The sequence below is a fragment of the Mesorhizobium sp. B2-2-3 genome, from assembly GCF_006442405.1.
Classification (GTDB): Bacteria; Pseudomonadota; Alphaproteobacteria; order Rhizobiales; family Rhizobiaceae; genus Mesorhizobium.
In genome coordinates this window covers 171333-379207 of sequence record NZ_VFWC01000005.1, presented here as the reverse complement: position 1 = coordinate 379207, position 207875 = coordinate 171333, and the positions used below count along the sequence as shown (strand labels likewise).

Genomic DNA, 207875 nt, shown 5'->3' with positions numbered 1-207875 from the left:
CGCGGGCCGTCAAGGTCGACCTCCATGATCTCAAGCGGCTTTCCGGCAGCAACGGCAACAGCGGCGCGGGTTTTCATTTCTTTCTCCCAAACTTGCTTGCCGGGACGATCGATCGCCCGGCGTTGCGATAGAAATCATGCGGCCTTGGCCGGCCCCGCCGGGAACACGCCCGACATCACGGTAAAGCCTTTGATGCGTTTGACACGATCGCACCAACGCCGGATGGCGGGATAGTCCTGGCGCGTAATGCCGCCCTCCTCCGACAGCATGATGTAGGGAAAGCAGGCAATATCGGCGATGGTCGGATGATCGGCCGAGCAGATCCAGCCGCGGCCCTGCTGCTCGCCGAACCACAGATGCTCGTCGAGCATACGGAACAGCCGGTGCGCGCCGGCGCGTGCGGCATCGATGTCGAAATCGTAGAACAGCGCGTCGTGCAGGCGGGCGGCCGACGCCGTCGAAGTGATGCCGTCGGCGAAGGCCAGCCACTGGCTGATCTCGCCGAGCAGGGCCGGTCTGTTCCGGGGATACCATGTGCTCGACGGATCGTATTTCGACGCCAGGTAGACCAGGATCGCCTGGGCGTCGCGCAAGATCAGCCCTTCATCCTCGATGACCGGCAGCTGGCCAAGCGGATTGAGCTTCAGGAACCATTCCGACTTGTGTTCGCGGCCGGGGTAGAAGTCGACCGGCACTGTCTTGTAGTCGATGCCGAGAAAACTCATCAGCAGCCGCAGCTTGTAGCAATTGCCCGACAGTTCGTAATCGTAAAGCGTGATCATCGGGAGTTCCTAAATGTCGAGCACGAGGCGTGCCGATTTGGCGCGCGAGACGCAGGTCATGATCCTGGTTCCGGCTTTGCGTTCGGCATCGTTGAGGTAGACGTCCTGATGGTCCGGCTCGCCCTCGATCACGGTGGCGACGCAGGTGCCGCATGCGCCCTGCTCGCACGACGACGGAACATCGATGCCATTTTCGCGCATCACCTGCATGATCGTCTTGCCGGCCGGCACCTGCAGCGTGACGCAGGAGCGCGCCAGCGCTACTTCGAAGCTCGAACTGTCGTCGATCTTGTTGGTGTTCTTGAAATATTCGAAATGGATGGCGGTATCCGGCCAGCCCTGCTCGGCGGCGATCTTGCGCGCGGCTTCCAGCATCGGTCCGGGACCGCAGATGTAGAGATGCATGCCGTTCCGGTAACCGGCGAGAATCCCCCGAAGCTCGGCGCCGGTCGCGTCCGGCGACAGCCCGAGATGCGGCTTCAGCGCATCGCCGAGATGCTTCAGCCGATCGGCGAAAGCGAGGTGTTCCTCCCCTTGCGCAAAATAGTGCAGCTCGTGCGCCAGCTCCTGGTTCTTCAGCGCCTGCGCCATTGCGAGCAGCGGCGTGATGCCGATGCCGCCGGCGACGAACAGCGTCTTGATCGCGTCACGGCGCAGCGGGAAATTGTTGCGCGGCTCGGAGATCGCCAGCACGTCGCCCTCGCGGACTGTCTCATGCATGCATTTGGAGCCGCCCTTCGAATCCCGCTCCAGCTTGACGCCGATGATGAAGCTGTCGGTTTCACCAGGGCCGTTGGTGATCGAATACTGCCTGATCTCGCCATTGGGCATATGGACGTCGATATGGGCCCCAGGTTGGAACGTCGGCAGGATGCCCTTGATCGGGCGGAGCTCGAAACCGGCAACGCCGTCGGCCGCCTGCCATTTCCTGGCCACGCTGACGCGCAGCGCCGCCTTGCGGCCATGCGCGGTCACCTCGGGCATTTCGGCGAGTTCGGCCGACACCCTTTCGTAGATCGGCTCGATCGGCGCGGGCGCCGGTGCGTTCGCGACGTCGCGCTCGACCTCGTCGCGCAGCTTGGAAAGCCGCTCATTGTGGTGGCGCAGGATGGCGATGCGGGCGGCTGCTTCGACCTCCTGATCGAGCACGCCACGGATCACCGAACGGTTTGAATCAACCGGCTGCACGAAGAACACGCCGCGCGTCTCGGCACCACCATCGTGCGAGTGCAGCGCCACGGCAAAATCCCGCGCGGCCTCGATGATGGTTTCCGCGCCCTCGCCTTCGATCGCTGCGTTGGGCTGAAAGCGATAGGCCTTCAGCCCTTCGACGACCTTGTCGGCCGGTGCGTTGACCGCGATGCCGCGCAAGGCGAGCAGCTTGCCTTCGGTCAGCGCGGCAACATCCGGCACCTCGCCGCGAGGCTCCTCGGAGGACCAGACCAAGCCGTAGCGCTCGACCCCGGGGAAGGTGCGGTTGGTGATGGTGCGGGCCGGCGCGTCGGCAGGATGCGCGGGAATGTAGGTGCAGCCGGCGGTGCGGTTCGAATAACGCCAGCCGTGATATTGGCACTTCAGCTCGCGCCCGTCATTGATGCCTATCGACAGCCTGACGCCGCGATGCAGGCAACGGTTTTCCCAGATGTTGACGTAGCCGTCATCGGCACGCCAGACGGCGAATTCCCGGCCGAGCAATTGACCATGGAAAACGTGGCGGTACGGCAAATCATGGGAAGCGGCGATCGGATGCCACTGGCTTCTGGCTTCTTCCAACATCAATCGTCTCCAAGAATCTCGTCAGGCCGCAACCGGAATGACACCGTAGGTCACGCCCTTCTGGCTGAGCCAGCGCCGGTAGGCGATGGCCGACTTATCGGCCCGGATGGGCGTTTCGGCGCGCGGATCGAGCGGCAGGCGTTTGGGCACCTGGTTTTCCAGGATCGGCTTGTCCTGGCCGAAGATCGTCTGCTGGAAGCGCTTGATCACCTTGTCTTCATTGTCTTCGTCGAGCACGCAAAGCAGCATGTGGGCGCGCACATGCTCCTGGTCGACCGGCTGCAGGAAGATGGCGATGACGTCGCGCCGTGCCTCGTCGACCGGGCTCGATTTATAGAGCACGGAGCAATAGGGGTGCGGCACGCGATAGACATAGTCCACGTCGGCGCCGCCACCGGAAGCGGTCGAAGCCATCGGCTGGAAGAAGCGGCAGCGCGTGGCCAGGATCTCGTCACGGTCGACGGATATCTCGACGTCGTATTCCTTGACTTCGGTATGCGGCTCGACGCCGAGTATGTCGGTATGCACATAGGGAAAGTGGCCCATGTCGAGAAAGTTCTCGATGGCGCGCGGTGCCGAGACGTTGACGCCAAACGTGGCCGCGTTGAGCTTGCGGCGGTCCGGCTCTTCATATTCCGGGATCGGGAACAGCTCGGCCGGTGGCGAGCCGAGCGAAGTCCAGACATAGCCGTAGGCGCTTCTTGCCGGCAGTCTGTCGGCGCCTGGAACACGATCCACCCCTTCTACATCGGGACGTGAGCGCCAGACGACGGGCTCACCATCCATATCGACCGCAAAACTGAGGCGCTCCTCGAGCAGAACGGTGTCCTGGACAGCGCCGGGAATGGTCTCGGCGATCGCCCCTACGGGATGCCAGAGATTGAGGATCACAGGATCCGAGCATTTTGTCATCGTTTTATCCTCTGGAAGCCCTCAGACGTCATCAGGCTTGTGCCGGTATCGCGCCATAGGTGACGGCCCGATCACGCAACCAGCGCCGGTAGGAAACCGACACGGCATCGGCACGGATCGGGGTCTCGGCACGTGGATCGAGCGGCAGGCGCTTGGGTACCTGGTTCTCCAGGATCGGTTTGTCCTGGGCGAAGATCAATTGCATGAAGCTGCGCACCGTTGCCGCCTCCATGCCTTCCTTAAGATAGCAGAGGTAAGGATGCGCGATGCAGTTTTCCTCGTCCACCGGCTGCACGAACAGGGTAATGACGTCGAGCCGGTCCTTCTGGATCGGGTTGCTCTTGTAGAGAGCCACCGTGTAGGGCCGAATCACCTTGTAGATGTAGTCGACGACAAAGCCTTCCTTGGCGGTCGGCGAAGCCACCGGCTGATAGAATTTGCATTCGGTCGCCAGCACCTCGTCCTGCGCTGTGATCTCAACCTTGTACGGCGCGACCTCGGTGTGCGGCTCCTCGCCGAGCCAGCCGGCATGAATGAAGGGGAAATGCCCCATATCGAGAAAATTCTCGACCGCGCGGAGGCCCGACACCTTGACCGCGATCGAACCGCCGCTGACCAGATGCCGGTCTGCCTCATTGGCCTCAGGGATATAGATGATGTCGCGCCAGGGCTTGTCCAGGCAGGTCCAGATGAAGCCATAACGCTGGGCGCTTTTCAGCGTGGCGCCCGTATCGCTGCGAACGACTTCGATCTTGTTTGAACACTTGTAAACGGAGAGAGCGACCCCAAGCAGGCATGTGGCAAACCGCGTATCCTGGCTTAGCGATTCCTGATCCGCGACGATGTGCCAGTCGTTCAAAAGCTCGCGGTCAACGCAACGGGTTGCCATCGGCTTCCCTCCCAACTCGGCTAGCCCTTCACCATGAACCTAGCCCGACGTTTCGGGATGACGAAACCACAAGATTGGATACCAATCAACATTTTTTTGTCGTCCAAAATCCTTTTTTGTGTTGACAGATTATGATGATTGAATTCCGATATGAGAAAGCTGAACCTGGGATATGTCGTGTCCTGACAAGGCATGTCGCCATCACGAAAGCCCGCTGATCATGACGTCGAAATGGCGGAGAACCATGCCTTGAGCAGCCGTTCCCAGACCATCGCGGATACGCTGACCCGCGCCATCATCGACCATCGCCTCGTGCCCGGCTGCAAGCTCGGCGAACGCGAACTCTCCGAAATATTCAACGTGAGCCGCATCGTGGTGCGCCAGGCCCTGATCCGGCTCGCCGATGACGGGCTGGCCCAGATCGAACGCAACCGCGGTGCCTTCGTCGCCAAGCCGAGCATGCAGGAGGCGATGGAGATCTACGACGCGTTGACGCTCGTCGAACAGGGCGTCGCAGCACAGCTCAGCGATCGCCTCGGGCCGGCCGGCTGGGCTGAGCTGCGCCAGCATGTCGAGCGCCAGCGCCAAGCTGTTGCGGCGGGCAACGATGCGCTGGCCGACGTGCTTGGCCAAGAGTTCCATACCGTATTCGTACGCCTCAGCCGCAACAAGGTCATGCAGGAAATCCACGCGCAGCTGGTGCGCCGCACGACGCTGCTGCGCTCCCTCATTTCAGCCGATTTCGACTATTGCAATCTGCTGGACGACCACTCGCGGGTCGTCGACCTGCTGGAGAAGGGCCGGCTGAAACCGGCCATGGACCTGATCGACACCCACCACCGCGCGGTGGTGCGCGGCTACATCATGGATCGCGCAGTGTTTCCAGAGATGACGCCTGCCGAAGCGCTAGCGCCCTATCTCGACGGCAAGGCCGACGGCGCGACTGTGCCGCTGCGAAGATTGTCGAATGCATCCGGCGGCGGCGACGCGGCAACGCATCTCCACCTCCATATCCCCAGAACAGACCGGGCACCGACAAGCCGGGCATCAACAAAAAAGACCAACAGAGGGCTACCATCATGAAGAAACTGACGAGACGTGAATTCCTGAAACACAGCGGCGCGGCCGGCGCGGCTCTTGGCGCGGGAGCGCTGAGCACCATCGCACAGGCGCAGGAGGTGCTGAAGATCGGTGCCGTCTACGTCTCGCCGGTCGCCGAGATCGGCTGGACCAAGCAGCACAGCCTCGGCGTCGAGGCCATCAAGGCCGAATTCGGCGAAAAGGTCGAGCTCACCGTCATCGACAACATCTTCATGCCGCAGGACGCCGAGCGTGTCTTCCGCGAACTGGCCAGCGCCGGCAACAGGCTGATCTTCGGCACAAGCTTTTCGCATGGAACGCCGATGCAGAAGGTGGCGCCGCGCTTTCCCAAGGTGGCGTTCGAACACTGCTCAGGCATCGTCCACCTAGCCAATCTGGGAACCTTCGAAGCGAAATATTACGAAGGCACCTTCGTCGCCGGCGCGGCGGGCGGCTACATGTCCAAATCGGGCAAGATCGGTTTCATCGGCGGCTTTCCGATCCCCGACATCGTCGGTCCGGCAAATGCGCTGCTGCTTGGCGCGCAGAGCGTCAATCCAAACGCGACCTGCAACACCATCTTCCTGAATTCCTGGTTCGACCCGGGCAAGGAGAAGGAGGCGGCCAAGACGCTGATCTCTCAAGGCTGCGACGTGGTCTGCTCGATGACGGACACCGCGACCGGCGTACAGGTCGCCGGCGAAGGTGGCGCCTGGTCGATCGGCTATGCCAGCGACATGTCGAAATTCGCCTCGGGCAAGCAGCTGACCTCTTTCGTTCTCGATTGGACCAGCGACTATGTCGGCGCAGCCAAGGCCGTGGCCGCCGGTACCTGGAAGCCGGAAGTCCGCTGGGACGGATTGGCGGCCGGGGTGGTGAAAATGGCCCCCTACAATGAGGGTATCCCCGCCGATGCGCGCGCCAAGCTCAAGCAGCTCGAGGCCGACATCGGCAGCGGCAAGCTTCATCCCTACGCCGGGGAGCTGAAGGATCAGGACGGCAACGTCAAGGTTGCCGCCGGTTCGGTTCTGGCCGATGACGACATTCGCGGCATGAACTGGTTTGTGAAGGGGATGATCGGCAGGCTGAGCTGATCACCGTAAAAGTGCCGGGAGACGCCCAAGTCCATACCTTCGGCGTCTCCTTGCCTGGTTCCCGTCCAACCTCGCTTCACGCCACGGCAGGACCCGCCATGCATCCGCGACTAGAACTGCGCAACATCTGCAAGCGCTATCCCGGCGTCGTCGCCAATGACGATGTGTCGCTGTCGATTCAACCCGGCGAGATCCATGCCGTGCTGGGCGAAAACGGCGCCGGCAAATCCACCCTGATGAAAATCATCTATGGGGCGACGCAAGCCGATTCCGGCGAGATCTTTTGCGACGGCAATCCGATCGCCACGCACACCCCGGCGATGTCGCGCGCACTCGGCATCGAAATGGTCTATCAGCATTTCGCGCTGTTCGAATCCGTTTCGGTGGTCGAGAACATAGCGCTCTCGGCAAGCAGCGCATACGACCTGCCTTCGCTCGCCGACAAGATCCGCGATCTGTCGCGCCGCTACGGCATGCCCATCGACCCGCATCGCCAGGTGCACGACCTGTCGGTCGGCGAGCGCCAGCGCGTCGAGATCGTGCGCTGCCTGCTGCAGGGGCCGAAACTGCTGATCCTCGACGAGCCGACCTCGGTACTGACGCCGCAGGCGGTGGTGAAGCTGTTCGAGACGCTCCGCCAACTTGCCGCCGAGGGCTGCAGCATCGTCTATATCAGCCACAAGCTCGACGAGGTCCAGGAGCTCTGCGACACCGCCACCGTGCTGCGCAACGGCAAGGTCACCGGTACCGCGCGTCCGAAGGAGACGACGTCGCTGGAGCTTGCCCGCATGATGGTGGGTTCGAAGCTGCCTGAAATGCATGTCGGCCCGCCGACGCCAAGCGACAGACCGGTGCTCGAGGTCAACAGACTTACGGTGAAGTCCCGGGATCATTTCGGCGTCGACCTGAAGGACATTTCTTTCAAGGTGCATGGCGGCGAGATTGTCGGCCTGGCCGGGGTTTCCGGCAATGGCCAGGCCGAGCTGATCGCCTTGCTCAGCGGCGAGCGCACGCATGAGCGCAGCGACGCCATCCGGATTTGCGGAACCGGCGCAGCCCGCCTTCGCCCGCACGAGCGCCGCAAGCTCGGCGTCGCCTTCGTTCCCGAAGAGCGGCTCGGGCGCGGCGCCGTGCCCTCGCACACGCTGTGGGAGAATGCGGTGCTGACCGCGCACCGCTTCGGCACGGTGCGCAACGGGCTGGTCGACCGGCGCCGGGCCAAGGCGTTCGCCGCCGGCATAATCGATAGGTTCAAGGTCAAGGCCAACGGGCCGCAGGCGACCGCGCAAAGCCTGTCCGGCGGCAATCTGCAGAAATTCATCGTCGGGCGTGAGATCGCGCTCCAGCCGAAGCTCCTCCTGGTGTCTCAGCCGACCTGGGGGGTAGACGTCGGCGCGAGCGCCTTCATCCGGCAGACCATCGTCGATCTCAGCCGCGCCGGCGCGGCGGTGCTCGTCGTCTCCGAGGAACTCGACGAGTTGTTCGAGATCTGCGACCGGCTGCTGGTCATTTGCCAAGGGAAGGTTTCCCCGCCGCTGGAGCGCAAGACGACCGATCGCGAGGAGATCGGACTTCTGATGACGGGCCGCGGCATGAGCGACGGCGCATTGGCGAACGGAGGTGGCAACAATGCGCTTCAGGATTGAACAAAGGCCGGAGCCCTCCTCGCTGATGCGCGTCGCCGCGCCCGCACTGGCGACCCTGTTGACCGTCATCGTCGGATCGATTTTCTTCGCCTCCCTCGGACATGATCCGCTGGCGACCCTCCATGCCTTCTTCATCGAGCCGCTCTCTTCCATGAACGGCCTGTCCGAATGGCTGCTCAAGGCCTCGCCGCTGATCCTCATCGCTTGCGGGCTGGCGGTCGGCTTCCGCGCCAATGTCTGGAATATCGGCGCCGAGGGCCAGTTCACCATGGGGGCAATCGCGGCCAGCGGCGTGGGGCTTTTCTGGCCGAACCCCGAAAGCGTGCTGCTGTTGCCGCTGATGTTCATCGCCGGCATGGGCGCCGGCATGGCCTGGGCGGCAATCCCCGCCTTTCTGCGCGCCCGCATGAACACCAACGAGATCCTGGTCACGCTGATGATGACCTATATCGCGACGCTGTTCCTGTCCTATCTCGTGCACGGACCGTGGCGCGATCCGGCCGGCTTCAACTATCCGCAGACGGCACTTCTGCCGACGGCGGCCCTGTTCGAATCCTTTGACCCCGCCTATCGCCTCAACCCGTCGATCTTCATCACGGTCGTCGCCGTGCTCCTGATGTGGCTGTTCACCGACCGCAGCTTCCTCGGCTACAAGATGTCGGTGAGCGGGGCTGCACCGCTTGCCGCCCGTTATGCCGGCTTTCGCGAATCGGCTGCGGTCTGGATCGGACTGCTGGCGGGAGGTGCCGCGGCCGGCATCGCCGGCATGGCGGAAGCCGCCGGGCCGCTCGGGCAGCTCTCGCCTCAGATTTCGCCAGGCTACGGCTTCGCGGCCATCATCGTTGCCTTCGTCGGACGGCTGAACGCCTTCGGTATCGTGCTTGGCGGGCTGTTGATGTCGCTGCTTTTCCTCGGCGGCGAAGGTGTGCAGATGACGCTCGGCCTGCCTTCGGCCCTGACGCGGATCTTCCAGGGCATCCTGCTGTTCTTCCTGCTCGCCGCCGACTTCTTCATCTTCTATCGCGTTCGACTGGTGCGACCCGTCCGGGACACGCATGCGCTGGAGACGGCACGATGAGCGGATTTCGGATCGTGCGGGAGACAGCCTGATGGATCTGTTCATCGCCATCTTCACCGGCACCGTCATTGCCGCCACACCGCTGATATTCGCCGCGCTCGGCGAGCTCGTGGTGGAGAAGTCGGGTGTCCTCAATCTCGGAATCGAAGGCATGATGCTGATGGGCGCCGCATTGGCATTCTGGGCCGTCACCGCGGGCTATCCGATGCCTGTGGCGATCCTGGCCGGCGCGTTGGCGGGTGCGGCCGCCTCGCTGCTGTTCGGCGTGCTGGCGCTGACGTTCCTGACCAACCAATATGCAGCCGGCCTGGCGCTGGCGATCTTCGGTTCGGGCGTCTCCGCCTTCCTCGGGCGCGGCTTCGGCAGCGAGCCGATCGAGGCACTGCGCCGCCTCGACATCCCCGTTCTGTCCGATCTGCCGCTGATCGGTCCGCTACTGTTCCGCTTCGATCCGATGGTCTATCTGGCCCTGCTGATGTTCGTCGCCATCAGTTGGTTTCTCTACCGCACGAAAGCTGGCCTGGTGCTGCGCACGATCGGCGAGTCGCCGCAGACGTCGCATGCGATCGGCTATCCCGTGATCAGGATCCGCTACATGGCCGTGCTGTTCGGCGGGCTGATGGCAGGCCTGGCAGGCGCCTATTTGTCGGTCGCCTACACGCCGCTCTGGGTCGAGAACATGACTGCCGGCAAGGGTTGGATCGCGCTTGCGCTGGTGGTCTTCGCCACCTGGCGGCCGCTGCGCATCCTGCTTGGCGCGTGGCTGTTCGGCGGGATGACGATCCTTCAGTTGCAAGGTCAGGCGCTGGGGCTGGACGTGCCATCCGAACTGCTCTCGGCCCTGCCTTATCTCGCCACCATCATCGTTCTGGTGCTGATCTCACGAAACCGCCAGATGCTGGCCCTGCACTTCCCGGCCTCGCTGGCAAAACCCTTTCGCCCGACGAGTTGACCTTCTGCGAAATGCTACTTCCCTTGCTGGAGAAGGCTCAAGTCGATCTCGGTAATATGCCAGCGACCCAGATTGGCGGTATAGAGCTTGTCGCCCTTGAAGGCGATGTTGGTGGGGTGCGCCAGCGTGGTTGCGGCGGGATCCTCGATCAGCACTTCGAGACCTTTGTCCTTTTGCCAGCGATAAATACGGCTGGGCTCATAACATGAGATGAACAATGAGCCGTCAGGCGCAAAGGCCACTCCGTCCGGAACATTGTGCACGCCCTCGACGACGATCTCACGAGCCCCCGCCGATCCGTCAGCAAGGATCGGCACATAGCTGATGCAGGGTGCGTCGCTTTCCACGACATAGAGGCCGTTGCCGTCCGGCGCCATCGCCATGCCGTTGGCGAACGACATCGCCTCCCGGCACCACAGGCCGCCCTCGCCCGTCTTGAGATCGTAGCGGAAGATGCCCGAGCGATTGTCCTGGCCAACGCTGTCCGAAACGAAGAGCCAACCCCTCGCCTCGTCGACGATCGGGTAGTTCGGCACGCGAATGCCGGCCGACGCGAAGCGCTCCATGCGCGCTGTCGCGGCATCCCAGCGGAAAATCGCGGCATGCCTGAGGTCGCAGGCAAAGCAGTTTCCCGCGCTGTCGAAAGCGATGCCGAGCAGAAAACCGTCGGTGCCGCCCATGCGCCCGACCGAGCCGCCATCGGCGGCCAGCCGCAGCAGGTCGCCGGTTTCGGTGCCACACCAGATCGAGCCATCGCGGTGAACGGCCACGCCCTCCGGATGCGCGACGCGCGGGCTGGTGAAGATGCCGTCGAAGAAAACGCGCGCGGCTGACATGTCGAGCAACGGCTTGGCCATGGGATCTCAGCTTTCGACAAGCGCCGTCTGCGCGGTGATGCAGCGTCCGACCATCGCGCGGTCGGCTTCAAGAATCTCGGCGATCAGCGCGCCGCGCTCCTTGGCGCTGACGAATTCCAGACGGCGCAGACCGAGCGGGTCGATGCGGTTTCGCAAGATGGCGAGCGTGTTGTCGGAAGGCAGCGAGACCTCGCGGCAACAGGGGTCGAACGACACCGCAAATCCGGTGGCGTCACGGATCTGCTGCTGCGTGACGTCCGGCATGGTTTCGACGACGATCAATTCCCTCGAAGTCTCGTCGAGCCGGAAGACGCAGAGATCGGTGAAGACCAGCGCCCTGCCGGTGCGATAGCCCATCGGCTCGCGTTCGGCCGCCGTCAGCAACCCCCGGGCGGAACTGACGATCTCGACCTCGTCCACCAGCGACTGGATCGAGTGGCGGGGGATGTAGAGCAGGTAATCGCGGTGCATGTTGGCGACATCGGCCATGCCGCCTTGCCCCGGCAACCGGATGAGGCCGCCGCTTGGTTTGCGCAGTGCGATCGTGTTGACGCGGCCGCGCCGGTCGACCTGTGCCGCGCCGACGATCTCGTGCGTCACCGCGCCGGCCTGGTAATAGGTCGAGTAGGTGTCGTCGCCGCCGGCATGCGCGACAGCCGTTTCGCAATCGAAGCTTTCGATCAGCGAGAGGATCATCGGGCTCGGCGCGATGTCGAGATGGCCGCAGCTCATCGTCGCGATGATCATGTCCGGCGCGTGCGTGGCCTTGGCCAGCCGGTAGGCGACGTTGGCCAGCGGCGAGACCGCACCCGCGCTGGCGAAGCTCTCATTGGTGAGTTCGGCGGCGATGCGAGCGGCGATGATCTCGTCGACGGATGCTTTCTCTTCGGCGCGCGCAAGCGCCGGCATGGCAAGCGCTGTGTTAGCTCGAACCTTCGCAGCTCTTTGCAACGGCTTCGGCACGCCCTCGGAAGGCGGGCGCAGATTGTCCGCCAAAGGCGTTTGCCGGTCGGCGAACGCCTCCGACAATCGCTGATAATCCGTGACGTAAAACGGCAGGCACGAGGCCGGATAGGCGCCGGCCGGCGCCAGCGCAATCGCCGAAACCTGGTTGCGGGTCAGCACGCTCTGGCGGCCGTCCTGGCGCAGCGTCCCGCCCGGCACGATTTCCTCGACCGTGACCAGCACCTTGCGCGCCGCACCCGCCATGGCGAAGTCCAGCGCGCGGGGCCCGATGATCTGCACATTGCCGCTTTCATCGGCGCGCTGGGCATGGACGACGAATGTGTCGAGCCGCAGCGGCGGGACGAATCCGTTTTCGGTACCGGCAATCGGATCAGGTCTGGCGCTCGCACCCGGCACGCGCGCCAGCATGCCCGATCCCAGCGGAAGCTGGAACGGCATCGAGGGCAGGTTCTGCTGCGCCGCCCGCAGCGCCTGGATCATGGCCAGCGCCGTCCAATCGCGAACCGGTATCGCGCCGCTTTCGGCGGCTGCGCGGAATTTTGGCGGCAAGCCGAAAATGTCGAGGCTGGAGAAACAGAGGTCGATCTCAGCCACGGCATGCGCTTCGAGCAGCAGTTCGAGGGGCAAGCCGCCGGCCCAGCAGATGTAATGCAGATCCTTGACGCCCGACCGGGCTATCGCACGCAGCAATGCGATCGGCAGCCGGGCGAAATGGTGGCCGCCGACACCAAACGATTCGCCATGGCCGACCATCGCGGCCAGTCCTTCGACATCCGTGAAGCGCGGCCGGTTCGGCTTGACCAGGGACATTGCGGCACGGTTCGTCACAGCGCGGATGCCTCGATGCGATAGCGGGTCACGAACTGTTTTTCAGGCGAGAATTCCTGCGCCGTCGCAATGCCGGATTGCGCGATCGGATTGTCGGCCAACGCTGTCGCCGGGCCGAGCCCGAAGGGCGAGCAGATCGGCTCGATGCCGATGGCGACATGGCGCCCGTTCCAGGGTGCTGCTTTGCGGCCACGATTGGAGTACCAGAGCAAAAGGCTCGGGAAATGCTCCTTCTGCCAGGAAAGTTTCACGCGGTACCCGTCCGCATGATTGGCGAGCGCCACCGTGCCATCCAGGCCCTCGATCTGCAACAATTCCTCCGTGTCGGCCACCAGCGGCGGTCGCGAAGCATCAGCCATGCCGCCCGCGCGGGCCGGTACGCTCGACAAGTCAGTGAAGGACGCGTTCCGGGCGAACAGTTCAGCGCCAGTTTCGACATCGTGTGGATAGGTGCGACCGTGATCGAAGGAACCAAGTTCCAGCGCGGCGGCGCCGATCTCCGCTGGCAGCCGGAACACCGGATGCAAGCCGATCGGCAATCGGCAGGCATGGCGAACGACGATCTTGAATTCAACGTCGACGGCTGGCATCGACGGATCGGGCGTCACCGTCCGCTCGACACGCCCGACCGGGCTTCCGGCTGGATAGGCGAGTGTCAGTGACAACGATCCTTTGGCGCTCTCGCGCCATTGCCAGTCATGGTTGGAGCTATGGCCATGGGCTTCCTCGCCCTCCTCCGGCGAGCCCATCACCCGAGCCCAGTCCTCGGGCCATCCCTCGGCAGGCACCGAATAGCCGAACGGCACGCAGGGCCATTCGCCGCGCAGCTTGCGCAGGATGCCTGGCAGCGCTTGCGCCTGCGGCTCGTTCGACCACGGCGCAATGTTCATCGGCGAAACCTGCCGACCGTCCTCCAGAATGAACGTAACCGGCGCCAGCATCGCGCCAAGCCGCTGGACAGTCAGCGCGCCATGCGCCCAGCCCAATCCGCGATAATCGTCGCCCGCGTTCACGGCCCGCCCTTCTTTGCCTTTGTCGTGCTCCGCTCGGCGAACTCCTTGACGCGCTGCTGGCCGATCTCGCTGCGATAGAGCTCACCCAATATGTCGCGCTCCATGGTGAGCCCATCGTCCAGATCGCCGGACACGGCATGCGCCGTCAGCGCCTTCAGTCCCTCGATTGCGGCAGCAGGCTCGGCGGCGATCATTTCGGCCAGTTCCAGCGCGCGCGGCATCAGCCGGTCGACCTCGACGATCTCGTTGACCAGACCGGCAGCGACGAATTCCGAGGCCGGGACGATGGCGCCGGTCATCAGCAGGAAATTGGCGCGGTTGCGGCCGAGCTTGGCCACGCTGCGTTGCGTGCCGCCGCCGCCGGGGATCAGCCCGAGCTTGATTTCCGGCAGGCCGAGCTTGGCGAATTGGTTGGCGATGACGAGGTCGCAGCACAGCACCAGCTCCATGCCGCCGCCCAGCGCGAAGCCGTTGACCGCCGCGATCACCGGTTTGCGGTTGTTCTCGATGGCCGCGTACATGCGCATGCCGGCAGCCTGGAAAATGTCGAATTCCGGTCCGGTCTGGGCGGCGTATTCCTTGATGTCGGCGCCGGCCATGAAGCCGCGCCCTTCCCCTGTCACCACGATCGCCCCGATGCTTGCATCGCCGGATAGCGACTCGAAGGTTTCAGTGATCTCGCCTTGCATCAGCCGGTTCATGGCGTTGAGCTGATCGGCGCGGCGGAAGGTGACGATCGCGACCCGGCCCGCGGTTTCGACCGTGAGTGTCTGGTAGGCGCGCATCGTCAGGCGGCGTCCACGGTCATGTCACCGGACGCCTCCAATGCGGCGATCTCGTCCTTGGAGAGGCCGAACTCGGCCAGGATCTCGCGGCCGTGCTGGCCGACCAGCGGCGCCGGCCGTTCTATGGTCGCGGGCGTCTCGCTCATCTTGACCGCCGGGGCGACCACCTGCACCTTGCCGCCGCGCGGATGGTCGTAGCTGGTGATCATGCCCATGTGCTTGACCTGCGGGTCCTCAGCGGCGCGGCGGATATCCTTCACCTCGGCGCACCAGATATCGGCTGCCAGCAGCCGCGCCAACAAATCCTGCGTGGCGAATTTCCTGGTCTCGGCATTCACCTTCTCGAAGACTTCATCGCGCTTGTCGAACAAAGTCTTGAGATCGTCGTAGACGGCAAGCTGCGGCGCCTCCAGCACCTCGTAGAGCGTCTTGAACGGGCTCATGGCGATCGACACGTAGCCGCCGTCGCTGGTCTCGTAGATGCCAAACGGCGCCTGCATGCCGGGATGGCCGATCCCGGAATTCGGCCGCACGAAGTCCTCACCAAGATTGAGCACCGCGACATATTCCTGGTTGAGGTGCGCCAAGAGGCCGGCCAGCAGGTTGACCTCGATCTTCTGGCCCTTGCCGGTCTTCTCGCGATAATAGAGCGCCGACAGGATGCCGTAGACCATGTTCATGGCGCCGATCTGGTCGGCGAGGCCGGCGCCGGCGGGAACCGGGGCTTGATCGCCGCGGCCGGTGTTGGCGATCAGCCCTGCGAGCCCCTGGATCAGCATGTCCTGGCCGGGGCGCTCGACATAAGGCCCTTCCTCGCCATAGCCCGAGCCCGAGCAATAGATGATGCGCGGATTGACGGTCTTGAAATCCTCATAACCATAGCCGAGCTTGGCCAGCACGCCTGGGCGGAAGTTCTGCACCACCACGTCGGCGCTTTTCGCCATTTCCATGATGATGGCATGCACCTTGCGGCTCTTCAGGTTGAGCGCGATCGAACGCTTGTTGCGGTTCCAGGCGAGGAAGTTCGGGCTCTCCGAGCCGCCGACCCATTTGGCGAAGAAGGTCATGCCACGGAACATGTCGCCGGCGCCGGCGCGCTCGATCTTGATGACATCGGCGCCCATGTCGCCGAGCAGCTGGGTAGCGAACGGCCCCTGCAGCAGATGGCTGAAATCGAGGATGCGGACGCCTTCGAGGGCCTTGTTCATGTCATGTCTCGTTTCAAAATTTTCAAAGCAGTTCGGGAACGTAGCGCGGCGCCGCCGTCAGCCCGCCATCGACGCGCAGGTCGGTGCCGGTGGTGAAGCCGGCGGCATCGGAGGCAAGATAGACGGCGGCCTCGGCCACTTCCGAAGGCTCGCCGATACGGCCGAGCGGATGCATCTTGACCCAGGCCTTGGCAAGATTGCCGCCGATCTCCTTGATGAGTTTGTCGTTCATCGGCGTGTTGATGGTGCCCGGCGAGATCGAATTGACGCGGATGTTCAGCGGCCCGAATTCAACCGCCATCTGGCGTGTCATCGCCATGACCGCGCCCTTGGCGCCGGCATAGGCGGTCCAGCCATCAAGCCCGATGTGGCCTTGCGCGGAGGCCATGTTGATGATCGAGCCCGATTTCTGCGCGATCATGTGCGGCAGCGCGTATTTACAGGCGCGAAACACGCTGGTCAGGTTGACTGCTATCAGCCGGTGCCACTGCTCGTCGGTCATCTCGTGCACCGGCATGCCGCCAATGGCAATGGCCGCGTTGTTGACGAGGATGTCGAGGCGTCCCGTCTTTTTGACGGCACTGTCGATGAGGCCTGAAATGTCGGCCTCCTGCGAAACGTCGCAATGCAGATAGTCGGCGCGGTGGCCGGCGGCGCGAAGTGCGGCCGCGAAATCCTCACCAGCGCTGTCGGCGATGTCGCCCAGGAAGACATGCGCCCCTTCGCGCGCCATCGCTTGCGTGATCGCGTGGCCGATCCCGTCGGCCGCACCAGTGATGACGGCGATTTTTGCTTCAAGACGAGCCATCTTCAGCCTCCATTCGCACGCCGGCGTTTCGCTTCATCAAGGGCGACCGCGGCAATGATGATCATGCCGGTGATGACCAGCTGCCACTCGGTCGGCAGGCCAAGCCCGCGCAGGCCGTTGGACAGGAATTGCAGGATCAGCACGCCCAGCGCCATGCCGGTCAGGCTGCCGATGCCGCCGGCAAGACTGACCCCGCCGAGCACGGTGGCGGCAACCACCTGGAATTCGAAATTGAGCCCCGCCGTATGCTGTGCCGAGCCGACCCGCGCGGCCAGGATGATGCCGGCGACCGTCGCCAGCAGCGCGCTGATGATGAAGCAGATGAACTTGACCCGCCGCACGTCGTAGCCTGCAAGACGGGCCACTTCCTGATTGCCGCCGACGGCATAGATTTGCCGTCCGAACGGCCGGTGCTGCATCATGTAGGCGAAGGCGGCGAGCAGGACGATGGCGATGACGGCCGAATAGGGGATGACGTTGAACAGGCGGCCATCCGACAGCGCGATGAAGCTGTCGAGGCTGGCATCGTCAGGGATCGCCCGCTGACCAGTGTAGAGATAGACGCCGCCGCGCATGATGAACATCGTGCCCAGCGTCACGATCAGCGAGTTGATGCCGGCATAGGCGGTGAGATAGCCGTTGACGACACCGATGATCAGCCCGAACAACAGCGCGCCGCCGACGCCGAGCAGCAGCGAATTGGTGTCGTTCATGATGATGATCAGCGGCAGTGCAATGGTCGCCAGCAGCGATCCGATCGAAATATCGACCTCGCCGGAAATGAAGACGATGGCGCAGCCAATGCCGGCGGTGAGCGCGAGCGAGGCCTGGCCGAGCACATTGGTCATGTTGCGCACGGAGAAGAAATTCTCGACGGTAACGGAGAAGAAAGCCAGCACCAGCACGAGGCAGACCAGCAGCGCCAATTCCTGCCGGGCAAAGAGCCGCGCCAGCATGGACGGCCGGGCTTTCGCGGAGACTGTATTCACAACGCTCATGTCTTATCCGATCGCCGCATTGAGGATCTTCTCCTGCGTGGCTTCGTCGCGCGGCATGATCGCGGTCAGGCGGCCTTCGCACATCACCGCGACCCGGTCGGCAAGACCGAGCAGTTCCGGCATCTCCGACGTCATCATGACGACAGCCAAGCCTTCGCCGGCGAGCCGGTCGATCAGGGCGAATATCTCCGACTTGGCGCCGACATCGATGCCGCGGGTCGGCTCGTCGACGACGATGACCTTGAGGCCGCGCATCAGCCAGCGCGAGATCAGCACCTTCTGCTGGTTGCCGCCAGACAGGTTCTTCACCTCTTGGAACAGGCTGGGCGTCTTGATGCGGAAGCGGTCGACGTAATCCTGCACCGCTTTGTGTTCCCTGGCCTTATCGACGAAGCCCATGCGGGCGAAGGCGCCGAGCGAGGCGAGGCTGGCATTCTGGTAGACAGGCAGCTCGCCCATCAGCCCTTCGCTCTTGCGATCCTCGGTGAGCAGACCGATACCTAACCTGACGCCGGTGCGCGTATCGTGCGGCGAGAGGCGCTGGCCGTCGACGGTGATCGTGCCCGAAGTGATCGGATCGTAACCGACGATCGCCTTGGCGAGTTCGGTGCGACCGGCGCCCATCAGCCCGAAGAAGCCGAGCACCTCGCCGGCGCGCGCCTCGAAGGACACGCCGTTGAGCTTCTTCGCCGTGCTGAGCTTGTCCACTGACAGGGCTACCTTGCTAGCCGGTGCGCCACGCTTGCGGGGAAACAGATTTTCGATGCGCCGGCCGATCATGTCCTGGATCAGCGTGTCGTTGGTGTGCTCGCGGATCGGCTTGGTCGAGATGTGGCGCCCGTCGCGCAGCACCGTCACCGTGTCGGCGATCTCGAACACTTCGTCGAGCTTATGGCTGACATAGACCACCGCGATGCCGAGGTCGGCAAGCCGGCGGATGACGGTGAACAGCAGCGAAACCTCGTTCGGCGTCAGCGAGGATGTCGGCTCGTCCATCACCACCACGCGGGCTTCATGAGCGAGCGCGCGGGCGATCTCGACCATTTGCTGCTGGCTGACCGGCAACGAGCCGGTTCGCGCCGCCGGATCGACGTTGAAGCCGATGCGGTCGAAGAGCGCGGCTGAATCGGCGCGGATCTTCTTCCAGTCGATGGAGCCGCTTCTGCCGGTCGGATAGCCTTCCAGGAAGATGTTCTCGGCAACGGTGAATTCGGAGATCAGCGCGATCTCCTGGAACACGACCTTGATGCCTTGCTTCAAGCTGTCGCGCGGCGACTTGATGTCGACCTCGCGTCCGTGCATGCGGATGGAGCCGGCATCCTTGCCGTAGACGCCGGCCATGATCTTGATCAGCGTCGACTTGCCGGCGCCGTTCTCGCCCATCAGCGCATGGATCTTGCCGGGCTCCAGGGTGAAGTCGACATTGTCGAGCGCCACGACGCCGGGAAAGCGCTTGCCGATGCCGCGCAATTCCAGCGCCGGCACATCGGTATCGATGGCCGCGCCTTCGCCAGGATGCAGGAAATCAACGGACATTGGCTCTGTTCCGGATGATGTCGAGATAGGTTGCCAGGATGATGACGATGCCCGGCACCACCATCTGCAAATCCTGGTTCCAGCCGAGGATGATGATGCCGTTGTCGATCACCTTCAGCACCAGAACGCCAAGCAAGGTACCGAACAGCGAACCGCGGCCACCAAGCAGGCTGGTGCCGCCGAGGATGACGGCGGCAATCACCGTCAGCTCGAAGCCACGGCCGGCGGTCGGCTGGCCGGCATTCATCAGCGACGACAGGATCATGCCGGCAACACCGACGCACAGGCCGGTGACGACGAAGGCCAACAGCTTGAGCCGTTCCGAGCGAATGCCTGACAGGCGCACCGCCTTTTCATTGGCGCCGACCGCGTAGAGGTAGCGGCCGAGCGTGGTGAAGCGCAGCGTCACATAGGCAACCACGAAGATCAGCGCCGCCAGGATGACGGGAACCGGCACGGGGCCGACATAACCGGCGCCGAGATCGGTGAAGTTTGCCAATTGGTTGTGGTTCTGCACCGCCTCGCGCGTGAAGAGATAGACGCCGCCCTGCAGCATCATCATCGTGCCGATGGTGGCGATCAGCGAATTCACCCTGAGCCTGGTGACGACCAGCCCGTTGAACAGGCCGACCCCGCCGGCAAAGGCGAGCGCCGCCAGCATGCCGAGCGTAAGACTATGGGTGGAATTGAGCACCGCCATGCCGATGCAGCCGACGAAGGCGAGCGACGCGCCGACCGACAAGTCGACCTCGGCGGTGATGATGAGCATGGTCATGCCCGAGGCGACGATCAGCACCAGAGCGCATTGGCGCAGGATGGCGATGATGTTGGCCTCCGAATAGAATTGCGGCGCCGCGATCGAGATGGCGATGCACAGCACGGCCAGGATTGCGCCCAGCACGAGCTGGCTGCTGCCCAGAAGGTTGCCGCCGATGAAACGCTTCGACGCGGAGGCCTGTGTAAGCTCGCTCATTTCAGTCCATTCCCGGCCGTTTGCCTGGTCCCTCTGGAACCTGTCGTGTCGAACCCGGCATTTGTCTTGGCCACCGAAAGGTCCTGGCCGCCTGCCCTTCCCGCAACACGGGAAGGGCGATATCGGCCGGCCTTATTTCTTCAGGTCGGCGGAGGTCTTCATGCACTTTGCCGGCGGCTGCAGCGCGTTGACGGCATCCCATTTGATGGTGCGGGTGGTGCCGTCATAGTCATAGAACTTCTTCCAATCGTCGCCGTTCATCGGCGCGGTCGGGCTGACGATGTGCTCCGGCACTTCCTCATTGTTGAAAAGCTTCACCGCGGCATCGATGGCGGTAAAGCCTTCCTTCTCGGGGAACATCGCGGCTTCGATGCGGTAGGAAGGCTCGTTCTGCATCGCGTTGATGAAGGCAAGCCCTTCGCCGCCCGTGCCGACCGTCAACAGGCCATCTTGCGACTTGCCCGCCGCTTTCCAGGCCTGCAGGCCACCCAACGAAGACGAATCATTGATGCCGTAGATGATGTTGATATCGGCGTTCTTGGCCAGTGCCGCGGAGGACACTTCGAGAGCGCGGTCCGGATTGCCGCCGCCGTCGAGATCGTGGACCATGACCGCATCGGGGATGATGGTCTTCAGCCCGTCCATGAAGCCGTGCGAGCGCAGCACGGTGGCGGAAAGCAGCGGCAGGCCGACATTCATCACCTTGGCAACGCCGCCGAGCTTTTCCTTCGCGTATTTGCCGGCCTCGACGCCGGAGAAATAGCCGGTGTCGTAGTCGCAGATGGCGACCATGGTCGTCATGCCCTTGACCGGATTGCCTTCCAGCACGACCGGCACGTTGGCGGCCTTGGCCTGGCGCAGCAGCGGCACCACGCCTTCTTCGTTCACCGGGGTGATGATCAGCACGTCGACGCCCTTGGCGATGAAGTCTTCGGCCGCGGCGACCTGCTTGGCTATGTCGAGATTGGCATCCTGCACCTCGACCTCGATGCCGAGTTCCTTGCCGTGAGCCTTCATGCCCTTGATGACGTTCTGATACCACTCATGGGTGGCGTAGTTGGTGACGTAGCCGATGCGCTTGGGCATGTTCTCGGCATGCGCGGCGGCGGCGCCGAGCGCCAGCACGGCGGCGGACGCAAACAGGATTGACTTGGACCAGAGCATTTTCTTCTCCCAGATTTATCGCTTTTGTTAGTCGCTGAACGGATAGTCCCGCCGTTCCGGGTCGGCACGTAAGGAGTTGGTGGCTTCGCCCCAGCCGAGTGCCGCCGATATCTTCTCGGCGGCGGCGCGGGTGCGTTCGAAGACGGTTTCGCTGTCGAACCGCGCCGCCTTCTGCGGCAGCAGCGGCACGGTTAGCGCGGCGATGACGGCACCGGTGTGATCGTGCACAGGCATGGAGATGTTGGTGCAGGCCGCAACGGCCAAGGAAGCGCGCATCTCGTAGCCGAGCCTGGCGACCTCGTTCAGCCGCGCCTCGATTTCGGCCCGCGTGCCCTGGCCCTCACCGGCGGCCACGATGCGCTCGACGATGCGGTCGCGCTCGGCCCGGTTCGAATGGGCGAGCAGCACGGCACCCGAACTTGTTTCGAGGATCGGGAAATGCGACCCGAGTGCTACCGAGTAGCGCATCGGCAGCGGCGAATCGATCTGCAAAACCACCAGTGCGTTCTGGCCCTCGCGCACCACGAGATGGCAGCTCTGGTCGGCATTGGCGGTCAATTCGCGCATCACCGGCAGAGCGCATTCCACCAGCCGGTTTACCGGCGGATGCATGTGCGCCAGTTCGAACAGCTTCAGCGACAGCCGGAAACGGTCCGATTGCGTGCGAAAGATATAGCCCCGTTTCTCCAGCAGAAGCAGGATACGGTAGATCTCGTGAATGGAGCGGCCGAGGCCGGTCGCGATCTCGGTCTGGGTCAGCGTTTCGGCGCTGGAGGCCATGAATTCCAGAACGTCGAGCGCCTTCTCCACCGCCGGCACGCGATAGCCGTTGCGGCCGCTTTCGCCCTCGTCGAGCGTCTCGGCAACGCTGGCGGCCATCAGGCGACGCTCCGTTCCGGCTGGACTTGCCTGGTTTCGCGGTAGAGGCTGTTGACGTGGCCTGCGAGTTCGGTCGCCGACATGTCACCGGCTATGGCTGCGGCGGCATGCGGCGCGCATTCGCGGAAGAAGGCGATGAAGCCCGGATGGGTCGGACGCAGATAGGACGAGGCGATCGTCCGCAGCGTCGAGCCGAAGAAATCGCCGGAAAGACCATTGACCCCGGCATCCTTCCAGGCAGCCAGCGAACCCGGTTGTCCGCCAGACTTCACATAGTCGCCGCGCTGGTATTCGGGCGAGCACAGGAACAGTGCGTAGTCGATCGCGGCCTGCTTGTGCTTCGATTGGGCGCTGACGCCGATGCCGGCACCGCCGAGCAAGGCGCCGGCGGCTTGCGGGGTGGGCACGTCGGCGAAGCGCAGATGGGGCCTGTCGGGTTTCGAGGCGTAATTCACATAGCCGAAGGCGAACGGCACGTAGACAACGTCGTCATGCGCGATCATGTGGTCGTAGCAGCGGATCGGATTCCACTTCGACGAGTCCGGGTGCGAAAGCGCGACAAGCTCGCGCAATTGCGCAATCGCCTGCTCGACCATTTCCTTCGCGATGAATTGCTCGCCATCTTCCTGGGGACGGCCAAGCGTCAGAAGCAGACACATGGCGTCGGTCGGCACGAAGGGCAGGCCGAGCCACTTGCCGTCGCTGCGCGCGCGCCGGCCAAGCTCCAGCACGTCCTGCTGCGTGCCGGGCACCGGGCCGTAGCGCTCCAGCAAATCCGGCCGATAGGAGGCGACCTGGCAGGCGGCGTCGATCGGCAGCGCCCACTGGCGGCTGTTCTTCTGGTAGGAACGCCAGGACGCCCCGACTGAGTCACGTTCGAAGAAATGGATCTGTTCGGCCGACAGATAAGCGTCGAACGGGACCATCAGTTCATCCTGGGCGATATCGCCGATGAAGGGATGGTCGAACACGACCAGATCGTAAGTGCCGAGCACCGGACCGAGGGCGCCCTCACCGAATTCATAGAGGCTGCGGCGGTCCCATTGGATCTCCAGGCCGGGATGCGCGGCGCAATAGGACTCGATGCTGGCGTCCAGCGGACCCCAGCATCGTCTATGATCCCACGCCAGTCCGCGCAGCTTCGTCATGCCACTCAAATCCTCCCGGCACCGGCAATAGCCGGCTCGCCATCGACACTAGCACCATTTTTCATATGCGCAACTTGTTTTCATTTGCGCAAAAAGCGCACACATCCTCCCGACTGGCCGATGCATCGCTTCAAGCCAGATCGAAACGCTCCACGGCGCGCATGATGCCGCGCAGTTCAGCCAAACCCTTGAGCCGTCCGATAAGCGAATAGCCGGGGTTGATCTTTTTCTTGCCGATGTCGTCGGCAAGCAGATGCCCATGGTCCGGCCGCATCGGGATCTGCCAGTCGGCCCGGCCTTGCTCGCGGCGGCGCTTTTCTTCCTGCATCAGAGCCAGGATAACGTGCGCCATGTCGGTGCTGCCTTCGAGATGCTCGGCTTCATAGAACGAGCCGTCCTCCTCGATGGTGATGTTGCGCAGGTGGACGAAGTGGATGCGGTCAGCGAATTCCTTGACCATGGCGACGATGTCGTTGTCGGCGCGCGTGCCATAGGAGCCGGTACAGAAGGTCAGTCCATTGGCGGGACTGTCGACGGCGTTGAGGATAAAACGCGCGTCCTGCGCCGTCGAAACCACGCGCGGCAGGCCATAGAGCGAGAAGGGCGGGTCGTCGGGATGAATGCACATGCGCACCCCCTCCTCTTCGGCCGCCGGAACAATCTCGCGCAGGAACCAGGCAAGGTTGTCGCGCAGTTCGTTCGGCCCGATCGAATCGTATTCCGCCAGGGCTTCGCGAAAACTGTCCCTGTTGTAGCTGCGTTCGGTCGCCGGCAGGCCGGCGATGAGATTGCGCTCGATCCGGTCGATCTGCTCCGGCGTCAGCGTCTTCAGCCGCTTCTCGGCCTCGGCGATACGCGCCGGCGTATAGCTTGCCGCACCGTTCTTGCGCTGCAGCACGAAAAGATCGTAGGCCGCGAAATCGATCGCATCGAAGCGCAGCGCATAGCCGGTTGTCGGCAGGCGATACATTAGGTCGGTGCGGGTCCAGTCCACCACCGGCATGAAATTGTAGCAGATCGTCTCGATGCCGGCCTTGGCGAGCGCCCGGATGCTGTCGCGGTAGTAGCCGGCATAGCGCTCGCGCTCGGGCGCGCCGATCTTGAAGGAATTGTGCACCGGAATACTCTCGACGACCGACCATTTCAGGCCAGCCGCCTCGATGATCCGCTTGCGCTCGAGCACATCGGCCTCAGGCCAGGCGCGGCCGTCATAGATCTGGTGCAACGCGGAGACAACGCCGGTGGCGCCGGCCTGCCTGACATGTTCAAGCGTCACCGGATCATCGGGACCATACCAGCGCCAGCACTGTTCCATGAAGCCTCCTCAGGGTTGGCGGCGACCATATTGTCGGACCACAAGCCTGTCAACAGAACCTCTCCGTCGCCATACAGTTGATTTCCTGTGGATCGAGCCCTAGGGTGGTCCAACAAATAGCAAGGAGTTCTGCGGTGGAACAGGCGAGCCACGATTCGATGGAGGCGGCAGACGAAGCCGGGATCAGCAGTTCCGCCGTCGACCAGACCGTGCGGCAGATCCTCGACCTCATCCGCAATCGCGCCATGTCCATCGGCGATGTGCTGCCCACCGAACGGGAGCTTGGCGAACTGTTCGGCGCCAGCCGCAACACGATACGCGAGGCGCTGCGCACCATCCGAACCTATGGGCTGATCGATCCCAAGCCGCGCGTCGGCGCGGTGCTCGCCGATCGCCAGAATGTCGCGATCCAGAATTTTTTCGCCGCGCAAATGGACATATCGAAAACGTCCTTTCACGACATACAAGGATTTCGCCGCATCATCGAAGTGAGCGTCGGCGACCACATCATCCTCAATGCCAGCGCCGCCGAACTTGAAGCCCTGGACGAGGTCAATGGCCTGATCGAGACCAGCAAGGATGTCCAGGAAGCCGCGCAACGCGATTTCGATTTCCATCTGGCGCTGATGAAGCTCGCCGGCAACCGCATGCTGGTGCAGACTTATCAGTTCCTGTCGCCGGTCATCCTGCACATCATGACCGTCGGCAAATCCATCCGGCCGGTGCTGAGCGAAACACGCCACGCGCATGGCGAGATCATCGCGGCGCTGCGCGCGCGCGACCGCATTGCCTACTGCTACCTGATGAGCCGGCATCTCGATTTCGGCTTGCGCTTCGTTCCCGACGACCTCGAAAACGCCCGTATGTCGGCGGCAAACCCGGTGCATCCGGGTCCGGCATCTTCCAAGGATTTGCATCATGTCTGATTTTGAGAACAAGGTGGCGCTGATCACCGGCACGACCGGCATCGCGCTCGCCACTGCGAGTCGCCTGGCGCAAGGCGGCGCTGCGATCATCGCCTGCGGCATCGACCGGGCGGCCAATGCCGCCATGCAGGAGAACCTCGCCAAGGCCGGAGCGAATGCGCTGGTGCAAACGGTGGATGTCTCCGTTTCCGACCAGGTGCGCGACGCGGTCGCAGCGGGCGTCGCGAGGTTCGGCGGCATCGACATCATCGTCAATTCGGCGGCGGTCCACCCCTACGGCACGGCGACCACCACCGACTGGGAAACCTGGAACCGGGCGATGACGGTCAATGTCGGGTCGATCTACCTGACCGCGCATTTCGGCATTCCCGAAATGATCCGCCGAGGCGGCGGTGCCATCGTCAATGTCGCCTCGGTGCAGGGGTTCGCCTGCCAGCAGAACGTCGCAGCCTATGCCACAACCAAGGGCGCCATCCACACGTTGACGCGTTCGCTGGCGCTCGACTATGCCGCGGCCGGCATCCGGGTCAATTCGGTCAGCCCGGGCTCGATCCGCACGCCAATCCTCGAGAAGGCGGCGCGTGGCGACAATGGCAGCGACGCCGATGTCGAAGAAGCCTACAGGCGCTTCGGCGCCGCCCATCCGCTCGGCCGTATCGGCGAGCCGGAGGAAGTGGCGGAACTCATCGCTTTCCTGTGTTCATCGAAAGCCGGCTTCTGCACCGGCGCTGACTACAAGATCGATGGCGGCCTCACCGCCGGCATCGGCGTCAAGTAGGGTAACGCGGATGAAGATCGGACTTGGCCTCTATCGCGATTCGCTGACGCCGGAGAATTTCCGCTTTGCCCGGCAGGCCGGCGCAACGCATGTCGTTGCGCATCTGACCAACTATTTTCGCGGCCGCGATCCCTCGCTGTCGGCCGGCACCGAAACGGATGGCTGGGGCGATTGTTCAACGGATGGATTGTGGAGCTACGAGGATTTCACCGGACTGGTGAAAACCGTACGCGACAACGGCCTGGAGATCGCCGGCATCGAAAACCTGTCGCCGCGCTTCTGGTCCGACGTGCTGCTCGGCGGCCCCGATCGGTCGAGGCAGCTCGACGGCCTCAAGCGCCTGGTGCGTGACGCCGGCCGGGCCGGCATTCCCTGCATAGGCTACAACTTCTCGATCGCGGGCGTGTGGGGCTGGCAGCGCGGGCCATTCGCGCGCGGCGACGCCATGTCCGTGGGGCTCGATTTGTCCAATATCGATCCCGACCTGCCGCTGCCCGACGGAGTGGTCTGGAATATGCGCTACCGGCCGGGCCGAGCCGGCGCCGCGCCTGTCAGGGTCTCGCAAGAAGAACTGTGGGAACGGCTTGGCGTCTTTCTGCGCGAAATCGTACCGGTGGCCGAAGAGGCCGGCGTCGTGATGGCTGCGCATCCGGACGATCCACCCGCCGAGGCGCTGCGCGGCACGGCGCGCCTCGTCAACCGGCCGCAGAAATATGATCGGCTGATGGATATCGTCGACTCGCCCGCCAACGGGCTGGAGCTCTGCCTCGGCTCGCTGCAGGAGATGCCGCAGACCGAGGAGATCTACAGCCATGTGCGCCGTTTCGCGCGGCGTGGCCGCATCGGCTATATCCATTTCCGCAATGTGCGGGGCAAAGTGCCGAAATATCACGAAACCTTCGTCGACGACGGCGACATCGACATGGCCGAGATCGTGCGCATTCTGCGCGACGAGAATTATCAAGGCGTCATGATACCCGATCACACGCCTGAGATGGCCTGCGACGCGCCATGGCACGCCGGCAAGGCCTTCGCATTGGGCTACATGCGCGCACTGGTGCAGAACGCCGACGCGCTAGGCCCGGTACGAAGCCGGGCACCCGACATGGCAGCGGAGTGAATAGGGGACGCACGACTGACATTTTTCGAGCCCGAAGGCGCCGCAAAAGCCCGCTTTCGATGGAGAGCGGGCTTTTGTTAGTCGGCTCGGTTCCTAACTCAGGATAGCGACGATCTCATATGAGTTCGGATCGACAATAACAATCCTGCCATCGGCCAGGAGGAAATATTCATAGCTCTCATAGGCAGGAACGATTTCGACGATCCGGTGCGGAAGTCGATGCAGCCGCACCTTCTGCTTCGGCACTTTCACGCCGACCGAAATGTCCACGTCGAGGTTCGAGACCGGTTCCACCTTCGTCTCGCGGATGACGTTGGTGATTTCGGTCTTCTGCTCGACGGATATATTGTTGATTGAAGCGGTTGAACTCTGGTCGGTAGTCGTACCGGCCTTGCCCTGCGCTTGCTGATCGGTAGTCGTACCGGCCTTGCCCTGCGCCTGCTCGTCGGTCTTCATGCGGGGCTTGCCTTGCGCCTGCTGATCGGTCTTCACGCCCGCCTTGCCTTGCGCCTGCTCGTCGGTCTTCGCTCCGGCTTTGCCTTGCGCCTGCTCGTCGGTCTTCATGCCGGCCTTGCCTTGCGCCTGCTCGTCGGTCTTCATGCCGGCCTTGCCTTGCGCCTGCTCATCGGTCTTCATGCCGGCCTTACCTTGCGCCTGCTCGTCGGTCTTTACGCCCGCCTTGCCCTGCGCCTGCTCATCGGTCTTCGCTCCGGCCTTGCCTTGCGCCTGCTCGTCGGTCTTCATGCCGGCCTTGCCTTGCGTCTGCTGCTCGGTGCTGCCGCCCTTCTGGCAATTGGCCGAGCCGGCTGCGCAAGTGTCTGCCCCACCCGATTGGGCCGCTTCGCCCGACTGCTGCTGGGTCTGCGCGATTGCCGCCCCACATCCGAGGGTAAGCGCTAACATGCTGGTGATCAGAGTGGTTCTCATGGGAAATCTCCTAGGATGGCAGTCCCTTCGCGGCAAAACTTTGCCACCCCGTGATTGTTCCACCGAAGGCTAATATATTCCGGAGCGGATGGAACTGCCGGCATTTTGCGAAGTTCGGCGCATGGGGCGCACCTGCCGAAACGCCGGTGGCGTCGTCGGCTTGGCGCCCTGCCCAACATCTGATGGAGACAGAAGTGGAAAAATATCTACTGGGAACGGCAGTGGGCATCCTGTTTCTTGCGGGGGCCGGAGCGGCCGCGGCGCAAGATGTGGTCATCCAGCCGGAGCAAGAAACCGTTATCAAGGAGTATGTGAAGAAGCAGCCGCTGGCCTCGGTCCAACTGCCCGGCGTGGAACTCAATGTCGGATCCACCGTGCCTGATACGGTCGAACTTCATGAAGTTCCCGATGTGAAATACCGCTACGTCGTGGTCGACAATCGAACAGTTCTGGTCGACCCGGAAACCCGGAAAATCGTCCAGGTCCTTCAATGACCGCATGTTCCAAAGCGCCCGCCCCGGCATGCGTCGAGGCGGGCGACCTGTGTCAGGTTTCTGTTTTCATGCATGTCTTTGTTCCAAACCGAGGCGTTTTGGGCGACATGCATGAGCATGGCTACGACTGCAGGTCAAATGCGATGTTGCGATGCTTTTGAATTGCTGAGCTGGCAACAATGTCCGCCAGTTCTTTGTCGGAGAGAGTGCATTCTGGCAGTTCGTAACGGATGGCTGACACCGCCTGCGCCGTGGAAATTGGCCATTCGAGATTTCTGCGGGAATTGATGTAGTGATCGATGGCCCGGATCAGTTCCTTCGAGGTCATATCGATCACAGGCATCGGTTCCTCCTCCTTATTTCCCCGTTTTTCTCACTGTGTTGACGGACACCGAAACCTGCCATCACAATTGTTAAAACGGCAGACGAAAAAGATGTCGATTCAGGAAAATAGGGGCTGGCGGTGGCTTTGGAGTTCACCTCCGCTGCATCGGTGGAAATATAACTGGGAGTGCAGCGGGTTGCGGTGTAGTGTCCCAAGTGATGGCCGCTGCAAAGGGAGAGCTCTTGCACCATGGACGGGGAAGCGGCGAAATCAGCCTTTCTGGGCGGGATTCGCGTTTTGATCGTGGAAGACGAATATTTTCTCGCCGATGACCTGCGTAAGGCTTTCGTCACACAAGGGGCGATAGTGCTCGGCCCGGTCGCCACGGTCGAGCCCGCAATCGAATTGCTGAACAGCGGTCAATGCGATTTTGCGATTCTCGATATCAACTTGCGCGGCGAGCAGACATTCGAGATTGCCCGCGAGTCGTTGGCGAAAGGCGTTCCGATCGCCTTCGCCACCGGCTATGATCAGACGGCCATACCAGCAGAGCTCGGCGGGATCAGGCGATTTGAAAAGCCTCTGGAATTCGGCAGCATTGTCGAGTTCGTTGCCGCGACGGCACACGATACGCGATGAACGAGAGAAGCGAGCCGGCGGTTGGCCTGAGAGCGAAGACCGCGCGGCACCCGCTTATCCGCAAGCTGTCCAATTTCACGGTCCTGTCCGTGGAAGAATGCGACGCCATCGAGAGCGCGACAACAAAGGTCGCCGAATTCGCCGCCGGCGATGACGTCATCCAAAGGGGCGACAGGACAGGCGGGGTCAACCTGCTGCTCGAAGGATTTGCCTGCCGCTACAAGATTCTCGAAGACGGTCGGCGACAGATCCTTGCCTATTTGGTGCCGGGCGACCTTTGCGATCTTCACGTGTTCCTGCTGCGGCGCATGGACCACTCGATCGGTGCTCTCAGCCGCTCCAAGGTTGCGGCGATCCCGCAGAGCGCCATCCTCGGCTTCACCAACAGCTATCCCAATCTTACGCGTGCGCTCTGGTGGACCACGCTGCTCGACGAGGCGATCACCCGCGAATGGGTCGTCAACATCGGCCAGCGGACTGCTTATGAGCGGATGGCTCACCTTTTTTGCGAGCTGTTCCACAGGCTTCACGCAATTGGTGAAACGGCCGGCAAGAGCTATCCCCTACCGGTAACCCAGGCGACCCTGGGCGATACGCTCGGTCTTTCGAACGTGCACATCAACCGTACGCTTCAGGATCTCAGGCGCGACGGCCTCATTTCGTTCAACAACGGCACTGTAACGATCAAGAACCTGGCGAAACTGGAGGCGGCGGCCTTTTTCAATCCTGATTACCTTCATCTGTTGGACGTCAGGGAGCCTTTTGCATGATCAGGCACGGCCTCATCGAGTGGAGCGCAAAAATGAAACATCATAGGGAACCTGGCCTGCTTCTGCCGGTTCGGCGTGACCGGAGGCGGTAGCGAGCGATGGCCAAGCGCGATTTGATCGGCGGATCGGCAGGTACGATCGATCCGCTGGGCCGCTGCGATCGCCCTCCATATTTCCGCCGACAGCGGCGGCATTAATGCTCCTGCCGGCTCGACGGTATCATTTTCGCCGGCTGAAAATCCCGCGCGGCGGCACGAAAGCCAATCCTGGGCGCGTGAACGCGAGCCAAAGGCCGACGAGACGATGCGCTTGGCCCCGCGCATGATCGATGAACGGTTGAAAGACTGACAGGTGGCTGGAAAAAGACCTCCCAAGAAAGACGTCACGGGTACATTCTCCCGTCCGCAAGGTGTGTCCGCCGAAGAACGCGATGCTTCCGCGTCGATGCGGCTCAGCCATGTCGATGAACAGATGGACGAACGTGACGATCATATCGCCCGGCTCGAAGCCGAACTCCAGGTCACACGCGACCGCCTCCAGGCGACGAAGGCATTTGCCGCCGAATTGCAGCACCGCGTTCGCAACACGTTGAGCATTGTCCGTTCGATCGCTCGCCGGTCGGTTGAAAACAGCAACAATGTCGAGGACTATGCCTTTCACCTCGAGGGCCGCATCAATGCGCTTGCACGCACGCACAATGTGCTGATGCGATCGGCCTCGGCCACCGTGCAGCTTGACATGCTTGTCCTTGACGAGCTTGCGTCCCAAGGCGGCCGGACGGAAGATCAGTTCACCATAGATGGCCCGGATATTTCCTTGTCCGGAAAGACGGCGGAGACCTTGGGCCTGGCGTTCCACGAACTCGCCACCAACTCGATGAAATATGGCGCGCTGTCGGCAGCCGACAAATCAATCAGCGTAAGCTGGAAAGTGGGTGGCACGCCCGCCAGACAGGAGCTGAAGATCCGCTGGATCGAGGACCTGCATGGTCCGGCAGCAATACCTGCGCGACGCGGCTTCGGATCCGAGCTGATCGAAAAGGTGGTGCCCTATGAGATCGGCGGAGCTGGCTCGCTGCGCTTCACCGATGCCGAGGTGATCTGCACGATGGATATCCCCCTCTCGAACGAAATTCACCCCAGCAGGAGCCTGGAGGACCCGCCCGACGATCTCCAGCATTGAACACCGACACTCCTGCGCCGAAAGCCGGCCGGGGCCAGGAGCGTGGAGTTGGAAGGGGCTGACCCAGCACCGACCGAGGTGGCGCAACGGCCCTGGGGTTTGCCGAGTTGCCGCCGCACCAGCCTTCAAATTCTCAAAATGATGGAACTTCAGCGACAACAAAGAGTTCGGAGCGCGGCGACGGCGAGCGCGCTGTCGTGATCTCGCGACTCACCTTGAAGCGGGAGGAACCTGGATCAACAGGAGCTGACCATGAAGTCCCATACACTCGAACAACTACACGCAATCGCGGAAGTTGATACGGTGTGCCCGACAATGACGCGGAACCAACGCCTGGAGCGCTGGGCAAGTCTTCTTGAGCGTCATCCTGAACGGCGCCTCGGAGCGCTTCCGGGCACCGAATATATGAGCCCCGACATGCGCGAAAACGCCTACTGCGTGCAATCCCCCATCAGCGTCGCGTTCGAAGATCCGATACTGCGGGCGCAGGGTCTGGAAGGCGACACCTATGGCGAGGCAAAGCGCTTTTTCGAACTGTCCAACTGGCAGTTGCACAACATCGTCTGCGATTGCCACGTCGGTGCGACCATGAAAGCCGGGTGGGTCGCCGTTCGCGTGCGCGCCGCCATGGGCGAAGGTTTCAATATCTTCGCCAGGCTCAGGGCGCTGCTCGGACGTTGACCGAGACGCCATCTCGAATGCGTCGACGGAATGAACAGTCGGTCGACGCATTTTTCCTCCTTGGCGGCAAGTGACGTCGCTTCAGGAGCTTCGAGGCTCCGACCCGCTGCCGATGGTCGGATCGGGCACCACCGGACCGCGCTCGGCTTCCGATCCTTCCGCCTCTATTTCCCGCACGGCCTGGTCCCAATGCTCCTGCTCTCGGCCCGGCGGGCGGCCTTCGCGCTCCCAGATCTCGTAGGCTCGTCGCTTTATGAGTTCTTCCTTGTCCATTGGAAACTCCTCCTGCGTGCCCCAATCTCCGGCAGGCCGCTTTGTTCCCTCCGGAAACAAAGGCAACGCTTTTGGAGCGATCCGGACTAGCCGCACCGGAGCGACACGGAACCCTTGGGGGATTAGGCCGTTTCCGAGCATCGGCGCAGTGGGGGATGGCTTGGGAATGCCCGCCGCTCGAACTCTTGGCGACGAACACGCCAATGATGTGCCTGCGCCACGCCTTGCCGCCCCGTGTGGCCTCGGCCAATCAAAGCCTTGCAGCGGGACTCCAAAGGGTGGGCGCGACGCAAATATTGGGCTTGAGATCATGACTATTGTCTTTTCGGATCGTCGCGAGGCAGGACGCGTTCTCGCTGATAAGCTCGGCCACTTCGCAGCGCGCGATGATGTCACCGTGCTGGCGCTGCCGCGCGGCGGCGTGCCTGTCGCCTACGAAGTCGCACAGGCATTGAAGGCACCGCTCGACGTTTTCGTCGTACGCAAGCTCGGCGTTCCCGGTTACGAAGAGTTGGCCATGGGCGCAATCGCGACCTCCGGCGTACGCGTCCTGAACGACGAGATCGTGGAAGGCCTCGCTGTGCCGGCCCACGTCATCGATGCGGTCACTGCCAGCGAGGAGAGGGAGCTTTTACGCCGCGAGCACCTCTATCGCGGCGAGCGGGTACCGCTCCTTGTGGAGGATCGAATCGTCATTCTCGTGGACGATGGGCTCGCCACTGGGTCGACCATGCGCGCGGCGGTCAGGGCGCTGCGCGGAAAGCGGCCTGCCCGTATCGTTGCGGCCGTTCCGGTCGGCAGTCCCGACACCTGCGAGGCGATGGAGAGCGAGGCCGACGAGGTCGTCTGTGCGACGACGCCGCAGCCGCTCATCGGCGTCGGGCGCTGGTATGAAGATTTCTCCCAAACCAGCGACGACGAGGTCCGCGCCCTTCTCGCCAAGGCGGGGCGACCAACCGCACCGTCCGGCCGCGATGCGCCGCAGAATACGGCAAACCGATTGCACAAGCACGTCGTTCGGCTCTCCGGAGACGCGCGAGACTACGACGAGCTCTTGGCGGCGATCGGCGAGGCGCGCTTCGTGTTGCTCGGTGAAGCTTCGCACGGCACACACGAATTCTATCAGGAGCGCGCGCGGATCACGCGGCGGCTGATCGAGGAGCAGGGTTTTGCCGCCGTCGCTGTCGAAGCCGACTGGCCCGACACATACCGGGTCAACCGCTATGTTCAGGGAACAGGCGAGGATATCGACGCCGAAGAGGCGCTCGCCGATTTCCGGCGCTTCCCGATCTGGATGTGGCGGAACAGGGTCGTCGTCGATTTTGTCGAATGGCTGCGCCGGCACAATGAAGCGCCCGGCAAGGGCAATCCGAAAGCCGGGTTCTACGGCCTCGACCTCTATGCCCTGCATGGCGCGATGAAGGCTGTGCTGCGCTATCTCGAAAAGGCCGACCCGGCCGCGGCGGAGATCGCGCGTCGCCGCTATGCCTGTTTCGACCATTTCGGCCCTGACCCGCAGGCTTATGGCTTCATAGCCGGCAATGAGGTCGATAAACCTTGCCAGGAGGCTGTGGTCGCACAGCTGGTCGAGATGCTGAAGCGGCGCCCGGCGAAGGCCGAGCCGCGCGAAGGCGCCATCGCGGACGAACTCTTCGCGGCGCAGCAAAACGCCCGCCTGGTGAAGAATGCGGAGGCCTATTATCGCGCCATGTTCCTGGCGCCCGAATCGACCTGGAACCTGCGTGACCGGCACATGGCCGAGACGTTCGAAGCTCTCACCGCTCATCTCGGCCGGCTCGGGCGGCCGCCGAAGATCGTGGTTTGGGCGCATAACTCCCATCTCGGCGACGCCAGGGCGACGGACAGGAGCCTGCATGGCGAAATCAACCTCGGACAGCTTATCCGCGAAAAGCATCAGCGCGACGCCTTCCTCGTCGGCTTCACGACGTATCAAGGAACGGTGACGGCGGCATCGAACTGGGACGGCCCCGCGGAGCGCAAGGTTGTCCGGCCTGCCCTGGCGCGCAGCTATGAGGCGCTGCTGCATGCAGTCCCGGCTGATCGCTTCCAGCTGGATCTGCGCGGCGACGGCGAAGCCCTGCCGCGACGGCTCCTGGAGCGCGCGATCGGCGTCATCTACCGCCCTGAGACCGAACGGGCCAGCCACTACTTCCATGCCGACCTTGCCGCGCAATTCGACATGCTGCTGCATTTCGACGAGACGCGGGCGGTTGAGCCGCTGGAGCGCAGCTCGCAATGGGACGCCGGCGAGCTCGCGGAGACCTATCCGTTCGGGGTTTAGGGCCCGATCCAATTGAATTGGAGATCGCCATGGTCTCAGTCCTGAAGACAAACGAGAAGGCCGTGCAGGTTCCCGCCGGCGGCGCAATGCTCGCAGGCAACCTGTCGCTGCCGCAGGAAGCCCGTGGGCTCGTCCTCTTCGCTCACGGCAGCGGCAGCAGCCGGCACAGCCCACGCAACCGCTATGTGGCCGGACGGCTGAACGAGGCGGAACTCGCCACGTTGCTCATCGACCTGTTGACGACCGAAGAGGAGCGTATCGACCAGATTACCGCCGAGTTGCGGTTCGACATTCGCTTGCTCGCCGATCGCCTGGTTCAGGTCACCGATTGGCTGCACATGTCCGAGGAAACGTCGGCGCTGCGCGTCGGTTATTTCGGCGCGAGCACAGGGGCTGCCGCGGCGCTGATGGCTGCGGCAGAGCGCCCGGATCGGGCGGCCGCCGTCGTCTCGCGCGGCGGGCGTCCGGATCTTGCGGCACCTGCCCTGCCCCGCGTCCGGGCACCAACGCTGCTCGTGGTCGGCGGCGCAGACACGCAGGTGATTGCGCTCAACCGTTCGGCGTTCGCGGCGCTGCGGTGTGAAAAGGAGCTGGCCATCGTTCCGGCTGCGACGCACCTGTTCGAGGAGCCCGGCGCGATGGAAGAAGTGGCGGACCTCGCGATCCAATGGTTCCTGCGCCAACTGCCCGCGTGACGCCGGCGCCAACGCCTCATCAGAGAGCCAGATCGATTGGGTCGTCGGCGCGTTAAAAATCATTCCGCGGAGAAGCTTCCATGACAGTCAGGGTTCTGCAATTTCTCGCCATTGTCATTTCGGCCCTCGCGCTCATCCCGGCAGGGGCCCATCTCGCAGCTCTCCCCAACAAGATATCTCTGCCGCAGCCGGAATATTTCACCGTCCAAGGCATCTATTACGGATGGGCGATCCTTGGATTGCTCTGGCCTGCCGCGCTGATCGTGAACGCATTGTTGGCGATCTCCGTGCGCTCACAGGCTTGGCCCTTTTGGCTCGCCCTGCTTGCCGCGCTGTGTTTCGCGATCATGCTCGCGATCTTCGTTGTCTGGACGCTCCCTGCCAACCAGGCGACGCAGAACTGGACGACAATTCCCGCAAACTGGGAAGCGCTCAGGCAGCAATGGGAATATTCTCATGCGGTAAATACCGCGATTGTATTTGCCGCGCTCTGTCTCGCGACGCTGTCGGCGCTCTCGTGGCGTCCGGCCGATCTGTAGATTGTCGCCGGAGAAAGTCTCTTTTCCTCCGGATCATTCGCGCCATCGATGCGTTAGGTTTTCTGGAGGTCGCGACGTCGCACCGCCATCTGTCCCGCTGTATCCAACGAGGAGAAAGCGATGCCGGATAAGAAAACCATCGAGAAAGCGAAAAAAGACAAGCGCGAAGGTAAATCGCCCACCACGCAGGCCGGCGAATTCGTGCATGACGAGATCGAGAAGGTCCGTCGCGGCAAGCACGGCGCGCGCTCGACCAAGCAGGCGACCGCCATCGGTCTTTCGGAGGCGCGCCGCGCAGGCGTCGACCTGCCTCCGCCCAAGAAACGAAGCGTCAAGGAGAGCACCCGCAAGAGCGCCGAATACGCCTATGAAGTTGGCCAGGGCGAACGTAAGCCAAAACGCAGCCCCAAGGTCTCGAAGGCCGTTTCCGAGGTTCTCGAGCACGAGCCGAAGAACACGGCATCCCATGAGGCGCTTTCAAGACAGACCAAGCAGGCGGCGTCGCGCCGGACGGCCGAGGAGCGCTCGGCCGCAGCCAAGAAAGCCTCGGAGACGAAGGGCACTGCAGGCCGGTCCGCCGCCGCACGCAAGGCGGTCCGCACCAAGGGTGCTGCCGGAAGAAAGAAAGCAGCGCAGAAGGCCGCCAGCACGCGTGCGGGCCGAACCTAGACTAGAAGGTCGAAAACCCGCTACGCACTCTCTCCAGCCGGCTGGTGAGAGGTAGCTGGACCGCAGCCAGCGTCAAGCGATGCGCACTATGTCAGCTGGGACAGTGCGATCGTGTGAGATACGGCCGTCCTTGTCTTTGTCTCGATCCGGCGGGAACAACGGCCCGTGTTCAAGGTTATGGAAAGCTACACCGGTGGTGGAGCTTTCATGACAACCTTAGGGAGACGAAGACATGGCGACTGCGAAGAAGGCGGCGACGAAAGGGCTGGAAGCCCTGTTCCTCGACGGGCTGAAGGATATTTATTACGCCGAAAAGAAAATACTAAAGGCGCTGCCCAAGATGGCCAAGGGTGCCGAGTCCGAGGAGGTCGCGGCGGCGTTCGAGAAACATCGCGTGGAAACCGAAGGCCAGGTCGACCGCCTCGAACAGGTGTTCGACCTGATGGACAAGCCAGCCCGCGGCAAGACCTGTCCGGCAATCGACGGCATTCTCGAAGAGGGTTCGGAGATTCTCGACGACTATAAGGGCGACCCAGCATTGGATGCAGGACTGGTCGGAGCGGCACAGGCGGTCGAGCACTATGAAATCGCACGCTACGGCACGTTGATCGCGTGGGCTGAACAGCTTGGCAAGAGCGACGCGGTCAAGCTCCTCAACGAGACGCTCAAAGAGGAAGTGGCAACCGATGAAGCGCTTACAGGCTTAGGCGAAGGCGGGGTCAATGAGCGGGCTCTTGAGAAAGCCGCTTAGCCGCGGGGCAGCCCGGCGCTAAGCGCCCGGCAGCCTTCCTGTCCAGAGCGGGGTGCGTTCGAGTTGAACTGCGGGTCCTGCTCTGGATTTGGCTGCCGGGACCTCGACAAAACAGGTTGTTAAAATCACCGAACCTTACAGGAGGATCCGCGCAATGCCGGAAGACCTGTCTCGCGAGGAAGAGCAACGCGGTACCGGAAAGCTCATCACCTGGGGTGTCGTGATCGCCGCCGTGTTTTTTATTGGCCTCTTGGCCATATTCGTCCTCAAGCCGCTTATGACGGGATCTTAGAATCCTTTCGAGCCGCAGCGCGCTTGAGCCGCGCCGGAACGTGCTCGCAAGCAATTCGATGACCGCAACAATTCCGGCACGCTTTGCGACGCGGCGGTGATGCGATCGAATGTTCCCTCAAAGGAGTGCCAACCATGCCCCTGACGCTCAGCAGCCCCGCCTTTGCCGACGGCGGAGAGATCCCCGAAGCCTATACTCGTGACGGCAAGAACGTATCTCCGCCTCTGAAGTGGGCCGGGGTACCGGACGGCACAAAGAGCCTCGTCCTTGTCGTCCAGGATCCCGACGCGCCGAGCGGAATGTTCGGCCATTGGGGGGTGTTCAACATTTCGCCGGAGGTGCAGGAGTTGCCCGAAGCGGAAAGCGGCAGACCGGGTCCACAGGCCCTCAGGCAAGCGCGGAACGATTTCGGCAACGCCTATTACGACGGCCCTGAACCGCCTGCGGGCCACGGTGTCCATCACTACCACTTCCGGCTGGCGGCGCTCGACACGCCGAACCTTGCTATCCCCGCAAGCACGGGCGTGGAGCGTATCTGGCAGGAGGCGCAAAAACATTTGCTGGAGCAGGCAGAACTCGTCGGAACCTACGAACGTGGCCGGTAATTGAAGGCAGATTGATCCGGGCGCCGTCGTCCACGCGCGGAACGGTTCTTCTCCTTGCCGGTTGTGAGGGAAAGGAGACGTCCCATGTTTGAAAGCGTCATGTGGTTGATCGTCGTCGCCGGCGGGCCATTGTTGCTGCTCGTATTGCTGGCCTACGTCATTGTCACCCGACGTCGCCGCGGTCCCGCAGAACGCAGAGAAAGCGATCGAGCCACCGATCGGCTCTATCATCAGGACAAGGATTGATTGTAGCTACCGTGGCCCACAGCAAACTTAATCAGCGGTCCAAACATCCCTCGCACATGTCCCGAAGATCAATTTCGGGCGAGGCACCCACGCCGGCCTGGCTGCAAAGTGCCCCGCCGCCCTGGCAGGCTTGTTCTTCAGGGCCGGTTTATTGCCCTGCCGCCGTCGCGCTCAGGGACATAGTCGCCCGCGTTGACGTCAAAGCCGGTCCAGCCATCCGCCTCGTAAGCCCTGCGGCGTTCCATCACGTCAACCGAGCTGGACTGACCCAGAATGTCCTCGGCTTCCGGAACAAGCCCATCGTCCACCTTGGCCGTCACCAGCGTACCGCCACGACGTACGCCCTCTGCATAGACATTTGCATCGTTTTCGGAAACGCCCGAATCCGTCAGAGCGCCAATGATACCGCCCGCCGCACCACCAGCCACCGCGCCGGCAACCGCCCCGGTGGCGGTAGCGGCAAGCCATCCGGCCGCAACCACAGGTCCGACGCCCGGAACGGCCATGACGCCCAACCCTGTCAGCAAACCGCCGGCGCCACCGACCACGGCCCCTATCCCTGCACCGCTCGCGGCATCTTCAGCGGCTTCGGAACGATCTCTCTCGTACCAGCCATCCGAGTTGTTGGCGATGATGCTGATATCGGAATGTGGCACTCCGGACGCTTCCAGTTCGCCGACCGCGTCGGCTGCGTCGTCATAGTTGTCGAACAGTGCAGTTACGGTTTTCATTTTGATATCTCCTGATCGGGCTCATTTGCTGTCGGCGACGACGTTGCCCTGATAGTCGAGCCCGACGGCGACACTTTGGCCTGACTTGGTCGCCTGGCCGCGCCAGATGCCTTGATCGTCCTTGGCAAGCTTCGACACATTGGAATAGCCGGCATCCTCGATGCGGCTCTTTGCCTGGGTCTCGGTGAAACTGTTTGCGCCGGGCACCAGGGCCGCGGCATTGGGCGTGTTCGTGGTTTTCACAGCGGGCGTTGTCGCTCCCGTGATGGAGTCCTGGCCGGCGGCGATCTTTTCGATCATCTGCCGATGCATCTTCAACGTATCGACCGTCTGCTGGGCGAACGTCTTGAGGGCCGCGTTGTCGCCGTCGCGGCCGTAGCTTTCAAACAGATTGACGGCATCGGCGTGCGCCTTGCGCTGCATGTCCACATAGGCCGGATCGATTGGCGGCTGTGCGTTCTGGAGCTTATCCAGATCGGCCTGATGCTGCGCATCGAGCGCCGTCGGCATCTTCAACTTCTGTTCGCCGGCAATTGTTTCCAGCTTGGCGTTGGCCGCGCCGTGGTCCCGGATCATCGTCTGCGCGAAATTCTTGATGCTTTGATCCTGGGCCTTGTCCTGGGCAATCTTGCTTGAGTCGACTTCGAACTTGCCGCCGACGGCGGCCTTGTCGACGAAATCCTGGGCGCTGTCGGCAGCAGCCAAAGCAGGCATTGCGATAAGCATGGAAGCAGCGGCGAGCGAGGCAAGAAGGTGTCGCGTTTTCATTGGCTTTGTCCTTGTCGATGCGCGAACTTACGATGCGCCCTAACAAGCCAGGATGGGCTTTGTTCCGGCACCGTGCGATGCGCTGCAAGCGCCTTCGGACAGGCCCCACAGCCGGCCAGGAGACCTTCAACATCGGGACCGCGGCGCGGAACAAATCGGCGGCTGCGAGATTTGATTTTAAATGCGACCCATGAGCGTCAATCTGTCGACCGAGCGAACTTGCCGAATTGGGTTCCGAGGAGAGTTCATGGCCAAGATTTCAAATTCCACACCTGCCGCAGCCAGGGGAGAAGTTCAGGCCGGAGCCACACGGGACAAAACGCCCGGATTCGATCCTGCAGTTGCCCCGTTCGAGACCGACGCCGAGGCGGCGGACACGCAGAACCCGGTCACTGAAGCAGGTCCGCAGCGTTCTCTCCGGCCAAAATTCGAAAACGATGCCAGCTTCGCCAACGCGATGCGGCCGGTGGAGAACGAGCCCGAACTGCAGCCCCGCAGCAACTGGCCGCTAATGATGATTGCGGCCGTCGTGCTGATAGCGGCCGCGGTGTTCCTGGCAGCCAGCCTGCTGCGGTAAGGCGCATCATCCTGAGTGCAGACAGCAGCAGACAACTCTTGGCTGAGTTCGAGCACTTTCGCGCGGCCGTCCGCCTGGGTCGTCATCGATCCTGCCTCCCTCGTGGATGAAATTCGGGGGCGCCCTTCATGCCGGAAAGTTCCGTTGTCGAACACAGCAGCCGCGGCCGTGCAGGATCGGAGATGTCGAGCTTGTCCCAGGGAATACGGTACAGGCCGTCGCGACGGCGCAGCCGGAAGAAATCCAGCACCGCCGTACCGATGGTCGAGGCCGAGAGACGCTCGAAAGCGGCGTAGATACCGACATGGAATTCGGTAACGACGAAGTCGTCGCCGGCCGGTTCGGCTCGTATCTCCTCGATATAGCCGATGCTTTCGCCTTGCCGCGAGAGAACGCGTCGTCCGGCCAGATGTTCGAGGTTGACGGTGGACATCATCAAGCTCCCGGAATGCGTCCGATGACATGGTCGCGCAGCCAGTCCTGCCAGGCGAAGATCGAGGTTTCGCGCACATCGATATCGAACTGGATGTCGACGCCTATGTCCTGGACCTTCTTCCAGGCGATCCGGTGCGGCTTGCGATGGCGTTTGCCGCCCCACGCTGCCGCGAGCTGCGTCATCCAACGCCCTGGCCGTACGCCGAGGCGACGCGCCAAGGTGACGGAGCCGAGCTCGACCGCGATGATCCTCGGCGGCTTGCCCGGCCGCAACTCCGCCACCAGGCCGTCGATCTTGCCGATCTTGACCTGCTCGCGGTCGACGATCTGCTTGTCGAGGATGTCGCGCAGCAAATCCATCACGTGCCTCCGAATATCTGCAGGGGAATGGTCACCACGGCGAGCACGAAACCAAGCCCGATGATGAAGATCACCGCGGCATTCGAGACAATGCCGTTGCGGTGCTCGCCGACATAGCGCTTGTCGTTCAGCAGGAAAAGGAAAGGAATTACCGTCAGCGGCAGGCTGGCGGCGGTCAGCGCCATGGAAAAAATGGTGAGCTTCAGCGGATCGAGCCCAAGCATGATGGGGATGGCGGCCAGAAACAATGATACCGTGTAGACGGCACTGAAGCCAGGATCGTCGCGTGGCTTGAGGTTTTCGCCCCAGTTCCATCCAAACCCTTGCGCCACCAGATAAGCCTGTTGCAGCCCAACCTCGAGTGCGGCGCCGAAGCAAGCGATGGCGAGCGAGGCAACGAACAGGACGAACCCCCAGAAGCCGAATATCGGGATCAGCATCAACGGTAATTGATGATAGTCGTCGACCTGATCGATGCCGTGCGTTGCAAGCACGAGCGCGGCCACCATCAAGACGCCGATCGAAATGGTGCCGCCAAAGGCCATGCCCAGTCCGGCGATGGCCCGATTGGTTCCGAGATAGCTTCTGTCCCACTGGTCCTCGATCGCCCCCGAGGAATAGAACATGAACAGGTAAGGCGATATCGAAGCGCCAAGGATGCTGACCGCCATGAACCAGTAACTCGCCGCATCATGGGTCGGCAGTGTAGGCACCGCGCCGGACGCGACAGCTGTCCAATCGGGCTTCAGCATCACCGCTGCGACCACGAAGCACAGCGTCACGAGGCCGAGTATCGACACGCCTTTCTCGATCAGCCCGAACGTGCCTTTCCACAGCAACAGCCATGCCATCAAAGCCACGGGTAAAGCCCACCATTGGAAGCCAATGCCGGTGGCAAGTTCGAGCGCGATGGCAACACCACCGATCTCGGCGGACAGCACCATGAAATTGACCAGCAGGGCGGCAAGCAATGGCCATAGCGAAACGTTGAAGCCAAATCGTTCCCGGATCCCGTCGGAGATGGTGTGATGGCTCACGGCGGCAAACCGGCCGGCCATCTCGACCAGAAAAATGATGCAGATGGTGCCGAGAACCACCGCCCAGATCAGCTGAAACCCGAAGGTCGCACCTGCCTGGGCTGCCGTCGCCATCGATCCGACTTCCAGGAAGCCGCCAACACTGGTGACGATGCCCAGCGATATTTCCAGGAGCTTCTTCATGGCTTCGGCGCGAAATATCTGAAGTAAGCGGCGGCCAGGGAGCGCGTGGCCGTCCGAATATCTTCTTGAGCCTCCTGCACTTGCGGGGGGCGGTCCGCTTGCACTCCCGCCTGGGCGCGGTCCACCGCGATCGACAGGTCCTTGACCGCCGCCGCCAACGCAGCCTGCTCGGCAGGTTCAGCCGTAGTGGCCGATCGGATCTTCGCGTCGATATCGGCCAGCGTCGTGCCGGCCGATTGCAGCGTGCCCGAAGCATATTTGGAAGGGGCAGCTCCCGCCGCCCAGGCATCAAGCGTCATTGATACGGTCTGCGCCGTCGAGGCGGCAGTTCGGGATTGCTGTTCGATCTGGTCCGAGGACGAGCACGCGGTCGACATGGCCATGAGCAACAGCAGGCACGCGCTGTTGCGGCCAAGGCGATAGCTGCTAAGGGTTAGAGCCGGCGTTGGATCCGCCACACGAATGACCTCCCCCACCAACGAGAACCATGTTCGGCGCAAGTTTTGATCTAGCGCGCCCGCCCTCCCCGTCAACCGAGGCCACGATCGAGCCCAGCACGGAGTGCAATTCTGTCGGCCGCGGCAGGTGCCAAGCGGCAGCGACGGGGACCAGCTCGAGCGGAACAAAGGATCGGCAATCGGATTAACGAGGAGTCGGGCGGTTCGACTTCCATCCTGATCGCCGCGCCGCCCGAACGATCGACTGGCAGGGAAGGACCCCTCGATGCCCCGTCTCATTGCCTGGATAGCCATCGTGGTGATTGTGCTTGTCGCGGCTTGGATATGGTTCGGTCGCGATACATCGGGCAGCGGGGGCGGCAGCCAGCCGGCGCCTCACGCGATAGACCAGAACGGGTAGTTTAGTCTGGATGATCCTGCTCGGCGGCGCTCCGGGTGCGCTCGGCTTTGTACTCGTGGATCAGGCCCAGAATCTGAGCCTTGACCGTCTCGCGCGCCTCAGGTTGGACGAAAGGCATCAGCCGTTCGACAATTTCGCCGACCGTCTGCGGGAGATCCGCGGCGGAATCGGTGAGCTGGCTGCCATGTTCGTAGACATTGTCCGTCAGTTTCTTGTCGAGGTCGGATAGAAATCCCATCATCGCACTCCCCATCGCTGCCATGCCCGCTCGCTCAATGGCCAGCCCGGCAGAAATGTTCCGCACAAGGATGCTGGCATTGCGGACCGGCGGGATATCCGACGCCGGCGGCTGGAGGGGTGCTGCCGCGCGATCCGTGTCAACGCCATGTCGTCTGGCCCGGATCTCCTCGCCTGGCCTTCGACGGGATCAGTTTCCCGGCGTTGGCCCGCAATCCCCTGACGAGCTCTTCCAGATAGGGAAGCAGTTCGAAAAGCAGGATCACGGCCATCACGCAGGCAATGTAGATCACCGGCAGCTGCTGCGATTTCCAGACAAGTTCGAAGCGCGCGGTTTCCGTCCCTGCCCCGAACAAGGCGAGGAACTGTCCCCAGTGGAGGGAAATGACGCTGACCAGCCCCATCAGCGGGATCATCTCGAGGAAGCTGTGAACGTGCTGCTCGATCGGCGTGACGGTGCGGGCGGTGGTGGCGTAGCTGACGTCCCACATCGCTGTCGCCTCGTGGACGAAGAAGGTAACGATCATGACGAGAATGATGAGAGCATTCACGTCAAGAAACATGGCGGCCAGCAAAGGTATTCCGACCTCGGCGAACATCAGAAGGTGGATCAACGATTCCTTGGCGCCTGTCGTCGATTCGATGTGAGAGGCGCGATGGCAGAGCCAGTCGGCAAATCCGGCGGCCAACCAGACCGGCAGCAGAAAATACATCAAGATCAGCACGGTAGGATCTGACAGCATGACATCCTTTCGCGCGGGATCCCGTTCGAGGTCGCTACTGCTGCCCCGGCATTTCGGTGTTTTCCTGGGGACTTTTCCGGACGCCCGCGGCTGGCGAAGTATCCGTCGGCGCGTTACCGCCCCGGTTCTGTTCAGGCGCCCGCGTCAGTGGCGAGGTATGCCAGCCCATATCGGCATAGAGAAACCCTATGAGGAAGCCGATGATGATGATGGCGGCTATCACGAGCGAAAGCACTGCATTGCGTCGCACCATTGCCAGGCTCCCTTCCCAAGCCGAACAGCCGATCACGAAAATAGTTCCACGACCGGCCGCGATCGCTCCTCGGTCACGTCGGCTTCGACCCGCAAGATTCGACCCCAACACTGCACGGAGCCGCGGGAACAATCGGTGACGGGCGAGGTTCGGTATCGGTTCTTCAAGGACGATCTCGATGAAACCTGCCGTAACCGACCGTATCGAAACAAAAAAATACAACCATCCCACGGGCGGATGGGGATCCCTGAGGTCATTGGTCCGCAAGGCATACGGCGAAGGCCTGCTGATGTCGGGCATATGGAGCACGCTGCTCAAGCAGAACAAGGCCGATGGCTACATGTGCGTTTCCTGTTCATGGGCCAAGCCGGCCGATCCGCGGCCCTTCGAGTTCTGCGAAAATGGCGCGAAGGCGACCATGTGGGATCAGACAAAGCTGCGTTGCGGCCCGGATTTCTTCGCACGACATACGGTCACCGAACTGCTCGACTGGCCGGATCGTGACCTCGAAAAACAGGGTAGGCTTACGGATTCCCTACGCTACAATGCCGTCACCGACCGCTATGAACCGGTTTCCTGGGATGACGCATTCCTCGAGATCGGCATGGAGCTGCGGCGGCTCGATCCGAAATCGGTCGTCTTCTACACATCCGGCCGGGCCTCGCTGGAGGCTTCGTTCATGTATCAGCTCTTTGCGCGTATCTATGGCTCATCGAACCTGCCCGATTCTTCCAACATGTGCCACGAATCGACCTCGGTCGGGCTGCCCGAATCGATCGGCTCGCCGGTTGGAACCGTGCAGCTCGAGGACTTCTCCCAGTGCGACATGATGTTCTTTTTTGGCCACAACACCGGGGTGACGGCGCCGCGGCTGCTGCATCCGCTGCAAGAGGCTCGTCAACGCGGGGTGCCGGTGTTCACCTTCAATCCCTTGCCGGAAAGGGGGCTGAAGCGCTTCAAGAATCCGCAAGATCCCCTTGAGATGCTGTCGCCGGGGCCCGGCACGAAGATGTCCAGCGACTTCTTCCAGGTCCGCAGCGGCGGCGATATCGCCGCCATGACCGGCATCGCCAAGGCGGTGCTGGCGCTCGACGACGCGGCACGGGAACACGGGAATTCGCGCGTCCTCGACGTCGATTTCATTGCCGAGCACACGGATGGTTTTGCCGAATTCGAAGCTTACCTGCGGGCCGCCAGGTGGGACGAAGTCGTCAGGCGCTCGGGAATAACGCAGGCGGATCTCGAACATGTCGCCGAGGTCTACAGCCGCTCCAATGCGGTGATCGGCAATTACGGCATGGGTTTGACACAGCACCGGCACGGTACCGAGAACGTCCAGATGCTATGCAACCTGCTGCTCATGCGCGGCAACATGGGAAAGCCCGGCGCCGGCATTTCACCGCTGCGTGGCCATTCCAATGTCCAGGGCCAGCGCACTGTCGGCATATCCGAAAAGCCCGAGCTCGTCCCGCTCGACAAGTTCGCCCGGTTCTATGATTTCGAGCCGCCACGCGAGAAGGGTCTCGACACGGTCGAGGCCTGCGAGGGCGTCATCGCCGGCTCGGTGAAAGGCTTCATCGGACTCGGCGGCAATTTCGTTCGCGCCGTTCCCGAAACCGGCCTGATCGAGAAAGCATGGCGTCGGCTTGGGCTGCATGTCGAAGTCGCCACCAAGCTCAACCGCAGCCATCTGCTGCCAGGGGCGGTGACCTATCTGCTGCCCTGCCTGTCGCGGCTGGAAAGGGACCATCAGGCGAGCGGCGACCAGACCGTTTCGATGGAGGACTCCACCGCCTGTATCCACGGCTCCTTCGGTTCGCGTCCGCCGGCTTCACCGCATCTGCTTTCCGAACCGAAGATCGTGGCGGAACTGGCCAAGGCCACCGTATCGGGGGTGAGTTCGATCCCGTGGGATAAATGGGTCGCCGATTATTCCCTTATCCGCGATGAGATCGAGCGTTGTTACCCGCAGCATTTTCGTGAGTTCAACAAGCGGTTCCTGACGCCGGGAGGCTTTCACCGCGATATCAAGGCCTCGAAACGGGTCTGGGAGACGCCGAACAAGAAAGCCAATTTCAAGCTGCCGACGACGCTTGAAACAGACCCGGACATCGATGTTTCGGGTCACAATGTGCTGACGCTGATAACGGTGCGCTCCAATGACCAGTTCAATACCACCGTCTATGGGTACAATGACAGACTGCGCGGCATACACGGCACACGCATGGTCCTGTTGATGAACGAGGCCGACATTCAGCGGTTCGGATTGAGCGCCGGGCAGGAAATCGATCTGGAAACCCATGCCGATGATGGCGTGGAGCGGCGGGTTCGAGGTTTGCGCATCACCCCCTACTCCGTGCCCGAAGGCAACTGCGCCGGTTATTATCCGGAACTCAATCCCCTGGTTCCTCTGTGGCACCGGGCCAAGAAGGCTCACGTCCCCGCCGTCAAATCGGTACCCGTCAGAATTGTTGCCAGGGAACCCAGAACGAGAAGCTCGGCGCGCCACTAAAGCAATCCAGGAAAAGTGTGTACGGCTTTCCGGGGAAAAGCGCGGTGCGCTTTCCCTTAGGAATTGCGCAAAAACAACAACACAGAGTGGTTAGCCGTTTCCGCAGACGATGAACTGCTCTATGGCGGTCCCAGTCTGGTGGGCTAGGCCGGTAGCTAGCCGCCAGCCGGCTTAGGGGATGCCGGCTGGGCCGGTTGGGTGCCTTGCTGATCTCCGCCGGTGGTGGTTTGTGGGGTGGGGTTCGTGTCGGTTGTGGGGTTTTTGTCGACCGGCTGACTGTTCGTATCCGCTTTGGATTTGTCGGGATCGGGATTGTTGCACCCGGCCAGACAGACCAGTGCCAGCATCAGCAACACGGCTCTCATATCGATACTCCTTCGGTGGGAGATGGCGAAGCAGCCTGCCAAGCTTCCATCCGGTCGAATCGCACCGAAAGCCCCTGCCTGGCCGCGCTTCTGGCCAACATGCGATCCAGTTCGGCATCTTCGATCGGGCTGCGCATCACCTCACGAATGGCCCTGCAAGCCAACTCCGTCGACACGAAATCATATCGCCTGCTCCTGGTCAGCACATATTGCTCGACCAGCATTTTCACACGCCGGAGCGCGATCTTATCAGCATGTTGCATCATGTTCCTCCTGCACGCGCCGAACTGCGGGACCATCCGGTTGTTCCCGCCCGAATTCCGAAAATCCATCGCCCGGCCAAGAGCAGAAGTCAGACTTCCGACAGGCGCCGACCGGACGATACCGATCCACGGAACAATCATCTCCTCTGCTGGTTCGGCCGGCACGACGGAGGAAATCATGACGGATGCAAAACTCGCAGTGGTCACCGGCGCCTCGAGCGGCATAGGCAAGGAACTTGCGAAACTCTGCACGAAGGATGGCTACAATCTCGTCGTTGCGGCTGATGAACCGGCAATCCAGCAGGCCGCCGAGGCACTCGGCTCACATAATATCGCAGTCGAAGCCGTCGAGGCCGATCTCGCGACCGTCGAAGGCGTGGATCGGCTGATCTCCCGAATTGGCGAGCGTGACATCGACCTGCTGTTTCTCAACGCCGGACGCGGGCTCGGCAATGGCTTCGTCGACCAGGACTGGGGGAAGATCCGGCGCATCATCGACACCAATATCACCGGAACGGTGTATCTCGCGCATGAACTCGGCGCCAAGATGGCTCGCCGCGGGCGCGGGCGCATTCTTTTCACCGGGTCGATCGCCGGTTTCATGCCCGGGACTTTCCAAGCCGTCTACAACGGCACCAAGGCATTCATCGATTCCTTCGCGATCGCCTTGCGTCACGAATTGCAGGACACCGGCGTCACGGTGACCGTGTTGATGCCCGGCGCCACGCAGACACGCTTCTTCGAACGCGCCGAGATGATGGACACCAAGGTCGGCACCGACGAGAAGGACAATCCGGCCGACGTTGCCAAGGCCGGCTACGAAGCGATGATGACTGGCGAAGAACAGGTGGTCAGCGGCTGGAAGAACAAGCTGCAGGTCGCCGCTGCGCATGTCACGCCAGCGGGTACGCTGGCCGAACAGCACCGCGAGATGGCTGCGCCGGGCTCGGCGTCCCAGGACTGACCGGCGGCATCTTCGGCGCCACGCACGAGAAACGCGCGTCTCACCAATGAAACGCACCCTCGAAACTCAGGAGCAACATCGTGAAAGCCCTTACATGGCACGGCAAAGGCGACATACGCTGCGACCAAGTGGCCGATCCCGTCATCGAGGATGACCGCGACGTGATCATCAAGGTTACCTGCTGCGCCATATGCGGCTCCGACCTCCACCTGATGAACGGTTACATGCCGACGATGAAATCGGGCGACGTGCTTGGCCACGAGACGATGGGCGAAGTGGTGGAGGTTGGTCAGGGCCATTCGAAGTTCAAGAAGGGTGACCGGGTGGTGGTGCCGTTCAACATTTCCTGCGGCGAGTGCTGGTTTTGCCAGAACGGGCTGTTTTCGCTTTGCGACCGCTCGAATCCCAACGCAAAACAGGCCGCCGAAGCGATGGGTCAATCGCCGGCCGGCCTTTTCGGATATTCGCATCTTGTCGGCGGCTATTGGGGCGGACAAGCGGAATATCTGCGGGTTCCGTTCGCCGATGTCGGTCCGATCAAGGTGCCGGAGGGAATGGAAGATGAACAGGTGCTGTTTCTCTCCGACATCTTCCCGACCGGCTACATGGCGGCAGAGAACGCCGGCATCGAGCCGGGCGATACGGTCGCGATATGGGGTTGCGGCCCGGTTGGCCAATTCGCCATCCAGAGCGCGTGGATGCTCGGCGCCGGCCGCGTCATCGCCATCGACAAGGTGCCGGAGCGGCTGGCCATGGCGCGTGAACACGGCAAAGCAGAGACGCTCGACTTCAGCAATTCCAATATCTACGACGCACTGATGGCGATGACCGACGGCCGCGGCCCGGATCGCTGCATCGACTGCGTCGGCACTGAATCCGACCCCGGCGCCAGCGCCGACGCCATGCTCGACAAGGTGAAGGCCGCCGTCTATCTCGGCACCGATCGGCCGCATGTGCTGCGAGAGGCGATCTATTGCTGCCGCAAGGGCGGCACCATCTCGGTTCCCGGCGTCTATATCGGCCTGGTCGATCACATCCCGTTCGGCGCCGCGATGAACAAGGGGCTGACCTTCCGAATGGGCCAAACCCATACCCAGCGCTATCTCGAACCACTTCTGGCCAAGGTCCAGAATGGCGAGATCGACCCGTCTTTCGTCATCACCCACAGAGCCGAGCTCGAAGCCGGGCCGGACCTCTACAAGACCTTCCGAGACAAGCAGGATGGTTGCATCAAGGTGGTTATGCGGCCGCATGGCTGAGATGTCGCAATTCCAGAGGCAAGAGCTGTCTCATTCCCGGCATCCGTTGGACGCCCGCCCGATCGGCATTGGCAGTTCGGAACCTTCTGCTGTGTCGGCGATTGACCCGCTGAGTTCGGTTCAGAAGAAGGGTGCCGCCATGGCCAACGAGAATTCTCGCTCGAAACCCGTTATTCGGTCTCCGAACACCGATGGTTTGCCACACCCGAGGCGAGACGCCGGTGATACGGACGCAGGGGCGAAATCGCCGACGCCGAAGACTGCCGGAGGATCTCACCCTTCAGCCCCTCCCCTGGACAATCCCACAGCCAATCGAAATGCCGGTCGTCCCCGTCAGCCCAGCACGACTCCGCGACCGACGGACAAGCCCTTGGACTGATCCTGTGGCGCCCTTCGAGTGCCCGTCAACGCGAAACGTCGCGCAGCGACCCCAGGTCGGCCAGCGCAGCCAGGATAGCTGCTTCAGTCGCCGGCTTGGGCACGAATTTGCAGTCGCGAAAGGATGCCGGTAGGTCGCGCGCGCCAAATCCCGTCATGAGGGCGAAGGGAACACCCTGCGCCTGCAATGTCTCCGCGAGGGGCAGGCTCGTTTCACCGTTCAACTGAATGTCCAGCAACGCCATGTCGATCTTGTCCGAGCCGACGAGACGAAGCGCCGCGGCTACCGAAGGCGCGGGACCGACCACCTGGTAACCGGCGCTACGCAGGACTAACGCGGTGTCTTCCGCGATTAGCCATTCATCCTCGACAACCAGGACGCGCGGTCCGTCGTTCACGACCCCTCCTTCCGGTTAACGGGAAATGCGATCTGAACGTTGAGGCCTTCCTTGCGAAAAACGGTTTCGACATGGCCGCCAAGCCTGTAGCCGATCTCTCCCTGCAGCAGCGTGAGGCCGAAGCCGCTGCCGACGGGTTCATTGACAGGGGGACCGTCCTTCTCGCGCCAGGTAAGCGTAAACATGTCGTCAGCGATCGACCACATCACCACCACCTTGCCACGAGGTTTGGAAAGACCGCCATATTTGGCCGCGTTGGTGGCCAGTTCGTGGACGGCCATGCTAAGGGAAAGGCCCTGTTGCGGTCCAAGTTCTATCTCCTGGCCGTTCAGTTCGAACCGTTCAATGCCAAACGGCTCGAGCTCCTGGTGAAGCAGCTCGCTGACCGAAGCTTCCTTCCAGCTTTTCCGGCTCAATAACCCATAGGCCCGCGACATCGCATGCAAGCGCCCGATCAAGGCTTCCGCGAATTCATCCTTCGACACGGATTTCTCCCGCGTGCGGCTCGCAATGCTGACGATCACCGCCAACATGTTCTTGACCCGGTGGTTGAGCTCAGAGATGAGAACCTGCTGATGTTCTTCCGCCTGAGCCAGAGTGGTGACGTCGACCAGTGTCACGACCACACCCTGAACGCGGTTGCTCTTGTCCCGATAGGGATTGATATGGACCATGTGAAACCGCCCGGCGCTGTCGCGCGCAAGGTGGTGGTTCAGGGTCTCGCCTGTCTCGAACACCTCGGCGATATGCTGCTTCAACTCGGGATACTCCAACTGGCTCGACAGGTCCGTCAGCGGCCGGCCGACGTCGGAGGGTCGCAGACTGAAGAACGACGAAGCCGCGGGCGTGAAGGTCCGCACCACCAGATTGCGATCGAGGAAAATGGTCGCGATCTCCGTGCTTTCGAACAGGTTGCGCAGATCGCTGTTGGCGTGATCGAGTTCCTCGATCTTGTTCGTCAACTCGGCATTGATAGTGTTCAGTTCCTCATTGAGCGACTGCATTTCCTCCTTCGAGGCCTCAAGTTCCTCATTGGTCGACTGGGCCTCCTCGTTGACAGAGACGAGTTCCTCGTTGGACGATTTCACCTCTTCCAGTGCGGTCTCATATTCCTCGATCGTCGATTGCAGGCGCTCCCTCGCATCGCGCAGTTCTCGCTCCAGATCGGCGGTGCTGTCGGTGTCATGGCTGCCGCCTTGGTCTGTGCGGATCTGCGTAGGTCCCGACGGTTCGAACAGGACGAGATAGAGCGGCTCGCCATTGTCGCGTTCCGCCAGCGGCTCAATGGTGAGCTTGATCGGCTGGATCCGCTCATCATCCTCCTCGACCGTGAGATTTTCCCGTATGACGGTCCGGCGCGTCGACGTCGCTTCCCGCAGCGCGGCGCGCAAGTCGAGTCGCAGCCCACGGCGCGCCATTGTCAACAGTTGCCGGCTGGGAATGCCTTGCGGCGCTTCGAGATATTTGCCGGTGCGAGCTGAGTAGTAGACGACATCGCCCTCGGCGTTGACCAGCACATGCGGGGGGGCGAAGCGCTCCAGCACCTGCGCCTCGACCGCCTGGCGTAGGGGATAACCGGCGGCTCCCTTCCTCAAGCCAGTGCTCTCGGACGGGAATGCGCCTGAACGGCCATCGCCGATCAGGGCCGGCAGCCTGACATGCGGCGAGGCATGCTCCCGCGCCTGGAAGATGCGATGTTTCTTGTCGACGGTAGCGAACAGATCGTCGTTCTGTCCGACGCTCTCCGAGGTGCCGAGGAAAAGGTAACCGCCAGGCTTCAGGGCGTAATGAAAAATAGGAATGACCCGGCTCTGAATGGCTGGGCCGAAATAGATCAGCAGGTTGCGGCACGAGACCAGGTCCATGCGTGAGAAAGGCGGGTCGCGAACGACGCTGTGCGGCGAGAAGATGCACAGCTCCCGTATCTCGTTGCTGATGACATAGATGTCGCCGTCGCCATTGAAAAACCGTTGGCGGCGTTCGGGGGAAAGTCCCTGCAGCAAGGCTTCGGGATAGCGCCCTGCCCGCGCCACCGCCAGCGCCGGTTCGTCGATATCGGTCGCGAATATCTGGATTCGCGGAACGACCGGGAGCTTTTCCACATGTTCGCGTAGCAGGATGCCGATGGAGAACACCTCTTCGCCTGTGGCGCAGCCGGGAATCCACACCCTGATGATGTCGTTGGCGGTCTTGCCTTCGAAGAGTTGCGGTACGATCTTTCGCTCGAGCATTTCGAAGGCCTCGGGATCGCGAAAGAAGTTGGTGACGTTGATCAGCAGGTCGCGAAAAAGGTTCATCACCTCGCGAGGGTCCTTCTGCAGCCATTCCACGTATGCGCCAATGGATTGCATCTGCGCGATCTGCATGCGCCGCTTGATGCGTCGCAGGAACGTCTTGGTCTTGTAGCCCGAGAAATCATGGCCTGAGTGGCTGCGCAGGATGCCGTAGATCTGAGACAGGACCTTTTCCATACCCGCCGTGCGGACGCTATCCTCCTCCGCCAACCCATTCAACGCGTCGAAGCCGCGCGTGAAGGCTTCCAGTTTCGTGCCGATCTCCTCGGCGGGCGCGGCTATATCGATAAGTCCGCTGGTGATGGCGCTCTGCGGCATATCGGGGTTGCGCGGGCCGTAGCCGTCGGAGATCTGCGCAACGGTGAGCCCGCCATGCTCCTTGATCGCCTTGGCGCCCAAGGTTCCATCGGAATCTCCGCCCGACAGGATGACGCCGACGGCATGTTCGCCCTGGTCTTCGGCCAGTGCGCTGAAGAAGATGTCTATGGGTTTGCGCTCCTGGCTGAACCCATTGGGCCGGCGCAGGCGCAGCATTCCCTTGTCGATAGTCATGGTCACGTTCTGCGGCATGACATAGACGTGGTTCGGTTGAACGACCATGCCGTCCGCCGCGATTTCGACCGCCATTTCGGTGTAGCGGCCGACGACCTCGTGCAACAGGCTCTCTCGCTTAGGGCTGAGATGAGTAATGACGACGAACGCCATGCCGGGCTGACCGGTCATCCCCTTGAACAGCCCTTCCATCGCCGGAATCCCGCCGGCGGACGCGCCGACGCCCACGATGGGAAATCTTTTCGCCTGGGCTGTCACTGGAAGTTCCCCTTTCGGCACCTGTGTGCGAAATCACTTATGAAGCAGGCTGGACAGCAGGTAAGCATAGGCGCGGCGGAGATACGGAACAAGTCGCGACGGATGGCGTTGAATTTGGAGTTCACGTGTTCAATGACCAAACGTCCATCTGAAACAAAGCTCCCGACGCACATGGAGTCAGCGGCGTGGAATTGCCGGGCTCGTGCCGAAACGCCAGCAGGCTCGGCGAGGGACACTGTTTCCACCAGATACTGCTCGAGAAAGGATGACCGGGTGCGCGATCTGCAAGGGGTGCATCTTCTGATCGTCGAAGACGAATGGATGGTAGCCGGAGATCTCGCCCGCTATTTCAGCAATATGGGTGCGATCATCCTGGGACCGGCAGCGACGGTCGAACAAGCATCATTGCACACTGAATCGGCCGAGGCTGCCATCCTCGACATCAACCTCAACGGGCGACGTGTCTTTCCGATCGCGGACGAACTGATGCGCCGCGGCGTCCCGTTCGTGTTTTTCAGCGGTGACAGCGATATCGCCATTCCCGAACATCTCCGGCATGCCAGCAACCTGCGAAAATCCTCGGGCAGCGGGGCTGTATTCAACGCCCTTTTCCCGCCGCAAGGCCCGGCTGAGGCGAGCGGCTTTGTGCCAAGTTCGCCGGATGACGTGTTTTCGCTCCTGCCCAAGCTCAGGCTTGCGGCACGTCTGTTGCTGGGGGATGTGGAAGCCTCCGACCGGCTTGTCGAAAGGACGCTCGAGCGAGCGATCCGTGACATCGACCAAAGGCGGATCGGCCAGTCCACCGAAGACTGGCTTAACGCCATCATGCGCGATTTGGCAAAGTCCGGCGGCGCAAGGCTTCTGAACTGAGCCGAACCAGGTTTCCGATTGATCGCCAGCCGGCCCTCGGTCAGCCCTTTTGGTCACGCTCGACGAACTTGTTGAAACGGCTGGTTTGCCCGCCGCCGGTGTTGGCCTGGTAAAGAAAAGCCAGACGGTTCTCATCGAATATCCGAAAGAACTCATCCCATTCGACTGGTTCGAATGCCTCCTCGGGCTCGCCGAAATCGATCCGCAGGATGCCGCCCTCGCCCTTGGTTCGCACCACTGCCGGCCGGCCGTTCCGCTCCTCGGCCCATTTGCGAATCTCCTCGTGATTGGTGGTCGTCTGCGATTGCGACATTGAAATCTCCTTTCAGCCAGCTCTCTCGCCGCGCACGCACCGCGGCAACTGTTGAGCGTCCTAACAGCACACGGCAGGCAATGTTCCAGCACCCGTCGCGTGGTGCGATGCGCCTGCTGTCGAATGAAACCGCCAGGAGAACTTTGTTGATGCCCAGGGAACAAAGCTTTTGCCGAGAAGTTGGGGGCGCCGAGGTCACCAGTCCGAGGAGTTGTCGTGAAACGTATACTGGTCACAGGGGGCTGTGGTTTCATTGGTCGCCACGTCGCACAAGAATTCGCCGATCACGGTTATTCGGTTTGCATCCTAGATGCATTGCTGGATCAGGTGCATGCCGGCGAAGCGGTCAACCTTCCCGCTGGAGCCGAACTGATCAAGGGCGACGTGCGCGATCGCGAAGCCGTCACCAAGGCGCTGAACGGCGTCGACGGGGTGATTCACCTGGCTGCGGAAGTCGGCGTCGGCCAATCCATGTACGAGATCGCCCGCTATGTCGGCGCCAACGATCTCGGCACTGCAACACTGCTCGAGGTGTTGATCAAGCACCCGGTCGAGCGGATCGTCGTCGCGTCCTCGATGAGCGTCTACGGCGAAGGTCTGTACGCCACGCCCGACGGCCGGCGCATCGGCAACGCCCGGCGCAAGGCCAACGACCTCAAAGGCGGACAATGGAATCCCTTGTCTGCGGACGGTGAACCTCTCTCGCCATTGCCGACAGACGAAGAAAAGCCGATCGATCTCGCCTCCATCTATGCATTGACGAAATATGCCCAGGAACGCGCCGTGCTGATCTTCGGCGAAGCCTATGGCGTCGATGCGGTGGCGCTGCGCCTGTTCAACGTTTTCGGCGCCGGACAGGCGCTTTCAAACCCCTATACCGGCGTGCTGGCCAACTTCGCCTCGCGTCTGGCCAACGGCAAGCGGCCGATGATCTTCGAAGATGGCCAGCAGAAGCGCGATTTCGTTCATGTACGTGACGTCGCCCGCGCTTTTCGCCTGGCGCTGGAGCAACGCCAGGCAAAAGGCCACGTCATCAACATCGGAAGCGGCCGGGCTTATGCGATCCGCGATGTCGCGCGCCTGCTGGCCGAGGCCATGGGAACGCCGGACCGCTCGCCCGAGCTGCTCGGCAAAGCGCGTTCCGGTGACATTCGCAACTGCTTCGCCGACATTTCCAAGGCGCGCGAACTGCTGGGTTTCGAACCAGGGCGGCAGTTGGAGAATTCCCTCGGCGACTTCGTTTCCTGGGTGCGCAACACGATTGCCATCGATCGCGGCGCCGACATGAAACGCGAACTCGAAGAACGCGGGCTGGTGTCATGAAGCCGGGTAGGCGCAACCGTCGCGAAGCACCTGTCGCCATCGTCGGCGGCAGCGGGTTCATCGGGTCCAATCTTGCCGACAGCCTGTTGTCGGACGGCGAGCCGGTGCTGGTGATCGACAATCTCAGTCGCGCTGGTGTCGAACAGAACCTTGAATGGTTGTCGCACAAGCATGGAAGCCGCCTCACCGTGGAAACCGTCGATGTGCGCGACGCCAACGCCTTGGCTTCGGCCCTCACGGGGTCGAAAGCCATATTCCACCTGGCCGCGCAGACCGCCGTTACCACCAGCCTGGTTCGGCCGGGCGAGGATTTCGACATTAACCTTAGAGGAACTTTCAACGTCCTGGAGGCGGCGCGACAGAGCGGCGAACGAATCCCGGTGATCTTCGCCAGCACCAACAAGGTGTACGGCAGCCTCCCCGACATTGCGGTTCGCCCGGAGGGCGAGCGCTATGTGCCCTGCGACCCTGCGATCCGCACCGAGGGCATCGGCGAGGGCCGCAGCCTGGACTTTTGCACACCCTATGGCTGCTCCAAAGGCGCGGCCGACCAGTACGTGCTCGACTACGCCAAGTCCTATGGCTTGCCGACGGCGGTCCTGCGGATGAGCTGCATCTACGGCCCGCGCCAGTTCGGAACGGAGGACCAGGGCTGGGTTGCGCACTTCCTGCTTTGCGCGCTTTCGGGGCGGCCGATAACCATTTACGGCGACGGCAGGCAGGTGCGCGACATCCTGCACGTCTCCGATGCAGTTGCAGCCTACAGGGCCGTGCTCGACCGGATCGAGACGATCACGGGCCAGGCGTTCAATCTCGGCGGCGGACCGAAAAATGCGCTCAGCCTGCGCATGCTGTTGAGCGAGATCGGCAGCCTGACGGATCGAGCACTGTCGATCCGCTATGAGGCAGAGCGGACGGGCGACCAGCCCTTCTTCGTCGCCGATACGAGAAAGATGCAAACCACGCTTGGCTGGACGGCGCATGTTTCGTGGCGAGAAGGCATCCGTGACCTCGCCGAATGGTTGCAGCGTCACCGGCTCGAACCCCACGCCGAAGCCGAGAGGTACGTCGCATGAAAATCGCGTTGGTCAACCCATTCTGGACCTACGACGACAGCATCTATTTCGGCTGCCGCCAACCGCATCTACCCTTGGAACTCGGCTACTCGAAAGCCTTGCTCGAACGGGCTGGCCATGAGGTGCTGATGCTGGACGGACAGCTTCAGAAGCTTGACAATTCCAGCCTTTCCGAACGGGTGGCCGAGTTCGCGCCGGCAATGACGGTCGTCACCACCGCGCCGACCTATCTGTTCTGGCGCTGCGCGCCGCCGGAATTGCGCGTGCCGGCCGATTTTCTCAACCGCCTTGCCGGGCGGGGCGGGCGCACCGTCGCGGTCGGGCCGCATGGCTCGGCGACACCGGCGCCAACGCTGCGCAAGCTCGGCGTCGACATCATCGTGCGCGGCGAATGCGAGGAGGTCGTGGCCGACCTTGCACGGCGCGATGATTGGAGTGCGGTGTCGTCAACCGCCTACTTTAGCGAAGCAAGGCTGATCTCGAACGGCGGCGTCCACGCCAGTTCGTTCATCGACCATCCGCCGCTCGAATGGCCATCGGACTGGATCGCCGCGCACGCGCACCACCATCACAGGTTCGACGACCACCAGGTGGGGTTCGGCGCGGAAGTCGAGGCGTCGCGCGGCTGCCCTTACAATTGCAGCTTCTGCGCCAAGATGGATTTCCGCGATGCCTATCGCCGCCGAAATCACGAGGCGGTCGTGACGGAAATAGACCGGCTGATCGCCCAAGGTGTCGGCTATATCTACTTCATCGACGAGATTTTCCTGCCGCAGAAAGCCTTGCTGGAGGCACTGGTCGACCGTGATGTGAAATTCGGCGTACAGACCCGCATCGACCTGTGGAAGCCCGAACTGCTGGAATTGCTTGGCGCGGCCGGTTGCGTGTCAATCGAAGCGGGCCTCGAAAGCCTGACAGTGGAGGGCCGGGCCATGCTGGCCAAGCGCTGCCGCCTGGGCACGGAGGAACTCGCCGCGCTGCTCGTAGATGCAAGACGCCATGTTCCGTTCGTCCAGGCCAATCTGATCGGCGTGGTCGAAGATGACCCTGCCCTGGTCGACTACTGGCGAAACCACCTGATCGACAACGGCGTATGGGCCAATGAGCCGGTACCTCTCTATCCCTACCCGAGTTCGCCGAGCTATCGCGAGCTTTGGGGCGAGCCCGATGACATCGCGTGGGAGCGCGCGCATGAACACTATCTCGCCTCGTTCCAAAAATTCAGCGACATCCAGGAGAAGCGCCCGCGTCCGCTGGCGGAACTGGAGGCGACATGTTGCGGACACTGACCCCGCGTTCGCGGCGCATCCTGATGACGGTCGATGCCGTGGGCGGCGTGTGGCGGTACGCGCTTGATCTGGCGCGGGAATTCGTGGACGGCGGGGACAGCGTTTTGCTCGCCGGTCTCGGTCCGGAACCATCCACGCGACAGGCCGAAGAAGCACGGTCCTTGGCGACACTGACCTGGCTGAACACGCCGCCGGATTGGATGACCCGCAATGCCAGCGACCTCGATGCGTTGCCGGGGGAGCTGCATGCGCCCATTCGTGACCACGCCATCGACCTCGTTCATCTCAATGCGCCGACGCAGGCAGTGGGGCTCGATGCGCCCTGCCCTGTCGTGGTGGTCTCGCATTCCTGCGTGGTCACATGGTTCCATGCCGTCAAGGGACAGGCGGTGGACAGTGCATGGGACTGGCAGAAGCAGCGCAACAGGCGCGGCTTCGACAGGGCCGACGCCGTCATCGCGCCGAGCCACAGCCACGCCGGCATGCTCGAAACCTGCTATGGACAAATCGCGCGTCTCAATGTCGTCGCCAACGGCGCCCGCCCGGTTGCGAAAGCCGAAAAACGTCAACCGCTCGTCTTCGCCGCCGCCCGCTGGTGGGACGAAGCCAAGAACGCGATGGTTATCGACCAGGCCGCGTCGATAACGCAATGGCCCGTCTTTGCAGCCGGTTCCACGCAAGGTCCGGACGGCCAGCGCGCCGGCTTCAGCCATGCCGTCGCTCTCGGAGCGCTACCGCATGATGAGATGCGCTCCCTGATGGCGCGCGCCGGAATCTTCGTGTCGCCATCGCTCTACGAGCCGTTCGGCCTGGCGACGCTGGAAGCGGCCATGTCGGCGACGCCGCTGGTTCTATCCGACATCGCCACCTACCGCGAGTTATGGGACGGGGCCGCGTTATTCTACGACGCGCGCGATCCGCATGATCTCGCCGCCTGCATCAACCGTCTCTCCGCGGATGCGCAGCACAGGCGGGAGCTCGGACGGGCAGCCCTGCGCCGGAGCCGCAGGTTTTCGTTGGCGAGGCAGGCAGCGGCCATGCGCGACGTCTACGACAAAGCGGCCCTAGCGATGGCGGAGCGCTGATCATGCGCTTTCTGTTCTATACCCATTCGGTCGTTTCCGACTGGAACCACGGCAACGCACATTTCGTGCGCGGCGTCATGCGGGAGCTGGTCGCACGCCAGCATCAGGCGATCGCGCTGGAGCCGGCGGACGGCTGGAGCCGCTCGAATCTGCTGGCCGAGAAGGGCTCCTTCGCCATCGAGCGCTTCAGGAACGATTTCCCCGAGCTGATGCCGGTGACCTACGATGCCGGCTTCGACCACGAGGCCTGGATCGCCGATGCGGACGTGGTGGTCGTCCATGAATGGACCGAGCCGGACCTCGTCGCGCGCCTTGGTCGCGCCAGGGCCAACGGCGGCAACTTTATCCTCCTGTTTCACGACACCCACCACCGCGCCGTGTCGGCGACCGAGGCGATCTCGGCGCTCCGGCTGGAGCATTACGACGGCGTCCTCGCCTTTGGCGAAGCCCTGCGCGAGAGCTACCTGCGCGCCGGGTGGGGCAAACGCGTCTTCACCTGGCACGAGGCGGCTGACGACCGCCTGTTCAGACCGCATCCTGAGATCCGCCCGACCTCCGATCTGATCTGGATTGGAAACTGGGGCGACGACGAGCGTACCGCGGAGCTCAAGGAATTTCTGATCGAGCCGGTGCACGAACTCGGCCTCGATGCCACCGTTCATGGCGTGCGCTACCCCAGGCAGGCGCTCGCCGATCTCGCAGCCGCCGGCCTGCGCCATGAAGGCTGGATCGCCAATGCCGACGTGCCGAAGGCGTTCGCAGCGCATCGTGTCACGGTGCATGTTCCGCGCCGCCCCTATCGGGAAGGCCTGCCCGGCATTCCGACCATCCGCGTGTTCGAGGCGCTCGCCTGCGGCATTCCGCTGATTTCGGCCCCGTGGTCCGACACCGAGCAACTGTTCAGGCCAGGCGTCGATTTCCTGTTCGCGGACAATGGCTCCCAGATGCGGCGACACCTCCGGGCCGTACTCGGCGACGCGGATTTCGCTGCCTCCCTGGCGGCGTCTGGTCTCGAGACCATCCGCCTGCGGCACACATGCCGGCACCGCGTGGACGAGTTGTTCGGCGTGCTCGCCGAATGCGGACCTCAACACATCACCAATCCGACCGCCGCAAAGGAAGCTGCTGAATGAAGATCGCTTTTTATGGATCGAGCCTGTTGTCGTCCTACTGGAACGGCGCCGCTACCTATTACCGTGGGTTGCTCAAGGCGCTTTCCCAACTCGGCTACGAAATCACCTTCTATGAACCTGACGTCTATGACCGCCGGAACAACCGCGACATCGAGGCGCCGGATTGGTGCGCCGTCGTCGTGTACGACGCGACCCAGCACGCGCTGATGCAGGTGGCGGCGTGCGCCGCCGAGGCGGATATCGTCGTCAAGGCGAGCGGCGTCGGTTTCGAGGATGAGGCGCTGCTGCGCGCCGTGCTCGATCACGCGCGTCCTGACGCGCTCGTCGTGTTCTGGGACGTGGATGCTCCAGCGACGCTCGGCCAATTGCGCGATGAACCGGACCATCCGCTGCATGCCGCGCTGCGGCAAATCGATCTTGTGTTGACCTATGGCGGCGGCGACCCCGTGGTCTGGGCCTATCGCGCCATGGGAGCGAAGGAATGCGTGCCGATCTACAATGCGCTCGATCCTGAAACGCATTATCCAGTCGCCAGTCAGGCGCGTTTTGCTTGCGACCTCGCTTTCCTCGGAAACCGGCTGCCGGACCGTGAGGCGCGCGTCGAGGCGTTTTTTCTCGATCCGGCCAGCCGTTTGCAGGAGCAGCGTTTCCTGCTTGGCGGATCGGGCTGGGGCGACAAGCCGCTTCCCGCCAATGTCGGTTGGCTCGGCCACGTCGGCACCCGTGACCACAACGCCTTCAACGTCACCCCGAAGGCCGTGTTGAACATCAGCCGCGACAGCATGGCCGCAAACGGCTTTTCGCCCGCCACCCGGGTTTTCGAGGCGGCGGGCGCCGGTGCCTGCCTCATCACGGATGCGTGGCTGGGCGTCGAACTGTTCCTGAAACCCGGCGAGGAGATCCTGGTCGCGCGCGACGGCGGCGATGTCGCCGAAATCATGCGCACCTTGACCCCCAATCGGGCAAAGGCGATCGGCGCGTCCGCGCTGCGCCGCGTCCGCGGTGAACATACCTACGCCATGAGAGCGGCCGTGACCGATACGGTCTTGAGGCAGCACTTCGAGCGCGGGACCGTGGAGGCGGCGTAATGACCAAGCGGCTCAACATCGTCTTTCTCGGCCTGTCCCTCTCCTCGTCCTGGGGAAACGGCCACGCCACGACATTTCGAGGCCTGCTGAAAGGCCTGCATGAACTCGGTCACCGCGTGACCTTCCTGGAGCGCAACGTGCCGTGGTATGCCAATCACCGCGACTTGCGCGATCCCGATTTCTGCACTCTGCGCTACTACGAAACGACGCAGGAGTTGCAACAGGACTGGGCACGATGCCTGCAACAGGCCGATGTCGTGGTCGTCGGGTCCTTCGTTCCGGAGGGGCGCGCGGTCATCGACATTGCCGTGGCGCTCTGCAAAGGGGCGCTCTGCTTTTATGACATCGACACGCCGGTGACCCTGGCAAAGCTTTCGACGGATGAATGCGACTATCTTAGTCGGCGGCAGATTCCGTATTTCGATGTCTATTTCTCCTTCACCGGCGGGCCGACGCTTGGCCGACTGGCGCAGGATTTCGGTGCGCGCCGTGCCGAACCGCTCTACTGTTCGGTCGATCCGCAACGGCATCACCGAACCGCCGACCCAGTCGGCTGGGACCTCGGTTATCTCGGCACCTACAGCACCGACCGGCAGGCAACGCTCAACGCGCTGTTGCTCGAGCCCGCACGGCGCATGCCGGAGCGCCGTTTCGTCGTCGCCGGCTCGCAATATCCGTCCGACATCGTCTGGCCTGAGAATGTCGAACGAATCGAACATTTGCCGCCGGCCGACCATGCCGCATTCTATAGCCGCCAGCGCTACACGCTGAACGTCACGCGCAGATCGATGATCGCCGCCGGATGGTCGCCCAGCGTACGGCTTTTCGAGGCTGCCGCTTGCGGCACGCCGATTATCAGCGATCGCTGGCCGGGTCTCGACAGCTTCTTTCCTGCTTCGGCGATCCGCACGGCCGACAAGGCGGATGACATCGTCGATATCCTGCTCAGGGAATCCGAGCGCGCCCGGCTCGCCATGGCCGGCCGGGCGCGCGAACTCGTGCTGGCAGCACATACCGGTGCGGCCAGGGCCCGCGAATTCGTGTCGCTGCTGACACGACCGAGAGCGGCGATGATCGATCTCGATATCGGAACCGCAGCATGACTGAAAGACAGGAGAAAACAGCGATGCGGCAAACAAGAAAAGCGCGAAGGGCGAAGACAGTGCTTGTCGCCGGCGGCGCGGGTTTCCTCGGCTCGCATCTTTGCGAAACGTTGTTCCGCAACGGCTGGCGTGTGATCTGCGTCGACAATTTCCTTACCGGCCGCATGGACAACATCGTCTCGATCATGGACCAGCCGCGCTTCCGGCTGATCGAGCAGGATATCTGCCGGCCGCTGAACCTCGGCGAGCCGGTCGATCGCGTTTTCAACCTGGCATGCGCTGCTTCGCCGCCGCGCTACCAGGCCGATCCGATACACACGACACGCACCTGCGTCATCGGAACGCTCAACCTGCTCGAACTCGCCGCTCGCAACAATGCGCGATTCCTGCAGGCGTCGACAAGCGAAGTTTATGGCGACCCGGAACAACATCCGCAACGGGAAGACTATGTTGGCCATGTAAACTTCACCGGCCCGCGTGCCTGCTACGACGAAGGCAAGCGCACCGCCGAAACGCTTTGCTTCGATTATTTGAGAGCGGCAAAAGCCGATATTCGCGTGGCTCGCATCTTCAATACCTACGGTCCCAGGATGGACCCCGCCGACGGCCGCATCGTCTCGAACCTGATCATGCAGGCGCTTGAGAAGCGCTCGATGACGATATTCGGCGATGGGTTGCAGACAAGGTCCTTCTGCTACGTCTCCGATCTGATCGACGGTATGATACGCCTGATGGATCTCGATCCCAATCCCGGAAAACCCGTCAACCTGGGCAATCCCGGAGAATTCACCATCATGCGACTGGCATCCATGGTGAGAGACATGACCGGAACCAAGTCGGATCTGAAATTCCTGCCCTTGCCGCAAGACGATCCCCGCCGCAGGCAGCCCGACATCTCGCGTGCAAAGGCGCTGCTCGGCTGGACGCCGAAAGTGCCCCTCAGGCAAGGGCTGATGCAGACGATCGGATACTTCTCCAATCTCGAAACCAGCGAGATCGACGGCCGGATGACAGCTATTGCGACAAACGCAAGATCGGGCAGGTTGCAGGACCTTCCGGCCTGAAGCCAGGCCGCCGCAGCCACGTGCTCCGGCATGACCGCGCAAGCACGCTTATGCCTCCTGCCGCACTTTTGCGGATTGCGCGGAACATCCTGGCAAGCTCGGGGTTTGACGATGAGACCCCGCTATGGAGAACGGACCTGTGCAACCCAAACGATCCGCAAAGGATATCGAGCAGATTGCGGAAAGAGAGACGGCTGCCTTTCTGCGACGGGCCTCCATCACCTATCTCGAGTGCTGCGTCAGCCTGATGATGACGCATCTGCAGCGCGAGGAAGTGGCCACCATTCTCGAACGCGAAGCGGACATGCTGCGAAGACTGGACTGATCGTCACGGCCCGGACCTCTCCAGGAACCGTAGCAGCCCTTTCTTGTACCGCGTTGCCGCAGCTACCAGCCTCGGCTTCTCCGGGCCATGCTCGGATCGGGCAGCAACGTTCCAGAGTCCCAATTGAAACGCCAGGTAGCAAGGTTCGAGATAGTCAATGAGGCCGGTATCGATATTGAGCCGCTCCCCGGCTTCCATGCGGTGGACCAACGTCGCTAGCTCGCTGTCGGAAAATCCATGTTCGACGCGAGCGCCGGCAATGTCCCATTCTATGGGCTGGCAGCCGATCAAATCATGCCCGCGGCAGTGATCGACGGCATCCGTCTTGATCAACATCCCGTCGGCAGAAACGAGAAACTCCCACGGGTGAAGCCTTCCGTCGATCTCGACCCGTGGCAGCGCTTGCGCAGGGGCACGCTTCGAGAACCAGTTCCGCAGCTCCGCCGCGCGCCGCTCACCCAGGGCTTCGGCGCCATTGTGGACGGCCATCTCAGCGAGTTCCGGCAATCCAGCACCCAGTTCCGGAGTTCTGAGATTGGCCGCACGCCAAGCGAGATAGCGTGCGAGCTCCGCGACAAGCCTGTCTCTGGACAGGCTTGCCTGATCCATTGTCTTTCCCTCGATCCACCGTTCAACCAGAAAACCGTGGCAAAGCCCGACGATCTGCGGTCCGAAGCCGGCTTCGTGCAGCATCTCCGCGGTTTGCATCTTGCGCTGCCCGGTTTGACCGAGGCCGGCAAATTTGACGAGCCACCGATCGCGTCCCGCGGACGCCAGGAATTTTCGCCGCTCGATGCCGCGTTGACTCGGCGGCCAGAGCCTCTCCTCGGCGTAGTGGAGGTTTCGCCACTCTCCAGCGGATATTTCGGTCAGGGCCAATTGCGGGCTGCCGGCAGCCTCCGCCACCCAATCGCGTAGCGTCGGCATTTGCGCGCCGCCCGGGAAGGTGCGTTCGAAGGCCCGCGCCACATGTTTGCGGCAACCCGACCATGTCTCACGAACCTCCTTAGAGGCTTCGGCACCCGGGCCGCCGGAATGGCTGGGGAACAGGTGAATGCGATCCCTATCGATGCCCAGCCGCCGCAGCCATGCGACGACGGCATGCATCGAACTGCCCGACAGGCCGGGGCCCTCGTCGACGACAGCGAAGCAAGCCGAGGGCTTGTCCCTCCAGGCGCTGATCAATTCCGGGTCGGCGTTGACATACCTGCGGAAAGGATGGCCGATCGGGCGCACGCTGATGGGTACCGGCGCGTCGATCGCCGCGGCGACCAGGGCGGCAAGCCCGAGGCCAATGCTGCGGATGCCGATGACGCATGTATTCGCGTCGAGGCCTGATGCCCGCGCCGCGCCGAGATAGCTTTCAGGATAGAGCGCATAATGCGCGTATCCCTCGGCCGTGCCGGTAAGAACCTTGCCCCGGCAGTCGAGCGCGGCCAGCATATGCCTCAGCATGGGATCGACGGCGCCGGTCACTGTGAAGCCGCTTCGCCAGGACCTCGCCACTTCCGCCGCAAGGCCGACCAGCAGCTTGGCACCTTGCCGCTGCCTCGGCGAAGGGGTGTCCCCTCCGCGGACCTCGAACTCGACATCGGCCAGTGCCTGGACCAGTTCCGAGACCTTGACGAACAACCCTACCAGCGCAGCGTGGCGTTGAATGCCGCAGGGCCTGCAATCGAGGCTTTCAGCCATTTCGCTTGCAGCCTCGCGAAGCTGTCGCGCGTCTTCCGTTCGTTTGTGGTCGCCGTAGACGATCATCCACCGATTCCAAGCTCGCCGTGCGCCAACGCCGCATGCGCGGCTTTGATCCATCCTGCCGCGCGCAATTTTTCCACATGCCAAGGAACATTCCGGCAAGCTGACGGTTCGGGCCCAGGAACTTACCTTGGACAGCACAGGACGGCAATTTCGTGGGATCGAAGAAAGTTCGTGTCGGTATCGTCGGTGTAGGCAATTGCGCATCCTCCCTGGTGCAAGGCCTTTCCTATTACCGAGACGCAAAAGGCAACGAGCCGATCCCCGGGCTGATGCACGCCGATCTCGGCGGGTACCACGTCGATGACATCGAGGTCGTCTGTGCGTTCGACGTCGCCAAGGGCAAGGTCGGGTGCGACGTGGCCGAAGCGATCTACAGCGCCCCGAACAACACGTTCCGTTTTGCCGATGCGGTTGCAACCGGGGTTCGCGTGGAGCGTGGCCCCACGTTGGACGGCATCGGCAAATATCTGCGCACGGAAATCGAGGAAGCGCCGGAGCCGGTTGCCAATGTCAGCGAAATCCTGCGGAACAGCGGTGCCGATGTGCTCGTCTCGTACCTGCCGGTGGGGTCGGAGGAAGCGACGCGCTTTTATGCCGAATGCGCCCTCGAGGCCGGCTGCGCCTTCGTCAACTGCATACCGGTTTTCATCGCGTCACGGCCCGAATGGCGCCTGCGTTTCGAGGAACGCGGGCTGCCGCTGGTCGGCGACGATATCAAGAGCCAGGTCGGCGCGACAATCGTGCATCGGTTGCTGGCCAATCTCTTCCGCGAGCGCGGCGTCCGCATCGACCGCACTTATCAGTTGAACTTCGGCGGCAACACCGATTTCCTCAACATGCTGGAACGCGAGCGGCTGGAATCGAAGAAGATCTCGAAGACGCAGTCCGTGACCAGCCAGTTCGATGTTCCCCTGGAGCCGGGCAACATTCATGTCGGCCCCAGTGACCATGTGCCATGGCTCACCGATCGCAAATGGGCCTACATCCGGGTTGAAGGCACGACCTTCGGTGGAGTGCCGCTCAACGCCGAACTCAAGCTGGAAGTCTGGGATTCGCCCAATTCGGCCGGCGTGGTCATCGACGCCGTGCGCTGCGCCAAGCTGGCGCTTGACCGCGGCATCGCCGGCGCGCTGACCGGTCCGTGCAGCTATTTCATGAAGTCTCCGCCTGAGCAGTTCACCGATGCCGAAGCTCGGCAGCGCACGCTCGCATTCATCACAGGCAGGGACGAGCCTATGCTCGATGCCGCGGAATGACGACGACCTTCTTCCTGATCCGGCACGCGGCACACGACAATGTCGGCTCCTATCTGGCCGGACGGATGGGCGGAGTTCGCCTTGGCGAATCCGGCAGGGCTCAGGCGGCGCATCTTGGCCGCCGCATGGCCCGCGAGCCGATTGCCGCTATCTGGTGCAGCCCACGCGAGCGCACGCAGGAAACCGCCAAGCCGATCGCGACTGCCTGTAATGTCGGCGAAATCGCGATCTGCGCCGAACTCGACGAGATCGACTTCGGCATCTGGTCGGGAAAGACGTTCGAGGAGCTGAACGGCGATGCCGGCTGGCAGGCGTGGAACAGCCGGCGGCAGGAAGCAAGCACCCCAAGCGGCGAAACCATGCTGGATGTCCAACAGCGTATCGTCTCGCTGATGGATCAGGCTCGCGAGCGGCATCAGAATCAATGCGTCGCGCTGATCAGCCATGCCGACGTGATCAAGGCAGCCATCTGCCATGTGCTTGGTCTGCCCGTCGGCGACAGTTTTCGCTTCGATATCGACCCCGCCTCAATCACGACGATCGTGTCCGGAGACTGGGGAGCAAAGCTCATCCGTCTGAACGAACTTGCCTGACGAGGACTTGCCGGATGCAGATGGTCATTTTCGGTCTCACCGTCACGTCTTCATGGGGAAACGGCCACGCCACCCTGTGGCGTGGCCTGATCCGCGCGCTGGCCCGGCACGGCTGGTCCATCACCTTTTTCGAGCGCAACACCCCCTACTATGCCGGTGCGCGGGACCTCGATCAACTGGATGGCGGCAATATCGTGCTCTACCCCGACTGGGAGGACATCCGGAGGGTCGCGGAGCAGACGATCAAGCAATCCGACGTCGTCATCATTACCTCCTACTGTCCCGACGCCGTGGACGCTTCGCGCCTGGCGCAGCAGGCATGCCGCGGGCTGCGCGTCTTTTACGACTTGGACACTCCGGTCACTCTGGCGCGCCTCGATCAAGGTGAACGCCCACCCTATTTCGGGCCCGAGGGCCTTGCCGATTTCGATCTCGTCCTGAGTTACACGGGCGGCTCGGCAATCGATGCACTCAAGTCGGTCCTCGGTGCACGCCACGTGGTGCCGCTCTATGGCCATGTCGATCCCGACCAACACCGGCCGGCAGTACCTAGGCCGGAATTTGCGGGCGATCTGTCCTATCTCGGGACCTATGCGGCAGATCGCCAGGCCGGCGTCGAGAAACTGCTGGTCCGTCCGGCCGCACTCCTGCCTGACCACCGCTTCATCATCGGCGGTGCACAATATCCACAGGAATTCCCGTGGAGCGACAACATCTTCTTCGTCAGGCATCTTCCGCCGGCAGATCATCCAGCCTTCTTTTCATCGTCCCGCCTGACGCTGAATGTGACGCGCGAGGCGATGGCGCAAAAGGGGTGGTGCCCTTCGGGCCGGCTGTTCGAAGCAGCGGCATGCGGCGTGCCGATCGTCACCGACACCTGGCCGGGCCTCAGCAGTTTCTTCGAACCCGGTAGCGAGATCCTGCTGGCGTACGACACAGACGACGTGATCGCGGCGCTCAAACTGCCATCGCACGAGCTCGATGCAATTCGAAGCCGTGCGCGTGAACGGGTTCTGGACGAACACACATCCACGCGGCGCGCGGCGGAACTGGATCGCATCCTGAACGAAGCCTTGCAGAGGTCGGCCGGCGAACCGATGAAGGAAGCAGTCTGATGTTGGGCATCGTGCCCGCTGCCGGACGCGGCAGCCGCATTCAACCGCTCGGCTTCTCGAAAGAGCTGCTGCCGGTCGGGAGCCGGATCGATGGACAGACAGAGCGCCCATGTGCCGTAAGCGAGTACCTGGTGCGGCGGATGGTGCGCGCCGGCGTCGACAAGGTCTGTTTCATCATCGGATCGGGTAAATCCGACATTCTCGAATACTATGCCGCGGGCTACGGAGCGGCGACCGCTCTGTTCGTGGTACAACCCAACCCTGTTGGCCTTTGCGACGCCATCTTCCGGGCAGCACCCCTCGTCGCACCGGACGAGACGGTGTTGATCGGGCTTCCCGATACGATCTGGTTTCCCGAAGACGGCTTCTGCCGTCTGCCGGACGACCGGCTGTCATTCCTGCTCTTCCCGGTGGATCGGCCGGAATTCTTCGATGCCGTGGTTCTCGACGAGGAGGGCCGGGTGCGGGAAATCCAGGTCAAGCGGCAGGACGCGGCGACGAACTGGATATGGGGCGCGTTCAAGATGCCGGGCCATGTCCTGCACCAGCTCGCGGCACTCTGGCGCGAGCGGGATTGCTATGACGAATATATCGGCACGTTGATCAACGCCTACCTGACGGCGGGCGGTCAGGCGTATGGGGTGAAGGCAGGGGCCGCCTACGTCGATGTCGGCACTTTCAACGGTTATCGCGCGGCCCTTCGGCTGCTCGACGACGATGCTGCGTCCAAACAGCACCGGCCCACGATGATCGCGCCTACGGCACATTCGCATGCCGTTCCGGGCGAAGGAGCTTAGCCATGCTGCATTCCCATGCTGAAATCCAACGCCGTATCGATGCCCTCGGCCCATGGTTCCACAACATGGAACTGGCCGGCGTCGAAACTGCTCCGGACCATTTTCTCGGTAACTACCCGCTGGTCAAATGGCGCAAGTTCGCCTATGCCATTCCAGCCGACCTGTCCGGCAAGTCCGTGCTCGATATCGGCTGCAATGCCGGTTTCTATTCCATCGAAATGAAACGGCGCGGCGCCGGTCGCGTCCTCGGCATCGATTTCGACGAGGCCTATCTGGCACAGGCGCGCTTTGCCGCCGAGATCGCGGACTGCGACATCGAGTTCCAGAAGCTTTCGGTTTATGACGTCGGCGCCCTGCGCGAGACATTCGACATCGTGCTGTTCATGGGGGTTCTTTACCACCTGCGCCATCCCCTGCTCGCGCTCGACCTGATCCGCGGGCATGTCGCCGGCGACCTGATGATCTTCCAGTCCATGCAACGCGGCAGCGCCGATCTGCCTGCGCTTGAGCAGAATTATCATTTCTGGACGCACGACCTGTTCGAGCGGCCGGAATTTCCGAAACTGCATTTCATCGAACATCGATATGCCGACGATCCGACCAATTGGTGGATTCCCAACCGCGCCTGCACCGAAGCGATGTTGCGCAGCGCCGGCTTCGAGATTTTTTTGCACCCCGAGCAGGAGGTTTATTTTTGCCGTTCCGCCGGCGATCCGGCCGGCGGCGGCGCCGTCTACCCGTCGAAAGGACAGATCCATGATTGAAGCCGCGATGATCTGGAACGAGCCCAACAACAAATCGCATTGGGATCCCGAGCTCGACCCCGATTGGAGCCGCTTCGCCGCCATGGCAATGTTGTCGGCGGATGCGATAGCGTCCGAGAACCCGGCCCTGACCAAGGTGCTCGGCGGCATCTCTCCGATCGACCCCGGCTTCGTCACGCGCATGAAGGAACTCAGATTGCTGGACCACGTCGATGCCGTCGCGGTGCATGGCTTTCCGCTCGACTGGAACCTGTGGCAGATCCAGGAATGGCCACAGAAGATCGGTGAGATCGCGGCCGTCACCGATCTCCCGATCTGGGTCAGCGAAGTTGGCGTGTCGACCTTCGGCGCCGACGAGATCCAGGTCTGGGGCCTCAGGCGCACCGCTGAATTGCTGCTCGGCAACGCTCCGCGCATCCAGTGGTATAGCCTTTATGATCTCCCGCGCGAATGGGAAGCAACAACGCGCCATCGCGAAGCGGAAGGCTCTTCCTACTATCGTCACTTCCATATGGGGCTGCTGCGCCAGGACGGCACGCCAAAACCGGCACTGGAGGAATTCCTGCGCCATACGCCGGAGATGGGGCTGGTGCAGTGGTTTCATTTCGAGGACCCGCGGCTGGACGACGCCGTCGCCTGGATGAAGCGGCTCGGGGTCACCAATATGCGGACCGGACTTTCCTGGGCCGACAGTTTCAGGCCGAATGCATTGAACTGGTTCGACCGACAGATGGAAGCGCTCGCCGATTTCGACGTGACCGTCACCTTCTGCTTCACGCCAGAGCATCGCGGGATGATGCCTCACCACACCAGTCCGCCGCTGGTGCCGGAGGAATTCGCCGAATTCTGTGCAACCATGATCCGCCGCTACTCGCCCGGCGTGGCTTCCACGTCGAAGCGGCGAGCCTCGGCAGCGTGAGGCTCCCATGCATCAACCGTCGGCAACCCTGGGCGAATTCGCGGCCCTGTTGACGGGCAGTGACGCAGCACATGGCTCCGCCCTCATGGTCGTCGTCGCGCATCCGGACGACGAGACAATCGGCATCGGCGGGCATCTTGCCGGACTGCGGTCATGCCGCATCGTCCATGTCACGGACGGAGCACCACGCGATCTTGCCGACGCGCAAGCGCATGGTTTCGAGACATGGCAGGACTATGCCGATGCCCGCCGTGCGGAACTGACGGAAGCCTTGGCCGCGGCCGGCATATCGCCATCGGGCCTGACCGCTCTTGGCTATCCCGACAAGGAGGCTGCGGCGAATCTCGTGGCGCTCGCGCAGGAACTCGCCTGCCTTGTTTGCGAACCCGACATCCGCTTCGTCTGCACACATCCTTTCGAGGGAGGCCATCCCGACCACGACGCGACCGCTTTTGCCGTTCACGCGGCCTGCCATCTTCTGCGCCGTGACCGCCGGCCCGTGCCCACCATCATCGAAATGGCCTTTTATTCGGCTGGCCCGGACGGCCCGGTATTTCAGGATTTCGCCAGCGGCACCGGCAGTGATTGCATAGAGGTCTGCCTGACCGAAGCGGCCTTTCAGCAAAAGCAGCGCATGCTGGCCAGCCACCTGACGCAGCAGCGGACGCTGGCGCCGTTCTCGACCCGCACCGAGCGTTTCCGGCTGGCGCCGACCTATGATTTCCTGAAGCTGCCCAACGATGGCAGGCTCTACTATGAATCGCTGCCGCTGGGTTTCGAGCCCGGCACCTGGCTGCATGCAAGCGCCCGTGCTCACGAGGCGCTCCGGCTCGACCAGCCATGACGCTCACAGTGCTCAATGTTGCCTATCCTCTCGCGCCGGTGGGACCGAACGCCGTTGGCGGCGCCGAGCAGGTGCTGTCAATGCTCGATCAGGCCCTGACCCGCGCCGGTCACCGGTCCATCGTCATCGGCTGCCAGGGTTCCAGTGCAAGCGGCATTCTGGTGGAAACGCCCGCCGAAGCCGGCGTGCTCGACCGGTCAGCAAAAAACCGGGCACAGGAGTCCCATCGCGCCGCGATCGCCGCTGCCCGCGCCCAATGGCCGATCGACGTGGTTCACCTGCATGGCATCGACTTCGACGCCTACCTGCCTGCCGACGGTCCGACCCTGGTGACGCTTCACCTGCCGCTCGACTGGTACCCGGCCGGGGCGCTGCGCCCAGGGCGCGACGATCTCTGGCTTCACGCCGTCTCGTCAGCCCAGCAAAGAACCGCACCGCCGGACGCAAGCTTGGTTGCCCCGATCCCGAATGGTGTCGATATCGACGCGCTGAACCAGCCGCGGCCCAGGGGCGACTTCGCCGTCGTGCTCAGCCGCATCTGCCCGGAAAAGGGCATACACCTGGCATTGGATGCCGCCAGGCAGGCTGATGTGCCGCTGGTCATCGGCGGGCGGGTCTATCCTTACGAGACGCATACCCAGTACTTTCGCGATGAGGTCGAACCTCGCCTCGATCGTCGGCGCTGCTTCCTTGGTCCGCTCGGCTTCGCCGCCAAGCGGCGCTTGCTCAATGCAGCACGCTGCCTAGTCGTTCCGAGCCTCGCCGCCGAGACCAGTTCGCTGGTCGCGATGGAAGCACTCGCCTGCGGCACACCGGTGATCGCCTTTCCAAATGGTGCGCTTCCCGAAGTGGTCGAGCACGGCAAGACCGGCTTTATCGTCAACAATGTCGACGAGATGGCGCAAGCAATTGTCGCGGCACCCAGCCTTGATGCCGAGACGTGCCGAAGCGAGGCGCGCCGGCGGTTTTCGCTCGAGCGCATGGTCTCGTCCTACATGAGCGCCTATCTGGCGCTGGCCCGGCTCGGCGCCGACCGCAGGCGTCTCGCCGCGGTACGGTGAAAGAGCAGATGCTGCGCAGCGAGATCATCGGCGATCCAGAGCAATTGCATGCGCTGGCGCCGCACTGGTGGAACCTGTGGGAGCAGAGTTCGTCGGCGACGCCCTTTCAATGTCCCGCCTGGCTGCTGCCGTGGTGGCGCACATTCGCTCCGGGGGAGCTGGCAACGGTCGCCATCTGGCGCGGCAACGATCTGGTGGGCCTGGCGCCGCTCTATCTCGAACATGGCACGGAAGGCTCGAAACTGCTTCCGATCGGCATTTCCCTCAGCGACTATCTGGACGTGCTGTGTGTGCCCGGCAGCGAGGCCCAGGTCGCCACTGCCCTTGCAGAGAAGATACTCTCGATCGAGTGGTCGCAGTGGATCCTGCCGGATCTGCCGCAAGGCAGTGCCGGTCTGGCGATCGAACATCCCGAATTGAAAGCCGATGGACTGGTCGGCCACGCCGTTTGTCCCGTGCTTGCCACCGACGGCGATGAAACGCTGGCGGGCTGCGTCCCTGCCCGGCGCAGACGCCAGTTGCGCCGGGCGCGCCGCGCCGCATCCAGACGCGGCTGGGTCGAGTTGTCGCCGGTACGAGGCGATCCTCAACTGTTCCTCGACCACCTGATAGGCCTGCACGGCGCGCGCTGGGCCGGAAACGGAGGCGGCGTGCTGGCCGACCTCGCCGTCGAGCAATTCCACAGGTGCTCGCTTCCCCTGCTCGACGCTCGAGATCTGACCCGACGCTGGGTGCTCGCCATCGACGGCAAGCCAATCGGCGTCTACTACGGATTTCACCATCGCGGCCGTGCCTATGCCTATCTTGGCGGTTTCGATCCTGCCTATGCCGAGGAAAGTCCAGGCGCGATCCTGGTCGGCCACGCAATCGCCGAATCGATCCGCGAAGGTGCGCGCGAGTTCGACTTCCTGCGCGGCCAGGAGCCGTACAAATATGGCTGGGGCGCTGGCGACAGGTGGACGATGCGAAGGACTTGGACGCGGAAATGAGACCATGGTTTCGATGGAACCAACATCCGTGCGCCGCCGGATAGCGGTCAGGCTGGCGGTCGAGGACTGTATGGCGGACGCTGTCAGTGCCGAGGCCGTCATCGCCAGGCTGGCGCTGCATCTCCACCCAGGCATCGGGGCAGTCGAATTGGCGGAGATCGTGGCGGAGATCGATCCGGTCGATACTCGAGACAGGGAAAGGCTCCAGCAGATAGCCGGGCTGCTTCGCCGCGGATCGGAGGTTTTTGCCACGTTGCAGAAAACGGGTTCTGCCGTTCGTCACGAACGTGACGACGACGAGACGGATGCAGATGTCGTGACGCGGCTGGCCTCGGGCTTTGATGCCGCGGCAGCGATTTCCCGGGTGGCGAGTGTCCAGTTGGCTTCCCTTGGCGATGAGGAAAGGCTGGCAGCCACGACCGACGAAATCGTTGCATGGCTGACAGCGCAAGACTTCACCGGCGCTGGACGCAGCATTCTGGACATCGGTTGCGGCATCGGGCGTTTCGAACGCGCGCTGTCGGCGTCCTGTGGGCGGGTCGTCGGTATCGACATATCGTCGAGGATGATATCGATCGCCCGTGAGCAATGCGCAGCGCTTGGCAATGTAGAGTTGCGGCGGACCTCAGGCCTGGATCTGGCGGAGTTCGGCGACGCGAGTTTCGACTGCGTTCTGGCGGTCGACAGTTTCCCCTATCTGGTGCTAGCCGGCGTGGCGGAGCGGCATTTCGGCGAAATTGCGCGCGTCCTCAAAAGGCCGGGCAGGCTGGCCTTGCTGAACTACTCATATCGCGAATCACTGTTTTTGGACCGCTCCGATATATGTCGCCTGGCGCAACGTCACGGATTGCAGGTCGTCATCGATGGCGAAAAGCCGTTTCGGCTGTGGGACGGCGACGCCTTCCTGCTTGCCGGCGTGACGGAACATTACCAGCCAATGCCAGTTCGGGCGTCGAACACAGCGACGCTGAAGAGCGGCGCCAATTCGAAGGAGGACAGCATGGCATCCGGCAGCAAGAAACATATCGGCCGTGGCAGCCACGGCAAAGGGGCCGGCGCCGGAGCAATGACCGAACTGGCCAAGGACAAGATCGAAGAGAATGCCGTTTTATCCAACAGGGACAAGAAGCAGCACAGCGAGGAACGCGGCCTGGACGGCAATCAGATCAAGTCCGATCAATATCAGGATCATGCCGCAAATCGATTGCCGAAGGACTGAAAGCGCCGCAGTGGATCTGTGACCTCGGCAATCGAGAGTGGAAGAAAAACCTGTGCAAGGGCTGCCGGCAACGGTTTCGGCACCGGGCATCTCCTTGTAATGGCGGTTGCTTGTCATCACAATAGGATGACGGACTGCCATCCATCCAGCCAGGGAATACGATGTCTCGTTCGAGCGATGATAGAATGGACCCGCGCGCAGGAATGGCGATGGATCAGGAGATTGCCTCTCTGCTGATCGCGATCGAGCAGGAAAAGGTTCCTGATCGCTTGACCAGACTGGCGATCGAACTGCAAAACGCGCTCCTTGCGAAACGCCGGCGCGACATAAAGAACTGACTATCTTCGGCTGTCGGCATCGATATCGATCTGCCCGTCCGACAGATGATTTCGTCTTTCCATCAGCGTCTGCAGCGAACTCTCCCCCAGGAACTCAAGAACGGCGGCGCGGGCACGGTTGAGCCGGCTTTTGACCGTTCCCACCGCACAGCCACATATCTCGGCCGTCTCCTCATAGCTGACACCTAGGACGCCGATCAGCATCAGCACCTCGCGCTGGTGTTCAGGGAGCCTCTGGATGGCGCCGTGAACTTCCTTGCTCTGAACGGTCCATTCCTGTGTGGCTTCCGAAATCGGCCTCGAGGACGCGCAGTCGAGCAGGCCAGGCGCTTCCCTGGCCGCGACCTTGACCCGGGTGTAGTAGGTGTTGCGCATGATCGTGAAGAGCCACGACTTCATGCGCGTGCCGGGTTCGAACTTGTCGATGTTGGCAAGGCCCTTCGTCAACGTTTCCTGCACCAGATCGTCGGCATCGTCGGGGATACGGCAGAAGGTGCGCGCGAAAGCCCGTAGCGCGGGTATCAGGTCAACGATGGAAACTTCATGGGTTTCCTGGTCGGCCAAAAGATAGCCTTCGCCTGACAATGGTCCAGCTCCCAGAAAGAAGTATGAATGCAGACCCCAGCTAAATGCATGGACGTTTGTATCGTTCCGGGCGTTGAAGACAACTCTCCAGAAAATTCTGATGCGGCCGAACGATCCTGCTGCGGCCGCGCCCCCCTTGCGCGCCGTCCACCAGCGTGTTCGCGCTGGCTTAGGATAGGCGCGACGCGCCGTTGTGCGGGAACAAAGCCATGCACCGGCAGTTCGGCGCCTTGAGCCAAGTCAGCCCACGGGCGTCAATCGAGGAAAAAATCATGGCCAAATCCGCACACCGTTCAGTTCCCAAATCGGCGCCTATGCACGATCAGAATGCCGCGCGCGGAAATGGCGGCGAATTGCACCAGATCGCGGAAGCCGACACGCCTGTTCTCACGACTGCCCTGGGAACGCCTGTCTCCGACGACCAGAACACATTGCGGATTGGCGAGCGCGGACCGTCTCTGATCGAGGACTCCCACTTTCGCGACAAGATCTTCCACTTCGATCACGAACGCATCCCGGAAAGGGTGGTGCATGCCCGTGGTTACGGCGCTCATGGCTATTTCGAGACTTATGAATCGCTGGCCAAATACACGCGTGCCGACATTTTCCAGCGCGCCGGCGAAAAGACGCCTGCCTTCGTGCGGTTCTCGACGGTTGCCGGCAACAAGGGCTCGTTCGACCTCGCCCGAGACGTGCGCGGCTTTGCCGTCAAGCTCTACACCAAAGAAGGCAATTGGGACCTCGTCGGCAACAATATTCCCGTGTTCTTCATCCAGGACGCCATCAAATTTCCGGACCTCATCCATGCTGCCAAGCAGGAGCCAGACCGGGCTTTCCCGCAGGCCCAGACCGCACATGACAATTTCTGGGATTTCATCAGCCTGATGCCGGAATCGATGCACATGGTCATGTGGATCATGTCGGATCGAGCGATACCGCGCTCCTTCCGTTTCATGCAAGGCTTTGGCGTCCATACGTTCCGCCTCGTCAATGCCGACGACGAATCCACATTCGTCAAATTCATCTGGAAGCCGAAACTCGGCATGCAGTCGGTGATCTGGAACGAAGCGGTCAAGATCAATGGCGCCGATCCCGACTTCCACCGCCGCGACCTGTGGGAAGCGATCCAGTCAGGAAACTTCCCGGAATGGGAGCTGACGGTGCAATTGTTCGACCAGGATTTTGCCGACAGCTTCGACTTCGACATCTTGGACGCCACGAAGATCATACCTGAAGAGATCATCGAGCCAATCCCGGTCGGGCGGCTGGTGCTCGACCGCATGCCGGAGAATTTCTTCGCCGAGACCGAGCAGGTTGCATTCATGACCCAGAACGTGCCGCCCGGGATCGACTTCTCCAACGACCCGCTTCTGCAGGGCCGCAACTTCTCCTATCTCGACACCCAGTTGAAGCGGCTGGGCAGCCCGAACTTCACCCATATTCCGATCAACGCTCCGAAATGCCCCTTCGCACATTTTCAGCAGGACGGGCACATGGCCATGCACAACCCGGTCGGCCGCGCCAACTATGAGCCGAATTCGTGGGGCTCGGGTCCCCGCGAGGATCCGCAACGCGGCTTCCGCTCTTTCGCCGACGCCGAAGAGGGGCAGAAGGTGCGTCTGCGGGCGGAGAGCTTCGCCGACCACTACAGCCAGGCGCGGCAATTCTTCAACAGCCAGACAGCGCCGGAGCAACGCCATATCGCCATGGCGCTGACATTCGAATTGAGCAAGGTGCAGGCACCGGCGATCCGCGAACGCATGGTGGCGCATCTGCTGAACATAGACGAAACGCTGGCGACTCAAGTCGCCGACAAGCTTGGCATTCGAAACATGCCCGACCCCGCCGAGGCCGCCGTCCCGCCGCGCGACGACCTGCCGCCGTCTCCGGCTCTCAGCATTATCGAGAACGGCCCCGACAGTTTCAAAGGCCGCAAGGTCGGCGTCTTGCTGAGCGACGGGGCCGACACGGCCCTTTTCGAACAACTTCGCTCGGCCATCGAAACGGAAGGCGCGGTCATGGAGGTGATAGCGCCCAAGGTGGGCGGCGTCGAGGCCGCAGACGGCACCCACATCGAAGCCAGACACATGATCGACGGCGGTCCGTCGGTCCTGTTCGACGCCGTGGTACTGCTCCTGTCCGAGCCGGGCGCCGAGTTGTTGGTCAAGGAGGCAGCCGCGAAGGACTTCGTGTCGGATGCCTTTGCGCATTGCAAATTCATCGGCTTCACACCGGGAGCCGCGCCTCTCCTGGCCAAGGCAGGCGTCGCAGCCGATGCCGATGAGGGATTGATGCGGCTGGACTCCGCAGCCTCCGCCAACACATTCGTGCAGGCTTGCCGCAAGCTGCGGCTGTGGGCCCGGGAAGCGGCCGTCAAGCTGTGACGCTATCGACCGGCACGGATTCCCGTCCGTGAGCGGCGGTTCGGCCAGCGGGATTACAGTCGGTGCGGGCTAGGGGCGGTCTTGCTCCTTGGCCTCCCGCTGTTTTCTCAGCACTTCGTCGGTTCCGACCAGCTTCTTGGCTCCGCCTGGAATGGAGGTGGACACCACCGCTGGCGGGTCGCTTGCGGGAAAAGAATCTTCCAGACCGGCCTGCAGCTGATCCTCCAGCGTTTGCGGCTCTTCCGAGCGGCCGGGGGTTCTGCGGTCCTCTATCTTTTCCAGCGGTTGCTTCTTATCCGGCGATTCGTTCGCGTTCCTGATCCAGGCATAAAGCTGTTCGATCGCGAATTCCTTGATTGCCTCGAAATCGGCTCGATCGTCCTTGGTCGCCTCGATCTGATCGACCATGGCTTTCTCGAACCGGGCAAGGCTATCACCCCCGCAGGCCCGGGAAAGACGCAACAATGCCTCATGCAGCATCATCGGGGCGAAACGAGCCGAAGCCTCGAGTCTCAGTTGCTCTAAATGCTCTTGAGTGGCGGCTTGGAGCTTTGACATGGACAGCCCTTTCTCTCACACGCATTTCAACGAGAGTTGACCGTGGATGTTCCACTGCGCCTGAACGTCCTTTCCGCGCCGGCGAACTACATGAACCAGGTCGCCACCAGTCCCGCGGACGCCGCAAAGACCGCTATGGTCGTCACGCCACCCAGAATGTTGGTGGCCCTGCTGTTGACCTTGTCGCCCATGATCTTGCGATTGTTGGTCATGATGAGCATGAGAAACAGCAGAGGTGGCGTTGAAAAACCCTGCACGATGCCGGACCAGACCAAGGCTTTCATCGGGTTGAAGCCAAAGAAATTGAGAACGACCGCCACCAAGGTGATCACTCCCGTCGCGATGTAGAATTTGGGCGCGTGCCGGGGCTTGGCGTTCAGGCCATTCTTCCACCCCATGGCCTGGGCGAAATCGAAAGCGGCGCCGGCCGTCATGACCGGCACCGCCAGGAAACCGACGCCGATCACCCCGGCCGCAAAGAGAATTCCCGCCGCGTCGCCCGCAAGCGGCCGCAGCGCTTCGGCCGCCTGCGCTGCCGTTTCGATCTGGGTATGCCCCGCCTCGTACAGCGTCGATCCGGTCGAAAGGATGATGAAATACATGATCAGGTTGGAAAAGATCATGCCGATCAGGATATCGCGCCGGGACCGGCGGAGTTCACCCTCGGTGGCTCCCTTGCGCTCTTCGAGGCTCGTCCTGCCCTTGGCGATCTCCTCCTCCACCTCCTGATTGGACTGCCAGGTGTAGAGGTAGGCGGACAGCGTCGTGCCGATGATGGCGACGATGATGGACAGATATTCGCGGCTGAACTCGATTTTCGGCAGCAAGGTGCCGCGCAGCACCGAGACCACATCCGGCTTGGCGAGCACAGCGGAGACCACATAGGCGAGCAGGGCCAGTGCCAACCATCGGAATATGTTGCGGATTAGCTTGTAGGATCCGAACATCTGCAAGGCAAAAATAATCATCGCGACACCGATGACGACCGAGTTTGAAGGCAGCGGAACGAACAGCACGACAGCCGCCGACATCGCGCCAAGGTCGGCGGCTGCCTCGATCGTGTTGCCGATCAGCACGCCCACCAGCACGGACCACAGCAGCCAACGCGGATAGAAATCGGAAATGACCTTGAAAAGACCACGGCCCGACACCTGGCCAAGTTTGGACGAGAGATAGACGACGATGTACATCATCGGGAGAGTGACAGGAGCCGTCCACAAAAGGTCGGGCCCGAACCGGGCTCCGGCACTCGCATAGGTGCCAATGGCCGAGCAATCGTCGTCAGCCGCCCCAGTGATCAGTCCGAGCCCGAGAGCGCGTGTGATGCCGCCGTCTTTTCGCTCTCCCTCGCTTCGGCCGGCATCGTCAGCTGCTCCACTCATGGGAGATGCGTGTCCAACGAGACCACACGGGAAAAAATCATGTCGATTGTTCCGACCAAGTGCCGATGCCGAGATTGAGGTTCGAACCTCCGGTCAAGCTTTTTGTTCCTGTGGAAGCCAACCGCCAATGAAACGCAGCGCCCGGCTTGGCCGTTGATGCGGCTGGAGCCGCATCGCCTTGAAGATCGACATGGAATATGCCTGGGGCCGACGGTCGAAAAGAGTGTGGTGAGGCTCTTCACCCGCACCTTCCCCTCGCCGGCCTGATCTATGGCGGGGCGGCGCTGCTCATGGCGACCCTCTGGATCCGGGAAAGCGGAAGGCGGCAGGCCCGACACGACCTGCGTGCCGTCTGACACCGAAGAATCGAAACAAAAAGCCAACCGCGGGGCGATCCACAGCCGCTGTCAGGCGGAACCTCGTCCCGGTAATTGCGTCTCTTCGCTGATCTGCTTCCGCAGCTCCTCACGCGCGCGTTCCACCTGGCCCTCGCCCGCGGATTGCGAGGCGCTGCGCCCCGACCGATCCAGCCTGTCCAACTCGTGCTCGACCGTTTGGCGAGAGCCCTCCGCCGGATCCTCTTCCGGATGGCTGTCCGCAGCCTGTTCCTGCCGCGTCTCTTCCCTGCCTCGGCGGTCGGTGCGCGTCGCGTCCTGGCTGCGATCGTCCTTGCCTGCGACGCTTCGATTTCCGCCGGCCGTTTTGTGTGTGTTGCTCATGGCTAGTTCCTAAGCTTTCGCGGCGTGGAACCGTCCGATGCGCGTCCCGCGCCTTTGCCTGGAGAAACGGACATATCCGCCATTTGGTTGCGCTCCCGGCGGGCAAGCATCGGCCCGGCGCCAATCGCATGGCGGAGAAAAGCCGGCCATCGTTGCCAAGCATCCTTTTACAGCGATTCGCGTTATCGCCTTGGCATCCATGGGGATTTCACATGGCAAGATGCACGGGCCCGTCCATCCGCCTGCGGCAACGGCGGCAATGGCCCATTGCGTCCGCCTTTGCACGTCCAGCTCGAAGCACGTCCGGCAGCCGTCTTCCAGGCGTCCTGAAATGGCTCGGCCTCGCGTCTACAGTGGTCTCGGCACCGGTCCTGAGCGGGTGCAGCGGCTGGCAATCCGCACTCCACGCACATGGTGCGAATGCCCGTGCGATTCTCGATCTCATCTGGTCTTTTGGCGCGGTGGCGACCATCACCTGGCTGCTCGTCATGCTGGCCCTGGCAATGGCGCTCTTCCATCAGCGCCGGGCACAAGCAGGACCCCCGCCGCTGGTCATCGACAGCCATCAGGAGCACAGGTATAGCCGCGCGGTCGGAAGCGCCGTCGCGGCGACCGTGCTGGTTCTCGCCGCGCTGACGATAACGAGCTTCTTCGCCGGCAAATCCATTGCCTCGCTGGGCGGAAAGGAGAGGCTCACCATCCGCATCACAGGGCATCAATGGTGGTGGGAAATACGCTATCCCAACGATGATCGGTCGCGCATGATTGTCACGGCGAACGAGATCCATCTTCCCGTCGGCGAACGGGTAAAGGTGGAACTCGATTCGACCGATGTCATTCACAGCTTCTGGGTGCCAAGCCTCGCCGGTAAAAGGGACCTCATTCCGGGCCGGCCGAGCGAGATCACCCTCATTGCCGACAGGCCTGGTATCTATCGCGGCCAGTGCGCCGAGTTCTGCGGCTACCAGCATGCTCACATGGCCGTCACCGTCATCGCGGAAAGCCGCGAAGCGTTCGAGGCATGGCGGTCCAGACAAGACGCCGCCGCCATCGCGCCTGCCAGCGAGGAGGAACGCCGCGGCCAGCGGGCTTTTCTTTCCACCGGTTGCGCGCTCTGCCACACGATAAGGGGGACGCCGGCCAAGGGAGCGGTCGGGCCCGACCTTACCCATCTCGCAAACCGGCGTGAATTGGCCGCCGACACGCTGGCCATGACACCCGGCGCGCTCGCCGCGTGGATCGCCGATCCGCAATCCATAAAACCCGGCGCGAAGATGCCGCGCATTGCTCTCAGCGCCGACGATCTTCGTGCGGTCGTCGCCTATCTTGGAAGTCTTGAATGAGTGGCGTTGCCGGGAAGACGGCTAGGCGAAAACAGGAAGCGGCCCTGAAAGGCATCCGCGACACCGGGCTCGACGAGGCAAGACTGCACGACTATCTGGCGCATGCCTGGCGGACGCCGAACGGCCTCTATGGTTGGCTGGTCACGGTCGACCACAAGCTGATCGCCCGGCGCTATATGGTGACGGCCTTCCTGTTCCTCGCCCTTGCAGGCCTGTCGGCACTTGCCATGCGGTTCCAGCTTGCCACGCCGGAGGCACGCCATATCGGCCCCGATCTCTACAACCAGCTCTTCACCATGCATGGCACGACGATGATGTTCCTGTTCGCCGTACCGGTCATGGAAGCGTTCGCCATCTACCTGGTGCCGCTGATGATCGGCACCCGAAACGTCGCCTTCCCGCGGCTCAACGCCTTCAGCTACTGGGTCTATCTCTCCGGTGGGTTGATGATCTGGATCGCCTTCGCTTTCGACACCGGCGCGGATGCCGGCTGGTTTTCCTACGTGCCGCTCGCCGGACCTGAATATGGGATCGGCAAGCGCCCCGATTTCTGGGCGCAGATGGTGACCTACACCGAAGTGTCCGCACTCGCGGTCGCCGTCGAGATCATCGCGACTGTGTTCAAGCAGCGCGCCCCTGGCATGTCGCTCGATCGCATCCCGCTCTATGTCTGGTCAGTCCTCGTCATGGCTTTCATCATATTGTTCGCCATGCCCGCGGTGATGGTGTCGAGCACCATGCTGATCCTCGACCGGCTGGTCGGCACCAGGTTCTTCGACCCGGTGGCGGGGGGCGACGCACTGCTCTGGCAGCACCTGTTCTGGTTCTTCGGCCACCCGGAGGTCTATATCATCTTCATTCCCGCGACCGGCTTCGTCTCGGCTATCCTGCCGAGCTTCGTGCGCCGTCCGGTCTTCGGCTATCTCGGGATCGTGCTGTCGCTGATCGCGATCGGCTTTCTTTCCTTCGGCCTGTGGGTGCACCATATGTTCGCCACGGGCCTGCCGCAGCTCGGCGAAAGCTTCTTCACCGCCTCCTCGATGATGATCGCCATTCCGAGCGGCATCCAGATCTTCTGCTGGATCGCGACGATCTGGGGCGGCCGGCCGATTTTTGCCACGCCGCTGCTTTTCGTGCTCGGCTTCATTTTCACCTTCGTGATTGGCGGGCTGACCGGAGTCATGGTCGCCTCGGTGCCGCTCGACCTGCAGGTGCACGACACTTATTTCGTCGTCGCGCATTTCCACTATGTGCTGGTCGGCGGCGCCGTCTTCCCCCTGCTCGGCGCCGTCTACTACTGGTTTCCCAAGATCACTGGCCGCATGCTGTCCGAAAGGCTCGGCCGCTGGAATTTCTGGCTTGTCTTCATCGGCTTCAATCTCACCTTCTTCCCGATGCACATCCTTGGCTTGCAAGGCATGCCGCGGCGCGTCTACACCTATCCGCCGGCGAGCGGCTGGGGCGGCACGAACCTGTTCATCAGCATCTCGTCGCTGGTGGTGTTCGCCGGCTTCGCGCTTCTCGTCCTGAACATGCTGCTCAGCCTTCGCAACGGTCGCCTCGCGGGAGACAATCCCTGGGGGGCGAGCACACTGGAATGGGCAACGACGTCACCGCCGGCTTCCTACGATTTTTCGCGCCTGCCAGTGGTGACCCATCGCGAGCCGCTCTGGGCCGAACCCGACATACTCCCGGTGGTCGAGGGCCTGCGCGTCGATGCGCGCGAAGTGCTTGCCGGCACGGTCGCCGATGCGGTGCCGCAACTGCGCGTGCCATCGGCCGACAATTCGATCTGGCCGCTGCTCTCGGCCATCGCCGTGGGTGGCGCGTTTCTGGGCTCAATATACACGCCATGGGCGGTGGTCTGGGGCGCGATACCGGTCTCGATCGGCTTTATCTGCTGGTTCTGGCCGAAAGGCGAGCCGGAGGACGAAGAATGAGACACTGGCCAACCGTCGACGTCAGCCACCTGCCCACCTATGATTTTGGATCGGCAAGCCCGATCTGGTGGGGAACGGTGGCCTTCATCACCCTTGAAGCAACCGGTTTTGCCCTGGCGATCGGCACCTATTTCTACCTGGCTGTGCAGGCGCGGCATTGGCCGATCGGAGCGCCAGCACCCGACCTCCTGCCGGGCACGGCAATATTGATCATTCTGCTTGCCAGCGCCGTCCCCAACCGCCTGATCGATCTTTGGGCGCGGCGGCAGGACCTTGTGAAGGTGCGCATCGGCATCGTCGTCATGTCGATCGCCGGAATTCTTCCCCTGATCGTGCGCATCTGGGAATTTCCCGCGCTCCGGATCTCCTGGGACCAGAACGCCTACGGGTCGATCGTCTGGTTCCTGCTCGGCCTGCACACGACACACCTCCTCACCGATGTCGGGGACACGATCGTGCTCGCCGTTCTCATGTTCACCAAGAAAGGCAACACCGGACGCCACTTCAGCGACGTGTCGGACAATGCCTTCTACTGGGACTTCGTGGTCGTCTCATGGGTCGTGCTCTATCTCGTAATCTACTGGGTTCCGAGGATGTAACATGCAGGCGATCCGCACGGGCGTTTCCTGGGCAGGCATGGCCACCGGACCAACGGCGTGGGCGATATCGCTGCAGCTCGACTATTCAATCGCATATTGGCAATGCGACGCCGGGTTTCGGCCCACTGTTCTGTTCTCGCTGACAGGCGCCGCCGTCGCGGCGCTGGGCGTCCTGTCGTCATGGCGCGCCGTTCATGATCCAGGGCACGGCACGAGCCCGCCCCTGAAGGCGCGCACGCGCGCGTTTCTGGCCAGGACTTCGGTAGGCATCGGGGCCCTGTTCACGCTCGTCATGCTGGCGCAAATGGCGGCCGGATTGATCTTCAGCGGATGCGAACTGTGACTGTGCAGCGGAGCCGGCGAGCGGTCATCCGCCATGGGCAGTGTTTGCGGTGGCCTGCTGCGAGCGTTCCGTTCCTCGCCGTTCTCCTACGTGTAGTCGCGGCCGTCATGGCGTCGCTGGCGCCTGGCACGCCGCTGCGGGCGAACGAGATCCAGAAAGGCGAATATCTTGCCCGAGCCGCCGATTGCGTCGGCTGCCACACGTCCAATCCGAGCCGGCCTTTCGCCGGAGGCTATCGGGTGCCGACGCCGTTCGGCGATGTCTATTCCACCAACATCACACCGGACCTCGACACAGGCATCGGGCGCTATTCCGCCGACGAATTCGTGCGAGCCGTGCAGAAAGGCGTCAGACGCGACGGGGCCGATCTCTATCCCGCCATGCCATATGACAGCTTCGTCGGGATGAACCGCGAGGATGTGCTCGCGATCCGAGCCTACCTGCTCACGACCGCGCCGATTTCTCAGCCGCCGCCGCCAAACATACTGCCCTTTCCATTTAACCAGCGCTGGACGCTCTGGTTGTGGAAACTTGCCAACCTCCACGCCGGCGGCTTCGGACCAGATCCAAGCCGAACCGGCGCATGGAACAGGGGCGCCTACCTGGTGGAGGTGCTTGGCCACTGCGGCGCCTGCCACACTCCAAGGAATACGACGTTCGGCATGGATGAAGATCGCAAGCTTGCCGGCGGCAGCGCCGGTATCTGGCAGGCGTTCAACATCAGCGGCGACAAGATCGCGGGCATAGGCGGCTGGAGCGATGAGGAGCTGTTTCGGTTTCTCAAGACCGGCGCCATGCCTGGAAAGGCATATGCGGGCGGTCCGATGGCGGAAACGGTCATGAACAGTCTGCAATATCTTTCGGACGACGACATTCATGCCATCGTCGCCTATCTCAGGACCGTGCCCGCCCAATCGGGAGACGAGAAGCGGCCGCGCTTCGCGTGGACCAATCCGCCCGCAGCCGCCCGCGATGCCGGGACGAAGACCAGCGTGGAGGGCAGCGGGGTCGCGGTGGGCGACGATCTCTACCGGTCGCTCTGCTCGGGATGTCATGGCCTGAATGGAGGCGGATCGGCGGATGGCACCTATCCATCACTGACCAACAACAGCACTCTCGGCGTAACCTCGCCTGAGAATGTCGTCATGACCATCCTTGAAGGCGTCAAGGCAGGCGGCGTCGCGGGCCGCAAATCGATGGCGGCCTTTGACGGCTGGCTGGACGACGGCCAGGTGGCGGCCCTTGCAAACTATGTGACAGCGCGCTTCGGAAACCCGCAAGTCAGCGTCACGGCAGCCGATGTGCGCCAGATGCGGGCAGGCTCGACGACAGAGCAGACGGTGCTGGTTCTGGCGGCCCAGGCGCTGGTGGCGGGCGGCATCGTATTTGCGCTTGGTCTGGCGCTTCTGCTCGCCAGACGCCTTCGCCTGAGAATGCACCAGAAGCATCTCACATTCATGCATAGGGACGGGCGATGAGACGGCGTGCCGAAGCGTGGCGTATCCGTTCGGCGTTTCCGGGATGAACTGCTTCAGTTTGGCATCTCGACCGAGCCCTTCTGAGAGGAACTCCCGGCAGCGCCGCGAGGGGCGCGAAAGACGTCCGCCAGCCAATCGATGAACACCCTGATCCGCGAAGACAGATGGCGGCTCTGGGGATAGAGCACGGATACGGGTATCGGCGGGGGTGGAAAAGTTTCCAGTACCGGAACCAACTGTCCGGCGGCGATCTGATGCTCTACGCGATAACGCGGGACCTGTATCAACCCGAGCCCGGCGACGCCGGAGGCCGTGTAGATTTCGGCGCCCCGGACGACGATATCGTAGGGTAGTGGAACCTCCCTTGCCGCGCCGTCCATCTCGAATTCCAGCGGGTACGGCTGCCCTGTCGCGGAGGCGGTATAGGCAACCATGTGATGGCCGCCGAGATCATCCGGTGTCGAAGGGACGCCGTAACGTTCAAGATAGGCTGGGCTCGCCAGGGTGAGTTGCTCGAATGCGGTTATTCGGCGACCGATCAGAGACGAGTCGGACAGCTCGCCGGCTCGCACGACGCAATCGACGCCTTCAGTGATGAGGTCGACCATCCGGTCGCCTTCGCTGAGGCTGAGCGAGATGCCGGGATAGCGCGTGATGAACTCGGGCAAGGCGGGCATGACGAAAAACCGCGCGATGGTCCCCTGCATATCCACACGAAGCGGACCCTTGGGTTCAGCATTCCTGAAGACGCTCTCCACCTCATCCAGGTCCGCAAGGAGCCGGATGCAGCGTTCATGGTAGAGTGCGCCATCGAGCGTCGGCCTCACATTTCGGGTTGTCCGTTCGAGGAGCCGAACGCCGAGATCCGCTTCCAGGCGCTGAATCGCATGGGTGGCGGTGGGCCGCGGAACCTGCAGGTCCCGCGCGGCCTGAGCAAAGCTCCCACGCTCGACTATCCTGACGAAGAGCCGCATGACGTCGATGCGATCCATGACCATCTCGTAGTTGATTGTTATGGTTTTTGAAATGGTGATGTTGAAATCGGCCTTCTAGTGCTGGTTTTAAAAACGGCTACTTTCAAACCATTCAAGTCGTCAGATCAATCAACCAACGGGAGTGAAGATCATGCCCTTCGTCAATTTCAAGGTCCCCGAGGCGGCGTTGAGCCGGGCCCAGAAAGAAGAGATCATCCATCGAACCACGACGATGCTCGTGGAATATTTCTCCGAGGCCGCTCGGCCGCATACCATGGTCCTGATCGAGGAGGTCAAGGACGGCGGTTACGCCCGCGCCGACGAGGTCTTCGTGATCCCGCAGGAATATCGAGCGAAGGATTGATGTCGGCAACAACACGGCAAAGGAACAACGACAATGACCACCTCAACGAACAAAGTTGCGATCGTCACGGGAGCGTCTCGTGGCATTGGAGCGGCCATCGCCCGCCGGCTGGCGAGCGACGGCCTCACGGTCGTCGTCAACTATGCAGGCAGCGCCAAAGCGGCCGCCAAGCTGGTGGACGAGATCGAAAAGGCCGGCGGTCGGGCCACCTCCTTCCAGGCCGATGTCAGCGACCCCCAAGCCGTGAGACGGATGTTCGATTCCGCCGAAGCGGCCCATGGCGGCGTCGACGTGCTGGTGAACAATGCCGGCATCATGAAGCTCGCGCCGGTCGCTCAATTTGATGATGCGACCTTCGATCAGACCATCGCGATCAATCTCAAGGGCACGTTCAACGGCCTTCGCGAGGCGGCGAGGCGCCTGCGCGACGGCGGCCGCATCGTGAACTTCTCGACCAGCGTCGTCGGACTCTACCAGCCGACCTATGGCGTTTATGCGGCCACCAAGGCCGCGGTCGAAGCGCTCACCCACATTCTGGCGAAGGAGTTGGGATCCCGCGCCATCACGGTCAACGCGGTTGCGCCGGGGCCGGTGGCCACCGAGCTTTTTCTCGAAGGCAAGGATCAGGCTACGCTCGATCGTATCAAACAGATGAACCCGCTCGGCCGTCTGGGCGAGGTCGACGACATCGCGCGCGTCGTCTCCCTGCTGGTTGGACCGGACAGCGGCTGGATCAACGGCCAGATCGTCCGAGCGAATGGCGGGGTCATCTGAGGAATAGGATCATGAAGCAAGTCCGGCTCGGATAGGGGAAGGCTTTCCGTGAACGGGCTGCCTCGGACGGAGGTCGACAAGAGCGGCCTGATGGTCGCATGCCAAAGGAACCCGATCGCGCCGTCCTCGTTGGGCAGGGATGCAGACCCACGCGCGCTTCATCATGCCGTCAACCGCGGCCACAAATGCTCGACATCGCCTTTCTGGAGGAAGGCGCGAAGCATGACACAGCGGCTTTGCTGCTGCACGGCTGGCCTGACGACGCTACCACCTGGGTTTCTGTCGCCGAGAGATTGTCCAGGGCCGGAATTCGCACCATCGCACCATGGCTGAGAGTTTCGGTCCGACCCGCTTCCTGTCGGATTCCTCGACAAGTCTCTGGATACGGAGGACGAGATGATTGCGAACTGGACTCTGCCTGAACGCTTCATCTACCGCGGTCATGCGATCGCCTGGGGCACGCTCGGCGAGGGACAGGCTGCGATCCTCCTGCACGGCTCGCCATTTTCCTCGCTAGTGTGGCGGCGAATTGCACCGTGGCTCGCGCGGCACCGTCGGGTTTTCTATTATGATTTGCTGGGTTTCGGGCAGTCCGACAAGCCGGACGCCGACGTCCTGCATGGTCTTCAGAATGGACTTTTCGCGGCGCTGGTAAAGCACTGGGGTATAGAGCGCCCGGACGTCGTCGCGCATGACTTTGGCGGGTCTGCCGCGCTGCGCGCCCATCTCATGGACGGCATCGACTACAGCAGCCTGATGCTGATCGATCCTGTCGCAATCAGCCCGCAGGGATCCGCGCTGGTGCAGGCGGCCAAGGTGCACCAAGACGTTTTTGCCGGTCTACCAGCCTATATCCATGAAGCCGTCCTGCGCGCGTATATCGGTGCCGCAGCGAAGCACAAATTGCGCGAAGAGGAGATGCGGCTTTACCTCCAGCCTTGGCTTAGCGAGGAGGGCAAGAAGGCGTTCTGGCGCCAGGTGGCGCAGATGGACGACAAGTACAGCGAAGAGGTCGAGGACCGCTACGGTGAAATCCGCTGCCCCGTGAGCATTCTTTGGGGCGCCGAGGATGAATTTATCCCGTTGAAAGATGGTGAAGAACTCGCGCGGCGCATCCCAAACGCTCCATTCATTGTCGTACCGGATGCGAAGCATCTTGTTCAGGAGGACGCGCCAGAGGCTATCACCGCAGCCGTTCTCGACTTCTGGCACCGGGACGGCGCGCGTCACGATGCAGCGCGGACGCCGCCGTTTTCCGAGCCTCGAAGAACGGCCCGGGCAGGCCCGCAGGCCGGAGCGAATAGATGAGCTGAAGCGTATCGGCGATGTCTGTGACTTGACGGTCGATGATCGATCGCACCGCCGTCGCCACGCAGGGCCTGCGAAGAGTGCGCTCGCTGTCAGCATTCGCATCCAGGAAGGGGCCGTCTGCACTGGCCCGCTTTGGTAATTTAGAATGTGTCGACCAAGGGACGAACGAAGCGCTCGAAATCCTTGTCGAGCGGCCAGAGCGGGCGCGGCGCGTGGATATAGGGGCGCCGCTCTGCCCGCGGCGTTGCCAGCGCGCCTGCATCGCAGACGATGACCTTGCCCGATATCGGCTCGAATGCCGCCCGGAAATGCTGCATCGATTTCAGGACCAACACGCGGCGAGCCGTCGGTTCTATCCCGAAAGCGCGCAATTGCTGAAGGTCGACCATCTGCTGCGCTTCTGAAACGACCAGGACTTCGATCCCGTCGACGTCGATTACGGCGGTGGGGCCGAAACTATGGGTGAGCCCGCCCTGAATCGGTCCGTCGCCGACATAGGCGCCGTCCGAAAGCCTAGTCAGCACACCCGTCACCGTCAGCGGGCCGCCGCCGAAGTTGGCGTCGCCCTTGCCGCCAATCGTCACCGTCACGGTTTCGCCTTGCCGGTGACGGTGCAATTCATTTGCCGCTTGAGGATCGATCATCGGCGCGAGTACCGCACCCTTTACTCCCGCATCAAGCAGGCCCTTCAACAGCGCGGTCGAGTCGCCGTAGGAACCGGCGCCGGGATTGTCGGCGTAATCGGCGATAACAAGCGGTTTGTCGCCGCGCCAGGCATGCGCCTCGGCAGCAGCCTCGTCGACCTCGATGAAAACATTGCGCTTCTTGGTCCGGCCCTGCCAGATCCTGTCCGCAAGTTCCTCTGTCACACGCATGGCGGCTGGCTTGGCGCCGGGATCACGGCTGTCATAGGTTGCGAGCACGGTGGGACCGACGCAGGACACGTCGGCGCCCGTGAAGGCTGCATTGACGGAAACCGCGAGCAAGCCCTCGGCCTCGGCCTCGCGGGCGCGGTCATAAAGGGCCAGCGTCTCGGGAATGTCGGTGCGGCCGGAATTCGCTTCGTCCAGCATCGGCACATGCGCCCTGACAGTCCGGGGCGCGATTTCACCTTTCATTGCGCGATCCAGGATACGGGCGGCATGCGCGCCGATTTTGCGCATGTCCACATGCGGATAGGTCTTGTAGGAAACAAGGATCTGCGCGTCCCGAACCATGTCTTCGGACACCATCGCATGAAGGTCGAGCGTTACCGCAACAGGAATGTCCGCTCCAAGTTCGGCCCGCAGAAGGCCCAGCAGATACCCTTCACCGTCATGGCAAAACTCCGGCACCATCGAGCCATGAAGTCCAAGAAGCACTCCATCGAGGCGGCCCTTGTTCGAACGCGCTGCCTCCAGGATAATACCGGCGATGTGGTCATAGGCGGCTTTCGTCACCCGCCCCCCGGGCACGGCATGTGCCGAAATCGCGTGGATCACGTTCCAGCCCGCCGGTTCCGCCACATCCATGAACCCAGCAAGTTCGGTGTTGGCGTTGCGGCGGGCGCGGATCGCTTCGTCGCCAAGGAGAAGCGTGTCCACCTGAAACTGCGGCAAGTCGGTGCGGAAGCGCGAGAACGTATTGCTCTCGTGCATGAATTCGCAGGTAAGGACGGTGAAGGTCATCGGCAATTCCTATTGCGCGAGGCGGACGCGATGACCGCGGCCGATCTCGACAAGCTCGCTTGGCTCGTGTTCTTCGTCGGGATCCGGACGGCGCGAAATGTCGGGCGAAAAGCGGGCGGCGTCTGGAACGAAGGCGGCATCCGGCAAGGTGCGTGCCCCGGTCAGGATCGCGTCGGGATCGGGAACCGAACCGATCAGGCGACGCGTGTAGGGATGCGTCGGGCGACTAAAAATCGAATGCCAGTCACCCTCTTCCACCACGCGGCCGAAATACATGACGGCAACCCTGTCGCTGACATGCTCGACCACGCTCAGATCGTGGGAGATCATGATGTAGCTCAAGCCCAGCGTTTCCTGCAGGTCCATCAGCAGGTTGATGATCTGCGCCTGGATGGACACGTCCAATGCCGACACCGGCTCGTCCAGCACCAGGATCTTCGGATCAAGCATCAACGCCCGCGCGATGCCGATCCGCTGGCGCTGCCCACCGGAGAATTCATGCGGATAACGGTCGGCGTGATCGGGCGTCAGGCCGACGCGGGTCAGCATCTCGGCGACGCGGTGGCTGGCCTCGCTTCCCTTGGCAATTCCATGCAGGGAAAGCTGCGAGGACAGCATGCGGCCGATGGTCTGGCGCGGATTCAGCGACGCATACGGGTCCTGAAACACCATCTGAGCGATGCGCGCGCGCTCCTTGCGGGCGGGAGCGCCAGGGCCTGTCAACGGCTTGCCCTGGAACAGGATTCTTCCCGAAGTCGGCTCCTGCAGACCCATCACGGTCAGCGCGGTGGTGGATTTTCCGCAGCCGGATTCACCGACGATGGACAGGCACTCTCCGTCGTTCAGGGTCAGATTCACGCCCTGAACGGCACGAAGCGTCCGCTTTGGCCCCAACAGCGAGCGACGCGGCAGCGGGAAATGGACGTTGAGGTCGCGGATTTCCAGAAGAGGCTGGTTCATGCGGTCGCCTCCAGACCAAGGCCGCGCGGCGTGGTCAGCGTCGGTGCGTCGCGTCCACGCTCCTCGCTGCCCACGACCTGGTCCAGTTCGGTCAGGCGGGCGCGTCCAACCAGCGTTCGCGACCCCAGGCGAGGGCGTGCCGCGAGCAGGCCTCGGGTATAGGGATGCAGCGGATTTTCGAACAGAGCCTTGGTGTCCTGCTCCTCGACGAGCCGCCCCCGGTCCATGACCCCGACGCGCCGGCACATATTGGCGATCACGCCCAAATCGTGACTGACCAGCAGCACGGCCGTTCCTTCAGCCGTGCAAAGCTCGGCAAGCAATTCCAGGACGCCTGCCTGGACCGTCACATCAAGTGCGGTGGTCGGCTCGTCCGCAATCAGCAGGTCGGGACGGCAGGCCAGTGCAATGGCGACCATGACGCGCTGGCGCATCCCTCCCGACAGTTGATGAGGGTAGGACAGGGCGCGTTCCTCGGGCGCCGGCACACGAACGCTTTCCAGCGCCTCGACGGCTTTCCTGCGCGCATCCGACCACCCGAAGCCCCTGTGAACGACGAACATTTCCGCGATCTGACGGCCAATCGCCATCAGCGGATTGAGCGCCGTCATGGGCTCTTGAAACACCATCGCCATACGGTCGCCGCGCAGACGGCGCCTGGCACGGCCGCCAAGCTTCAACACGTCCTGGCTCCGGAAGAAGATCGAGCCGCCGGTCACCTCCAGCGGGCGCTTAAGCAACCCCATCACCGAAAGGCCGGTGATGCTTTTGCCCGAACCAGATTCGCCGACAAGTCCGTAAGTTTCCCCAGGCAGGATATCGAAAGACACGCCGTGAAGGATTTCGTTCCGCTTGCCGACGCCGATGCGCAAGTCGCGGATGGACAGAACAGGATCGGGAAGAACGCCGCTCATGCCTGCCTGATCCTCATATGCGGATCCAGCATGTCGCGCAGCCCGTCACCGAGCAGATTGAAGCCAAGGACCGTGGCGAAGATTGCGAGGCCGGGGAACAGCGAGGCCCAGGGGGCGGTGCGGATCAGTTCGCGCGCATCGGTCAGCATGTTGCCCCAGCTCGGCTGCGGCGGCCGGATGCCGACGCCGAGGAAAGACAGTGCAGCTTCCGCCAGAACCGCGCCGCCGATGCCAAGCGTCGCGATGACCAGCACCGGACCGACGATATTCGGCAGTATCTGCGTGCGCATGATATTGGCGTCGCTGAAGCCGGCCGCCCTGGCGGCCTGCACGAAGCCCTGATTCTTGAGCGACAAGGTGGAGCTGCGGGCGATGCGGCAGGTCCAGGACCAGTTGGTCAGGCCCAATGCGATCAGGAGGCTTGGCAAGCCGGGTCCCAACACCGCCATGATGGCGAGCGCGAACACCAGGGATGGGATCGCCAGCATGACGTTGGTCAGCCCGTTCACCAGGTCGTCCCACCAGCCTCCGAAATAACCGGCCGAAACCCCAAGTGCCATGCCGATGCACGAGTTGATCAACTGCGAAACGAGGCCGACGGTCAGCGACACCCTGGCGCCGTAGAGGATACGGGAAAAGACGTCGCGACCCTGCCCGTCCGTGCCCAAAAGATGGTCCCAGCTCGGCGGCATTTCAGAATTCATCAGGTCGGCGTCGAATATCGGGTTGTACGGGGCAATCCAGCCGGCGCTGACCGCTGCGGCGACCACGAGCAACGCCAGCGCCAGGCCAAGGGCGAAATTGAAACGCAACCGCATGGATCAGGCCACCTTGATGCGCGGGTCGATCATGGCATAGGCGATATCGACCAGCATGTTGATGACAAGGAACCACAACACGATCACGATGACCGTACCCTGAACCACGGGAATGTCGCGTGCCGACACGCTGTCGACCAGAAGCGACCCGATCCCTGGCCAGGAAAACAGTTTCTCGATCACGATCGCCTGCCCCATCAGCGAACCGATCTGAAGGCCAAGCGTGGTCAGGATCAACACCAGCACGTTGCGGGTGACGTGACTGCGCACCAGACGCGGTTCGGTCAACCCTTTGGCTCGCGCCGTTCGCACGAAATCCGCGTTCATCACGTCCAGAACGCCAGCGCGGGTGGTTCGCGCCAAGAGCGCCATCGGCGATACGCCGAGCGCGATGGCAGGCAATATGATGTAGCGGATGCCGCCGGGCTGGTAGCCGAAGCTCGGCAGCAGACCGAGCTGCAGCGCAAAGACGTACATTAGCAGCAAGCCTAGCCAGAATTCGGGAACCGACAGGCCGGAAACCGCCAGCATCATCGTGCCGGTGTCCAAAACGCTGCCGGGCTTCAGCGCGGCCAGAAATCCCAGAGGAATACCGACTGCCGCGGCAAAGCCCATCGCCGCCAGCGCCAGTTTGATCGAAGGCCAGAGCCGCGGCTCGATCACGTTCCACACCGGTTCGCGGGTGCGGTAGGAAATTCCAAGGTCGAAATGCGCCAGCCCCCACAGATAGTCCCACAGGCGGACCGGCAGAGGCTTGTCCAGCCCGAACTGCTCGTTCAGATGCGCCATCACATCGGCATTCGTGGCGTTGCGCCCCTCCGACATCAGGCTCGATATGAAGCTGCCGGGGACGACGCTGAATATCACGAAAATGATCAGCACGACCGCCAGCAGGGTCGGGATCATCTGCAGCGTGCGACGAAAGATGAAGCGCGACATCCGCGAATCCTGCCTTTCAACAACTGGGCGCCATGCGGCGGGCGAGGAGTGGGCGCCATGCGGTGGGCGGGGCCGTACAAACCGGTCCCGCCCGCCAGCCATGCCATCGCGCTACTTGCGTGACGCGGGTGCGCTGTCGTCGATCCAGATGTCCTCGTAATCCTGGATAGCCAGTTCCGCGCCGTTCGGCTTCAGCCCGTGGACCCATGGCTGGTAGGCCATGACGGCCTTGTTGTAATTGAAGAACCAGACCGGAGCCTCGTCCTGCAGCAGGTTGTTGGCTTGCCTCAGAAGATCGTTCTGTTTGGCCGGATCGGTTTCGTTGCCTGCCTGCTCGATCAGCTTGTCGAAGTCGGCATTGTTGAACTTGACGTAGTTGCAGGCGGTTTGCGATGTCTTCGAATAGAAGCAGTTCAGATATTTCAGCGGATCCGGGCCCGACGAGTTCGACCAGATAAAGGCATCAAAATTGTCGGACAGGATCTTGTCGGACAGGACCGAGCTTTCCACCGGGTCGGTCGTCACGGTGACACCCACCTTGGCCAGCATCGGGATGATCGCCTCGACGATCGGCAGGCCCCAGCTTTCGTTCGAGGTCGCGGTGACCGAGAACTTCAGACCGGTCTCGAACCCTGCCTCCTTCAGCAGTTCCTTGGCCTTTTCCGGATCATAGGCATAGGGCTTGGCGTCCTTGTCGAAGGCCGGCGATGAAATCGGCAGCCAGGAGACCGCGGGATAAGCCTTGTTCTTCAAGAGCTTCTCGACAATCAGGTCCTTGTTGATCGCATAATTGATCGCCTGCCGGACGCGCTTGTCCTTGAATGCCTCGACCTTCGGATTGAAGCCGATATTGCGGGTGTAGACTTCGGCCACCTCAAGGATGTGATCCTTCAGCGCCGGATCCTGGCTGTAGGCCTCATACTGCACAGGGCCGAGAACGTTGGTATCGATCTCCGCGTTGCGGAAGGCGACGTCGCGAGCCGAAGCTTCGCCCATCAGCATGATGTCGAGCTTGTCGAGATGCGGCTTGCCCTTCTCATAGTAGCCGTCGAACTTCTCCAGTTCGACCTTCGAGCCCGCGACGTAGTTGGCGAGCTTGAACGGGCCAAGGCCGTTCGGCTTGGAGGCGAGCTGATCCTCCGGATAGTCCTTGGAGTAGATCGGCGCATAGTTGGACATCAGGTTCCAGCCCGGATCGGCCAGGTTGATGAAGGTGATTTCGATGGTCCTGTCGTCGATCTTCTTCAACCCGGAAATATGATCGGCCTTGCCTGCCTGAAATTCGGCGACGCCGGCGATCTGCAACATCTGCTCGGCGCCCGGCAGGGCCTTCTTGGGATCGGCCAGACGGTTGTAGGACCAGATCACGTCATCGGCGTCGAGCTTGTCGCCATTGTGAAAGGTCGCTTCCCGGAGCTTGTAGGTATAGGTCTTGCCATCCGCCGACTTCTCTACCGTTTCGGCGAGGTCGAGCTCAGGCTTGCCGCTTTCCGGGTTCCATTTGTAGAGGGAGCGGTTGATCGCTTTGGCCACGATCTCGTCTTGCGTATGCGGTGTCGCCGTGATGTCCAGCGATGTGATGGAGTTGCCATAGGGCGCGGTGAACACCAATTTCCCCCCATCCTTCGGTGTGGCGTCCTGCGCCAGCGCGGCGGTCGCCGTTCCAAGCGCAAGCGCCGCGATCAAGCCAAGTCTGTTCAACATCCCTCAATTCCTCCCTGTGGTTCGTTGGTGATTTCCTGTCAGAGACGGGCCCAGCCGGCATTCCGCCTCAACTTCCTTCATGGACGATGCGCCCATCCAGAATTGTCATCTCACAGCGCGTTTCACGCAGGATTGTCTCCGGTGTGGCCGTCAGGAGGTCGTTGGAGAACACGGCGATGTCCGCGAGCATTCCAGGCTCCAGCCGGCCCTTCACCATTTCCGCGCCCTGGGAGTAGGCACCATGTTCGGTATAGGCGCGCAACGCCTGCTCGGGCGTCAGTATCTCGGAAGCGTCCATTACCGTGCCCTTGTGCGTCTTGCGCGTCAGCATGGCGTAGAGGTCCGGGAAGGGATTGGGCGAACAGACCGGCGAGTCGCTGCCGGTGGACGGCTTCATGCCGAGGCGATCCCAGGTTCCGATCGGATAGGAGCGCAACCCGCGCTCCGGCCCGAGAACAGAGACGTAGGCGTCGCCGAAATCATAGATGAAGGCCTGCTGCGGCGCAGGCAGGATGCCTGCCTTCAACATCCGCTGATTGATGGCATCATCGGCATAGCCGCAATGCTCGATCCGGTGCCGGTGCTTGTGATCCGGCCTGGCGGCGCGCACACGTTCATAAGCGCGCACGAGCTGGTCGATGGCGGCATCGCCAATGCCATGGCAGACCATGGTGTAGCCCATTGCGGTGTAGCGGTCGACCAGTTCGAACAATTGAGCGTCTGGCAGCATCCGGACACCGAAATTGTCAGGCTGGTCAATATATGGCTGGCGCATCCAGGCCGTGCGTCCGCCGGCCGAGCCGTCCGTGAATATCTTTACGCCGCCTATGCGGAACATGTCGCTGCCGACCCCGGTAACGAGACCCGCGGCATGGCAAGGCTCGACGATGGACGAACCGGGGTCGCCCAGAAGTGTTGCCCAGACCCGTACCGGGAGCCGGCCGCTGCGCTCGGCCTCATGATAAGCCTCGATCTCGGTCATACCGTCGATCTGGCCAGTGGCCGCGTCCATGCAGGACGTCATGCCGAACCGCAGGAGGTCACGGCCCCCCGCTTCGATAGCATCGAGTATCTCGGCGAAAGAGGGTGTCGGCTGGACGTCGTAGACGAGGTTCTGGGCGTTCTCAGCCAGCATTCCGGTCAGTTGCCCGGCCTCGCGCCCAATGACGCCACCATCCGGATCGGGCGTGTCGATATCGATTCCCGCCAGCGCCAGCGCCAGCGAATTCACGACAGTGACATGGCCGCAGGCGCGCGTGACCGAAACGGGATGATCCGGCAGGGCGGCGTCCAGCTCCTTCACGGTCGGCATCAGTGCGTCCGGATATCGGGTCTGGTCAAAACCGCGCGCGGTCACCCATGCGCCTTTGGGCGTTTCGGCGGCCCGTGCCTGCAACGCAGCCATCAGCGCGCCGCGGGTCGGCGCGGCATCGGGCGTCGCATCGACCTTGCCACGCAGGAGCCCCGTCGAGATCAGATGCAGGTGCGCATCGTTCAAACCGGGCATTGCGAAGCGCCCGGCCAGATCCACGACCCTCGTGCCCTTTCCGATCAGGGGCTTGATATCGGCGTTGGAGCCACTGGCCACGACTTGGTTGCCCAAGACCGCAATCGCCTCCGCGATCGGATTTCCGTAACCGGTCCAAATCTTGCCGCCATGCAAAACGAGATCGGCTTGGTTCTGCGAATTCATGCTGCCTTTTCTTCTCCCCGGCGTTCACGGACGTCGCCGACATAGATTTGACTTTGAGTGGCATTCCGTTTCGTGTGCGGTCAGATTCTTCTCCCGCGCTCGACGTCACGTTCCCCTGCCACCGGCTCCAGTTGCCAGCTTTTTCGTTTTGCAGACGTTGGGGCGTCGGCGATCACAAGGCCAATTCGGTTTTCGCAATCAAGCATGCAAAATTTGCATAACATTGCAATTATAATGAAATATGCTCCCATTGCGGCTGGATCAATGCTCGAACGCAGTGGAGGAGAGGCCGCGTGGAAATCAAATGGCTCGAAGATTTCGTGACGCTTGCAGAAACCTCGAGCTTTTCGCGGGCAGCCGAAATCCGCAATGTCACCCAGTCGGCCTTCAGTCGGCGCATCAAGCAGCTTGAGACGTGGCTCGGAGCACCGCTCATCAGTCGTGCCACCATGCCGGCCGAACTGACATCGGCCGGACGCAATTTTCTTCCGATGGCGCAAGACGCCATCAGGATGTTCTATTCGGTGCGCGAGTCTCTGCGCCCGCCTGCGGAACAGGGGCTTGTACGCTTTGCGGCCCTTCACACATTGACCATCACGTTCTTTCCGGTTTGGCTGCGGGAGGTGCAGCGGAACACTCGCACCTTCGGCACATCCTTCATGGCTGACAGGGGTGGCATCGAGGCGAATCTGGCTGCACTGACCGATGGCGAAACCGACTTCTTCCTGACCTATGCGCACCGTGAAGTGCCGTTTCACCTGGATCGCGACAAGTTTTCTCATCTGGCTATCGGATCGGATCGGCTCATCCCGGTCGCGGCGCCGGAACTGCGCTTCGACAAGTCGACCGTGCCCGCGGCGGGCATTCTGGACAGTCCGGAAACGGCAAAGCGAGCTTTGCCCTATCTGGGCTATGGTTACAGCTCTTTCTTTGGTGTCGCCCTCGGAAAACTGTTCTCGAAGCACTCGCCGTTCCGGCGTCAGACAGTGCATGAAAGCACAATAAGCGCCGGACTCAAGGAACTTGCGCTGACCGGCGCGGGCATCTGCTGGCTGCCAGAAAGCCTCGTCGAGAACGACATCTCCAATGGAGCCCTTGTCATCTGTTCGAATGACAGCACATGGACGCTCGATCTCGAGATACGATTGTATCGCAGCTCGGAGAAGACGCGAAGCACCATGGTAGAGGCTCTTTGGCAATCATCCAAGGCGCTGGCGCAAACGTTGAAGCCCGCCGCGCCAGCCGCGGGCACGGCGACCTTCAGCTCTTCATGAAGCGGAAGGCGCGCAGCACCTCGAAATAGTCGTTCGATGCAAAGGCGACGGCACGTGGCCCGTGCCGGCGCACTCCGGGATACCAGGAGGCGCGATAGGCATCGACGGGGTTGCTGAATTCGATGATGATCTCGACCCTTTCCGGCATTGACGGCAAAGCTTGCCGCGCCCTGTCGCGCAACGCCCTTTCAACGCCCTCGCATATTGCGCCGCGCGCCGCCGCAGGCGCCAGGGAGATGGTGGCCGCGCCGATGCCTTTGAGGGTTTCGACAGTGGCTATCCCCGGGACGAGGGCTCTGGCGTCGGCGCAAATGCCTTCGTCGCCGGAAAGAAATACCGAGCGCACGCCATAGCGCGCGGCGCACAACGCATTCAATGTGAATTCGGACGCTGTTTCGCCATTCAGGATCAGCCGCGATATTCGCAATGTCGATGTGTGTGCAAGCGGGTTGTCCTCGACGCCGGCCTTGGAATGGTAGCCGGCATAAAGCGCGGCATCGAAGCTTTCATCGATCCCGAACATCATTGCGTCCGGATGTCCCGACCAGCCCCTCACGATGCGCGCGAAAGGCGGCATGCGTTCGAGAATAAGGTTGCGCCCGCTGTCATGCGCATCCTTGATCATGATTTCGGTGGCGCCAGCGGCTCGCGCTCCTTCGCAGGCGGCCAGGACCTCCCCGGTCATCAGTTCGCGGAATTCCCTGTGGTCGGCATGCGTTCTTTCCGCCTCGTCCCAGGATTGAATGCCCGCGGTGCCTTCGATATCGGCCGAAATGAAAATCTTCATGCTCAAAGGGGCTCCTTCAGCCAGTCGGTCAACGCCGGAATCCTGCGTCTATTTCGTCCAACCACGCCTTGCGCGGCGCACAGGGCGTTCAGAACGGCCTCGACCGTGGTTTCCACAACCGCTTCGAAAACGAGGTCGATGTATCTGTCATCGACACGCGAAATCGAAATGAACGGTGAAGGCGAGACGTGCGGCAGAGGATCGGCGGTCGTGAAGGCGATGGCGATATCGCCACTGCCGTGTCCCCAATACGAACCGAGGCGGGCAATGCCGGCGCCGGCCCGGCTGGCGGCACGGTTCAATTGCCGGTCGTCAAGAGGAATATCCGTGCCGAGAATGATGATGATCGACCCGCTTTCAGGCTCGCCGAGCCCTTTGGGATCGGCTCTGCGGCCATCCGGGAGGACAAGATCCCCTGCCCTGCCGAAGTTGGACAACACCAGAGCGCCAAGCGTGAAGGCGCGAGACCCGATCTCGACAGACCTGGACGCGCTGCCGATACCCGCCTTGAAGCCAAACGACGTCATTCCGGTGCCGGCGCCGATGCTGCCCTGTTCGACCGGACCGGCGCTCGCGGCATCCAGCGCCGCTTCGGCGTCATGCCGGGTGACCGCCATTGCCTGAATATCATTGATGCCGCCGTCGTTGCATTCGCAAACGACGGGGTTGACCGTGCTGGTCTTGCGCCCGATCTCCGGGTTGGCGGCAATGGCACGCTTGATCAGCGCCTCCGCACATGGTGCGACCGAGAACGTGTTGGTCAGAAGGATCGGCGTTTCGATCGTGCACAGTTCGGACAATTGCATGAGCCCGACGGACTTGCCGAAACCGTTGATGATATCGACCGCCGCCCTGACCTTGGATCTGAACAGGTCGCCGCCATGGGGCAAGACGGCGGTGACGCCTGTCGCAAGTCCGTCGGCGATGATCGTCTTATGGCCGACCAGGACACCCGGCACGTCCGTGATCGCATTGTTCGGGCCGGGCGGCAGCCGCCCCATGCAAAGGCCTAAACGCCGTGCCGCGCCCATTTTCACATCCCACTCATCAAGCAAGGGCCGCTCTTCCGGCCGCATGCCCGTTCATCTCTGCAAAAGCTGTCTGGACGTAAATTTCCTGCAGGCGGCGTGTCAATGGACCAGGTTGGCCGTTTCCGATCCTGTGGCCGGCAATACGGATGACGGGGGTGACCAGGCTGGAGGCGGAGGTCAGGAACGCTTCCGCCGCCGAAAACGCCTCCTCTGGCGAGAACGCACGCTCTTCAAACAAAATGCCCTGGTCTTCACATAGACGCGCCACTGCTCGCCGCGTACAGCCGGGCAGGATGGCTTGAGAATTGGCGCGAGTAATGACACGGCCGTCGTGCGTAACGATGAAAGCCGTCGCCGATGCGCCCTCGGTCACCTGTCCACCCTCGACAAACCAGACATCATCGAAGCCTTTCTCGCTTGCAGCATGCTTTGCCAGAACCTGCCCCAGCAGCATGACAGTCTTTATGTCGCGCCGCGCCCAGCGCGGATCAGGCGCCAGGTCGACGGCGACGCCTTCGGCCTGAGCCTTGGTTCCTACGAGTTTGCGGGCGCTTGTGAAGGCGACCATGGTCGGCTCAAGATCATCGGGAAACAGGAAATTGCGCTTGGCTTCGCCGCGCGAAATCTGGAGATAGACCGTTCCTTCATCCAATCCGTTGAGCGAGATCAGTTCCAATTGAATGGCTTCTATCTCAGGCAGCGTCACGGGCATGGGAATACATATCTCGGCAAGCGACCGCTGGAGACGATTGAGATGGAAATCATTGTCTATCAGCCTGCCGCCCATCACGGCGGTCACCTCGTAGACCGCGTCTGCAAAGAGGAACCCCCGATCGAAGAGACCGATGCGCGCCTCGTCTTCGGGCATGTAACGCCGATTGCAATAGACTTGCGCCACTTTGGCCATCCTCGATCCCAGCATCAACTGACTGCTCGATAAATGCCAAGGCAGGTCGGCAAAGACCAATTCAAAAAATGCAATTCGGTATGCCGATACCGTCAAAGCGCAACGGGCACTCTCTGCGACGGCCGCATGATTCACGCCACGAGACGGCGCAGGTCGCTGAATGGTTTCCTTTAATCCCGCGGAGCCGGACGGGGGCTTGGACGACGCATCGTTGACCTCCCGATATTGACAGGTCGCGGCCATCGATTTAAGTTCGCGTTAGTGGCCACTAACGCGAACTACTGGACAGCGCTCGGAGATCCGACAAGGCGCACGATCTTCGAACTGCTGGTCGAACAGCCCTGTTCGGTCAGCGGACTTGCTCGTGCCCTGCCTGTAACCCGGCCGGCCGTCTCTCAGCACTTGAAGATACTCAAGGCTGCCGGGCTTGTGGCCGACACGCGCTCGGGCAAAGAACGCATATACCGTATCGATCAGGATGGGCTGGCAGGCCTGCGCGCGGAAATCGACCAGTTCTGGAGCAAGACCCTGGCGGGCTACAAATTAGCCGTCGAGTATCCAAAAAAGGACCAAGCATGAGTAAGGACCCTGCACTCGCGCCCGTAAGGCATTTCGTCGTTGTCGAGGCATCCATTGCGCGTGCCTTCAAGGTTTTCACCGAGGATTTCGGGAGATTCAAACCTCGAGAGCACAATCTTCTTGCCGTTCCGATCGCAGAAACGATCTTCGAACCCCGGGTCGGAGGGCACATTTACGACCGAGGTGTGGATGGCAGCGAGTGCCGCTGGGCTCGTGTGTTGGCCTACGATCCGCCCAGCCGGCTGGTTCTGAGCTGGGACATCAGCCCTCGGTGGCAGATCGAGACCGACCCGAACAAGACGAGCGAATGGGAGGTCCGGTTCACGGCCGAGACCGAGAACAGAACCCGAGTTGAGATCGAGCACCGGCATTTCGAGCGCCATGGGGAAGGCTGGGTAGGCGTGAGGGGTGCAGTTGATAGCGATCAGGGCTGGCCGCTCTACCTGCAACGGTTCCACGACTTGTTCAACCATCGGACAGCCTGACAACCGCGTTGCAGTTCATGGGGTATGACTCGCAAGCACCGTATCGCCCACTGAGATTCCAGGAGCAGAGACAATATGGAAGTCTATTGGTTAAGCATCCTCGGCGTGCTTACGCTTTGTTTGCTGTCGGTGGTGTTGGCAGTCTATTCCGGTTCGTCCAAGGGATTTGCAGGGGTGCTTTCAGGACCGGTAGTCCCGGCGGACGACCACAACCCGCTCTACAGGATCGACCGCGTCCACATGAACTCGGTTGAGGCGCTGGCGCCCTTTGTCGTGCCCGCGGTGCTGGCGATGATGGTTGGTGTTGGACCGACCACATTGGCGACGCTTGTGGGGCTGCACCTGGCGATACGCCTGATTCATCTGGGAATCTACCTACGTGGCGGAAACGCCGCAAAGGGAGGCAGTGTCAGGACGGTTCTGTACGTTTCGGGAGCGCTGGTTACGCTTGCCCTTATTCTTGTGACTGGATGGGCAGCACTCCATTGACGCGTTATCGGCAGTTATCGGAGGCTACATCCGTTATAGTCCGCGTCCGGCATCCCCGTTCGGCAACAGCGCCACCGTCTCGGCCCAGGCAACTTTCGGGACCATTATGCGGTTTTTTTCAAAAAGTGCCCTAGCCGCTCCAACCAAGGCATTTTTTCGTTGCAGCCGATCGGCATTCTCCCACCCCCATCGGTCCCGCTGTTATGTGTTATTTTTGCTACATGTCGCTGCTCATGACTGGGAAAACCCATTTAGAGTCGCCTAAATTAATATTCGCTCACGTATTTTCTGAATATATCGGGTAATTCGGCAATGGTGGGCCTGGGGTTGGCCCGCTTATGCGCCTTGAGGAAGGCGTTGGGGAAACGGGTGGGCTAAATGAATAGAACTGGCATGTCGGCCATAGGCAAGCGCCTTGGTCTTTTGATGGCGGCTACGATGCTGACTTGCGGGGGGGCGAACGCCCTCACGCTCAAGGAGGCCGTGGCGGTAGCGGTCGAATCCAATCCGGAGATCGGCCAGGCGATAGAAAATCGCGAAGCGATCGAGTTCGAATTGCGTCAGGCAAAGGGCCTCTATTTGCCCAGCGTCGACCTGCAGGCGTCGGCTGGCGCTCGCCGTCTCGACAATTCGTCACGGCGCGCACTCTCGATAGAGGACGACGCGCTTTATCCGGCAGAAACCGACCTGACCGTTTCGCAGACGCTCTATGACAGCGGCGCAAGGCGCGCAGAATTGAACCGCCAGGCCTCCCGCGTCGATGGCGCGTCGTTTCGAGTGCTGGAACGGTCGGAATTCATCGGCCTCTCTGTTGTCCAGGACTACCTCGAATACATGCTCCAGGCTTCGATTGTTGCCGAGGCAAAGAAAAACCTGGGCTTCCATCAAGCAATCCTCCACGACATCCAGGAAGGCATTGCCGGCGGCGGGTTGAACGAAGCCGACCGGCAACAGGCTGAGGAGCGGCTGTTCGCGGCCAAGGCCCGCATGCAGGAAGCGTCGGAGGAACTGGAGGCCGCGCGGATACGGTTTTTCAAGACTGTCGGCAAGCCGCTGACCAATGCAGCGAGGCCGGCTGACGTGTCCGGCACGCTGCCAAGGTCGCTGGACGATGCCTTGGGCCTTGCGCGCGAGAGCAACCCGCGCGTCCACATGGCCAACAGCGATATTGCCGCGGCGGCCTCGCTGGTGGACGCGGCGCGCGCGAAATACGGCCCTTCGATCATTGCCGAAGGCTCTGCCCGGGCGGGCTACGACATTGACGGCGACAATGGAGACGCATCCGATCTGCAGGCACGTCTGGTGTTGCGCTGGAATCTCTATCGGGGCGGCATCGACAAGGCCAATGAGCAGGAGCAGATCCGCCGCACCAGCGAGCAGCGGCTCGCGATGCACCAGGTTCTCCGAGAGATCGAGGAAGCCGTTCGCACGTCATGGGATCGTCGCTTCCGGCAGGCCGATCTGGCCAAGACCCTGAAGCTACAAGCAGTCTCCAACGAAAAGCTGGTCGCGTCCTATCGCGAACAGTTTAAGGTCGGTCAGCGCTCGTTGCTCGACGTGCTCGATGCGCAGAACACGCGATTCAACACCGCGACACTGGCCGACACCGCGTCCTACGCATCCCTTTTCGCGCAATATCGGCTTCTGGCGGCGACCGGGCAGTTGCTGAAAACGATGGACGTCCACCCGCCAAAACAGGCTACGGCATACGCGCGGACCGAGTTCGCCGCGCCGGAAACGGCCGACACCGAAACCTATGCGCGCACGCCCTCGGAACAGAAAAACGACGTGCCGTTCGATATTCTGGCACCGGTCAGGAAAAAATAGGCGGGCCTAAGGATCGATCGAGAGTCCCCGCGGGCGGATCGTGAACCAGCAACCCAACATCCTGTCACCGAAAGAGGCTTTCAAGGCCTGCTTTTCGGCCGTCGCCGCATATCTCGGCCGCCCCAGCGCCGAAACCGTGCTCTTTGCCGGCGTGCCGCTGGCCGAAACGCGCATCGATATCGACGCAATCCGGCATCTTGCCGAGCGCGTCGGCCTTGAAATCACCGAATTCAGCCAGCGCGACTTTGTTCGGGGGCGCATCGACCTCCCCGCGATCGTCTTTCGCGTCAGCCAGCTGCCTGTCGCGCTGCTGGCCGATGGTGAAGCCGGGGAATATTTTACAGCTCCCCAGGAGGACGGGCGCACCACGATCAGCCGGTCGGAGCTGGCCAACAGCTATATCAGCGGCGGTGCGTCCTTCTCCATCACCTACGCCAACGCGACGGAGGCCATGAGCGTCGGCTCGGCGCCGAAAATCGAGCGGCGACATTGGCTGACGGGAACGATGGGGCCGTTCTGGCGCACCTATTCGAAAGTTATCCTGTCGGCGGTGTTCATCAATCTGCTCGCCATCGCCTCGCCGATCTTCACCATGAACGTGTACGACAGGATCCTGCCGAACAAAGCGATATCGACGCTCTGGGTGCTGGCCATCGGCATCGGCGCGGTCATCCTGTTCGACCTGCTGCTAAAGACCTCCCGGGCATCGCTCATCGACTATGCCGGGCGCAAGGCGGATCTGCGCATTTCATACATGCTGTTCGAGAAGGTGCTGAACTCGTCTCTGGCGGCACGGCCGGGCTCGACGGGCGAATACGCAAATCGCGTAACCCAATATGAATTCGTGCGCGAATTCTTCACGTCCAACACCATCAGCGTGTTCATCGACACGGCTTTCGTGTTTGTTTTTCTCCTCGTCATCTATGCGATAGGCGGCTGGCTGGTCATGATACCCGCGCTGGCCTTCGTCGCGTCGGTGATCGTCGGACTGGTCACGCAGCGGCGCATCGGCAAGCGTGTGGCGGCCTCCATGAACGAGGCCTCGCAGCGCCAGGCGCTGCTGGTCGAATCCATTTCCACGCTGGAGACGATCAAGTCGCTGCGCGCCGAAGCCTACCTGTTGCGAAAATGGGGAGAGCATTCCAAAAACGCCTCCAACACCTCCGAGAAGATCAAGCAGCTTTCGGCCGCCGCCGGCAATATAACGCAGGCCATCCAGCAGCTGGTCACCGTCGCGCTGGTGGTGGCCGGCGCCTACGCCTTCTCCGAAGGACATGTCTCCACCGGAGCCATCATCGGCACCGTCATGCTGGCCAGCCGGGCTGTGGCCCCGCTCGGGCAGATCGCCATCACCTTGTCGAGATTGCGCCAGGCCATGCTCTCTTTGCGGATGGTGAATTCGATCATGGCTCAGCCGGAGGATCGTCCGGACACTGTGGGCTTCGTCAACCGGCCCATCCGCAACGGCGCCATGGTGTTCCGGAACGTCGGCTTTACCTATCCCGGCTCCGAGAACGAAGTCCTGACCGGCCTGAATTTCTCCGTGAAGCCGGGGGAGCGGATCGGCATCATCGGCCGCATAGGATCGGGAAAGACGACGATGGGGCGGCTGATCGGCAGGCTTTTCTTGCCGAGTTCCGGCGAACTGCTGCTGGACGGCATCGACATCCGTCAATACCACCCCTCCGAGATTCGGGCCGCCGTCGGCATCGTCGCGCAGGCGAACGATCTGTTTTCAGGCACCATCAAGGAAAATCTTTTGATGGCCTGTCCGGAGGCGACCGATGAGCAGATCGTCGAAGCGGCCAAGGCCGCCGGCGTCGACGATTTCGTCTCCCGCCACCCGCGCGGCTATGACATGAATGTCGGCGAGCGCGGCACCAATCTCTCGGGCGGCCAGAGACAGACGATGGCGATCGCCCGGCTGTTGCTGACGAAACCGAAAGTCGTCTTCCTGGACGAGCCGTCCGGCTCGATGGATCTGGCTTCCGAGCGTCAACTGATCAAGCAGCTCAAAGTGGCTTTCGATCGAAACACCACGCTGATCGTCTCCACGCACCGCTTCAGCATGCTCGAACTTGCCGACCGGCTTATCGTCATCGAGCAAGGCAGGATCGTTGCCGATGGACCAAAGGACCAAGTGATACAGGCGCTGCAGAAAAAAAGCACCTGAAGAACGAAAACTATCAAAGTATTCAATGCGTTGGGGCCGTGGGAAATGCTTGCAAGGGAAGACCGGCCGCCGCTCTTTGCGTCGGCGTCCATATTTATCATAGGTGCACTCTTCGTGTCTTCCGTTGCTTGGGCGTCCTTTGCCGAGGTGGATGAAATCGCACGCGGCGACGGCAAGGTCATACCTGCTTCCAAAACGCAGATCATCCAGGCCAGCGAGCCGGGCGTCGTCCAGGAAATTGCCGTCAAGATCGGGCAGGTCGTGAAGAAGAACGACCTCATCATCCGCCTCGACAATACGTTCAACACCTCTAGCCTTGGCGAGCAACAGGCCAAGGCACGGGCATTACAGACCCGCATTGCACGGCTGAAGTTCGAGCAGAGCGGCGATCTGCAAGGCGAATTTCCATGTCCGGCCGAAATCCAGAAGGTCGCCCCGGAAATCTGCGACAACGAGCAGAAGCTGCTCGTCGCCCGCCGCGACAACTTCGAAGTCAAGCTGTCGGTTCTCAAGTCGCGCCTCGATCAGCGCGAGAAGGAATTGGACGAGGCGACCGCCAATTCCGATCGCCTCACGAAGAATCTGGTCGTCAGCGACCAGGAGGCAAAGCTGGTCGAAGCCATGGTCAAGAAAGGCCTGATGGCGCGAACCGAGCAACTCCGGGTCGAACGCGAGCAGACCGAGCTCAATGGGCAGCTGACGCTTGCTGGAGAAACCACCAAGAAAGCCAAATCGGCTATCACCGAGGCCCAGCTTCAGGTCGACGAGCTCGGCCTGCAGCTGCAACAGGAGGCGCTGAGCGACCTCACGCAGGCGCTGGCTGACCTCTCGGTGGTCGATGAAACCATTCGCGGCGCGACCGACAAGGTGGCCCGCACCGACATCCGTTCTCCAGTCGACGGTATCGTCAACACGCTTGACATCAATACGGTTGGCGCGTTCGTGCAGCCCGGCGCGGTGGTCGCCGGCATCGTTCCGACTTCGGAGACCTTGCTGGTCGAAGCGCGGGTTTCGCCCCGCGACGTTGCCTTCATCCGGCCGGACCAGGAGGCGCTGATCAAGGTCACCGCCTATGATTTCTCGATCTTCGGCGGCATCGAAGGCAAGGTCTCGAACATCACCGCCGACAGTCTCGTCGACCAGAAGACAGGCGAGCCCTATTATCAGGTGCGCGTCGCGACCGACAGGTCGACGCTGACGCGGGATGGCAAGACCTATTCGATCATCCCGGGCATGATCTGCTCCGTCGACATCAAGACCGGCCGCAAGACGATCCTGACCTACCTGCTGAAACCCATAAACAAGGCACGAGAGGAGGCGATGAGTGAACGATAGCGCCACGCCTCCCGCTGTCCTTGAGCGATTGCTCGTGCCGATGGCTACGGAAGACCTCGGTATGGAGTTCCGGGTTGTCGCGCGCCGCGGCATCCGCCGCGGCATCCGCCTGGAGCGGACGTTCTGGACGTCGCTCAGGCAGATGGCGGAAAGCCGCAAATGCACGATCGGCATGCTTGTCGATGAGATCGCCGAGAGCCAGCCTCCGGCCGGCAATCTGACGTCGGCGATCAGGGTTGCCTGCATTCGTGACTTGACGGAAGAAAACCTGACGTTGAAGAGGCTTGCGTCGATCAGGACGATCACCGCGATACTGGTCGCCTGCCCCTCGCCCGCCTTCGCCCTTTCATCGTCGAAAAAGATCCTGACCTTCAACGCTCCGTTCCAACAATTGGTAAAGCGCCAATTGCCGACGGCGCCGAGCGATGACGGGCGTCAGGATCTCAGGCTGGCGCTCGATCTCAACGTGGCGGACATCTTCGCGCGGCTGGATGCCAATGGCGAGATTCCGGTCGCCAGCGGGTTCGTCATCGGCGCCGGCGAACGCCGATATCGTGGCCAATTGAATGCCGTGCGAGCACCGCTGGTCGGGCAGGACCTGCTGATGGCATTCGTCAGCGGCTAGCAGCAGTTCCAGGAAAAGTGCGAAACGCTTCCCGGGAAAAGCGTGTAGCGCTTTCCGTTGGGAATTGCGCAAAACAAAGAGATAGAGCGGTTCGGCGTTTTCCATAAAAGCCGGCGAACCGCGGTTGCTCACCGACGGGCAAGCGCTCCAGAAGCCGTGTCGGGCTGCAATCCCTCGCCGGGCGCGACGCCTGCAAAACCGCCCTTGATCTCCGCGACCTGCGCGCTGCCCGATCTCGAACCATGGATCCAGGCTCGGTCCGTGCTGAAGGAATAAAGCGGCACATAATCGGGGAGATCGCTGTCGCGCAGCACGGTGTTGTTGAGGCTGTCGAGAATGAACACGCCACTTGCCGTGCTTACCGACAGGACCGCATGGAAGAATCCCCGCCTGCGATCCTGGAGAACAACCAACGCCATGCTTTGCGCGGGGATGCCGGCCCTCAGCAGCGCCGTCATCTTCAGTATGACGAAATCCTCGCAGTCGCCGGCGCGCTTATCGAGCACCTCGGTGGGCTTTGCCCAGTAATCGAGCTTGCCATAGATGACGCTGTCCTTCCTGTAGGCGATCAGGTGATTGATGCCGCTGTTGACGAATGAAAGTTTCTCGCTGAACCCTTTGCCCTGTGCCGACGAGATCAGCCTGGCAAAAGCCGCACTCTTCTGCTCGCAGGCACTGCCCGCCGAGCAGCCGACAATTGCCTGGTAGACCGGTGCCCACCGCGCGGCGACGGGAAAGTTATGCATGGACAACGCGACCGAGCCGAACACGCCGGGGATAATCGTTGCCGTCTTGATGGGATCAATTCCGACATTCGCAGGCGCCGGCGCAACGCCCGCTTGGGCATCGTCGATCGTGTAACTCATGGAAACCAGGTCGGGCTGGTATCCTACCGCCGGTCGCCAAGGCTGGAATCTTTCCAGGGAAACGCCGCCCAGGCTGGGCGGCATCCGCACGTCTTCAACAAGCCCGCCGACCGAAGCGGTGCCCTCTAAATGGACGCTCGCGAGCGATGGCTGCGGCAGGCCTGCGAGGCTGATCGTCAGCAAGAGTAGCTTGAGGCCGGCTGTTCCCGGCGCGGTTTTTTCTTTTTTCATAACGCCCACCTTTTGACTGTGGACGGTACCGATCTTGTCTCAAATTATTGCCAATGAAGGTAGATAATGGCGACGAAACTTGTTTCCACTATTTTTCGTAAAATTTTATTTGAATTTATACTTCTATTTACCATGCAACAGGGGGCGAGGCCTCATCCGCACTGGCACCTATCGACTTATATAACAGAATATATGCTCCCAGTTTACCACGCGTAAAAAATGCCATTGTAGGCATATAATGGTATATAAAGTAGATTGACGGACGGTTGCAAAGTAATGGCTGCCGCTGTCTCTTTCGGGGAAATGCCGGAGGGGTACAAGCAATGACCATCAATAACGAATTGGACGCCGTTTCGGGTTCGTGGGACGAGCATTCCATGGCCAGTGAACGTCACGACCAGACCTCGCCGGCAGAGTTCCAGGTCGCACAGGCGGCTTCGACGCAACAGGCCGCGCCGGCAGCGGCCGAACCAGTGCCGGTCGATGTGGGCAGTGGCGCGCCGGCGGAAGCACCCGCGGAGGCGAAGGCCCAGGCGGCAGCCGCGCCGCACGAATACGTCGCCGACGCCGGCAACGTCGTGAAGCTTCCGGCGAACGTCTCTATCGACAACATCAAGGTCGACGGCCACAATCTCGTGCTCGAACAGGCCGACGGCTCGGTCATCGTGATCAAGGACGGCGCGCTCAACGTGCCGACCTTCGTACTTGGCGACGTCGAGGTGCCGCGCGTCGCCTTGATCGCCGCGCTCGAGGCGAGCCATGTGGATGTCGCCTTCGGCGCCGATGGTTCGATGTCGGCTGGCCCTGGAGGTTCGACCTCGAGCGCCGGTGGAAATTTTGAAATTCCTCCTGGCGGCATCGGCGATGGATTTGATCTTTCGGCGCTCTTGCCGCCGACCGATCTGCAGTTCGGGCAGGCCGAGAGGCGGGAACTGTTCCTTCCCAATGCGAACCCGGAATTTGGCGATCTCACCGTCCGCGTGTCGGAAGAAGGGCTTTCCGGCGCAAACCCGGACGGCGATCCCGGCTCACCCTTCGACGAATCGAATCTTTCGGTGATCAACGGCAGCTTCGGCGCTACGGATCCCAATGGCGATCCGCTGACCTACGGCCTCGGAGTGCCTGCCACGACGCTTACCTCGCACGGCACCGACGTCGTGTGGGAACTGGTCGATTCGACGCATCTCGTCGGCAGGGTCGGATCGGACGTTGTGATCAGCGTCACCATCACGGATGCGAGCACGGGAACCTTCCAGATCGCCCTGCTCGGTCCCCTCGACCACCCGCTGGCCGGCTTCGAGGATGACCTCTCCATCGTCGTCCCGGTTACCGTGCAGGACCCGTTCGGCGGCTCGGCAACGGCCAACATGACCGTGATCGTCGAGGACGACAGCCCTGCCCTGACGGTGGGCAACACGGCAGCCAGTTCCGCGGTGCTCGATGAAAGCAACGCCGGTTCGCCGGCTGGCTTTCCGATCGATGTGACGAGCGCCAACCCGATTATTTCCGTTGCATCCAATTTCGGTGCCGACGGCGCCGCCGCCGGCGGCGGCATCGCCTATGCGCTGGGCCTGACCGGCAATGTCGCATCGCTCGATTCGGGCCTGAAGACGGCCATTGGCGATTTTGCGATCACGCTGCTGCAGACCAATGCGACGACGGTCACCGGCACTTATCAGAACGGCGGCACCCACACCGCCTTTACCATCGTCATCAACGGCAATGGCACGCTTACGGTCACCCAATACGCTCCGCTGGAGCACACTGTCGATGGATCGAGCGCTGCTGCCCATGACGACGTGCTGACCCTCTCGGGCAAGATCACAGCCTCGGTGACCGTCACCGACTTCGATGGCGACAGCGCATTCGGCGGTGCCCAGATCGGCGGCGCGATCCAGTTCCACGACGATGGACCTTTGGTGACAGTCGTCGCCGACGCCGGCGCCGTGGTCTCACTCGACGAAACGCAGGCCTTGAGCATGGCGGCTGCGATCAACACAGGAACCATCGTCAAGGGCGATGATCCCGATATCGGCGGTACCGGGGCGATCACCTCCGGCACCAGCAACGGCGCCCTGGTCAATGTGACGGCGCTGTTCGGCGGCGACGGCCCGGCGGCAAGCACCGCCACCGTCTATCAGCTGAGCGTCACGAACGCCGTTTCCGGCCTGACCGTCACCGACGGCTCAACGATCACCTTGCAGACGCTTGCGAACGGAGTGGTTGTCGGAGTCGTGCAGGGCGGCGCGTTCAAGGGCGAGGCCGCGTTCGCGCTGTCGATCGATCCGGCCACCGGCAAGGTGACCGTCGAGCAATATCTGTCGCTCCACCATTCCGACACCGGTAATCCCGACGACACGGTTGCACTCACCGCCGGCTCGCTGGCCGTGAAGGTCACGGTCACGGATAGCGATGGCGACTCCGCCAGCGCCAGCGCCGACGTGTCGGGCCAGATCAGTTTCGACGACGACGGGCCGAAGGTGACGGCTGTCGCCGCCACCGGCGTTACGGTAGCGCTTGACGAGACGGCGACCACGAGCACCCCGGCTGGGATCGACACTGGTACGGTCACCAAGGGCGAGGATCCCGATGTCGGCGGCACCGGCGCGATCGCGCACGGCACCAGCGACAGTGCCTTCGTCAACATCACGGCGCTGTTCGGCGCCGACGGTCCGGCCGTTTCGGGCAGCACCGTCTATGCGCTAAGCGTCACCAATGCGGTCTCCGGCCTTGCTGTCACCGACGGCTCGCTGATCACCTTGCAGACGCTGGCCAACGGCGTCGTGGTCGGCGTCGTCCAGGGCGGCATGTTCGATGGCGATGCGGCGTTCGCGCTGTCGATCGATCCGGCCACCGGCAAGGTGACCGTCGAGCAATATCTGTCGCTTCATCATTCGGACGCCTCCAATCCGGACGACACGGTGGTGCTGGACCTGCATTCGGTCGCAGTGAGCGTGACCGTCACGGATGGCGACGGCGACACCGCCAGCGCCAGCGCCGATGTCTCGGGCCAGATCAGCTTCGACGACGATGGTCCGAGCCTGACCATCTCGCAGCCGAACGGTGCCTTGAACGGCCTGTTCCTGGACGGCTTCGTCCCCAATGGCGACGCCTGGGGTGCGGGCAGCGGCACCACGACCGGTCCCGCCGGCGCCTGGACCGTCACGGCCTCGCCTTACGAGGGCGCCAGCAGCATCGAATTGCAGAAGGTCGGTGACGGCTATCGCGGTGCAGACAGCCCGACCAACAGCGTTATGGTCGACCTCGAGGCCAGCCCCGGCAACATCCAGATCTCGCAGACCATGCTGCTCAGCGCCGGCGAATACCGCATCTCCTTCGAGATCGGCGCCGCCAACGACACCAGCCTCCCACACAGCGCCAAGCTCGAAGTGCTGTGGAACGGCGTCTCGGTCGGAACCTATGATCCCACGTCGGGCGTCATGCAGACCATCGCCATCGACGTCACGGCGACGGCCGGCGACAACTCACTGACGTTCCGTGAAATCGGCGAAAAGGGCGACAATACCGGCACCTTCCTTGCCAACATCAAGGTGGGCGACATCATCGTTATCGACGAGACCGCAGGTGTCGATGCCGATTCCGACGACACCACTAATCAGGCCGTCAAGGACCTGTTTATCGGCGTCAATGCCGGGACCGATCCCGACATGCCGCTGCACCAATATGCGCAAGGCAGCGGCGGCGTCGTGAACGCCACGGCGCTGTTCGGCGCCGACGGACCGGCAGCGAAAGCCTCGCTCGTCTATGCGCTCACCCTTGCCAGCAATACGGGCGTGGATTCCGGCCTGAAGACCACCGATGGCCACGCAATCTCGCTGTTCAACGACGGCAACGGCCACATCATCGGCGTCTATGACGCCAACAACAACGGCATCACCGCCACCGACAAGGTCGCCTTCGCCCTGCATGTCGATGCCGCCACCGGCCAGGTCGCGGTTGCGCAATACGTCTCGCTCCAGCATCCCGACACCCACAGCAACGACGAGGGCATCGCGCTCGGCGCCGGCTCGGTCTCGGTCACCGTGACGGCGACCGATGGCGACGGCGACCACGTCACACAAAGCGCCGACATCTCTCAGACTGTCGTCTTCGAGGACGACGGGCCGAAGGTCCTGAGCGGCCATGCCGCACCGGTGACGATCGACGAGGACGACATATTCAGCCCCTGGTCGCAGGGTACCTCGCCCTATGACGGATCCGGCGACGGTTCGGGCACGGAGTTCCCGCTGGGTGCGGCGATCGCATCCGGCTCGCTGAACGGGCTTGTCGACTTCGGCGCCGACGGCCCGGCCGCCGGCGGCGGTTTCGGCTTCACCGGCACGGCGGCCGCAGACCTGACGGCGATCGGGCTGTCGTCGAAGGGCGCCGAGCTGAGCTGGATGGTCCAGGGCAACACGCTGGTCGGCTTTGCCGACAGCAACCACAACGGCGCTTACAACCCGTTTGGCGACCGCACCGTGATGACGGTGACGCTGAACGCCTCGAGCGGCGCCTTTGTGGTACGCCAGTTCGACCAGCTCGACCATGTCGCGCCGCCGGCCGGAACATCGGACCAGAACACCGCGCTGCAGACGCATCTGGGCGGCGGCAGCGTGGCCGGCATCGACCTCGGCTCGGTGTTCCAGGCCAAGGACGGCGACGGCGATACGGTGACGCTGACCGGCAAGGCGACGGTCACCGTGGTCGACGACGTGCCGCAGGTGTTCATCACCGCGACCGGCGTGTCGGTCGTGCATGACGAGACGGCGGGCAACCAGAACGACGACACCAGCAGCGCCTCGGTCGCGCACCAGTTCGATTCGCTTGGACTGGGCACGGCAAGCCTGGGCTATGCGCATGGCAACCTGCCGGTGGTGCTGTTCGGCTCGCTGCCCGGCACGGACGAGCCGCGCGCGGCCGTGCTCAGCCTTTCGGTTGCAGAGCCGGGCACCGATTCGGGCCTGAAGACGACCGACGGGCACGAGATCTCGCTGTTCAAGGAAGGCAATCTGATCGTCGGCCGCGTCGACAACGCGAACGGTACGGCCAATCCCGGCGGCGCCATTGCCTTCGCGGTCTCGGTCGACCAGACCGGCCATATCTCGACGGCACAGTATCTGTCGCTGCAGCATCCGCTGGCCGGCAACGGTTCGGGCGGCTCCTATGACGAGCCGGTCAACCTGTCGGGCAAGATCAATGCGGTGGTCACCGTCACCGACTTCGACGGCGACACAGTCAGCCAGTCGCTCGCCATCGGCGCCAAGATCGTCTTCGACGACGACGGGCCGAAGGTCCTGAGCGGCCATGCCGCGCCGGTGACGATCGACGAGGACGACATTGCCAGCCTGCTGTCGCAGGGAACCTCGCCCTATGACGGGTCCGGCGACGGTTCGGGCACGGAGTTCCCGCTGGGTGCGGCGATCGCATCCGGCTCGCTGAACGGGCTTGTCGACTTCGGCGCCGACGGCCCGGCCGCCGGCGGCGGTTTCGGCTTCACCGGCACGGCGGCCGCAGACCTGACGGCCATCGGGCTGTCGTCGAAGGGCGTCGAGCTGAGCTGGGCGGTCCAGGGCAACACGCTGGTCGGCTTTGTCGACAGCAACCACAACGGCGCTTACAACGGGCTTAGCGACCGCACCGTGATGACGGTGACGCTGAATGCCTCGAGCGGCGCCTTCGTGGTGCGCCAGTTCGACCAGCTCGACCATGTCGCGCCGCCGGCCGGAACATCGGACCAGAACACCGCGCTGCAGACGCATCTGGGCGGCGGCAGCGTGGCCGGCATCGACCTCGGCTCGGTGTTCCAGGCCAAGGACGGCGACGGCGATACGGTGACGCTGACCGGCAAGGCGACGGTCACCGTGGTCGACGACGTGCCGCAGGTGTTCATCACCGCGACCGGCGTGTCGGTCGTGCATGACGAGACGGCGGGCAACCAGAACGACGACACCAGCAGCGCCTCGGTCGCACATCAGTTCGATTCGCTTGGACTGGGCCCGGCAAGCCTGGGCTATGCGCATGGCAACCATGCGGTGGTGCTGTTCGGCTCGCTGCCCGGCACGGACGAGCCGCGCGCGGCCGTGCTCAGCCTTGCGGTTGCAGAGCCAGGCACCGATTCGGGCCTGAAGACGACCGACGGGCACGAGATCTCGCTGTTCAAGCAAGGCAATCTGATCGTCGGCCGCGTCGACAACGCGAACGGTACGGCCAATCCCGGCGGCGCCATTGCCTTCGCGGTCTCGGTCGACCAGACCGGCCATATCTCGACGGCACAGTATCTGTCGCTGCAGCATCCGCTGGCCGGCAACGGTTCGGGCGATTCTTATAATGAGCCGGTCAACCTGTCCGGCAAGATCAATGCGGTGGTCACGGTCACCGACTTCGACGGCGACACAGTCAGCCAGTCGCTCGCCATCGGCGCCAAGATCATCTTCGAGGACGACGGGCCGAAGGTGACGGCTGTCGCCGCCAGCGGCGTTACGGTAGCGCTTGACGAGACGGCGACCGCGAGCACCCCGGCTGGGATCGACGCTGGTACGGTCACCAAGGGCGAGGATCCCGATGTCGGCGGCACCGGCGCGATCGCGCACGGCACCAGCGACAGTGCCTTCGTCAACATCACGGCGCTGTTCGGCGCCGACGGTCCGGCCGTTTCGGGCAGCACCGTCTATGCGCTAAGCGTCACCAATGCGGTCTCCGGCCTTGCCGTCACCGACGGCTCGCTGATCACCTTGCAGACGCTGGCCAACGGCGTCGTGGTCGGCGTCGTGCAGGGCGGAACGTTCAATGGCGATGCGGCGTTCGCGCTGTCGATCGATCCGGCCACCGGCAAGGTGACCGTCGAGCAATATCTGTCGCTTCATCATTCGGACGCCTCCAATCCGGACGACACGGTGGTGCTGGACCTGCATTCGGTCGCAGTGAGCGTGACCGTCACGGATGGCGACGGCGACACCGCCAGTGCCAGCGCCGATGTCTCGGGCCAGATCAGCTTCGACGACGATGGTCCGAGCCTGACCATCTCGCAGCCGAACGGTGCCTTGAACGGCCTGTTCCTGGACGGCTTCGTCCCCAATGGCGACGCCTGGGGTGCGGGCAGCGGCACCACGACCGGTCCCGCCGGCGCCTGGACCGTCACGGCCTCGCCTTACGAGGGCGCCAGCAGCATCGAATTGCAGAAGGTCGGTGACGGCTATCGCGGTGCAGACAGCCCGACCAACAGCGTTATGGTCGACCTCGAGGCCAGCCCCGGCAACATCCAGATCTCGCAGACGCTGCATGGCCTCAGCGCCGGCGAATACCGCATCTCCTTCGAGATCGGCGCCGCCAACGACACCAGCCTCCTACACAGCGCCAAGCTCGAAGTGCTGTGGAACGGCGTCTCGGTCGGAACCTACGATCCCACGTCGGGCGTCATGCAGACCATCGCCATCGACGTCACGGCGACGGCCGGCGACAACTCACTGACGTTCCGTGAAATCGGCGAAGCAGGCGACAACACCGGCACCTTCCTTGCCAACATCAAGGTCGGCGACATCATCGTTATCGACGAGACCGCAGGTGTCGATGCCGATTCCGACGACACCACCGATCCTGCCGTGGCGGCCCTGTTTGCCGGCGTCAATGCCGGGACCGATCCCGACATGCCGCTGCACCAATATGCGCAAGGCAGCGGCGGCGTCGTGAACACCACGGCGCTGTTCGGCGCCGACGGACCGGCAGCGAAAGCTTCGCTCGTCTATGCGCTCACCCTTGCCAGCAATACGGGCGTGGATTCCGGCCTGAAGACCACCGATGGCCACGCAATCTCGCTGTTCAACGACGGCAACGGCCACATCATCGGCGTCTATGACGCCAACAACAACGGCGTTACCGCCACCGACAAGGTCGCCTTCGCGCTGCATGTCGATGCCGCCACCGGCCAGGTCGCGGTTGCGCAATACGTCTCGCTCCAGCATCCCGACACCAGCAGCAACGACGAGGGCATCGCGCTCGGCGCCGGCTCGGTCTCGGTCACCGTCACGGCGACCGATGGCGACGGCGACCACGTCACACAAAGCGCCGACATCTCTCAGACCGTCGTCTTCGAGGATGACGGGCCGAAGGCGGTCGGAACCGCCTCGATCACGGCGAATGTCGACGAAGACGGGCTTGCCGGGCACAACCCAGATGCCGGCAGGCCGGGTGAGACGGGAGCGATCGGCCTTTCCGCGACCGTCACGGGCGCTGCCGGCGCGCTGACCGCGCTCGTCGACTTCGGCGCCGACGGCCCGGGCGCCCAGGCGTTTCATCTTGCCTCGACGGCCGTGCCGGCGGATTCCGGCCTTACGTCGCAGGGCGCGCATGTGCTCATCGTATCCGATGGGAGCACCTTGCATGGTTATGCCGAGGCAGGAAACGGCGCCGGCTTCTCGACCGGCGACCGCGAGATCTTCCAGCTGACCGTGGGGGCCAACGGCTCCTACGTCTTCACGCTCAAGGATCAGATCGATCATCCGGCGCTGGACGGCCAGGCCGGAGACAATGGCGAAAACCAGCTGACGAGCCCGATCGATCTTTCCTCGTATATCGTCGCGACCGACGGTGACGGCGACTCCATCTCCCTTGGCGCCGGGACCTTCCTGATCCAGGTCCTCGACGACATTCCGGTGCAGACCAGCGCCACCGTCTCCGGCAATGTCGGCGAGGACGCGCTTTTGCTGGCGAACTCGAATGGTCATTCCGTCGGCAATCCCGACGGAGATGGCCTCGGCACGGTCGCGACCGGTTCGCTGAGCTCGCTGGTCTCCGCCGGGGCGGACGAACCCGGTTCCTTCTCGCTGATCCAGAACCCCGCTGGCTTGCCGGCGGCGACATCGAAGGGCGAGGCGATCGTCTACCACGTCGACGGCACGGTGCTGACCGGCTATGTCGAGAGCGGAACACCCGGCCTCGATGCGGGCGACCGCAAAGTCTTCACCCTCGATGTCCAGCCGAACGGCACCTACACCTTCACCTTGCTGGACCAGATCGACCACCTGCCGAACTCCCCCGCCAACGATGACAACCAGAAGCTGGTGCTCGACTTCACACATGCGCTCCAGTTCACCGACGCCGACGGCGACACGATCGCGATCACCGGCGAGACGACGACCACGACAGCCACAACAGGCATGAGCCTGCATTCCGGCCATTATGGCACCTATACCGTGGGCGGCGTTACGTTCGACGGACTAACGTTCAATGGAGCCTTGGCTCACGATTTCAACAATGGCGCCGGGAGCGATTCCTTCAACGTTTCGGATCAGGGCGTCGGCATCGGCGACAATCATATCCATGACAATGAGGGCTTCATCTTCTCGCGGCCCGGCACCGACGCGGTGAGCTTCACCATCAACGGCAACGGTTCGGGCACAATTTCCTGGGAAGCCTACAATGGCGCCGGCGTGCCGGTTTCCGGCAGCTCCGGTTTCCAGATAGGAACGATGACTGTGCCGGCCAACGGCTCAGTCGTCACGATCGACCCGGCGGGCACGTTCGACCATCTGGTGATCCGCTTCGATCTCGACAGCGGCGACAAGATCCGTGCCGACGATTTCCTCTATACATCGACCACGACCACCAGCGGCGGCGTCTTCACCATCGGCATCGAGGACGACATTCCGGTGGCGCTGAACGGCAGCGCCACCCTTCCGACCATTTATGAAGACTCCCTGACGACGGGGCTGTCCACTGGCAATCCCGACGGTGGCAGCCAGCCGAGTTCGATCACGTTCGGGGCATCGGCATTCGCATCCCTGGTGTCGATCGGCGCCGACGATGACGCGACTTTCTCCTTCAACGTTGCCACGAACAAGACATCGGTGGGCGTGTCGTCCGGAGGCTCGGCGGTTCATTTCGAGGTGGGCGTCGATGCCGTCTCGGGCGTGTCGGACGATGGCCGCACGGTGTTCACGATCAAAGACAACGATGACGGCACGTTCACCTTCACGCTGCTCGACCAGGTCGACCACGCGCTGGGTTCCGGCGAGGCCGGGACGCTGGCAATCGACATCGGCTCGCTGTTCAAGGCGACCGACTTCGATGGCGACAGCGTCAACCTCACCGGCACGTTGAATGTCGTGGTGCAGAACGACACGCCGCTCGCGACGACGGCGACGGCTTCGATCATGGTCCGAGAGGACAACCTTAACATGGCCGTCGGTGACGGCGACTTGTCGACCGGCATCACCAACGGGCCAACGGACACGATGTCCACCCACTCCGACGAGGCGACCTTCACCAGCGCGCAGCTGCAGCTGCTGGTCAAGCCAGGCGCCGACGATCCGGCGGTCTTCGTCCTGAACGCCTCCCCGACGGGCGACGTGTTTACCGTGAACGGCGAGGTCGTCACGTCGCATGGCGAGAATGTACGGCTTGGGGCAGGCCCTGCCGGCAGCGTCGTCGGATATGTCGACGGCGGCGCCCATGATTCCGTTTACACGGCCGGCGTCGACCGCGTGGTCTTTACGCTCACCGACAATGGCGGCGGCAGTTTCAAGTTCGATCTCCAGGACCATCTCGACCATAATATTTTCGGTGCGTCGGGGGCTGGCGACGACAAGACGTTGACGCTCGACCTGACCGACGCCTTCAGCGCACGGGATTTCGATGGCGATGTCGCCCCGCTTGGCAACCACGCCATCCAGGTCGTGGTCGAGAACGATGTTCCGGTCGTCGGAACCTCCGCGGTCCAGCTCGACGAGGATGGTTTTGCCGGCGGCAACCTTGGCGGGCCGGCCGATTTCGATCCGGCGACCAGCGGCCCGATCGCGGTCGTTGCCAACCTCAACGTCAATTTCGGCGCGGACGGCGCTGGCATCACGGCGTTCCTGCCCGCCAGCATCACCTTGCCGGCGGCGGGCGAGTTCACGCTGGGCACGGTATCGGCGACCAGCGTGTTCATCCAGCAGCACGGCGTCGACGTGCTGGAGATCGATCTGATCAATGCGGCAACGGGCTCCTACAAGGTGACGCAGTTGCATGCGATCGACCATCCGGCCGCGGGCACCGAAGACAATCTCCAGTTCACCATCGGCTACCAGGCGACGGATTTCGACGGTGACACCGCGACAGGTTCGTTCACCATCAATGTCAACGACGACACGCCGACGATCGTAGCGCCGGGGGCCACCGTTGCGGAAAGCACCGCGGCGAGCTTCTCAAATACATTCACCCCCGCCTCCGCGACCGGCTCGCTGGGCATCTCCTGGGGAGCCGACAACGCCAATCCCGATACCGGCACGCATGACCGCTCAGTCGCCTTCAGCCCGTTGCTGACGGGCGTCCAGGCTGGCCTGACGTCCAATGGCGATGCCATCACCTACACTCTGTCCAGCAACGACACCGTGCTGACGGCGACCGCCACGCACAACTCGGTCATCCGCACCATCTTCACCGTGTCGATCAACGATCAGACGAACGGCAACTATTCGTTCAACCTGCAAGACAATATCGACCATCCGGCTGGAGCCGACCACAATGGCAAGGCCCTGTCCTTCGGCTTCAACGCGACGGATTCGGATGGCGACAGCACGTCGTCCGCCTTCATCGTGCATGTCACCGACGACATTCCGGTCGTCACCAGCCCTGCGGGTACGGGCAATGTGTCGGAGAGCCTGCTGCCCCTGGTACAGCCGACATCCGGCGATCTCAACATCGACTGGAATGCGGACGACAAGGGATCGAGCCATCTCGAATTCGCGCGCGGTCCCGGCAACACTCTCATGGCGCCCGAAGAGCTGACCTCGGGCGGCGTTTCGCTGGACTACGCAGTCCGTCTTGCCGCCAACGGCGTCGATGAGGAACTCGTCGCCTTCAAGCAAGGCGACACCGTATCCAATCCCGTCTTCATGGTGACCCTGAACGGCGTGGGCACGCCGACCTTTGTCTTCACCCTCTGGCAGCCGCTTGACCACGACCACACCGGCGGCAGCGACGCCTCGCTGCCGCTCGGCTTCACCATCAAGGCCGTCGACGGCGACGGCGACTCCGTCACCCAGAGCTTTACGGTCAATGTCGCGGACGACGTGCCGACGGCGTCGATGAACGCACAGGTTCAGCTTGACGACGACGCGCTTGGCGGCATTGCCGGCGGCACTGGCGATGTCGATCCCGACACTGCCAACGTGATGGGAACGCTGGCGCACACTTATGGCGCCGACGGCGCCGGCTCGACGCTGCTGTCGGGCGCCGGCCTGCCGACCTCGTCGGCAGTGAATGGCGACTTCATCCAGACGCTCAACAATGCCGGGACGCTGCTGACGATCAGCCAGATCCAGAACGGCGCCGCGGTGGCGGTGGTGTCGGTATCGCTGTCGGACACGACGGCTGGCGCCTACACGGTGACCCAGCTGCATCCGATCGACCATCCGACGGGCGGCAACGAGAACGATGTGGCATTCACGGTCGGCTACACGACCACCGACCATGACGGCGACACGGTACCCGGTTCGCTGACGATCAACGTCGACGACGACACGCCGGTGGCGCAGAACTATACGGGAGAGACCTTCGTCGAGGGCAGCGCAGCGCACGACATTGGCGACGCGGTGACGCTGCTGGGCATCGGCGCGGGCGCCGACGGCCTGCAGGGCACGCTGCAAGGCCTGGTCTTCGCCAACCAGGGCACGACCGGCGGAACGCTGTCGATCGACGGCGCCGGCCACCTGATCTACACCGCACCGGCGCACCTGACGAGCGTCACGACGGTGACCGAGACGTTCAGCTACACGGTGAGCGACAAGGACGGCGACACCGTCACGAGGCAGGTGACGTTCGGGGTCTCCGACAGCGGCATCACCAATGTGGCGGCCTCGCAGAACCTGACCGTCGACGAGGACGACATCGTCGGGGCCGGCGGCAACGCGGGAGGTCCGGGCGACGATGCGCCGGTGACGGGCGGCCACATCTCCTACACGCTGGGCGCCGATGCCTTGAGCTCGGTGGCGCTGTCGGTCGCCAGCACCGGATTGACCAAGCTCGACGGGACATCGGTCTCGACCAGCTGGGACGCCGCCAGCCACACGCTGACCGGCTACGGCAGCAGCGCCGCGGACGTGGTGTTCACCATCACGCTGAGCAACATCACGGCAACCGGCGCGGACTATACCGTGGCCCTCAACCAGCCGGTCTCGCATCCGGTTCATGACGATGTCTCCACCGGCGCGACGGAAACCGCCTTCGAGGACAATCTCGGCTTCATCGTCACTGCCACGGTGACCGACGCCGACAACAGCACCGGAACCACCAGCTTCACCGTCGCCATCGACGACGATACGCCGGTAGCCAATGCGGACACCTGGGCTTCGACCGTGACCGGCGCCACGATCCTGACCGGCCTGCTGAGCAATGATGCGTTCGGTGCTGATGGCATCGCTATCCAAGGCCAAATCACCACCACAAATGGTGCACACGGCACGGTCGCCTATAACAACGATGGAACCTTCACCTATACCCCGACGGGCGTCTATGTCGGAACAGACTCCTTCACCTACACGATCAAGGACGGCGATGGCGACACGTCGACCGCAACGGTAACGCTCAACGTGCAGACCAACACGGTTCCGTCGGGCGGCGGCACTGTGTCGCTGACATTGAGCGAGGCCGCGCTCGACACCACGCTGGACGGCACAGCGCCCGCCGACCTCCACGCCAGTGCCGTGACCGGCACGAATCCCGGCAGCCGCGGCGAAACCGCTCAGGCAAACACCGGCATCACCTTCACCACATCAGGCGAATCGATCATGGTCGCCTTCGCCGACCCGGTCGGTCCAAGCTGGGCTGCGCCGACGGTTTCCGGCCTGGCTTCCGGTTACTCGATCAGCTGGGCAAAAGTTGGCGACGAACTTGTCGGCACGCTGATGCACGGTGTCACTGGTCTCGGTCCGGCAGTCTATCTGGCGCTCTCCAATACAAGTGCGGGCGCCAACAGCTCCCTCACGCCGGTGGTGACCGCAACACTGACCGACCAGCTTCAGCACGCTGCGGGCTCCGGCGACATCACGATCAACGGGCTTGAGGTGGTGGCAATCGATACCAGCGGTGATCATGTTTCCGGCATGGTCAACTTGACGGTGGTGGACGACGCTCCGCTGCCGTTCGTTCCGGACACGATCTTCGCCGAAGATGTGGCGCATGTGTCCCCAGTTGTTGGCAATTTGAATTATGCTGACAGGGTGGGAGCCGATGGCGTCGGAGATGTAGTCTTCAAGGTGCTTGAGACGTCACCCGTGACCGACCTGGCAGGCCAGAGCATATTCTTCAATGGAGAGCAGGTATTTTACCACGTCGTGGACCCGCATACGATTGAAGGACGGACATCAGTCGCCAATGGGAACGATCTGGCGTTCACAGCAACGTTAGACCCACTTAACGGCACGTGGTCGTTCACCCCGGCAGGAACGCTCTACGCCGGAAATCCTCTGAACACAGCGAACGTTGCTCCATCAGGGGGCAACGATCAGGTAATCGCATTCAACTTCCCTGGCGCCCAAGATCTCCTCGTGACTGCGAACGGCGCCAATACGGTAAACACTTCTACAAACAACTTTGGCGTAGGCGGCGGCCAGAGTATCGCCGGAGGAGAAACCGTCCGATTCGACTTTGTAACCAATGCGTCGACCAGCGGCACTACAAAGACATTTGATACCTACTATGAAGTCTCAAGCTTCACTACGAGCATAACAAAGACCAACAAGGAGCCGATCATGACCATCCGCGCGGTAAACGCGGACGGTGATGCCAATTTTGTTGGTGATGGAGGTGACACGACAGCCGCAGGTATCCTGGTTTTTGTTACCAATGCCGGCGGCTCACTTACGCCCACTGTCACGTATGTTGGGGGGATTGCGAGGGTTACCGGATTAGAAGAAGGAGATATCATCAAGGTTGTCGCTACGACCGATGCATTCAGCGCTATCGAATTCACAGGAGTGGACAATCCTGCGACATCCCAAAGCGATAATTTCAAACTTGGTCCGGCTCAGTTCACGACAACCAACGAAGCCTCCCCGTTCAACGTTGCCATTCCTGTTCTCGGCACCGATGGCGACGGCGATTCGATTGCCGGCACCGTCAACGCAAGTCTGTCACCGGATCCAGCGACATTGGAAGGAACGAGCGGTGGAGATGCCCTTGTCGCGACCACTATCGTCCATAATCTCTTCGGCTTCGATGGCAATGATACGCTTACCGGCCTTGATGGTCACTCAAGCCTTTTGGCCGGAGGGCGCGGAGACGACATTCTCCATGGCGGTTCGGGCGCAGACCAGTTGAATGGCGGCTCGGGCGCGGACCAGTTGTATGGTAGCGGCGGCAATGACACCCTAGTCGGCGGCGCCGGCGCCGACACGATGACAGGCGGCGCTGGCGCTGACACCTTCACAATTGGAATCGGGGATTCGTCTCCGACTATAGGCGGCTCAGGCGATGCCGGCACGATCTCCGGCTATGACATCATCATGGATTTCGTCGCCGGCACCGACAAGCTGACCCTGCCGGGGGCGCTGATGGCTGCGACCGGCGGCAATGTCGATGGCGGGAATTCGACGTTGACGATTGGCGGCGACACGGTTCAGTCCCATTCGGTCACGAACGGCATTGCCACGTTCTTCGGGACGGACACCTTTGCAAACCCGTTGACGGTCAACTCGACCGCAAGTTTGGCGGCGGCTGTCCAGTATCTGACGCTGACGGATATCGGGAACGCCGGGGCGACACTCGCCTTCACCGCAACCATCGCGGCGGTTAGCCATACATTTGTCTACACCCAGGCTGGTGCGGATGCGGGCGTGGGAACTCTCGTCGATCTTCAGGGCATCACCATATCGAACCTGAACACCCTGATCGGAGGGTCGGTCGATCCGATCATCCTCGACCTGAACCATGACAGCTTTGCCTTCTCCGATGTCAATCATGGCGTCCAGTTCGACATCAATGGCGATGGGGCGAAGGATCAGGTCGCCTGGAACACCTCGAATGACGGCATGCTGGCGGTCGATCTCAACCATGACGGCAAGATCGACGACGGCACGGAACTGTTCACGCCGAGCTTCGGCGGCGGCAAGTTCGCCAGCGGGGCGGCGGCACTCGCCTCGCTCGATGGCAATCATGACGGCGTCATCGATCACAATGACGCCGCCTTCGACAGCCTGCTGATCTGGAAGGACGCCAATACCAACGGCGCCAGCGATGCCGGGGAATTGTCGCACCTCGCGGATAACGGTATCGTCTCGATCAGCACGGCGGCCAGCCCCGCCGTGGGCGAAATCGACGGGCAGACCGTGACAGGCAACGGCACGTTCCAGATGGCCGACGGCACCACCGGCAACTATGTCGAGGTCGAACTCGACACCTCGCTCGGTGCCCCCGCACAGCCGACCGTCGCCTCCGACGGCACGAAGACCTTCGCCATCGGCTCTCTCGAGGTGACCGACCTGATCGCCGACTTCCATGACGGGGCCAAGGGCGACCAGATCGATCTTACGGCATTGCTGAAGGGCCTGGCCGGCGTCACCGATCTCGAAGCCGGCGGCTTCGTGGAGATCGCGCAGTCCTCCGCCAATGCGGCGAACGCCGAGGTCAAGGTCGACACCAATGGCGGCGGCGACAACTATCACACGGTGGCGGTGCTGGAGAACTATACGTTCCACAGTGCCGCCGAAGCGGTCAAAATACTCTATGACGACAGCCATGGTACCAAGCAGGACGTAGCCTAAGGGGCGAAAGGAACGGGGTGAGCAACATGAACAGAATCTTGCGGGTGGCTTTCGGGGCCGGGCTGCTGTCGATCTTGTCGACGGGCCTCAATGCCGCCGACATCATCGAAGGACCCACGGGCGATTATTGCGGTGTCGTCGGCACCTCCAACCTGGTGCTGAACGACAACATCGTCGATCTCAGGGATCAGGTGGTGAAGCTGATGGACGAGTCGGTCGCCGTCGCCAACAGCTCGGAGTGGATCAATTCGTCCCGGCCGGTTTTCGTCTGGGCCTCGGAAGCCAAGGTCGCCTGCGGCATGGCTTACGGCTATCTCAAGACGAACTACAAGGACGAGGACACGCTCAACAAATGCGAGTGTCTCCACGATCGCATGGTTGAGTACATGCACTGACCGGATAGGCAACCTGCGCCTGTTGGCCACCATGGCAGCGGACGGATCAACTCCTGAAGGCGATCGCCGTGGCCGGCATTGGCCAAGTCGTCACGCTGGCTTGCGCCGACCGGCTGGAGCAGCCTCCCATGGCACAACGTCGTCCGGCTCGGCGCAGCCGATCCATTGTGACGCAACCGCAGTGTGGCATGCGACAGACATTCAAGGCGTTCGCGAGCTATCAGCCGACCGCGCCGTTGCCGATGGCGACGTTCGGCGTTTCCGCGTTTTCGTCGGACCGCGATACCTTCTCAGGGCAAGCGCGACAGATCGGGGCGCTGAGGGCTCGGCTCTTCGGCGGCTGAAGAAAAACAGGACGGCACGACCAGTTCGCCGTAACATGCGTCGGAGACCAGACCGGGAATAATAAACCGGCGGTGAACAGGGTGGGACAATCATGGAAGCTGGCCGACGGGTCCGTGGGCTGAAGATTTGGGCAACCGCCTTGGCGCTCGCCGCGGTATTGTCGGGCTGCCAGTCGAAGGAGGGCGTTACCGAAGCGCTCGATCCGGCGGCGATTGCCGCGCCTGCCGGGCAGGATGGCGCCGAGGGCGCCGGCCCGGCCCAGGCAACGCAGTCGCTGGGTACCGGTTCGACGAAAATTACCATGCTGCTGCCATTATCCGCCCCGGGAACGGCGGGGCAAAATGGCCGCAAGATGCTCGATGGCGCCAAGCTCGCGATGACCGATATCGGCAATGGGTTGCTTACGCTGACCGTGGAGGACACCAACGGGGACAACGCACAGGCCGGCAAATTGGCGCTGCAGGCCCTGACGACCGGCACGAAAGTCGTCATCGGGCCGACCGAACTGCCGGCAGCCCAGCATATCGCCACATTGTCGGGATCGAAGCGGCCGCCCGTGCTGGCGCTTGCCGACAATTTCGCGGGCGGCGCCGGTGTTTATGCCGTGCGCCTCAGCGAAGCGGACAGTGCGGCGGCGGGCGCCGCGGGCATCGCCGCAAAAGGCGGAAAAAAATTCGTATTGTTTGTCGCGGGTGGCTCGAATGCCAGCACGGTCGAGAAGCGGGTCGCCAACAGTCTCAGCATCTATGGCGCGACGCTCGCCGTCACCGTTCCATATTCGGCCGGCGACAGCGCCGCCAAGGCGGTCGACGAAATGGCCTCGCTCGTGGACACTCCCGACGCTGTCATCATTGCCAGCGGCGATGCCAGCCCCTCGCCTATCCTTGCCGCCCTCAAATCAAAGGGCATTGCGGGCAAGGCGACCTCCGTCGTCGGAACCAGCCGTTGGCTGGAGCATCCTATGGAACCATCGTTCGATGGAGCCTATATCGCAACGCTCGATCCGGGCGAAACCGGGCCGATCGCCGACCGCTTCAGGACGACATACAATTATCCCGCCGACGTCAACGTAGCCTACGCTTATGATATGGTTGCGCTGACTGCCGGAATTGCCAGCGCGGTCGGACCTGACGGTTTCAGCAAACAGGTGCTCGAAAATCCGAGCGGATTTCGCGGATCGACCGGCCTGTTCCGCTTTCGCGCCGATGGATCCAGCCAAAGATCGATGCCATTCTATCGGATAGAAAAGGGTGCGCTCAAACTGGTTGCCAAATCGACCTCAGGGTTCTGACCGTCCGGTAACGAACGCTGTGCTGGCCCGCCTGGTCATTACGGTCGGAGGCCTCGAGCTGCTGTTCGGGATTGCCCTGATCATGCATGCCGGAGCCTTGCTTGCGACCGACAGGCCTGCCCTTGGGACTCGTGTCGAGAATGCCGGGCAACCAGCCCGGTCGCAGACGACTGTTCTCGACGGAAGATGGCGAGAAGCGCGCAGGGTTGCCGAGGGCATTGTCGCGCTGCCGTCGATTGACCTGCCCGAGATCGAGCGGATCGAAGCCCGGCCGCCGCTCGGCGACCTCGGCCTCGCCGTGCCCCCTAAAACGCCCATGCCAGATGACTGGCGCGAAACCCTGCTCTTCCGGCCAATGGCAACGTCATCGGCGACTTTCGAATCCATGGGACGCAAAGTGGCCGTCAGTGGCGTGGCCAGCATAGAACCGGAAGCCACCTGCTCGTTTCACGATGTCCGCTGGTCCTGCGGCCAGCGCGCACGCGCCGCCCTCAATTCCTGGCTGCGTGGACGCGCGCTGAAGTGCTTCATGCCGCCGGAGATCGAACGTTTTGCCATTGCCGCGCCGTGTAGCCTTGGCAAGCAGGATGTCGGCGCCTGGCTTGTGTCCAACGGCTGGGCGATCGCGCTGCCCACCGGCATCTATGGCAAGGCGCAAGCAGTCGCCGAGGACGCGGAGGTGGGAGTTTTCGGCCCGCCGCGATAGGCGAAATCGATTCACGATTCGCACATCGATCAAATTGTATGGTTTGCCGCAACTGAAATTGCGCATGCCGGCGCTATGCTCGCCGATCTGACAGGAGATTGGTAATGGCACAAGCCGAAACGACCGCCACCGAGCCGGTATGGAAGGGTGTCGCGTGGCTCGCCTTCCTGGGGACCGTTGGCAGCCTTGCCCTCTCAGTGGGCCTCAATTATCTGCTGTTGTTCAGCGATGTCTTGACGCCGTTCGGGCGCAGCATGGTCACTGCGGTGCTGCTGCCTCTGATCATCGGTCTGCCGCTTTTCGTATTGATCGGCTTGAAGCAGGCCCAGATCCGCGGCTACCGGCGGGAGCTCAACAGGGCCGAGACCTATGACAGGGTGACAGGCTGCCTGAACGGCCCGGTTTTCACCTCGATGGTCGAGCGGCGCGCGGCCAGGCCGTCAGCGCCAGGGCCGCGCGCCGGCGCCTTCCTGGTGATTCATGCCGAACACCTTCGCTCCATAAATCTTCGCTACGGTCCAGATTGGGGCGATGAGGCCTTGCGGCTCGTCGCCTCGGCCATTCAGTCTGCGGTCCGCAAGGAGGATATGGTAGGTCGCATAGGAACATCGATGTTCGGGGTCTTTCTTTCAGGTACGACCGAAGCGGAGGCCGCGGAAATTGGCGAGCGCATTCGGGCAAGCGTCGCACAGGTCTATTTCGCTCCCAAGGGGACCGAGGACGTTCTGGCGATCAGCCTTGGAAGCACCGTGTTTGAAACCGAGCTTGCATTCGAGGACATGTTTCGCTCAGCGGAAGCGCAATTATCCGCCCGCGCACCTGCCGAAACGCGCCCTGCAGGTCTCCAATAGCCCGGTGTAACGTGACCGAAGCCAATACCTGGCGGCAAATCGACGTTTGGACACATTTCTAAAGCTCAGCGAGCAGGGCCGCTCGACAGGCACAAGCATTTGATCGATCTCGTTGCCGGAAACCTCATCGGCGCGGAAAGAGAACCTCGCCCATTCCAAGCACCGCGTTGTCACCGCCATATTTATGTGGTGCGCTCCCCAGCAGCGGCCGTTTCAAAATGCCTTCTGCGATCAGATGACGATCGATGACGGTGGCAAAAACGCTCTCCGGCGCGCCACACTCGACGAAGCTCGGTGACAGATGTCCTGGCGCGCGATCAAGAAGGATCGAACCGCGACGCATCAGGTAGCCGGGCATTTCACCGATGCCACCGGCTACCACCAGCGTGCCTGCGATCATGCGGCTGCCGGCATAGTCGCCCGAGCCTTTCAGCACCGAGATCAGACCGCGCCGCATCCGATCCGCGGCGAAGGCGCCCGCCCTGCCCCTGACGATCAGCACGCCGCCATTCATGCCGGCCAGTTCGCCGACGAGCGGCGCACCAAGGTGATCGCCGGCATTACCTGTTATCTCCAGCCTGCCGCCGCGCATGCCAGAGCCGGCGTGCGGCCCCGCATTGCCTTCGATCGTCAGCTTGCCGCTGCGCATGGCGCGCCCGGCCTGCGCGCCAGCATTGCCGATCACGCGAACCGATCCACCTCCCATGCCTTGCGCCACCCGGTCGAGGCGCGTGCTTCCACCTTCGAACACGATGCTTAGCGGATCGCTGCCGGCGAGGCGAAAAATGTCGCCCACCTTCGATCCGTGCTTCGACATGCCGATCCGGATTTTTTCGATATCCCGTCTTTCGCTCCCAGCAAGCCGCTCCGGCGTCAGCGGCGACAGGTCGAGGCGCTCAGGCGGTTCGGCAACAAGAGTGAAGGTCAGCGCCTTCATGGCAACATATCCTTCAGCGAATAGATGAACTTACCGAGCTTGCCGCCGTAATTGCCGGCGCCGATGCGAACCGCGCCTTTCTTCGGTCCGATCTGGATGACGGCCTTGATGCCGGCCTTCATCGCCGCGGCAACGGCATCATTGGTCTCACCATCAATGACGATTTCCAGGACGGCGTTGATGTCGGGGCCGAGCTCACTGGCAACCACACCGCGCAGTGTCGGCGCGTAGGCTTCGTTGGCCGAGGCGATCATGCCCTTGTATTTGCCACCTATCTTGGAACCCGAACGGGCGATGCCGCCCGGGAACGGCACGATGGCACCGGGCACCATTCCGATCGCGGCGACCGCGGCCTCGGCCGCGACCAATGCGTTGGCGCTGCTTTCGGCCATGACAAAGAAATTGCCGCCGCCGACGGCTTCCTTCGTCAGTCCGGTTGTTGCCTCGCAGAGGAATTCACCATCCATGACGGGAATGCGCCAGAAATGCCTGTCGCCGATCTTCTTGGAGATTTGCCAGCCGTCGCCGAAATAACGCAGTGCCGAACCGAGCTTGAGCTTAGCGCTGCCCTCCAGCCCGGCAAAGCAGGCGGAGCCCGGCGAAGTCAAAACACACTGCCCGACGCGATTGAGCAGTTGCTTCTGCAATTCATCGGTTCCCATCGCGAAGATCATCACGCGGCAGCCGGGCCGGCCATCCGGGGTGGCTGACGGCGGCAGGTCGGCATCGATTGCCGCTTCGCAGCCGCAACCGATTACCGAGGTGGCGAAGCCGGTCATCGTGATCGCCGCCTGCCGTGCCCATTTCCGGTTCGGCGCGGTGATGATGATGGCGGTTGCCCGCATCCCAAAGGCTTCGGCAAAAGTATCGTCGATCGTTACGCCATTTACGCTCACGTTCGGCATGGCACCTCGCCGAATGGCTGTTCACGCGCAATCGCGGAATCCGGGAAATTGAACCAATCTAAGGACAGGCCGTAGCGCTGCTGGTGATAGTCCTCCAGACGCCGCACCATCGCCTTGTCCACAGGTGGATTAAGCCTGAGGGCCTTGCCCCAGCGGTAATGGATGATCTCCCCGTCCTGCACGACGAGATCGCCATCCTTGAAAACATATGCCGCCTGTCCGAGCATTTTCGCGATACTTTCGTTCCTGCGATAGACAGCAATATCGGCTATCGCGCCGGCGCCGAGATGGCCTCGATCCGTCAACCCAAGCAGCCTGGCCGGCGCTGCGCGCGTCATGATGGCTATTTCCTCGAACGTGTATTCGCGGTCGATTGCGGACAGGGTAGAGTGCGCTAAGGCGGATCGTGAAAGTCCAGCGGCCATTTCGGTGCGTGCTTCCCGCCTCATCAGCAGCTCGAACAGAGCCGGATAAGCGGTAAAGGGTGCACCGTTGGGGTGATCGGTGGTGAAGAACACACGCCAGGGATCGTCGATCAGGAGAAAAAGCTCGAGCCCGATCGCCCACTGCATCGTGCCATAAAAGTCCTTGCCATAGCTGTAGGGCACGATGCCGCCGCCATTGCCATCCCCGTCATGAATGACGGTCTTTTTCGGATGTGCGCTGCCCCGCGCCGAGAACTGCCGCATGACGTCGGAGGAGACCGTGACCGTCTGACCGAACATCACCTGACCGATATCGATGGTGACTTCCGGCGTCGTGTTGATAAGCTCGGCAAGCCGCGCGGCAGCGGAGGAAAATCTTCGCTTTCCTTCCGTGCCATAGCCATAGAACTGGAGGTGGGCGAGGTGCAGCGGCTGCCCATCCGCCGCCGCAATCGTCGCGGCCGCCGTGTCCGCAGATCCGGGAATGCCCAGATTGTTGCAATGGACATGCAAAGGATGCGGCAGGCCAAGATTGTCGACGGCGGCCTGCAGCGTCTTGACGATGTTGCGCGAGCTGACGCCGTAGGAAGGCACCACATCGTCCAGCGCGAACGTGCGTGCGTTTTCCTTGAAGGCGGCCGCTGCACCGGCATTGATCACCTTGACCCCGAGCGCTCGCGTCGAGGCGACCGTCCAGGCGACATAGTCCTCGATCATTTGAGGTGTGGCGGCGTCACGGATCATTGACAGCAGGAAGTCGTCGTTGCCGAGAATGGCGAGCGTCGCCTTGTCGATGATCGGGATGTCGGCCAGCTCGAGATGGGTGTGGAGTGCAGATCCCGGCGACATCGCCGGTTCGACGACCGTCGTGAAGCCCATCTTGGCGTAGAGACAGCCGGTCTGGAAGGTCGACCAGCCGGCATTGGAGAGCGGCGTGGTCGCCGGTCGGGCCTGATGGGCGGCATGCTGTTCGGGCAAGAGAAGCCGCGCGGTATTCACGTTACCGCCGCCAATGTGGGAGTGGATGTCGATGGCGCCCGCCATCACGATGCAGCCGGCGGCTTCGATGGTCCGGTCGGCCACCCCCTCAGCCGGCGCCGCGACGATCTTGCCGTCCTTGATCCACAGGTCGCCCTTGCCGAGACGGCTGTTGACGGGGTCGACGATGTCGCCGTTGGCAATTTTCGTCAGCATGGCAATGCCTCGGCGAAAACCCGACTGGCGACCAGGCGAATGATCGTCGCGGCGGAGGGCAATTTCGAAGCAGCGCGGGTATCAGTCGACTTCAGCGAGCCGGTACGGCTGGAATAGACAACCGCATCGTGATCGACTCCAGCTTCGCCAATGGCGATGGTGACCGCGGCGCCTGTGACCGGCTCTTCCGTTTTAGCCAGCGCAATCAGTGCCATGCGTCCCCTTTTTCTCGGGAGTTGGGCAACCGTGGCGGAGATCCGCAGGTGCAGGTCGGCTTCGCCGGCGGCGATCATGCGCGCCACATCGTAACGCCAGGGATCGAATTCCGGGAAGCCCCGCGCAAAGCCCGTGCGCAATGGAAAACCTGTCATCCAGGTCGAGGCGAGCACGCTTCCCCACCCGTTTTCGCTCGCGGGCAGATGAAGACCAGATGCACGTGATTTGCGATTGAGATCGGCGATCAGCCCCTGCAGCATCTCCAACGCCAACCCATCGGTCGCATGGCCTGAAAACAGGAACACGGGAAAATGCGCAGCCGCCAGAGCCTTGGCGAAATCGTTGAAGTTCGACACCGGTCGCGATGTTTGCCGCCCCTTGTACTGCGCCCTCAGCGCCGCCAGCGTGGCGCCGAGGCTAGCCTGGCCACAGGAAAGGAGCGTTGCCTTGCGCCCGTTTTTCAACGGCGGCGCGGACACCCCGTTCGATCCCACCAGGAAGAACTCGCGCTCAATCCCGGTCGAGAGATCGGGCCTGGTCGAGAGATCGGGAACCGTGCCAGCGAGTTCGGTAACAAGATCATGATGGGTTTGTGCGAGTTCGCCCACGATCACCACGATATCGGCACGCCGGCGCGTCTCCCCAGGGGCGACGGTCATCGCGCCCCTGTCGGTAAAAAGCATGGTCTCTCGGGCAAGTGCCGCGCCGTCGGTGTGATCGTATGCCGCGCCAAGCCGCTCGGCCAGCGCGATCGCCGCCCTCGTGCCGTGTATGTCCGTATCAAAGCTGAAAACCGGGCACCGGCTTGACGATAACAGCGACGCGGCATGCGCAGCCGCGCGCTCGACCAGCGCTTCCCGGTTGCCTATCCAAGCAACCGCCATTCGCTACACTACTTTCTGGTGCCGGCCCGATCCTAGACGAAACTGGATTGGCCGTGAACCCCGCTTGCCAGCAGATTAACGAATGTTTTCATACGCTATCAACAAACTCCGACCGCGCTTAATCATATTTGATGTAAGCGAAGCGTTGATCGGTCGCCGGAGTTCCCTCCAGCGCTCCGCCTTCCTTGGCCGGCTGCCACTGGACAACGTCCTCGATCTTTCTCGCCAACTCGAAGTCCTTGTCGGTGATACCCTTCGCCGCGTGATTCATCAGGCGTACCTCGACCCAGGCATAGGAAGCGGTGATATCGGGATGGTGCCACGCCGCCTCGGCGAGATGGCCAACCGTGTTGATGACCATCAGCGTCGACTTCCAGCTGTGGGTCTTGTATTTGCGCCGGATCCAGCCGTTTTCGTAGCGCCATTTCGGCAGCTCTTTCTCAAGCCGGTCGGCAATCTCGGCATCCGAATAGACCTTCTCCTTGACCGTTTCGCTCATCTCGACCTCCCCTAATTGCTCGGTCCGTCAACACGACAGGCCAAGCAGAAACATGAATGCACTCTCTTTGGCTTGCTCCCTCGACGAAAACAGTTATCATCGTGTCGGGCACCTAAACTTCCATGATGCATCCATGATGCACCCATCGGGGGGCAGATGTCGAATTTTGTTACCGTACGAGTGCCCGCTCGCCTTCACCTTGGCTTCCTCGATCTCAATGGCGATGCCGGACGTCGCTTTGGCAGCGTTGGGCTTCCGTTGAGTGAACCCGAAACCGTTGTCACCCTGTCGCGGTCCGGCGAGACCATAGTCGAAGGTTCCGAGAGCGTTCGCGCCGGTGAGCACTTGTCGACGCTCCGCAGGCATCTCGGCATTCGCGGCCAGCACCATTTGGTGATCGAACAGTCGATCCCGAGTCACGCCGGCCTTGGGTCCGGCACGCAGATCGCCCTTGCCGTCGCCTCGGCACTGCGAACGCTCCACAACCTGCCTCTCGATGTCGCCGGCGACGCGACCCTGCTCGAACGAGGCGGCCGATCTGGAATCGGCATCGCAAGTTTCGAAGACGGCGGCGTGATTGTCGACGCGGGCAAGGACGAGCGTGGCGGACCGCCTCCGGTCGTGGCGCGGCTGCCGTTTCCCGAAGAATGGCGCGTCATCCTCATCCTCGACCATGCCGGGCATGGACTGCATGGCGAGGCAGAGGTCGCGGCGTTCCGTTCACTGCCACCCTTCCCGACGGCGGGCAGCGGCGAGATCTGCCGGAGGGTACTGATGGGTATCATGCCGGCCTTGGTCGAGCGCGATCTTGCGGCATTCGGCGCTGCCGTCACCGCGATACAGATGCTGATCGGCAGCCATTTCGCTCCGGCGCAGGGCGGTGTGTTCACCTCAAAGCGGGTCGAGATGGTCGCTCACCGTCTCAATAAAGCGGGCGCCGTCGGGATCGGCCAGAGTTCCTGGGGACCCACAGGGTTTGCCTTCGCGCCGTCGCATGACGCCGCGCTCAAATTCGTCGGCGCGGTTCAGAAGACAGCCGTTGAAGACGGCCTTCAGATCAAGATCGTCAAAGGCAGGAACTCCGGCGCGAAGATCAGTTCGACCGGACTCGGTCTCGTCGGCAGCTGACGCTTCAGATTCCAAGCAGAAAGGCGAGAAATGGCCCGCAAACATATCCTGCATATGCTGACGCCGTTGAAGCACATGAGCCCGTTCGACGTGAACATGGCGCTCGACGCTGGCTTCGACAGCGTGGTCCCCTATGTCGATGTCGACCTTGGTGAGGTGACAGGCCTGGTTCAGGACGCGATCTTTTCGCGCCCGCCGGATGCGGGTGTCGATACCGGCATCTTTATCGGGGGGAAGGATGCTTCGTTGGCGCTCGACATGTTCGATGCCGCGAAGAAGGCGATGGTGCCGCCTTTCCAGGTTTCGGTATTTGCCGACCCCGCCGGCTCGTTCACCACGGCCGCGGCGATGGTGGCCAAGGTCGAAAAGGCGTTGGAGAAGAAATTCGAGCGCGGGCTGAAGGACACGAGGGTGGCTGTTTTCGGCGCCACCGGCGTGGTTGGCTTCTGCACCGCCGTCATCGCGGCAAGGGAGGGCGCCCGCGTCACGCTTGTCGGCCATGACGGCATCGAAAGGGTGAAGCAGATCGCTGCCGAGATCAAAAGCCGATTCAAGATCGGTGTCGATGCGGCTGACGGATCGAGCGATGCCCGGAAAGCCGATCTGGTCGAAGCAAGTGAGGTCATATTGGCTTGTGCGAAAGCCGGCGTCCAGGTGGTTTCAAAGGCCCAGTTGAGAGGAAGCGGCTTGCTTATCGCCGCCGACGTCAACGCGGTCCCGCCCGCAGGCATCGAAGGATTGGCCGCCAATGCCAATGGCGACCCGCTAGAAGCGGCAAAGGTCGTCGGGATTGGCCCGCTTGCCATCGGCAACGTCAAATATAAGGTCGAGTCTGGCCTTTTCAAAAGAATGATCGAATCCGAAAAAACGATCGCGCTCGATTTCCAGGAAGCGTTTTCCCTTGCACGCGAGATTGCCAAATAGCGCCAGATCTCTGCTGATCGCGGCGATTTCAGGCCGGGCATTGGCCATGGCTGCGCGGCGTGCGGGCTATCGTCCGTTGGTCGCTGATTTCTTCTGCGATACCGATACGATTGCGCTGGCAGAACGAACGACCAAGCTGCCGGGCAACCTACAGGACGGCATCGACGGCGAGCGCATCATCGAGACGCTTCGGGACCTGGTCGGCGAAGACCAGCCGGTCGCCGTCGTCCTGGGCTCGGGTTTTGAGCGGATGACGGAGACTGTCGACGCCGTCGCTCGCCATTTTCCGCTTGCCGGCAATCGCGGCGCGGCGATCAGCAGGATCAAGGACCCGCAATTGCTGGCCGCGGATTGTGCCGAACTCGGCATCCCACATCCGGAATTCCGGTGGGATCGACCGCCTGAGCCAGACAGCTGGGTGGCCAAGACCGTGGGCGGCGCCGGGGGTGGGCATATCAGACAGGCGGCCGGAGAAAGCCAGACCACCGGCCGCTATTTCCAGCGTTTCGTCGCCGGACGCAGCATCTCGGCCCTGTTCGTCGGCGACGGCCAGGCCGCGCGCATCGTCGGCTTCAGCCAACAATGGACTTCCCCCGTCTCCACGGCGCCCTACCGCTATGGCGGGGCCGTGCGGCTGAGACGCTTCGACCGCAGGCAGGCGGCGGTCATCGGCGGCTGGCTTTCAGCCCTGACGCGCCGTGCCGGCCTGGTTGGATTGTGCAGCGCCGATCTCATTCGCGGATCGGATGGCTACAAGCTCATCGAGATCAATCCGCGGCCAGGCGCCACGCTGGACATTTTTGACGAGGCCGACGCGCCGCTGATCGAAGCACATCTGCGAGCTGCAACCGGCGGAACTTACCGTTTGCCACGCTTCGTCGATTCGATGGCTTCAATGGTGACCTACGCCGCGACGCCAATCGCGCGGTTTCCGTCGATTGCGTGGCCCGAATGGACCGCTGACCATCAGTCGCCCGGCACCCCTCTGATTGCCGGCGACCCCGTCTGCACCATCTTCGCGCGCGGTCCGAACGCCGATTTGACCAGGCGGCTCATCAAGGGGCAAGCCCGCCGGTTGCAACTCCAATGGGAAGGAGACCGGACATGAAAGACGGTTCGGCATTCCTGAACGACAATGCACAGCGCATCGCTGACGGCATGATCAGCGACGCCGAACGGCTGCGGATCGCCGCTTCCAAGGGAACCTTGGGCGAGCTCCTTATCGATGTCGGCGCCAAGGCGCCCGGCAGCGTCGAGGCCGGGCTGCGCATGGCGGAGGCGGCGATGGGCGGTCTCGGCAGCGTGTCGGTGTTTATGGACCGCACGGAGCGGAAATGGCCGTTCACCGTCGAGGTGCGCTCGTCGCAGCCGGTACTAGCCTGCCTAGGCAGTCAATATGCGGGCTGGAACCTGTCTGCCCAGGACTATTTCGCCATGGGATCGGGACCGGCGCGGGCACTCGCCCGCGTCGAACCCCTGTTCGACGCGCTTTCCTATCGAGACACCGCATCGTCCGCCGTGCTTATCCTGGAGACTGCCAAACCGCCTCCCCCAGCAATCGTCGAGAAAGTGAGCAAGGCAACCGGACTGGCAACCGACAAGCTCACCTTCCTCTACGCGCCGACGCAAAGCCTTGCCGGCAGCCTGCAGATCGTTGCGCGCGCGCTCGAGGTTGCCCTGCACAAGGCCAACGATCTCAAATTTCCGCTGGAGAACGTTGTCGACGGCATCGGAGCGGCGCCAATCCCCGCTCCCCACCCGGATTTCCTGACCGCCATGGGCAGAACGAACGATGCCATCATCTATGGCGGCAGCGTCCAGCTCTTCGTAAAAGGGTCGGCAAAAGAGGCCAGCAACCTCGCGGAGAAACTTCCGAGCCGCGCCTCACGGGACTACGGTCAACCCTTTGCCGAGATCTTCAAGCGGTTCAAGGGGGATTTCTATGCCATCGATCCACTGTTGTTCAGCCCGGCCGAAGTGATCGTGACGGCGATCGAAACCGGCGATACGTTTCGCGCTGGCCGGCGTGATCCAAAGATGCTCGAACGGAGCCTCGGTTAGCATGGCGGCACAAAGAGACCCGTCCGTCATCCGCCACATCCGAGGCACCACATGATCCCTCGCATCCTGATCGTCAGCGACAATTCGGACACCGGCTCAAGTGGCCTCGCGGCAAGGCTTGGTCGACGGGGCGCTATTGTTGCAACCGTGCCGCTGGCGGCGATCGCGTTCGACACCGGCAGCCCGGGCGGACTTTCGATCCCCGGTTTCGGCGGTGCGCTGCCCGATGCCGTGCTCGTCCGTTCGATCGCCGCAGGATCGTTCGAAGCGATCACCCGGCGCCTCGGGGTACTGCACGCGCTGAGCCGGCTGTCGGTTCCCGTGTGGAATTCGGCGCAGGCGGTCGAACGCTGCGTCGACAAGTCGATGACGACTTTCCTCTTGAAAAATGCTGGCCTGCCAACGCCACCGACATTCGCCGTCGAAGGACTTGCCGCCGCCAAGGAGATCGCGGCGCAGGAGCTTCGGGAGGGACCGCTGGTGCTGAAACCATTGTTCGGGGCGCAAGGCCGCGGGATAAGGCTGATCCGTACGCTCTCCGACCTTCCCGCCGCAGACGAGGTGAACAGCGTCTACTATCTCCAGCACTATGTGTCGCGCGCCGGCCCGCCCTTCCGGGATTTCCGCGTTTTTGTCTGCGCCGGCGAAACAGTCGCGATGATGAGCCGCAGCAGCGACGACTGGATCACGAACGTCAACCGGGGTGGCGTGCCGGAGCCGGTTTCGGGACCTGGCAAGGCTGAGCTGGCATCGCTGGCTGTCGCCGCGTCAGCCGCCGTCGGCGCGGATTTCGCCGGCGTGGACATCGTGCGAGCCGACGATGGCAGCTTGTTCGTACTCGAGGTGAACAGCATGCCCGCCTGGTCAGGACTGCAATCGGTGGTCGCTGTGAACATCGCCGAAGCGATCGCCGATGCCCTGCTGAAATTCCTGGCCGACCGCACCGAAGCGACCGCCGCGCCGCGGCCCTTCCGTTTCACCGCGCCGGCGAATTCGTAACGGAGCGGCAGGATGGCGTTATCGCGTGAACGCCTCCGGGCTAGCTACAAGGATGCCTGCCGGATGGAGATCGAAGCTCTGAAGCCGGGCAACGTCCACCTGTTCGCCGACGGACACGGCATGTCCGCCGCCCAGTTCATGATGAGTGCCGAGGTTTCGTCCGAGCCGCTGACCGATCCTCGCCTCTCGGTCGGGCAGCGCATGCTGGAGGCGGTGCGTGCGACACGCCTGGCGGTAGCAACCAACACCAATCTCGGCATCGTCCTCCTGGCGGGGCCTCTGATAGGCGCCGCCGAAATGAGGAGTGGCAGCTTGCAGGACAATCTCGACTCGCTGCTGCGCGCGTTGAGCATGGACGATACCAGGGCAGTGTTCGAGGCGATCGCCATGGCAGCGCCAGGCGGCCTGGGAGATGCCGCGAATGATGTGCGGCAGGAGCCGAAGGTTCATCTCTTGGAAGCAATGCGGGAGGCTGCCGACCGCGATATGATCGCCCGCCAGTATGACACCTGTTTCGGCGACGTGTTCGGGGTAGGGCTGGCCGCGCTGGTAGGGGCGCTAGCTCGCGGAGAAAGCGGCATGTGGCCGACCGTGTTCGCCTATATGGCGTTTCTCGCAGGCTTCCCCGACAGTCACGTGGTGCGCAATCACGGAATTGAAGTCGCAAATCAGGTGCGACAGGACGCTCTTTCCGTTCAGGCGACGCTCCATGCCAACGGCGACGAGCCGTCACGCATTCGCCTGCTCATGGAGTTCGACCGCCGGCTGAAGGCGGACAAAGTAAACCCCGGCACCTCGGCCGATCTGACCGTGGCTACTCTTTTAGTCCACACTCTAGGCACTCGCTTGCATAATCGCGGCGTTGGTGCTTGACTTCCAAAAGCGGGAGCTGTGCTTCCGCGGCTATCTAGCCAACCGGTCCGGGCAATCCGGGCGCTGCCAACAAGGATAGCTGTCCATCGAGCGCCTGCTCGGTTGCAGCGTCCGTGGACATCATAATTGTGTCTTGGAGGAAATTGGCATGGCAAAAATCTCGAAGGTAATGGTCGGTGAATCGCTGGTCGGGGACGGCAACGAAGTCGCGCATGTCGACCTGCTCATCGGGCCGCGAGGGAGCGCAGTCGAAACGGCATTTTGCAACGCGCTCACCAACAACAAGGACGGTTTTACCTCGCTTTTGGCGGTGATCGCGCCCAATCTTCAATGCAAGCCCAATACGGTGATGTTCAACAAGGTCACGATCAAGGGCGCCAAGCAGGCTGTACAGATGTTCGGCCCGGCGCAGCACGCCGTTGCAAAGGCAGTGCAGGACAGCGTCGCGGACGGGACAATTCCGGCAAACGAAGCGGACGACGTGTTCATTTGCGTTGGCGTATTCATCCATTGGGACGCGGCCGACGACGCCAAGATCCAGAAATACAACTACGAGGCGACAAAGGAGGCCATCCAGCGCGCTATCGCAGGAACCCCGACCGCCGCCGAAGCCACCGCTCAGCGCGACAACGTCAAGCATCCGTTCGCGGCCTAGACAAGAGACAGCCCCGCACAGGAAAAGCCATCTTCCGAAACGGATGGTCTGTTGCGCCGGCTGAAAAGGGTTCTGGGCTTTTGAAGCGACACTCCCGAAGGGCGCCCGCCTTTCGGGGGTGAGGAGCAACTGTGATCAGGCGCCGAACGACGCCAGGTGACTAGGTGTGAGCGTGGCGTTGTGCAGTGAGGTTGCGACCAGCGCTGCGGCGATGCCCATCGCTGACAATGCGTGGATATCGTTGTCATCGCGGACGCCGCCGGCCGCGATGACCGCGCGACTTCCCGCCTTGGCCTTGACCTCCTCCAGCCGCCTGAAGTCCGGGCCGGCGGCCGCACCGACTTTGGCCAGCGTCATGACGATCACCTTTTGCGGCCAAAGCTCGGGCTCAGCGAGAAGAGAACGCGGTCCGCAAAAATCATCGCCAAGGAAATCAAGGGACAGGATGAGATCGGGATGATCGCGAAAATGCCGGAGCAGCACATCGTCCTGCTGCGATTCGGAGCCCAACACGGGGTGCACCGAACGTTCAGCAAGCGCCGCCGAAAGTGTTTTCCTGTCTGCTACGCCGGCATCGACCCAGAGCTCAGGCGGCTGCGTCATCGCCCTCAGCCGGGCAAGTGCGTCGCTGTTTGGAGTACCGCCTCCGATGGCGTCCAGATCGGCGATGTAGAAGGTCGAAAAGGGATAAAGCGTGCGCAACCCTTCGGCGACGGCGAGGACATCGGAACTTCGGCTGAGCGGGGTAACGATCGGCCGGTAGCGATCGCGTTTTCCTTGCTGGGCGCGAACGACCTCGCCGCCTTTCAAGTCGAGAACCGGAATGATGCGCAACGTTTTTCTCGCCGACCAACTGCTGTCATGAAAGCTTGAAGTGTGGAAAAAAGAAAGAGCATCATTGCGGGCTTCGACATTGGCGGCGCGCATCTGAAGGTGACGCGCGCGCAAGGCGGCCGCATCGTCGGCGCGGTAACGATCGCCACACCGCTCTGGCAAGGGTTGCACAGCCTGACCTCGGCCCTCGACGAAACAGCTCCGATCTATGCGGAAGCCGATCTCAACGCGTTCACCATGACGGGCGAACTATCGGACATCTTTGCGTCCCGCGATATCGGCGTGACGACGCTGCTGGGTCAGATTTCCAATCGTTTTCCCACAGGCGAAAAGCTGATCTATGCCGGATCATCCGGCTTTGTCGAGGTCGAGCAGGCAGCGCGGCTGAGCACTGATGTCGCCTCCGCCAACTGGCACGCGACAGCCTCTTTGGTGGCAAAACTGGCCGGCGATGCCCTGTTTGTCGATATGGGCTCCACCACCACCGACATTATCGCCATAAAGGACGGCGCCGTCGTCAATGAGGGCTACACCGATGCCGGACGGCTTCTGACTGGTGAATTGGTCTATACCGGTTTCACCAGGACATTCCTGTTCGGTGTAGCCTCGTCTGCTCCGGTCCATCGAAGGCTGACGCCATTGATGAACGAGTATTTCGCCTCGATCGCCGACGCGCACCGGATCCTGGGCGTGCTCGATGAGGAGGACGACATGCACCCTTCCGCCGACGGCAAGGAAAAGACCGTCCACGGCTCAATCGCGCGACTGGCGCGCATGGTCGGGCGCGACGCCGCTGAACTTTCGCCGCCGGAATGGGGTGAAGTCGCACGCTGGTTCAGCGAGCAGCAATTGCGGAAAATCCACGACGCAGCATCCCTGGTTGCCTGGGGTCTTGCTCAAGATGTTCCGATCGTCGGCGCCGGAACGGGCCGCTGGCAGATCAGGCGGCTGGCCGAGCGCATGGAACGTCGCTTTGTCGATTTCGCCGACATCGTCCCCGCCCATGACGCTGTTCGCGGCGAGGCCAGCCGCGCCGCACCAGCATCGGCGGTGGCGCTGCTGGCTGGATATCGATCACAAGCAGCGTAGCGGCGCTCGCGCCGTCATGCTCACGCGTCCCCGCTGCTGGACCCTTTGGCGGCCAGGTGATCGCTGACACGCTGCATCAGCCAACCCCAGGCTTCCCATTCGTCGGCGCCGGCTGTCTTTTCGATAGAGATCGAAAGATACGCGATCTCGGCCTCGATCTTGTCGCGGGATAGCATGCCGAGCCGGCTGACCAGGATGGCCAGTTCCAGAACAGCCGCCTTGGCGCGGTTCAGGCCGGTGAAGGGCGCATGCATTTCCTCTCGAACCACGCGGCAGAAATGGCGAGGGCGCACGCCATCATCGTCAACGCTCTCGACTTCGAGAACCGAATGCGCCAGCGCGGTCGCCAACCGGGGAACCAGAAAATCTTCGACGGGAACGGTCGGCCAGTCCTTGCGCCCGGTCAGGCATCCAGCGAAGACGCGCACGTCGTCGGTGTAGTTGGCGATGGCGAACGGCACCGCCGCCAGATTGTCGAGCGTAACCGAGGGACGAAACGGTGCGATGACCCAGCCGTCTTTTTCGGAGATTATGCCGATCGGTGCGATATGGATCTTTCCTGTCCTGTCGACAGTGGTGATGATTGTCTCGCGAATGTAAGGCACCTAGCCCTCCTTCTTCGCGCGAAGCGTCTCGCCCGGTTCGGCAAGACGGGTACGGTCGGTTTCGAGAGCCGGTGCGGCAACGCCCCATGCGAGCGGCTCGTCCTGAACATAGCGCTTGCCGAGGCGCCACGCGATCTCGGCTTTCGTCAGTTCCGCGCCCAGATAAAAAGCATGTGCACCGTCGGTCTCCACGCCAAGGCCGGCGAAGAATTCGAACGCATCCGTGGCAACCGCGTGCCCTTTGCCATTGAAAATATGAATGCCGTCCTCCGCTGCCGCGATACGGTAGTTGGCGTCGCGCACCTCGGCCGCCAATGCAGCGATATCATCGGTCGAGGCCGTGAAAGGCTTGCGATCGTGGATCTGCAGCAAGCCTGGGTGATAGCTTCGCGGCAGTGCACCGTCATTGCGGGCGGCAAACATCACGCGGCGGGCAATGTCGTGCTCCTCGATCGTCCGTACCGTGTGCGGGCTGACATGCACGGCTAACACGTTTCGAACCCCGAGTTCCGAGCAGAGGCCCGTTAGAACAGCCGTAACGCCGGAACTGTCGGCATCGGTAAGTTCGGTGAGATTGCCGGTGCCCATCAGCAATTCGATCTCCGGCCAGCGGCGGCGCGCCTCGATGAAGCGGCCGAGCGATTGGGCGAAGCCGAAGTGGATCGGATCCAACACGGGATCGGCGATAAAGGAAATGCCAGCCCTTTGCGCCGCATCGATAGCGCGGCCAAGCGAATCCAGATCGCCAGGGGCGGAAGGGATCAACACCGCCGTAGCCCCATGGCCGAAGACTAACGGCAGCGTGTTCTCGTCGAGGCTGAGAAGATAGTCCGCACCGGCGCGCGCACCGATCGACAGTTCGTCCGCGCTGGCCGAATCGACGCTGACCTGAAATCCTTGTGCCTTGAGCTCGCGCACAGCCTCCGACAGCAACGGAAATGGCGTTTCAGGCAGGCAGCCAAGATCGATGACATCGGCGCCGGCCGCAGCTAGCGTCCCCGCCCGCAGCGTGAGCGCTTCGATCGACAGCATTGGCGCATCGACGATCTCGGCGAAGATGCGCATATCGTGACGCGTAAGATCCGGCGGCTCGCCGACACGGCCGAGAAAGGCCGGCAGGTCCGCGATCTCGTCAGGACCGCGCGCAAAGGGCACGCCGAAATGGTTCGACAATTGCTCGATATCGCCGCGATAGCGCCCTGGCAGGATAAAGCGGTCAACGGCGTTGGGCGCGATGAGACGCCGCTTTATGATGTCTTCGGTCATCAGTGCGGCGACCTTGACACCTATGTCGACCACCTCCCACGAAAACTCCGTCTCGCCCAGACCGGATAGCAGCTTTTCCAACCGTGCCCTGGCCAGATGTCCCGTGAGAAAGACCAGCCGCTCAGCCATGGCCGGACAGCTCGGCCCGGCGTTGCTGAACCGCCGCGTTGAGGTCCGCGAGCGACTCGACGACCTGGGTTCGTTCGAACCCCTTCAGCCGCTCGGTGTTTTCCAGGTCAATCCTGCGCGGATAGACTTTGACCAGGCCATGCGGCGCCATGGTTTCGAGTTCGGGTGCGGTGTCGCAGGCAAAGACGATGATCGGCACGCGGCACTTTCCGGCTTGCGCAAAGACGTTGGTGGCAAGCGTATCGGATATACCCCAGACGCATTTGGCAACCGTGTTGGACGAGGCAGGCGCCACCACGACCGTGTGGTAGACGCCGTGGTAAAATTCGCCGACGGGAATGGCGCTCGCCGTCTTGTCGTGCAGCACGCGCGTCGTCTCCGGAAAATCGAGTTTGAGCTTGTACATGCGCAGCACTTCATTGGCGGCTTTCGACACGAAGACATCGCAATGTTCGAGTTGGCGAACAAGTGCGAAGCTCTCCGTGAAAAAATGCCCGGACCCCGTCAAAACCCACGCCCAGCGCGGCACGTGCAGCTTCACCATCGGCTATCCTGCCTTCTTTGCCGAGCGGGTCGAAGCCACAATCCCGATGCCGGGCAGCTTGCCCGATGCGAGTAGCGCGCCCGCCTCGGCGGCATCCTTCGGACCGGCGAGACGGAAATCGATGCCGTCGGGCAGCATGGCGGCAAAGCCTGGGTCGACAATGCCCCTGGCCTTCAGGCTGTCAGGGGTATCGTTGTCGAAGAATGCATCGGTCTGCTTGATAAGCAACAGCGCGTTCGCGCCAAGCTTCCCGCCAAGCCAGGCAGCCAGGGAATCGGAGGTAATGTCCCAAGAGGCCGGAAGGTCCGGTGCCGGCAACGCAAGTGACGACGGCAGCCACACCGGAACCTTGCCTTCGTCCAATGCTCGCACAATCTCCTCCAGCGATCGTGCCGGCGTCAGTCTTTCGTCCCGATCGAGGATGATTTGGCCGAACTGCTCCATGGCGAGGATCGCCATGGCATGTGCGGCGGTGTCGGAAAAATCCATGCGGGTCTGCGTCTCGCGCACCTGATCGGCAAACAGGCCGCCGCCGGGCACGATGACGATCGGTAACCTGGAACCCGCCAGCGCCGCGATCCAGCTCGTCATTTCCGCCGCATGGGCAGTGCTGCCGCCAAGCTTGACGACGGCCCGCCCGAGGACGTCGGAGCCTTGCTGGCGCGGCCGGGAAACACTACCTCGGTCTTTTCGGCCGGCAGAGCCGGAGGCGACACCGCGTCCTGCCGATTGGCGCTTGCGTTCGATCTCGACGCCGACACCGCCAGGCCCGAGCTCGAGTTTTTCCACCCTTACCGTGACGCGCACGACGCGCTGGTTCTCCAGAACGTGCGCCGCCACTTGCTCGGCCAAAGCCTCGCTGAGCTGAATGTGCCCCCGCGCGACGATGGTGCGAATGCCGTCCATGATGATGTCATAGGAGAACACATGGCGCATGTCCTCGGGATGGTCGGTGACTTGCAGCACGTCGGCGATCACATCAAAGCGCACCTTTTGAGTATGACCATGCTCGAAGCTGTAGGCACCGATCTGGACCGGCAGAACAAAATCCCGCACGAAAATCCTGTCCGTGCCCAGTGTCGGATCGGTGCCCGGCGAATAGCCTCTCGCTGCCAACAGGCGATAGTCGATGCTCGATTTACCGCCCGTCCCAGGCTCTGCCGGGACCAATTCGCGAATCTGCGAGACCGCCTCGGCGCTGATTGAACCCGAGCGGCCGGCATGGCCACACAGCGCGCCGCGAAAGCCGAGGAAATCGGGAGCGAAAGGCAATAGACGTGGAATATCCGGGGCTTCGAGCGATCCGCTCAGGCCAACCATCAGACCGAGCGACTTGGCTCGATCGACGAATCCCGGAATCCGCTCCGGTGGCAAATGGTCGAGCAGCCGGCCCTTTCCCTTCTGCGCGGTATCAACCATCACGCCGTGGAAGCGGTGCCTGCCGAATACCGGCAGGAGCTCGAAGTCCGGCGCCATATCGGCAAAGAGCACAGCGATCAACTTCGTTCGCGCGGCGAGCGGTTCGAGCGCCTCCGCGCAGGCAGGGATGTGAGCCGATGGGAAAAACCCGATCTTGACATAATCGACGCCGGTCGCCGCGATCTCTTCAGCCTTGGCGCGGATCGTTTCGGGTTCCATCGGCAGGTCGCCGCAGACCGCGCTGACCGGAGCCCGACCAGCGATGAACGAAATCGTTCGGCGGATGGTTTCCGTGGGTACCGCGCCCAACGCTCCCGCCTTCGGATCCTTCAGATCGACGATGTCGGCGCCGCCCGAAAGAACGATCTCCGCCTCTTCGATGCCGGTGACGCTGGCCAGCATTCTGGTCATTTGAACAGTTTCTCCAGTTTGGAGGACAAGATTTCGTCCGCTCGATTCTCACGCACGTCGCGGATGACATAGCTGCGAACGACCTCGAAATCGAAGATGGCAATCTTTTCAGCCGCCATCGCATGTTTGTCAAAAAGACAGCGAGCCAGGGCAGACGCGAAAAGTCGTCCGATAGGGTTTGATAAATTTTGCGGGTCGGCTAAGTTGACCATGGGCACCTGGACTTGGCGCTGCTCCGACACCCGTCGGACCTCAGCGCAAGAATGGGTAATTACTATCGATGACGAGCGCGGTGCCGGGCACTCTCGCCGCCTTTTTGTGCTTTTTTTCCCTGACCGTCAACGCTCCGGGCGCGATAGCCCAGGAAGCTGTGGCGAAGCCGGAAAAAAAGGTCACTGAAATCAAGATAGGGTATTTGCGGGCCTACGCGCCGCAATTGACGCTTTCCATGCTCGACCTGCCGCCGCGTGACGAAGGTGTCGCCGGCGCTACTGTGGCAATCGGCGATAACAACACGACCGGAAAGTTCACCGACCAGAAATTCAGCCTCGACGTGACCGAGATCGAACCCGAAGCCGACGCGGTCCAGGCATTCGAGGACCTGATCGCCAAAGGTGACCACTATGTCGTCGCAGACCTCTCGGCCAAACAATTGCTGTCGATCGCCGATATAGCCCGCGACAAGGGCGTGCTGATCTTCAACATCGGTGCCACCGACGATAGCCTGCGCGAGGAGGACTGCCGCATCAATGTTTTTCATATCGCGCCGACGCGCAGCATGCTTGCCGATGCGCTGGCGCAGTATCTCATGGTGAAGAAGTGGCCGAATTGGGTGCTGCTCTACGGCTCGCATGAGCAGGACCATCTCTACGCCGACGCGTTGCGCCGCGCGGCAACCCGTTTCGGCGGCCAGATCGTCGCCGAGAAGGAATTCAAGGACACCGGCACGGCCAGGCGTACCGACACCGGCGCCACGCAGATACAGCAGCAGATTTCCGTATTCACGCAGGATCTGCCGGAGCACGACATTGTGCTTGTCGCCGACGAAAGCCAGGTGTTTGGCACCTACGTGCCCTACCGCACCTGGACGCCGCGGCTGGTCGCCGGCACGGCCGGGCTTGTTGCATCGTCGTGGCATCCCGCCAGCGAGCAATGGGGCGGCATCCAGATGCAGAGCCGCTTCCTGAAGACGACGGGCCGGCGGATGCTTTCCAAGGACATGTCGGCGTGGACAGCAGTGCGTGCCGTCGGCGAAGCCACCACGCGCACCAAAGGCGACGATGCCAAAAAGATCAGTGACTACATCCGGTCGGGCGATTTCTCGGTTGCCGCCTTCAAGGGACAGAAGCTCACCTTCCGCAAATGGAACCTCCAGCTTCGCCAGCCGATCCTGCTTGGCGACACCAAGTCGGTCGTGTCGACATCACCGCAGGAGGGCTATCTCCACCAATTCTCCGAACTCGATACGCTTGGTATCGATCAGCCGGAAACGAAATGCGTTCTCAAGTAGGGCCAAAGGGGAGGAATTTGCGTGCAGACACGAGCTTGTGCATTCGCCATTCTCGCGGCCGGCCTCACGGCCAGCCCGGCATCGGCCTATACGGCCTACGTTTCCAACGAGAAGGACAACACGATGACGGTCGTCGACACGGCCACCATGCAAGTGGTGAAGACCGTCGAGGTCGGCCAGAGGCCACGCGGCATCACCATCTCGCATGACGGCAAATTCGTTTATCTTTGCGCCAGTGACGACGACACGGTCGAAATCATCGACACCGCGACGCTGCAAATCGTCGGCACGCTGCCATCTGGCCCCGATCCCGAATTGTTCGTGCTCTCGCCTGACGGCAAGACGCTCTATGTCGCCAATGAGGACGACAACCTCGTCACCGCCATCGACGTCGAGAGCAAGCAGGTCATGGCCGAGATTCCAGTCGGCGTGGAACCGGAAGGCATGGGTATCAGCCCTGATGGCAAGATCATGGTCAACACCTCGGAAACCACCAGCATGGCGCATTTCATCGACACTGGCACCCACGATGTAACCGATAACGTACTGGTCGACACGCGCCCGCGCTTTGCCGAATTCAAGCCGGACGGCTCGCAGGTCTGGGTCAGCGCCGAGGTCGGCGGCACCGTCAGCGTCATCGATAACGCCAAACGCGAAGTGGTGAAGAAGATCCAGTTCGCGATTCAGGGATTGCGGGCTGAGACCATCCAGCCGGTAGGCATCGCCATCAGCGCCGACGGCAAGAAAGCCTATGTCGCGCTCGGCCCGGCGAACCATGTCGCCGTGGTCAATACCGACACCTACGAGGTCGAGAAATACATCCTCGTCGGCCAACGCGTCTGGCACCTGGCCTTCACACCCGACCAGAAAACGCTGATCACCACGAATGGCAACTCCAACGACATCACGTTCATCGATACGGCGACCGACGAGCCGGTCCAATCGCTCACCGTGGGCCAGCAGCCTTGGGGTGTGGCCATTTCGCCCAAATAGCAGACATTGATCATGGGGAGGATCGCGACATGAAATTTCGCCATAGGTTTATCTTCTCCGCGCTCGCCGGATTTGTGCTTGCTCCGATCGGCGCAAGCGCGGATGACGCAACGCCAAAACCCTCGCGTGCCAGCAAGAACCTGCCGGAATTGATTATCGGCTCGGCCGATTCCACCTATGCCGTCAATCAGAAGGATTTCGAACTGATCGCCGGTCAAGGCTATCGGTGGAAGATCACCTCCAAGGGCGGTTTCGAATACAAGTTCGTGACCGACCTGTTCCGCAATGTGTGGATGGACCAGATCGTCATCGACGATCTGGAGGTGCATATGGACGGCGGACCGGCCTGGCTGGAATTCGACGACGCGGGAACAATCCAGGTGCAATTCCACACAGTTCGCCCGGGCGAATATACCTGGTCGGTTCCCGACCTCGCCGACAAGGGCCTGAAGGGCAAGATCACGATCAAGTGAGACCAAAGGCAATCAGGCGCGCTAGATAGCAGTGCGTCCTGCCAACGCGTCCTGAAGGAGCGATCCGGGCATGCAGCATGTGAGGACAAGCGGACCGGGAGACGAGGCGGCGGCGCTCGACGTCAGTGCCGTCAGCCACTCCTATGGACCGAAGCGGGCACTCAACGAGGTCTCGTTCTCGATCTTGCCGGCGACGTTCACCGTCCTGCTCGGCCTCAACGGGGCCGGCAAGACAACGCTGTTCTCCCTGATCAGCCACCTCTATGACACGCGTCACGGGTCGATCCGCATCTTCGGCCACGACATCCGCAGCGCTTCGGGCGAAGCGCTCAGACGGGTCGGCATCGTGTTCCAGGCGCGCACGCTCGACCTCGATCTCAGCGTCTATCAGAATCTTTCCTACCATGCCTCGCTGCATGGCATTGGCGGACGCGAAGCCCGGCAGCGCATCGCCGCGCTGCTTGACACAGTCGACATGCAGGGCCGCCAGCATGACAAGGCACGCAGCCTCTCCGGCGGTCAGATGCGGCGCATCGAGATCGCCCGGGCGCTGCTTCACCGACCTTCCCTGCTCCTGCTTGACGAAGCGACCGTCGGCCTCGACATCGAGTCGCGTGCTGGCATCCTCGCCACCATCCGCAAGCTCGTCGAAACCGATGGTATCGGCGTGCTCTGGGCCACGCATCTGATCGATGAAGTCGACGATACCGATCATGTCGTCGTGCTGCGGCGGGGTGACCTGGTCGCCAGGGGCAAGGTGTCGGATGTCGTCCAGGCAAATGGAGGAAATTCCATTCGCGATGCCTTTTCGAAGCTCAGCCGCATCGACGCGGCAGGCATGGCGGAGACATCGTCATGAGCGCTCCTGCGATGCCCGGAAAAGTTGTCGGCATCAAACCGGTAGGGTCTGAACCATTCGGCCTCCGCCACTATCTCATTTGCCTGAAAGGCATCGTCCTGCGCGAGTGCCTGCGCTTCCTGCACCAACGCGAACGGTTCATTTCCTCACTGGTGCGGCCGCTCGTCTGGCTGTTCATCTTCGCCGCCGGCTTCCGCCAGGTGCTCGGCGTGTCGATCATCCCTCCTTACAAGACCTATGTGCTCTACGAGGTCTACATCACTCCGGGTCTGTGCGGCATGATCCTGCTGTTTTCCGGCATGCAGTCTTCACTGTCGATGGTCTACGACCGCGAGATGGGCAACATGCGCATCCTGCTGGTCAGCCCATTTCCGCGCTGGTTCCTGCTGGTGTCGAAGATGTTGGCCGGCGTGGCCGTATCGATCGTGCAAGTCTACGCATTTCTGATCGTCGCCTGGTTGTGGGGCGTCAGGGCGCCGCCGCTCGGCTATCTCTACGTGCTGCCGGCGCTGTTCCTGTCGGGCATGATGCTTTGCGCGCTCGGCATGCTTTTGTCGTCCATGATCAAGCAGCTCGAAAACTTCGCCGGCATCATGAACTTCGTCATCTTTCCAGGCTATTTCGCGTCGCCGGCGCTGTATCCTTTGTGGCGTATCCAGGAGGCAAGCCCCCTGCTCTACAAGATCTGCCTCGCCAATCCGTTCACCTATGCCGTCGAACTGATCCGCTTCGCCTTCTATGGGCAGATCGACTGGCTGTCGCTGTGCGTCGTCGCCGGTTGCACGCTGTTGTTTCTGGGCGGCGCCATCATTGCATACGATCCTTCGCGCGGCCTGATGACCCGCAAACAGGACACGGGAGGAAACGGCTGATGGCGCGAATGAGACTTGTCCACACCCTGGTGCTGATCGCCATGCTTGTCCCGATGGACGCCAGGGCGGCAAACACCGATCCCGACTGGCCTTGCATGCAGCGCAAGGTGCCGCAGCTCTCGCTCGGCCAGATCTGGAATGGGCCGGAGCTTCCCCCGGCGGCGAAGGATTGGTCGAAGGATTCGGGCGTCTCCGCGCTGGTCGAGGCGGTGGCGGCCCGACGGACGCCGATTGCCGAAGCCCAGAAGGAGATCAAGGACTTCGTGGCTTCTCTGCCGGCGGAGCAGGTCGCACCAAAGATGGCGATGCTGGTGCAGGGAATGTTCGATCACATGGACGCCGAGCGTTCGCACGTGATTTCTGGCATTTCCCGCTATGCCCACAAACAGCTCGAAATGGCGGCTGAATTGCGCAAGGAAGCATCCGACGTCGACGCCCTACGTGCCAAAGCCGACGCCGATCCGGACGAAGTCGAACGGCGAACCGACCAGTTGAATTTCGCGACGCGCATTTTCAACGAACGTGTCCAGTCGCTGACCTATGTCTGCGACGTGCCGACGGTAATCGAGCAGCGGCTCTATCAATTGTCCAGGACCGTCTCGGAAACGCTCGGTCAGAAGAAATAGACCTTCAGTCGACCTCGCGACGGATTTAACGTCCCTTAGGCCATCGACACGTCCGGCGTCTCGCTCTGGTCGATCTCCGAGCGCCGTGCGGCGGCCCATCCCGCTCAGGAATCGGGATAAAGCTTACCGAACAGGGGCAGATACATCGCGCCCTTGCGCATCAGGAAATCGTTGAACGTAGCCATGGCCGGCGAGATTGCGTGATCGGTTCGTATCACCGAGAACCATTGTCGGCGGATCGGCATGCCGACAACGTCGAGGATGACGAGCCGGCCAGCTTCCGTTTCCGCGGCGATGGTGTGGGCAGAAATGAAGGCGATGCCCAGACCAGCCATCACCGCCTGCTTGATCGTTTCGTTCGAGCCCATCTCGACACCGAGTTCGTCGATGCGGCCAGGCACGTCGCTCAGGAATATTTCCAGCGAGATGCGGGTTCCGGAGCCGGGCTCGCGAATAAGGAAATGCTCCTCGGCAATGCGCTCTTTGGAGATATCGCGCGCCGCCGCCAGCGGGTGTTCGGGCGGCGCGATGATGACCAGCGGGTGATCGCCGAAGACCGAAGCACGCACCGGTACCTCTTTCGCCGGGCGCCCCATCAGCGCGATGTCGATGTCGTGATTCTTGAGGTTGTTGATTGTCTGGGCACGATTGCCGATGGCAAGCCGCATGTCGATGTCGGGATGTTCCTTCATGAACGCAGCCATCAACCGCGGCGCGAAATACTTGGCGGTGGAAACGACGCCGAGCCTCAAGCTACCCGTACGAACGCCCTTGATGGCGTCGATCTTGTCTTCGAGCAGACCGAGATGCTCCTCGATAGCTTGCGCTGCCTCAACGACGGCCAAACCTGCGGCAGTGGGACGCATGCCGTCCGACGTCCGGTCGAACAGAGCCAGTTGGAATTCTTCCTCCATTTGCCGCAACTGAATTGTCAGTGCTGAAGGAGACAGACCTAACGCCTTGGCCGCACTCACAATTTTTCCGTGCCTGATGATGGCCTGGATGGTCTTGAAATGCTTGAGCGTGAGGTTTCTCATGTCTCATACTAAATTATTTTTAGTACCAACGTAAAGTTATTGAATTTTACTTATCAAGTGTCGTTTGTTTTCATTCCCCCGATCCAGCCGATCCGAGGAGACGCGGCTGGATCGGGAGGTTACGATGCCAGCGGCAACGCTCGACGCTTTTCTGAACTCCTATCTCGGCCAGCCGGACGAACTTCGCTCCGCGGTCGTAACGACTGTCCGTCAGCTGACACAGGCCGCCAGCAAGATCCGCAATACCATCAATCAAGGTGTGCTCGGCGCCGCCTTTGCCGGGACCCGTGGCGCCAACGCCGACGGCGATGTCCAGAAGGATCTCGACGTCTTCTCCGACGACATCTTCCTCGACGCCATGCGCCACGCTCCGGTCGCGCTCTACGCTTCCGAGGAGCTGGAGCAGCCGGTCCTGCTCGACAGGCAAGCACCACTCGCCATTGCCATCGACCCGCTCGACGGCTCTTCCAACATCGACACCAACGTGTCGATCGGAACGATCTTCTCGCTCCTGCCCGCAACTGGCGCGCCGGATGCCGATCCGGCCGCCTCTTTTTTGCAGGCGGGCGTGAATCAGCTAGGCGCCGGTTTCTTCATCTATGGGCCGCAGTTGGCGCTCGTCCTGTCGCTCGGCAGCGGTACGCATATCTTCGTCCTGTCGGCCAGGCTCGGCACCTTCGTCCAGGCATACGAGAGCCGGATCATTCCGCAACGCACCCAGGAGTTCGCCATCAACGCCGCCAACTACCGGCACTGGGACGAGGCCGTGCGGCTCTATGTCGACGACTGCCTGGAGGGCACCGAAGGACCGCGAGAGAAGGATTTCAACATGCGCTGGATCGCCTCCCTGGTCGCCGACTGCTACCGCATATTGATGCGCGGCGGCGTGTTTCTCTACCCCGGCGACCGGCGCAAGGGCTACGGTCAGGGACGGCTGCGCCTGGTCTACGAGGCCAACCCGATTGCCTATCTCATAGAACAGGCTGCCGGTGCGGCCACCGATACGATCAACCGCATCCTGGACATCGAACCCGACAGCCTGCACCAGCGCGTGCCGATGGTCTTCGGGTCGGCGCGGGAGGTCGCGCGCGTCACCCGCTACCACACCGAGCCGAGCAACATCGGCGAACGAGCGCCGCTGTTCAGCCGCCGTGGCCTCTTCAGAGCCTGAGCAGCACCATGTCAGCCAAGCACCCCATCATCACCATCACCGGCTCGTCGGGCGCCGGCACCACTTCGGTCAAGCGTATCTTCGAGCTGATCTTCCGGCGCGAGAACATCGAGGCCGCGTTCATCGAAGGCGACGCATTCCACCGCTACGACCGCGCCGCGATGAAGGCAAAGGTGGCCGAAGAGGAGAAGGCCGGCAATCCGAACTTCACCCACTTCCATGCCGCGGCCAACGAACTCGGGATTCTCGAAGAGGTGTTCGCGGAATACGGCCGCCGGGGATCCGGAAGAACCCGCACCTACATCCATGACGAGGAAGAGGAAAAGCAGTACGGCACGCCACCGGGAAGCTTTACCGAATGGCGCGAGTTCGGTCCCAGCGACCTGCTCTTCTACGAGGGGCTGCACGGCTGTGTCGTCACCGACACGATCAATTTGGCGAAGCATGCGGATCTCAAGATCGGCGTCGTGCCGGTCATCAATCTCGAATGGATCCAGAAGATCCATCGCGATCGTTCGACACGCGGCTATTCCACCGAGGCGGTGATGGACGTGATCCTGCGCCGGATGCCCGACTATGTCCGCTACATTGTCCCGCAATTCTCGCAGACCGCCATCAATTTCCAGCGCGTGCCGATTGTCGATACGTCCAACCCCTTCATCGCGCGCTGGATTCCGACGCCTGACGAATCGATGCTGGTTATCCGCTTCGCCAATCCACGCGGCATCGATTTTCCCTATCTGCTGTCGATGATCCACGACTCGTTCATGTCGCGGCCAAATTCCATCGTGGTGCCAGGCAACAAGCTCGACCTTGCCATGCAGCTGATCCTGACGCCGCTCATCCTGCAATTGATCGAACGCAAGAGCCGTGTGTCGTGAGGAGGACGCCATGACCAGCCAAACAGCACTAAAGCCTGCCGCCACCGCCGTCGTCTCGGAGCTCGACATGGCGAACGCCATTCGCGTGCTGGCGATGGACAGCGTCCAAAAAGCGAATTCGGGACACCCCGGCATGCCGATGGGCATGGCCGATGTCGCAACGGTGCTGTTCAACCGCTTCATCAATATCGATCCTTCCAGGCCGGGCTGGCCCGACCGTGACCGTTTCGTGCTTTCAGCCGGCCATGGCTCGATGCTGCAATACGCGCTGCACTATCTGCTCGGCTATGAAGACATGCAGATCGAGGAGTTGCAGCGGTTTCGGCAACTGGGCAGCCGCACGGCCGGACATCCCGAATATGGCCACGCGCTTGGTGTCGAGACCACCACCGGCCCGCTCGGACAAGGCATTTCCACGGCGGTCGGAATGGCGCTGGCGGAGCGCATGCTTGCTGCCCGCTACGGTGCCGATCTGGTCAACCATCATACCTATGTGATTGCAGGCGACGGCTGCCTGCAGGAAGGCATCAGCCACGAGGCGATCGACCTCGCCGGCCACCTGAAGCTTTCCCGCCTGATCGTGTTCTGGGACGACAATGCGATCTCCATTGACGGGCCAACCTCCCTGTCCACGTCGATGGACCAGCCGGCGCGCTTCAAAGCCGCCGGCTGGGATGTCCAAACGGTCTCCGGCCACGACATGGAAGCTGTCGCCGCGGCTATCGAGGCGGCGCGGCAGTCGGATCGACCGTCGCTGATTGCCTGCCGCACTGTAATTGGCAAGGGTTCCCCCAATCTCGGCGGTTCGGAGAAGACGCATGGCGCGCCGCTGGGCGAAGCAGAGATCGCCGCGACCCGCGAGAACATCGGCTGGACCTTCGCGCCGTTCGAGGTGCCTGACGACGTGCTTTTCGCCTGGCGCGAAATTGCCGGCCGCGGCGAAGCGATGCGGGGCGCCTGGGAGCAGCGGCTTGCCGCCTCGCCGCAGCGAGAGGCCTTCGAGAACGCGGTCGCCGCCAGACTGCCCGACGCGGTCTTCGAAGCGCTCGATGCCTTTCGGCGAGGGCATGTCGAGAAGGCAACCAAGGTGGCAACGCGAAAAGCTTCCGAAATGGCGCTGGAGGTCATCAACGGCGCCACGGAATTGACCGTCGGCGGCTCGGCCGATCTGACGCACTCGAATCTGACGATCACCAAGGGCATGAACCGCATTGCGCCGAGCGACTATGCCGGCCGCTATATTCACTACGGCATTCGTGAACACGGCATGGCCGCCGCCATGAACGGCATCGCACTGCATGGAGGCTTCGTGCCCTATGGCGGTACGTTCCTCTGCTTCGCGGACTATGCGCGTGGTGCGATACGGCTCTCATCGCTCATGGGCCAGCGCGTCATCTACGTGATGACGCATGATTCCATCGGCCTCGGCGAGGATGGCCCGACGCATCAGCCGGTCGAGCACCTGGCGATGCTGCGTGCCACGCCGAACCTCAATGTCTTTCGCCCAGCGGATATCATCGAAACGGCGGAATGCTGGGAACTTGCGCTGAAGAGCAGGGATCGGCCGAGCGTGCTGGTGCTGTCGCGCCAGAACCTGCCGATGCTGCGTGAGGCGCACAGCGACGCGAACCGCTCCAGCCAGGGCGCATACATCCTGCGCGAGCCAGCCAGGCACCGCGCCGTCACCCTGATCGCAACCGGCTCGGAGGTCGAGATCGCGGTTGCCGCCGCCGAAAGGCTGGAGACCGAGCATGGCGTCGCCGCCGCGGTCGTCTCGATGCCATGCTGGGAGCTTTTCGAGGAGCAGGAAAGCGCCACCCGCAAGGCCGTTCTCGGCTCCGCGCCGCGCGTCGCGGTCGAAGCGGCGGCCCGGCTGGGCTGGGACCGCTGGGTCGGCGAGACGGGCGCTGTCGTCGGCATGGCCGGTTTCGGCGCCAGCGCCCCTGCCCCCGATCTGTACCGGCATTTCAACATAAGGTCCGAAGCGGTTGCCGCGGCCGCGCTGAAGCTCATCATCTAGGAGGACCCACAATGGCCCGCATCACCCTTCGCCAGCTTCTCGACCATGCCGCCGAGCACGGCTACGGCGTCCCTGCATTCAACATCAACAACATGGAACAGGGCCTCGCAATCATGGAAGCGGCCAAAGCCTGCGACGCGCCTGTCATCATCCAGGCCTCACGTGGGGCCCGGTCCTACGCCAACGACGTCATGCTGGCCAAAATGATGGAGGCATTGACTGAAATGCATCCGACCATTCCGCTGTGCATCCATCAGGACCACGGCAACGACGAGGCCACCTGCCTTTCCGCGATCCGCCACGGCTTCACCTCGGTGATGATGGACGGATCCCTGATGGCAGATGCCAAGACGCCGGCAAGCTATGCCTACAACGTCGCCGTAACCGAACGAGTCACACGCATGGCGCATTGGGTCGGGGCTTCCGTCGAAGGCGAACTGGGCGTGCTCGGATCGCTGGAAACCGGCCAGGGCGAGGCCGAGGATGGCCACGGCGCCGAGGGCGCGCTCTCCCACGACCAACTCTTGACCGATCCCGATCAGGCGGTCGACTTCGTGGCCGCAACCCAGGTGGACGCGCTGGCGATCGCCTGCGGCACCTCGCACGGCGCTTACAAATTTACCCGCAAGCCGGACGGCGACATACTGGCCATGCAGGTGATCGAGGCGATCCACGAGAAGCTGCCCAACACGCATCTGGTCATGCATGGCTCTTCCTCCGTGCCACAGGAACTGCAGGACATCATCAACAAATATGGCGGCGAGATGCCCCAGACCTTTGGCGTCCCGGTGGAGGAGATCGAGCGCGGCATCCGCTACGGCGTGCGCAAGGTCAACATCGACACCGATTGCCGCATGGCCATGGCCGGGCAGTTCCGCCGCGTCGCGACGGAGAATCCGCGCGAGTTCGATCCCCGAAAATTCCTGAAGCCCGCCATGGACGCCTTGCACGATCTTTGCCGAGACCGCTTCGAGCGTTTCGGCACGGCGTCCAACGCCTCGAAGATCAAGGTCATCGCCATGGACGAGATGGCCAAACGCTATGCCGCGGGAAAACTCGCGCCCCATATCGCAACCGCGAAAGCCGCCTGAGCAACAAACAGGAGACCTGTCATGAACAAGATCGATATGCTGCCAGCGGGTACGCTCAAGGAAGGCAAGGAACGCTACAAGTCAGGGGTCATCCCTTACAAGAAGATGGGCTACTGGGAGCCGGACTACAGGCCCAAGGAGACCGATCTGATCGCGATGTTCCGGATCACGCCGCAACCCGGCGTCGACCACGAGGAGGCAGCGGCCGCCATCGCCGGTGAATCCTCAACCGCGACTTGGACCGTGGTGTGGACCGACAGGCTGACAGCCTGCGAGCTCTACCGCGCCAAGGCGTTCAGATCCGAGCCGGTTCCAAACACCGGTCCCGGCACCAAGACCGAGCAACAGTACTTCGCCTACATCGCCTACGACCTCGACCTGTTCGAGCCGGGCTCGATCGCCAACCTGACCGCATCGATCATCGGCAACGTGTTCGGCTTCAAGGCGGTCAAGGCGCTGCGACTGGAAGACATGCGTATCCCGGTCGCGTATCTCAAAACCTTCCAGGGACCCGCAACCGGCATCGTGGTGGAGCGTGAGCGGCTCGACAAGTTTGGCCGTCCGCTGCTCGGCGCGACGACGAAGCCGAAGCTCGGCCTGTCAGGCCGCAACTATGGCCGCGTCGTTTACGAGGCGCTGAAGGGCGGCCTCGACTTCGTCAAGGACGACGAGAACATCAACTCGCAGCCCTTCATGCACTGGCGCGACCGCTTCCTCTACTGCATGGAGGCGGTGAACAAGGCTTCAGCTGCCACCGGCGAGGTCAAGGGCCATTATCTCAACGTCACCGCCGGCACGATGGAGGAGATGTATGAGCGCGCCGAATTCGCCAAGCAGCTTGGCTCCTGTATCATCATGATCGATCTCGTCATCGGCTACACGGCGATCCAGTCGATGGCCAAGTGGGCACGCCGCAACGACATGATCCTGCACCTGCACCGCGCCGGCAATTCGACCTATTCGCGCCAGAAGAACCACGGCATGAATTTTCGCGTTATCTGCAAATGGATGCGCATGGCCGGCGTCGACCATATCCACGCCGGCACTGTGGTCGGCAAGCTGGAAGGCGACCCGCTCATGATCAAGGGGTTTTATGACACGCTGCGCGAGGAACGCACGCCGCAGAACCTCGAAACCGGGCTGTTCTTCGATCAGGACTGGGCCTCGCTCAACAAGGTGATGCCCGTCGCCTCGGGCGGTATCCATGCCGGCCAGATGCACCAGTTGATCCATTATCTCGGCGAGGACGTCATCTTGCAGTTCGGTGGCGGCACGATCGGCCATCCCGACGGCATCCAGGCAGGCGCGACGGCCAATCGCGTTGCATTGGAAGCGATGATCCTGGCCCGCAACGAGGGACGCGATTATTTGCGCGAAGGAACCAAAATCCTCGAACAGGCGGCCAAATGGTGCACCCCGCTGAAGGCTGCCCTGGAGACCTGGAAGGATGTCACCTTCAACTATGAATCGACCGACACGGCCGACTTCGTGCCAACCGCAACGCCCAGCTTCTAGAAGAAAGGAACCGTCGCCATGATGACCAATCCGGGAAACAAGGTCACGCAGGGACAGTTCTCGTTCCTGCCCGACCTGACCGATGAGCAGATTTCGGCGCAGATCAAATATGCGCTGAAGAACCACTGGGCCGTCAGCGTCGAGTACACGGACGATCCGCATCCGCGAAACACCTATTGGGAAATGTACGGCAACCCGATGTTCGATTTGAGAGACCCGGCGGGCATCCTGCTCGAAGTCAACGCTTGCCGGAAAGCCTGTCCGAACATGTATGTCCGGGTAACCGCCTTCGATTCGACCAAGGGATGGGAAGCGCCGCGCATGTCGTTCATCGTCAACCGGCCACTCAGCGAACCCGGGTTCCGGCTGCTGCGCCAGGAGCGTGACGGCCGCAGCCAGGGCTATTCGATCGTGCCTTATGCCACCGACAGGCCCGAGGGCGAGCGGAGCTAGCTGAGCCATGCTGGACACGATAGCCAAAGGCGCAGCCGCGCAGGACGAATTGGTTGATCTGCAGGCCGAGTTCGAAGCGTCCAACATCGACGAGGTGATGGATAAGCTTGACCGCGAACTCGTTGGACTGAAGCCGATCAAGAACCGCATCCGCGAGATCGCGGCCCTTCTCCTGGTCGACCGGCTTCGCCGCAAGTTCGGACTGACCTCGGGCGCACCGACACTGCATATGAACTTTACGGGAAACCCCGGCACGGGCAAGACCACCGTGGCGCTGAGGATGGCCGAAATCCTGCATCGACTCGGCTATGTCCGCGAAGGCCACCTGGTCGCGGTGACGCGCGACGATCTCGTCGGCCAGTATGTGGGCCACACCGCACCCAAGACGCGCGACGTGATCAAGCGTGCCATGGGCGGCGTGCTTTTCATCGACGAGGCCTATTACCTCTACAAGCCCGAGAACGAACGCGACTACGGCCAGGAATCGATCGAGATCCTGCTGCAATGCATGGAAAATAATCGTGACGACCTGGTCGTGATCCTTGCCGGCTACAAGAACAAGATGGATCGTTTCTTCGACAGCAATCCCGGCATGCGTTCGCGCATCGCTCACCACCTCGATTTTCCCGACTACGGCGTCAGTGAGCTGAAATCGATCGCCGAGATCATGCTAGCGGAGCAGAATTATCGCCTCAGCGAGGCGGCCGCCCAGGCCCTCGAAGAGTATCTTCCGATCCGAATGAGGCTGCCGCATTTCTCCAACGCGCGCTCGGTGCGCAATGGGCTGGACCGGGCGCGGCTTCGCCAGGCCAATCGGCTTTTCGCATCGCGAAGCCGTGCCCTGACCAAGGCAGACCTTATTACCATCGAGGAATCCGATATCCGCGGCAGCCGCGTATTCGCGGAAGGGAAGCTCGAAGGCGAACCGGAGACGAAGACGCGCTGAGGGCGAAGCCGGCTGGCGGGCGGCGACCCGACACGGAAGACAGAAATTGGAGACGACGACCATGGTCACCAGGACAATCATCGCGCCCTCCGTGCTTTCCGCGGATTTCTCGCGGCTCGGCGACGAGGTCGAAGCTGTCGTTCAGGCGGGCGCCGACTGGATCCATCTCGACGTGATGGACGGGCATTTCGTGCCCAACATCACCTTCGGTCCGCCGGTCATCAAGGCGATCCGTGGTCGAACGGACAAGATCTTCGACTGCCATCTGATGATCGCGCCGGCCGACCCCTATCTGGCCGCCTTCGCCGATGCCGGTTGCGACATCATCACGGTGCATGCCGAGACTGGACCGCATCTCGACCGCTCATTGCAGGCGATCAGGAATCTTGGCAAGAAGGCCGGGGTGTCGCTCAATCCGTCGACGCCGGAGAGTGTCATCGAGTATGTGCTCGACCGGCTCGATCTGGTGCTGCTGATGACGGTCAATCCAGGCTTCGGCGGCCAGGCTTTCATTTCAGCGGTCGTCGAGAAAGTCAGACGGATCAAGGCTTTGGTTGGCCATCGCCCGATTGACATCGAGATCGACGGCGGAGTCACGGCCGAGACCGCCCCGCTGGTCACCGCGGCTGGCGCCAACGTACTGGTCGCCGGTTCGGCTGTATTCAAGGGAGGCACCGAGGCAGCCTATCGTGCCAATATCGGCGCCATCAGACAGGCGGCCGATGGCGCGATCCGGAAAGCCGCGTAAACCGTTGTCGGGGAGACGAACATGGCTGCGGTCCCACCTGTATGCGATTTCGGCTGGCCCGCCATCGATGCCGTTTTGCCCGGCGTCGACGGCACGTCGCATTCCATCTTCGGTCACGCCGGCCCGAATGGCCTGGTCGTGGCCTTCATCTGCAATCACTGCCCTTATGTGAAGGCCGTGATCTCTCGCATCGTGCGCGACGCCAATGACCTCAAGGCCGAAGGTATCGGCTTCGTCGCCATCAACTCCAACGATGCCGACACCTACCCGGACGATTCCTTCGACCACATGAAGCGCTTCGCCGTGACGAACGGCTTCAGCTTCCCTTACCTGCACGACGAGGCCCAGACTGTAGCGCGCGACTACTCAGCGGTGTGCACTCCCGATTTCTTCGGGTTCAACAGCGAACTGAGACTGCAATATCGCGGCCGGCTGGACGCGTCGCGACGCGAATCCGGACCGCTCGGGCTGCGACGCGATCTGTTCGAGGCGATGAAGCAGGTTGCTCGAACCGGCGATGGTCCGTTCGACCAGATCGCCTCGATCGGCTGCTCGATCAAGTGGAAGGATGCTGCATGAATGTCGGCGCAGGTAGGTCGCTTCGACCGCCGAAGGCGATCCTGTTCGACCTCGACGGCACACTGGTCGATTCGGCGCCTGATATAGCGGCCGCCGTCAACGAGTTGCTGGCCAGCCGCGATCTGCCGCCGTTGCGCCTGGACCAGGTCAAGGCCATGATCGGTGGCGGCGTCAGGAAATTGATCGAGCGGGCCTTCGCGGCGTCGGGAGCGCCGCTCGTCGGCAACGCGCTCGATGAGGCCAACCGCGTCATGGCGCCGATCTACAGCCGACATCTGACCGGCCTGACAAGACTGATGCCTGGCGTCAGGGAGGTTCTCACACACTTCTACGCGAAGGGAATGGCCATGGGCGTCGCGACCAACAAACCGCAGTTGGCGACTCGCGAGATCCTGCTGCATTTCGGACTGACGGAATATTTCCGTGCGATCATTGGCGGAGACGCGGTGACATGCCTGAAACCCGCGCCCGATGCTCTGCTGCTGGCGCTCGCCCAGCTTGGAGTCGACCCCTGTGACGCGCTGCTGGTCGGAGACAGTGGTGCCGATGCAGGCGCCGCGCGCGCCGCCGGCATGCCCGTCATTCTGCTGCGCGGCGGATACACCCATTTTCCGGTTGAAGAGCTTGGCGCCGACCAGGTTTGCGACAGCCTTTTCGACCTGCCTGCGGCGATGCAGGGGCTGCAAGCCGGTGCTTGATCGGGGCGAACGCCGGCCGGACGCAAGTTCGAACGGCCGGCGGCGCCGCTATTTCGAGAATTGCTTCAAATAGGCGATGACGTTGGCGATGTCTTGGTCCTGCTTGAGGCCGACGAACGCCATCTTCGTTCCTTTGACCATGGCCTTGGGATCGCGAAGGTAAGTCGTCAGCGTGGGTTCGTCCCATTTGACGCCGGACTTGCCTGCCGCGACCATCGCTTGGGAGTAACTGAACCCCGGGTGTGTGCCAGCCGTCCGGCCGATGACGCCGTTCAACGACGGGCCGACCTTGTTCTTGTCCTGGTCGGCGACATGGCAGACCTTGCATTTGGCGAAGACCTTCTCACCCGCCGCGGCATCCTGTGCCTGGGATTGGCTTGTGATGAAGGACACAGCAAACACGACTGCGAAAAATGCGATTGCGCGCATGGCATTTCCTCATGGATCGTCTGGGTGCCCTGGACGATTTTGCGCATGCCGATCTTTCATCCATTGACATGCACCTTACGCGGTGGAGTGGAGTATCCGCTTTCCCTTTGTGAAGCGGCGCCGCGCGAATCGAAAAGCTAGTTGGCGTGGGGTGAAAGTCAATCGTATAAAGGTATAGAGGCTTGGGTACCCAGGGTACCGGTATTCGTCTTTGTTGACGGCTATCGGGCGAATGCGTAGCTTCAAGACATCCGGTTTCTCCACTGGCACCTCGGGAATCCGGCAACTGGCGATTTTGTCCAGGCTCCTCATTGGGCCGGACCAGTCGAGACAGGCGTCCCGGAGCGCAAGAGGTGCTAAATGGATATGGTCGATCTCATATTAACGGTGTGCCTCAGCACCAATCCGGGCAATTGCCGAGACGAACACCTCTATTTCGAGAGCCGCGGCTCTCTGCTCCAATGCATGTTCCTTGCACCCAGCGAGATCGCGAAATGGTCTCAGGAACACCCGGCCCTCAAGGTCATGCGCTGGAAATGCGCCTTTCCGAGCAAGGAACGAGCGATCTGATTGACGTCCTGGAGCCCAGGGAGGAGGTGTCATGATGATTTCACGGCGCAACACGCTGCGTCTGGCGGTTCTCGGCACAGTCGCTGCTCTTGCCGCAAGGCCTGTCTTTGCAGCAGCCAGGATTCGCGTCGGTGTCCTGAAGTTTGGAACCGTGAGTTGGGAACTCGACACGTTGAGGCAACACAAATTCGATGTGGCGAACGGGATCGATCTGGAGATCATCGATTTCGCCGGGGAGGACGCGACCAACGTCGCCTTGCTGGCCGGTGCGATCGACATGATCGTCTCCGACTGGTTGTGGGTCTCGCGCCAACGGTCGGAAGGCGGCGACCTCACATTAGCCCCCTATTCGACCGCCGTGGGGGCGATCATGGTGAAGGAGGGGTCGCCGATCCGGACGGTCGCCGACCTCAAGCACAGGAAGATCGGCGTCGCCGGCGGCCCGCTGGACAAGAGCTGGCTCCTGATACAGGCTCTGACCAGACGCGACTACGGGATCGACCTGTTGGCAACCAGCGACATCATCTTTGGCGCGCCACCGCTGATTTCGGAAAAGGCCATGCAGGGCGAACTCGATGCGGTGCTGAATTTCTGGCATTTCTGCGCCCGTCTCGAGGCCAACGGCTTTCGTCGATTGATGGGCGTGAACGATGCGACGCGTGAGCTCGGCGCCTTGGGACCTGTGTCGGCACTCGGTTACGTCTTCCACGACCAATGGGCGAACGAGAACCCGGATGCCACCAGGGGCTTCGTCAGGGCCTCCGCGCAAGCCAAGGACCTGCTGGCCAGATCCGACGAGGAGTGGCTGCGCCTGGCGCCGATCATTCGCGCGGAAGGCAAAGAACTGGAAAAACTGCGCGACCGCTACCGCCAAGGCATCCCCAGGCGGGCGGTCGCCGAGGAAGCGGCCGACGCCGGCAGGCTCTATCACGTGCTGGCGGCGATCGGTGGCGCGAAGCTGGTCGGCAGCGCGCCCGAGATGGCGCCCGGCACATTCTGGCAGGACCGCACGGAATGACCGCACCGGAAACCAGCAACGGCACGCGAGGTGCCCCGACGAGCATGTCCGGGCGATCCAGCTTGGCGACAACGCTGATGCCCGCGCTGACCGTGGCGGTTTCCTTGCTCGGGCTTTGCCTGCTGTGGAGCCTTGCGGCGAGTGTCTGGCGGAGCCGTGCCCTCCCGGGGCCGGGACAGGTCTGGCAGGTGCTCCTCAGGGAGGCTGCGAGCGGCGACCTCTTCTATCATCTCGGCGCGACCCTCGGCCGGGTCGCCGCGGCCTATATCGTCGCGATGATCATAGGATCGGTCATCGGCGTTCTGCTCGGCAGCTATCGTCGCGCCGACCGCTTTTTCAACCCATGGGTAATTCTGTTCCTCAACATCCCGGCGCTGGTGGTCATCGTCCTCGGCTACATATGGTTCGGCCTCAACGAGGCGGCGGCGATCGGCGCGGTGGCGGTGAACAAAATCCCGAATGTCGTGGTGACGATGCGTGAGGGCGCCAGGGCGCTTGATCCGAGCTACGCCGAAATGGCCACTGTCTATCGCTTCGGTCCTCTCGATCGCATCCGCCACATCCTGCTGCCGCAATTGCAACCCTATCTTGCCGCCGCGTCACGATCCGGCATCGCCCTCATCTGGAAGATCGTCCTGGTCGTCGAACTGCTCGGCCGGTCGAACGGCGTCGGCTTCCAGATCCATCTCTATTTCCAGCTCTTCGACGTCGCCGCCATTCTTGCCTACACACTGGCTTTCGTGGCGGTGATGCTCGTCATCGAACTTCTTTTGGTGCAACCCGTTGAACGACATGCAACCCGTTGGCGCCGTCGTCCCGCTTAGGGTCGATATCGCTGAAAAGACTTTCAGGTCCGCGCAAGGCGTCTCGATCACGGCGCTTCAGGACCTTTCCTTCGAGGTCCGGCAAGGCGAATTCGCCTGCTTGCTGGGACCGTCGGGCTGCGGCAAGACCACGACACTGCGTATCCTGCTTGGATTGGACAAGGATTTTTCCGGATCCTTCCAGTTGCCGCAGGGAGGCTCCAACCGCATTGCGGCCGTGTTCCAGGAGCCGATCTTGCTGCCGTGGCGAACGGTGGAGCAGAATGTCAGGCTGGCCTTGCCGAAAAGCTTGAGAACGAAGAATCTTGACGGGCTCTTTGAAACTCTCGGCCTCGCCGGCATGCGTTCTCTCTATCCTGCGGAACTGTCGCTCGGCCTTGCGCGCAGGGCAGCACTTGCCAGGGCCTTCGCTACCGAGCCGGCGATGCTTGTCCTGGACGAACCCTTTGTCTCGCTCGACCACCAGACCGCCGAGCGGCTTCGTCACCTGCTTCTGTCGGTATGGTCGGCACGACCCACGACCGCCTTGATGATAACGCACGATCTACGCGAGGCGCTGATGCTGTCGGATCGCATCATCGTGCTCGCGCCGCGACCAGCACATGTGCTCGGCGTGTTCGACGTGCGGTTGCCTCGGCAACATCGCAATTCACAGGTGATGAGCGACCTTCTGCGGTCGTTCCGGCAAAGGTTCCCGGGCGTCACCTGAACGCCCTGATGGCGAATGCATATCGGAGGACCCCATGTCGATTGATCGGCTACGACGCAGGGTTGTGAGTGGGTTTGCCTGCACCGCCGTCAGTGCTGCCTTGCTGCCGTGCTGCCTCGGACGAGCCGCCTTGGCCGCGGCCGGCGGCCTGCGGTTCTCGGTCCGCCAAATCGCCGACGGCGTCTTCGCCTTCCAGGGCGTGGATGAATTGATGACTACAACCAACGACGGTGCGATCTGCAATCTGGGGGTCGTCGTCGGCACCGATGCAGTTGCCGTCGTCGACAGTGGCGGCAGCCTGACCGAGGCGCACGCCTTGCTCGCCGCGATCGGAAAGATAACCGCAAAACCGGTTCGCTTCCTGATCAACACCCACATGCATCCCGATCACATTTTCGGCAATGCGGCATTCCGGGAGATCGGCGCGACCATTGTTGGCCATCGCAATTTGCCGCGTGCCCTCGAGGCGCGTGGTGCGTTCTATCTGCACAATTATCGCGAACAGGTCGGCGAAGCGCTTATGAACGGAGTCGAGATCGTTTCGCCGGCGATGCTGGTCGATGATCGCCTGGAACTCGACCTCGGCGGGCGCATGCTCGAACTGCGGGCATGGAAGGCTGCGCACACCGATAACGACCTGACCGTCTTCGACCCCGAGACCAGCACGCTCTTTGCCGGCGATCTCGTGTTCATGGGCTCCTTGCCGACGCTCGACGGATCGCTGCTTGGCTGGCTCCGCCAGATGGATGCGCTCGCCGCGATCGGCGCCGCGCGCGTCGTTCCGGGTCATGGTCCGGTATCGGCCGACTGGCCGCAGGCGCTGGCAGGAGAACGGCGCTATTTCGAGATTCTGGCGCGCGATATCCGCAAGGCGATCGCCGACGGGACGCCGCTCCGAGAGGCCGTCAAAACCGCCGCCGGAAGCGAACGGGGCAAATGGCACCTGTTCGACGACTACAATGAGCGCAACGCAACGGCTGCTTTTGCTGAACTCGAATGGGAATAGACCACACCGACATGCGCCAGAGATCATGAAGTGGGGCGATTTGCCAACGCGTCGTCAAAGGCATATTCTAAACGCCAGCCTGGGCACCACCTCTGTTGCATTGGTGGAGGCATCGAAAATGCAAAATCACGCTTACGCGAGCAGGCAGTTCGCCTTGTCGCTTGCACCATTCTTGGCCGCAATCATCTTGACCATCGGTACGCTGTTCGGCGTCTCCTCAGCCGCCAACGCACAGCAAACAACGGCTTCTTCGGAGAAGATCTGGGAAGACTTGAAAGGCGACGTGTTCGGCGACCGAGCTATTCTGGTCGATACCGGCGTGGTCAGGATCGAAGCGCCAAAGCGGGCGCAAGATGCCGCCATCGTGCCTGTCGACATCTATGTTGACCCAGCCAAGGCGCCGGACGGCATCAAATCCGTGACCTTGATCATCGACGCCAATCCTGCGCCGGTGGCGGCAACGTTCCAGATCGGCAAGGACGCCGGGGTGACACATCTGTCGACACGCGTGCGCGTCAACGATTATTCCTATTTGCGTGCCATAGCGGAGACTCAAGGCGGCCAACTCCACATGGCTCAGACCTTCGTCAAGGCGTCAGGCGGCTGCTCCGCCCCTGCGGTCAAGAACCAGGACGAGGCCATGGCGACGATGGGGCAGATGAAGTTGCGCCAGTTCCCACCCCAAGAGACGATGAGCAAGGCAGAGGAGTTGCAGTTGATGATCCGCCACCCGAACAATTCGGGCCTGCAGCGGGATCCGTTGACCCAGTATTTCATTCCCGCGCATTTTGTTCAGAAGCTGTCGATCTCGCAGGCCGGCCGGCCGATCCTCTCGATGGAAGGTGGAATATCGATTTCGGAAGACCCTAATTTCCGATTCGATTTCACGGCGCACGGCAATGGTGAAATCCAGGTCGAAGCGATCGACACGGATGGCAAGGTATTCCGCAATCAATGGCCGCTGGAGAAAACGGGGCTCTGAAGTCTCGAAATACGGTATGCCGCGCTGCCACCGCGATGGGCACGCTTGATCTTTAGAAGCAACGCACGTCGGCTTCCGACTGCGCACGCTTCAGCTCTGTACGGGCTGCCTTCGCCGGTGCGCTTTCCCGAAACAGCCCCGCGTTTTCCCCCGTCGTCAAAGACATGCTCTTGAAGGTCTCGGCCGTCTCATAGTGGTCGTAGGGAAGGATCGAGGCGATGACGTCGATCGAGCAGGAACAGCTTTCCAGCGCCTGACGCGTCTGGCCGTTCGTTCGCATGCAGCCGAGCACGTAGTCGACAACCGTTACTGTGGGATAGTCTCCCGCAGCACCTGCCGGGTTTGCGATGGCCAGTGTCGCGGTGAAGAGCAGCGGCAAGGTCGAGAATCCAACATATCTGATCATGAGAAACCTCCGGTTGGTCCGGGTTCGATGCGCCCGGACGAGATCGGCGTGCCAGTTGGCAACGCGCCGTAAAGCCAGTCAAGCACCCATGGGTTCCGTATACGACCAAAGGAGGAAAGGGCTGTCCACGAGCGATAGCTATGGATGACGACTTGATCACCGGCTCCGCGCCCAGGCTCCTACGACCGCTTCGCATCTCGCTCAATACCGGGCAACGGCGAGACTTTTTACATGCCATCCAAGATGGGCAGTGATAAACATTAGCAAATAACCCTGGTGTATATTAAAATCAAAAGATCGCCCGTAAGACTATCTTAATACCGTTCTCGGTCTCCACGGAGGCGTAAAACACTTCATATTAAGTTTGTAGTTCTGTTCATTTCTACATATTGCAGTGCATCATTTAGAATATTGCGGTGCAACAATGCACTAGGCCTTTTTTGCTTGCCTAGCCTTTTGGGATGACATAGCCTTTCCCTGTTTCCGGCTTCAAGGGCGTCACCGTCATTAGGGAGCGGCGACAGTCTTTCGTAGGCCAAAGTGAGGTGGGCAGTAACGGTGCCCTCTGCACATCTGGCTTAGGTCGTGACACGCTGCCGGAAATATTTCCCCCCCGTGAATCGCTTGGGCGAGCCCTTGTGGGCCTGACAGTCGATTCATCACTGTGAACCCCGGGAGGAATTCGGATGCGTGTACTTACGAAAGCTACGTATATTCTAACCACTGCGGCGTTTCTGTCGCTCGGCGCGGCCTATACGGCGTCGGCCAACGAGGATCTTGCAAAGCTCGCTTCGGATGCGAAGAACTGGGCGATGCAGACGGGTGACTACGCCAACACCCGCTATTCCAAACTCAACCAGATTACTGCGGATAATGTGAAGAACCTGCAGGTCAAATGGACCTTTTCCACCGGCGTGCTGCGCGGGCATGAGGGTGGACCGCTGATCATCGGCGATGTGATGTATGTCCATACGCCCTTCCCAAACAATGTCTTTGCGCTCGACCTCAAGAATGACGGGAAGATCCTCTGGAAATACGAGCCCAAGCAGGATCCGAATGTCATTCCGATCATGTGTTGCGATACGGTCAATCGCGGTGTTGCCTATGGTGACGGCAAGATCATTCTCAATCAGGCCGACACCACGGTCGTCGCCCTCGATGCAAAGACCGGCAAGGTCGTCTGGTCGGTCAAGAATGGCGACATGACCGACGGCGGCAAAGGCGAATCCGGCACGGCTGCCCCCGTCGTGGTCAAGGATAAGGTACTCATCGGCGTGTCCGGCGCCGAATTCGGCGTTCGCGGCTGGCTGGCCGCCTACAATCTGAAAGACGGCAAACTTGCCTGGAAAGCCTATTCGGAAGGTCCCGACGCCGACACCCTGATCGATCCCGAGAAAACCACCCAGCTGGGCAAGCCGGTAGGCAAGGATTCCGGCACCAACACCTGGGAAGGCGAGCAATGGAAGACAGGCGGCGGCACGACATGGGGATGGTATTCCTATGATCCCAAGCTGAACCTGGTCTACTACGGCACCGGCAATCCCTCGACATGGAACCCGGTCCAACGGCCTGGCGACAACCGCTGGTCAATGACGATCATGGCCCGCGATGCCGATACCGGTGTTGCCAAATGGCTCTACCAGATGACCCCGCATGACGAATGGGACTATGACGGCATCAACGAGATGATCCTCGTCGACGGCATGGAGGTCAATGGCGCCAAACACGACGTGCTGGTGCATTTCGATCGTAATGGTTTCGCCTACACCATGGATCGCGCCACCGGCGAGCTTCTCGTCGCCAAGAAATACGATCCAGCGGTGAACTGGGCGACGGAAGTCGTCATGGACCCAAAGAGCGAACAGTATGGTCGCCCGCAGGTCGTGGCGAAATATTCGACCCAGCAGAACGGCGAAGACACCAACTCGACGGGTATTTGCCCGGCGGCGCTTGGAACGAAGGATCAACAGCCAGCTGCCTATTCGCCGAAAACCGGCCTGTTCTATGTTCCGACCAACCATGTCTGCATGGACTATGAGCCGTACAAGGTAAGCTACACCGCCGGTCAGCCTTATGTTGGCGCCACAGTGTCGATGTACCCGGCACCTGGCGGCGAGGGCAGCATGGGCAACTTCATTGCCTGGGATGCGGCCAAGGGCGAGATCGTCTGGTCGAAGCCTGAGAAGTTCTCCGTGTGGTCGGGCGCGTTGGCGACAGATGGCGACGTCGTCTTCTACGGCACGCTCGAAGGCTACATCAAGGCGGTCGATAAGGACGGCAAGGAACTTTACAAGTTCAAGACCCCGTCCGGCATCATCGGCAACATCACCACGTACGAGCATGACGGCAAGCAGTACATCGCCGTTCTGTCCGGCGTCGGTGGGTGGGCAGGTATCGGTCTGGCAGGCGGTCTGCTTTCGCCTGACAACGCTGCTGCCTGGCATGGCGCCGTCGATCAGGGCCGTGCGCAAGGCGATCAGTCCGCGGTCGTTGGTACCGCTGGTCTGGGTGCCGTCGGCGGCTACGCGGCACTTGCCGACTATACGACGCTGGGCGGTCAGCTCACCGTCTTCGGTCTCCCGGACTGACGGGCGGGGAACCTTAAGCACGCCTCAGGTCTTGTTGGACCGGAGGTTTGAAAAACGAGAGCCCGGATCATCCGAAACCATGGCCGGGCTCTCGATGCGGTTGCACCCCCGACACACCGATCAATGCCGGCCACGGCAGCAAAACCGTGTCCACGGCAAATGAAGGAAGCGTTTGAATGTCCGTTCGCATTGTAATTTCGGCTTTCGTCCTGGCTCTGCTGCCTCTGGCAAGCTCAGGCGTGGCGTGGGCCGAGGACAGCATGGAAAAAGCCAAGGCGGTGAAGCAAGAAGGCGGCAAGTATTTGGATGCGGATGGAAATCCGACCTACAAGATCGAGAACGGAACCGTCGACTGGTACACGTTCAGCGGCTACCGCCGGTATCACTCCGATTGCCATGTCTGTCACGGACAGGATGCGACAGGTTCGAGCTACGCGCCGGCCCTGGTCAACAGCTTGAAAACCATGGACTACGCCACGTTCCTCTCGATCGTCGCCGAGGGCCGCAAGAATGTCGGCGGCGGCAAGGAAAACGTCATGCCTGCCTTTGGCGACAACAAGAACGTCTATTGCTACCTGGACGATCTCTATGTCTACCTGCGCGCGCGCGCCGATGGTGCGGCGCCACGCGGCAGGCCGCCCAAGCACGAAGACAAGCCGCAGGCGGCGAAGGATGCCGAAGCATCCTGCATGGGCGGATGACATGAACGGCTGCGGTGCATTGAAGCTGCGCGTCGTTCTGCCGATTCTAGGCGCGCTGGCCTTGTTGCCATCGAACGCGCAGGCGCAAGGCGCCGGCCTCGGCGCGGCGGGAGAACTGGTCGATCCCGACATTCTGCGCGTCTGCGCCGATCCTTCGAATATGCCCTTCACCGACAAGAGCGGCGAAGGCTTCGAAAACAAACTTGCCGAACTGGTAGCCGCGAAAACCGGACGGAAGTCCGTCGCCTATACCTGGTTTCCACTTGTCACCGGCTTCGTTCGCAACACGCTGGGGGCCAACCGATGCGACATCATCATGGGCTATGCCCAAGGCGATGAACTGGTGCAGAACACCAACGCCTATTATCGCTCCACCTATGTGCTGGTCTACCCGAAAGGCAACGATATGGAGGGCGTCGAAACGATCGAGGATCCCAAACTCACGGGCAAGACGATCGGGGTTGTCGAGCGCACGCCGCCAACCGCCAACATGGCCGCCAACAAGCTTCTGCGGACCGCCAAGATCTATCCGCTTGCGGTGGATACGCGTGTCACCCCCTCCATGGGGGAGGTCATGATCAAGGACATGCTGGCCCACAAGATCGACGCGGCGGTCCTGTGGGGACCGATGGCAGGCTACTATGCCAAGCAACTTGGAGCCGATGTGGCGATTGTTCCGCTGGTAAAGGAAAAAACCGGCTCGCGCATGTCCTACCGCATCACCATGGGCGTACGTCCGTCCGACCAGGAATGGAAGCGGACGCTCAACCGGGTGATCAGGGAAAACCAGGCGGAGATCAACAGGCTCCTGCTGAGTTACAACGTGCCGCTGATCGACGAACACGACAAACCGATCACCCAATGAAGGGAAGGGAGACTGTTTTTTTGCTGGTCGCTGCGAGCCTTATGGGTCTGGCCGAACCGACGCGGGCTGGCGAGATCGCCGAACCCAACGGGTACCGGATGGACGACTATCGGGCGCCGGTGCCGCCGACGCTGCAAGGCGCCAGGGTGGTGACGACGGCGGAAGCTGAAGCGCTGTGGCGAGCGAAGAAAGCTGTCTTCTTCGACGTGATGCCGAACACGCCCAAGCCGACCAATTTGCCGGCAGGAACGATATGGAGAGACAAGGTTAGAAAGGACATTCCAGGCAGTACATGGCTGGCCAACGTGGGATACGGCGCTATTTCGCAAGAGACCACCAGCTATTTTCGCCAAGGCCTCGAAGCCAAGGCCGGCACGGACAAATCGCGAGCGATTCTGTTCTATTGCATGACGAATTGCTGGATGTCCTGGAATGCCGCTAAACGGGCGATCGAGTGGGGCTACAGTTCGGTAATCTGGTATCCACTCGGCGCTGATGGGTGGGAAGGTGCAAATCTTCCGCTGGAGGTGAAAAAACCATATGAAACGAACAATTGAAGAAAGGTTATGCAATTATTCCAGGTAGTTTTGCTTTTCGATTTTTCAAAACCTACTTTTTCATTTGTCCATTTTGAGACGTGATGGACGAGCCATTGCTTTGGTGCCCTGCAATGGTTGGCTAACAACAGGGATCGGTCCCTACGGACTGGTATAAGAGGAGAAATGTCATGAAGAAGAACTGGAAAAAACCGACCATGTGCCAGGTTGCTGCGGGCATGGAAATTTCTCGGTATCTGCCTGCCGAAATTACTCCCAAGAGGTAGGCCGCAGAGGTGCGTGTCCCTGGCAACAGGGGCACGCATCCCCGCAAGGGTTTTGGCGAAAGGTTTTGACGCGTGTAGGGCGCGCGCGGCACTTTTCAGGGCTGCAAATTGCCTGCTGGTCAGAGAAGCCGCGGGGCGGGCATTTTCATGCGTTTGAGGATCATCGGATCGGCGGCAGGCGGCGGCTTTCCGCAATGGAATTGCAATTATCGTCTCAGTCGTGCGGCCCGCTCCGGGATGGCTGGCGTGCATTCACGAACCCAATCAAGTGTCATCGCCTCGGCGGATGGGGTCGGCTGGGTCCTTTTCAATGCCTCACCCGACATTCGCCAGCAGATCGCGGCAACGCCAGAGTTGCAACCTGCGGGCGACGCGCCGCTGCGCTCGACCCCTATCCGCGCGGTGGTGCTGACCAATGCCGATGTCGATCATATCGCCGGACTGCTCAGCCTGCGCGAGCGGCAGCCTTTCGCCATCTATGCAACGGCGCAGGTTCTGGCGACGCTGGAGGCGAATTCGATTTTCAACGTTCTCGATCCGGCGGTCGTGCCGCGGCGCATCCTGCCGACAGCGAAAGAATTGGTCATCTGCGATGCCGAAGGCAGCGAGACCGGCGTGATGATCGAGAGCTTTCCGGTGCCTGGAAAGATAGCACTCTATCTGGAGGACAAAGACCATCCGGATGCCAATTTCAGCTCCGACGCCGGTGACACGATTGGAGTCCGAATTGCGGGTATCGGCAGCCGCGATTCTGTCTTCTACATCCCAGGCTGCGCGCGCATCGATGCGACGCTGCGCGCGCGTCTTTGCGATGCAGCCTGTCTTCTGTTCGACGGCACTGTCTACACCGACGACGAGATGATCGTCGCCGGCGTCGGTCAGAAAACCGGCGCGCGCATGGGGCATCTGGCGATTTCGGGAGACGCGGGTTCGATCGCCAGCCTGGCCGATGTGAGGCTGGGCCGCCGCGTCTTCGTCCATATCAACAACACCAATCCGATCCTTGACGAGAATTCGGCCGAACACGCGGCGGTCAAGGCGGCAGGCTGGGAAGTCGCAGGCGACGGCATGGAGATGGAATTTTGAACGATTTCCGCGATGCGGCCAAAGGCGGCCTGTCCACGAGCGATCTCGAAGCCGTGCTGAGGCAGGTCGGCGCCGAGCGCTACCACAATCATCATCCCTTCCATCACAGGATGACCAGCGGCGCGCTGTCGAAGGCCGAGATGAAGGCCTGGGCGCTGAACCGTTATTGCTACCAGGCTGTCATCCCGCGCAAGGATGCCATGATCCTCGCACATGCCGAGGATCCGGCGTTTCGCGCCGCCTGGCGCAAACGTATCGAAGACCATGATGGCGAGGACGGCTGGAGCGGCGGTATCGCGCGCTGGCTGCATCTGGCAACCTCACTCGGTCTGGACGCCGAGGCCGTGAAAAGCGAAAGGCTGGCACTGCCGGCGACACGGTTCGCCGTGGGGGCCTATCTCTCCTTTTGCACCAACCGGACGCTGTTGGAGGCGGTCGCGTCGTCGCTGACCGAGATGTTCTCACCGCTCATCATCGGCGAGCGCGTACCGGCGATGCTGGCCAAATACGATTATATCACCGAGGATACGCTGGCCTATTTCAAGCAACGGCCCGAACAAGCCTCGCGCGACGCCGACTTCGCCCTCACCTACGTGCTCAGCCATGCTGATACGGCGGAACGCCAGCAGCAGGCAATAGATGCGCTGGTGTTCAAATGCGATATACTCTGGGCCATGCTTGATGCGCTTCAACACGCCTATGGCGAGCCGGGAAACATACCGCCCGGCGCCTTCCGCCCCGAGGCAGCCCCATGAAGCTGCGCGAAAGAGCCTTGGTGTCGCTGCGATCGATACCCTTCCTGCCGAAGCACGTGCGCATACAGTACGATTCCGTGCGGCAGGCGTTCGCCGTGCTTTCACCGGAGAGAATATTCTGGCCGAACGATATCAGCCTCGACATATTGCGGCGCTGCGACGGACGGTCCACGGTCGGCGAAATCATCGCCGGCCTTGCCACGGATTATGAGGCCGAGGAGGAGGCCGTGGCGGCCGACGTCATCGCCTTCCTGCAAGAGTGGTCGGACAAGCTGCTGGTGAAGCTATGAACACGCCCCTCCTCCCTCCTATCGGCATGCTGGCGGAACTGACACATCGCTGCCCGCTGCAATGTCCTTATTGCTCCAACCCGCTCGAATTGCAGAAGGCCAATCGCGAACTCGACACACAGACCTGGCTCAGCCTGTTCTCGGAGGCCGCCGATCTCGGTGTTCTGCAGGTGCATCTGTCAGGCGGTGAGCCGACGCTGCGCCGCGACCTCGAGCAATTGATCGCCGGACTTTCAGCGCGCGGCGTCTATACAAATCTGATTACCGCGGGCGTCGGCATCGCCGAAGGCCGCATCGAAGCATTTGCCGAAGCCGGGCTCGACCATCTGCAATTGAGCTTTCAGGGCGCACGGCCTGAGACCACCGAACGCATCGGCAACCACAAAGGCAGCCACGACAAGAAGCTGGAGACGGCACGCCGCGCGCGAGCTGCCGGCTTGCCTCTCACCATCAACGCGCCGATCCATCGCCATAACATCGAGGAGGTACCGGAGTTCATCGATCTTGCCCTTTCGCTGGACGCGGAGAGGCTCGAGATCGCCAACGTCCAGTACGCTGGCTGGGCTTTGATCAATCGCGATCAGCTGATGCCCGAGCGTGCAGCAGTCGACCGGCAGGCGGAAATCGTCGCGGAAGCACGCGAGCGGCTGGCCGGCATTATCAACATCGATTTCGTAACACCGGATTATTTCGCCATCTACCCCAAACCGTGCATGGGTGGCTGGGCGCGTGACGCGTTCATGGTGGCGCCTGACGGCACCGTGCTGCCGTGCCATGCCGCGCAGACGATCCCGTCGCTCAGCTTCGAGCGTTTCAAACCACACACCCTGTCCTCGATCTGGGCCGATTCGCCGGCGTTCAATGCCTTCCGCGGCACGGACTGGATGCAGGAACCCTGTCGCAGCTGTGAACGGCGCGAGATCGACTGGGGCGGTTGCCGCTGCCAGGCGATGGCGATCGCCGGCGATGCCGCCGCAACGGATCCGGCTTGCGCGAAGTCGCCGATCCACGCGCGCATGGCGATGCTGATCGACGAAGCCAAGCGTACCGCGACAGTTCCTTCGGAGGACGAACCATTCACCTACCGGCGTATCGGCGTCGTGACCGAGCCCGCCTGACAGGTTCTTTCATTCCGCCGTATTCTCGCGCTCGCGCACTGCGTCGGCGAAAGCCAGGGCATCGCGATTGATCCCGACATTGTGCACACGAAAAATCGAAGCACCCTTCAACCGCAGGATGACGCTGGTTGCAGCTGTGCCAACGTCCCGCCCTTCGTCGCTGTCGCCGACCAGGTGATGGGCAAGCCGCTTGCGCGAGGTGCCGACGAGCCATGGAAAACCAAGAGCGCGCAGTTCGCCGAAGCGAGCCATGAGTTCAAGGTTCTCCTCTCCGCTCTTGGCGAAAGCGAAGCCTGGGTCCAGCACGATGCAGTCGTCCGGGATGCCGGCGTTGCGAGCGATCTCCAGCGATCTGTTCAGAAACAGGAACTGGTCGGCGATTACATCGGCCAATTTTTCCCGGTCGCGCCCGGTGTGCATGATGACGAGGCCAGCGCCGGCTTCCGCCGCGACGTGCGCAATGTCGGGCTCGCGCTGCAGGCCATGTACGTCGTTGACGATATGTGCGCCCGCCGCGACCGCGAGACGCGCCGTCTCGGCCCGATAGGTGTCAACCGAAACGATGCAGTCGCCGTCCGACGACAGCGCCTCGATGATCGGGAGGATACGCGATTGTTCCTCAAGCGCCGAAACGCTGCCGGCGCCGGGCCTGGTGGACTCGCCCCCGACATCAATGATCGTCGCGCCCTCGCCGATCATATGCCGTGCCCGTTCGAGTGCCCGCTCCGGCCTATCGCATTCTCCACCGTCGGAAAAGCTGTCCGGCGTAACGTTCAAGATGCCCATCAGTAACGATCTCGCACCAAGATCGAGATACCGTCCATGAGCAAGTTGCCAACGGTTCATCGGGCGAGCGCGGCGAGCATCGACGCCATGCCTCCCTGGTGATCGCTCGGACATAGTCTGCCGGGTGCATTCTCGCGAGGGATGCGGACCTCCGTGCCACGCAATACCGCAGTTGGTGTCGTGGTCATCGTCATTGTGGAATTCGCGTCGTATTCGATCTTTCGGTCGCCCAGGCTATCATAACCCCACAGTGCGAGAAGCGAATATTCGGGCGCCGCAGGGTGTGCGAAAGTCGCCGAGGCAGGAACCCACGGAGACGGCAATGGCAATTTCGATTTTCGGCTGGTGTCGTCAGTTCGGGCCAGAGATTAACGGAGCCATCGCCGCATAGGCGTCTGCCTCAATGAGTATGGACGGATTCACTCATGCGCAATATGTATGAGGATTAAGCCTGCCGTGGCGCTCACATTTTTGCCCGCATCGCTAAGGCAAGTAATGCTCGTTCAATGACGCTGCTAACGCCGCCCGCCTAAGTGTCGATATCAGGGGATCTGGTCAATGACCGACAACAAGTCAGACGTTACCAAGGATTGGCAAGCGACGCAGGGCCAGAAGTCCTCCGCCACGCGTCTTCGTCTTTTCGCCGCACTCTCGTGGATCGTCGCCATTGGCGGCGAAATCTACGGGATTATGCTGCTTCGCCAGAACAAATTCGATCAGGCACACCTGCCGCTGATCATCGGCCTTCTGGTCGGCATCGCGATTTTCGCAATCGCCGGCAACTTGCTGTGGAAGGCGGCGAACAGGCATGATCCGGCCCGTGCATCCGACACGGCCAGGTTCTTCTTCCAAAACCAGCTCGGCGCAATCATCACGCTGATTGCCTTTCTCCCGCTGGTTTTCCTCATCCTCACCGACAAAAACATGGACCCGCGGACCAAGAAGGTTGCCGGCGGCGTCGGCGCTGCGCTGGCCGTGCTCGCGACGGTCATGGGAATCAGCTTCAAACCCCCGTCGGTCGAACAATACACCCAGGATATGAACGCATGCGCAGCCCAGATCAAGTCGGGGCAGCCCACCACTGCCTGTTCGCCCGACGTCGCCGCTCAGGCGCAGGCGATCGCCACGGACACCGCCGCGGTGGCGGCGGCGACGCGAGACGCGAGCCATCCCGCAGGTCAGGACGTCGTCTACTGGATCGCGCCCGAAAACGGAGCCGCGAAGTCCACCGAGCCGCATGTTTTCCACCTCTGCGCAGGCGTGAGTCCGCTAAAGGACAAGACCGTGAATAGTGGCTCCGTGACGGAAGCCTACGCACAGAACGCCGTCCGCATCACGAAGCAGATCGATATGGAACAGAAGCAGTGCGGGTTCACAGCCACAACCAGCACCAACTGAACCTGGCTGCGCTCGATCGCGTCCAGCCGTCGGTCTTGTCGAGAGAATGGCGCGCAAGCGCAGATTCAGTATCGACTCGCCGGAGCAACGCTATTGGGCATGGCTCAGAGCCCTAGCAGTCCGGCATCGCGTTGCTTGCCAACAGTGACGGCCCGATGTCTCGGTCGAGCGTAAAGCGCTCGCAACGCTCGCCGTCGGACTCATCGATGAAGCTCTCGACAGGTTTGAATCCAAGCTTCGCAAATATCCGCACCGAGGCAAAATTGCGCGCCGCCGCTTCGCCCGTCACTCGTTCAAGCGCCAGAGTTTCGAAAGCGTAGCGGAGAACTTCGCGCGCCGCCTCGCTGCCCAGTCCGTGCCCCCAATGCGCACGCGCGAGCACAAATCCCAATGCGGCTGCCTTGGCGTCGGTTGCGCCGAAGGACAGGGTTATTGTCCCGATCGCTTCCGAAACTCCTACTTGATCTATGGACCACTGGATCGCCGTACCGTCAGCGAAACGCTGACGCGAACGGGCGAACCATCGCTCGCCCGCGCTTATGTCGTCGGGAACAGGATCGCCGGCAAGAGAGGCGGATTCGACATCCGTCGCGCGCGCAAACCATGCCGGGATATCCCGTTTTCTCGGCGCCCGAAGCACGAGCCTTGGTGTCGTGAGCTTGGGAAATCGGACAGTTTCCATCGAAGCATTTTCCACCTGAGGCGGCGCCAATGATAGCCGGAAAGCGGCAATCATAAGCAGCCGGCAAGCCCCCCGGAAAGCCGTCGGCAAGGCAGGCCGTCAACCCGCCAGGCGTCGGTCGCGCGATATGGACAGTCCCGCGAGAAGCGGAGCGTACGCGGCGAGCCTGCGGGATACGAATTCCGTGAAGAGCCGCACGCGCTTCGTCTTGCGTGTCTCCCCCTGCGTGAGAAGCCAGAGCGTTCCGTACATGTGCAGGTCGGTACCCGGCACCCTCACCAGCAGGGGGTCGGCATCTCCGACGAAGCACGGCAGTGTCGTGATCCCGAGCCCTTGCCGTACCGCAACGATCTGTGCCTCGGCGTCCGTGGTCCTGAATGGAACCCCCGTGGTGCGAACCTCGCCCTCGCGAGCCCAGCCCGGAATTCCATGAATGCTTATGACGATCCACCGGACGGGATCGGGCGCGCCCGCATGCCAGGCGGCGAGTCGATCGCGGGACATATAGACGCCGCCGAACAACTCCGGCCCCTTCAGGCCGTGAAGATTGAGCGGCAGGGTTTTGCGGTCATAGACGACGCGGATCGCCACGTCGGCCTCTCGGTTGGTCAGATTTGCCAGCTCGCCGGACGACAAGACGTCCATCTCGATGTCCGGATGCAGACGCGCGAACTCGGCGAAATCAGGCATGAGCAGGTGTGTCGCAAGGGTCGGAGCCAATGTCACCCGCAGAAGCCCGCGCACGCTCTGGTCGCGCCCGAAGACGCGTGTCTCCAACTGGTGCGACGACGCTTCCATCTGGTTCGCGAGCTCGAGCACCTCCTCGCCCGCAGCCGTCAGGCGGTAGCCCGAAGGCAGCTTTTCGAACATCTGCGCCCCAAGGCGTTCCTCGAGCTGTCCAACGCGTCGCAGCACGGTCGAGTGGTTCACACCGAGGCGCTCGCCGGCGGCCCGCACCGAGCCTCCGCGCGCCACGGCCAGAAAATAGCGAACATCATCCCAGTCGATCATGGCGCGATCCCGCACCGCGCGGTGCGCTTTCCAAAGCCCGTATCCAACGCAGTCGTACAGCAGTGTGGGCAGTTATCATAGCTTATGTCGACGAGCGCGGCCCAATTCCGAACGACGGACACCAATTCGTCGCGGCTGGCGGCAGTCGTCCGACCGGATCGATTTTGCACCACCGATGTGCGCACTTCCGCACTCAAAGCCTGACCCCTGCAGACTTATTTCCAGGCTCTCGGGGTTCTTCCCGAACGATCAAAGGCAGAGCCTGGAAGGAAAAGTCATGGGAAAGCTAAACGGGAAGGTTGCAGTCATCACCGGCGGCGCTACCGGCATCGGCCGCGCCGCGGCAAAGCGCTTCATCGAGGAGGGCGCCTTCGTCTTCATCTTCGGCCGCCGGCAGGAAACGCTCGACGCGGCTCTGGCCGAGCTCGGGCCCAATGCCCGCGCGGTGACGGGCTCGGTCTCGGATGAGGCCGACCTCGACCGACTCTACGCGACGGTAAAGGCCGAGCGCGGAACCCTCGACATCGTCTTCGCCAATGCCGGGGCGGGAAGCCAGCTTGCGCTCGGCGAGATCACTGCCGAGCACATTGACGAAACCTTCGACACCAATGTGAAGGGTACGATCTTCACTGTCCAGAAGGCGCTGCCCCTGATGGGCAAGGGCGGTTCGGTAATCCTGACCGGATCGAGCGCCGGCACCACGGGCGCCGCGGCAATGAGCGCCTACAGCGCGAGCAAGGCGGCAGTGCGCAACCTCGCGCGGACCTGGGCGGAGGACCTGAAGGGCACCGGCATCCGGGTCAACGTGCTATCGCCCGGGGCGACCGCCACCGAACTCGCGAAGGAAGCGCTGGGCGAGGAGGGCCAGAAGGTCTTCGCCGCGATGACGCCGCTCCAGCGAATGGCCGATCCGGCGGAGATCGGCGCCGTCGCCGCCTTTCTCGCGTCGTCGGACAGCAGCTTCATGACCGCCAGCGAGGTCGCCGTCGACGGGGGCCTTGCGCAACTCTGACGCGCCACGCCCGGCCGGCCACTTCCCTCAATTAACCAGCGCCGTTGAGGGCCGGGAATCGACATCAACACGGATCGGAGAAGTACTATGAGTTACGCGATTGTAGGATTCGGTAAAATAGGCCAAGCCCTCGCCCAGGCCTTCGCCCGTAAGAACATCAAGGTGGCCGTCGCGAGCCGGCGGCCGCCCGAGGCATTGGCGCCGCAGGCTCGGGCGATTGGACCCACGGTCATCGCCAAGTCGCTGCGGGATGCGCTCGAGGCCGACACAATTATCTTGGCGGTCCCGTTCTGGGAGCATCGCGAGGTCGCGAAGGCCCTGCCGGACTGGGAACGCAAGACGGTCATCGACGCGATGAACACTTTTGGAGTTCTCCCCGACGAGCTGGACGGTCTCCCGTCCTCGGCCTTCGTCGCGAAGGCGTTCACCGGCGCCAAGCTCGTCAAGGGGTTCAATCACTTGGCTGCGGCCACCCTGGCTGCCGATCCGATCGTCGAGGGCGGCCACCGGGTCGTCTTTCTGTCTGGTGACGACGAGGACGCGACCGCCCCCGTGGCGGCCTTGGCCAAACAACTCGGGTTCGCACCCGTCAAGCTGGGAAAGCTCGACGAGGGTGGCGCGCTTGTGCACGCACGCGGCCGCACTTGGGGCCACCTCATCTTCCAGGATTTGTTCAAGAAGGAGCAGTAGTCGATCTACGACCGCGTGATCGACGCCGAGACCTGGTCGCGCGCTAACTTCTTCGAGCAGCGCGCGACCGAATATTTGAAGACCACAAGGTCGCGAAGGCTGGGGTGGGCCTAACGGCGTATAGGCGCCGTTCGAAGAGCGGGGAGCCGTCAAGCCTGCGCCATGCGGCGGCCGCAATTTGTCGTAGAGCTTTGGGCTGCGGACTGACCGATTGCGCCGGCAGCAATGCCATGCGGCGGCGCAAAAAGGCACTTGGTTGCTGGGCAACGCCCTAAAAGGGCGGAAGTACCGCGGTCAGTCTAATGATCCCTGACCAGCTGCATGAAAGCCTCTATCGGACGTAGCGTTTGGCGAACCTTCAGACACGCCGCAAAGGATTGCGTGAACGGCTTGTGATCCGAGATCGAAAGCGCCGTCAAACGATCGTCCGGAAGGTACTCGGTCCTGGAAACAATGCCGGCGCCAAGGCCGGCTATGGCACGGTCCACGGGCGGGCCTATCGGCGCTTCACGGTTCGGCCACAGCACGATGCCATCATATTGCTTGGCGATCCACGTATCGATCACCTGGCCCATCTTGTTGTCGTCGAACTCGGCGTCGATGACCTCCAGTTCGATATTCGGATGGCGCTTGGCTTCCCAGGCGGCGGTGTCGGCGAGGCTGATCAGCCAGGGATGGTTGAAGCCATGGAAGAGGAGGCCGATGCGATATTTCTTGCTGGCGTCGAGCACCGGACCTTCAGGCAACGGCAGATAATCCGTGAAAGGCGCCTTGATCTGCAGCTTGCTGTAAGGGCCGACGAAGCTGGCGCCCATGCCCGGCTTCCAGACGAATCCGCCGGCGAGGTCCCCGACCGGATAGACGTCGAGATAGTCCCGGAACCGTCCTTTTCGAACAGCGCACTGACGTCGGCATTCGATATGCCCGCCTTGGCTTCGTCGGAGTATTTCTTGATCAGGCCATTGAGAACGGCGTGGACGGAGTCTTCGGCGAAGGCCGGAACTGTCGTCAGCGGTGCAGCAGCGAGAACGGAAAGCGCCGCGGCTGTCTTCAGCAGATGGCGACGTGATAATTTCAGCATTTTAGGTCTCCTCCATATTTGCTTTCAGCCCGGGATATATCCCGACAAGTTCAAGTCACTCCTCCTTCCACCAGGATGTGGACGTAGCCGTCCGACACCTTGGTTTCGTAGGTCTTCAGCCGCTCGGTAACGGGCGGTGAAAGCGGTGTGCCGGTGGGGATGTGGAACAGTCCCTGATGCAAAGGACACTCCACCGTCTGGCCGTCGATATAGCCTTCCGAAAGGAAGGCGTGGGCGTGCGTGCAAATGCCTGAAGTGGCGTAGAACTTGCCGGCAAGATTAAAGATGGCGATACATACCCCCTGGTGCTCGATGCGCGTCGCATCGTCGACAGGAAGACTGTCGGCACGGACCGCCTGGATCCACTGCCTGCTTTCTGGATTAGTCTGCGCGTCCATGCGCCTCCCCATGTCCGTTTGTTTCGTTTATTTTCGTTCTCTTTCCTTCGCTCGCAAATTCATTGTGGGAATAGAGATATCGATGAACCCCATGCCGAGTGATCGACCACAGGCAAGCAATCGCCGAAAATACGGCTGCATGGCAGCCGGACGCGGCGATATGTCAGGCACGGAGATCTATCGGAGGGTTCGAACCGGTCGTGCCCGAGACAATGCGCGAAGCGCCAATCTGGTGATCAGAAACAATGCCCTCACGTCCATCGCGATGCGAACGGCCGGAGGGGCCTGCAATTCGTGCACGGAACGCTCCAAAGGAGCCGGAAACGCGAACTTGGAAGCGGGCTGCCAAGGCAGCATCAAGCCGGCAATTGGCGACGATAGTGACTTGCTAGCTCGCTTCGAGGATGGAAAAATCGTCTGGGGCAGATGTACCAAAACACTGATCCCGTATGCCGAAGATCGTGGACCGTGAATGGCTCTAGCGGTAACCTTCCTTCTTCGCCCGAACGCTTCCTCGGAGATGGAGTCAGCGGGAAGCGTCATCAGAAACGTCCGTAGTCGATCACGCTGCTCTGGCTGCGCGAGCTTGCGATCGAGATATTCCACCCGCTGTTCTTCGAGCTTGGCCAGCCGCGCCTGCTCGGCACGCCGCTGGCGGGCAATCTCCACGAGCCGTGCCCGCTCGTGGGTGAAGCGGAACACGCTTGTTCGTTCAGATCGCGGCGAGCGCGATCTTTCGCAAATCGTCGGCGTAGAGTTCCGGCGTTTCCCAGGCCGGAAAATGCCCGCCACGCGGAAAGACGGTGTAACTCTGCACATTGTAGAGCCGCTCGGCCCGCTCGCGCGGCGCGAGCGCCAGATCATGTGGCCACATCGCGACGGCGGTGGGGACATGCACGAAGTCATCTGCCCGCAGCGGCGGCCGCAGCCGGGCGGCATCGTAATAGTAGCGGACAGACGACCCGATCGTGTTGGTCATCCAGTAGATCATCAGGGTGTCAATCAAGGCTTCGAGGGGCCAGACAGAGAAGACGTCGCCATCGCAGTCCGTCCAGGCCCGGAATTTCTCGACAATCCACGAGGCTAGGCCAACAGGACTGTCGGCAAGCCCAAAGGCGAGAGTTTGTGGCCTCGAGCTCTGGATCGCCTGATAGCCCCCTTCCTCCCGGCTCCACAGTTGGAGGCGCTCGTCATAGTCGATCTCGGCCTTCGACAGGGGCGATGCATCTTCTGGAATCGGCTTCGGCGCGACCGCCGAGACATGGAGAGCCAGCAAACGCGCCGGATACCGAAGCGCTATCCGGGTGGCAAGGCCGGAGCCGATGTCAGTCCCGGCCACGAGGAACCGCCCATAGCCCAGCATCGTCATCAACTTCGGATAGAGGTCGCTGGGCTCCGCCTCGTAGGGCCGGGTTGGCCTGTCCGAGTAGCCGAAGCCGGGCATGGTGGGAATCACGACATCGAATGCCGGCGTTCCCTGGGTAAGCAGCGGTGCTATACGCTGAAACTCCACGAAGCTTGACGGCCAGCCGTTCATCAGCAGTAGCGGGATCGATCCCCTTTGGCCGCTGCGAAAATGCAGAAAGTGTATGCCATGGCCGTCGACCGTCGTCCGGAAATGGGGAAGCTGGTTAAGCCGGTCTCGTCGCTGCGCCCAGTCATAGCCGTCACGCCAGAAATCGATGAACTGGTTGAGGACGCCGCGCTCGGTTCCCATGGTCCAGTCGTCAGTTACCGCGTCGGCCCAACGCGTCCGTGCGAGGCGGCTACGAAGGTCAGCGGCCTGGTCCGCATCATAGGGAATCTGGAAGGGAGTGATCATGATCGATTCCTTGGCTGTAGTGCAGCGGAGGGCTGATGTCGGTGGTTCAGCCGATATCGACGTTCATAGCGAAGTTCCAGGTGCCGGCGCCGTTTTTGGCGAGGCCAATCATCATCAAACCGAGCGCCTCCACCGTCTGGGCCATGTGCAAGCCGCCCACGTCGAGCGGACGCAGCCCGAGACTTTCGAGGAACGTCGAGACGCGCGCTTTCGCCTCCGCATCGTCGGCTGCGATGAACGCGTCGAGCCGTCCACCCTTCGCAAGCACGTGACCAAAGATCGTGTTGAATGCCTTCACAACATGCGCGCCGGCGGGGAGGCCCTTTGCGGTCTCCTGCGCGCCGGAACTGCCGTGGGGCGTGACGAGGCCCGAGAGGTCGGGGGCAACCGGGTTGGCGATGTCGACGATCACCTTGCCATCGAGCGCTTTCCCAAAGTCGGCTACCGCCGCCGCGGCACCGCTGTACGGCACGGCGAGGATGACGATGTCGCCCGCGGGGGCGGCGCCGTATGTCCCGGTGGTCGCTCCGACTCCAAGTTGGTCGACGAGCACCCGCGCCTTGGCGGGGTCGCGGCTGACAACCTCGACGGTATGTCCGGCCTTGGCGGCACGGCCCGCGATCGCGGCGGCCATGGCTCCTGAGCCGATGATGCTGATAGTGCTCATGTGTTGTCTCCTTGTGAGTTGGGTGGACGGATCACGGGATCGCGATACGATCCGCCGGGAAGTAGTGGCCGTTGTCGAGGTCCTCGAGCAGGCCCGGCTGAGCTGGCTCCCAGCCGAGCGTCTGGCGGGTGATGGCGTTGGACGCCGGAAGGTCCAGCGTGACCAAGTTCGCGAGAAAGCCGAAGAAGCCTGGCAACATCAGTACGTCCGCAGGGATGGGCACAGCAGGCATGCCCATACGGCTGCCAATGGCCTCAGCGATCTCGCGGAACCGGATGCCCTCGCCCTCAATCCCGTGCCAATATTTGCCAGCCGGCCCCTTCTCCAGCGCCAGGCGGAACAGGGAGGCCAGGTCGCGGGCATGCACAGCCGGCCAGAGGTTCGCGCCGTCTCCGGGGTAACCGATTACGCCCTTCTCCTTCGCGAGACCGATCAGCAGCTGGAGGAAGCCGGCATCGGTCGTGCTGTGCGCGATGGGAGGAATTCGGACGACCGAAGACCGCACGCCCCGTCCCGCTATGCCGATCACGGCGAGTTCCACGGCGTTGCGAACCCGCAGGGTGCCCTTGTATGCTTCGCCGCCGGGAAGAGCCGGATCTTCCTCGGTGGCTGGCCGGCCCAGGCCTTCCCACCCCGGCGAGCCGATGCTCCCTGAGACGACGAGCGGCTTTCCGGTCCCCGCCAGCGCCTCGCCGTAGGCGAGCATGATCTGGAGCTCCGCGGCTGCCACGGCGTCGATCCCGCCGGAGGGCAGCAGGTCTTGCCGGTGCGCGACGTGGATGACGCCGTCGGACTCCGCCGCCGCGACCTTGAGCCCATCGAGGTCGGTGATATCCCCGCGACGTACCTTGGCGCCGAGTGCCGATACCGCAGTCGCGGACGTGTCCGACCGGGCCAGGCCAATGACCTCATGTCCGGCCGCGATGAGCTCGGGGATGACATACGAACCGATATGGCCGGTCCCGCCAGTAACGAAAACGCGCATGCTGCTGCTCCTTGGGTAATGTGATGCGAGACGTGGTGCCGCGGGCTCAGCCGAGGAGGCTGACGCGGATTGAGAAGTTGGTGTGTTTGACGGAGTGGGTCATGAGGCCCAGCCACAGCATGCAGGCGTGCTCCAGCGTTCGGGCCATAATCAGCCGCCCGGTATCCATCGGACGTAGTCCGAGGCTGTCGATGAACGCCGAGACGCGCGCCTTCGCTTGAGAGTCGTCCCCGGCGATGAACACGTCCAATGGATGGCCCCCGATTGGACCGGCAGCCAAGACCCGGGCGTTCTGGGTGTTGAACGCCTTGACGATAGTGGCATTGGCAGGAGCAACCTTGGCGATCTCCTGCGCGCCGAAACTGTCTTCAGGAGTCAAGAAACCCGTGAAGTCGGATTTGATGGGGTTGGTGATGTCGACAATGAGCTTGCCTGCCAGCTTTTCGCCGTACTGCTTCACCACGTCGAGAACGGCCGAATAGGGAACCGCCAGGATGACAATGTCCCCGACCGGAGCGGCGCCAAAATGTTCCGGTCGTCGCGCCGGCTCCGACCTGCTCGGCCGGCGCCCGCGACTTGGCACTGTCGCGGCTCATCACCTCGACGGTGTGTCCGGCCTTGGCGACAAGGTCGCCGATCGCTGCGGTCATACCGCCTGACCCGATGATGCTGATAGTGCTCATGTTCATTTTCCTTGCGGGGCGGGCAGCGCCTTTGTTGCCATTTGTGCAGACGCACTCTATTTAGTGGTTCACCGATCCGCTTAGTAACTGGATCATCGATCCACATATACGGATCACTGATCCGCTTATCAAGGCATCTCATGCGAGCCGACGCAAAAAAAAATTACAGCCATATCCTCGCGGTCGCGCGTGACGTCGTCGCCGAGCACGGTATCAATGCGTCCATGCGCGATATCGCCCGTCGGGCCGAGGTCGGGTTAGCCACGCTGCTTCGTCATTTCCCGACGCGAGAAGCCCTGTTCGAGGCGCTGCTGTGTACGAATCTGGACGCACTGACTCAGAGGGCAGATGAACTCGAAACCTCGGATTCGCCTGACGAAGCGCTCATCTCCTGGTTCCAGGAGTGGTTGGCGTTCGCCCAAAGCTATAGGGGCGTCGTCGCCATGATGGCCGCCGCCCACACGAATCCGAATTCCGCTCTTTACGCTTCATGCGCAGCGGTGCACTCGGCGAGCGCGCGACTGCTGCTCCGCGCACAGGCCGAAGGCGCGGCGCGGCCCGACATGAATGGGGATGACCTGTTCGCCCTGATGACGGCGCTCGGCTGGGCGGTCGACCAACCCTCATTCGCGCCGCGGGCCGATCATCTCTTTCGCATCATTACGGGCGCCATCCTGGCGAACCCGTCGACCGGATCGGCTTCTGCTGCGCTCGACCGTCAAAACTAAGTATTTCATCATACTGCTGACGAGAGGCGGAGCACTTCATCGTTTGCTTCCAAGCATCACCTCGGCCGCACGCATCGGATAGTGCTCGATCCGATGCGTGCATCGTGTCCCTGCCGGTGGGGACGTCATGTTCATCAGTCAAACTTGACCAGGTCCTTGAAGACCAGCCGGCCCCAGCTGTTCCTGCGCGCCTGCACGAGCAGTCGCCTTCGGAAAGCCCGCCTAGCTTTATCGGCGCAAAGCCGAGATTTTCCGCGAGCGTACCAATCTGCGCCGCGGCGTCTTCATCATCGCTCGCCAGGAATATGACTCTCCTGCCGCCCTTTACGGCCGGATCCTGTCAAGGATGGCAGCGATCAAATGATTGAAACCCTTGACCAGTTTGCACCTGAGAAGGCCTGCTCAATGAACTTGGAAGACGGCTGTCAGAGTTGGGCTAGGCCGCCGTCGACCGCTACCTCGCTGTCATGAAGCTGCTGTCCGATGAGGCGAGGAAGGGTGCCGCCGCCCCGAGCTCTGCCGGATCGCCCATGCGCTGAAACGCAGTCATTGAGCCTTAAGCCTTCCAGCCGTCCTCTCCGAGCGCTTCGGTCGCGAGTTCGGTCGCGATGCAAGCGGGAATAGCTGCAAAGTCCAAGCTGAAACGTAAGTGTACCGCTTCTCAGGCCGCATACGGAACGGCCGGTTTCGGAATCGCCGTGCACACTCCTGACCGACGACAATGGGGCTGCCGGCTTGCGAGTTGAGCCGCCTCTCCTTAGGGCCGCCATCTGTCAGGTTACGATCACCAGAAGGCGCAAGCGAACAGAGTGATTGAAAAGGAACTCGATTCCTGTCGCGAACGAACTCGGTCGCCTCGCGCGCCAATTTGCTGTCCGGGATCTTGATCCTGGAAATCACGTTACCATTCATTATTCTGCTCCATCAATTCTCGAGAACGGCCTGGGGCGTATTCCGAAAGCTGATGGCCATTCGGTTGTAGCTGTTCATCAGGCTGATCGCGATCGTCAGGTCGACGAGCTGCTTTTCATCGAAGACGGCACGCACGGCTTCATAGGCGGCGTCCGGAACCCCGGTCTGTGCAACATTGGTCACGCTCTCGGCCCAGCGAAGCGCGGCGCGCTCTCTCTCGCTGAACAGGCTGCCGCCTTCCTGCCAGGCTTGCACCAGCGCGATCTTCTCGATCTTCACGCCCTTCTTGACGAGGTCACGCGTGTGCATGTCAAGGCAATAGGCGCAGTTGTTGATCTGGGAGACCCGCAGATAGACGAGCTCGACCAGTTCGGCAGGCAAGCCGCTCTGGAGAACATAGCCGTAGACGGTGCCGAGCGCCTTGGCGCCGCTCGGGGCGATCTGGTTGTAGTCGAGCCTCTTGGCCATCGTTCCGATCCGTTCAATTGAGGGGAGTAGTGAGGGCCTTGTCGTCGGAATCGACGACGAAGACCGCAAGCAGCTTCGCTGGCCTGGTCTTGCTGGCGTTGCGGCTGACCGAATGGGTTGCGTTGGGCAGCTCCGACCAACTCTCGCCCGCTTTGTAGATGCGGGTCTCGCCATCGTTCACCTTGGACTCGATCTCGCCCGAGACGACATAGGCGAAGATAAAGGCGGACCTGGCATGCCGGTGCGGCTGGGAAGCGGCGCCCGGCGCATAATCGACCTCGACGACGACCATCGATTTGCCGGGGATGTTCGGGATCACCTGCTCGAACTTCGGCGTGACCGTCTCCGATTGGTCGTCCTGCGCCCAGGCCGGCCCGACGATGGCAATCGCGGCGCAGGCGGCGGTGAAAATGGCACGAATTCGCATTGGCATCTCCTTGCCCGTATAGATGCCGGCGAATCGGGCCAGGAAAAAGCACCAAGAACGCAAAAAAATCGTGTACTGAGGCTTCATGAGCAAGCCGCTGGACCTGGATTTGGATCGCGCCGCCAAGACTTCCCTTGCGGAGCAAATTCGCAAGGGCGTGGCCGTCGCAATCGAGGAAGGCGCGCTGGAACCAGGCGCACGGTTGCCCTCATGGCAGGACCTGGCAGCACAGCTGGGCGTCGCGCGCGGCACTGTCCGGACAGCCTATGAGAAGCTCGCGGCCGCCCAGTTGATCGAGGCAACGCCAGCCGAGGGAACGCGCGTCGCAAAGCGCCCCCGCGCCGTCGCGATATCCGAGCCGGTGCCGGACGAAGGCTCCTTCATGCGGATTTATCAGGAGATGACGCAGGGTCCCGGCATCTTCCAGATGGGCATCCCCGCAAGCGATATCTTCCCCGCCACCTTGTTCGCGCGGATGCGCGCGCACGCCATCCGCGCCGAAGCCGCTGCCGCCCCCCTCTACCCCGATCCTCGCGGCGAACTCGAGTTGAGGCGGGAAATCGCTGGCTACCTCGCCGTAGCACGGGGCATCATCTGTCTGCCGTCGCAGGTCATTGTCACTGGAGGTTTCGGTGCGGGGCTCGGCCTGGCGCTATCCGTTCTGAAGCTGGCGGGGGAGACCGCCTGGATCGAGGAGCCCAGTTTCCCATGGACCCGAAAGGGGCTCGAACTCGCCGGTTTGTCTCTCGCTCCGGTCCCGGTCGATTGCAACGGCATCGATCTCGATGACGCACTGTGCCAGCATCCGACCGCGAAGCTTGCCCTGGTCACACCGGGTCAACATGCGCCGCTCGGCTCGACCTTGTCGCTCGAGCGGCGCCTGCGCCTGCTCGAATGGGCAGCTTCGACCCAGGCCTGGGTGATCGAAGACGATTATCTGAGCGAGCTTCAGCTGACCGGCAGGGCCGCGCCGGCGCTCGCGTCGCTCGACCGCGACGGGCGCGTCATTCACATCGGGTCCTTCAGCAAGACAATCAGCCCGACCCTTCGGCTGGGTTTCGTGATCGTGCCGGCCAGCCTCGTATGCGCTTTCGCTGAAGTCGCGGCGTGCTTAGCGCCCGCCCCGGGGCCGGCAGTGCAGCTCGCGACCGCCGAATTCATGCGGGAGGGCCACTATATTCGCCATCTCCGCCGCACGAAGCGGGCCTATGTCGCAAGGCGCGCGACGTTGCTCGAGCAGCTTTGGGCGAATGTGAATGCTGACCAGATTGCAACGCCGGGCCTGGCCGTGCTGCTGAAGCTGCCGAGGGAAATATCGGACATTGCCGTGGCGCGCGAGGTTTCGGCCTTCGGGATGTCCCCCGCACCGCTCTCCGCGTGGTATGCGTCGCCCGCCACTGCCGAATCCGGCCTCTTGCTCGGGGTCGCCACCACGCCGGGCAAGAACCTGGCAAAATCCTGTGATCGGCTCTTCGAGGCGATTAGGCGGATCGACGGCGGACAGCCGATTTGAGACTGCTCCAAGTAAGACGTTGCTAGGCAGCGACACTCGTTGAAACAAGCGACCACTGAACGAGGCCGTCTATGGTAACGCGAATCTTCGCCGGCAGCGCCTTTGTCTGCGGCCACAGGACGCTGATCGGCAGTTCGCCGCCTGACAGGCCCTCCAGGACAATCTGAAGGGCCCCGTCTTGAAGATCGCCTTCCACCATCCATGACGGAAGTTGCGTCAGACCGTGTCCTGCCTTAGCGGCCATTAGCACCGTCTCGAAATCCTGCAGTTCATGCTTGACGGGGACGGCCTGCCGCGCTGTCGAGCCGTCGGGTTGCTTCATCAGCCAGGCGATGCGGTTGCCTTGCCGTCGTCCGACGATGCAATCGTGTCCGGCAAGATCGCTCCAGGATCGCGGAACGCCCCGCCGTGCGAGATAGCCAGGTGCTCCGACTATCACCGTCTGCTGGACCCCAATCTGTCGCGCGACGAGGTCGGTCGAATCCTCAAGATTGCCGATACGCACGGCGAGGTCGATGTTTTCGCCGATCAGGTCGATCCGCCGGTCGGTGAAGCTGACATTGAGGTTCAGCGCCGGATAGCGTTTCGCAACCCCTAACAGTACGGGCATGACGTGCAGTCGACCGAACGCCGTCGGGAGATCGATGCGGACTTCGCCGCCAGGCGTGTCCCGCGCGAGCGCGAGGGCGCTCTCGCCACGCTCAAGTTCGTCGAGTGCCGCGACGCAGTGCTCCAGCCAGGCCTCTCCGGCAGGCGTCAAGGTCAGGCGGCGGGTCGTCCGGTGGAGCAGCTTGGAGCCCAAGCGCGCCTCCAGACGCGACACCGCCCGGCCGATCGCGGACTTGGCCATGCCCATTTCCGCCGCAACCGCGGTGAAACTACCGAGCCGAATAACGGCTACGAATTCGGCGATGCCATCGAAACGCGAGTTCATCCGCCTATTGTAGCTTCAAACGCAATAGTGAGTCCACCAGGCCGGCACTAATCTGCTGAGGAGTATCCCTTTATATCTTCTGGAGCTTTAATTCTCCACAGGAGCCGCCCCATGCCCTCTCTATTCGATTCCTTCGATCTAGGTCCCGTCCACCTCACGAGCCGCATCGTCATGCCGCCGATGACGCGCACCCGCACCTCCGAGGGTGCTCTTCCGACAGATGGCGACCTCCCGAACGAACTGACCGTCAAATATTACGGTCAGCGAGCTAGCGCCGGCCTGATCATCTCCGAAGTCAACGACGTGGATCAGTCCAGCCACGGCTACGCGCGGATTCCCGGGATTCACTCCGAAGCCCAGAAGCAGGCCTGGCGCCCGGTGACCGAAGAGGTTCATCGTCAGGGCGGCACCATCTTCATGCAGCTGTGGCATGTCGGCCGACTGGCGCATTCCTCGCTTCTGCCGAACGGCCAGGCGCCAGTGGGCGTGACCGCGGAACAGGCCGTCGGCTCAGAGGTGTTCGCCCATGGCCCGGACGGCCGGTTGCGCTTCATGGCGGCAGAGACGCCGAGGCCGCTCAGCACCGAGGAAGTGACGGCCATGGTGGGAACCTTCGCCAAAGCCGCCGCCAATGCGCGGGAGGTCGGGTTTGACGGCATCGAGATCCATGCCGCCAACGGCTATCTGATCGAGCAGTTCATGAACTCGGTGCTCAACACCCGCACCGACCGCTACGGCGGCGGCAGCATGGAAGATCGTGCGCGCTTCCTGATGGAAGTCGTCGACGCGGTCGTGGCGGAATTCGGCGCGGGACGCGTGGGGGTTCGCCTCTCACCGTTCGGCAAATATGGTTCAATGCCCGCTGATCCGCTCGTCGAGGAGACGTTCCTGTACATCGTCGAGCAGCTCGGGCGCCGCGGCGTGGCCTATGTCCATCTGCTCTACGAACTGCTGCCCGACGGCAACATGGAATCGGCCACGTTCGAGGCGCGCCATCTCGACCATGACATGCTCGCCAAGGCGCGAGCGTCGTTCCCCGGCGCGTTCATATGGTGCGGCGGCTTCAATGACGTCGAGCGTGCCCAAGCCGCGCTCGCTACCGGGCTGGTGGACCTGATTGCCTATGGCAGGCCGTATATCGCGAACCCGGATCTCGTCGAGCGTCTTCGGAGCGGCTGGCCATTGGCCGTAGCGGACCGGTCCGTCTATTACACCCGCAATGGCGAGGTGGGGTACACGGACTTCCCCACCTATTCGAAGAATGGCGCCGCAAGCAGGGCCGCCTGACACGACGATAGGCCGAGCAGGAGTCCGGCGCAGCGCCACGCACTCCTGCCGGTCGAGACGACCTCCATAGGTTCCGGCGGAGTCGCCCTGTGCCCGCGCAGATCCTGGATCTGGGTGCGCCTGACCGCCCTTCTTTCACGACAGGCAGAAACATCATGACAAAGCGAACATTTCTCGTCACCGGCGCCAGCAAGGGCATCGGCCGCGCGCTCTCGGCGCGGCTCGCCGCCGACGGTCATCACGTTGTCGGCATCGCTCGTGGCGATGATCCAGCGGACGAGCTTGGCGTGAAGGCCATCGCGAAATGGAAGAGCAGCCCGCCTCGAGGCCATTGGCAGGAGGCGGGCGTGAGGATTAAATATTCGCTTGTGCTAATATAAAAATGACATAACGTAATGTCCGGCATCTTGAGGATGCGCAACCGTGGGGGAGTACGATGAGAGTTGCTATATTTTGCGCGGCTATCATGATCGCTGCGACAGGTGGCACCATTGCCAAGGAAAAGAAAGTGGTGGTCGGTGATGCTGCGGCCCTGTGCTCTACGAAGCATTCGACCAAGAAGCCGGTGAGAGATCTGGACTGCGGTTTGACTGGCACGGCCAAAATGCCGGATGGAGCAACCCCGGAAAAGCCGCGCCTCGGATACGACACCGATCCGTGGATGGTCATTGGCTTTTAAAGCTGGCTGCAGATAGCCGCCAACTTGCGGCGTGGCCGATGGTCGCCAGGTACTTGGAATGACACTCGTATCAAATTCCAGTACAACCAAACGAATTACCGCAATCCACCAGCAATCCCCAATTGCCGTGAGCCCATCGGGCGCTTGGCGAATTGGGACGATGGTTTCGCACGACTACCTGCCGACAAAGTAGCTATCTGCGTGCCGATTGTTGCTGATTATCTATGGAATGTTTTACTTTTGTTTTCAGCACCTTACGTCGCGGGTTTCGGCGACGTTTGAGTGGGGGTCAGTAATGATCCGGTGGTGGGCCGAACTCGACGATCCTGCCACGATGCATGACAGGGAACCGCTCGCCAAAATGGGCGACGACGGCAACATGGCATGGTGCACCGGCTTGCATACGATCTGAGGCATCACGTTTGCACTCACAAAAAGCTTGATCTCGGCCCTGCGATATTCATGGATGAGGCGTAGGTGTAATAGTTGTGGTAAGGGAATGACGCTTTCTTTTCATGGAGATTGCGATGAGGGAGAGAACAATTGAAAGCGGCCTCAGCCCGCAAATGCAGGAGGCCATTCCGATAATTCGACGCGTTTTCAGACAACATGCGCCGAGGCGGCTTGAGCTTGAGCTTACTGCTGGAAAAGAGTGGTATAATCATTCCCGCTGGTCCCTGCATCATTCCGGCAATGCGGTTGATATTAGGACGAAAAAGCTGGCGGATCGCGGGACCGGTATGTTGTCAATCCTTTTAGGATACTTTTTGCAGCAGGAGCTTAACTCTGAACTTGGCAAGGCCAAGTATTTAGTCCTGGTGAACGATCAAGGGCCTATGTTTCCGCATATTCACGTTCAGTATAATCCAGGGGCCAGAATGAGCACACCCGGGGACTATGACGGCAAGCGACGGCGAGCGGTCTAGCAGCCCAAAGGAAACTCCTTTGCGTGCTTGGTTGCCTTTTGCACGCAAGCGCGGACAAAAGCCTCGCCGCGCTCTTTGCGCCATGCCGTGGAAGACATCCTTCAATCCACCGCGCGGATGCAAAGCCGTTTGATGCGCCGGTACCATCCGCCCAAATTACTCGAAGAAATAAGTAAAGCCCCCGTCGGAGGCTCCGACGGTCACCTTCGTCATCTTTTCACCGTCAAGCGACCGGTTGAGCACGCCGCGGCTTAATTCCGGCAGAAGCGTGTTGGTTAAGATGGCATCGATCATCCGCCCGCCGGATTCGATTTCCGTGCAGCGTGCCCTGACCAGATCGATGACGCCGTCGCCGATCACCAGTTCCGCGCCACTGGTTGCACGCAGCCGGCGAGCGATCCTGGCGAACTGATGACGGGTGATCGCCTCGATCATCGAATCCGACAGCGGGTAGTAAGGAATGGTTACCACCCGTCCAAGAAACGCCGCCGGAAAAACCTTCAGCAACGGCCGGCGCAAGGCCGTATCCAGATCTTCGAGGCCGGTCCGAACCGTGCCGTTCCTCGTCCGGTCCATGATGACTTCAGAGCCGACGTTCGAGGTGAGCAGGATCAATGTGTTCTTGAAATCGATGCGCCGCCCTTCGCTGTCGTCCATCATGCCCTTGTCGAAAACCTGGAAGAAGATTTCGTGGACGTCCGGATGCGCCTTCTCGACCTCGTCGAGCAGGATCACCGAATAGGGTTTGCGCCGAACCGCCTCTGTCAGGATGCCACCCTTGCCGTAGCCGACATAGCCGGGGGGCGCTCCCTTTAAAGTCGAGACAGTATGCGCCTCCTGAAACTCCGACATGTTGATCGAGATCAGGTTCTGTTCGCCACCATAAAGCGTCTCCGCCAAGGCCAGCGCGGTTTCGGTCTTGCCGACGCCGGAGGGGCCACAAAGCAGGAACACCCCCACCGGCTTTTCCGGCGCGCCGAGCCCGGCGCGGCTGGTCTGCACACGCTTGGCGATCATCTCCATGGCATGCTCTTGGCCAACCACGCGCTCGCACAGAGTGGCCGCGAGCCGGAGGGCTTTTTCGGTCTGGCTCGACAGCATGCGCCCCGTGGGGATGCCGGTCCAGTCCTGGACCACCGCGGCCACGGCATTTCGATCAACCGAGGGCAGGATCAGCGGCGCCTCGCCTTGCGCCTCGGCCAGTTCAGCCATGCGTTCGCGCAACCGGGTAAGATCGGCGACCGGATCAGGTGGAAGTCCATCGGCAACAGCCGTTTTCACTTTGGGATCGGATGCCTTGTCCTTGGGCGTTTGGATCTCAGGCAACTCAGACTCAGAGGCGTTGGCATCCGCTGGCGTTTCCATCGCATCGAGCGGCATACCGTCGCCGCGCAGCCGGGCACGCAATTCGAGTATCTCGGCAACTAAAACTCTTTCGCGGTCCCAACGTTGTTGCGCGGCAGCCAGCGCGACCCCTGTTTCGGCAAGTCCGGTGTCGACCCGTGCCTGCCGTTCGGTCACCTCGATCCCGATCGCCGCCTCACGATCGATGATGCCGTGCTCGACCTCCAGCGCCTGGCGCCGCCGTATGATATCCTCGAGCTCGGCCGGCGTGGCATGCTGCGAGATTGCGACCCGGGCGCAAGCGGTGTCGAGAAGGCTTACCGCCTTGTCGGGTAGTTGCCGCGCCGGGATATAGCGGTGTGACAGGCCCACTGCCGCCTCGATCGCCTCATCCAGTATCTGCACCCGGTGGTGCTGCTCGAGAACTCCGGCCACCCCGCGCAACATGAGAACGGCCACAGCTTCGGAAGGCTCGTCGATCTTTACCACCTGAAACCGACGGGTCAGCGCCGGGTCTTTTTCTATGTGCTGCTTGTATTCAGCCCAGGTCGTTGCCGCGACGGTACGCAGTTCACCGCGTGCCAGCGCCGGCTTCAGGAGATTGGCCGCGTCGCCGGTTCCAGCAGGGCCGCCTGCGCCGATCAAGGTGTGAGCTTCATCGATAAAAAGGATAACCGGTGTTTCGGACGACTGCACCTCGTCGATTACAGCCTTAAGCCGTTTTTCGAACTCGCCCTTTACGCTTGCCCCGGCCTGCATCAAACCGACATCGAGCATGCGCACGCTGACGCCCTGTAGCATCGGTGGTACATCGCCCTGGGCAATACGCAAGGCGAAGCCCTCGACGACCGCGGTCTTGCCTACCCCGGCTTCGCCCGTCAGGATCGGGTTGTTCTGCCGCCGCCGCATCAGGACATCAACGATCTGCCTGATCTCGGGGTCGCGGCCGACGACGGGATCGATCTTGCCGTCGCGGGCGCGCTGGGTCAGGTCGGTGGCGTATTTCGCCAGCGCCGAATCCCCACCCGGAGCCCGCCGTGGCATCTCCGTTGCGGAGACCGTGGTCGAGGTGCCAGCTTCGAGTGAGCCCTCCATGACATCGGCGAACCGCGCGATCACCGCGTCGGCGTCGATCTCGTCGAATACGCCGCTGATCTTCGACAGCAGGCCTTCTAGGACCGGGGTCTTCAGGCAAGCGAGCAGAATATGCGCGCTGCGGACTTCCTCGACGCTGAACTCAAGCGTCGCCAAGTTCCAGGCCTCCTGGATGGCATGAAAGATGTGGTCGGAAAATTCCTCGATCGATGTGGCGCCGTATGGCAGCTTGTCCACGGCGCGGGTCATATCGGCCGTGAGCCGGCTGGCATCCACTCCCGCATCGGCGATGATCATTTGCACGTCCGAGCGATCGGAAAGCACCAGTTGCTCGATGAAGTGGACGAGTTCGACGTAAGGGTTGCCGCGCAGCTTGGCGGTGTCCGCGGCTGCCTTGAAGGCGCGCACGCCGACAGGATTGAGCTTGCCGACCAGTTCCTTACGCTTGAAGCTCTGTGACGACCGGCGCTGTTCCATCGAACCTGCTCCTGCAATCTGCCAGTCGATAACCTGCCACATAAGCCGTCGCTTGACAAAGCGCCCGATGGACGGCGTCGCCAAGGCCGTTCGCGGGGCCGTCAGCCTTTGGAAGCCCAGACCACTGGCGGCAGAAGAATTTCGCGCATCCATGTGGTGCATTTTACCGACTGGGTTCGGCAGTCTCGCCAAGCCATCCCATAGCGAACACGCGGTGGTCAGCTTTCGTTAGTTTTTAAGCAGCGGCTTTAATTGGCGTACGGCACGTCAGTGTGGTAACCTTGGGTCAGGTGCCGTTGAGGGCCGGTCGCTGGGGGTCTGTGTGATTGATGTCGCACTTTGGCTTACTCCGCTCGACGGTGAAAATCCGTCAGGGGAGGATTTGCGCAACGACCCGGCCTTCCATGAGCTGGAGCGACTGACGGAACAGCAGAAGAAAGTCGAGTTCCAAGGCAGCAAAAACACTGAAGTCGACGTTCCGATAGACTGGCCTACCGTGCTTACCAGGGCTGAAGAGCTGCGGTCTCACGGCCGGGACCTGCGCCTTCTCGTCATTGTTACGCGTGGACTGGCCAACGAGCATCGGTTGGCCGGCCTGGCTGCCGGCCTGACCCTCATCGCGCAAACCGTCGATCAGCATTGGACGACCATGCATCCGGCCCTGCGGTCCAGTGCCACGCCGCGCGAAGCAGCCTTGCGCCGCATCAATGCGCTTACCGACCTTCAGAACAGCCAGGACGGTCTACTCAAAGATTTGCGGAAAATGACATTCTTTGCGCCGCGCGCCATTGGGCCGATCCTGGGCGCGGATCTGGAGAAGGGTTCGCTTGACGAGCGGGTCATGCTGCAGGAGGCTGCTTCGGGACTGAATGCGGCCGAGAAGGCGAAGCTGGCAAGCGAGCACAGCCAACTGGTGAACCGGGTGCGCAGCGCATGCGCGGCGCTGATTGATCAGGCCGGGCCAGAAATGACGTTGCTCATAGCCGACGCCCGCGCCGCGATCGCCGCTCTCGAGAGCGCCGAAGCCGCCTTTAACTCCCGCCTCGAAGGCGCTGGCGCCACGCTTCCCGAGTTAAAGCGGTTTCTGCAGCGTCTGCTGACGACCCTCGAACGAAACGCGACCGGTGCCACTGCCGCGAACGGCCTCGCAAAGCCGGTCGCGACGCCAGCAGAACCGGCAGCACGTGTTCGCAACGGCGATGGAGCCGATACGATGGCAAGCGTGGCAAGCTACGCAGAATCCGGCGACAGCGGCCTGCCCGACCGGATCTCCTCGCGCGACGACGTCGTCAAATGCCTCGATCTCGTCGTCGCCTTCTATGACAGCACCGAACCGTCCAGCCCGATCCCGCACCTGGCACGGCGCGTGCGCCGAATGGTGCATATGGATTTCGTTGAACTGATGGAAGATCTCGCCCCGTCGGGACTGAAGGAATTTCGGCTTCTTGCCGGCGTTCCCGATGTCAAGAAGACGGCACAGAAAGATGAAAGGTAAGACACATGCCAGCCGAAAGCAAAGCCAAGGTCATCGAACGAAATCGCGCGCCACGGGTGCAGATCGCCTATGACGTGGAAACCTACGGCAGCCCGACGACGATCGAACTGCCGTTTGTCATGGGCGTGATGGCCGACCTTTCCGGTGCTTCGCAAACCAAGGAAGCGTCAAAGTCGGTTCTGGACCGCTCCTTTGTCGAGACCGACGCGAACCGCTTCCCCAAGTTCATGGAGGCGCTCGGACCCCGCGTCAAAGCGCGGGTGAAGAACACGCTGCCGCAGGCCGAAGGCCAAGAGCGCGACGAGGAACTGGCACTCGATCTCACCTTCACCAAAATGGGCGATTTTGCCCCCGACAAGATCGCCGAGCAGGTTCCGCAACTGGCCGAGATCCTCAAGATGCGTCGTCAACTCGAGGAATTGCTGGGCTTCATGGATGGCCGCGTAGACGCCGAAAAACGTATCGCGCAGTTGCTGAACAACGAGCCACTTCTTGGCAAGATCGCCAGCCAGGCGCTGACTGACGACGACAAGACGGGAGAATAAACCATGGCCGAACAGCAAAAGACCGCCACCCTCGCCGCCGAGGCCGAAGCCATAGACCTTGGAGAATTCAGTGGGCTCCTCGAGAAGGATTTCAAGGTCAAGAAAGACGACAGCGAGAAGCTGCAGCAACTCGTGCGCAATCTCGCGCTCGCAGCGCAGTCCCGTTCCGACACCACAACCATCTCGTCCAATGCCATCAAGTCGATCAAGTCGCTGATCGCCGGTATCGACAAGATGCTGACGGCTCAGGTCAACGAGATCCTGCACGCGCCGGAAGTGCGCGAAATGGAAGGCACATGGCGCGGCCTGTGGTACCTCGTCAACAACACCGAGACCGACCAGAAGCTTAAAATCCGGGTGATGAACATCTCCAAGGAGCAGCTGGCCGACACGCTCGAAGACTACGAAGGCCAGATGTGGGATCAGAGTCCGATCTTCAAGAAAGTCTACACAGACGAATATTCGATGCTTGGCGGCGAGCCGATCGGCTGCGTGATTGGCGCCTACGAATTTTCCAACCACCCGCGCGACGTCGGTCTGCTACGCAACATCTCCGGCATCTGCGCTTCTGCGCATACGCCTTTTATCGCGGCCGCCTCGCCTCGACTGTTTCGTATGGATAGCTGGCAGGAATTGCCGAACCCTCAGGATCTACAGCAGATCGTTTCCAACCCGGCCTATGCCTCCTGGCAGTCGCTGCGCGAAAGCGAGGATGCTCGCTACATTGGGCTGACCATGCCTCGCGTCCTGGCCCGGCTGCCATATGGCACGGACACCGTTCCGGTGAAGGGCTTCACCTTCGAGGAAGAGGTGCAGGGCGATCACAACAAGTATGTCTGGATGAACGCCGCCTTCCCGATGGGCGTCAACATCAACCGCAGCCACAAGCTGTTTGGCTGGGGTACCCAGATCCGCGGCGTCGAGAACGGCGGAACGGTGCTTAATTTGCCGGTGCACAGCTTCCCGACCGATGATGGGTCGATAGCGATGAAATGCCCCACGGAAGTCGCCATTGATGACCGGCGTGAGGCGGAACTCGCCAAGCTTGGCCTGATGCCGATCCTGCACCGGAAGAACACGGATCTTGCGGCTTTCATCGGTGCCCATTCGTTACAGGACGACGAAACGCGCGCCGGCCGACTGGTGGACCCCGATGCGCAGTCTAATGAGCGGCTGAGCGCCAACTTGCCCTACTTGTTCCCGGTTTCGCGCTTTGCGCACTATCTCAAAGCCATAGCGCGAGACAAGGTCGGGTCGTTTAAGGAACGCTCCGACATGCAGATCTGGTTGACCGAGTGGATCAACCGCTACGTGCTGGCCAACCCGGCCTTTGCCGACGACAAGGCGCGCGCCAAGCGCCCGCTCGCCGCCGCCGAGGTCCAAGTGGACAGCGTGGAGGGGCGGCCGGGCTACTACAACGCCCGCTTCTATCTGCGCCCGCATTACCAGTTGGAGGGCATCAATGCCTCGCTTCGACTGGTGTCGGAACTGCCGTCCGTTAAGACTTGATTGCAGCAACAACAATCTTTTTTTTGACAATGGTGGAGAGAGACAATGCCAGTAAAGATTGATGGTTTTCTGAAGGTTCCCGATATCAAGGGCCCCAGCACCCGCGACGGCCACGATGATGAGATCGAAATCCATGGCGTCGACTACAAGATGGTCGCACCCTATGACCCGAATTCGCTCTCACGTCGGGGGCGCGTGTCCATGGGCATGATCAAGTTCATCAAACACTACGACAAATCTTCGCCTTATCTCAAGAAAGCCTTGTTCGAGAACAAGGCCCTCGATGAAGTGGTGTTCTCGGCACGTCGGACGATCGATGGCGAGACTAAGGATTATCTGGTCGTCACCCTCACCGACGCCTCGATCATGGAATACGACATGTCGCAGGCCGAGGATGAGGAAGACCTGATCCAGGAAGAGGTCAGCTTCGCCTACAAGAAGATCAAGTTCGTCTATGACGGCAATGATGAAGCCGAAATGGATGTCTATGTCGGCAAGTGAGGGTCGGCGACCCGACGCTGGCAAGCAGCACAGTACCGGCAGCTTGCGGGCAAAAAGCGAGGCCGTCCAGCCGTCGCTTTGGGATCGCCTCGTCAATGACCTGCCTGGTCTGACCTCGGAGATAGACGGGCTGCGCCATGTCTTGCTCGAC

Annotated in this window: 198 protein-coding genes and 4 pseudogenes (1 of these 202 only partly in view); 122 read left to right on the top strand and 80 right to left on the bottom strand. The window is 62.1% G+C overall.

Annotated elements, in window-relative coordinates:
* Positions 1-134: 134 nt before the first annotated feature.
* From FJ951_RS12390 to FJ951_RS12375, 4 genes are read right to left on the bottom strand one after another with little or no spacing between them, the layout of a single operon-like run.
* A complete protein-coding gene (locus FJ951_RS12390; protein WP_140515247.1) occupies positions 135-782 on the bottom strand; it encodes a glutathione S-transferase in 648 nt (215 codons plus the stop codon).
* A gap of 9 nt (positions 783-791) precedes the next feature.
* Positions 792-2558 (bottom strand): Rieske 2Fe-2S domain-containing protein, encoded by a 1767-nt coding sequence (locus FJ951_RS12385; RefSeq protein WP_140515246.1) that lies wholly within the window; start codon positions 2556-2558, stop codon positions 792-794.
* Between the two features lie 21 nt (positions 2559-2579).
* Positions 2580-3470 (bottom strand): aromatic ring-hydroxylating dioxygenase subunit alpha, encoded by an 891-nt coding sequence (locus FJ951_RS12380; protein ID WP_140515245.1) that lies wholly within the window; start codon positions 3468-3470, stop codon positions 2580-2582.
* A 31-nt stretch (positions 3471-3501) separates the two neighbouring features.
* The gene (locus tag FJ951_RS12375) at positions 3502-4359 is read right to left on the bottom strand and encodes an aromatic ring-hydroxylating dioxygenase subunit alpha (protein ID WP_140515244.1); all 858 of its coding nucleotides are present in this window, start codon (positions 4357-4359) and stop codon (positions 3502-3504) included.
* A 249-nt stretch (positions 4360-4608) separates the two neighbouring features.
* Between FJ951_RS12375 and FJ951_RS12370 the strand changes: the two genes are divergently transcribed.
* The 5 genes from FJ951_RS12370 to FJ951_RS12350 all read left to right on the top strand — a co-directional run bounded on the left by FJ951_RS12370 (position 4609) and on the right by FJ951_RS12350 (position 10209).
* On the top strand, positions 4609-5442 hold the full coding sequence (locus FJ951_RS12370) for a GntR family transcriptional regulator (RefSeq protein WP_140497518.1): 834 nt from the start codon (positions 4609-4611) through the stop codon (positions 5440-5442).
* The gene (locus FJ951_RS12365) at positions 5439-6533 is read left to right on the top strand and encodes a BMP family ABC transporter substrate-binding protein (protein WP_140515243.1); all 1095 of its coding nucleotides are present in this window, start codon (positions 5439-5441) and stop codon (positions 6531-6533) included. Before FJ951_RS12370 ends, FJ951_RS12365 begins: the two co-directional genes overlap by 4 nt.
* Before the next feature lie 98 nt (positions 6534-6631).
* Positions 6632-8179: an ABC transporter ATP-binding protein gene (locus FJ951_RS12360; RefSeq protein ID WP_140515242.1), complete on the top strand. Its 1548-nt coding sequence runs from the start codon at positions 6632-6634 to the stop codon at positions 8177-8179.
* A complete protein-coding gene (locus FJ951_RS12355) occupies positions 8163-9257 on the top strand; it encodes an ABC transporter permease (protein ID WP_140497512.1) in 1095 nt (364 codons plus the stop codon). The genes FJ951_RS12360 and FJ951_RS12355 overlap by 17 nt, the downstream gene beginning before the upstream one ends.
* Before the next feature lie 31 nt (positions 9258-9288).
* Positions 9289-10209, top strand: coding sequence for an ABC transporter permease (locus FJ951_RS12350; RefSeq protein WP_140515241.1), 921 nt, complete (start codon positions 9289-9291; stop codon positions 10207-10209).
* A 14-nt stretch (positions 10210-10223) separates the two neighbouring features.
* On the opposite strand, the gene FJ951_RS12345 is transcribed toward FJ951_RS12350, so the two are convergent.
* The 13 genes from FJ951_RS12345 to uxuA all read right to left on the bottom strand — a co-directional run bounded on the left by FJ951_RS12345 (position 10224) and on the right by uxuA (position 24687).
* Entirely contained in the window at positions 10224-11066 is an 843-nt protein-coding gene (locus tag FJ951_RS12345; RefSeq protein ID WP_140497508.1) for an SMP-30/gluconolactonase/LRE family protein, read from the bottom strand.
* A gap of 6 nt (positions 11067-11072) precedes the next feature.
* Positions 11073-12842, bottom strand: a complete 1770-nt coding sequence (locus FJ951_RS12340; RefSeq protein WP_140515240.1) for a CoA-transferase — start codon at positions 12840-12842, stop codon at positions 11073-11075.
* 14 nt (positions 12843-12856) lie between these two features.
* Complete coding sequence (locus FJ951_RS12335) at positions 12857-13873, bottom strand: hypothetical protein (RefSeq protein ID WP_140515239.1); 1017 nt, start codon at positions 13871-13873, stop codon at positions 12857-12859.
* Positions 13870-14658, bottom strand: a complete 789-nt coding sequence (locus FJ951_RS12330) for an enoyl-CoA hydratase/isomerase family protein (protein WP_140497502.1) — start codon at positions 14656-14658, stop codon at positions 13870-13872. Before FJ951_RS12330 ends, FJ951_RS12335 begins: the two co-directional genes overlap by 4 nt.
* 2 nt (positions 14659-14660) lie before the next feature.
* Positions 14661-15866, bottom strand: coding sequence for a CaiB/BaiF CoA-transferase family protein (locus FJ951_RS12325; protein WP_140515238.1), 1206 nt, complete (start codon positions 15864-15866; stop codon positions 14661-14663).
* A 22-nt stretch (positions 15867-15888) separates the two neighbouring features.
* A complete protein-coding gene (locus tag FJ951_RS12320) occupies positions 15889-16674 on the bottom strand; it encodes an SDR family oxidoreductase (protein ID WP_140515237.1) in 786 nt (261 codons plus the stop codon).
* A 2-nt stretch (positions 16675-16676) separates the two neighbouring features.
* Positions 16677-17672, bottom strand: a complete 996-nt coding sequence (locus FJ951_RS12315; RefSeq protein ID WP_140515236.1) for an ABC transporter permease — start codon at positions 17670-17672, stop codon at positions 16677-16679.
* A 3-nt stretch (positions 17673-17675) separates the two neighbouring features.
* Positions 17676-19208, bottom strand: a complete 1533-nt coding sequence (locus FJ951_RS12310; protein WP_140515235.1) for a sugar ABC transporter ATP-binding protein — start codon at positions 19206-19208, stop codon at positions 17676-17678.
* Entirely contained in the window at positions 19198-20181 is a 984-nt protein-coding gene (locus FJ951_RS12305; protein ID WP_140515234.1) for an ABC transporter permease, read from the bottom strand. The genes FJ951_RS12310 and FJ951_RS12305 overlap by 11 nt, the downstream gene beginning before the upstream one ends.
* A gap of 132 nt (positions 20182-20313) precedes the next feature.
* Entirely contained in the window at positions 20314-21345 is a 1032-nt protein-coding gene (locus FJ951_RS12300) for a sugar ABC transporter substrate-binding protein (protein WP_027027652.1), read from the bottom strand.
* 27 nt (positions 21346-21372) lie between these two features.
* Entirely contained in the window at positions 21373-22224 is an 852-nt protein-coding gene (locus FJ951_RS12295) for an IclR family transcriptional regulator (protein WP_140515233.1), read from the bottom strand.
* Entirely contained in the window at positions 22224-23372 is a 1149-nt protein-coding gene (locus FJ951_RS12290) for an extracellular solute-binding protein (protein WP_140515232.1), read from the bottom strand. Before FJ951_RS12290 ends, FJ951_RS12295 begins: the two co-directional genes overlap by 1 nt.
* Before the next feature lie 130 nt (positions 23373-23502).
* Positions 23503-24687: a mannonate dehydratase gene (gene uxuA, locus FJ951_RS12285; protein WP_140515231.1), complete on the bottom strand. Its 1185-nt coding sequence runs from the start codon at positions 24685-24687 to the stop codon at positions 23503-23505.
* 134 nt (positions 24688-24821) lie between these two features.
* Here uxuA and FJ951_RS12280 point away from each other — a divergent pair, with 134 nt between their 5' ends.
* From FJ951_RS12280 to FJ951_RS12270, 3 genes are read left to right on the top strand one after another with little or no spacing between them, the layout of a single operon-like run.
* Positions 24822-25613 (top strand): FadR/GntR family transcriptional regulator, encoded by a 792-nt coding sequence (locus tag FJ951_RS12280; protein ID WP_224671760.1) that lies wholly within the window; start codon positions 24822-24824, stop codon positions 25611-25613.
* Complete coding sequence (locus tag FJ951_RS12275) at positions 25606-26391, top strand: SDR family oxidoreductase (protein WP_140515230.1); 786 nt, start codon at positions 25606-25608, stop codon at positions 26389-26391. The genes FJ951_RS12280 and FJ951_RS12275 overlap by 8 nt, the downstream gene beginning before the upstream one ends.
* Before the next feature lie 10 nt (positions 26392-26401).
* Positions 26402-27511, top strand: a complete 1110-nt coding sequence (locus FJ951_RS12270) for a mannonate dehydratase (protein ID WP_140515229.1) — start codon at positions 26402-26404, stop codon at positions 27509-27511.
* A gap of 93 nt (positions 27512-27604) precedes the next feature.
* Here the strand turns inward: FJ951_RS12270 and FJ951_RS12265 are convergent, their stop codons facing one another.
* Complete coding sequence (locus FJ951_RS12265) at positions 27605-28438, bottom strand: DUF1236 domain-containing protein (protein ID WP_140515228.1); 834 nt, start codon at positions 28436-28438, stop codon at positions 27605-27607.
* 194 nt (positions 28439-28632) lie between these two features.
* Here FJ951_RS12265 and FJ951_RS12260 point away from each other — a divergent pair, with 194 nt between their 5' ends.
* Complete coding sequence (locus tag FJ951_RS12260; RefSeq protein ID WP_224519082.1) at positions 28633-28932, top strand: DUF1236 domain-containing protein; 300 nt, start codon at positions 28633-28635, stop codon at positions 28930-28932.
* 121 nt (positions 28933-29053) lie between these two features.
* Here FJ951_RS12260 and FJ951_RS12255 read toward each other — a convergent pair whose 3' ends face one another.
* The gene (locus tag FJ951_RS12255; RefSeq protein ID WP_140497477.1) at positions 29054-29275 is read right to left on the bottom strand and encodes a hypothetical protein; all 222 of its coding nucleotides are present in this window, start codon (positions 29273-29275) and stop codon (positions 29054-29056) included.
* Positions 29276-29506: 231 nt separating this feature from the next.
* On the opposite strand from FJ951_RS12255, the gene FJ951_RS12250 reads away from it, so the two are divergent.
* Both FJ951_RS12250 and FJ951_RS12245 read left to right on the top strand, forming a co-directional pair.
* Positions 29507-29896, top strand: coding sequence for a response regulator (locus FJ951_RS12250; RefSeq protein WP_140515227.1), 390 nt, complete (start codon positions 29507-29509; stop codon positions 29894-29896).
* Positions 29893-30666 carry a Crp/Fnr family transcriptional regulator gene (locus FJ951_RS12245; RefSeq protein ID WP_140497473.1) on the top strand — a complete coding sequence of 258 codons (774 nt, stop codon included), beginning with the start codon at positions 29893-29895 and terminating at the stop codon, positions 30664-30666. Before FJ951_RS12250 ends, FJ951_RS12245 begins: the two co-directional genes overlap by 4 nt.
* A gap of 219 nt (positions 30667-30885) precedes the next feature.
* Here FJ951_RS12245 and FJ951_RS28770 read toward each other — a convergent pair whose 3' ends face one another.
* Positions 30886-31524: a hypothetical protein gene (locus FJ951_RS28770; protein WP_246671723.1), complete on the bottom strand. Its 639-nt coding sequence runs from the start codon at positions 31522-31524 to the stop codon at positions 30886-30888.
* Between FJ951_RS28770 and FJ951_RS28765 the strand changes: the two genes are divergently transcribed.
* Positions 31507-31848: a sensor histidine kinase gene (locus tag FJ951_RS28765; protein WP_224519092.1), complete on the top strand. Its 342-nt coding sequence runs from the start codon at positions 31507-31509 to the stop codon at positions 31846-31848. The two genes, FJ951_RS28770 and FJ951_RS28765, sit on opposite strands and share 18 nt — an antisense overlap.
* A 252-nt stretch (positions 31849-32100) precedes the next feature.
* Complete coding sequence (locus tag FJ951_RS12235; RefSeq protein ID WP_140515225.1) at positions 32101-32529, top strand: hypothetical protein; 429 nt, start codon at positions 32101-32103, stop codon at positions 32527-32529.
* Between the two features lie 81 nt (positions 32530-32610).
* Here the strand turns inward: FJ951_RS12235 and FJ951_RS12230 are convergent, their stop codons facing one another.
* The gene (locus FJ951_RS12230) at positions 32611-32802 is read right to left on the bottom strand and encodes a DUF2934 domain-containing protein (protein ID WP_140515224.1); all 192 of its coding nucleotides are present in this window, start codon (positions 32800-32802) and stop codon (positions 32611-32613) included.
* A 310-nt stretch (positions 32803-33112) separates the two neighbouring features.
* On the opposite strand from FJ951_RS12230, the gene FJ951_RS12225 reads away from it, so the two are divergent.
* The 8 genes from FJ951_RS12225 to FJ951_RS12195 all read left to right on the top strand — a co-directional run bounded on the left by FJ951_RS12225 (position 33113) and on the right by FJ951_RS12195 (position 38901).
* Positions 33113-35104, top strand: a complete 1992-nt coding sequence (locus tag FJ951_RS12225) for an erythromycin esterase family protein (RefSeq protein WP_246671722.1) — start codon at positions 33113-33115, stop codon at positions 35102-35104.
* Positions 35105-35133: 29 nt separating this feature from the next.
* Positions 35134-35799 carry a dienelactone hydrolase family protein gene (locus FJ951_RS12220; RefSeq protein WP_140515223.1) on the top strand — a complete coding sequence of 222 codons (666 nt, stop codon included), beginning with the start codon at positions 35134-35136 and terminating at the stop codon, positions 35797-35799.
* 80 nt (positions 35800-35879) lie between these two features.
* Complete coding sequence (locus FJ951_RS12215) at positions 35880-36338, top strand: DUF1772 domain-containing protein (protein WP_140515222.1); 459 nt, start codon at positions 35880-35882, stop codon at positions 36336-36338.
* Between the two features lie 120 nt (positions 36339-36458).
* The gene (locus FJ951_RS12210; RefSeq protein WP_140515221.1) at positions 36459-37007 is read left to right on the top strand and encodes a DUF6496 domain-containing protein; all 549 of its coding nucleotides are present in this window, start codon (positions 36459-36461) and stop codon (positions 37005-37007) included.
* A gap of 232 nt (positions 37008-37239) precedes the next feature.
* Positions 37240-37758 carry a ferritin-like domain-containing protein gene (locus FJ951_RS12205; protein WP_140497458.1) on the top strand — a complete coding sequence of 173 codons (519 nt, stop codon included), beginning with the start codon at positions 37240-37242 and terminating at the stop codon, positions 37756-37758.
* A gap of 154 nt (positions 37759-37912) precedes the next feature.
* Positions 37913-38050: a hypothetical protein gene (locus tag FJ951_RS28420; RefSeq protein ID WP_181167175.1), complete on the top strand. Its 138-nt coding sequence runs from the start codon at positions 37913-37915 to the stop codon at positions 38048-38050.
* A gap of 134 nt (positions 38051-38184) precedes the next feature.
* The gene (locus FJ951_RS12200; RefSeq protein WP_140497456.1) at positions 38185-38655 is read left to right on the top strand and encodes a YbhB/YbcL family Raf kinase inhibitor-like protein; all 471 of its coding nucleotides are present in this window, start codon (positions 38185-38187) and stop codon (positions 38653-38655) included.
* 84 nt (positions 38656-38739) lie between these two features.
* Positions 38740-38901 carry a hypothetical protein gene (locus tag FJ951_RS12195; RefSeq protein WP_140497454.1) on the top strand — a complete coding sequence of 54 codons (162 nt, stop codon included), beginning with the start codon at positions 38740-38742 and terminating at the stop codon, positions 38899-38901.
* 137 nt (positions 38902-39038) lie between these two features.
* Here FJ951_RS12195 and FJ951_RS12190 read toward each other — a convergent pair whose 3' ends face one another.
* Positions 39039-39632, bottom strand: coding sequence for a general stress protein (locus FJ951_RS12190; RefSeq protein WP_140497452.1), 594 nt, complete (start codon positions 39630-39632; stop codon positions 39039-39041).
* A gap of 21 nt (positions 39633-39653) precedes the next feature.
* A complete protein-coding gene (locus FJ951_RS12185; protein WP_140515220.1) occupies positions 39654-40400 on the bottom strand; it encodes a DUF4142 domain-containing protein in 747 nt (248 codons plus the stop codon).
* Positions 40401-40647: 247 nt separating this feature from the next.
* On the opposite strand from FJ951_RS12185, the gene FJ951_RS12180 reads away from it, so the two are divergent.
* Entirely contained in the window at positions 40648-40977 is a 330-nt protein-coding gene (locus tag FJ951_RS12180; protein WP_140515219.1) for a hypothetical protein, read from the top strand.
* A gap of 82 nt (positions 40978-41059) precedes the next feature.
* Here the strand turns inward: FJ951_RS12180 and FJ951_RS12175 are convergent, their stop codons facing one another.
* The 7 genes from FJ951_RS12175 to FJ951_RS12145 form a co-directional block, all read right to left on the bottom strand.
* Positions 41060-41410, bottom strand: coding sequence for a hypothetical protein (locus FJ951_RS12175; RefSeq protein ID WP_140497446.1), 351 nt, complete (start codon positions 41408-41410; stop codon positions 41060-41062).
* Positions 41411-41412: 2 nt separating this feature from the next.
* A complete protein-coding gene (locus FJ951_RS12170) occupies positions 41413-41772 on the bottom strand; it encodes a hypothetical protein (RefSeq protein WP_140515218.1) in 360 nt (119 codons plus the stop codon).
* The gene (locus FJ951_RS12165; protein WP_140515217.1) at positions 41772-42992 is read right to left on the bottom strand and encodes an Nramp family divalent metal transporter; all 1221 of its coding nucleotides are present in this window, start codon (positions 42990-42992) and stop codon (positions 41772-41774) included. The genes FJ951_RS12170 and FJ951_RS12165 overlap by 1 nt, the downstream gene beginning before the upstream one ends.
* Positions 42989-43450, bottom strand: a complete 462-nt coding sequence (locus tag FJ951_RS12160; RefSeq protein ID WP_140515216.1) for a hypothetical protein — start codon at positions 43448-43450, stop codon at positions 42989-42991. Before FJ951_RS12160 ends, FJ951_RS12165 begins: the two co-directional genes overlap by 4 nt.
* A gap of 401 nt (positions 43451-43851) precedes the next feature.
* Positions 43852-44091 (bottom strand): hypothetical protein, encoded by a 240-nt coding sequence (locus FJ951_RS12155; protein WP_140515215.1) that lies wholly within the window; start codon positions 44089-44091, stop codon positions 43852-43854.
* Positions 44092-44227: 136 nt separating this feature from the next.
* Positions 44228-44830, bottom strand: a complete 603-nt coding sequence (locus FJ951_RS12150; protein WP_140515214.1) for a diguanylate cyclase — start codon at positions 44828-44830, stop codon at positions 44228-44230.
* A 34-nt stretch (positions 44831-44864) separates the two neighbouring features.
* Positions 44865-45083, bottom strand: a complete 219-nt coding sequence (locus FJ951_RS12145) for a hypothetical protein (protein WP_140515213.1) — start codon at positions 45081-45083, stop codon at positions 44865-44867.
* A 178-nt stretch (positions 45084-45261) separates the two neighbouring features.
* Between FJ951_RS12145 and FJ951_RS12140 the strand changes: the two genes are divergently transcribed.
* The 3 genes from FJ951_RS12140 to FJ951_RS12120 all read left to right on the top strand — a co-directional run bounded on the left by FJ951_RS12140 (position 45262) and on the right by FJ951_RS12120 (position 50446).
* Complete coding sequence (locus FJ951_RS12140; protein ID WP_140515212.1) at positions 45262-47595, top strand: FdhF/YdeP family oxidoreductase; 2334 nt, start codon at positions 45262-45264, stop codon at positions 47593-47595.
* Between the two features lie 806 nt (positions 47596-48401).
* Positions 48402-49187, top strand: a complete 786-nt coding sequence (locus FJ951_RS12125; protein WP_140515211.1) for an SDR family NAD(P)-dependent oxidoreductase — start codon at positions 48402-48404, stop codon at positions 49185-49187.
* Between the two features lie 80 nt (positions 49188-49267).
* A complete protein-coding gene (locus tag FJ951_RS12120; RefSeq protein WP_140497428.1) occupies positions 49268-50446 on the top strand; it encodes a zinc-dependent alcohol dehydrogenase in 1179 nt (392 codons plus the stop codon).
* A 404-nt stretch (positions 50447-50850) separates the two neighbouring features.
* Here the strand turns inward: FJ951_RS12120 and FJ951_RS12115 are convergent, their stop codons facing one another.
* Together FJ951_RS12115 and FJ951_RS12110 are read right to left on the bottom strand one after the other, a co-directional pair.
* Complete coding sequence (locus FJ951_RS12115) at positions 50851-51222, bottom strand: response regulator (RefSeq protein ID WP_140515210.1); 372 nt, start codon at positions 51220-51222, stop codon at positions 50851-50853.
* Positions 51219-54326: a CheR family methyltransferase gene (locus tag FJ951_RS12110; RefSeq protein ID WP_140515209.1), complete on the bottom strand. Its 3108-nt coding sequence runs from the start codon at positions 54324-54326 to the stop codon at positions 51219-51221. The genes FJ951_RS12115 and FJ951_RS12110 overlap by 4 nt, the downstream gene beginning before the upstream one ends.
* Positions 54327-54599: 273 nt before the next feature.
* Here FJ951_RS12110 and FJ951_RS12105 point away from each other — a divergent pair, with 273 nt between their 5' ends.
* Positions 54600-55196 carry a response regulator gene (locus FJ951_RS12105; RefSeq protein ID WP_140515208.1) on the top strand — a complete coding sequence of 199 codons (597 nt, stop codon included), beginning with the start codon at positions 54600-54602 and terminating at the stop codon, positions 55194-55196.
* A 40-nt stretch (positions 55197-55236) separates the two neighbouring features.
* Here FJ951_RS12105 and FJ951_RS12100 read toward each other — a convergent pair whose 3' ends face one another.
* The gene (locus FJ951_RS12100) at positions 55237-55509 is read right to left on the bottom strand and encodes a hypothetical protein (RefSeq protein WP_140497420.1); all 273 of its coding nucleotides are present in this window, start codon (positions 55507-55509) and stop codon (positions 55237-55239) included.
* Between the two features lie 216 nt (positions 55510-55725).
* Here FJ951_RS12100 and FJ951_RS12095 point away from each other — a divergent pair, with 216 nt between their 5' ends.
* The 9 genes from FJ951_RS12095 to FJ951_RS12055 all read left to right on the top strand — a co-directional run bounded on the left by FJ951_RS12095 (position 55726) and on the right by FJ951_RS12055 (position 64995).
* Positions 55726-56832 carry an SDR family NAD(P)-dependent oxidoreductase gene (locus FJ951_RS12095; protein WP_140515207.1) on the top strand — a complete coding sequence of 369 codons (1107 nt, stop codon included), beginning with the start codon at positions 55726-55728 and terminating at the stop codon, positions 56830-56832.
* Complete coding sequence (locus tag FJ951_RS12090) at positions 56829-57908, top strand: NAD-dependent epimerase/dehydratase family protein (protein WP_140497416.1); 1080 nt, start codon at positions 56829-56831, stop codon at positions 57906-57908. The genes FJ951_RS12095 and FJ951_RS12090 overlap by 4 nt, the downstream gene beginning before the upstream one ends.
* Entirely contained in the window at positions 57905-59197 is a 1293-nt protein-coding gene (locus FJ951_RS12085; RefSeq protein WP_140497414.1) for a TIGR04295 family B12-binding domain-containing radical SAM protein, read from the top strand. The genes FJ951_RS12090 and FJ951_RS12085 overlap by 4 nt, the downstream gene beginning before the upstream one ends.
* Positions 59182-60282, top strand: a complete 1101-nt coding sequence (locus FJ951_RS12080; RefSeq protein ID WP_140515206.1) for a glycosyltransferase family 4 protein — start codon at positions 59182-59184, stop codon at positions 60280-60282. The genes FJ951_RS12085 and FJ951_RS12080 overlap by 16 nt, the downstream gene beginning before the upstream one ends.
* 2 nt (positions 60283-60284) lie before the next feature.
* Positions 60285-61415 carry a glycosyltransferase gene (locus tag FJ951_RS12075; RefSeq protein ID WP_140497410.1) on the top strand — a complete coding sequence of 377 codons (1131 nt, stop codon included), beginning with the start codon at positions 60285-60287 and terminating at the stop codon, positions 61413-61415.
* Positions 61412-62503, top strand: a complete 1092-nt coding sequence (locus FJ951_RS12070) for a glycosyltransferase (protein WP_140515205.1) — start codon at positions 61412-61414, stop codon at positions 62501-62503. The genes FJ951_RS12075 and FJ951_RS12070 overlap by 4 nt, the downstream gene beginning before the upstream one ends.
* Positions 62503-63606, top strand: coding sequence for a glycosyltransferase (locus FJ951_RS12065; RefSeq protein ID WP_140497406.1), 1104 nt, complete (start codon positions 62503-62505; stop codon positions 63604-63606). The genes FJ951_RS12070 and FJ951_RS12065 overlap by 1 nt, the downstream gene beginning before the upstream one ends.
* Before the next feature lie 23 nt (positions 63607-63629).
* A complete protein-coding gene (locus tag FJ951_RS12060) occupies positions 63630-64670 on the top strand; it encodes a UDP-glucuronic acid decarboxylase family protein (protein WP_140515204.1) in 1041 nt (346 codons plus the stop codon).
* 139 nt (positions 64671-64809) lie between these two features.
* Positions 64810-64995, top strand: a complete 186-nt coding sequence (locus FJ951_RS12055) for a hypothetical protein (protein WP_140497402.1) — start codon at positions 64810-64812, stop codon at positions 64993-64995.
* A gap of 3 nt (positions 64996-64998) precedes the next feature.
* On the opposite strand, the gene FJ951_RS12050 is transcribed toward FJ951_RS12055, so the two are convergent.
* Positions 64999-66753, bottom strand: coding sequence for a hypothetical protein (locus tag FJ951_RS12050; protein WP_140515203.1), 1755 nt, complete (start codon positions 66751-66753; stop codon positions 64999-65001).
* Between the two features lie 152 nt (positions 66754-66905).
* Between FJ951_RS12050 and FJ951_RS12045 the strand changes: the two genes are divergently transcribed.
* From FJ951_RS12045 to FJ951_RS11995, 12 genes and pseudogenes are all read left to right on the top strand, one after another.
* Positions 66906-68009 (top strand): inositol-3-phosphate synthase, encoded by a 1104-nt coding sequence (locus FJ951_RS12045; RefSeq protein WP_140515202.1) that lies wholly within the window; start codon positions 66906-66908, stop codon positions 68007-68009.
* On the top strand, positions 68006-68602 hold the full coding sequence (locus FJ951_RS12040) for a histidine phosphatase family protein (RefSeq protein WP_140515201.1): 597 nt from the start codon (positions 68006-68008) through the stop codon (positions 68600-68602). The genes FJ951_RS12045 and FJ951_RS12040 overlap by 4 nt, the downstream gene beginning before the upstream one ends.
* Before the next feature lie 14 nt (positions 68603-68616).
* A complete protein-coding gene (locus tag FJ951_RS12035; protein WP_140497396.1) occupies positions 68617-69717 on the top strand; it encodes a glycosyltransferase in 1101 nt (366 codons plus the stop codon).
* Positions 69717-70514 carry a sugar phosphate nucleotidyltransferase gene (locus FJ951_RS12030; protein ID WP_140497394.1) on the top strand — a complete coding sequence of 266 codons (798 nt, stop codon included), beginning with the start codon at positions 69717-69719 and terminating at the stop codon, positions 70512-70514. The genes FJ951_RS12035 and FJ951_RS12030 overlap by 1 nt, the downstream gene beginning before the upstream one ends.
* A 2-nt stretch (positions 70515-70516) precedes the next feature.
* Positions 70517-71278, top strand: a complete 762-nt coding sequence (locus FJ951_RS12025; protein ID WP_140497392.1) for a TIGR04290 family methyltransferase — start codon at positions 70517-70519, stop codon at positions 71276-71278.
* Entirely contained in the window at positions 71271-72197 is a 927-nt protein-coding gene (locus FJ951_RS12020) for a beta-xylosidase (protein WP_140515200.1), read from the top strand. The genes FJ951_RS12025 and FJ951_RS12020 overlap by 8 nt, the downstream gene beginning before the upstream one ends.
* Positions 72198-72204: 7 nt before the next feature.
* Positions 72205-73041 carry a PIG-L family deacetylase gene (locus FJ951_RS12015; protein WP_140515199.1) on the top strand — a complete coding sequence of 279 codons (837 nt, stop codon included), beginning with the start codon at positions 72205-72207 and terminating at the stop codon, positions 73039-73041.
* A complete protein-coding gene (locus tag FJ951_RS12010) occupies positions 73038-74102 on the top strand; it encodes a glycosyltransferase family 4 protein (protein ID WP_140515198.1) in 1065 nt (354 codons plus the stop codon). The genes FJ951_RS12015 and FJ951_RS12010 overlap by 4 nt, the downstream gene beginning before the upstream one ends.
* Before the next feature lie 8 nt (positions 74103-74110).
* Entirely contained in the window at positions 74111-75091 is a 981-nt protein-coding gene (locus FJ951_RS12005) for a GNAT family N-acetyltransferase (RefSeq protein ID WP_140515197.1), read from the top strand.
* A pseudogene (locus FJ951_RS28760) lies at positions 75036-75878 on the top strand (methyltransferase domain-containing protein); the annotation flags it as partial. The gene FJ951_RS12005 and the pseudogene FJ951_RS28760, both read left to right, overlap by 56 nt.
* A 213-nt stretch (positions 75879-76091) precedes the next feature.
* Complete coding sequence (locus FJ951_RS28755; RefSeq protein ID WP_224519089.1) at positions 76092-76310, top strand: hypothetical protein; 219 nt, start codon at positions 76092-76094, stop codon at positions 76308-76310.
* 185 nt (positions 76311-76495) lie between these two features.
* Positions 76496-76648 carry a hypothetical protein gene (locus FJ951_RS11995; RefSeq protein ID WP_181165412.1) on the top strand — a complete coding sequence of 51 codons (153 nt, stop codon included), beginning with the start codon at positions 76496-76498 and terminating at the stop codon, positions 76646-76648.
* Here the strand turns inward: FJ951_RS11995 and FJ951_RS11990 are convergent, their stop codons facing one another.
* Positions 76649-77212, bottom strand: a complete 564-nt coding sequence (locus FJ951_RS11990; protein ID WP_140498076.1) for a sigma-70 family RNA polymerase sigma factor — start codon at positions 77210-77212, stop codon at positions 76649-76651.
* Between the two features lie 293 nt (positions 77213-77505).
* Between FJ951_RS11990 and FJ951_RS11985 the strand changes: the two genes are divergently transcribed.
* Entirely contained in the window at positions 77506-79617 is a 2112-nt protein-coding gene (locus FJ951_RS11985; protein ID WP_140515195.1) for a catalase, read from the top strand.
* 69 nt (positions 79618-79686) lie between these two features.
* Here FJ951_RS11985 and FJ951_RS11980 read toward each other — a convergent pair whose 3' ends face one another.
* The 3 genes from FJ951_RS11980 to FJ951_RS11965 form a co-directional block, all read right to left on the bottom strand.
* The gene (locus FJ951_RS11980) at positions 79687-80175 is read right to left on the bottom strand and encodes a hypothetical protein (protein ID WP_140497376.1); all 489 of its coding nucleotides are present in this window, start codon (positions 80173-80175) and stop codon (positions 79687-79689) included.
* Positions 80176-80261: 86 nt separating this feature from the next.
* Positions 80262-81557: an Nramp family divalent metal transporter gene (locus FJ951_RS11975; protein ID WP_140515194.1), complete on the bottom strand. Its 1296-nt coding sequence runs from the start codon at positions 81555-81557 to the stop codon at positions 80262-80264.
* Between the two features lie 407 nt (positions 81558-81964).
* The gene (locus FJ951_RS11965; RefSeq protein WP_140515193.1) at positions 81965-82276 is read right to left on the bottom strand and encodes a hypothetical protein; all 312 of its coding nucleotides are present in this window, start codon (positions 82274-82276) and stop codon (positions 81965-81967) included.
* 128 nt (positions 82277-82404) lie between these two features.
* On the opposite strand from FJ951_RS11965, the gene coxB reads away from it, so the two are divergent.
* The 5 genes from coxB to FJ951_RS11940 all read left to right on the top strand — a co-directional run bounded on the left by coxB (position 82405) and on the right by FJ951_RS11940 (position 87979).
* A complete protein-coding gene (gene coxB, locus FJ951_RS11960) occupies positions 82405-83619 on the top strand; it encodes a cytochrome c oxidase subunit II (RefSeq protein ID WP_246671720.1) in 1215 nt (404 codons plus the stop codon).
* Positions 83616-85559, top strand: coding sequence for a cytochrome c oxidase subunit I (gene ctaD, locus FJ951_RS11955; protein ID WP_140515192.1), 1944 nt, complete (start codon positions 83616-83618; stop codon positions 85557-85559). Before coxB ends, ctaD begins: the two co-directional genes overlap by 4 nt.
* Positions 85556-86158, top strand: coding sequence for a cytochrome c oxidase subunit 3 (locus tag FJ951_RS11950; protein ID WP_140515191.1), 603 nt, complete (start codon positions 85556-85558; stop codon positions 86156-86158). The genes ctaD and FJ951_RS11950 overlap by 4 nt, the downstream gene beginning before the upstream one ends.
* A gap of 1 nt (position 86159) precedes the next feature.
* Positions 86160-86501 carry a hypothetical protein gene (locus FJ951_RS11945; protein ID WP_140497365.1) on the top strand — a complete coding sequence of 114 codons (342 nt, stop codon included), beginning with the start codon at positions 86160-86162 and terminating at the stop codon, positions 86499-86501.
* A 107-nt stretch (positions 86502-86608) separates the two neighbouring features.
* The gene (locus FJ951_RS11940; protein WP_140515190.1) at positions 86609-87979 is read left to right on the top strand and encodes a cytochrome c; all 1371 of its coding nucleotides are present in this window, start codon (positions 86609-86611) and stop codon (positions 87977-87979) included.
* Between the two features lie 53 nt (positions 87980-88032).
* On the opposite strand, the gene FJ951_RS11935 is transcribed toward FJ951_RS11940, so the two are convergent.
* Positions 88033-88971 carry a LysR family transcriptional regulator gene (locus FJ951_RS11935; RefSeq protein WP_140515189.1) on the bottom strand — a complete coding sequence of 313 codons (939 nt, stop codon included), beginning with the start codon at positions 88969-88971 and terminating at the stop codon, positions 88033-88035.
* A 133-nt stretch (positions 88972-89104) separates the two neighbouring features.
* On the opposite strand from FJ951_RS11935, the gene FJ951_RS11930 reads away from it, so the two are divergent.
* The 3 genes from FJ951_RS11930 (at position 89105) to FJ951_RS11920 (ending at position 91399) form a co-directional block, all read left to right on the top strand.
* A complete protein-coding gene (locus FJ951_RS11930; RefSeq protein ID WP_140515188.1) occupies positions 89105-89317 on the top strand; it encodes a 4-oxalocrotonate tautomerase family protein in 213 nt (70 codons plus the stop codon).
* Between the two features lie 33 nt (positions 89318-89350).
* Positions 89351-90091: an SDR family oxidoreductase gene (locus tag FJ951_RS11925; protein WP_140515187.1), complete on the top strand. Its 741-nt coding sequence runs from the start codon at positions 89351-89353 to the stop codon at positions 90089-90091.
* Between the two features lie 396 nt (positions 90092-90487).
* On the top strand, positions 90488-91399 hold the full coding sequence (locus tag FJ951_RS11920) for an alpha/beta hydrolase (RefSeq protein WP_140515186.1): 912 nt from the start codon (positions 90488-90490) through the stop codon (positions 91397-91399).
* A 143-nt stretch (positions 91400-91542) separates the two neighbouring features.
* Here FJ951_RS11920 and FJ951_RS11915 read toward each other — a convergent pair whose 3' ends face one another.
* From FJ951_RS11915 to FJ951_RS11885, 7 genes are all read right to left on the bottom strand, one after another.
* A complete protein-coding gene (locus FJ951_RS11915; protein ID WP_140515185.1) occupies positions 91543-93069 on the bottom strand; it encodes a M81 family metallopeptidase in 1527 nt (508 codons plus the stop codon).
* A gap of 9 nt (positions 93070-93078) precedes the next feature.
* Positions 93079-94029, bottom strand: a complete 951-nt coding sequence (locus FJ951_RS11910; protein WP_140515184.1) for an ATP-binding cassette domain-containing protein — start codon at positions 94027-94029, stop codon at positions 93079-93081.
* Positions 94026-94943 (bottom strand): ABC transporter ATP-binding protein, encoded by a 918-nt coding sequence (locus FJ951_RS11905; RefSeq protein ID WP_140515183.1) that lies wholly within the window; start codon positions 94941-94943, stop codon positions 94026-94028. The genes FJ951_RS11910 and FJ951_RS11905 overlap by 4 nt, the downstream gene beginning before the upstream one ends.
* Entirely contained in the window at positions 94940-95761 is an 822-nt protein-coding gene (locus FJ951_RS11900) for an ABC transporter permease (RefSeq protein ID WP_140497347.1), read from the bottom strand. Before FJ951_RS11900 ends, FJ951_RS11905 begins: the two co-directional genes overlap by 4 nt.
* A gap of 3 nt (positions 95762-95764) precedes the next feature.
* A complete protein-coding gene (locus tag FJ951_RS11895) occupies positions 95765-96700 on the bottom strand; it encodes an ABC transporter permease (protein WP_140497345.1) in 936 nt (311 codons plus the stop codon).
* 111 nt (positions 96701-96811) lie between these two features.
* Positions 96812-98404, bottom strand: a complete 1593-nt coding sequence (locus tag FJ951_RS11890) for an ABC transporter substrate-binding protein (RefSeq protein WP_140515182.1) — start codon at positions 98402-98404, stop codon at positions 96812-96814.
* Positions 98405-98471: 67 nt separating this feature from the next.
* Positions 98472-100097 (bottom strand): amidohydrolase, encoded by a 1626-nt coding sequence (locus FJ951_RS11885; RefSeq protein ID WP_140515181.1) that lies wholly within the window; start codon positions 100095-100097, stop codon positions 98472-98474.
* Positions 100098-100390: 293 nt separating this feature from the next.
* Between FJ951_RS11885 and FJ951_RS11880 the strand changes: the two genes are divergently transcribed.
* A complete protein-coding gene (locus FJ951_RS11880) occupies positions 100391-101371 on the top strand; it encodes a LysR family transcriptional regulator (RefSeq protein WP_140497338.1) in 981 nt (326 codons plus the stop codon).
* On the opposite strand, the gene FJ951_RS11875 is transcribed toward FJ951_RS11880, so the two are convergent.
* The 3 genes from FJ951_RS11875 to FJ951_RS11865 are packed head-to-tail and all read right to left on the bottom strand — an operon-like array spanning position 101358 to position 104096.
* Positions 101358-102158, bottom strand: a complete 801-nt coding sequence (locus FJ951_RS11875; protein WP_140515180.1) for a M55 family metallopeptidase — start codon at positions 102156-102158, stop codon at positions 101358-101360. The two genes, FJ951_RS11880 and FJ951_RS11875, sit on opposite strands and share 14 nt — an antisense overlap.
* Positions 102159-102160: 2 nt before the next feature.
* Entirely contained in the window at positions 102161-103189 is a 1029-nt protein-coding gene (locus FJ951_RS11870; RefSeq protein ID WP_140515179.1) for a P1 family peptidase, read from the bottom strand.
* A gap of 16 nt (positions 103190-103205) precedes the next feature.
* Positions 103206-104096: a D-amino-acid transaminase gene (locus FJ951_RS11865; RefSeq protein WP_140498074.1), complete on the bottom strand. Its 891-nt coding sequence runs from the start codon at positions 104094-104096 to the stop codon at positions 103206-103208.
* A gap of 261 nt (positions 104097-104357) precedes the next feature.
* Here FJ951_RS11865 and FJ951_RS11860 point away from each other — a divergent pair, with 261 nt between their 5' ends.
* From FJ951_RS11860 to FJ951_RS11830, 7 genes are all read left to right on the top strand, one after another.
* Positions 104358-104675: a metalloregulator ArsR/SmtB family transcription factor gene (locus tag FJ951_RS11860; protein ID WP_210239498.1), complete on the top strand. Its 318-nt coding sequence runs from the start codon at positions 104358-104360 to the stop codon at positions 104673-104675.
* Positions 104672-105160, top strand: a complete 489-nt coding sequence (locus FJ951_RS11855; RefSeq protein WP_140515178.1) for an SRPBCC family protein — start codon at positions 104672-104674, stop codon at positions 105158-105160. The genes FJ951_RS11860 and FJ951_RS11855 overlap by 4 nt, the downstream gene beginning before the upstream one ends.
* A 75-nt stretch (positions 105161-105235) precedes the next feature.
* On the top strand, positions 105236-105649 hold the full coding sequence (locus FJ951_RS11850) for an MAPEG family protein (RefSeq protein ID WP_140515177.1): 414 nt from the start codon (positions 105236-105238) through the stop codon (positions 105647-105649).
* Between the two features lie 378 nt (positions 105650-106027).
* On the top strand, positions 106028-107476 hold the full coding sequence (locus FJ951_RS11845; protein ID WP_140515176.1) for a TolC family protein: 1449 nt from the start codon (positions 106028-106030) through the stop codon (positions 107474-107476).
* A gap of 40 nt (positions 107477-107516) precedes the next feature.
* Positions 107517-109649, top strand: a complete 2133-nt coding sequence (locus tag FJ951_RS11840) for a type I secretion system permease/ATPase (RefSeq protein WP_140515175.1) — start codon at positions 107517-107519, stop codon at positions 109647-109649.
* Between the two features lie 45 nt (positions 109650-109694).
* Entirely contained in the window at positions 109695-110984 is a 1290-nt protein-coding gene (locus FJ951_RS11835; protein ID WP_140497322.1) for an HlyD family type I secretion periplasmic adaptor subunit, read from the top strand.
* Positions 110974-111609 (top strand): ribbon-helix-helix domain-containing protein, encoded by a 636-nt coding sequence (locus tag FJ951_RS11830; protein WP_140515174.1) that lies wholly within the window; start codon positions 110974-110976, stop codon positions 111607-111609. Before FJ951_RS11835 ends, FJ951_RS11830 begins: the two co-directional genes overlap by 11 nt.
* A gap of 128 nt (positions 111610-111737) precedes the next feature.
* Here the strand turns inward: FJ951_RS11830 and FJ951_RS11825 are convergent, their stop codons facing one another.
* Positions 111738-112706: a transglutaminase-like cysteine peptidase gene (locus FJ951_RS11825; protein ID WP_140515173.1), complete on the bottom strand. Its 969-nt coding sequence runs from the start codon at positions 112704-112706 to the stop codon at positions 111738-111740.
* A 323-nt stretch (positions 112707-113029) separates the two neighbouring features.
* Here FJ951_RS11825 and FJ951_RS11820 point away from each other — a divergent pair, with 323 nt between their 5' ends.
* From FJ951_RS11820 to FJ951_RS11795, 6 genes are all read left to right on the top strand, one after another.
* Positions 113030-129442 carry a DUF5801 repeats-in-toxin domain-containing protein gene (locus tag FJ951_RS11820; protein ID WP_140515172.1) on the top strand — a complete coding sequence of 5471 codons (16413 nt, stop codon included), beginning with the start codon at positions 113030-113032 and terminating at the stop codon, positions 129440-129442.
* A gap of 26 nt (positions 129443-129468) precedes the next feature.
* A complete protein-coding gene (locus FJ951_RS11815) occupies positions 129469-129837 on the top strand; it encodes a hypothetical protein (RefSeq protein ID WP_140515171.1) in 369 nt (122 codons plus the stop codon).
* Positions 129838-129905: 68 nt separating this feature from the next.
* The gene (locus FJ951_RS11810; protein WP_140515170.1) at positions 129906-130181 is read left to right on the top strand and encodes a hypothetical protein; all 276 of its coding nucleotides are present in this window, start codon (positions 129906-129908) and stop codon (positions 130179-130181) included.
* 92 nt (positions 130182-130273) lie between these two features.
* A complete protein-coding gene (locus FJ951_RS11805; protein ID WP_140515169.1) occupies positions 130274-131473 on the top strand; it encodes an ABC transporter substrate-binding protein in 1200 nt (399 codons plus the stop codon).
* A gap of 19 nt (positions 131474-131492) precedes the next feature.
* Positions 131493-132179 carry a thermonuclease family protein gene (locus FJ951_RS11800; protein WP_140515168.1) on the top strand — a complete coding sequence of 229 codons (687 nt, stop codon included), beginning with the start codon at positions 131493-131495 and terminating at the stop codon, positions 132177-132179.
* A 104-nt stretch (positions 132180-132283) separates the two neighbouring features.
* On the top strand, positions 132284-133030 hold the full coding sequence (locus tag FJ951_RS11795; protein WP_140515167.1) for a GGDEF domain-containing protein: 747 nt from the start codon (positions 132284-132286) through the stop codon (positions 133028-133030).
* 124 nt (positions 133031-133154) lie between these two features.
* On the opposite strand, the gene FJ951_RS11790 is transcribed toward FJ951_RS11795, so the two are convergent.
* The 5 genes from FJ951_RS11790 to FJ951_RS11770 all read right to left on the bottom strand — a co-directional run bounded on the left by FJ951_RS11790 (position 133155) and on the right by FJ951_RS11770 (position 138090).
* Positions 133155-133967 carry a formylmethanofuran dehydrogenase subunit C gene (locus FJ951_RS11790; RefSeq protein WP_140515166.1) on the bottom strand — a complete coding sequence of 271 codons (813 nt, stop codon included), beginning with the start codon at positions 133965-133967 and terminating at the stop codon, positions 133155-133157.
* Positions 133964-134872: a formylmethanofuran--tetrahydromethanopterin N-formyltransferase gene (fhcD, locus tag FJ951_RS11785; protein ID WP_140515165.1), complete on the bottom strand. Its 909-nt coding sequence runs from the start codon at positions 134870-134872 to the stop codon at positions 133964-133966. The genes FJ951_RS11790 and fhcD overlap by 4 nt, the downstream gene beginning before the upstream one ends.
* Entirely contained in the window at positions 134860-136491 is a 1632-nt protein-coding gene (locus tag FJ951_RS11780) for a formylmethanofuran dehydrogenase subunit A (protein ID WP_140515164.1), read from the bottom strand. The genes fhcD and FJ951_RS11780 overlap by 13 nt, the downstream gene beginning before the upstream one ends.
* Positions 136485-137591, bottom strand: a complete 1107-nt coding sequence (locus tag FJ951_RS11775; protein ID WP_140498161.1) for a tungsten formylmethanofuran dehydrogenase — start codon at positions 137589-137591, stop codon at positions 136485-136487. The genes FJ951_RS11780 and FJ951_RS11775 overlap by 7 nt, the downstream gene beginning before the upstream one ends.
* 118 nt (positions 137592-137709) lie before the next feature.
* Positions 137710-138090, bottom strand: coding sequence for a 4a-hydroxytetrahydrobiopterin dehydratase (locus FJ951_RS11770; RefSeq protein WP_140498164.1), 381 nt, complete (start codon positions 138088-138090; stop codon positions 137710-137712).
* A gap of 156 nt (positions 138091-138246) precedes the next feature.
* Here FJ951_RS11770 and FJ951_RS11765 point away from each other — a divergent pair, with 156 nt between their 5' ends.
* The 7 genes from FJ951_RS11765 to fae all read left to right on the top strand — a co-directional run bounded on the left by FJ951_RS11765 (position 138247) and on the right by fae (position 144730).
* On the top strand, positions 138247-139218 hold the full coding sequence (locus tag FJ951_RS11765; RefSeq protein ID WP_140515163.1) for a beta-ribofuranosylaminobenzene 5'-phosphate synthase family protein: 972 nt from the start codon (positions 138247-138249) through the stop codon (positions 139216-139218).
* 30 nt (positions 139219-139248) lie between these two features.
* On the top strand, positions 139249-140142 hold the full coding sequence (locus tag FJ951_RS11760) for an NAD(P)-dependent methylenetetrahydromethanopterin dehydrogenase (protein ID WP_140515162.1): 894 nt from the start codon (positions 139249-139251) through the stop codon (positions 140140-140142).
* Positions 140143-140188: 46 nt separating this feature from the next.
* Complete coding sequence (locus tag FJ951_RS11755; protein WP_246671719.1) at positions 140189-141250, top strand: ATP-grasp domain-containing protein; 1062 nt, start codon at positions 140189-140191, stop codon at positions 141248-141250.
* Positions 141247-142203 carry a methenyltetrahydromethanopterin cyclohydrolase gene (gene mch / locus FJ951_RS11750; RefSeq protein ID WP_140515161.1) on the top strand — a complete coding sequence of 319 codons (957 nt, stop codon included), beginning with the start codon at positions 141247-141249 and terminating at the stop codon, positions 142201-142203. Before FJ951_RS11755 ends, mch begins: the two co-directional genes overlap by 4 nt.
* 51 nt (positions 142204-142254) lie before the next feature.
* On the top strand, positions 142255-143202 hold the full coding sequence (locus FJ951_RS11745; protein WP_140515160.1) for a RimK family alpha-L-glutamate ligase: 948 nt from the start codon (positions 142255-142257) through the stop codon (positions 143200-143202).
* A 12-nt stretch (positions 143203-143214) separates the two neighbouring features.
* Positions 143215-144075 carry a triphosphoribosyl-dephospho-CoA synthase gene (locus tag FJ951_RS11740; protein WP_140515159.1) on the top strand — a complete coding sequence of 287 codons (861 nt, stop codon included), beginning with the start codon at positions 143215-143217 and terminating at the stop codon, positions 144073-144075.
* A 148-nt stretch (positions 144076-144223) separates the two neighbouring features.
* Entirely contained in the window at positions 144224-144730 is a 507-nt protein-coding gene (gene fae / locus FJ951_RS11735) for a formaldehyde-activating enzyme (RefSeq protein ID WP_140498176.1), read from the top strand.
* 135 nt (positions 144731-144865) lie between these two features.
* Here the strand turns inward: fae and FJ951_RS11730 are convergent, their stop codons facing one another.
* Complete coding sequence (locus tag FJ951_RS11730) at positions 144866-145657, bottom strand: HisA/HisF-related TIM barrel protein (RefSeq protein ID WP_140515158.1); 792 nt, start codon at positions 145655-145657, stop codon at positions 144866-144868.
* On the opposite strand from FJ951_RS11730, the gene FJ951_RS11725 reads away from it, so the two are divergent.
* Positions 145607-146653: a hydantoinase/oxoprolinase family protein gene (locus tag FJ951_RS11725; protein ID WP_140515157.1), complete on the top strand. Its 1047-nt coding sequence runs from the start codon at positions 145607-145609 to the stop codon at positions 146651-146653. The two genes, FJ951_RS11730 and FJ951_RS11725, sit on opposite strands and share 51 nt — an antisense overlap.
* Positions 146654-146673: 20 nt before the next feature.
* Here the strand turns inward: FJ951_RS11725 and FJ951_RS11720 are convergent, their stop codons facing one another.
* Genes FJ951_RS11720 through FJ951_RS11700 form a run of 5 tightly spaced genes read right to left on the bottom strand, consistent with a single transcriptional unit; the run spans position 146674 to position 151269 of the window.
* The gene (locus FJ951_RS11720; RefSeq protein ID WP_140515156.1) at positions 146674-147258 is read right to left on the bottom strand and encodes a DUF447 domain-containing protein; all 585 of its coding nucleotides are present in this window, start codon (positions 147256-147258) and stop codon (positions 146674-146676) included.
* Complete coding sequence (locus FJ951_RS11715; RefSeq protein ID WP_140515155.1) at positions 147259-148653, bottom strand: DUF6513 domain-containing protein; 1395 nt, start codon at positions 148651-148653, stop codon at positions 147259-147261.
* On the bottom strand, positions 148646-149197 hold the full coding sequence (locus FJ951_RS11710) for a flavoprotein (RefSeq protein ID WP_140515154.1): 552 nt from the start codon (positions 149195-149197) through the stop codon (positions 148646-148648). Before FJ951_RS11710 ends, FJ951_RS11715 begins: the two co-directional genes overlap by 8 nt.
* Before the next feature lie 3 nt (positions 149198-149200).
* Positions 149201-151027, bottom strand: a complete 1827-nt coding sequence (locus tag FJ951_RS28750; RefSeq protein WP_140515153.1) for a (5-formylfuran-3-yl)methyl phosphate synthase — start codon at positions 151025-151027, stop codon at positions 149201-149203.
* Positions 151024-151269, bottom strand: a complete 246-nt coding sequence (locus FJ951_RS11700) for a hypothetical protein (protein WP_140515152.1) — start codon at positions 151267-151269, stop codon at positions 151024-151026. The genes FJ951_RS28750 and FJ951_RS11700 overlap by 4 nt, the downstream gene beginning before the upstream one ends.
* 38 nt (positions 151270-151307) lie before the next feature.
* Here FJ951_RS11700 and FJ951_RS11695 point away from each other — a divergent pair, with 38 nt between their 5' ends.
* The 6 genes from FJ951_RS11695 (at position 151308) to FJ951_RS11670 (ending at position 156360) form a co-directional block, all read left to right on the top strand.
* Positions 151308-152537: an ABC transporter substrate-binding protein gene (locus FJ951_RS11695; protein WP_140515151.1), complete on the top strand. Its 1230-nt coding sequence runs from the start codon at positions 151308-151310 to the stop codon at positions 152535-152537.
* A 21-nt stretch (positions 152538-152558) separates the two neighbouring features.
* The gene (locus FJ951_RS11690; protein WP_140515150.1) at positions 152559-153530 is read left to right on the top strand and encodes a YVTN family beta-propeller repeat protein; all 972 of its coding nucleotides are present in this window, start codon (positions 152559-152561) and stop codon (positions 153528-153530) included.
* Positions 153531-153559: 29 nt separating this feature from the next.
* Complete coding sequence (locus FJ951_RS11685) at positions 153560-154003, top strand: hypothetical protein (protein WP_140515149.1); 444 nt, start codon at positions 153560-153562, stop codon at positions 154001-154003.
* Positions 154004-154073: 70 nt separating this feature from the next.
* Complete coding sequence (locus tag FJ951_RS11680; protein WP_140515148.1) at positions 154074-154862, top strand: ATP-binding cassette domain-containing protein; 789 nt, start codon at positions 154074-154076, stop codon at positions 154860-154862.
* Positions 154863-154873: 11 nt separating this feature from the next.
* Positions 154874-155734 (top strand): ABC transporter permease, encoded by an 861-nt coding sequence (locus FJ951_RS11675; protein ID WP_181172229.1) that lies wholly within the window; start codon positions 154874-154876, stop codon positions 155732-155734.
* Positions 155734-156360 carry a hypothetical protein gene (locus tag FJ951_RS11670; protein WP_140515146.1) on the top strand — a complete coding sequence of 209 codons (627 nt, stop codon included), beginning with the start codon at positions 155734-155736 and terminating at the stop codon, positions 156358-156360. Before FJ951_RS11675 ends, FJ951_RS11670 begins: the two co-directional genes overlap by 1 nt.
* A gap of 104 nt (positions 156361-156464) precedes the next feature.
* Here the strand turns inward: FJ951_RS11670 and FJ951_RS11665 are convergent, their stop codons facing one another.
* Positions 156465-157397, bottom strand: coding sequence for a LysR family transcriptional regulator (locus FJ951_RS11665; protein ID WP_140515145.1), 933 nt, complete (start codon positions 157395-157397; stop codon positions 156465-156467).
* A gap of 124 nt (positions 157398-157521) precedes the next feature.
* Here FJ951_RS11665 and FJ951_RS11660 point away from each other — a divergent pair, with 124 nt between their 5' ends.
* The 10 genes from FJ951_RS11660 to gph all read left to right on the top strand — a co-directional run bounded on the left by FJ951_RS11660 (position 157522) and on the right by gph (position 167499).
* A complete protein-coding gene (locus FJ951_RS11660) occupies positions 157522-158568 on the top strand; it encodes a class 1 fructose-bisphosphatase (protein ID WP_140515144.1) in 1047 nt (348 codons plus the stop codon).
* A gap of 8 nt (positions 158569-158576) precedes the next feature.
* Positions 158577-159449, top strand: a complete 873-nt coding sequence (locus FJ951_RS11655) for a phosphoribulokinase (protein ID WP_140498210.1) — start codon at positions 158577-158579, stop codon at positions 159447-159449.
* 10 nt (positions 159450-159459) lie between these two features.
* Positions 159460-161469: a transketolase gene (gene tkt / locus FJ951_RS11650; protein ID WP_140515143.1), complete on the top strand. Its 2010-nt coding sequence runs from the start codon at positions 159460-159462 to the stop codon at positions 161467-161469.
* 11 nt (positions 161470-161480) lie between these two features.
* Positions 161481-162560 (top strand): class II fructose-bisphosphate aldolase, encoded by a 1080-nt coding sequence (fba, locus tag FJ951_RS11645; protein WP_140515142.1) that lies wholly within the window; start codon positions 161481-161483, stop codon positions 162558-162560.
* Between the two features lie 21 nt (positions 162561-162581).
* The gene (locus tag FJ951_RS11640; RefSeq protein WP_140498217.1) at positions 162582-164075 is read left to right on the top strand and encodes a ribulose-bisphosphate carboxylase large subunit; all 1494 of its coding nucleotides are present in this window, start codon (positions 162582-162584) and stop codon (positions 164073-164075) included.
* A gap of 18 nt (positions 164076-164093) precedes the next feature.
* The gene (locus tag FJ951_RS11635) at positions 164094-164528 is read left to right on the top strand and encodes a ribulose bisphosphate carboxylase small subunit (protein WP_140515141.1); all 435 of its coding nucleotides are present in this window, start codon (positions 164094-164096) and stop codon (positions 164526-164528) included.
* A 7-nt stretch (positions 164529-164535) separates the two neighbouring features.
* Positions 164536-165474 (top strand): CbbX protein, encoded by a 939-nt coding sequence (gene cbbX, locus FJ951_RS11630; RefSeq protein ID WP_140515140.1) that lies wholly within the window; start codon positions 164536-164538, stop codon positions 165472-165474.
* Between the two features lie 61 nt (positions 165475-165535).
* A complete protein-coding gene (gene rpe / locus FJ951_RS11625; protein WP_140515139.1) occupies positions 165536-166222 on the top strand; it encodes a ribulose-phosphate 3-epimerase in 687 nt (228 codons plus the stop codon).
* Positions 166223-166243: 21 nt separating this feature from the next.
* Entirely contained in the window at positions 166244-166801 is a 558-nt protein-coding gene (locus FJ951_RS11620; RefSeq protein ID WP_140515138.1) for a thioredoxin family protein, read from the top strand.
* Positions 166798-167499, top strand: coding sequence for a phosphoglycolate phosphatase (gph, locus tag FJ951_RS11615; RefSeq protein WP_140515137.1), 702 nt, complete (start codon positions 166798-166800; stop codon positions 167497-167499). The genes FJ951_RS11620 and gph overlap by 4 nt, the downstream gene beginning before the upstream one ends.
* Before the next feature lie 48 nt (positions 167500-167547).
* Here gph and FJ951_RS11610 read toward each other — a convergent pair whose 3' ends face one another.
* The gene (locus tag FJ951_RS11610) at positions 167548-167928 is read right to left on the bottom strand and encodes a cytochrome c family protein (RefSeq protein ID WP_140498230.1); all 381 of its coding nucleotides are present in this window, start codon (positions 167926-167928) and stop codon (positions 167548-167550) included.
* A gap of 360 nt (positions 167929-168288) precedes the next feature.
* On the opposite strand from FJ951_RS11610, the gene FJ951_RS11605 reads away from it, so the two are divergent.
* From FJ951_RS11605 to FJ951_RS11580, 6 genes are all read left to right on the top strand, one after another.
* Complete coding sequence (locus FJ951_RS11605; RefSeq protein ID WP_140498232.1) at positions 168289-168498, top strand: hypothetical protein; 210 nt, start codon at positions 168289-168291, stop codon at positions 168496-168498.
* 31 nt (positions 168499-168529) lie between these two features.
* Positions 168530-169516 (top strand): ABC transporter substrate-binding protein, encoded by a 987-nt coding sequence (locus FJ951_RS11600; RefSeq protein WP_140515136.1) that lies wholly within the window; start codon positions 168530-168532, stop codon positions 169514-169516.
* A gap of 77 nt (positions 169517-169593) precedes the next feature.
* Positions 169594-170340 (top strand): ABC transporter permease, encoded by a 747-nt coding sequence (locus tag FJ951_RS11595; RefSeq protein WP_224519073.1) that lies wholly within the window; start codon positions 169594-169596, stop codon positions 170338-170340.
* On the top strand, positions 170309-171049 hold the full coding sequence (locus FJ951_RS11590) for an ATP-binding cassette domain-containing protein (protein ID WP_140498534.1): 741 nt from the start codon (positions 170309-170311) through the stop codon (positions 171047-171049). The genes FJ951_RS11595 and FJ951_RS11590 overlap by 32 nt, the downstream gene beginning before the upstream one ends.
* A 34-nt stretch (positions 171050-171083) precedes the next feature.
* Positions 171084-172055 carry a quinoprotein relay system zinc metallohydrolase 2 gene (locus tag FJ951_RS11585; RefSeq protein WP_140515135.1) on the top strand — a complete coding sequence of 324 codons (972 nt, stop codon included), beginning with the start codon at positions 171084-171086 and terminating at the stop codon, positions 172053-172055.
* Positions 172056-172080: 25 nt separating this feature from the next.
* Positions 172081-173037, top strand: coding sequence for a quinoprotein dehydrogenase-associated SoxYZ-like carrier (locus tag FJ951_RS11580; protein ID WP_246671717.1), 957 nt, complete (start codon positions 172081-172083; stop codon positions 173035-173037).
* Positions 173038-173089: 52 nt separating this feature from the next.
* Here the strand turns inward: FJ951_RS11580 and FJ951_RS11575 are convergent, their stop codons facing one another.
* Positions 173090-173443, bottom strand: a complete 354-nt coding sequence (locus FJ951_RS11575; RefSeq protein WP_140498241.1) for a hypothetical protein — start codon at positions 173441-173443, stop codon at positions 173090-173092.
* Between the two features lie 686 nt (positions 173444-174129).
* Between FJ951_RS11575 and FJ951_RS11570 the strand changes: the two genes are divergently transcribed.
* The 8 genes from FJ951_RS11570 (at position 174130) to pqqE (ending at position 181669) form a co-directional block, all read left to right on the top strand.
* Positions 174130-176031 carry a methanol/ethanol family PQQ-dependent dehydrogenase gene (locus FJ951_RS11570; RefSeq protein WP_140515134.1) on the top strand — a complete coding sequence of 634 codons (1902 nt, stop codon included), beginning with the start codon at positions 174130-174132 and terminating at the stop codon, positions 176029-176031.
* A 176-nt stretch (positions 176032-176207) separates the two neighbouring features.
* Positions 176208-176732: a c-type cytochrome, methanol metabolism-related gene (locus FJ951_RS11565; protein ID WP_140515133.1), complete on the top strand. Its 525-nt coding sequence runs from the start codon at positions 176208-176210 to the stop codon at positions 176730-176732.
* Positions 176704-177597: a substrate-binding domain-containing protein gene (locus FJ951_RS11560; protein ID WP_140515132.1), complete on the top strand. Its 894-nt coding sequence runs from the start codon at positions 176704-176706 to the stop codon at positions 177595-177597. The genes FJ951_RS11565 and FJ951_RS11560 overlap by 29 nt, the downstream gene beginning before the upstream one ends.
* Complete coding sequence (locus FJ951_RS11555) at positions 177594-178154, top strand: PQQ-dependent catabolism-associated CXXCW motif protein (protein ID WP_140515131.1); 561 nt, start codon at positions 177594-177596, stop codon at positions 178152-178154. The genes FJ951_RS11560 and FJ951_RS11555 overlap by 4 nt, the downstream gene beginning before the upstream one ends.
* A gap of 413 nt (positions 178155-178567) precedes the next feature.
* On the top strand, positions 178568-179506 hold the full coding sequence (pqqB, locus tag FJ951_RS11545; RefSeq protein ID WP_140515129.1) for a pyrroloquinoline quinone biosynthesis protein PqqB: 939 nt from the start codon (positions 178568-178570) through the stop codon (positions 179504-179506).
* Positions 179503-180261, top strand: a complete 759-nt coding sequence (gene pqqC / locus FJ951_RS11540) for a pyrroloquinoline-quinone synthase PqqC (protein ID WP_140515128.1) — start codon at positions 179503-179505, stop codon at positions 180259-180261. The genes pqqB and pqqC overlap by 4 nt, the downstream gene beginning before the upstream one ends.
* Positions 180258-180551: a pyrroloquinoline quinone biosynthesis peptide chaperone PqqD gene (gene pqqD / locus FJ951_RS11535; protein WP_140515127.1), complete on the top strand. Its 294-nt coding sequence runs from the start codon at positions 180258-180260 to the stop codon at positions 180549-180551. The genes pqqC and pqqD overlap by 4 nt, the downstream gene beginning before the upstream one ends.
* Positions 180548-181669, top strand: a complete 1122-nt coding sequence (gene pqqE / locus FJ951_RS11530; protein ID WP_140515126.1) for a pyrroloquinoline quinone biosynthesis protein PqqE — start codon at positions 180548-180550, stop codon at positions 181667-181669. The genes pqqD and pqqE overlap by 4 nt, the downstream gene beginning before the upstream one ends.
* 9 nt (positions 181670-181678) lie before the next feature.
* Here pqqE and folP read toward each other — a convergent pair whose 3' ends face one another.
* A complete protein-coding gene (gene folP, locus FJ951_RS11525) occupies positions 181679-182455 on the bottom strand; it encodes a dihydropteroate synthase (RefSeq protein WP_246671716.1) in 777 nt (258 codons plus the stop codon).
* A gap of 558 nt (positions 182456-183013) precedes the next feature.
* Between folP and FJ951_RS11520 the strand changes: the two genes are divergently transcribed.
* Positions 183014-183853: a hypothetical protein gene (locus FJ951_RS11520; protein WP_140515124.1), complete on the top strand. Its 840-nt coding sequence runs from the start codon at positions 183014-183016 to the stop codon at positions 183851-183853.
* 112 nt (positions 183854-183965) lie between these two features.
* On the opposite strand, the gene FJ951_RS11515 is transcribed toward FJ951_RS11520, so the two are convergent.
* Positions 183966-184535: a GNAT family N-acetyltransferase gene (locus tag FJ951_RS11515; RefSeq protein ID WP_140498264.1), complete on the bottom strand. Its 570-nt coding sequence runs from the start codon at positions 184533-184535 to the stop codon at positions 183966-183968.
* Between the two features lie 99 nt (positions 184536-184634).
* Complete coding sequence (locus tag FJ951_RS11510; RefSeq protein ID WP_140515123.1) at positions 184635-185546, bottom strand: LysR family transcriptional regulator; 912 nt, start codon at positions 185544-185546, stop codon at positions 184635-184637.
* A 277-nt stretch (positions 185547-185823) separates the two neighbouring features.
* Here FJ951_RS11510 and FJ951_RS11505 point away from each other — a divergent pair, with 277 nt between their 5' ends.
* Both FJ951_RS11505 and FJ951_RS11500 read left to right on the top strand, forming a co-directional pair.
* Entirely contained in the window at positions 185824-186558 is a 735-nt protein-coding gene (locus tag FJ951_RS11505; protein WP_140515122.1) for an SDR family oxidoreductase, read from the top strand.
* Between the two features lie 87 nt (positions 186559-186645).
* On the top strand, positions 186646-187248 hold the full coding sequence (locus FJ951_RS11500; protein ID WP_140515121.1) for an NADPH-dependent F420 reductase: 603 nt from the start codon (positions 186646-186648) through the stop codon (positions 187246-187248).
* A 299-nt stretch (positions 187249-187547) separates the two neighbouring features.
* On the opposite strand, the gene FJ951_RS11495 is transcribed toward FJ951_RS11500, so the two are convergent.
* From FJ951_RS11495 to FJ951_RS11465, 7 genes are all read right to left on the bottom strand, one after another.
* Complete coding sequence (locus FJ951_RS11495) at positions 187548-188063, bottom strand: hypothetical protein (protein WP_140515120.1); 516 nt, start codon at positions 188061-188063, stop codon at positions 187548-187550.
* Between the two features lie 316 nt (positions 188064-188379).
* A complete protein-coding gene (locus FJ951_RS11490) occupies positions 188380-188727 on the bottom strand; it encodes a non-heme iron oxygenase ferredoxin subunit (protein ID WP_181167172.1) in 348 nt (115 codons plus the stop codon).
* Between the two features lie 177 nt (positions 188728-188904).
* Positions 188905-189429 carry a hypothetical protein gene (locus FJ951_RS11485; RefSeq protein WP_140515119.1) on the bottom strand — a complete coding sequence of 175 codons (525 nt, stop codon included), beginning with the start codon at positions 189427-189429 and terminating at the stop codon, positions 188905-188907.
* Positions 189430-189439: 10 nt separating this feature from the next.
* Positions 189440-190549: an epoxide hydrolase family protein gene (locus tag FJ951_RS11480; RefSeq protein WP_140515118.1), complete on the bottom strand. Its 1110-nt coding sequence runs from the start codon at positions 190547-190549 to the stop codon at positions 189440-189442.
* A 46-nt stretch (positions 190550-190595) separates the two neighbouring features.
* Positions 190596-191216, bottom strand: a complete 621-nt coding sequence (locus FJ951_RS11475) for an NAD(P)-binding domain-containing protein (protein WP_140515117.1) — start codon at positions 191214-191216, stop codon at positions 190596-190598.
* A 31-nt stretch (positions 191217-191247) separates the two neighbouring features.
* Complete coding sequence (locus FJ951_RS11470; protein ID WP_140515116.1) at positions 191248-192201, bottom strand: SDR family oxidoreductase; 954 nt, start codon at positions 192199-192201, stop codon at positions 191248-191250.
* A gap of 46 nt (positions 192202-192247) precedes the next feature.
* Complete coding sequence (locus FJ951_RS11465) at positions 192248-192784, bottom strand: NAD(P)-binding domain-containing protein (protein WP_210239743.1); 537 nt, start codon at positions 192782-192784, stop codon at positions 192248-192250.
* 240 nt (positions 192785-193024) lie between these two features.
* Here FJ951_RS11465 and FJ951_RS11460 point away from each other — a divergent pair, with 240 nt between their 5' ends.
* Positions 193025-193612, top strand: a complete 588-nt coding sequence (locus tag FJ951_RS11460; RefSeq protein WP_140498277.1) for a TetR/AcrR family transcriptional regulator — start codon at positions 193025-193027, stop codon at positions 193610-193612.
* 134 nt (positions 193613-193746) lie between these two features.
* On the opposite strand, the pseudogene FJ951_RS28745 reads toward FJ951_RS11460, so the two are convergent.
* From FJ951_RS28745 to FJ951_RS11440, 4 genes and pseudogenes are all read right to left on the bottom strand, one after another.
* A pseudogene (locus FJ951_RS28745) lies at positions 193747-194037 on the bottom strand (NADP oxidoreductase coenzyme); the annotation flags it as partial.
* Positions 194038-194219 (bottom strand): annotated as a pseudogene (locus FJ951_RS11450) (SDR family oxidoreductase); the annotation flags it as partial.
* A 317-nt stretch (positions 194220-194536) separates the two neighbouring features.
* Positions 194537-194992 (bottom strand): carboxymuconolactone decarboxylase family protein, encoded by a 456-nt coding sequence (locus tag FJ951_RS11445; protein WP_140498278.1) that lies wholly within the window; start codon positions 194990-194992, stop codon positions 194537-194539.
* Positions 194993-195005: 13 nt separating this feature from the next.
* The gene (locus FJ951_RS11440; protein ID WP_140515115.1) at positions 195006-195419 is read right to left on the bottom strand and encodes a cupin domain-containing protein; all 414 of its coding nucleotides are present in this window, start codon (positions 195417-195419) and stop codon (positions 195006-195008) included.
* Between the two features lie 85 nt (positions 195420-195504).
* Here FJ951_RS11440 and FJ951_RS11435 point away from each other — a divergent pair, with 85 nt between their 5' ends.
* Complete coding sequence (locus FJ951_RS11435; protein ID WP_140515114.1) at positions 195505-196932, top strand: PLP-dependent aminotransferase family protein; 1428 nt, start codon at positions 195505-195507, stop codon at positions 196930-196932.
* 22 nt (positions 196933-196954) lie between these two features.
* On the opposite strand, the gene FJ951_RS11430 is transcribed toward FJ951_RS11435, so the two are convergent.
* A complete protein-coding gene (locus FJ951_RS11430; protein WP_140515113.1) occupies positions 196955-197866 on the bottom strand; it encodes a LysR family transcriptional regulator in 912 nt (303 codons plus the stop codon).
* Positions 197867-197977: 111 nt separating this feature from the next.
* Between FJ951_RS11430 and FJ951_RS11425 the strand changes: the two genes are divergently transcribed.
* The 4 genes and pseudogenes from FJ951_RS11425 (at position 197978) to FJ951_RS11410 (ending at position 200758) form a co-directional block, all read left to right on the top strand.
* The gene (locus FJ951_RS11425) at positions 197978-199153 is read left to right on the top strand and encodes an alkene reductase (protein ID WP_140515112.1); all 1176 of its coding nucleotides are present in this window, start codon (positions 197978-197980) and stop codon (positions 199151-199153) included.
* Positions 199154-199308: 155 nt separating this feature from the next.
* Positions 199309-199425, top strand: a pseudogene (locus tag FJ951_RS11420) (SDR family NAD(P)-dependent oxidoreductase); the annotation flags it as partial.
* Between the two features lie 194 nt (positions 199426-199619).
* The gene (locus FJ951_RS11415) at positions 199620-199832 is read left to right on the top strand and encodes a hypothetical protein (protein WP_181165313.1); all 213 of its coding nucleotides are present in this window, start codon (positions 199620-199622) and stop codon (positions 199830-199832) included.
* A 527-nt stretch (positions 199833-200359) separates the two neighbouring features.
* Complete coding sequence (locus FJ951_RS11410) at positions 200360-200758, top strand: hypothetical protein (RefSeq protein ID WP_140498284.1); 399 nt, start codon at positions 200360-200362, stop codon at positions 200756-200758.
* Positions 200759-200914: 156 nt separating this feature from the next.
* Here FJ951_RS11410 and tssH read toward each other — a convergent pair whose 3' ends face one another.
* Positions 200915-203674: a type VI secretion system ATPase TssH gene (gene tssH / locus FJ951_RS11405; RefSeq protein ID WP_140515256.1), complete on the bottom strand. Its 2760-nt coding sequence runs from the start codon at positions 203672-203674 to the stop codon at positions 200915-200917.
* A 322-nt stretch (positions 203675-203996) separates the two neighbouring features.
* Between tssH and tssA the strand changes: the two genes are divergently transcribed.
* The 5 genes in view from tssA to tssE are tightly spaced (at most 45 nt apart) and all read left to right on the top strand, a layout consistent with a single transcriptional unit that may run on beyond the window.
* Positions 203997-205169, top strand: a complete 1173-nt coding sequence (gene tssA / locus FJ951_RS11400; RefSeq protein WP_140515110.1) for a type VI secretion system protein TssA — start codon at positions 203997-203999, stop codon at positions 205167-205169.
* A gap of 5 nt (positions 205170-205174) precedes the next feature.
* The gene (gene tssB / locus FJ951_RS11395; RefSeq protein ID WP_140515109.1) at positions 205175-205714 is read left to right on the top strand and encodes a type VI secretion system contractile sheath small subunit; all 540 of its coding nucleotides are present in this window, start codon (positions 205175-205177) and stop codon (positions 205712-205714) included.
* 3 nt (positions 205715-205717) lie between these two features.
* A complete protein-coding gene (gene tssC, locus FJ951_RS11390; RefSeq protein WP_140498288.1) occupies positions 205718-207223 on the top strand; it encodes a type VI secretion system contractile sheath large subunit in 1506 nt (501 codons plus the stop codon).
* 45 nt (positions 207224-207268) lie between these two features.
* A complete protein-coding gene (locus FJ951_RS11385; RefSeq protein ID WP_115143971.1) occupies positions 207269-207724 on the top strand; it encodes an Hcp family type VI secretion system effector in 456 nt (151 codons plus the stop codon).
* Positions 207711-207875, top strand: partial view of a type VI secretion system baseplate subunit TssE gene (tssE, locus tag FJ951_RS11380; protein ID WP_140498535.1) — the 5' end (the start) only. Its footprint extends 591 nt past the window's final position; only the first 165 of its 756 coding nucleotides appear in the window; it begins with the start codon at positions 207711-207713; the stop codon falls past the right edge of the window. Before FJ951_RS11385 ends, tssE begins: the two co-directional genes overlap by 14 nt.

Coding starts and splice junctions, on each gene's coding strand:
- FJ951_RS12390 (WP_140515247.1), bottom strand. CDS start 782: ATGATCACGCTTTACGATTACGAACTGTCGGGCAATTGCTACAAGCTG.
- FJ951_RS12385 (WP_140515246.1), bottom strand. CDS start 2,558: ATGTTGGAAGAAGCCAGAAGCCAGTGGCATCCGATCGCCGCTTCCCAT.
- FJ951_RS12380 (WP_140515245.1), bottom strand. CDS start 3,470: ATGACAAAATGCTCGGATCCTGTGATCCTCAATCTCTGGCATCCCGTA.
- FJ951_RS12375 (WP_140515244.1), bottom strand. CDS start 4,359: ATGGCAACCCGTTGCGTTGACCGCGAGCTTTTGAACGACTGGCACATC.
- FJ951_RS12365 (WP_140515243.1), top strand. CDS start 5,439: ATGAAGAAACTGACGAGACGTGAATTCCTGAAACACAGCGGCGCGGCC.
- FJ951_RS12360 (WP_140515242.1), top strand. CDS start 6,632: ATGCATCCGCGACTAGAACTGCGCAACATCTGCAAGCGCTATCCCGGC.
- FJ951_RS12355 (WP_140497512.1), top strand. CDS start 8,163: ATGCGCTTCAGGATTGAACAAAGGCCGGAGCCCTCCTCGCTGATGCGC.
- FJ951_RS12350 (WP_140515241.1), top strand. CDS start 9,289: ATGGATCTGTTCATCGCCATCTTCACCGGCACCGTCATTGCCGCCACA.
- FJ951_RS12345 (WP_140497508.1), bottom strand. CDS start 11,066: ATGGCCAAGCCGTTGCTCGACATGTCAGCCGCGCGCGTTTTCTTCGAC.
- FJ951_RS12340 (WP_140515240.1), bottom strand. CDS start 12,842: ATGTCCCTGGTCAAGCCGAACCGGCCGCGCTTCACGGATGTCGAAGGA.
- FJ951_RS12330 (WP_140497502.1), bottom strand. CDS start 14,658: ATGCGCGCCTACCAGACACTCACGGTCGAAACCGCGGGCCGGGTCGCG.
- FJ951_RS12325 (WP_140515238.1), bottom strand. CDS start 15,866: ATGAACAAGGCCCTCGAAGGCGTCCGCATCCTCGATTTCAGCCATCTG.
- FJ951_RS12320 (WP_140515237.1), bottom strand. CDS start 16,674: ATGGCTCGTCTTGAAGCAAAAATCGCCGTCATCACTGGTGCGGCCGAC.
- FJ951_RS12315 (WP_140515236.1), bottom strand. CDS start 17,672: ATGAGCGTTGTGAATACAGTCTCCGCGAAAGCCCGGCCGTCCATGCTG.
- FJ951_RS12310 (WP_140515235.1), bottom strand. CDS start 19,208: ATGTCCGTTGATTTCCTGCATCCTGGCGAAGGCGCGGCCATCGATACC.
- FJ951_RS12305 (WP_140515234.1), bottom strand. CDS start 20,181: ATGAGCGAGCTTACACAGGCCTCCGCGTCGAAGCGTTTCATCGGCGGC.
- FJ951_RS12300 (WP_027027652.1), bottom strand. CDS start 21,345: ATGCTCTGGTCCAAGTCAATCCTGTTTGCGTCCGCCGCCGTGCTGGCG.
- FJ951_RS12295 (WP_140515233.1), bottom strand. CDS start 22,224: ATGGCCGCCAGCGTTGCCGAGACGCTCGACGAGGGCGAAAGCGGCCGC.
- FJ951_RS12290 (WP_140515232.1), bottom strand. CDS start 23,372: ATGACGAAGCTGCGCGGACTGGCGTGGGATCATAGACGATGCTGGGGT.
- uxuA (WP_140515231.1), bottom strand. CDS start 24,687: ATGGAACAGTGCTGGCGCTGGTATGGTCCCGATGATCCGGTGACGCTT.
- FJ951_RS12275 (WP_140515230.1), top strand. CDS start 25,606: ATGTCTGATTTTGAGAACAAGGTGGCGCTGATCACCGGCACGACCGGC.
- FJ951_RS12270 (WP_140515229.1), top strand. CDS start 26,402: ATGAAGATCGGACTTGGCCTCTATCGCGATTCGCTGACGCCGGAGAAT.
- FJ951_RS12265 (WP_140515228.1), bottom strand. CDS start 28,438: ATGAGAACCACTCTGATCACCAGCATGTTAGCGCTTACCCTCGGATGT.
- FJ951_RS12255 (WP_140497477.1), bottom strand. CDS start 29,275: ATGCCTGTGATCGATATGACCTCGAAGGAACTGATCCGGGCCATCGAT.
- FJ951_RS12250 (WP_140515227.1), top strand. CDS start 29,507: ATGGACGGGGAAGCGGCGAAATCAGCCTTTCTGGGCGGGATTCGCGTT.
- FJ951_RS12245 (WP_140497473.1), top strand. CDS start 29,893: ATGAACGAGAGAAGCGAGCCGGCGGTTGGCCTGAGAGCGAAGACCGCG.
- FJ951_RS12235 (WP_140515225.1), top strand. CDS start 32,101: ATGAAGTCCCATACACTCGAACAACTACACGCAATCGCGGAAGTTGAT.
- FJ951_RS12230 (WP_140515224.1), bottom strand. CDS start 32,802: ATGGACAAGGAAGAACTCATAAAGCGACGAGCCTACGAGATCTGGGAG.
- FJ951_RS12225 (WP_246671722.1), top strand. CDS start 33,113: ATGACTATTGTCTTTTCGGATCGTCGCGAGGCAGGACGCGTTCTCGCT.
- FJ951_RS12220 (WP_140515223.1), top strand. CDS start 35,134: ATGGTCTCAGTCCTGAAGACAAACGAGAAGGCCGTGCAGGTTCCCGCC.
- FJ951_RS12215 (WP_140515222.1), top strand. CDS start 35,880: ATGACAGTCAGGGTTCTGCAATTTCTCGCCATTGTCATTTCGGCCCTC.
- FJ951_RS12210 (WP_140515221.1), top strand. CDS start 36,459: ATGCCGGATAAGAAAACCATCGAGAAAGCGAAAAAAGACAAGCGCGAA.
- FJ951_RS12205 (WP_140497458.1), top strand. CDS start 37,240: ATGGCGACTGCGAAGAAGGCGGCGACGAAAGGGCTGGAAGCCCTGTTC.
- FJ951_RS28420 (WP_181167175.1), top strand. CDS start 37,913: ATGCCGGAAGACCTGTCTCGCGAGGAAGAGCAACGCGGTACCGGAAAG.
- FJ951_RS12200 (WP_140497456.1), top strand. CDS start 38,185: ATGCCCCTGACGCTCAGCAGCCCCGCCTTTGCCGACGGCGGAGAGATC.
- FJ951_RS12195 (WP_140497454.1), top strand. CDS start 38,740: ATGTTTGAAAGCGTCATGTGGTTGATCGTCGTCGCCGGCGGGCCATTG.
- FJ951_RS12190 (WP_140497452.1), bottom strand. CDS start 39,632: ATGAAAACCGTAACTGCACTGTTCGACAACTATGACGACGCAGCCGAC.
- FJ951_RS12185 (WP_140515220.1), bottom strand. CDS start 40,400: ATGAAAACGCGACACCTTCTTGCCTCGCTCGCCGCTGCTTCCATGCTT.
- FJ951_RS12180 (WP_140515219.1), top strand. CDS start 40,648: ATGGCCAAGATTTCAAATTCCACACCTGCCGCAGCCAGGGGAGAAGTT.
- FJ951_RS12175 (WP_140497446.1), bottom strand. CDS start 41,410: ATGTCCACCGTCAACCTCGAACATCTGGCCGGACGACGCGTTCTCTCG.
- FJ951_RS12170 (WP_140515218.1), bottom strand. CDS start 41,772: ATGGATTTGCTGCGCGACATCCTCGACAAGCAGATCGTCGACCGCGAG.
- FJ951_RS12165 (WP_140515217.1), bottom strand. CDS start 42,992: ATGAAGAAGCTCCTGGAAATATCGCTGGGCATCGTCACCAGTGTTGGC.
- FJ951_RS12155 (WP_140515215.1), bottom strand. CDS start 44,091: ATGATGGGATTTCTATCCGACCTCGACAAGAAACTGACGGACAATGTC.
- FJ951_RS12150 (WP_140515214.1), bottom strand. CDS start 44,830: ATGCTGTCAGATCCTACCGTGCTGATCTTGATGTATTTTCTGCTGCCG.
- FJ951_RS12145 (WP_140515213.1), bottom strand. CDS start 45,083: ATGGTGCGACGCAATGCAGTGCTTTCGCTCGTGATAGCCGCCATCATC.
- FJ951_RS12140 (WP_140515212.1), top strand. CDS start 45,262: ATGAAACCTGCCGTAACCGACCGTATCGAAACAAAAAAATACAACCAT.
- FJ951_RS12125 (WP_140515211.1), top strand. CDS start 48,402: ATGACGGATGCAAAACTCGCAGTGGTCACCGGCGCCTCGAGCGGCATA.
- FJ951_RS12100 (WP_140497420.1), bottom strand. CDS start 55,509: ATGTCGCAATCGCAGACGACCACCAATCACGAGGAGATTCGCAAATGG.
- FJ951_RS12090 (WP_140497416.1), top strand. CDS start 56,829: ATGAAGCCGGGTAGGCGCAACCGTCGCGAAGCACCTGTCGCCATCGTC.
- FJ951_RS12085 (WP_140497414.1), top strand. CDS start 57,905: ATGAAAATCGCGTTGGTCAACCCATTCTGGACCTACGACGACAGCATC.
- FJ951_RS12080 (WP_140515206.1), top strand. CDS start 59,182: ATGTTGCGGACACTGACCCCGCGTTCGCGGCGCATCCTGATGACGGTC.
- FJ951_RS12075 (WP_140497410.1), top strand. CDS start 60,285: ATGCGCTTTCTGTTCTATACCCATTCGGTCGTTTCCGACTGGAACCAC.
- FJ951_RS12070 (WP_140515205.1), top strand. CDS start 61,412: ATGAAGATCGCTTTTTATGGATCGAGCCTGTTGTCGTCCTACTGGAAC.
- FJ951_RS12065 (WP_140497406.1), top strand. CDS start 62,503: ATGACCAAGCGGCTCAACATCGTCTTTCTCGGCCTGTCCCTCTCCTCG.
- FJ951_RS12060 (WP_140515204.1), top strand. CDS start 63,630: ATGCGGCAAACAAGAAAAGCGCGAAGGGCGAAGACAGTGCTTGTCGCC.
- FJ951_RS12050 (WP_140515203.1), bottom strand. CDS start 66,753: ATGATCGTCTACGGCGACCACAAACGAACGGAAGACGCGCGACAGCTT.
- FJ951_RS12040 (WP_140515201.1), top strand. CDS start 68,006: ATGACGACGACCTTCTTCCTGATCCGGCACGCGGCACACGACAATGTC.
- FJ951_RS12035 (WP_140497396.1), top strand. CDS start 68,617: ATGCAGATGGTCATTTTCGGTCTCACCGTCACGTCTTCATGGGGAAAC.
- FJ951_RS12030 (WP_140497394.1), top strand. CDS start 69,717: ATGTTGGGCATCGTGCCCGCTGCCGGACGCGGCAGCCGCATTCAACCG.
- FJ951_RS12025 (WP_140497392.1), top strand. CDS start 70,517: ATGCTGCATTCCCATGCTGAAATCCAACGCCGTATCGATGCCCTCGGC.
- FJ951_RS12020 (WP_140515200.1), top strand. CDS start 71,271: ATGATTGAAGCCGCGATGATCTGGAACGAGCCCAACAACAAATCGCAT.
- FJ951_RS12015 (WP_140515199.1), top strand. CDS start 72,205: ATGCATCAACCGTCGGCAACCCTGGGCGAATTCGCGGCCCTGTTGACG.
- FJ951_RS12010 (WP_140515198.1), top strand. CDS start 73,038: ATGACGCTCACAGTGCTCAATGTTGCCTATCCTCTCGCGCCGGTGGGA.
- FJ951_RS12005 (WP_140515197.1), top strand. CDS start 74,111: ATGCTGCGCAGCGAGATCATCGGCGATCCAGAGCAATTGCATGCGCTG.
- FJ951_RS28755 (WP_224519089.1), top strand. CDS start 76,092: ATGGCATCCGGCAGCAAGAAACATATCGGCCGTGGCAGCCACGGCAAA.
- FJ951_RS11995 (WP_181165412.1), top strand. CDS start 76,496: ATGGACCCGCGCGCAGGAATGGCGATGGATCAGGAGATTGCCTCTCTG.
- FJ951_RS11985 (WP_140515195.1), top strand. CDS start 77,506: ATGGCCAAATCCGCACACCGTTCAGTTCCCAAATCGGCGCCTATGCAC.
- FJ951_RS11980 (WP_140497376.1), bottom strand. CDS start 80,175: ATGTCAAAGCTCCAAGCCGCCACTCAAGAGCATTTAGAGCAACTGAGA.
- FJ951_RS11975 (WP_140515194.1), bottom strand. CDS start 81,557: ATGAGTGGAGCAGCTGACGATGCCGGCCGAAGCGAGGGAGAGCGAAAA.
- FJ951_RS11965 (WP_140515193.1), bottom strand. CDS start 82,276: ATGAGCAACACACACAAAACGGCCGGCGGAAATCGAAGCGTCGCAGGC.
- coxB (WP_246671720.1), top strand. CDS start 82,405: ATGGCGGAGAAAAGCCGGCCATCGTTGCCAAGCATCCTTTTACAGCGA.
- ctaD (WP_140515192.1), top strand. CDS start 83,616: ATGAGTGGCGTTGCCGGGAAGACGGCTAGGCGAAAACAGGAAGCGGCC.
- FJ951_RS11950 (WP_140515191.1), top strand. CDS start 85,556: ATGAGACACTGGCCAACCGTCGACGTCAGCCACCTGCCCACCTATGAT.
- FJ951_RS11945 (WP_140497365.1), top strand. CDS start 86,160: ATGCAGGCGATCCGCACGGGCGTTTCCTGGGCAGGCATGGCCACCGGA.
- FJ951_RS11940 (WP_140515190.1), top strand. CDS start 86,609: ATGGCGTCGCTGGCGCCTGGCACGCCGCTGCGGGCGAACGAGATCCAG.
- FJ951_RS11935 (WP_140515189.1), bottom strand. CDS start 88,971: ATGGATCGCATCGACGTCATGCGGCTCTTCGTCAGGATAGTCGAGCGT.
- FJ951_RS11930 (WP_140515188.1), top strand. CDS start 89,105: ATGCCCTTCGTCAATTTCAAGGTCCCCGAGGCGGCGTTGAGCCGGGCC.
- FJ951_RS11925 (WP_140515187.1), top strand. CDS start 89,351: ATGACCACCTCAACGAACAAAGTTGCGATCGTCACGGGAGCGTCTCGT.
- FJ951_RS11920 (WP_140515186.1), top strand. CDS start 90,488: ATGATTGCGAACTGGACTCTGCCTGAACGCTTCATCTACCGCGGTCAT.
- FJ951_RS11915 (WP_140515185.1), bottom strand. CDS start 93,069: ATGACCTTCACCGTCCTTACCTGCGAATTCATGCACGAGAGCAATACG.
- FJ951_RS11910 (WP_140515184.1), bottom strand. CDS start 94,029: ATGAACCAGCCTCTTCTGGAAATCCGCGACCTCAACGTCCATTTCCCG.
- FJ951_RS11905 (WP_140515183.1), bottom strand. CDS start 94,943: ATGAGCGGCGTTCTTCCCGATCCTGTTCTGTCCATCCGCGACTTGCGC.
- FJ951_RS11900 (WP_140497347.1), bottom strand. CDS start 95,761: ATGCGGTTGCGTTTCAATTTCGCCCTTGGCCTGGCGCTGGCGTTGCTC.
- FJ951_RS11895 (WP_140497345.1), bottom strand. CDS start 96,700: ATGTCGCGCTTCATCTTTCGTCGCACGCTGCAGATGATCCCGACCCTG.
- FJ951_RS11890 (WP_140515182.1), bottom strand. CDS start 98,404: ATGTTGAACAGACTTGGCTTGATCGCGGCGCTTGCGCTTGGAACGGCG.
- FJ951_RS11885 (WP_140515181.1), bottom strand. CDS start 100,097: ATGAATTCGCAGAACCAAGCCGATCTCGTTTTGCATGGCGGCAAGATT.
- FJ951_RS11875 (WP_140515180.1), bottom strand. CDS start 102,158: ATGAAGATTTTCATTTCGGCCGATATCGAAGGCACCGCGGGCATTCAA.
- FJ951_RS11870 (WP_140515179.1), bottom strand. CDS start 103,189: ATGGGCGCGGCACGGCGTTTAGGCCTTTGCATGGGGCGGCTGCCGCCC.
- FJ951_RS11865 (WP_140498074.1), bottom strand. CDS start 104,096: ATGGCCAAAGTGGCGCAAGTCTATTGCAATCGGCGTTACATGCCCGAA.
- FJ951_RS11855 (WP_140515178.1), top strand. CDS start 104,672: ATGAGTAAGGACCCTGCACTCGCGCCCGTAAGGCATTTCGTCGTTGTC.
- FJ951_RS11850 (WP_140515177.1), top strand. CDS start 105,236: ATGGAAGTCTATTGGTTAAGCATCCTCGGCGTGCTTACGCTTTGTTTG.
- FJ951_RS11845 (WP_140515176.1), top strand. CDS start 106,028: ATGAATAGAACTGGCATGTCGGCCATAGGCAAGCGCCTTGGTCTTTTG.
- FJ951_RS11835 (WP_140497322.1), top strand. CDS start 109,695: ATGCTTGCAAGGGAAGACCGGCCGCCGCTCTTTGCGTCGGCGTCCATA.
- FJ951_RS11825 (WP_140515173.1), bottom strand. CDS start 112,706: ATGAAAAAAGAAAAAACCGCGCCGGGAACAGCCGGCCTCAAGCTACTC.
- FJ951_RS11820 (WP_140515172.1), top strand. CDS start 113,030: ATGACCATCAATAACGAATTGGACGCCGTTTCGGGTTCGTGGGACGAG.
- FJ951_RS11815 (WP_140515171.1), top strand. CDS start 129,469: ATGAACAGAATCTTGCGGGTGGCTTTCGGGGCCGGGCTGCTGTCGATC.
- FJ951_RS11805 (WP_140515169.1), top strand. CDS start 130,274: ATGGAAGCTGGCCGACGGGTCCGTGGGCTGAAGATTTGGGCAACCGCC.
- FJ951_RS11795 (WP_140515167.1), top strand. CDS start 132,284: ATGGCACAAGCCGAAACGACCGCCACCGAGCCGGTATGGAAGGGTGTC.
- FJ951_RS11790 (WP_140515166.1), bottom strand. CDS start 133,967: ATGAAGGCGCTGACCTTCACTCTTGTTGCCGAACCGCCTGAGCGCCTC.
- fhcD (WP_140515165.1), bottom strand. CDS start 134,872: ATGCCGAACGTGAGCGTAAATGGCGTAACGATCGACGATACTTTTGCC.
- FJ951_RS11780 (WP_140515164.1), bottom strand. CDS start 136,491: ATGCTGACGAAAATTGCCAACGGCGACATCGTCGACCCCGTCAACAGC.
- FJ951_RS11775 (WP_140498161.1), bottom strand. CDS start 137,591: ATGGCGGTTGCTTGGATAGGCAACCGGGAAGCGCTGGTCGAGCGCGCG.
- FJ951_RS11770 (WP_140498164.1), bottom strand. CDS start 138,090: ATGAGCGAAACGGTCAAGGAGAAGGTCTATTCGGATGCCGAGATTGCC.
- FJ951_RS11765 (WP_140515163.1), top strand. CDS start 138,247: ATGTCGAATTTTGTTACCGTACGAGTGCCCGCTCGCCTTCACCTTGGC.
- FJ951_RS11760 (WP_140515162.1), top strand. CDS start 139,249: ATGGCCCGCAAACATATCCTGCATATGCTGACGCCGTTGAAGCACATG.
- FJ951_RS11755 (WP_246671719.1), top strand. CDS start 140,189: ATGGCTGCGCGGCGTGCGGGCTATCGTCCGTTGGTCGCTGATTTCTTC.
- mch (WP_140515161.1), top strand. CDS start 141,247: ATGAAAGACGGTTCGGCATTCCTGAACGACAATGCACAGCGCATCGCT.
- FJ951_RS11745 (WP_140515160.1), top strand. CDS start 142,255: ATGATCCCTCGCATCCTGATCGTCAGCGACAATTCGGACACCGGCTCA.
- FJ951_RS11740 (WP_140515159.1), top strand. CDS start 143,215: ATGGCGTTATCGCGTGAACGCCTCCGGGCTAGCTACAAGGATGCCTGC.
- fae (WP_140498176.1), top strand. CDS start 144,224: ATGGCAAAAATCTCGAAGGTAATGGTCGGTGAATCGCTGGTCGGGGAC.
- FJ951_RS11730 (WP_140515158.1), bottom strand. CDS start 145,657: ATGCGCGCCGCCAATGTCGAAGCCCGCAATGATGCTCTTTCTTTTTTC.
- FJ951_RS11715 (WP_140515155.1), bottom strand. CDS start 148,653: ATGGCTGAGCGGCTGGTCTTTCTCACGGGACATCTGGCCAGGGCACGG.
- FJ951_RS11710 (WP_140515154.1), bottom strand. CDS start 149,197: ATGGTGAAGCTGCACGTGCCGCGCTGGGCGTGGGTTTTGACGGGGTCC.
- FJ951_RS28750 (WP_140515153.1), bottom strand. CDS start 151,027: ATGACCAGAATGCTGGCCAGCGTCACCGGCATCGAAGAGGCGGAGATC.
- FJ951_RS11695 (WP_140515151.1), top strand. CDS start 151,308: ATGACGAGCGCGGTGCCGGGCACTCTCGCCGCCTTTTTGTGCTTTTTT.
- FJ951_RS11685 (WP_140515149.1), top strand. CDS start 153,560: ATGAAATTTCGCCATAGGTTTATCTTCTCCGCGCTCGCCGGATTTGTG.
- FJ951_RS11680 (WP_140515148.1), top strand. CDS start 154,074: ATGCAGCATGTGAGGACAAGCGGACCGGGAGACGAGGCGGCGGCGCTC.
- FJ951_RS11675 (WP_181172229.1), top strand. CDS start 154,874: ATGCCCGGAAAAGTTGTCGGCATCAAACCGGTAGGGTCTGAACCATTC.
- FJ951_RS11670 (WP_140515146.1), top strand. CDS start 155,734: ATGGCGCGAATGAGACTTGTCCACACCCTGGTGCTGATCGCCATGCTT.
- FJ951_RS11665 (WP_140515145.1), bottom strand. CDS start 157,397: ATGAGAAACCTCACGCTCAAGCATTTCAAGACCATCCAGGCCATCATC.
- FJ951_RS11660 (WP_140515144.1), top strand. CDS start 157,522: ATGCCAGCGGCAACGCTCGACGCTTTTCTGAACTCCTATCTCGGCCAG.
- FJ951_RS11655 (WP_140498210.1), top strand. CDS start 158,577: ATGTCAGCCAAGCACCCCATCATCACCATCACCGGCTCGTCGGGCGCC.
- tkt (WP_140515143.1), top strand. CDS start 159,460: ATGACCAGCCAAACAGCACTAAAGCCTGCCGCCACCGCCGTCGTCTCG.
- fba (WP_140515142.1), top strand. CDS start 161,481: ATGGCCCGCATCACCCTTCGCCAGCTTCTCGACCATGCCGCCGAGCAC.
- FJ951_RS11640 (WP_140498217.1), top strand. CDS start 162,582: ATGAACAAGATCGATATGCTGCCAGCGGGTACGCTCAAGGAAGGCAAG.
- FJ951_RS11635 (WP_140515141.1), top strand. CDS start 164,094: ATGATGACCAATCCGGGAAACAAGGTCACGCAGGGACAGTTCTCGTTC.
- cbbX (WP_140515140.1), top strand. CDS start 164,536: ATGCTGGACACGATAGCCAAAGGCGCAGCCGCGCAGGACGAATTGGTT.
- rpe (WP_140515139.1), top strand. CDS start 165,536: ATGGTCACCAGGACAATCATCGCGCCCTCCGTGCTTTCCGCGGATTTC.
- FJ951_RS11620 (WP_140515138.1), top strand. CDS start 166,244: ATGGCTGCGGTCCCACCTGTATGCGATTTCGGCTGGCCCGCCATCGAT.
- gph (WP_140515137.1), top strand. CDS start 166,798: ATGAATGTCGGCGCAGGTAGGTCGCTTCGACCGCCGAAGGCGATCCTG.
- FJ951_RS11610 (WP_140498230.1), bottom strand. CDS start 167,928: ATGCGCGCAATCGCATTTTTCGCAGTCGTGTTTGCTGTGTCCTTCATC.
- FJ951_RS11605 (WP_140498232.1), top strand. CDS start 168,289: ATGGATATGGTCGATCTCATATTAACGGTGTGCCTCAGCACCAATCCG.
- FJ951_RS11600 (WP_140515136.1), top strand. CDS start 168,530: ATGATGATTTCACGGCGCAACACGCTGCGTCTGGCGGTTCTCGGCACA.
- FJ951_RS11595 (WP_224519073.1), top strand. CDS start 169,594: ATGCCCGCGCTGACCGTGGCGGTTTCCTTGCTCGGGCTTTGCCTGCTG.
- FJ951_RS11590 (WP_140498534.1), top strand. CDS start 170,309: ATGCAACCCGTTGGCGCCGTCGTCCCGCTTAGGGTCGATATCGCTGAA.
- FJ951_RS11585 (WP_140515135.1), top strand. CDS start 171,084: ATGTCGATTGATCGGCTACGACGCAGGGTTGTGAGTGGGTTTGCCTGC.
- FJ951_RS11580 (WP_246671717.1), top strand. CDS start 172,081: ATGAAGTGGGGCGATTTGCCAACGCGTCGTCAAAGGCATATTCTAAAC.
- FJ951_RS11575 (WP_140498241.1), bottom strand. CDS start 173,443: ATGATCAGATATGTTGGATTCTCGACCTTGCCGCTGCTCTTCACCGCG.
- FJ951_RS11570 (WP_140515134.1), top strand. CDS start 174,130: ATGCGTGTACTTACGAAAGCTACGTATATTCTAACCACTGCGGCGTTT.
- FJ951_RS11565 (WP_140515133.1), top strand. CDS start 176,208: ATGTCCGTTCGCATTGTAATTTCGGCTTTCGTCCTGGCTCTGCTGCCT.
- FJ951_RS11560 (WP_140515132.1), top strand. CDS start 176,704: ATGCCGAAGCATCCTGCATGGGCGGATGACATGAACGGCTGCGGTGCA.
- FJ951_RS11555 (WP_140515131.1), top strand. CDS start 177,594: ATGAAGGGAAGGGAGACTGTTTTTTTGCTGGTCGCTGCGAGCCTTATG.
- pqqB (WP_140515129.1), top strand. CDS start 178,568: ATGCGTTTGAGGATCATCGGATCGGCGGCAGGCGGCGGCTTTCCGCAA.
- pqqD (WP_140515127.1), top strand. CDS start 180,258: ATGAAGCTGCGCGAAAGAGCCTTGGTGTCGCTGCGATCGATACCCTTC.
- pqqE (WP_140515126.1), top strand. CDS start 180,548: ATGAACACGCCCCTCCTCCCTCCTATCGGCATGCTGGCGGAACTGACA.
- folP (WP_246671716.1), bottom strand. CDS start 182,455: ATGGGCATCTTGAACGTTACGCCGGACAGCTTTTCCGACGGTGGAGAA.
- FJ951_RS11520 (WP_140515124.1), top strand. CDS start 183,014: ATGACCGACAACAAGTCAGACGTTACCAAGGATTGGCAAGCGACGCAG.
- FJ951_RS11515 (WP_140498264.1), bottom strand. CDS start 184,535: ATGGAAACTGTCCGATTTCCCAAGCTCACGACACCAAGGCTCGTGCTT.
- FJ951_RS11510 (WP_140515123.1), bottom strand. CDS start 185,546: ATGATCGACTGGGATGATGTTCGCTATTTTCTGGCCGTGGCGCGCGGA.
- FJ951_RS11505 (WP_140515122.1), top strand. CDS start 185,824: ATGGGAAAGCTAAACGGGAAGGTTGCAGTCATCACCGGCGGCGCTACC.
- FJ951_RS11500 (WP_140515121.1), top strand. CDS start 186,646: ATGAGTTACGCGATTGTAGGATTCGGTAAAATAGGCCAAGCCCTCGCC.
- FJ951_RS11495 (WP_140515120.1), bottom strand. CDS start 188,063: ATGGGCGCCAGCTTCGTCGGCCCTTACAGCAAGCTGCAGATCAAGGCG.
- FJ951_RS11490 (WP_181167172.1), bottom strand. CDS start 188,727: ATGGACGCGCAGACTAATCCAGAAAGCAGGCAGTGGATCCAGGCGGTC.
- FJ951_RS11480 (WP_140515118.1), bottom strand. CDS start 190,549: ATGATCACTCCCTTCCAGATTCCCTATGATGCGGACCAGGCCGCTGAC.
- FJ951_RS11475 (WP_140515117.1), bottom strand. CDS start 191,216: ATGAGCACTATCAGCATCATCGGCTCAGGAGCCATGGCCGCCGCGATC.
- FJ951_RS11470 (WP_140515116.1), bottom strand. CDS start 192,201: ATGCGCGTTTTCGTTACTGGCGGGACCGGCCATATCGGTTCGTATGTC.
- FJ951_RS11460 (WP_140498277.1), top strand. CDS start 193,025: ATGCGAGCCGACGCAAAAAAAAATTACAGCCATATCCTCGCGGTCGCG.
- FJ951_RS11445 (WP_140498278.1), bottom strand. CDS start 194,992: ATGGCCAAGAGGCTCGACTACAACCAGATCGCCCCGAGCGGCGCCAAG.
- FJ951_RS11440 (WP_140515115.1), bottom strand. CDS start 195,419: ATGCGAATTCGTGCCATTTTCACCGCCGCCTGCGCCGCGATTGCCATC.
- FJ951_RS11435 (WP_140515114.1), top strand. CDS start 195,505: ATGAGCAAGCCGCTGGACCTGGATTTGGATCGCGCCGCCAAGACTTCC.
- FJ951_RS11430 (WP_140515113.1), bottom strand. CDS start 197,866: ATGAACTCGCGTTTCGATGGCATCGCCGAATTCGTAGCCGTTATTCGG.
- FJ951_RS11425 (WP_140515112.1), top strand. CDS start 197,978: ATGCCCTCTCTATTCGATTCCTTCGATCTAGGTCCCGTCCACCTCACG.
- FJ951_RS11415 (WP_181165313.1), top strand. CDS start 199,620: ATGATCGCTGCGACAGGTGGCACCATTGCCAAGGAAAAGAAAGTGGTG.
- FJ951_RS11410 (WP_140498284.1), top strand. CDS start 200,360: ATGAGGGAGAGAACAATTGAAAGCGGCCTCAGCCCGCAAATGCAGGAG.
- tssH (WP_140515256.1), bottom strand. CDS start 203,674: ATGGAACAGCGCCGGTCGTCACAGAGCTTCAAGCGTAAGGAACTGGTC.
- tssB (WP_140515109.1), top strand. CDS start 205,175: ATGCCAGCCGAAAGCAAAGCCAAGGTCATCGAACGAAATCGCGCGCCA.
- tssC (WP_140498288.1), top strand. CDS start 205,718: ATGGCCGAACAGCAAAAGACCGCCACCCTCGCCGCCGAGGCCGAAGCC.
- FJ951_RS11385 (WP_115143971.1), top strand. CDS start 207,269: ATGCCAGTAAAGATTGATGGTTTTCTGAAGGTTCCCGATATCAAGGGC.